This window comes from Arthrobacter sp. Y3223065, from assembly GCF_059090885.1.
Map to the genome: position 1 here is coordinate 171897 of NZ_JBNHGC010000001.1, position 230686 is coordinate 402582.

Genomic DNA, 230686 nt, shown 5'->3' on the forward strand with positions numbered 1-230686 from the left:
CTGTCCTTCTGCCAGCGGCCCGCCCATGTGGCTGCAGACGCTGTCCAGCGCGCGGACGGTGCCGTCGCTGCGATACAGGACCAGCGACACGTCTCCCGCGTGCGCCAGCTGCGGCCGGCCCTCGGCCAGCTCGTTCTCCGCCAGGACAGGGGTCCACTCGACGGGACCTTTTCGCCACGCGGTGTGATTGACATTGACGCCGCGCGCGTAGCTCAGGTGACCGCCCAGGTAGCCGCCGGACATGACCAGCCCGAAGCCGCCCAGGGCGAGCACTTTGGCGAACCCCCGGCTGCCGCTGCGGCGGGCCAGGAAGGAAGCGGCGAAGCAAGCCAGCGCCGCCGAGTTGGAAGCGGCGTGCGCGATGCCGAGCCGGCGGTCCTCCCCCTGGGTATACGACCAGTCATTGAGCCCCGCCCATGCCGTGGGTGCGGCCGTGAGGATTCCGGCAGCGACCAGGAGGTCGGCCGCGGGCTCGGCACGGCGGCCGCCGACCGTGTCGAGCAGCGTGGACATGGTCCAGGCGCCGATGGGAAAGTCGGTCATGAGCGGATGCAGCGGATGGCCCACGAAGCTGCCGCTGAGAATGTTCCTGATCGGCCGGGGGCTGACCATTTTGCCCACCAGTCCGGCCACCGGCTCGGCAACCTTGTCCAGAGCCTCGGTTCGTTCAATCCGTGCAACGACGGTGCGCAGGATATTCACGCCGTTCCCCCCATCCCCTAGAACGGTCGGCAACCGGGGCGCGCCCGTCGGCCGAGCACCGGCACCGCATCTAGCTGCCAGTGTGGCATCCCGCGGCGGGGCGGGCAAGGCTACAGACGCCGCTGGGCGGCTTCCCTGCGGAAGCCGCCCAGCGGCGTCGTCATGTGGTCGAAGACCGGGACTAGACCTGGTTGCCGATCTTAAAGCCCTTCGACGCCTGGCCACGGAAGGTGCCGTCCTCGTCGTCTTCCCGGGTGAAGGAGAACCCGTCGGCGCCGATGGTCACCTCCATCTCGGAGTTGTCGGTGCGCTCGATGACTTCCTGCGGGTTGCCGTCGAGGTCCAGCACCAGGGACGCCTCGGTGTACCAGGACGGGACCACGGGGTTGCCCCACCAGTCGCGGCGCTGGTTGTCGTGGACGTCCCAGGTGATAACCGGGTTGTCCGGGTCGCCGGTGTAGTAGTCCTGGGTGTAGATCTCCACGCGGTGTCCGTCCGGATCCAGGATGTACAGGTAGAACGCGTTGGACACGCCGTGGCGGCCGGGGCCGCGTTCGATCCGGTCGGACATGCGCAGGGCGCCCATCTTGTCGCAGATCTGGATGATGTTGTGCTTCTCGTGAGTGGAGAAGGCCACGTGGTGCATGCGCGGGCCGTTGCCGCCGGTCAGGGCGGTGTCGTGCACGGTGCCCTTGCGGTGCATCCAGGCCGCGTAGGTCACGCCGTCGGAGTCCTTGATGTCCTCGGTGACGCGGAAGCCCAGGTCTTCCAGGTACTTGCGGCCGCGCGGCACGTCCGGGGTGACCTGGTTGAAGTGGTCCAGGCGCACCAGCTCGCCGGCCGAGTAGAGGTCGTAGCGCATGTGCAGGCGCTCCACGTGGTCCACCTCGTGGAAGAACTCGTACGGGAAGCCCAGCGGGTCCTCCACGCGGACCGAGTCGCCGATGCCCTTGACGAAGCCTTCCTTGCGGCGCTCGGTACGGCAGCCCAGCTCCTGGTAGTAGGCCTCGGCACGGTCCACGTCCTCCGGGGACCGCACGCGGTAGGCGAAAGCCGCCACCGCGGCGATCGGGCCCTTGCGCAGTACCAGGTTGTGGTGGATGAACTCTTCGAACGACCGCAGGTAGATCGCCTCGTCGTCTTCGTAGCTCACGTGCAGGCCCAGCAGGTCGACGTAGAAGGCGCGCGACTTGGCCAGGTCGGTGACTACGATCTCCATGTAGGCGCAGCGGAGGATGTCCGGGGCCGGAACCGAGGGCTTGGGGATTTCGTTGCTCATAATTCTCTCCTTCGAGCGGTAGGGGTAAGTGTCAGGCGTCCGGGATGGCGGCGGCGTCCTCGGCCTTGCCGAAGACCGGGTTGTGCACCTCGCCGAGGTTGATGTGCACGGCCTGCTGGTCGGTGTAGAAGTCGATGGAGCGGTAGCCGCCCTCGTGGCCCAGGCCGGACGCCTTCACGCCGCCGAACGGGGTGCGCAGGTCGCGGACATTGTTGGAGTTCAGCCACACCATCCCGGCCTCGACGTTCTGGGCGAAGTTGTGGGACCGCTTCAGGTCGTTCGTCCAGATGTAGGCGGCCAGTCCGTACTTGGTGTTGTTGGCCAGTTCAAGGGCCTCCTCGTCCGTGTCGAACGGGGTGATGGCCACCACCGGCCCGAAGATCTCCTCCTGGAAAATCCGGGCGTCCGGGGCCACATCGGCGAAGACGGTCGGCTGGATGAAGTTGCCCTCCGGGAACTCCTCCGGGCGGCCGCCGCCTGCCGTCAGGCGGGCCTCCTGCTTGCCGATCTCCACATAGGACATGACCTTGTCGAAGTGCTCCGGGTGGACCAGGGCACCGACCTCTGTTGTTTCCTCGTGGGGGAGGCCGACCTTGACCCGCTTTGCCTGGGCGGAGTAGCGCTCGACGAATTCGTCGTAGATGCTCCGCTGGACCAAAATGCGTGAGCCCGCGGTGCAGCGTTCGCCGTTGAGGGAGAAGACGCCGAAGATCGTCGCGTCGATGGCTGCCTCCAGATCGGCATCCTCGAAGACGACGGCGGGGGACTTGCCGCCCAGCTCCATGGACAGGCCCTTCAGGTAAGGAGCCGCGTTCGCGAAGATGATCTGGCCCGTGCGGGACTCGCCCGTGAAGGAGATCAGCGGGACGTCCGGGTGCTTGACCAGGGAGTCCCCGGCGAAGCCTTCCTCGCCGTAGCCGTGGACGATGTTGAAGACGCCCTCGGGCAGGCCGGCTTCTTCGAAGATTCCCGGCCACAGGGAGGCGGAGAGCGGGGTGAACTCGGCCGGCTTCAGGACCACGGTGTTGCCGGTCGCCAGCGCCGGACCCAGCTTCCAGGACTCCAGCATGAACGGGGTGTTCCACGGCGTGATCAGGCCGGCAACGCCGATCGGCTTGCGGTTGACGTAGTTGGCCTGGCGGCCGGGAACCTTGAAGGCGTCGTCGTGCTGGGCGACGATGAGGTCGGCGAAGAAGCGGAAGTTCTCCGCCGCGCGCTGGGCCTGCCCCAGGGCCTGCTTGATGGGCAGCCCGGTGTCGAAGCACTCCATCTCGGCCAGTTCCTGGCCGCGGGACTCGACGATGTCCGCGACCTTGTGCAGCACGCGGGAGCGCTGGCGCGGAAGCATCGTGGGCCAGGGACCGTTCTGGAAGGCGTCCTTGGCGGCGGCAACGGCCGCGGCGACGTCGGCGACCTTGCCGGAGGCAGCCTTGAGGTACGGCTTGTTGGTGACCGGGTCCAGCACGTCGAAGGTGTCGCCGTCGATGGAGTCGACAAGCTTGCCGCCGATGTAGTGCTGCAGGTGGGTGGGCAGGTTGTCCGGGACAAAGTGCTCGGCCATGATGGTCCTTTCCATTGGGGTTGAATGGTCGGTAGTCGGTGAGGTCTGGGCTGTATAGGGTGCTTGACCGCTGACGACGGCGGGATGCCGCTTCCGCAGCGGGCGCGGCCTACAGGGGCGAGGGCGGCAAGCCGTCCGCGGCCAGGTAGGCGTTGAGCGTGTTGGTCCGGTGTGCCCGGGCCGCCTTCTCCACCTCGCCGGTGCTGGCACCGGCGTCGATCAAATCCAGCAGTTGCTCGTGTTCCTCGACCGAGGAGCGGGCACGGCCGGGGATGTGGCTGAAGCTGGAGGCCCGCATCGCGTTGAGCCGGTTCCAGCCCCGGTGTACCAGGTCCAGGATGTGCGGGTTCGGGCAGCGTTCGTACAACCCGGCGTGGAACCGGTCGTTGAGCTGGGTGAAGCGGCGCGGATCGAAGTCCTCCAGGCACCGGCGCAGCTCGGCGTTGACCGCGCGCGCCTCGGCCAGGTCCACGGCGGAGAGCAGCGGCGCGGCCAAGGCCGTTGCCGCGCCCTCGATCACGGCCAGCGTCTGCATGGTGTGCAGGTACAACTCGGCGTCGACGGCTGCCACCGTCGCGCCGATATTGCGCTCGAACGTCACCAGGCCCTCGGCCTCCAGCCGGCGGATCGCCTCGCGCACCGGGACGGTACTGCAGCCAAGCTCCGCGGCGATGGTCCCGAGGACCAGCCGGTAGCCGGGCACCAGCTCGCCCTTGGCGATCCGCTCGTGCAGCAGCTCGTAGGCCTGTTCCGACTTGCTGGGGGCCAGGGTGGTCACTTCGGTTGCTCCGCGACCCAAGCCTCGTAGCGTGCGCGCCATTCGGCGTTCATCGGGAACAGGCCCTCGATCTTGTGGCCTTCCTTGACCATCTCGAAGACGAAGCTGTCCTGGCGTTCCTGTTCGACGACCTCGTCCGCGATCTCGGCGGCCAGGGCCGGCGGTATCACCAGGATGCCGTTGTCGTCGGCGACGATGATGTCCCCGGGCTGGATGGTGGTGCCGCCGCAGGCTACCGTCACGTCGGTGTCCCAGGGCACGTGCTTGCGTCCCAGCACCGCCGGGTGGGCGCCGTTGTAGAACGTCGGGATGTCCAGCGCCGCCACCTCGGAAAGGTCGCGGACACCGCCGTCGGTAATGATGGCTTCCGCACCGCGCACCTGGGAGCGCAGGGCGAGGATGTCCCCGAGGGTGCCGGAGCCCTTCTCGCCGCGGGCCTCCATGACCAGGATCTCGCCGGGGCCGAGCGCGTCGATGATGCGCTTCTGCGCGTTGTAGCCGCCGCCGTGGGACTTGAACAGGTCCTCGCGGTTGGGCACATACCGCAGCGTGCGGGCGGTGCCGATGACCTTCTGGCCGGGCTTGGTGGCCAGCAGGCCGTCAACGCTGACGTTGTTCAGCCCCCGCTTCCGCAACGCGCCGGAGATGGTGGCCGTTGCGACCGACAGCAGCTTGGCCTTGACGTCCTCGGTCAGCGCGGACTTGCCGGTAATTGCCGGGGCCAGGCCAGCCGCTTCCTCGCTGCCGAAGGCATCGATCCGGTCGGCGTCGGTGATCTTGGGAGTGTTGCCGAAGGACGCGAATTCCGCCTCGCCCTGGGTGACCGTGGTCGACAGGCGGCCGGTGCTCAGCCCGGCGGCTTCGTCGGAAACCTCGACCTCGACGACGTCGCCCGGCACGATCACGGAGGAGCCGGCCGGGGTTCCGGTGAGGATAATGTCTCCCGGGTGCAGTGTCATCAGCTGCGACAGGTCGGCGACAATGCGGGCGAAGGAGAAGATCAGGCCGGCGGTCGTGTCGTCCTGGACGACCTCGCCGTTGACCCAGGTGCGGATCCGGAGGGCGTCCGGGTTGACCGACGCGGCGGGCAGCAGGGCCGGGCCGATCGGCGTAAAGCCGTCGCCGGACTTGGAGCGGACGTTGGAGCCCTTGTCCGCGTACTTGATGTCGTAGACGCCCAGGTCGTTGCTGGCGGTCACATGGCCAACATGGTCCCAGGCCTCCTCTACGGTGACGCGGCGGGCAGGCTTGCCGATGATGAGGGCGATTTCGCCCTCGAAGGCCAGCAGCTCGGTGCCCGCGGGGCGCTCCACGGTGCCGCCCGAGAGGGCCAGCGAGGAGGAAGCCTTCATGAAGTAGGAGGGGTTCGCAGGAACGCGTCCACGCTGTGCCGCCCGGGAGTTGTAGGACAGATGTACGGCCAGCACCTTGCCGGCGTCCTCCAGGATCTGGGAATCAACCGCCTGCAGCGTGCCCGCGGACTGGGTGACGTTGGCTTCGGACAAAGCATCCTCCTGTGAAGTACGAAATCGTATATGATCCATCATGGCCTGTGGCGGGGGCCACGTCAAGGCGGCTGAGAGGTTTTTCGACCGACTGGTGGGATGGTGGGGGCTACGGTCGGCCCGATTGGTCGGCTACCGCGGGCCTTGGGACCCGCCGAAAGTGGCTATTGCGCAGGAAAGCGGCCGGACCCTTGGGCGATACAGCGTCGAAACCAGTCACCAGAACCGGCCGACCGGACAAGCGGAATCCGCATGGCAAGGTACGCCGATTACGCGACGGCCGCTCGAGCGTATTTCAAGGGGTCATCCACTACTCCTACACAATTACCCGTTCCGATGGCTATCGAATGTGTGTACGAATAAAATTGTGGTATGGCTCTTGCACCGTTGGACCGCACCGGGGAGATGGGAACATCCCTGGCCCAGGCGTGTGTCCTGCTGCAGGATGTCGCTGACCGCTTTCCCGCCGACTCGGCGTCCCTGTCCATCCGGGATCTGGTTAGTACCGTAGCGGCGGTCGAGGACGTTTCGAAGCTCGTGGAGTTCCTGCAGGCCGTCGGCGCCCAGGCCGTGGAACGGGCGGACATCGCCGCCAACGGGGAACACCCGGCGGCGCCCGGACCCGGACCCGGAGCCGAGGCCGGAGCCTGTGCCGGTGCGGGGGAGTCTGTTCCCGCCGGAGCTGCGGGGGCAGGGGCTGGGGCCGGTGCCGTCGCGTCCAGCCCGGCGGGTGCGGGGGAGTGGGCGGATCCGGCGGCGGCGATCAGCACAGGCGGCGTGGAGGCCGCGGACCCGGACCTGTCCGGGTCCAAGCAGGCGCAGCGCCGCCGCAAGACAGAGTTTGCCAACAACGCCGAGTATCTGCGCTCAAGGCTGGGGATCGGTATTGTCGAGGCGCGGCGCAGGCTGCGGGTCGGCAAGGCGATCACCGCGCCGGTGCGGTTTGACGGGGAACCCGGTGTCCCGGCGCTGCCGGTGTTGGCGGAGGCCATGGCCGGCGGTGAGGTCAGCGGCCAGGCCGCGGCCCTGGTCGTGGATTCCCTGGACCGGGCCCGGCACGCCGGCACGCCGGAGGCGTTGCAGGCGATGGAAGCGTCGCTGGTCCGGCAGGCCGTAGAGGCCGATGCCGACACCCTGGTGATGGTCGCCAGGACGTGGGAAACCGCGGTCGACCAAGACGGTGCCGAGCCGACCGAGGAGGAACTGCGGGCCCGGCAGGGCATGTTCTACCGGGGCCGGCGGCGGGGGCTGCACCAGTTCGTCATGAACACCACCGACGCCCAGTACGAAGCCCTCGCCACCGTGATGAACAGCGCCGCGAACCCGCGGATCCGCCCCGACGCCATCGAAACCGCCGCCAACAACCGAAGTGAAGGTGACACGGCAGGACCCGCCGGCCCCGACACTGGCAGCGCGGGAAACACCGACGCAGGCACTGACGCTGCCGGCCCGGAAATGGCCGCGGCTGAAGATGCTGGGTCTGCAGGCGCTGATGGCCGCGGGGCGGTGGATCCGGCCGTGGTGGAGGCGATGGACGATGCCACCCGGGCGCAGAAGCTGCTGGCCGGGCTGGTCGGGGCCTGCCGGATCGCGTTGAATACCGGCAGGCTTCCGGACTCGGGCGGGCACCGGACACAGGTGATCGTTACCACCGGGTATGACCAGCTGGCCGGGCTGCTCTCCGGCGGCGGCAGCGCGGTCTTCAACGGACCTGTCTCGGCCACCACGGTCCGCCGGATGGCGTGCGACGCCGAGATCATCCCGGCGGTCCTCGGCTCCGAGGGCGAAATCCTGGACCTGGGCAGGTCGCAACGGTTCTTCAACCGCGCCATCCGCCGGGCACTGGTCGCCCGGGACAAGGGCTGTGCCTTCCCGGGGTGCAGCATGCCCGCGTTCTGGACCGAAGCACACCACATCATCCCGTGGTGGGCCGGCGGCCGCACCACCGTCGACAACGGGGTCTGCCTCTGCCTGCTCCACCACGACCTGATCGAGCAAGGCAACTGGAAGATCAACGTCCTCGACGGCATCCCCTGGTTCACCCCGCCGGACTACATCGACCCCCGCCGCAAACCGCTGCGCAACTCCTACTGGCAAACCCACGTCCCACCCAAACCACTCCACGCCTCACCATCACTGGCTTGGCCCTTTTGAGGGCACCAACCATCAACCGGCGCAGATCAGGCGCCACCAGGGGCTGCTGGCTCGGCGAATTTCGCCGCGAAAATCGCCGGAGCAATCGCCAGGCGTGCGAGCAGCCGCACTCCTAGGCGTGCGAGCGGTCCCCGCACCCAGGCGGGGATGAAACAAGCGCGTGGCGGGCAGAGTTTGCAGAACGTCGGTTCAGCCCACGCTGGGAGCGCGGTTTGGCGGCGCGGGAATGGCCACGTTTCCGGTGATGTGCCCGCCGGTACGCTCTTCGATCGCCCCGGCCGTGTCCGATCCGGTCGTACCGTTCAACAGCGCAGGGGATGACAGCACGGGGGCCGTCGCTACGATCTGCTCGGGGAGCGGCGCTTCTGCCAGGTTCCGCAAACTCAAGGCGACTTCGTGGGCGGTCGGACGAGTCTGCGGGTCGCGGCGGGTCATCCGGGTCAGCAGGTCTGCCCATTCGGGATCCAGCGAATCGGGAAACTCCGGGTCCCGCAGCAGGCGTGCGACCGCTGCCTCCATAGGCGTACCCGGGAAGGCCTTGCGCTGGGTGAGGCACTCGAAGAGTACCAGGGCCAAGGAGTAAACATCGCTGGCACCGGTAACTTTCTCGCCGACGGCCTGTTCCGGGCTGAGGTAGTTCGCCGTTCCGATGGTCGCGCCCTGGGCCGTGGCCATGCTGGATTCGACCATCCGGGCGATGCCGAAGTCGGACAATTTGGGGTGGTGCCGGGTGTCGTTCGGGCTGCCGTTGGCCAGCAGGATGTTGGCCGGCTTAACGTCGCGGTGAATCACACCCTGATCGTGGATGTAGTTGAGCGCATCGGCGAGGTCGGCCCCGATTTGGGCTGTGTCCACGGACGTGAGCGGGCCGCTCCGCAATCTGCGCCGGAGGTCGGCTCCTTCGATCAGTTCCATCACCAGGTAACTGGTGGTGGCGCCGTCGGCCGCCGTGTGCAGGCCGGCATCCAGTAAGGTCACCAAACCGGGGTGGTTCAGCGTGGCCAGCAGCAGGGTTTCGGTGTGTTGCCGCCGGTACTCGTCATCGTCCGGCGTCGTCGGTGCGAACATCTTGACCGCCACCTCGCGGCCCAAAGATTCGTCCACGGCCCGGTACACGGACGCTGCCCCGCCGGTGCCTATGAGCTCCCGTGTCCTGTAGCGCCCGCCCAGGAATACCTCCATCAAGCCTCCACGCCCCAGGATTTTAGTCTCATCGGTAATTGTACCGACCAAAAGCGCCCTACACGGCACCGAAAAAATGCGCGAACGGTCAATCAGCGAGGAATTCGATGGCCGCGGTCTTGAACGCCCGGGAGGTCACCGCATTGGCGTGCGTGCGCGCGGGCAGCCACATCAGCTCCGCCGAGTCGGAGAGCGCAGCCAGCTCCGGTGCGGTGACAGCCAGGTCGTCCTTGTCGCCGGCCACCAGGAGTACCGGCATCCTCGGCACGGCCTCGGTCGGGACGAACGGTTCGGTTTTGATCGCCTCGATCATGGTCATCAGCGCGAAGATGTCGTTCGACGGCACCAGCTTGGCCATCCGCAGGAGCTCGGCGGTGTTGACGTCCTCGATGGGCGTCCCGTCCGCCAGGAAGCGCTGGGCAGCGCGCAGGTCGAAGTCCGCCAAGGGGTCACTGCTGCCGGGCCCGCCGAGCACCATCCGCCGGACCAGTTCGGGCTGGGTGGCCCCGAACTCCCACGCCAGCCTCGCTCCCAGGGAGTAGCCGATCAGGTCAACCCCGGTGTCGGGGTCGTTCTCTTTCAGCGGACGGACCTTCGCGTCCTGAACCAGCTGCAGCAGGTCGGCGCGGATCCGGCTGGGCGCATAGGCATCCATCTCTTCCGGAGCGGCGCTTTCGCCGTGGCCGGGAAGGTCCACCGTGACCACGCGCCGGCCGGCCTGGGTCAGCGCGGTGATCCAACCGGCGTCCTCCCAGTTGAGCTTGCTGGAGGAGGCGAAACCGTGCAGCAGGATCACCGGACGGCGGGGGCCTTCGGTCCCTTCAGCGGCCTCGTGCACCTGAACGTGAAGGCGCGGGTCCAGGCCTTCAACGGTGTGCTGCGGGTTGTTTCCCATGCTCAGTCCTCGTCGTCGAGCGCCGCGGTCAGGCGGACGCGGCGCTTAGGCGCTTCTTCCTTCGGTACGGTGCCCACAATACCGGCGGTGTCGTCGGGAACCTCGAAGACGATCAGCGGTTCGCCCACCTTGATGGTGTCGCCGGGTTCACCGTGGATTTTCACCACTTTGCCCGCCTGCGGGGAGGGGAGCTCGACGGCGGACTTGGTAGTCTCCACCTCGACCAGCGGATGGTTGCGCTCGATCTGCTCGCCCTCGGCGACCAGCCATTCCAGCACGGTTGCCTCGATCAGGCCCTCACCAAGATCCGGCAGGGGGAACGTAATTTCAGCCACGGCGATACTCCAATACTCGCTGGATCCCGAACAGGATGCGGTCAATGTTGGGTACGTACTCGTCTTCCAGGTCTCCCGAAGGGTACGGTACGTCGAATCCGGTCACCCGCTCAACAGGTGCCCGCAGGGTGTTGAAGCAGCGCTCGGTAATCAATGCGGCCACTTCCGCACCGAGACCGGAGGTCAGCGGTGCTTCGTGCACGACGACGGCGCGGCGCGTCTTGGCCACGGATGCGGCCAGGCTTTCGGCGTCGATGGGCTTGAGCCAGCGCAGGTCCAGCACCTCGATCTCGATGCCGTCTTCGGCGGCGAGCTCGGCGACCTGCAGGCAGCGGGCCACCATGGCGCCCCAGGCCACCAGGGTCAGGTGCTTGCCTTCACGGACGATGCGCGAGCCTTCGGGGGAGTAGCCAGCCGGTTCGGCGCCGGTGTTCACCGGGCCCTTCTGCCAGTAGCGGGACTTCGGCTCCATGAAGATCACCGGGTCCGGCCGCGTGGCCGCGTGCTTGAGCAGGTGATAGGCCTCGTTTGGGCTGGACGGCGAAACCACCTTCAGGCCGGGCACGTGGGCGAACAGCGATTCCAGCGACTCGCCGTGGTGTTCGGGAGCGCGGATGCCGCCGAAGCTGGGCACGCGCAGGGTGATCGGCATCGGCATGGTGCCGCGGCTGCGGTAGTTCATCCGGCCCACCTGGCACACAATCTGGTTGATCGCCGGGTACGCGAACCCGTCGAACTGCACCTCGGGGATCGGGTGGTATCCCGCCATGGCCAGGCCCACGGACATGCCCAGGATGCCGGATTCGGCCAGCGGGGTGTCGAAAACCCGTGCCTCGCCGAACTGCTTCTGCAGGCCGTCGGTGATGCGGAAGACGCCGCCGAGCTGTCCGACGTCCTCGCCCAGGACCAAGGCCTTGGGGTTGTCCTGAAGCACCTCTGCCAGCGCGCGGTTCAGCGCCTGCTGCATGGAGAGGTTTTCGACGGCGGTGACGTGGCCCGGTTCCACCACGTCCACGGATTCCTGCTGGGCGCTGGTTTCTGTGGTGTTGTCGATGGCGGCTTCAAGGTCGCTCAGGGTCTTGTGCTCAGGCATGCTCGGACTCCTCCCGCCAGGCGCGTGCCTGGGCCTTCAACGCGTGTGTGGGTTCCTGGTAGACAAAATCGAACATCTCCGTGCCGGGACGGGAGCCCAATGCCGCCACTCCCTCCCGGATCTGTTCCTCTTCCGCCTTGGCGGCCTCGAGCACCTCGGCGAAGAAGTCCTCGCCGGCGACGCCGTCGGCTTCCAACCGGGTGCGCATGCGCAGCAGCGGATCCTCGCCGCCGTCGGCGCGTTCCTCGGCCAGGGTGCGGTAGCGGCCGGGGTCGTCGCTGGTGGAGTGCGGGCCCCGCCGGTACGTCATGGCTTCCACGACGGCCGGCCCATGGCCCGCGCGTGCATGGGCGAGGGCTGCGGCCGTCGCCTGGTGGACCGCCACGACGTCGTTGCCATCCACCTGGAGGGACGGCATGGCGTAGCCGGCGGCACGGGCGGCAACGGAACCCCCGGCCACCTGGCGCTCGGTCGGCACCGAGATGGCGAAGCCGTTGTTCTGGATGAAGAAGACCACCGGAGCCTTCATGACTGCGGCGAAGTTCATGGCTTCGTGGACGTCGCCCTGCGAGCTTGCGCCGTCGCCGAAGTAGGTGATGGCGACGCCGAGTTCTCCAGCCGGGGTGCCGGAAAGCGTCTGGCCGTGCGCCCAGCCGACGGCGTGCAGCACTGAGCCCGCCACCACGGCTTGGATCGGGGCAAAGCGGGTGGCCTGGGGATCGTAGAGGCCACCGTGCCAGCTGGCCTTGTGGGTGGACATGTACTCGACCATGTCCACTCCCACCGTCCGGGCCACGCCCATTTCGCGGTAGGTCGGGAAGACGAAGTCGCGGGACATGTCCAGCGCGTACCCGCTGCCTACCTGTGCGGCTTCCTGTCCGAGTTCCGGTGCGTAGCCGGGAATCAGGCCCTGGCGCTGCCAACGGATGGCGGATTCGTCCAGGTGGCGCACCGACACCATCAGCCGGTAGAGCTCCTTGAGCTCCTCGGCGGACAGGTCGGGCTGGGCGGACGGGTCCAGGGAAAGAACGCTGCTCATGCCTGCTCCTCCACGTAGTTTTGGGGCCGCCGCGGTCCCCGCGGGGGAGGAGTACGACGGCGTCAGTTGCTTATGGTGACACTAGTCACCCTACGTGGAGTGTGCAATCTGTCATGAAAACACCGAACAGTGTGCACAGTTAGCCGGACGTATCGGCGATAACTGTAGGCAAACTGCTTACTGCTACCGGCGGGGTAAACTTCCGGCAGGTGTTCGGCGTGCGGCGAGTTTTGCCGCCGCGGCTATCGCGGCGATCAGCGCCAGGGTCGAGAGCAGCTGGATACCCGTTACCGGGGAGAAGAAGCCGAGCACCAGGATTGCGGCCAGCAAGGCAAGGCCCGCATACGTCATCGCCGGGAAGCCGCGCATCCGGAACGGCAGTTCGGTGCCGTCGCGGTCGGCCCGGCGGCGCAGCACCAGCTGGGACAGCAGGACCATCCCCCAGACCACCAGGCAGGTGGACCCAACGAAGTTCAGCAACACGGGCAGGACGCGCTCAGGGAACAACAGTTCAAGTACGGCCGCCACAAAACCAAACGCCACGGAGGCCAGCACGGCCCTGACCGGAACCCGGCGGGGGCTGAGCCTCCTGAGGGAAGCGGGGGCCTCGTTGCGTTCCGAGAGGGAAAAAATCATCCTGGATGCGCCGTACAGGTTGGCGTTGAGCGCCGAGAGCAGCGCAACGGCGGCGACCAGGGTGATGGCCACATCCGCGCCGGGGATCTGGGCGATCGAGAGTACCGCGGCAAAGGGTGATGCCAGTGCCTCCGAATCCCAGGGCACCGTCAGCGCGATCACGAGCACCGAGCCGAAGTAGAACACCAGGATGCGCCAGACAACGGTCCGGATGGCCTTCGCCACGCTGGCTCCCGGGTTTTCCGTTTCCGCGGCGGCAACGGCCACGATCTCGGTCCCGCCGAAGGCGAAGATCACCACCAGCAGCCCGGCGCCGATGCCGGCGATGCCGTTGGGGGCGAAGCCGTCGTCGCCGAAGATTACGCCCAACCCGGGCGACGGGACGTTGGGCAGCCAGCCGAAGAGCAAGGCGGCGCCGATGGCGAGGAAGGCCAGGATGGCGATGACCTTGAAGATGGCGAACCAGAACTCGAATTCACCGTAGTTGCGTACCCCGAACAGATTGACCACGGTGAAGACCACCATGAACACGAGCGCGAGCAGCCAGACAGGCAGCGCCGGCCACACCGTGGCCAGCAAGCCCGCGGCGCCCACTGCCTCGGCCGCTATCACCACTACCAACTGCAGCCACCAGAGCCAGCCGATGGTGGCGCCGGCGGTGCGGCCCAGCGCCTTCTCGGCGTATGTCGAGAAGGCACCGCTGCTGGGGTTGGCGGCGGCCATTTCACCCAGCGCCCACATCACGATGATCACCAACGTGCCCGCGAGCAAGTACGAAATCAACACCGCCGGGCCGGCGGCCTGGATGCCCGCTCCGGAGCCGAGGAAGAGCCCGGCGCCGATGGCGCTGCCGAGTCCCATCATGATCAGCTGGCGCTGCTTCATCCCGTGGCCCAGTCCGGCGGGCGGTGGGGCGCTCGGGTCGCGGTGGTGGGTGGCGGTAAAACGCGGCATCGACTGTCCTGTTGTTTGGCGAAACCAGCCCGTAAGCTGACAATTTGTCTAGCAGTGTCCCACAACTGGCGGCACCGAACCCGAAAGGACGCAGAGCGTCATGCAGATCGACTCTCTCGATGCCGACATCGTCACGCTATTCACGGAGGACCCGCGGATGTCCGTTTTGGAAGCCTCGCGGGTGCTGAAAGTAGCGCGTGCCACAGTACAGGCCCGGCTGGACAAGATGCAACGCGCCGGCGTGACGGTGGGCTGGGGGCCGCGGCTTTCGCCCGAGGCGCTGGGGTACGTGGTGCGTGCCTATTGTTCGTTCGTGATCCGGCAGGAGTCCGGGCACGACGCCGTGGCTGCCGCGCTCGCCGACATTCCCGAGGTGTTGGAACTGCACACCGTCTCCGGTGAAAGCGACCTGCTGGCTTGTGTCGTCGCCCGGTCGAACGCGGATCTGCAGCGCGTGCTCGATCAGGTCATGGCGACCAATACGGTGCTGCGTTCGTCGTCCGTGATTGTGCTCAACAGCCACTTCCGGGAGCGGGCCCTTCCGTTGGTCCAGGCTGCCGCCAATCCTCGCTGATCCCGGCGGGATGGTTCGTGCCGTCGTCGTAGACGTCGACGTCGGGGATCACCGCCGCGCGGCCGAGCCCGGCAGAGGTTCCGGCGATCACCGCGAAAGCGGCCGGCAGCGCACCCGTGCCCGGAGCCAGCAGGGCGACGGTTCCCCACGTCAGTGCAGCCAGCCCTGCGGCAAATGCCAGCACGTGGACCCACTGCCGGCGAACCGGGCGCAGCGGCGTGCCCAGCAGGAGCGCGAACGGTGCGGCCAGTACGGCGGCGAAGAACAAGCCGAGCGTCAGCACCAGACCCCAGAAGCTCAGGGCGGAGGAGTGCGGCGACGCCAGCTGGTCGATGATGCTCAGGACCAGCGAGATAAAGAACCACGCGGCGACCGCGACCCGCCAGCCCTTGATGAAGGCGTGGCGGCCCAACACGACCCGGTGGTGCGCCGGCCGGGGCTTCGTGCCGTACCTGCGGCTCAGGATTTCGTTGTTGTCCGGCGGTGCGAGTCGCCGCCGCTGTCCCCGTGGGTGCATGGCTGAAGCCTAACCTGGGGGGACCGGCGCCTTGCGGAGACGTAGAAATGGCCGCTGTGCATCCGTCCGTCGTGTCAGTCGGAGGTTGTCGGCTCCGGCTTTTCCAATCCGGCGAACGGCGCAAGGTCCCGCCGGAAGTTCTCGATGTCCCTTTCCGACAGTGCGGTGGCGCCGTAACCCAGCGTGATCGATCGAGCTGCCCACCCGTGCTCCGCGGCTTCTGCGGCTGCCTTGCCGGACGGGTCGCGGGACACATCCAGCAGAGTGATCGACAGCCACTGGGAATCCGCTTGTGCCGCTCCGCTCCACACCCAGTATCCGTCCGGATCATCGGTTCCGAAGCGCTCCCGCTGTTCCCGCTGCCAGGTTTCATCGTCGCCGTGCGGTGACTAGTGATCGAGAACCAGCGCGTCGAAAGCATGGTCTGCGAGTCTCCCGTTCACCATGTCAACGATGCGCTGCCAGTCTCGAGGCGCCGGGGGAGCAGGGACGCCGATGCGGTTGGCGGAGTTGTAGGTGGAATACGCGGACTCGCCGCCGTACCCGTTTACTTCCTGCGGATACCAGCCCGCTTCCCCGTCGCCCTGCCAGCGCAGCCCGTACTCTCTGCTGAGCGCGGACTCCACGTCGGACAAAAGGCCACGGTAGCGGGGGAAATGGCAGTTGCGGGACGAACACGCGGGTCATCCGGAGGGACAAGGGTGGGAGGCCTGTCCGGTGCCGCCATGATCTCGGTGCCGTCACAATCCGGCGACATCGGGGCGTGATTGGGTCAACATGACCATAACCCGCTAGAATGAGTTCTAGTCAAAGTGACTTTTACTAATCTCCAGGGAGGAGGGAGCCATGCCGATCCAGGCGGCCAACGTGTCGGAGCGTGCCCAGCACCCCCCTGAACTGGCCATCTCCACCGTCATCTTCGCCCTCCGCCCGGACCCGGAGACGGGTTCTCCCACCTTGTGGCTGCCGCTGGTCCGCCGTACCCGCCAGCCGTTCCGGGACCTGTGGGCCCTGCCCGGAGGTCCGTTAAGCCCCGCCGAATCCCTCCAGGACGCCGCGGCACGGAACCTGGAGGAGACTACCGGGCTGCAGCCGAGCTACCTGGAGCAGCTGTACGCTTTTGGCGGCCTGGACCGGTCACCCGCGCAGCGGGTGGTCTCCATCGTCTACTGGGCGCTGGTGAAGCCGGACGAGGCAGCGCTGGCCCGCGAAACCGAGAACGTCCGCTGGGTGCGCGCCAATGAACTGGGCCAGCTGGCCTTCGACCACAACCAGATCGTGGACTACGCGCTGTGGCGGCTGCGCAACAAGGTGGAATACAGCTCCATCGCGTATGCCTTCCTGGGATCCACCTTCACGCTGGCCCAGGTCCGCGAAGTGTACGAGGCCGTGTTGGGCAAGCAGTTGGATCCCGCCAACTTCCGCCGCCAGCTGCGGGCGACGCCGGACATCGAACCGACCGACGAGTACCTGCAGGGCGGCCGGCACCGGCCGCCCCGGCTCTACCGCTACACCGGCAGCGCCGCGCAGCTCAGGGGCAGCCCGCCCGCCTAGCCGACTCCACGGCCGAACGCGCGGCAACCGCTCCCGCGGCACCGCCGCCGCACGCACCGTCCCAAGGCCCCGCCACCCGCCACGGATTTTTCCGACCTGACCCCCTGCCCAACAACGGAGAACACCATGTCATCGGTCAACAGCACCATCCAGCTGATCACCCGCGAGGAAGCCCTTGCCGGCTCCCGCGCGCCTGCCGCCTCCACCTGCACACCCGATTTGGCGCAGGGGCCGTGGGCCTTCGACACCGCCTCGGCGAGCGGGGCCTGGGCGCCCTCCTACGGGCCCGGCGCGTCGATGGCCGATCCGGCGCCGGCCGCGACCCCGCGGCAGGGCGAAATCCCGGCAGAATACCGGCTGGCCGGCGACGAGGAGCTCGAGGAGCGGATCCTGGCCGCCAAGGCAAAGCTGGGCGACAAGCTGGTCATCCTCGGCCACTTCTACCAGCGCGACGAAGTGGTCAAGTACGCCGATTTCGTGGGCGATTCGTTCCAGCTGGCTCGGGCCGCCAAGGAAAAGCCGGAGGCGGAAGTCATCGTTTTCTGCGGCGTGCACTTCATGGCGGAAACCGCCGACATGCTCTCCGGAGAAGACCAGGCCGTGATCCTGCCGAACCTGGCCGCGGGCTGCTCCATGGCGGACATGGCGGACATCGACTCGGTGCAAGCCTGCTGGGACCAGCTGGCCGGCGTGCTCGGCACCGGTCCGGACGCGGACGGCAAGGTCCCGGTCATCCCGGTCACGTACATGAACTCGTCGGCCGCGCTCAAGGGGTTCTGCGGAGAGAACGGCGGGATCGTCTGCACGTCGTCGAACGCCGAAACCGTGCTGGAGTGGGCCTTCGAGCGCGCCCACCGGGTGCTCTTCTTCCCCGACCAGCATCTGGGCCGCAACACCGCCAAGGCCATGGGCGTGCCGCTGGAGCAGATGCCCATGTGGAATCCGCGCCAGCCACTGGGCGGCAACGACGAGGCGGCGCTGCAGGAATCGCGCGTGATCCTCTGGCACGGCTTCTGCTCCGTGCACAAGCGCTTCACCGTGGACCAGATTGAGAAGGCACGCGCCGACTACCCGGGCGTCCGGGTGATCGTGCACCCCGAATGCCCCATGCCGGTGGTGGACGCCGCGGATGAGTCCGGTTCCACCGACTACATCCGCAAGGCCGTGGCCGCCGCCACCGAGCCGACGGTCTTCGCGATCGGCACCGAGATCAACATGGTCAACCGGCTGGCCGCTGAGTACCCGCAGCACACCATCTTCTGCCTCGACCCGGTGATCTGCCCGTGCTCGACGATGTACCGGATCCACCCGGGTTATCTGGCCTGGGTGCTGGAAGCCTACGCCGGCACCGGCCAACTGCCCGGCGGTGAAGTCCTCAACCGGATCACCGTGCCCGATTCGGTGGCCGTCCCCGCCCGCGTGGCGCTGGAACGGATGCTGGCAGCCAAGCCGTGAACCGCGAACCGGCCCGGCGCGTGGCGGTGGTGGGGTCCGGCATCGCCGGGCTCTACGCCGCCGCGCTCGCCGCGGAACGTCCGGACACGGCCGTCACCCTGATCACCAAGGGCAGGCTGGCCGAGTCCAACACCTGGCACGCCCAGGGCGGGATCACCGCGGTCACCGCGCAGGGCGTCGCGGCCGGGGATTCGGTGGCGGCCCACATCGCCGACACCCTCACCGCCGGTGCCTTCATGAACGACGACGGCGCCGTCCGCCTGCTGTGCTCAGGCGCCGCGGCGGACATCGCCACCCTGGAAGAGTGGGGCGTGGCCTTCGACCGGCACGGCGGTGAATTGTCGCTCGGGCTGGAAGGGGCCCACTCGGCGCCGCGGATCCTGCATGCCGGTGGGGACCGCACCGGGGCCGGCATCGCCGAAGTCCTGATCCGGGTGGTCCGCGGCATGGCGGAGGCGGGCCGGCTGGAGATCCTCGAGCACACGATGGTGCGGCGGCTGCTCACGGCCGGCGCGCGCGTGGCGGGCGTGGAGTTGCTGCACGTGGAATCAGGTGCGGTGCCCGACCACCTGGACACCGACGTCGTTATCCTCGCGACCGGCGGTGCCGGGCAGCTGTACCCGGCCACCACCAACGCCGCCGCTGCCACCGGCGACGGTGCGGCGCTGGCCTGGGAAGCCGGCGCGGTCCTGGCCGACCTGGAGTTCATCCAGTTCCACCCCACCCTGCTGGACCCGGCGGCGACGGGAGGCAGGGCCTTCATGATCTCCGAGGCGGTGCGCGGCGAAGGCGCCGTGCTGGTGGACGCGGCGGGGGAGCGGTTCATGCCGGCGCTGCATCCGGACGCCGAGCTGGCACCCCGTGACGTGGTCGCGCGCTGCATCCACAACCAGCTCCGGTTGCAGGAGGGAAACGGACTCATGCCGCAGGTCTTCCTGGACGCCACCGGGATAGAGCGGGAAAAGGGCGCCGGTTTCCTGGCCGCGAGGTTCCCGATGATCGACGCCACGGTCCGGTCGCTGGGCTTCGCCTGGACGCGGGAACCGCTGCCGGTGCGGCCGGCCTCGCACTACTGGATGGGGGGCGTGCGGACCGACCACGACGGCAGGACCTCGGTGCCCGGGCTGCTGGCTGTGGGCGAGGTCGCCTGCACCGGAGTGCACGGAGCCAACCGGCTGGCCTCGAACTCGCTGCTGGAGGGCCTGGTTTTCGCCCGCCGCGCCGTGCGGGGGCTGGACGGACCGGAGCGCTTGCCGGTGTTCGGTGCGGTCCCGCTGGATGTCGGTGCCCCGCCGGACGTCGATGACCCGCCGGGCCGTTGGCTGCCTGCCGAGGCCCGCGCCGGCCAGCCAGACGCGCCGGCCGGAACCACCGCATGCACCCGGCAACAGATCCAGGCGGTGATGGCGGCCGCCGCCGGCGTGGTCCGCGACGGCCCAACGCTGCGGGAGGCCGCCCGGCAGCTGGCGCGGTGGCACGTGCCGGTCACCGACGCCGCCTCGGCGGAGGATGCCGCACTGCTGACCGTGGCACGGCTGGTGGTGGCCGCCGCCGCGGCGCGGCGGGACAGCATCGGCGGCCACTACCGCAGCGACTACCCCCAGGCCCCGGCGCACCGCCGGCACCTGGGCTTCGTGAACGCTGCCGCGGCCGCCGCCGCCAACTTCTTCCCAACGTCCCAGCGAGTCCTGCAGGAGCAGCCATGAACCATATCCAGCCGATCGACCGGACAGCCATGGAGCGGATCGTCGCCGGGGCGCTCGCCGAGGACGCGCCGTGGGGCGACGTCACGTCCAGTGCGTTGATTCCGGCCGACGCCACGGCCACGGCGGAGCTGGCCGCCCGCGAGCCCGGCGTGCTCTCCGGCGGTCCGGTGCTGGCCGAGGTCTTCCGGCAGGTGGATCCGGGCGTGCGGGTGGAGCTGAAGACCGACGACGGCGCCGCCTTCGAGGCCGGGGAGGTGCTGGCCGTCCTGACCGGGAACGCCCGCTCCATCCTGCTGGGCGAACGGGTGGCCCTGAACCTGTTGCAGCGGCTGAGCGGCATCGCCACCCAGACCGCCGCCTTCGTCCGGGAAGTTGCCGGTACGGCGGCCCGGGTGGTGGATACCCGCAAGACCACGCCCGGCCTGCGGGCGCTGGAGCGCTATGCAGTGCGCTGCGGCGGCGGGCACAACCACCGCTATTCGCTCTCCGACGCCGTGATGGCCAAGGACAACCACCTGGCCGTGCTCACCGCCGACGGCAGCCGGGACCTGACCGAGGCGCTGCTGGAGGCGAAGGCCAGACTCCCGCACACCGTCCACTTCGAGGTGGAGGTGGACAGGGCCGAGCAGATCGAGCCGGTCCTGGCCGCCGGCGTGGACACCATCATGCTGGATAACTTCAGCGTGGACGAACTCAGCGCCGGCGTTGCCCAGGTGGCCGGCCGCGCCATCGTCGAGGCCAGCGGCAACGTGCGGTTGGACACCGTCGGCCGGATTGCCCGGACCGGGGTGGACGTCATCTCGTCCGGCGCGCTCACCCACAGTGTGCGGTCGCTGGACCTGGGCCTGGACATCCGCATCGCCGCGGGGCCGGCGGCCGAGGGGGCAGCGTCGTCGTGATCTATCTGGACGCTGCGGCGACCGCCCCGGTGCGCCGCGAGGTGCTGGAGGCCATGTGGCCGGCGCTGACGCAGGACTTCGGCAACCCGTCGAGCCACCACACCGTCGGCGAGGCGGCGCTGCGGGCACTCGATTATGCCCGGGGGAAGGCCGCCGAGGTGCTGGGCTGCCGCCCGGGCGAGATCATCTTCACGTCCGGCGGGACCGAGTCCAACAACCTGGCGATCAAGGGCATTGCGCTCGCCTCCCCGCGGGGCAGGCATGTGGTCACCAGCGCCGTGGAACACCCCTCGGTGCTGGAGGCCGTCGACTATCTGGCCCGGTTCCATGGCTTCGAGGTCACCCGGGTGCCGGTGGACTCCGCGGGCATGGTCCGCGTGGACGAGGTGGAAGCGGCGCTGCGCGAGGACACCACGCTGTGCACGGTGATGTATGCGAACAACGAGGTGGGCACCATCCAGCCGGTCGGCCGCATCGGCAGGCTCTGCCGGGCGGCCGGGGTCCCGTTCCATACCGATGCCGTGCAGGCGGCCGGCTGGCTGGACCTGGACGTCGCGGCGCTCGGGGCGGAGGCACTCAGCGTGTCCGGCCACAAGCTGGGCGCGCCCAAGGGCTGCGGGCTGCTGTATGTGTCCGGCCGGGTTCCGCTGGAGCCGGTGCTGCACGGCGGCGGGCAGGAGCGCGGCAGGCGGTCCGGCACGGAGAACGTTGCCGGCGCGGTCGCCGTCGCCACCGCGTTGTCGCTGGCCGACGGCGACCGGGCGGCCGACGCCGAACGGCTCACGGGCTACCGCGACTACCTGATCGACACCGTCCTGCGGGAACTGCCCGGCACCGTGCTGACCGGTCACCGCACCGAACGGCTGCCCGCCAGCGCTTCCTTCTGCTTCCCGGGAACGTCCGGCGAGGCGGTGCTGTTGGAACTCGAACGCCGCGGGGTGGTCTGCTCCAGCGGGTCGGCCTGCGCCGCCGGCTCGGACGAGCCGTCGGCGGTGCTGCTGGCCATGGGGCTCGACCCGGCCGTGGCGCAGACCGCGGTGCGGCTGACCTTCACGGCCGGCGTGAAGGAAGCCGAGATCGCCCTGGCGGCCCGCTCCGTCGTCGCCGCCGTCAAAGAGGTCCGGGTGCTGCGGCGCTGAGCCGGAGCGCCGCCCGGCGCTCCGGGACACGAGGCGTGGTCCTATACCGGACCGATCCGCCCGCTGGGTACGGTGGAGTCCTCACGGACCTGAGGGGAGTGCAGCATGAGCACGCGAACGATGCCGGGCCGGGGTGCCGCCGCGGCACTGTGCCTGGTGCTTGTTTCCGGCTGCGGCCTGCTGCCCGTCGGCGACGACGGCGCGCCGGCCGGCGCGAGTGCGTCGCCGTCGGGGGCGGCCGGCGGGGGTGCCGCCGGACAACCCGCGCCGCCGCTCGGCAAAGACCCCGTGCGGGAAGCCACCATCGACGGCTGGAAGGTCTACACCGATCCGGACCGGGTGCTCAGCTTCGAAGTTCCCGGCGATTGGGTGGTGCAGCGGCAGGTCAAGCCCGGCCAGCCCTCGGATGGCGGGCTGCATCTGGACATCCGGGATTCTTCGGGCAAGGTGGCCGCCGAACTGCATACCCGGCTCAGGCTGCCAAAGGCCAGCTGCGACGGCGGCGTCACCGAACTGCGGGTGCTGGTCAGCGAGCCGGCGAAGGTGCCTGCCGTGGCGTCCGACGACACGGTCGACCCGCTGTTCGTCTACCGGACGCTGCTGGGCTACCAGTACTTCGGGTCGATGGGGCTGACCGACAAGACGGCCGGCGACGGCTTCCAGGCCTGCATGGTGGAAAACACCGTCAACGGTCCGGAACCGGTAGGCACCTACTCCTTCGGCACCGCCGTCCGCCACGGCACCCCGGCGCCCGGCGAGGACACCGGCCTGCTCGATGCCTACGGCCTCATCGCGGAGGCGGAGAGCTATGTCTCCACCAAGCACTTCAAGACGGTGCAGCAGGTCATCATGACCCTGCAGATCGCCGAAGGTCCGCCGGCCTGAGTTCGCCCGGACCCGTCCGGACCCGGGAGGGGCGGCTTCCGGCCCGGGGCGCAGACGGGCAACAAAAAGCCCGGAGGCCGGCGCAGATGCGGCGGCCTCCGGGCGTTTCAGCCGTTACTTCAGGCCGGCCCGCAGTTTGTCGGTCAGCTCCTGGAGTTGTCCGAATTCCTCCTCGGACAGCAGCGGGGCGAGCATGGAATGCAGGTGCTTCACGTGCTGCCGGCCGATCTCCTTCTGCAACGCGCGGCCTTCGTCGGTCAGCGAGATCTCGATGCCCCGCTGGTCGTTGCGGGCCGTGCGCCGGAGGACCAGGCCTTTCTTCTCCAAGCGGTCAACCATCCGGCTGAGGCTCGGCTGGCTGATCAACAGCGCCTCGTTCAGCTCGTTCAGCCGGCTCCAGCCGCCCGGGCACCGGCTCAGGTTGAACAGGACGTCGTACTCGCGCATCGCGAGCTTCTTGAACTCGGGCAGCTGCTGCAGCCGGCGCATCACCGCCACCTGGGTGCGGAACAGCGATTCCCAGGCCGCCGCCGTCGTCCTGATCTCAGAACCGCCTGAATCAGCCATGGGACACCGCCTCCCCGGCAGCTTCCTTGGCGTCGCGCGCGGCCTTGCGGCTGGCGTGGGTCGGGGCGTCCGGAACATGCGCCGGCTTGCGGGCGGCGAACTCCTTCTTCAGCACTGGCAGCACTTCTTCGCCGAACAGGTCCAGCTGCTCCAATACGGTCTTCAGCGGCAGGCCGGCGTGGTCGATCAGGAACAGCTGGCGCTGGTAGTCGCCGAAGTAATCCGCGAAGGCCAGGGTCTTCTCGATGACCTGCTCCGGGCTGCCGACGGTCAGCGGGGTCTGCGCGGTGAAGTCCTCCAGGGACGGTCCGTGGCCGTAGACGGGGGCGTTGTCGAAGTAGGGGCGGAATTCGTTGACAGCGTCCTGGGAGTTCTTGCGCATGAAGAACTGCCCGCCCAGGCCCACGATTGCCTGGTCGGCGGTGCCGTGGCCGTAGTGCTCGTAGCGCTCGCGGTACAGGCCGATGAGCTGCATGTAGTGCTCCTTCGGCCAGAAGATGTTGTTGGCAAAGAAGCCGTCGCCGTAATAGGCCGCCAGTTCCGCGATCTGCGGCGTGCGGATCGAGCCGTGCCAGACGAAGGGCGCGACGCCGTCCAGGGGCTGGGGCGTGGAGGTGTAGTTGTGCAGCGGGGTGCGGTGCTTGCCCTGCCAGTTCACGACTTCTTCGTCCCAGAGCTTGCGCAGCAGGGCGTAGTTCTCCACCGTCAGCTCCAGCGAGTCCTGGATGTTCTTGCCGAACCAGGGGTAGACCGGGGCGGTGTTGCCGCGGCCCAGCACCAGGTCCACGCGGCCGTCGGCCAGCTGCTGGAGCATGGCGAAGTCCTCGGCGATCTTCACGGGATCGTTGGTGGTGATCAGCGTCGTGGCGGTGGAAAGTGTGATCCGCTCGGTCTGCGCGGCGATGTAGGCCAGCAGCGTGGTGGGGGAGCTGGAGAAGAACGGCGGGTTGTGGTGCTCGCCGATGGCGTAGACATCCATGCCGATGTCTTCGACCTTCTTGGCAATGGCGACCGACGCCTTGATCCGCTCGCGCTCCGTGGGCATGCGGTTGGTGGTCGGGTCCAGGGTGACGTCGCTGACGCTGAATACGCCGAGTTCCATAATGTGCCTTTCGTGGTGCTTTCAGGAATCAGTTTACATGCATATGCATTCACTGTTCCAACGACGCACCGGTCCGATTGATTCCCCGCCACCTGCAAGCCCATCACCGCCGCGCGTCCGCCGCCCTGCCGCCAGGCGCTTCCGGGGCGGATTCGCTGGTACAGGCCTTTCGCAACGCCGCGGAGGTTGCCCCGCCCGGCTAACGGGCCTGGCCGCCCGAGGGATCCTTCACATGCCGGCCAAGCGCGGCCAGTATGCGTTCCAGGCTGACCGCCACGGATCCTGCCGCCGCCGCGGGGGACTCTGAGGACACCGTGCCCGCGACGATTCCGGTGAGGCGGTGCTGTGCATCGCGCGCGGCCTCCAACTTCTCCGGCAGGTCCTCGGCGGTCATGCTTCTGATTGCCTCGGCCGTGGCTTCCAGGGCGTTGGCCATCGGGGCCAGCACGGGGTCGGGGAGATGCAGGGTCTCGTCCCAGATCACGGCGCTGAGCACCTCGGTCATGTCCTGGGTATGGAAGGCGGCGCGCTCCAGCGTGCGCAAATTCCGCCAATCGGTCTCCAGGTCCCGGTCGTGGAACCTGCGCCGCGGATTGGCCTTGCGGCTGCGGTCGGCGGTCTGGACGGCCTGCCGCACCTGGTTGCCCAGCCGCGTGATGCTCTCGCCGTTCGACGCCCAATCCTTGCGTTCCGGCGGCCAGTTCTCCCGGAGCGCCTCGGCCATGTCCTCCAGCTGCCGGGCAAGGTCGGATTGCAGCTGCTGCAGGCTGCGTCCCACCACGTTGAAGTTCAACGGCGGGAACAGCAGGAAGTTCACGGTGATGCCGACGAGCACTCCCACCGCCATCTGCACGGCATAGCCGAGCGAGTAGTCGCCGGCATTGGAACCGCCCACCAGCAGGACGAACAGCGCGGCCATGGGAACCCACTCCCGGCCGGCCCCGAGCCGCGGCAGCCCCGCGACCAGGACACCGAGGAATACCAGCAGCCCCACCGTCACGACGTGCGGGCCGACCGTCAGCAGCAGGAGCATGGCCAGGCCGATGCCCAGCATCAGCCCGGCCAGTGTCTCCACGGAGGTCTTGACGGAGTCGGCGACGGTGGAATACATGCTGATCAGCGCGCCCAGCGGGGCGTAATAGGGGTATTGGTCCACTTCGCCGGGCAGCCGCAGGGCGATGAACCACGCGATGGCGCACGCCAACGCGGTCTTGAACGCCAGCTGGACCCGGCGCCACCCGCCCATCTGCTGGCCATATTTGCGCAGCGGGGCAGGGAGCCGGTCCGTGAGCCGGTCCAGGCGGCCCGGCCCGGCAGGCATGGTTTCCGGTTCTGGCATGTTCAGTACCTCCAGGGTTCCGGGTACGCCGGTCAGCGTCCGGCCGGAACCAGTTCTGCCTCGAGTGTATGCCGCTCGTTCGCCCGGCGCTCGCGCCGGCCTTCGACCAGCCGGTACAGCACCGGCACCAGCACCAGCGTCAGCGCGGTGGAGGACACCAGGCCGCCGATCACCACCACGGCCAGCGGCTGCGAGATGAAACCGCCCTCGCCGGTCAGCCCCAGTGCCATCGGCGTGAGCGCAAAGACCGTGGCGAGCGCCGTCATCAGGATGGGCCGCAGCCGGCGCCGCGCGCCGTGGGTGATCGCGTCCGCCACGGTCATGCCGGGCCGGCCGTCGTGCGGGCGCCGGTACTGGTTGATCAGGTCGATCAGCACGATCGCGTTCGTCACCACGATGCCCACCAGCATCAGCATGCCGATCAGCGACGGCAGCCCCAGCGGGATCCGCGTGACGACCAGCAGCCCGATGGCCCCCGTGGCGGCGAACGGAATGGAGACCAGCAGGATCAGCGGCTGCACCAGGGACTTGAACGTGGCCACCATGATCACGTAGACAATGGCGACGGCGGCCAGCAGCGCCCAGCCCAGCTGTTCAAAGGACTCGGCCTGCTGCGTGGCCGCGCCGCCCAAATCCGCCGTGACCCCGGCCGGCAGGTCGGTGCTGTCCAGGGCAGCCGCCACCTCGCCGCTGAGGGCGCCCAGGTTCTCTCCCGCCGGGGTCACGGAGACCACGGCGGTGCGTTCGCCGCCGCTGGCGCTGATCGACGTCGGCACGTCGGTTTCCTCCACGGTGGCCAGGTCGGCCAGCGGCACCGGCCCGGCCGCTGTGGGCACCTCGACGCCGCGCAGTTCCTCGACGCTGGAGAAATCGCCGCCTTCCCCGATCAGCACCGGGAAGTCGGTGGTGCCGATCCGCACGGTGCCGCCGGGCAGCGGGCTGATCGTGGACGCCAGCAGGCCCGCGACCTGCTCCTCGTCCAGCCCCGCAGCCACGGCCTTGGCCCGGTCCACGGACACCTGGACCACGGGCTCGGCCGCCGAGAGGTTGCTAGACACCTCCGCGGCCCCCGGCACCTGCCGCAGCAGCTCCACCAGCCGGTCGGAGGCGTCCCGCAGCTCCTCCGGCCCGCTCGCGGAGATTTCCACGTCCACGGTGCTGGACGTGCCGAAGCCGCCGCCCTGGGTGCCCAGCGTGAACGTTGCCTCGCCGGGCAGCCTTTCGACGGCGGAGCGCACCCGGTCGCGCAGCGCGGCCTGGTCGATGCCTTCCTCGGTGATGACGGTGTACTGGGCCACCGAAGCCCCCGCGGAGAGGAACGACCCCAGGCTGCCTCCGGCGTTGCCCATGGTGACCTGGACCGCCTCGATCCCTTCCATCCCGGCCAGCAGCTCCTCGACCGGGGCCGCCGCCTCGTCGGTGGTCGCCAGGCTGGTCCCGGCCGGCATCTCCTGGCGCAGGTTGAAGCTGTTCTGTCCGCTGTCGCCCAGCAGGTTGGTCTGCATCAGCGGCACCATGGCGCCGGTGCCGGCCAGCACCAGCAGGGCCGCCACGGTGGTGATCACCGGGTGCCGCTGCGTGCCGGCGAGCACCGGCAGGTAGCCGCGCTGCAGCAGCGAGCGGCGTTCCTTCTCGGAGGCCGCCGCACGCACCGCGGAGGCGTCGGAGTGTTGCTGTGTCGCGGGGGATTTCACGAACCAGTAGGCCAGCACCGGCACGATGGTCAGCGACACCGCCAGCGACGCGAGCAGAGCCAGCGCGGTGGTGATGGCGAACGGCCGGAACAGCTCGCCGGCCAAATCGCCCACGAACGCGATCGGCAGGAACACCGCAACGGTCGTCAGGGTGGAAGCGGTGATGGCCCCGGCGACCTCGCGGACCGCCGCCAGGATGGCGTCGCGCTTGGGTTCGCCATAGTTCAGGTGCCGTTTGATGTTCTCGACGACCACGATCGAGTCATCCACGACGCGCCCGATGGCGATCGTGAGCGCGCCGAGGGTGAGGATGTTCAGCGAGTAGCCGAGCGCATTCAGGCCGATGAACGTGGCCAGCAGCGACAGCGGGATGGAAATCGCCGTGATCAGCGTGGAGCGCACGGAGAGCAGGAACACCAGGATGATCAGCACCGCGAAGCCCAGTCCCAGCAGGCCCTCGGTGGTCAGGTCCTTGATGGACGTCTCGATAAACGGGGCCTGGTCAAACACCGTGGTGATCTGCGCGCGGTCGCCCAGTTCGGCCTCCAGCTCGGGCAGCATCTCCCCGATGGCGTGCGAGATGGCCACCGTATCGCCCTCCGGCGTTTTGGTGACGGCCAGGGCCAGCGTCAGCTCGCCGTTGGTCCGGGTGATCGAGGTCTGCTCGTCGTCGGCAATGCCGACGTCGGCCACCTCGCCGATGGTGGCCGGGTCGGCCGGCGCCGGGTCCGGCTGCTGGGCGGGCCGGTCCGGGGCGGGCACGGTGTCCGGCACGGGCACCAGGCCCTGGTCTGTGCCGCTGCCCGGCGGGGCCGGCTGGCCCTCGCCCGGGAACTGCCCGGGTGCCCGCCCCGCCTCCGGTGCGGAAGGCACGGAAGGCTGCTCCGCCGTCGTTGTTTCAGCGGGGGAGAGCGGCAGGTTTTCGATGGCCTCCAGGCTGTCCAGCGGGCTGCCGATCTGCACGGAGAGGCTCTGGCCGTCCTGCTGCACCGCGCCGGCGGGGACCAGGCCGCCGCTGTTCGCCAGGCTGTCCACGATGGCGGAAACGCCGACGCCGGCCTCCGCCATGGCGTCGTCGTCCGGCACGATGGCGATGTGCCGGCCGGGGCCGCCGGAGACTTCGGCCCCGCGCACGCCGGGGATGTTCTGCAGCCGGGGCACCGTCAGCCGGTTCAGCTCGGTGCTCAGCTCGCTCAGCGTCAGGTCGGAGGAGACCGCCATGAAGACGATGGGGAAGTCATCGATGCTGCCGGCCAGCGACAGCGGCGAGACGTCCTCGGGCAGCTGCTGGCGGACGTTGGAGATGGCGCGGTCCACCTGGCTGCGCGCCCGGTCCAGGTTGGTGCCGTAAACGAACGTGAGGTTGACGGTGGAGAACCCGGTACGCGAAACCGCCGAGGAGGACTCGAGGCCCTCGACGGCGGTGAGCGCACGTTCCAGCGGTTCGCTGACCTGCTTGTCCACGACTTCCGGCGACGCGCCGGGCATGGAACTGACGACGGTGATCCGCGGGAACTCGAGCGAGGGAATGAGTTCCTGCTTCAGGGAACCCATCGTGATCACGCCGAAGACGGCCACAAAGACCGTAATCAGCGCGATCAACGCACGATTCGCCAGGGACAGCGTTGCCAGCTTGTGCATGGCTTGAAGCTTAGTTCAGCGGCTTGCGGGATCGAACCGGGGTCAGGCCAGTTCGAGCACCCGGTCGGTGTCGGCGGTGATGTCGGCCAACAGCGAGGGGTTCTCGTTCAGGTTCACACCGTAGCCGGGGATCATGTCCTTCAGCTTGGGTTCCCAGCCCTTGAACTCCAGCGGGAAGCAGCGTTCCAGCAGGCTGATCATGATCGGCGCGGCGGTGGAAGCGCCGGGGGAGGCGCCGAGCAGGGCCGAGATGCTGCCGTCGGCCGAAGCGATGACCTCGGTGCCGAACTGCAGGGCGCCGCCCTTCTTCGGGTCCTTCTTGATCACCTGGACACGCTGGCCGGCGGTGATCAGCTCCCACTGGTCGCCGGCAACCTCCGGATGGAAGGCCTGCAGGGCCTCGTTCTTGCCTTCGCGGGTCTTGAGCACCTCGGTGACCAGGTACTTCACCAGGCCGAAGTTGTCCTTGGCCACGGCCAGCATGGGGATCAGGTTGGTCGGTCGAACGGACAGCGGCAGGTCCAGCAGCGAGCCGGTCTTGAGGAACTTCGGCGAGAAGCCGCCGTACGGGCCGAAGAGCAGGGAGCGCTTGCCGTTGACGAAGCGGGTGTCCAGGTGGGGCACCGACATGGGCGGGGCGCCCACGGAGGCCTGGCCGTAGACCTTGGCGTTGTGGGCGGCGATGACGGTTTCGTCCGTGCAGCGCAGGAACTGTCCGGACACCGGGAACCCGCCGTAGCCCTTGGACTCGGGGATGCCCGAGCGCTGCAGCAGGTGCAGGGCGCCGCCGCCGGCGCCGATGAACACGAAGCGGGCATTGACCTTGGTTTTCTCGCCGGTGGCGTTGTTCCTGATCTCCAGGGTCCAGCGGCCGTCGGTGTTGCGGGAGACGTCCAGCACGCGGTGGCCGTAGTTCAGCTCGACGCCGTTGGCGGTCAGGTAGCCGGCCAGCTTGCGGGTCAGGGAACCGAAGTCCACGTCGGTGCCGCCGGCGACGCGGGATGCGGCCACGCGCTGCTGCGGATCGCGGCCGCCCATGATCAGCGGCGCCCACTCGTTGATGGCGGCGTGGTCCTCGGAGAACTCGATCCGCTCGAACAGCGGTTCTTGCTTCAGCGCTTCATGCCGGCGCTTGAGGTAGTCCGCGTGGTCATCGCCCCAGACAAAGCTCATGTGCGGCAGCGGGTTGACGAATTCCCTGGGCGAGGAGATGTGGCCCTCGCGGATCATGTGCGACCAGAACTGGCGCGAGACGTGGAACTTCTCGTTGATGCCCACGGCCTTGGCGGTGGGAACGGACCCGTCCGCCGAGGCGGGGGTGTAGTTCAGCTCGCAGAGCGCGGCGTGTCCGGTGCCCGCGTTGTTCCACGGGTCCGAGGCTTCCAGGCCGACCTCGTCGAGGTTCTCGAACAGGCTGATGCTCCAGTCCGGCTGCAGCTGCTTGATGAAGGAGCCGAGGGTGGTGCTCATGATGCCGCCGCCAATCAGCGCGACGTCGACGTTCTTGGATGATCCCGAGGGAATGTTTGCAGTCAACTCAATCTCCAATAGCAGCTGTGCCAGCAGTTGAAAGCCTAGCGCGCTGCGCCAGCGAGACTAAAATCTGCCGTCTTCGATGTGACCCAATAGACAGACGCGGCGGCAGCGGCAGCGTAAAATTGCGCACGGCCGCGGCCCGTCACCCAGGCGGCGGCCTCATCGGCCTTGCCGGCACAACGAAGCGTGCCGGCACCCCACACGGCGCGGTTCGTTGTTGTCGCCTGCCATGTCAGCCCCGACCCAGCTCGATCATGTTGTAGACCTCGTCGAGCATCGGGCTGGCCGGGTAGCTCGCCACCCGAGGCCCCATGGCCAGTGCGGAGATGGGGAACGCCAGCGGCACCGCGGGGACCGCGCGTGCCAGCTGCTCGTTGATGCTGTGGTAGGCCTGCACGCGGTCTTCGCCCTCGGGCAGGGTCTTGGCGCGGGCTATCTTGCTGCGGATCTGCGCGCTGTCGTAGCCGAACTCCATCGATTTGCTGCCGAAGAGCGGGCCCACGAAGTTGTCCGGATCGCGGTAGCTGCCGCTCATGCCGGCCAGGTGCAGGGCGTGGCCGGTGGAACCTTGGATCGTGGCCAGGTAGCCCTCGTCCCACGGGATTGGCACGGGCTTGATATTGATTCCGACGGCGGTGAGCTGGCGGCTCAGCTCCGCGTACACCTTTTCGGGGGTGGGCAGGTAGGCGCGCGTGACGCCCAGCGGATAGTAGAACGTCAGTTCCGCGCCGTCGTACCGGGCGTCGGCCAACAGTTCGCGCGAGCGCTCCGGGTTGTACGCGTAGTAGGGGATGGTCTCATTGGTCACGCCCAGGCTGCGCGGGATGAACTGCATGGCCTCCTTGGTGCCCTGCAGGAAGAAGCTGTCGATCAGCGCCTGCCGGTCGATCGCATGGGCGATGGCCTGGCGCATGGTGATGTCGTCCAGCCCGTCGGCCGCCTGGTTCATGCCGAGGTAGACCACGGAGAAAGGGTCGCGCTGCAAGACCTGCATGCCGGCGCGGACCAGGTCCGCGTACGTGGCCGGGGTGACCAGGTCGTAGCCGTCGATGTCCCCGGCTGCCAGGGCGCGCAGCCGTGTCGTCGGATGCGGGAGCGCCTTGAACACCACCGTGCGCACATCGCCGGCCGCACCCCAGTATCCCTGGTAGGCGGAGAGCACCACGCGGTCCTGCTCCCAGTTGGCGAAGGTGAACGGCCCGGTCCCCACCGGGGCCAGGGCGTAGCGGGATACCTTGTTGCCGCCGCGTTCCTCCGTCAGCCGGTCCGCCGCCCCCGCCTTCAGCGCCGCCGGCGAGGAGATGGCAAAGGCCGGCATGGCCAGCGACGCGACCAGGCCGGTGAACCGGCGCGTCAGGTTCAGCTGGACCTCCAGCGGGCCCAGCACCTCGCAGCTGTCGTAGAGCGATTCGTCCTCGTCCTCGGCGAACGCGCCGAAGACCGACCTGAACGCCAGCCCGCCTTCCACCGGCCGGGCGTCCCGGGGGAGCCGGTACCAGCGTTCAAAATTGGCGCGGACCGCTTCGGCATCGAACGCCGTGCCGTCATGGAAAGTGACACCCGGGCGCAGCCGGAAGCGGTAGGAGCGGCCCTCGTCCAATTCGGTCCATTCGGTTGCCAGCCGCGGCGCGGGGACACCGGTCGCCGCGTCCACCCCGATCAGGGTTTCCAGCACCTGCCGGGTCACCCGGTAGGACTCGGTATCCAGTGCCAGCGCCGGGTCGAGGGTCACCGGGGTGGCGGCAATGCCCATGGTGAAGGTGGTGTCCGCGGGCGAGGCGGTCGGCTGCTCGCTGGGCGAGACGGTGGACGGGACGGGCCTGCCCGGCTCCGAGGTGCAGCCGGTGAGCAACACAGCCGCTGCCGCTGCGCCTGCCTTCAACACGGTGCGGCGCGCGGGGGGCGGTGTCACGCTTCAGGCTCCTCGGGGCAGGCGGGATGATCCTCAAGTCTAATCGACTCCTGTGCCGGAGCCCGCGCGGCGAATTCCCGATGAGAGATAGGCCACATCTGCACTTGTTTGGGGCAGGATGGAACCATGACCGAACATGCCGACGACGCCGCCCTGCTCGAGGTCCGGGACCTGGCCGTTGCCTTCCGCACCACCTACGGGCAGGTTTCAGCGGTGGAGGGCGCCTCGCTGCGCTTGGAACAGGGCAAGACGCTGGCGATTGTGGGCGAATCCGGTTCCGGGAAGTCCACCACGGCGATGGCCGTGATTGGACTGCTGCCGGGTAACGGCCGGGTGACCGCCGGGAGCATCCGCTTCGACGGCCAGGAGCTCGTGGGGCTGTCGGAGCATCGGATGCGGACCATCCGGGGCCGCCAGATCGGTCTGGTCCCGCAGGATCCGATGTCCAACCTGAACCCGGTCACCAGGATCGGCTCGCAGGTGGCGGAGACCCTCCTGGTGCACGGCATGGCGACCAGGCGGGACGTGGACCGGAAGGTCGTGGAGGTCCTGGAGGCCGCCGGACTGCCCAACGCCAAAGAACGCGCCAGGCAGTATCCCCATGAGTTCTCCGGCGGGATGCGCCAGCGCGCCCTGATAGCCATCGGCTTGGCCTGCCAGCCGCGGCTGCTGATCGCCGACGAGCCGACGTCGGCACTGGATGTGACAGTCCAGCGCACCATCCTGGACCAGATCGAGTCGATGACCCAGGAACTGGGGACGGCCGTGCTGCTCATTACCCACGACCTGGGCCTGGCCGCCGAGCGGGCGTCGGAACTGGTGGTGATGCACCGCGGCAAGGTGGTGGAGACCGGGCCGGCACGGCAGTTGCTGGCGGACCCGCAGCACCCCTACACCCGGGCGCTGGTGAAGGCAGCGCCCAGCGTCGCGGCCGTGCGCCTGATGCCGGGGGCGTTCACCGGCAACGCGGCTGTCCGCGCCGAACGGGCGGAGAAGGTCTTCCAGGAACACGCGGCCGAAGCTCCCGCGGCCGCCGAGGCGGGTGTAGCCGCCGAGCCGCAGAAGACGGACAACATCGTGGAACTGCGCGACCTGACCAAGGTGTACAAGATCCGCGGCCGGGCCGAGGACTTTTACGCGGCGAAGAACGTGACGCTCGATATCCCGCGCGGCCAGACGGTCGCCATCGTCGGCGAATCGGGCTCCGGGAAGACCACCACCGCCCGCATGCTGCTGAAGCTGATCGAACCGACCAGCGGCACCATGACCTTCGACGGGATGGATGTGGCCAATCTGACCAAGGCGCAGCTGCGGGACTTCCGCCAGCGGGTGCAGCCGGTGTTCCAGGATCCGTATTCGTCCCTGAACCCGATGTTCACCATCGAGCGGATTGTCGAAGAGCCGCTGTCCACCTACAAGCGCGGCAGCGCGAGGGAGCGCTCGGTCCGCGTGCGGGAGCTGATGGACGAAGTGGCGCTGCCGCAGGACATGCTGCGGCGCTACCCGTCCGAACTCTCCGGCGGCCAACGCCAGCGCGTGGCGATTGCCCGTGCCTTGGCCCTGAAGCCGGAACTGATCATCTGCGACGAGCCGGTCTCAGCGCTGGATGTGCTGGTGCAGGCGCAGATCCTGAAGCTGCTGGGGGACCTGCAGGCGGAGCTGGGCCTGAGCTACCTCTTCATTTCCCATGACCTGGCCGTGGTGCGGCTGATTTCCGACTATGTCTGCGTCATGAAGGACGGCGAACTGGTGGAGGCAGCCAGCTCGGAGGAAGTGTTCACGAACCCGCGGCACCCTTACACCCGGCGCCTGCTTGGTTCCATCCCGGGCAACGAGCTGGAGATTCAGGCGGAGGATCCCGAGATTGCGTCCTGAGGGTGCCGGGCACGGGTCCGTCCCGGAGCCTGATGATCACCGGCCGGAAGGCTTCGGCTTCCGGACCGGTGTGCGCAGCGCCGCGGTAGCCATCGGCTTCGCCGTCTTCGTGCTGGTGATCGGCACCGTGATGCTGGCGGTCGGGGCCGTCATCTTTATCGGTGAGGGCAGGTGGGGCGCCCTCTGGTGGCTGGCGGCGCTGGAGGTGCTGTTCATTGCCGGCTTTGCCGCCATGATGCACATGGCGCGCCAGCGACGGCGGTACGACGGCGGGGGACCGCCGGCCACCCCGGCCGGCTGAAAGCGCTTCCTGCTACTTGGCCCGGGTCTTCGGATCCAGTGCTTCCCGCAGGGATTCTCCCAGCAGCGTGAAGCCCAACGCGGTCACGGCGATGCACAGGCCGGGCAGGAAGGCCAGCTGCGGCGCGATCCCCAGTTCGGCCTGCGCATAGGTGAGCATGCGGCCCCACTCGGCGGTCTGCGGGCGTCCGCCGCCCAGGCCCAGGAAGGAGAGCGCCGCGGCGTCGATGACCGCGGTGGCCAGCGTCAGGGTGGCCTGGACGATGACCGGGCCCACGCTGTTGGGCAGCTGGTGGTTCATGATGATGGTGCCCCGGCTCAGGCCCAGCGTCTGCGCCGCCAGCATGTAGTCCGCGCTGCGTTGCGAAATCATCGACGACCGCAGCAGCCGCGCGAAGATCGGCAGCTGGGCCACGCCGATGGCGATCATCACCGCGTACGCTCCCTGCCCCAGGATGGCCGCGATGGACACCGCCAGCAGCAGGTTCGGCACGGAGAGCAGGATGTCGACCGCGCGCATGATCACGCTGTCGATCCAGCCGCCGAAGCCGCCGGCGAGGATGCCCAGCAACATGCCCCCGGCCAGTCCCATGGCGGTGGAAACGACGCCGATGAGCAGCGAGGCCTGCGCACCCCAGATGAGTTTGCTGAGCAGGTCCCCGCCGAACCGGTCGAGCCCGAGGGGGAAGCCTTCCACCTCGCCGAAGCCGGGAATGTGGGTGGGTGTGATGTAGGTGCGGCCGGGCAAATCCTGGCCGCCGTAGGGCGCAAGCACCGGCGCCAGGACGGCCGTCAGCACGAACAGGCCCACGATGGCGGCGCCGGAAATGGCCTGCGGATTCCTGCGCAGCCTGCGGAAGGCGTCTTTCCAGAGGCTGGTGCCCCCGGGGCCGCTGCTGGCGGGAGCGCCCGGTGCGCCGGGCGGCTCGGGGGTGGTCCGGATGTCGCCGCCGGACTGCGGCGGAAGTGTTGTGCTCATTTTTAGACACGCACCCTCGGGTCGATGATGCTGTAGGAGATGTCCACGACCAGGTTGATCAGCGAATACAGCACGGCGATGAAGATGATGAAGCCCTGCAGGACGGGGTAGTCCAGATTGAAAATCGCGTCCCGCAGGAACCGTCCGATGCCGTTGAACGCGAACACGGTCTCGGTCAGCACGGCCCCGGAAATCAACAGCCCCAGCTGCAGGCCGATGGTGGTGGTGACCGGCAGCATCGCGTTGCGCAGGATGAACCGGTTGCGGATGGTTTTCTGCATCAGCCCCTTGGCACGCGCGGTGCGCACATAGTCCGCGTTCTGGACCTCCAAGACGGAGGCCCGGGTGATGCGCACGATGATGGCCAACGGAATGGTGCCCAGCGCGATCCCGGGCAGCGCCAGGTGCAGCAGCGCATCCCAGGCGGCATCCCATTCGCGGGTGAGCAGGCCGTCGAGCACATAGAAGTCGGTGACGTGCGTGGCGTTGATCCTCGGATTTTGCCGGCCGTCGGTAGGGAACCAGGGCAGCTGGATGGCGAACAGCCACTTCAGGATGAAGGCCAGGAAGAAGACCGGGACGGTGATCCCCACCAGCGACAGCACGACGGAGGAGTGGTCGGGCCACTTGCCGTTGTACCTGGCGGCTTGGTAGCCCAGCGGGATGCCTATTCCGACGGCGATGATCAGGGCAACGATCGTCAGCTCCACCGTCGCCGGGAAGCGGGTCGCGAACTCGGTCAGCACGGGCCGGCCGGTGAGGATCGAGGTGCCGAAGTCACCCTGCAGCAGCTTGCCCATGTAGACGAAGTACTGCTCGATCAACGGCCGGTCGAAGCCGTAGAGCTCGTTGACCCGCGCCACGGCCTCTGGCGTGGCACGGTCGCCAAGCAACGCCGTGGCGGGTCCGCCGGGCAGGCTCCGAACCCACAGGAACAGCAGCAGGGAAAGCCCGAAGAGCGTCGGGATGAGCAGCGCGATGCGCTTGACGATGACTCTGAGCACAGCGTCCTTCCGGATCCCGGTCCCGGCGTTGCGCCGGATGCGGTGGAAATTGCCTATTCGGCAGCAGGCCGGGCGCGGCCCGCTGGTTGATCGGGCCGCGCCTGCCTGCCGGGGTCCGCCGTGTGCGGACCCCGGCAGGACGGGCTACTCGCTGAGCTCGATGGCGTTGAACACCTCGTCGTTCACCGGGCTGGCCGGATAGGAGGTCACCCGGGGTGCGAAGGCGAGCGACGGCGCCGGGTGCGCCAGCGGGATCGCCGGGAGGTACTGCGCGATGTCCTCGTTGATCTCCTCGTACAGCGGCGTCGCCTCCTCGATGCTGCTGGTCTCGCGGGCCTTGGACAGCTTGTCGAACAACTCCTTGTTATTGAAGCCGAACTCCGGCTTCTCCTGGCCGAAGAAAACCCCGACGAAGTTGTCTGTGTCGTTGTAGTCGCCGGTCCAGCCGAGCAGGTGGATGTCGTGGTCCGCGCTGGCCTGGATGCGGTCCAAATAGTCCGGGGACCACTTGTCCGGCTGTGCCTCAATGGTGATGCCGACCTCTTCGAGCTGGGCGCTCAGGTTGGTGAACACCTGTTCCGGCGTCGGCATGTACGGCCGGGAGACCCCCGTGGGGTAGTTGAACATCAGCTCAAGGCCGTCGCCGTAGCCGGCCTCTTCGAGCAGCGCCCGCGCCTTCTCCGGGTCGTACTCGTAGGTGGTGACGTCGTCCTTGTAGCCGTTGACGGTGTCCGGGACGAACTGCGTGGCGACTTTGGTGCCCTCGGGCAGGGTCTGGCGGACCAGCGCTTCCTTGTCGATCGCGTGGGCGATCGCCTGGCGGACCTTGATGTCCTTCAGCGCCTCCTCCTCCTGGTTCATGCCCAGGTACAGGATGGTGAACGGATCGCGCGCAATGACGTTGAAGCCGGCGTCGGCCAGTGACTGCGTATCGGCCGGCGCCACCAGGTCGTAGCCGTCGATGTCCCCGGCCTCCAGCGCCTGCCGGCGGGCATTGGGGTCCTCGATGATCCGGAAGATGATCTGCTGGACCTGGCCCTGTTCGCCCCAGTACCCGTCGAAGGCGGAAAGCTGCAGCGACTCGCCGACGGACCAGCTGTCGAACTTGAACGGGCCGGTGCCGACCGGGTGGCCCATGGCATATTCGCTCAGCTCCGGAGCCTCTTCCGAGCCGCCGACCTCCTCCGCGTTGAACTCCTGAAGGGCGGTGGGGCTCTGCATCGCGAACGCCGGCAGGGACAGCGCCGGGATGAAACCGGCGAACGGCTGGGCGAGGTTCACCGTCACCTCGGTGTCGCTGGCCGCCTCGCAGGAGTCGTAGACGGCCGTCTCGGGAGAGTCCGAGTAGCCGCGGAACAGCGAACCGTAGTAGTAACTCATCGCCTGGGACTGCTGGATCCCCTCGAAGTTGTACCAGCGGTCAAAGTTGAAGCAGACGGCCTCGGCGTTGAAATCGGTGTCGTCGTGGAACTTCACGCCTTCCTTGAGCTGGAACGTGTAGGAGAGACCGTCGTCGGACATCTCCCACGATTCAGCCAGCAGCGGTTCAGCGTCGGGGGTCCCTTCCTTGACGCCCACGAGGCCCTCGAAGATCTGGCGGCTGACGCGGAAGGACTCGCCGTCGCTGGCGAAGGCCGGGTCCAGCGACTTGGGATCCGACGACGCGGCGAAAACGAACGTCGAATTAACCGCCTCCTCCGTCTCGCCTTGCGCTCCGCCGCCGCGCTCGCTCTCGGCACAGCCGGACAGGACGAGTGCGCCGGCGGCCAGGCCGGCAATGACGGCTCCGGTGTGCCGGCCGCGGCGCCGGCCTCCGGAAAAGATGTCAGCAAATGACATGGACTGCTCCTCGGGGACGTGAGGTGTGACGCCGACTTTGTGTACGGCATCCGGCAGAGGCGCGGTGACGCGTCCGCTTGATGAGAGCTTAGTCACATGTCCGATCGAAAGCATCGGTTTCAGGTTCGGTGGTTTGCCAAATCCATCACAATTTGGTGACAGCTGCCGAGCGGAATCGAGCGACGGCGGCGGCGGACGTGCCGTACGCCCGGCCGGAAACGGGGCGGTGAAGCGCCAAGAGCCCCGCAACGTGACGCTGCGGGGCTCTTGTTGATGGTGCGCAAGGCGGGACTTGAACCCGCACGTCCGAAGACACTGGAACCTAAATCCAGCGCGTCTACCAATTCCGCCACTCGCGCATTCGTTCCGGCACTTCGGAACAGCTATCAGTCTACCGGCATGGCGGCAGTCGTTTTGCGGGGGACTTATGCCTTGTGCGGCCGCCTAGTTGTCCAGGCCGAGGTCGCGGCGCAGCTTGGCCACGTGGCCGGTGGCCCGGACGTTGTACTGGGCCAGCGCCACCTTGCCCTCGGGATCCACCACGATCGTGGAACGGACCAGGCCCTCGTAGATCTTGCCGTAGTTCTTCTTTTCGCCCCAGGCCGCATACGCCTCGGCTACGGCGTGGTCTTCGTCGGAGAGCAGCGGGAAGTTCAGCTCTTCCTTATCCGCGAACTTCACCAGCTTCGGCAGCGGATCGGGGGAGACCCCCAGCACCGCGTATCCGGCGCCCTTCAGCGAGTCGAGACTGTCGCGGAAGTCGCAGGCCTGCTTCGTGCAGCCCGGTGTCGAAGCGGCAGGATAGAAGTAGACCACAACGTTTTGGCCACGATAATCGGCCAGGGAGACGGTGTTGCCCGCCGAGTCCTGCAGCGTGAATTCCGGCGCGATGTCGCCGGTGGACAGTCGTTCGGCCATGGGGCAGCTCCTTAGCGATCTGGGATTCCAGCACCAGCATAGCCAAGACGGCCCTCGGGCCGCCCGGACTACGTACGTATACTTGATTGCATGCCGGATTTGAAGAATTGGCCGATGCCACGGTTGCTCTCCACCGCCGCCCGGCTCGTCGAGCACGAATGGAACGACAAGCTGGCCGGCCTGGGCCTGACCCACGCGGGCGTCATTGCCCTCGAGGTGCTCGCCGCCGAGGGGGAAATGACGCAGGCGCAGCTGGCGACCCGTGTGCGCGTGCAGGCGCAGACCATGGGCAAGACCCTGGGCAGGCTGGAAGTCCATGGTCACATCATCCGTGCCCGCAGCGATGTGGACCGCCGGCGGCAAATCGTGCAGATCACCGACGAGGGCAAGCGGGCACTCAAGCATGCCGCCGAGCTGGAGCGGCTGCTCAGCAGCGGCAGCGGCGACCAGATGGATGAGCTCAAGGAACGGCTGACGGTCATCATCCGCAGGCTGGGCAACAGCCGCTTCGGCATCGGCTCGATCGAAACCATCGACGTCGCCGAGATCGACGGCTACGAAGACGGCGACTGACCCGCTGGCTTCCCGGCCGCCGGAGTTTGTCATCCGGAACCCGCGCGCTTCCATGTCACCGTGATCGGCGATGAGCTACTACAGAGCCGGCGATTTCGTCCTCGAGAGCGAGACGTCCCGAGCGATCTAAGCTCCCAACCCACAACGACGTCGATGCCCACTTTCCGGTGCACGCCGGGGAAGGAGGCGGGTCCGGCACCCCGTGCCTACCCAGGTTTCCGGCCGGTGGATGTACTGGCCACCGGTCCCGCCCCCCTGTAAAACCACCGGGGTTCGGTTCTAACCGCCGGCAGTTGCCTCTGCGGTTACCGAGCTCTCCCGCGCCGTCCGCGATGAGCGTTCGACGAGGGCGGCGAACTCATCGCTGGACATCACGTCCGCGTACTGGACCTGGATGTTGCGCAGGGATTCCCAGTACTGCCCGTAGCCCTCAGGGGTTTCCTGGTCGAACTCGGGGTTGCGGCCGTGGGTATTGAGGGGAATGGCCGTGCCGGAATCGGCCACGACGATCACTTTGTATCCCCGGTCGAAACCGTCGCGTGCCGTGGTCGGTACGCAGTTGGCGGTCGAGGAGCCGACGATCACGAGGTACTCGGCGCCGTCCTGCTGGAGGTACTCGTTGAAGGCTGTCCCGTAGAAGCTGCTGTTGCGGTGCTTTTGGAAGACGGGTTCCCCCTTTTGCGGTTCGAATCCTTCGCAGAGGGCGCCGTTCCACGTCCCGTGGTTGAACGGCGAATCGGGCTCTGTCCACGACGGATACTTCAGCCCCCAGATGCCGATGTCATAACCTTCGGGGTGCATGCCCCACATGGACCAGATGACCTTAATTCCCTTTGCGCGGGCGAGTTCGATCATTCTCTTGGCCGGCCCGAGGGATTCCTGCCCGGAGGGAGCCCCGCCGACACTCTGAATGTAGTCCGCCCCGTCCGGGTCAAGGCAGAGATTCTGGATGTCGAGCGCGTGGACCACGGTCTTGCTCAGATCAATGGTCTCGGGGATGAAGCTGTTGGAACGGTCGACGTACTTGTTGAGCTTGTCTTCGTAGGCGGTCATTGTCTTTCCCTTTACTTGCTGGATTCCTCTGTACGGTCCGATGCCGAAGCCGTATCGCCTGCTGCGCTACGGGCGGGCTCTTCGGGGCCTTCTGTCACGTTGTCCTGGCCGTGTTTGAAGCCGGGGATCAGTTCCTCCCAGTCGTATTCCTGGATGAAGTACTTGGCCGTGCTGTAGGTGCCGTCCATGGTGTCGCGCAGGTTCTTTGGCCCGTCGAAGCCAAGCATCTTCCAGCCCATCTGGTCTTTGTTTCCGCCGTACACCGGGTCGGCGTAGAAACCTTGGCGGACGTGCAGACACAGGGTGTCGAAGAAACTTTTGTCTTCATCGGTGTTTCCCTGAAGCCGCGAGTAGTACACCTCCATGGAGGTCAGCGAGACCGGCACCGGTTTGGGAGCGCCGCTGACCTGCTCTAGCACCTGGTCCTGGACTTCTTCGGTCGCGGCCTTGAAGGACTCTGCCCGCAACTCGCGCGACCGGCGGTCGAGCTCACGGACCCCTTCGCGGTAGAGCCGCTGCAGGTCGGTGATGCGTGCCCGGGCAGACCGTGCTTCTTGGCCGGCCAGGGCCAGGAAGCCGGAGCCGTCGGCTGCCGCGTAAAGGTAGTCGATGCCTGAGAGGTAACGGTCGATGAAGACGATGACCCTCGCCTCGCGTGCCCCGGGATCCTGGTCGGTGGGCATGACGCGCGCGGCGGCGGCTTCGATGGTTTCCCACTCGTGGTCGGTGAAGAACAGTTTTTCATCCGAGTCGGGGTCGATGTGGATCGGGACGATTTCCCAGTCGGCTTTCGAAACCATCTTGTCTTCCTTTCTACGATTTCCTGCCGGCCGACTATTAGCCGCCGGCAGGTTCAGCCGCTAGCTGCGGCCCTTGAGATAGGTGCCGGCGATGTAGTCTGCGCAGCGCCAGGAGTGGGCCATGATCGTGAGTGTGGGGTTCACGCCCATGGCGGTGGGGAAGGCTGCGCCGTCAAGCACGAAGACGTTGTCCACCGAGTGGGCCTGGCCCCATTCGTTCAGCACCGACTTGCCTGGGTCGGTTCCCATCCGGACAGTGCCCTGCTGGTGGCAGGCGTTGCCGGTGAATTCATCACCCAGGTAGACGGGGGTGGTTTTCGTTGCCCCGGCCGCCTGGAGGATTTCCACGTTTTTGTCGATCTGCCATTTGCTCATGGCGATGTCGTTGGCATGGGGCTTGTTCGTGATCCGCGCTACCGGCAGCCCCCAGGCATCTTTGACGTTGGGGTCAAGGTCGACCCGGTTCGTCTCCTGGGGCATGTCCTGGAGGATGAATCCGACCTTCATCGAGTAGTCGAAGTAATTTCGGTCGGCGTCCTTCATGGCCTGGCCCCAGGTCGGCCGGCCGGGCATGATCGCGTTGATGGCCTGTCCGATCTGGGTGGTGGCGATGATGCCGCCGCCGATGTGGCCCCTGCTTTCGTCGGTCTCGTAGAAGTGCGTGGAACCGCCGCTTTGGTAGTTCCCCGTCCAGCCGCGCAGCGGCTCCTCGATGTCCTTGTCGAACAGTCCGACCGCGAAGATGTATTCGTGGAAGGTGGCGTTCTTGCCGACAAGGCCGGAATCGTTCGCGAGACCTTCGGGGAACCGGTTCGATTTGGACAGCAGCATGAGCCGCGCCGACTCGATCGCGCCAAGTGCAAGGACGACCACGGCTGCGTCCTGCTCGACCTCATGGCCTTCGGGGTCGATGTAGATGACGCCGGTGGCCCGGCCGTCCTTGCCCAGTTTGACTTCCCTGACGTAGCTGTCGGCCCTTACCTCCAGGTTGCCGGTGGCGAGGGCTTCGGGGATGTACGTCGTCGCCACGCTGGACCGGGTTTGGGTGGGGTCGCCGTACTGATTCCAAAAACTGGTCCGGTTCACCGCCGCCCTGCCCAGTGCGTTGCCTTCGGTCAGATGCGACATGGGCAGTGGGAAGGAATTGATGCCCAGCTTGTTGGAGCCTTCATAGAATTTCTTGCCGAACCTGGTCGGAGGCAACGGCCCGCTGGGGTACGGCTTGCTGCGGAAGCCTTCCCCCCGGTCGGCGCCGGTCAGGCCCGAGATGCCGTAGCTCCATTCAACCTTGGTCAGGTACGGTTCCAGGTCCTCGTAGCGGTACGGCCAGTCGGCCAGGCTTGCGCCTTCCAGATCCCCGTGGAGGGAGTGGAAGATGAAGTCCGACTCCCTCGGCCTGGGCATCCAGCCGGCCATGTGGCTCGTTCCGCCGCCGACGTTCGAGGGCACGGGGGAGAAATTGAAGATCCGCGCTTCGGAGTTTTCGTCCCTGCGCACCGTCCTGGGCATCAGCTTCACGTCCGGCCACAGGTAGCTGCGGTTCTGGAACTTCAACTCGTCGCCGGAGTAGTGTTCCTCCGGGCGAAGCCACGGGCCCTTGTCGAATCCGACAACTTTGTAGCCGGCTTCGCTGAGGACCTTGACGGCGGGTCCACCGCCCGCCCCGAGTCCGACGACGACGACGTCCACCGGGTCCATTTTTCGATTGCTGCTCACAGTAGAACCTCTCAGTTCGGTGGTGGTTGTGGGAAAGGTTTAGTAGCTTCCCTGGCCCTCCTGGCTTTCCTGCAGGACGGCCTGGTGCCACTCGACGTTCGACTTGTCGACGACATCGGTCGGGATGCGGACGAACTGGTTGACTTCCATGCCCAGGACTTCATGCGCGAAAAGGGTTTCGATCATGTTGTGCCCCATCTCGACGCTGTTCACGTCAACGGTTGCGGTGAGTTTGCCGGCCTTAATGGAGTCCATGCCCGAAATCAGGCCGTCGGCACCGATGGTGATGATGCCGTCCTGCCCGTCCCAATGCTTGAGGCCGCGTGCGTCGATGGCCTGGGAAGCGCCGAGCGCCATGTCTTCGTTTTCGCCGTAGATCGCGTTGACATCGGGGTTTTTGGTCAGCAGGTCCTGCGCTGCCCTAAGACCTTTGTCCCGGACGTAGCCGCCGTCGGCCTGTCCGACGATTTCGATGCCGGGGTACTCCGAGATGGCTTTCTTGAAGCCCTGCTGGCGCAGCTTGGTCCAGTCCGATCCGGAGGGCCCCATGATCTGGATGACCTTGCCTTCGCCCTTGAGCTGATCGCCGATGTATTTTCCGGCGATGTAGCCGGACTGCCAGCGGTCGTCATAGCCGATGTTCGAGACGGTATTGAGGCCACCGGTGGGGTCCTCGGCCTGGGAAGGATTGGCCAGCTCTTCAGTGGAGTTGAACTGGTAGAAGTCGACGCCTTCTTCCTGTCCGCGGCCGTACAGTTCCTGCATCGTGGCGGCGTTGGCGGCGGAACAGACGAAGACCGCGTCGAAGTCGCGGGCGATATACCCCTGGACGATGCCAAGGGTTTCAGTGCCTGAATGGGCGTCGTTGAGGGCGCCCTGCCGCTCCCAGGTCCAGTTCACACCGAACCGGTCCTCGTATTCCTTCATCTTGTTGAAGGCCGCTTTTTCGACCTGGGTATAGAACTCGGAGAGGATCGGGGGGGCAAAGCCGACTTTGATTTCACGGCCGTCCACCAATTCGCGGATGGCGGCATCGGCGGCCGAGTCCGGGTTGACTGCGGCACCGGCGCCTCCGCCCCCGCCTCCCCCCGTGCCGGTCGGCGTCTCGACCGTGGTGCAGCCGGTGAGGATGAGGGCTGCCGTGACTGCTCCGGAAGCGAGGGCGCTGCGGGTCCGGGCGTACCGACGGCGGCCTGCGGGCCGGGTGGTGTCAGTTGTGGACATTGTCTTGCCTTTCATTTTTTGGTGGTCCCCGCAGCAACGGGGAGATCGGGGAAGCTGGTTACGATTACACGGGGGCGACGTCGAGTACGACGGCCCGCCGTTGCCGGACTCGGGCGTTGATGATGGCGCTGATCCGGTTGGCCAGGACAGCGATGATCAGAATCGAGCCGATGACGATTTTCTGGTAGCTGGACGGAACGCCGGCGAGGTTGATGATGTTGATGGTCGCGGCCAGAGTGATGGCGCCGAGCACGGCTCCCAGGATGCGGCCCCTGCCGCCACTGAGTGCCGCACCGCCGATGACGGCGGCGGCGATGGCCTGGATCTCGTAACCGACACCGAGGTCGGCCGGGACGTTGGTATTTCGACCGGCGAGGATGACGCCGGCGATCGCGGCGCACAGCCCGCTGATGACGTAGGCGATGATCCGGACCCGGTCCACCCGCACGCCGGACTGTATGGCGCCGGTCCGGCTGCTGCCGACAGAGAAAAGGTGTGTCCCAAGGCGGGACGATCCCAAAATCCCGCCAAGGAGCAGCGCCACGATGAGGGATATGACCATGGGCAGGGTGAGGGCTCCGGCCAGCGGACTCAGGCCGCCGATAACATAGAACTCGGGGACCATGTAGCCGATGATGGGCACGCCCTGTGTCCAGATGTAGAGGATGCCGCCGGCGAATCCGAGCATTGCGAGCGTGGCAATGAAGTCGGGCAGCCCGACCCGGGTGACGAGCAGGCCGTTGCCGATCCCGATCAAGGCGCCGGCAAACAGCGCAGCGAGGATCGCGACGAACAGCGGCATTCCCGATTTCATCGTCTGGGCCGCTACCCCCGCGCAGAGTGCCATGGCGGCGCCGATCGAGAGGTCGATGCCTCCCGCGATCAAGACGACGGTCATGCCCATGGCCAGGATCATGACCGTGATGCTGCTGTTAAGGATGTTGAACAGGTTTGACGGAGCCAGGAACACCGGCAACGTGAACGCCGCGATCAAACAGGCCAGTACGAGCATGGCCAGCACGCCGAGGGTGGGGTCCAGCAGGATCCGGTCGACGATGCGGCCGACCAGGCCGGTGTTGCGTCTGGGTGTTGAAGTGCTCATGGTCAGTCCTGCTGTTCGGTCACGAACGGACGGGGGCGGGCGGCGGGCTTCTGCGCCTGCTGCTGGGCCGAGGCCGGGAGGGTGCCCTGGGGAGTGTCGTGCCTGGGGGGCGTGTCGCGCCTGGAGCGTTTGCCCATATTGAGCGCGTATTGCTGGACGCGGCGGTCGAAGACCACCCCGGCGACGATGCAAAGGCCGGTGACGATGCTGAAGTAGACGGGGTCGACGCCGTTGAGGCGCAGGCCCTGCTGCAGGGTTGCCAGCAAAAGGCCGCCGACGACGGCGGCCCAGACGGAACCGCGGCCGCCGGCAAGGCTAACGCCTCCCAAAACGGCGCCGGCGATGGCAATGAATTCGTAGCCGCCGCCCAGGAAAGCCTGTACGGCGCCGAGGCGGGAGGCAATGAGGACGCCGGCGGCTCCTGCGAGCATGCCGGAGACGACGAAGGTGCCCATCCTGACGCGGAGGACGTTGACGCCGGCGACGTTCGCCGCGTCGGCGCCGATGCCGATGGCGTATATGCGCCGGCCGAACACCGTCTTGGCCAGGAAGAGCTGCATGATGACCAGGAGGATTGCGGCGATCCAGAAGGCGCTCGGAATGCCCAGGAAACGGCCGTAGACGATGTCCGAAAAGCCTGGCGTCGTCACGCCCTGGAGAGGTACCTGTTCTGTCAGGACGATGAGCAGCCCGCTGGCGATGTTCAGCGTGGCCAGCGTGACGATGAAGTCGTTGATGCCGAACTTCGTGATGAGCCATCCGTTGAACAGGCCGAATGCCGTGCCGGTGGCGACACCCACGAGGACGCCCACCAGGGTCGGCGCACCGCTGAGCAAAGCCCACATGGTCGTTCCGGCGCTCAGCCCGGCGACCGTGCCGACGGACAGGTCGATGCCGCCGGCCACGATGACGATTGCCACCCCGACGGTAATCAGCAGGACGGGTATGGCGTTGTTGATGTAATCGGTGAGGCTCTCCGGTTGCAGGAAGACAGGCGACATCAGCTGGAACACGATGACCAGGACGATCAGGGCGACCGCGATCGGCACGCCGCTGGTCGAAAGCGTGCGGGATACGGCCCGTTGGAGATTCATCATTCGCTCCTGCCGGCGGATAGGGCCAGGATTCTGTTCTTCACGCCCTCGAAGTTTCCGGCGGCCAGTTCCTGCTGCAGCGCGGTCACCGAACCCACCAGCCGGCCTTTTTTCATGACCAGCACACGGTGGCTGAGTTCCAGCAGCTCGGCGATTTCCGAGGCGATGACGATGGCGGCCCCGCCCGCGGCGACGAAATCACGGATGAGGTTGTGAACCTCCACCTTGGCCGAGACGTCGATACCCTGGGTCGGTTCGTCGAAGATCAGCAGCGAGGGCTTGGTGTTCAGGCAGCGGGCCACAATGGCCTTCTGCTGATTTCCGCCGCTCAGGTTTCGGATCTTTTCCCTGACGCTTGGGGCACGGATCGCCAAGCGCTGCCGGTAGCTTTCGGCCTGGTCCATCTCATCGCGGCTTTTGATCAGGAAACCCAGCTGCGTGACGCCGCCCAGGCTGGAGATGGAGATGTTTTCGGCAACCGAAAATTCCGGCAGAATGCCCAGCTGCTTGCGGTCTTCCGGGAGCATGGCCAGCCCGTGGCGGTATGCCGAGCTGGAATCGCGGATGCGGAGGGGTTGCCCGTTGAGGTGCATTGTTCCGCTGCTCATCTTGTCCAAGCCCATGATGAGCCTGGCCAACTCGGTCCGCCCGGCACCGGCGAGTCCCGCTATGCCCAGGATCTCGCCCTTGCGGACCGACAGCGAAATGTCCTTCAGGACGTGGCTGCGGTGCACATTCTCCAGCCGCAGCACTTCCTCCTCGCCGGCGTCGGGCGCCGTGTGCGGCGGCGTTCCGCTGGCCGCTCCGAATTCGCCGGCCGCGATTCCAAACATCATGCCAAGCAGCTCATCGACGTTCGTTTCGGCGATGGCGGCAGTGCCGGCGTTGGCCCCGTCGCGGAAGACGGTGGCGGTGTCCGCCAGACCGAACAGTTCCTCGAGATGGTGGGTTACCCACAGCAGTGGTACGCCCCGCCCCCTGAGCTTGCGCATGTGTTCGAACAGGTGCCGCTTTTCTTCTTCCTCAAGCCCTGAGGTCGGCTCGTCCAGGATCAGCACGCGGGGGTCGAAGGCCAGTGCTTTGACGATTTCCACCACGCGCTTTTTCAACGCACCGAACTCCCCGACGGGAAGCTTCAAGTCCTCCCGGGTCAGCCCGAAGTCGGCGGCCAACTGCTGTACCCGCTCCTCCATGCCCTTGCGGTCAAGCCTGACCTTCAGGCCGAGAAAACGGGCATTCACCTCGCGGCCGAGGAAGATGTTGTCCAGTGCCGTGAGCGCCGGAACGAGCGAAAGCTCCTGATGGATGGTCGTGATGCCCGCATTGAGCGCATCACTGGGATGGCGGAAACGTACTTCTTCCCCGGCCAGGGTAACCGTGCCCGCATCCGGGGAGACCACGCCCGAGAGCACATTGATCAGCGTGGATTTGCCGGCGCCGTTGCCCCCCAGCAGGGCATGGATCTCGTCGGGGCGGATGTCCAGGCTCACCCCGCGCAGGGCGGTTACGCCTTGGTACTGCTTCACCACGCCTTCTACTTTCAGCAGCGGCGAATGATCGACCGGTTCGGTGGAATGCCGCATGGGATCGCTCCTGTTCTCCGCTGGAGGTTGAGGCGAGGGGTGAAGCTCCGTCTGTGAGCAACATCATGTGAAAACTCAATATAGTAAGCAGTCCCAACAAATGCAACACTTTCTTTTGCTGCAGTGGGGAAACCTCGGTACAGGCGGGTTGTCAGCACGGTTGTCTAGGGTGCCTTCGATCCTAGGCTCCGATGTCTCGGCAGGAATAATAGCGGCCCAGACCGCCGGAAACCGTTGACTTCGGGCTGTGATGGCGAATAAGTTGTTGCTCACTACTATTGAATGATGATCGGAGACGGTAATGAGGCAGCCTAGCCGCGAAGACAAGTTCTCCTTCGGCTTGTGGACGGTGGGATACGCGGGAGTCGATCCCTTCGGCGGCCCTACCCGGTCGCACGTGGATGTCGTTGAGGTGGTCGAACGGCTTGCCGGTCTCGGTGCCTATGGATTGACGTTCCACGATGATGACCTCTTCGCCTTCGGCAGCAGCGAGGGGGAGCGGCAGAAGCAGATTGACCGCCTGAGAGGTGCACTCGAGGACACGGGCCTTGAGGTTCCGATGGTCACGACGAACCTCTTCAGCCCCCCGGTTTTCAAGGACGGCGGGTTCACCTCCAATGACAGGGCCGTCCGGCGGTTCGCGCTTCGGAAGGTCCTGCGGAACATTGAGCTGGCCGCAGAACTCGGCGCCAGGACTTTCGTCATGTGGGGAGGTCGCGAAGGCGCAGAGTACGACGCTGCCAAGGACGTCCGGGCAGCCCTTGAGCGGTACCGCGAGGCGCTCGACGTTTTGGGGGGCTTCGTGACCGATCGAGGGTACGACCTGCATTTCGCGATTGAACCCAAGCCCAACGAGCCCCGCGGCGACATTCTGCTGCCGACGGTCGGCCATGCGCTGGCTTTCATCGAAACCTTGGAACGGTCGGAACTCTTCGGCGTCAACCCTGAGGTCGGACATGAACAAATGGCGGGCCTGAATTTCACCGCCGGCGTTGCCCAGGCGCTGTACCACGGCAAGCTGTTCCATATTGATCTCAACGGCCAGCGGGGGGTCAAGTACGACCAGGATCTGGTCTTTGGCCATGGCGACCTGCAAAACGCCTTTTCCCTGGTGGACCTGTTGGAAAACGGCGGCCCGAACGGGGGCCCGGCTTACGACGGTCCGCGCCACTTCGACTACAAGCCGTCGCGAACCGAGGATGCCGGGGGAGTGTGGGATTCGGCTGCGGCGAACATGCGGATGTACCTGTTGCTGAAAGAACGGGCCGCCGCCTTCCGCTCGGACCCTGAGGTGCAGGAAGCGATGCGGGCTTCCCGCGTCACCGAACTGGCGCAACCGACCCTTGGCGAAGGAGAGTCCTACGCCGAGCTGCTTCAGGACCGTTCCTCATACGAGGAGTTTGCCCCGGAGGGGTACTTTGACGGCTCCGGGTTCGGGTTCGTCCGGCTGCAGCAGTTGGCCATGGAACACCTGCTTGGCGCGCGCTGATCCGCAGGAACCGTTGAGGTTTTGGACCCGGCCGACGTAACGGGAGGCATCATGACGCTTGTTGCGGGTGTCGATTCTTCGACACAGAGCTGCAAAACGGTGTTCCGGGATGCCCGCTCGGGCCGGGTCGTTTCTGCGGGACGGGCAGCTCACCCGGCCGGCACCGAAGTTGACCCGGAGGCCTGGTGGAGCGCACTGCAGGCAGCGCTCGCCCAGGCGGGAGGTCTCGGCTCAGTCAGCTGCCTTTCCATAGCAGCACAGCAGCACGGGATGGTGGCCCTCGATAAGGAGGGCCGGGTGATCCGGCCGGCTTTGCTCTGGAACGACACTCGTAGCGCGGGCGCTGCCGCTGCCCTTGTGAGCGAAGTGGGCGCCGATGAATACGTGCAAAGGACGGGATTGCTTCCGGTAGCGTCGTTCACCGCGAGCAAACTGCGGTGGTTGCGTGACGCAGAACCCGGCAATGCCGCAAAGGTCGCCGCGGTCGCACTTCCCCATGACTGGCTCACCTGGCGGCTGCGAGGGTACGGGCCAGCTGCTTCAAGCCCGCTTGGGCCGGTCCTTGAAGAACTCACGACGGACCGGTCGGATGCCAGTGGCACCGGCTATTGGGATCCGGAGGCGAACCGGTACGACCTGGATCTGTTCACTTTGGCCCTCGGACATGCTGCCGTTCTTCCCGGGGTCCTTCGCCCCCATGAGCGGGCGGGGAAGACGCCCGAGGGAATCATTTTGGGCGCGGGAGCCGGAGATAATGCCGCCGCGGCGCTGGGCCTCAACGCTTCCCGCCAGGAAGCCATGGTTTCGATCGGCACCAGCGGAACGGTATTCGCCTCATCCGCCGAACTGCACCGGGACAGTACGGGATCCGTCGCAGGCTTTGCAGACGCTGCGGGCGCTTTCCTCCCGATTGCGACCACGCTCAATGCAGCACGCATCCTGACGTCCGTCGCCGAGGTGCTGGGCGTTGACAACGACGGGCTCTCGCGTCTCGCCCTGGAGGCTCCCCCTGGCGCCAGGGGAGCAGTCCTGATCCCCTGGTTCGAAGGGGAACGCACCCCAAACCTGCCCCATGCGACGGGCAGTCTTCACGGCCTGTCGCTGACCTCGATGACAAGGCCCAATCTTGCGCGCGCTGCGGTTGAGGGGATGCTGTGCAGTCTCGCCCGAGGGCTTGATGCTCTGCGTCGGGCCGGCGCACGTCCCGAACGGGTCCTCTTGATCGGCGGGGGCGCGCAGAACCGGGCGGTCCGGTCGGTTGCCGCGCAGGTCTTCGATATGCCGGTCTCGGTTCCGGCACCCGGCGAGTACGTGGCCGAAGGAGCCGCGGTGCAGGCCGCATGGGTCCTCAATGGAGCACGCCCTGACTGGCCGCCGCACTTCGACGCGGAACTGCGACCCGATCCGCGGCCTCTTATCCGGGATCAGTACGACAGCCATGCCGAACAGCAGGAGACGTGGTTCCGCGGTCACAGCGAAGGCTCGGCGTGAAGAAGCAGGCAGGCGCCAGCAGACCGGGCACGGGACTGGTCCTGGCCAATGCCCGCAGCACCCGCCTGACGCTCGACCCCTTCGGAGCCAGGATCGTCGAACTGCTCCTGCCGGACAGGGGCGGCAAGCACGAAAACGTGGTGCTTGGGTTCGACGCTGTTGACGACTATCGCCGCCACGCGAACTGCTACATCGGCGCAACGATCGGTCGGACAGCGGGCCGCATCCCGGGCGGCCGGTTCTCCTCAGCTGGGGTGACCTTTCCCGTTACCGCGAACGAGGGGCGGAACCATCTTCATGGAGGACCAAGGCGAAGTTTTGACCGCGTCCTGTGGTCCAGATCGGACGCGTCCCCGGAACCGGCGCAGGACGACTTCGTCAGTTTTGAATACCGCAGCCCCGAAGGCGAAGAAGGCTATCCGGGAAACCTCTCGGCGCGGGTCCGGTACTCGCTGTCTGACGCCAATGAGCTATCGATTCTCTTCACGGCCAAGGCCGACGCGGACACCCCGGTCAATATGACCAATCACGCTTACTGGAATATGGACGGGGCCGGGGCGAGGCCCGTCATCGATCAGCAGCTAATGGTTGACGCGGATTACATCCTGGCCACGGATTGGGAACTCATTCCGACGGGCAGCCACCTGCCTGTCGCCGGGTCGGCTTTCGACTTCCGCAAGCTGAGGCGGATCGGAGCCTTCCTGCCCGAATCGGGCACCGAGCCATGGCCGGGCATCGATAATACGTTCCTGTTCAATCCCGACAAGGACAAGGACAAGGACAAGGACAAGCCGGCGGCGGTACTTTACTCTCCCCGGACCGGACGCATGATGGAGCTGTTTACCACCGAGTTCTGTCTTCAGGTTTATACAGCGAACCGGCTGCCTCCGCTGGCGGGCCGAGGGGGTGCCGTGTACGGGCCCGGCAGCGGCATATGCCTTGAACCCCAGAAGGTTACCGATTCCAGCCGTTTCCCCGACTTTCCTTCCGTCGTCCTTCCGGCCGGAACGGAGTACCGGCACCTCAGCCGTTACCGGTTCTCGACGACGTGAAACTGATCAACCAGGCTTTAGGCGACGAACGCGTAGGCTGCGGGGTCGGCCAGAAGGTCGGCGAAAACCAGTTCAGCCGCGCCGACCATGAGAAGATCCGCGCCCAGCTGCGGCCGGGAAATGTGAACGCTCTGGCGCGAAACCGGCAGTGATTCGCGGGAAACGAGCCGCTCCAGCCGCTCCGGATCAGCGGCATGCAAGGAGCCCAAAAAGCCGCCCAAGATGATCAACTCCGGATTCAGTATGTTGATTGCATTGCCGAGGGCAATGGCGAGGTACTCCTGCTGCCGGTCCACGACCGCCCGAACTTCGGCAGAGGTGGACGAAAGCAGCGCCTCCTCCAGCTCGTCCACATCAGCGGATGCCAATCCCAGGGCGGCAAGCAGAGCGTCACGGGTCACTTCGGATTCCAGGGTGCCTCGGGCATGGGCAGTGTCAAGCCCGCCGCCGCTTCTGATCCGGGTGTGGCCCAGCTCCCCGGCATGGCCGGCGACGCCGGTCAGGGCTTGGCCTCCGCTGATGATCCCGCCGCCAATGCCGCTCGCTCCGCCGTTGAGGTAGATCATGTCGCTGACCCGTCGGGCGGACCCAAAGGTCCTTTCGGCAAGGGCACCAAGGCTCGCATCGTTGGCGGCTTTCACGGGATACCCCGTGGCAGTGGCCAGCATTTCGGCAATCGGTTCATCCGTCCACTCCAGATGCGGAGCCAACCGCACGAGCCCGTCCTGTGTCCGCACCAAGCCAGGTACCGCGACGCCGACACCTGCGATTCGGTTCCCGTTGGTCTTCATGCCTTCAATGATCGCCGCACTGATGTTGACTGCTTCGCGGACGCTGGGAGCCTTATCCGTCTCGTACCGGATCCGTTTCTGCACAACCCCGCCCAGGCTGACGGCACCGACGGTGACCGCGTCGATCTCCGGATTGACCGCGATTGCCACGGTCGCCGGGTTTGGGCGTACGACCGCACTCGGTCGCCCGACACCGTTGCTTGAGTCCGGGCTGGTTTCCAGGACCAGGCCGAGCTCGATCAGCTCGCCGACCAGGGCGCCGATTGTTGACCTGTTCAGCCCTGTTTTCCGCGTCAGCTCGGAGCGGGGGACGGGTCCTGCATGATGCACGAACTGAAGAATGGTGGAGAGGTTATGTCGGCGAATGCTGTCAAGGTTGTTCCCCGCCCGCTGGGCCGGCGGCAGCCGCCCGTGGCCGGTGCGCAGCGGCGCGTTTGATGTACTCAACCAAACCTCCCTGGATGGTGGACAAGGGAACGACTGCCTAACTAATCGTTCAACCGCAGGCTACTCCATCCCCGCGACCATCAAATGTTTATTCCTTGAACAAATTATGGCACAAGAGTAATCTTCCGGTATGTCGAACGCCGATGGTCCTCCGCGCCCTGTCCGCACCGGCTTGGTGGGCTATGGCCTGGCCGGCAAAGTCTTTCACGGTCCCTTCCTCCGTGCCCTTCAGGAGTTCTCCTTGGACGCCATCGCGACGTCCCACCCGGAACGCAAGCTGCAGGCCGCCAAGGATCATCCCGAAGCGAAAATTGTTGCAGACGCCAACGAATTGCTGGAGGCAGGCCTGAATCTGGAGTTGGTGGTGCTTGCGGGGCCTCCCCATACCCATGTGGAGCAAGCACTGGCAGCGCTGGACGCAGGCTTGGCCGTGATCGTGGACAAGCCCTTTGTGCCAACGGTCGCCGACGGCGAACAACTGATCGAACGGGCGGAACGTGTCGGGAAGCCCCTGATTGTTTTCCAGAACCGGCGGTGGGACGGGGACTTCCGAACCGTGAGGAAGGTACTGGCCGACGGGCAGCTGGGCCGGGTCTATCAGTTTGAATCGAGCTTCGAGCACTGGGCGCCCAAAATCGTTGACCGCTGGCAGGATGCAACGCCTCCGCGGCTGGCCGGCGGGATTACTTTTGATCTGGGAAGCCACCTCATAGACCAGGCCCTGGTACTGTTCGGGCCGGTTGACGAGATCCGCGCCGACGTGCGCACTGTCCGTGAAGGGGGCGGCAACGACGACGTCAGTCTCGTTGAGCTCTTCCACTCGAACGGCGTGCATTCGCGGCTCTGGATGAGCCGGGTGGCGGCGCAAGCCGGACCCCGCTTCCGCGTTTTGGGGACTGAAAGCGCTTTTGTCAGCTACGGCCTGGACGGACAGGAGCCGGCCTTGGCAGCCGGTGCAGTCCCAACTGATCCAGGGTTCGGTGCCGAGCCCGAAAGCACATGGGGCACCATCGGCATCCAAGGGCCAGGCCATCCCGCACCCATTGCAGTGCCGACCGAAAGAGGCGACTACCTTGGGTTTTACAGGGCTGCGGCCCAGGCGATTCGGGGAAGCGGGCCTATCCCCGTCGATCCCAGGGATGCTTTGGAGGTCGTCCGCGTGATTGAACGAATTCATCAGCTCGGGAAGCCTGGCTAGGGGAGGCTTCGGGCGTCAGTTCTTCTCCAGGCCCGGCCCTGCTCCGTCCGAAGAACAAAAAACCCCGTCTGTCCAGGCTTGCGCACTGGCCAGACGGGGTTTCGCTTGTGCACCCCCCGGGACTCGAACCCGGAACCCATTGATTAAGAGTCAATTGCTCTGCCAGTTGAGCTAGAGGTGCAGCTGTCGGTGAGAGTCCCAGCGGCGGTTTCCCGGGCGCTTCTTCCCTCGCGACGACATGTAACTCTAGCAGGACCTTTCCACGAAAGTGAAATTGAAGCGGCGTTTGTCGCCTACTTCACAGAAACGGCCAGCATTCGGTCCTCGTCGGTACCGTTGGTGAGGACCCAGAGCCGGCCGTCCGGGGCCGCGGCCACGTCACGCAGCCGGCCGTATTCTCCTTCGTAGAAGGCCTCGGGCTCTCCGGCCTCCGTGCCGTCAAGCTCTACCCGCCACAGCCGCTGGCCCCGCAGTGCAGCGATCCACGCAGTGCCGTCCACCAAGGCCATGCCGCTGGGGGAGGCCTCGGCCGTGGACGGCCAGACCACCTTGGCGTCGATGAACCGCTCGTCGCCGGGGGCTCCCGTAACGTCCGGCCAGCCGTAGTTGCCGCCGGGTTCGATCAGGTTCAGCTCGTCGTCCCGGTCAGGGCCGAACTCGGTAATCCAGAGCCTGCCGTCGGCGTCCCACGCCAGCCCCTGCACATTGCGGTGGCCGAAGCTGTAGACCGGGCTGTCGCCGAAGGGGTTGCCGGGGGCCGGGTCGCCGTCGGGCGTGACCCGCAGAATCTTGCCGCCCAGCGAGGACAAATCCTGGGAGCGGGAGGAATCGGAGGCGTCGCCGGTGGCGATGTACAGGTAGCCGTCCGGGCCGAACTTGAGCCGTCCGCCGTTGTGGATCCCGGCTTTGGGGATGCCGGTGACGATTTCCTGCGCGTCGCTGAGCCGGCCGTTGTCCCAGCGGTAGCTGAGAACCCTGTTGTCCTCCGGCGAGGTGAGGTAGACGTAGAGCCGGGCATCGGCGTCGAAATCCGGGCTGGGCTCCAGCCCCAGCAGGCCGGCCTCACCGGTGGTTTCCAGCGCAGATTCGACGGGCACGGCGGCGACCGTTTCGCCGTCGACCACGTGTTTGATGAGGCCGGTGTCGTTTTCCGAGATGAGTGCGCTGCCGTTGGGCAGGACCGCTATGGACCACGGTTCGGCCAGGCCGGAGGCTGCGGTGTCCACGTTTGGGCTGGTTCCGGCGCCGCCGCCACCGTCCGGCCGGGCATTGCCGCCGCCGCTGCAGCCGGCCAGGACGGTGGACAGCACCACGGCCAGGGCCAAGGGAGCAAACCGAAGCGGCAGGACGCGCCGATCCGCCTCGTCGTCCATCCGTCAGCCTCGTTTCCGGTTCGCTCCGTCTCCGTCCTCGGCCTGGACGGACGGTTCGATGACCGCCTCGCCCGTGTAACCGAGCCATTCGGTCTCATCGTAGAGCGGTTTATCCGTGACGGCCGCCTGCTCCGCTGCCGCGTCCTCGACATCGGCAGGCACCGGCTCCCCGGCGCCGGCACCTCCGGCGGTTGCCGTGCCGGTGGCGCCAGGGAACTCCGGCATTGTCTCCTCGACCACCAGGTCCTCGTCGACGGCCGGAACCAGGCGGTCGGTCGTCTGGTTCCGGCCGACGGTGTCGGAGGGCGCGTGCGTCAGGTTTTGGCCGGCGGTGTCGGAGGGCGCGTCCGTCAGGTTCGTCGGCGTGGAGGCCGGGGAGCTGGCCTCCGTGGAACGGGGCTTGCGGCTGAACAGCCGGCACAGCAGGGCGGTCACGATGGTGGCTGCGACGGCGATCCTGATTCCCCATCTCCGGTCCATGGCCTTCACCTTCGGTTGATGGTTGTGGTGCATCCGGTCCCGACGTTACGTGCGGGGCCGGGCAGTGTCCATAGGCCCCGGTGCCCGATCGGGGAGGCGGAGCCGGCAGGTTTGGGGAGATGCCCGCCGGGCCCGAGGCAGGCGGACCGCGGGCCGGAAGATCGGCCCGACACGGGGCTAGGCCCGGAAGATCAGCTCCGCCATGAAGCTGTGGAAGTCGGGCTGGTCTTCGGACTGGTCGATCGTGTGGCCCTCGGTCGGCAGCTTGCCTTCGGCCTGGACTCCGAACCGGAACGTCCTGCCGGTGCTGGTGCCCACTTCGTATTCCCCGCCGCCCAGCTGGACCGCATGGGACATGTTGGTCATGTTGATCGCGACGGGGGTGCCGCCGGGCGTCAGCGCGGAGCCGTCGAACGGTGCGATGACCAGCTCCTGCGGCCGCCAGCGGTAACCGATCACGTAAAAGTCTCCGGTCCCGCCCTGCGATGCGTGCGCATTGTCCTGGCGGCTGCTGGCGAAGACGAGGTTGTAGTCCCCGTAGTTGGGAATCTGGGAGTCAAAGATGGCGCTGAGCGCGTCCTTGAGTTCGTCGCTGGTGGACATGTCGCTGCTGGGCATGGTGGCTTTCGGATGTGATTGGGCTGTGGGGGAGCTGTCGCCTGCGGCGGCGGAAGCGGGGATCGCTGCCGGCCAGTTTAGTGAGCCGGACCCACAAAAAAGCGCCTGGCCCATGTGGTGCCCGGCGCTTGATTGAGGGGGGAGGATGTCAGACGGCGTCGACGGCTTTCACCGGCATGGCCGCATGGTCGGTCTCCCACGTGTGGCTGCGCGGCACCGGGCCGTGGTCGCGGCGGACAACGACGGCGAGGCGCGCCAGGACGGCGGCCATCCCCACTACGGTCAAGGCAACTGAGACTGTCATTCCACCATTGTCAACCGGGGCAACCGTCAAGTTCAAGCTAACGTTACTTACCTCACTATGTAGTATCGCTTTATGGACATGAGGCGCCTCCAAATACTGCGGGAACTGGGCGACCGCGGGTCCGTCGTCGCTACCGCCGCTGCGATGAAGATCACAGCCTCGGCCGTGTCGCAGCAGCTGAAGGCGCTGCAGCGGGAAGTGGGCGTCACGCTGGTGGAGAAAGCCGGCAGGGGAGTGCGCCTGACCGAGGCCGGGCTGGCCATGGCCGCGGCTGCCGCGGACGTCTCCGCGGCGATGGAGAGGGCGCAGGCCACCGTGGACGGCTACCGCAGCGGCTGGCAAAACCAAATCCGCGCGGCGTTCTTTCCCAGCGCCGCGGAAATGTTCCTGCCGGGCCTGATGTACCGGCTGCAGGACATCGAGGGGCTGCACTTCGACCCCTGCCTGGAAGATCCGTCCGCCGAGGGGTTCTTGCCGCTGGCGGCCGACTACGACCTGGTGCTGGCACACAGCCAGCAGGGCGTCGAGGCGTTCGCCCGCAGCGGCATCACCGTGCTGCCGTTGCTGGACGAGCCGCTGGATGTGGCCATGCCCGCCGGCCATCCGCTGGCAGAACTCGACGTCCTCAGGCCGGAGGATGTGGTGGACCACCCGTGGATCGGCGTCCCGCAGGGCTTTCCGTTCGAACAGGTGCTGCGCCAGATCGAAGCACGCACCGGCAGGCTGGCCAAGCGGACCACCCGCTACGCCGACCTCCGCGTGATGGAGGCCATGGTGGCCGCCGGGCACGGGCTCGCCGTGGTGCCGCGGTTTACCTCGCGGAAGGCGCAGTCCACCCGCGGCTTCGTGATGCGCCCGCTGGAGGGGATCCGTGCCAGCCGGACCATCGTGGTGCTGGCGCGCAGTGATGTGGCCGAACGCAGCAGCGTGCACCGGGTGATCGGGATGCTGCAGCAGGAAGCCGCGGCGATCGCCAGCCAGCAGGGCTGACGGCGGCCGCCCCAGGCGGCCCGGGTGGACGCGGTTGCCGACCCGGGTGGGCGCCAGGGCGGCCGCCCCGGCCAGCCCGGGCGTGCCGCGGTTGCCGGCCCACGTGGGCGCCGCCGTCGTAATATGGCCCTGCCATGGCCGCGCGGGTCATAGAATCGATGCCATGAGTGCGGACGCAACCCCAGACATCAAGCCCCGTAGCCGGGTAGTAACCGATGGCATCCACGCCGCTCCGGCGCGCGGCATGCTCCGAGCCGTAGGGATGGGCGACGAGGACTTCGCCAAGCCGCAGATCGGCATCGCGAGCTCCTGGAACGAAATCACCCCCTGCAACCTGTCGCTGAACCGGCTGGCCCAGGGCGCCAAGGAAGGTGTCCACGCCGGCGGCGGTTTCCCGATGCAGTTCGGCACCATCTCCGTCTCCGACGGCATTTCCATGGGGCACGAGGGCATGCACTTCTCGCTGGTCTCCCGCGAGGTCATCGCGGATTCGGTGGAAACGGTCATGATGGCCGAGCGCCTGGACGGTTCCGTGCTGCTGGCCGGCTGCGACAAGTCGTTGCCGGGCATGCTGATGGCCGCCGCCCGCCTGAACCTCTCCTCGGTGTTCCTCTACGCCGGCACGATCATGCCCGGCTTCGCGAAGATGGAGGACGGCTCGGAGAAGGAAGTCACCCTGATCGACGCCTTCGAGGCCGTGGGTGCCTGCGCCGCCGGCAAGATGAGCCGCAAGGACCTGGACTCGATCGAGCGCGCCATCTGCCCGGGCGAAGGCGCCTGCGGCGGCATGTATACGGCCAACACGATGGCCTCCATCGGCGAGGCCATGGGCATGTCCCTGCCGGGCTCCGCCGCGCCGCCTTCGGCGGACCGCCGGCGCGACAACTTCGCGCACAAGTCCGGCGAGGCCGTGGTGAACCTGCTGCGCAAGGGCATCCGCGCCCGCGACATCATGACCAAGAAGGCCTTCGAGAACGCCATCGCCGTGACCATGGCGTTCGGCGGCTCCACCAATGCCGTGCTGCACCTGCTGGCGATCGCCCGCGAGGCGGAGGTGGACCTGACGCTGGACGACTTCAACCGGATCGGCGACAAGGTTCCGCACCTGGCCGACATGAAGCCCTTCGGCCGCCACGTGATGTTCGACCTGGACAAGATCGGCGGCGTCCCGGTGGTCATGAAGGCGCTGCTGGATGCGGGCCTGCTGCACGGCGACTGCCTGACCGTGACTGGCAAGACCGTGGCCGAGAACCTGGCGGCCATCAACCCGCCGGACCCGGACGGCAAGATCCTGCGCGCCCTGGACAATCCGATCCACAAGACCGGCGGCGTGACCATCCTGCACGGTTCGCTGGCCCCCGAAGGTGCCGTGGTCAAGTCCGCGGGCTTCGATGCCGACGTCTTCGAGGGCACCGCCCGCGTGTTCGAACGCGAGCAGGGCGCCCTGGATGCGCTGGACAACGGGCAGATCAAGGCCGGCGACGTGGTGGTGATCCGCTACGAGGGCCCCAAGGGCGGCCCGGGCATGCGCGAGATGCTGGCCATCACGGGCGCCATCAAGGGCGCCGGGCTCGGCAAGGACGTGCTGCTGCTCACCGACGGCCGGTTCTCCGGCGGCACCACCGGCCTGTGCATCGGGCACGTGGCGCCGGAAGCGGTCGACGGCGGCCCGATCGCCTTCGTGCACGACGGCGACCTGATCCGCGTGGACATCGCGGCCCGCAGCTTCGACCTGCTGGTCGACGAGGCCGAGCTGGAAGCCCGCAGGGTGGGCTGGGAGCCGCTGGCGCCGAAGTTCACCACCGGCGTGCTGGCCAAGTACGTCAAGCTGGTGAACTCCGCGTCCACCGGCGCATACTGCAGCTGAACCACGACGGCGGGCGCCGCCCCTCCACGAGGCAAGCGCCCGCCGTCGTGCCCGCCACGGGCATCCGGGGAGTCCACGTTTTGGACTCAGATGCCCAAATAGTGAGACAGCGATGTCTCAGGTTGACACTGATATCTGCGTGGCACGAGACTGAAGCCATGCAAAGCGTATCCGTGGTCGTCCTTACCAAGCGCGTGGCGTAACCGCCCGTCTGGCACGACCACGTCACGCGCGAAACCCCATCGGAGCCAACCGGCTCGACGGGGTTTTTTTATTTGCAGAAGAGAACAGGGCCGTCCTCCTCGCGGAGGACGGCAAGCACATCAGAGAACGTAAAGATCCGCAAAGGAAATCCGATGACTAAGGGATCGCCAATCAGCCCCTCGCTGATGGCCAACAAGGCGCCGGCCTCGCCCGACGCTTTCAAAACCAAAGATGTAGCTGCCTCTGTCTCTTCCGTCGTGGACGGCCTCAGCCCGGTAGTCGGGCCGAACAACATCGTGCCGCCCACGGAAATGACCGGCTCACAAGCCGTTGTCCGTTCGCTGGAAGAACTGGGCGTCGATGACGTCTTCGGGTTGCCGGGCGGGGCCATCCTCCCCACCTACGACCCGCTCATGGATTCGGCCAAGATCAACCACGTCTTGGTCCGTCATGAACAGGGTGCAGGCCACGCCGCACAGGGTTATGCCATGGTCACCGGCCGCGCCGGTGTCTGCATTGTCACCTCCGGCCCGGGTGCCACCAACCTGGTCACCGCCATTGCCGACGCGCACATGGACTCGGTGCCGATGGTGGCGATCACCGGGCAGGTCTCCTCGGCCGTGATCGGCTCGGACGCGTTCCAGGAAGCGGACATCGTCGGCATCACCATGCCGGTCACCAAGCACTCCTACCTGGTCACCAAGGCGCAGGAGATTCCCCGCGTGCTGGCCGAGGCGTTCCACATCGCCACCACGGGCCGCCCCGGCCCGGTGCTGGTGGACATCACCAAGGACGCCCAGCAGTCCATGATGAGCTTCTCCTGGCCGCCGAAGATCGACATTCCCGGCTACCGCACGGTGGTGCGCGGGCACTCCAAGCAGGTCCGCGAGGCCGCCAAGCTGATCGCCGCGGCAGAGCGCCCGGCGTTCTACGTGGGCGGCGGCGTGATCAAGGCCCACGCGTCGCAGGAGCTGCGCGAGCTGGCCGAACTGGTGGGCGCCCCGGTGGCCACCACGCTGATGGCCCGCGGCGTGTTTCCGGATTCGCACCCGCAGCACGTGGGGATGCCGGGCATGCACGGCTCCGTCTCCGCGGTGACCGCGCTGCAGCAGGCCGACCTGCTGATCACGCTCGGCGCCCGCTTCGACGACCGCGTCACCGGCGTGCTGAGCACCTTCGCCCCGGGCGCCAAGGTGATCCACGCGGACATCGACCCCGCGGAGATCTCCAAGAACCGCACGGCCGACGTGCCGATCGTGGGTTCGGTCAAGGAGATCATTCCGGAACTGGCCGACGCCTGCCGCGAGCGGTTCGCCGCCGAAGGCACCCCGGACCTCTCCGCCTGGTGGGCCATGCTGAACCGGCTGCGCGAGACCTACCCGCTGGGCTTCGCCGAGCCCGACGACGGCCTGATGGCCCCGCAGCAGGTGATCCAGCGGATCGGCGAGCTGACCGGGCCGGAAGGCGTCTACGTTGCCGGCGTGGGCCAGCACCAAATGTGGAGCGCGCAGTTCATCAAGTACGAGCGCCCGCACGCCTGGCTGAACTCCGGCGGCCTGGGCACCATGGGCTACTCGGTGCCGGCCGCCATGGGCGCCAAGGTGGGCAACCCGGACCGCGTGGTCTGGGCCATCGACGGCGACGGCTGCTTCCAGATGACCAACCAGGAACTGGCCACCTGCCGGCTGAACAACATCCCCATCAAGGTCGCGGTGATCAACAACTCCTCGCTGGGCATGGTCCGCCAGTGGCAGACCCTGTTCTACGACGGCCGGTACTCCAACACCGACCTGAACACCGGCCACGACACCGTGCGCGTACCGGACTTCGTGAAGATGGCCGACGCCTACGACTGCGTGGGCCTGCGCTGCGAACGTCCGGAGGACATCGACGCCACGATCCAGCAGGCGCTGGCGATCAACGACCGCCCCGTGGTGATCGACTTCGTGGTCAGCCCCAACGCGATGGTGTGGCCGATGGTCCCCGCCGGCGTGAGCAACGACCTGATCCAGATTGCCCGCGACATGACCCCCGAGTGGGAAGAGGAGGACTAGGAATGTCCCGCCATACCCTTTCAGTGCTGGTGGAGGACGTTCCCGGCGTGCTGACCCGCGTCGCCAGCCTCTTCGCCCGCCGGGCGTTCAACATCCATTCTCTGGCCGTCGGCCCCACGGAAGCAGACGGGTTCTCCCGCATTACCGTGGTGGTCGAAGCCGAGGGTGACCTGCTGGAGCAGGTCACCAAACAACTGAACAAGCTCATCAACGTCATCAAGATTGTCGAGCTGGTTCCCGAAACTTCCGTGCAACGCGACCACATCCTGGTCAAGGTCCGCGCGGATGCCGCAACACGGCTGCAGGTAACCCAGGCAGCAGACTTGTTCCGCGCCTCCGTGGTCGACGTGTCCACCGACTCGTTGGTCCTGGAGGCCACCGGCACCGCCGATAAGCTCGAGGCCCTGCTTGCAGTGCTGGAGCCGTTTGGCATCCGCGAAATAGTCCAATCCGGAACGCTGGCCATTGGCCGCGGCTCCCGCTCCATGAGCGACCGCGCGCTGCGTTCCGCCTGATTCCATTCCACGCAATCCCAACAGGAGAAACCTAAGTGACTGAGCTGTATTACGACGACGACGCCGACCTTTCGATCATCCAGGGCCGCAAGGTCGCTGTCATCGGCTACGGCAGCCAGGGCCATGCCCATGCCCTGAGCCTGCGCGATTCCGGCGTCGACGTCCGCGTCGGCCTGGCCGAGGGCTCCAAGTCCCGCGCCAAGGCCGAGGCCGAGGGCCTGAAGGTCCTCTCCGTCGCCGACGCCGCCGCCGAGGCCGACGTCATCATGATCCTCACCCCGGACCAGGTCCAGGCCAAGGTTTACGCCGAGTCCATCGCCGACAAGCTCGAAGAGGGCAACGCCCTGTTCTTCGGCCACGGCTTCAACATCCGCTACGGCTTCATCCAGCCGCCGGCCAACGTCGACGTCGCCCTGGTCGCCCCGAAGGGCCCGGGCCACATTGTGCGCCGCGAGTTCGAAGCCGGCCGCGGTGTCCCGGACCTGATCGCCATCGAGCAGGACTACACCGGCAACGCCAAGGCGCTGGCGCTCTCCTACGCCAAGGGCATCGGCGGCACCCGCGCCGGCGTCATCGAGACCACCTTCACCGAAGAGACCGAGACCGACCTGTTCGGCGAGCAGGCCGTGCTTTGCGGCGGCGCCTCGCAGCTTGTGCAGTACGGTTTCGAGACCCTGACCGAGGCCGGCTACAAGCCGGAGATCGCCTACTTCGAGGTGCTGCACGAGCTCAAGCTGATCGTCGACCTGATGGTCGAAGGCGGCATCGCCAAGCAGCGCTGGTCGGTCTCCGACACCGCCGAGTTCGGCGACTACGTCTCCGGCCCGCGCGTGATCACCCCGGAGGTGAAGGAGAACATGAAGGCCGTCCTGGCGGACATCCAGAACGGTTCCTTCGCCAAGCGCTTCATGGACGACCAGGCCAACGGCGCCAAGGAGTTCCTGGAGCTGCGCCAGAAGGGCGAGGACCACCCGATCGAGGCCACCGGCCGGGAACTGCGCAAGCTGTTCTCCTGGATCAAGTCCGACGACGACTACACCGAGGGCGTAGCAGCCCGCTAGATCAGTCCAACGGCCGGCGCCCCTCGCGGGCGCCGGCCGTCACGTTTCCCCGAGGCACCGTCGTCGTCGTCACGTTTCCGAGGCGCCGTCGTCGTCACGTTCCCTTGACCAGCCGTTTCACCGGGCGAAGCCGGCCTGCCGGCACCGGTAACAACTGGGGGACAGGCCGCAGCCGTTCTAGACTGGACCTACCCCCATCTATATGCACGGCCATCACCATGCTTGCAGCGAAGGAACAACCCCTGTGGAAAAACCAGTAGTTCTCCTTGCGGAGGAACTCTCCCCAGCGACCATCGAAGCCCTCGGGCCCGACTTCGAAATCCGCCAGACCGATGGATCCGACAGGTCCCAGCTGCTGACCTCGATTGCCGACGTCGACGCCATCCTGGTCCGCTCCGCCACCAAGGTGGACGCCGAAGCCATTGCCGCAGCCAAGAACCTGAAGGTTATCGCGCGCGCCGGCGTGGGCCTGGACAACGTGGACATCAAGGCCGCCACGCAGGCCGGTGTCATGGTCGTGAACGCCCCGACCTCCAACATCGTCTCCGCCGCTGAACTGACCGTCGGCCACATCCTGGCGCTGGCCCGCCACATCCCCGCCGCCAACGCCTCGCTCAAGGGCGGCGAGTGGAAGCGCTCCAAGTACACCGGCACCGAGATCTACGAGAAGAAGATCGGCATCATCGGCCTCGGCCGCATCGGCGCCCTCATCGCCGCGCGCATGCAGGCGTTCGAGACCCAGATCCTCGCCTACGACCCGTACGTGACCAGCGCCCGCGCCGCGCAGCTGGGCGTGCAGCTGGTCAGCCTGGACGAGCTGCTGGAGCAGTCGGACTTCATCACCATCCACATGCCGAAGACCCCGGAGACCGTGGGCATGATCGGTGCCGCCGCCTTCGAAAAGATGAAGCCCTCCGCCTGCGTGGTCAACGTGGCCCGCGGCGGCCTGATCGACGAAGCCGCGCTCTACGACGCGCTGAAGGAAGGCAAGATCGCCGGCGCCGCCATCGACGTCTTCGTCACCGAGCCGAGCACCGACCTGCCGTTCTTCGAACTGGAGAACGTGGTGGTCACCCCGCACCTCGGCGCTTCCACCGAGGAAGCCCAGGAGAAGGCCGGCATCTCGGTGGCCAGGTCCGTGCGCCTGGCGCTGGCCGGCGAGCTCGTGCCCGACGCCGTGAACGTGGCCGGCGGCGTGATCGCCCCGGAGGTCCGCCCCGGGATCCCGCTGATCGAAAAGCTTGGCCGGATCTTCACCGCGCTGACCCACGATTCGGTGACCCAGATCGACGTCGAGGTGGCCGGCGAAATCGCCGAGCTGGACGTCAAGGCGCTGGAACTGGCCGCACTCAAGGGCGTGTTCAGGGACGTCGTCTCCGAGCAGGTCTCCTACGTCAACGCCCCGGTGCTGGCCGAGCAGCGCGGCATCAACACCCGCCTGATCACCACCACGGAGTCCGAAGAGTACCGCAACGTGCTCACCATCCGCGGCGCCCTGTCGGACGGTTCTCAGATATCCGTGGCCGGCACGCTGACCGGCCCGAAGCAGATCCAGAAGATCGTGGCCATCAACGGCTACGAGGTGGAAATGCCGATCAGCGAACACGTGATCGTGTTCCTCTACGAGGACCGTCCCGGCGTGATCGGCACCCTGGGCCGGCTGCTGGGCGAGCAGGACATCAACATCGCCGGCATGCAGGTGGCCCGCAACGACGCCAGCAAGCAGGCGCTGGCCGTGCTGACCGTGGACAGCGCCCTGCCGCAGGACCTGCTGGACCGGCTCAGTGCGGAGATCGGCGCCGTCGTGGCCCGCGAAGTCGACCTGCAGGACTGACTGGCGCTGCGCAGTAGAGCCCGCCCCGTCCTTGCTCCGTACCCGGGGCAGGGCGGGCTTTACGCATACACGCCGGTCGATTCCTCGACTGCGCGCACCTCGTGAGAACCTTAATGCCGGGTCAATTCGACCTCTGGCCTTTTTGCTGCCGTATGGAGTGATTCTGTGGAAATCCGGTTCAACGCTGCGTCACGCTTCATGCGCAGCCGCTCGCTCGTGGTGACGGTCGCCGTCCTCATCGCGGCAATGGTCCTTTCCATTTTCGTCCAGGGCCGCGCGCAGGCATCGCTGACCCGGATAGTCGACGACAACACCCGCGGCGTGTACGACATCCTGGTCCTGCCCGACGGCACCGCGGGCGACGAACTGCGCCAGCCGGATTTCCTCACCGGCAACGGCGGTATTGCCTCCTCGGATCTCGAGCAGGTCCGGGGGATCGACGGCGTCTCCGTCGCCGCCCCGATTTCGCTCGTGTCCAAGGTGGTCCAGGACATCGAGTTCCCGCAGCTGAAGGCCACCGACTACGTCGGCTACAACCCGAACATTGAGCAGTACCTCAAGGCCCAGGGCATCAAGGACGCCGTGCCGAAGGCCGAGTGGCCGGCGCCGGATTCCGTGTTCAACGAAGAACCGACCAACTACCGGATCACCGCCAAGGCCGTCAGCTCCGACGGACTGACCGACACCGTCCTCTTTGAAACAGCCGCCGAAGGTTCCCTGGGCCAGGCGAAGCTGGAGGAGCTGGACGTTCCCGGCGGCACCAGCCTGCGCACCGTGGCCCCCAAGGGCGAAACCGGCATCAAGTTCCCGGATCCGGCCGGTGGCAGCATGCACGGCGATTTCGACACCACCATCGCGCTGCCCATGCTGCCGCAGATCACCGAGACAGTGGTTGCCGTGGACCCGGCGGCCGAATCCGCGCTGCTCGGGGAAGCCGGCGACTTCCTGGCCCCGCTCAAGCAGGCACCGGAACCCACCGACCGCAACGCCCAGGAACTGGGCCAGCACTTCTCCTCGCAGTTCGGTATGGGCATGTTCTCCGAGGGCGGTGAAGGCGCCGCCATCGACGGGCACCCGTTTGAGTTCTGGAGCCCGTTCTTCGTCCAGTACCAGAACGCGGTGGAAGCCGGCACGCTGGACGAGGAATCCCAGGTCATCCCCATGGTGGTCCGTTCCGGCACCGACCTGGACCTGACCTACTCGGTCAAAATCGAACAACTGGACGACGCCGGCAACACCGTCTCGGAGGTCGGCACCGTCAGCAAGGAGCTGGGGGAGGGCTACCTGCCCTTCGCGTCCAGCAAGCCCTTCCAGCTGCGCTGGCCCGGCGGCGAGGACTACAACTACCTGCTCGGCTCCGGCGGCGTCCAGATGGTCGCCGGCCTGCACCAGCCGCCGGTGTGGACCACCGACTTCATGTCCAACCCGGAGTTCACCGCCGGGGACGCCGCCAGCGACGGCAGCGCGGAGCAGACCGCCATCCCGCAGGGCTGGATCCAGGTTAACAAGTTGCCGGAGAAGACCCTCCAGTGGCAGCTGGAACCGGACCAGAGCCAGCGGGAACCGGTGGAGGAGCAGTCCTACCGCAGCACCGTGGACTCCGGCGGCGAATCCGCTACTCCGCTGCCGTTCGTCTACGGCACCTTCGATGCTTCCGCCGTGCGCGAGGCCGCCGGCGACGTGAACTACCTGCCGTTGGGTGGGTATGACCCGACGCCGGTGACCATCACCGAGGACGCCGAGGGCAACAACGTCGACGACACCGTGATGAAGCCGGGCCTCAGCGGCGCCGGCCTGTCCGTGCAGTCCGCCGGTGCCATCACCGACTTCGCCGGACTGGCCGCCGTCCGCGGCACCGGCGCCGAGGAGCCGGTCATTGACGCCGTCCGCGTCCGCGTCGACGCCGCCGGTTCATGGGCCGACGCCGAAGACCAGATCAACGCCGTTGCCGCCGCGATCGAGGAGCTCGGCCTGCAGACCCAGGTCGTGGCCGGCTCAGCCCGCGAAGACGTGTCCATCTACGTGCCGGACTACTACAAGGACGCCTCCGGCACGGTCAGCGACCTCGGCACCGTGCAGCAGTCCTGGGTCCGCCAGGGCGCCGCCGGCGAGGTCCAGGGCGCCCTGAGCGCCTCCAGCGCTGCGCTGCTGGCCCTGACCGTGGGCGGCGCGGCGCTGCTGACGGCCGCCAGCGCCGTCGCCTTCACCCGCTCCCGCCGGACCGAAGCCGTGACGCTGCGGGCCATGGGCTGGAACCGGCGGCGCATCCGCTCCTGGTTCCTGAACGAACTGCTGGTCGGCGGCGCGGCCGTGCTGGTGGTGGCCATCGTTGCCAGTGCCATCAGCCGCAGCGCCGTGACCCTGTGGGTGTCGCTGATCGCGCTGGTGGTTTACGGTGCCGCGGCCTTCATCTCCGCCGCCATGCTCAAGCCGCACCCGGCGAAGGACACCGAACCGTCCGGGGCGGCCGGCGTGCCGTCGGTGAAGACCCCGCTGCAGTTCGCCGCCCGGCAGCTGAGCACCAACCGGTTCAACACCGTGGCCATAGCGCTGGGCGTCGCGGTGCTCGGTGCCGCGGCCGGAGCCCTGGTGGCGGTGCTGGTGGACATCCCGCGGGCAGCCGGCAGCACGGCGCTCGGTTCGCTGGCCGCCACTCAGCTGAGCGGCCTGAACATCGCGCTGGCGCTGCTCGGCGTGGTCACGGCGCTGCTGCTGGCGCTGATGACCACCCGGTTCGAAGCGCGCCGCAAGCGCGAACAGTTCGCCATCCTCGGCGCCATGGGCTGGACGCCCACGCTGCTGCTGCAGGCCCGCCGCGGCGAGGCCGGCATCACCGCCGCCGTCGCCCTGCCGCTGGCGGTGATCGGCGCCGTCGTGACCGCCCTGTTTATTGCACCGCATACCGCGGTGTGGGCCGCTGCCGCTGGCATCGCGGCCGTGCTCCTCTGGTTTGTTTTGATGACAAGGACCCGGAAATGATTGAAGAACCCCTGACCCGCGCAGCCACCAAGGAGCGCACCGCCGACCATGCCATGCCGGTGGAGCTGCGGGGCATCACCATCCGGTACGACGGCGGTGCCGAGCCGCTCGTGATTGCCGAGGACTTCGACCTCGGCCTGGAAGCCGGCACCATGCACTGCCTGGCCGGCCGCAGCGGCTCCGGCAAGACCAGCATCCTCACCGTCGCCGCCGGGCTGCAGCAGCCCACCGCCGGCGAAGTGCTCTGGCAGGGCGATGCCCTCAGCGCCATGGACGACGACGAGATCTCCGACCGGCGCCGGGCACTGATCGGCTACGTGGACCAGGGCGGCGCCCTGATCGACGGCATGAGCGCACTGGAGAACGTCCTGCTGCCGGCCGTGCCCGACGGCAAGGTCGAAGAGCGCACCGAGATGGCCAAGGACCTGCTGGACCTGGTCGGGCTTGGCCGTCGCATGCGCCACCGCCCCGGCCAGCTCTCCGGCGGCGAACGCCAGCGCGTGGCCATCGCCCGCGCGCTGATCCTGGGCACCAAGGTGCTGGTGGTGGACGAGCCCACCGCCAACCTGGACCGCGAACAGGCCAACAAGATCATCCACATCCTGAAGGACACCACCAAGGACGGCATTGCCGTGCTCGTGGCATCCCACGACCAGGAACTCATCAAGGCGGCGGACAGCAGCACCCGGATGAACTAGGCGTCGCGCAACATCCTGGCGGGCCCGGCGTCCCGCAGGCAGCACGCTGGCGGGCTCGGCTTTCGGCCGGCAGTAAGCTGACGGTCACGGATGAGGGCAGCGGTGGCGTCCAACCTTTGCCCGCGTCTCCGTACCTGGCGCCAGGTCAGGGTATGGCGTCGAGATCACCGCTCAGGGCCCCTGACCTCGCCACGAAGTCAGGGGTCAGCGTCCAGGTCACCGGTTATGGCCCCTGACCTGGCAGCTAAAGGGGGATCTGGTGGATGGCTGTCGCGAACAGGTGGCGGTAGCACCCTTGAGTTCGCCGCCGAGCAAACGATTCCACCAAGCACACCGCACGCTTCCTCCGCACCTGAGCCAGCCAGACATCAAGCAGGAAGCGTCATGCGGGCGGGCGGGGCGCCGCCTTCAATACGCGACCAAGCATCAGGCACCATGCAGGAAGCGCCACGCTCTAGGCCACGCCGTCAATACCGGCACCGCGTCGACTCACGCCGCGCGGCCGGAGGCGTTGTGAAACGCCTCGTTGTATTTCCGGACCAAACGCCGCTTGAGCGCGTCGTCGTCGTCGAGGTGACCCCACCGGACCCGGACGATCGTCCAGCCTTCTTCCATCAAACGTGTCTCCCGCTTCCGCTCGTCCAGAATCACCTGGTCCGTTGGGTGATAATCGCGGTACTTGCCGTCGCCGTCGAACTCGAAGATGAGCTTCAGTCCCGGCCAGGCGAAGTCAGCGCGATAAGTACCCTCGGCCGTCCTGATCTCGTGCTGGAGTACCGGCGGCGGGAAATTCCAACTGCGCAGTTTCAGCCGCAATCTTGTCTCACCAGCTGATTCGGATCGCCCGTCAACTGCGTCGAGCACTTGCCGGACGCGTGTCACGAAGCGTGACCTGGGAACGGCGGCCGCCAGTTCGTGCACCTTCTGCAAGCTCGCTCCTTGCTGGAGGGCCGAATCGGCGATGACCACGGCGGGTTCGAACGGCAGCACCCGCGCGCAGTCCAGTACCGTCCGCTCGCGGGATGTTACGCGTATGCCCCGGTCCAGGATCTTCACGTCCTGATCCGGGACCCGATGGGTGTGCCGCACCACCCCGGTGCCAGCCGACCTCTCGCCACGGCGGCCGGGCTGGATCACGTGGATCTCATCCGGCGCGTTCCAGACGTGCAGGCCCCATAGTCGTGCGGCGGACGTGTGGCTGTAGACAAGGTTGCCGTCGGAAGCGGCATGGTGGGCCTTGATCAGCAGTAAGTGCTGGTCCCACGGTTTCTGCGCCCGCCAGTATTCCTCCGAGATGTAGATGCCGCGCCTCAGGCGTCGCAGGATCTTCCCGCGCACAGCGGCAGTGATCTGGCGTTCCTCGAGCCCGTGCTCCCGCAGTTGCCGGTAGCTGACGATCCGGTCCATGCGGCTCTGTCCGAGGATGCCGAGGAGTTCGTCCATGGCACCAACGTGCCGCACCGCCCGCCTGGCGTCGATCCCGACGGTCCAGCTGTGGATAAAGCACGACGGCGGCGCACCCTCGACTAGCGCTGCCGCCGGTGCCAGACGACGGCGCCGTACCGCGCCTAGCGGTGCCGCCGGTGCCAGACGACGGCGCCGTACCGCGCCTAGCGGTGCTGCCGGTGCCAGCACGACGGCCGCGCTCCTCGCCGGGCGCGGCACTGCCCGTGGCAGGCCATAGACCGCGCTGCTTGCCTGCTTACGGCATCGCTCCAGTCCAATGCCGGCGGCGCTCGTCGCCCGATGCGGTGCTCCCTGCCTGCCGGCCGCGCCCCGCGCCCCACCCAGGGCTACCGGCCCCCACGCATCAACCGTGCGTGTGCAGCATTTCGACACCGCCGAACGCAGAGGGTAATTTCATAGGGTGACCGCATCCGAGCCCAAGCCCCCGTTCTACATCACCACGGCCATCACGTACCCCAACGGCGTGCCGCATATCGGCCATGCCTACGAGTACATTGCGACCGACGCGATGGCCCGTTTCAAGCGTTTGGACGGCTACGACGTGATGTTCCTGACGGGCACGGACGAGCACGGCATGAAGATTGCCCAGACCGCCGCCAAGGAGGGCATCACCCCCAAGGAATTGGTGGACCGGAACACGGCGGCCTACAAGTCGGCCCACCAGGTTCTGGAGATTTCCTACGACCGGTTCATCCGCACCACCGATGCCGACCACTACGCCGCTTCGCAGGCCATCTGGAAGAAGATGGAAGAGGCCGGGGACATCTACCTGGGCAAGTACGAGGGCTGGTACTCGGTTCGCGACGAGGCCTACTACGCCGAGGACGAGACCGAGCTCCGCGAAGACGGCAAGCGCTACTCCGTCCAGACCGACACCGAACTGACCTGGACCGAGGAGGAGAGCTACTTCTTCCGGCTCTCCAACTACCAGGACAAACTGCTCAAGCTCTACGAAGACCACCCCGATTTCGGTGCCCCGCGCAGCCGCTTCAACGAAGTCATCAGCTTCGTCAAGGGCGGCCTGGAGGATTTGTCGATCTCCCGGACCACCTTCGACTGGGGCGTCCCGGTCCCGGGCAACGACAAGCACGTCATGTACGTCTGGGTGGACGCGCTGACCAACTACCTCACCGGCGTCGGCTACCCGGACACGGAGTCGGAGTCGTTCCAGAAGTTCTGGCCGGCCGATGTCCACGTGATCGGCAAGGACATCTCCCGCTTCCACGCCGTCTACTGGCCCGCCTTCCTGATGTCGGCCGGGCTGGAACTGCCCAAGCGCGTCATGATCCACGGCTTCCTGAACAACAACGGCGTGAAGATGTCCAAGTCGCTGGGCAACGTGGTGGCTCCCGCCGAATGGGTGGCCCAGTACGGCCTGGACCAGGTGCGCTTCTTCCTGCTGCGCGAGGTCCCCTTCGGCGCCGACGGCTCGTACAACCATGACGCCGTGGTCGGCCGGATGAACGCGGATTTGGCCAACAACCTGGGCAACCTCGCCCAGCGGTCGCTGTCCATGGTGGCCAAGAACTGCGAGGGCAAGGTCCCGCAGCCCGCGACGCTCGCCCCCGAGGACCACGAACTGCTGGCCCGCACCGAGCGCCTCCTCGAGAAGTCCCGGGCGGCCTACGAGGTCCAGGACTTCCACGGGTCGCTCGAGGCCATCTGGACCGTGCTCGGCGACACCAACGCGTACTTCGCGGAGCAGGCTCCCTGGGTGCTGCGCAAGACCGACGTGGAGCGGATGAACACCGTGCTCTACGTGACGCTGGAGGTGCTGCGCATCGTCTCCATCCTGGTCCAGCCGGTCATGCCTACCGCGGCGGGCAAACTGCTGGACGTGCTGGGACAGGACGACGACGGCGCCCGCGACTTCGCTGCCATCGGCACGGCTTTGGTGCCGGGCACCCCGCTGCCGGCACCCACACCGATCTTCCCGAAGTACGAAGAACCGGCCGCGTAACGCCTACCCGCCCGGCAGGAAGCGCCGTGCCGCGTAACTACCCGCCCGGCAGGAAGCGCCGGGCCGCAGTCGCGGCCATGATGCGCTCCACCCGCTTCTGCTGGTCCGCCGCCTTGGCTTCGAGTTCTTGGAAGCGGGTGGCGTCCAGCCGGTGGTCCCTGGGCGCCAGGACGGTCAGTACCTGCCACATGCACTGCTTGCCGCGCAGGGCGGACAGCAGCGACTCCAGCTCCAGCTGGGCGCCCACCCCGCCCGAAGCGCGCGTGGGGTTGAGCGGATTCACCTTGCTGGCGATGGCGCCGGCCATCGAGCCGAGCTGCTTGAGCTTGTTGCGCCGGTAACCGAGGCTGCGGTGCAGGGCCTTCAGTTCCTTGCGCTCTGCGGACACCTCGTCGCGCAGCTTCCGGAACTCGGCCTCCTCCGGTGTTCCCGCCCACGACTGGCGGACGGCGTCGAACAGCTGGACGCCGGCAGCCGAACCCACCAGGTGGTAGTCCAGATAGGCGGCGAGGTTCTTCTGGTCCAGTGTCCCTGTCCGGTGTTTTTTAGCGGCCATGGCCTTCCTTCCTGCTGGCTCTCATCACATCCGGGGCCGTTCTCATCGGGCCGCCGGCGTCGTCATCACGCGGACGGCCTCCGCCGTCGTTGTTTCACTGTCCTTACCCAGCCATGCCCCGGATCAATCGCCTGGGCGCCGTCAAATCGGCCGCTTCCGTCAAACGCTGGTGCAGCCCGGTTCCGTCAACCGCCCAGTTCCTCCGGGCTGCGGAACCTCGTCTTCCTGCCGTATGCGCCGCGGTTCCAGAGCCACGTGAGCAGCCACAGCAACAGGCCGAGGCCGATCAGCAGGCCGGCAATCTGGTATTCGACGGGATCCTGCGCCCACGGGCCCACCAGGAAGAGACAGGTGGCCATGCCGAAGTAGGGCAGCACGGTGGGGGTCCGGAAGTGTTTGCGGTCGACCGGTTTCCGGCGCAGGACCAGCACCGCCAGGTTCACGATCGTGAAGACACCCAGCAACAGCAGGGCGGTGGTGCCGCCCAGCGCGGCGACGGTGTCGGTGCCCATGAAGTTGGTGACCACGAAGATCAGGACGAACGCAATGAGCGTGGTGAAGATGATCGAGGCCCAGGGCGAGCGGCGGTTCGGGTGGACCTTGCCCAGGAACCGCGGCAGCACGTCCTGGCGCGCCATGCCGTAGAGCAGGCGGCTGGCCATCAGCATGTTGATCAGCGCCGTATTGGCCACGGCGAACATGGACAGGAACGGGTAGATCACGTCCACCGGGAAGCCCGGCGCACCGACCGACACGACTTCGAGCAGCGGCGTCGGGCTTTCCGACAGCTGCCCGATCGGCACTATGGCCACCGCGGTGATGGACACCAGCACGTACACGACCACGGTGATGCCCAGGCCGGTCAGCATGACCTTGGGGAAGGTCGTGACGGGATCCTTGGTCTCTTCGGCCATGTTCACCGAATCCTCGAAGCCCACGAAGGAGAAGAACGCCAGCGAGGTGGCGGCGGTGATGGCCAGGAAAACGCCCTTGTCCTCCGAGGTCTCGAACACCATCACCCGGCTGAAGTCGACGTTGCCCTGGCTCATGGCCCAGAAGCCGATGAAGATCACGATCAGCAGGCCGGTGAACTCCACCACCGTCAGCACCACGTTGAACTTCACCGACTCGCTGACGCCGCGGAAGTTGATCCCCGCCAGGACGGCCATGAAGATGATCGCCACCCAGGTCACGCCGGTCTGGTTCCAGTCCAGATTGAACCCGGCAATGAAGTTCTCGCCCAGGAACTTGGCGGCGGTGGAGGCGGAGGTGATGCCGGAACTGAGCACGGCGAACGTCACCAAAAAGGTGAGGAAATGGACGCCGAAGGCCTTGTGCGTGTACAGCGCGGCCCCGGCGGCCTGCGGGTACTTGGTGACCAGCTCCAGGTAGGAGAAGGCGGTGATGGTGGCCACCACGAACGCGAGCAGCAGCGGAGCCCAGGCCGCGCCGCCCACCTCGCCGGCCACCTGTCCGGTCAGCGCGTAGACACCCGTGCCCAGGATGTCACCCACAATGAACAGCAGCAGGAGTTTGGGTCCTATCGCCCGTTTCAGCTCCGGCTGCTTTTCGGTTGCGGTGGAACCGCTCATGACGACCTCCGTCCACGCGGCGCTCTGCGCTGGCCTGTCCGGCCAACGTAGCACCAGGCCCCGCCGATGTCTCCGCCGCGGTGTCCGGCGGGGGAGCGGGCCGCCGATTTGCTCTTCCCTAGGCCTGCAGGCATGCGGTCGGTAGAGTGTCCGCTACCCGCCGACCGGAAGGCCGCTCCGATGACCTACAAGGCCCTGTCCCTTGCCAGCCTGCGTCCCGCCTCGGGAGCCGCCGTCTTCCATGACAGCGCATACGGCGCCCACGCGTCCTTCTTCGTGAACTCGCGCGGTGCTGAACGCCACCGCCATCCCTACGAGGAGATCTTCGTACTGCTCGACGGCGAGATCGACTTCACGATCGACGGCCAGTCAGGCCAGGCGGGCGCGGAAACTGTGATCGTCATCCCGGCGTACGCCTGGCACGAGTTCACGGCCACCACCGCGGACGGCGTGAAGATGGTGAACATTCATCCCGTCGCCCAGATGCAGACCGAATGGGCCAGGTAGGCGGCGGCCGGCGCATGCCGGAGGAACGCGGCCGAATAGCAGTCAGCAGGTGCCCTTCCGCGGTGCTGCACCGCGGAAGGGCACCCGCTGACTCCCCGACGAGGGTACGACGGCGGCGTCCCGGTCAGACGGTCGCCTGACCTTCCACAGGGGGAGACGCGCCGTCCCGGCTAGACCGTCGCCAGGCCTTCCACGGGGGAGAGGCGGGCAGCCCGGCGGGCCGGCATCAAGGAGGCGAGCAGCCCGGCCACCACGGCCACGGCCAGCACGCCGAGCAGCTGCAGCCACGGGACGTCCGGCACCACGGTGGCGAACGCCCCGAGCGCCGACTGCGCCCCCAGCCAGCCGTAGACCGCGCCGAGCGCCGATCCGATCAGCGCGGCGACGCCGGCGATCAGCACGGCCTCGAGCGCCAGCATCCCGCGCAACTGCGATTTGGTCAGCCCGAGCGCGCGCAGCAGCGAGGACTCCTGCGTGCGCTCCAGCACGGAGAGCGAGAGCGTGTTGGCCACACCCACCAGCGCGATCAGCACCGCCACCGCCAACAGCCCGGTGACCACCAGCAGCAGCACGTCGATCACCTGGTTGAACGCGGCACGCTCCACGGCGGCACCGGAAACCTGATACTCGTCCACGTCGAGCCCGGCGGCCAGCTCGGTCCGCAGTTCCAGGAGCGCCCCGGCGTCCAGGTCCCGGTCCACGGACACCCACAGCTGCGGCAGCGCGGAGTAGTAGTCCGGGGAGTCGGCGGCGGGCGGCTCCGGCACGCCGATCTCGGCGGCCACGGCGGCGGAGATCAGCGGCGGCAGCGTGCGGCTGTCGGCCTCCACCACGGTCAGTTCCTTCGACCCGCGGCTGCCGGTCACGGTCAGCGTCTCCAGGCCCGAGCCCTGCGGCATCAATACGGTGTTCCCGTCCAGCTCCAGCGAGCCGTCCTGCAGCAGGCCCATGTGCTCCGGCGCCAGCTGGTACACGCCCGTCCGCTGGCCGTGCACGTCGGCAAAGCCGCCGTTCGTGACCAGGCCGGCGGCAGCAACGCCGTCGTAGGCGGCCGCGGTGGCCGCGGCGGAGGCGTCCAGCGGTTCCCCTCCGAGCGTGAGGTTTCCGACCGCCAGATCCACCGGATATTCCGCGCCCAGCTGGGTGTCGAACGCGGTCCGGGCGGTCTGCGCCCCGGTCATCATCATCGCCACCAGCGTGACGCCGATCAGCAGCGCGGTGGCCGTGGCGGAGGTCCGCCCCGGGTTGCGCACCGCGTTCACCGCGGCCAGCTTGCCCGGCACTCCCGCGGGCCTCGCCAGCGCGCCGACGGCGGTGACCAGCGGCGGCACGAACAGGGTGGCGCACAGCAGCAGCCCGATGAAGGAGAGCATGCCGCCGGGCAGGGCGATCCGCAGGTTCGCGGTCATCGCTCCGAGGGCCAGCAGGGCGGCGCCGCCCACCGTGAGGGCGGCGCCGATCGCGAGCCGGACCTTGCCCTTGCGGTTGCCGGCGCGGGCCTCGTCGGCCGGACGCAGGGCGGCCAGCGGTGCCACCCGGGTGGCGGCACGGGCCGGAGCGAGGGCGGCCAGCACGGTCATGAAGATGCCCACCGCGAGGCCGACGGCGATGGCCGACGGCGGCACGGCCAGCGCGGCGAACTCGGTGTCAGGTTGCCCCTGCAGCACGGCGATGACGCCGGCCATCAGGGCCACCGCACCCAGCACGCCCAGCAGGGAGGCTCCGACGCCGACCAGCAGCGCCTCCGCCAGCACCGAGTTCCGGATCTGCCCACGGTCGGCACCGATGCAGCGCAGCAGCGCCAGCTCGCGGGTCCGCTGGGCGATGAGGACCGAGAAGGTGTTGGTTACCACCAGCGCCGAAACCAGCAGGGCCACCAGCGCGAACGCCAACAGCACGATGGTCAGCTGGTCGCTGCCGCCGGTCAGGCCGGCCACCACGGCCTTGGTCTGCTCCGCGGCCGTGTTCACGGTGGCGTCGCCGAAGCCGGCCTCCGCGAGTGCCGCGGCGACGGAGTCCTGCACCGCGTCCGCCTCGGCGCCCGGGGCCAGATCCAGCTGGATGTTGTGCAGCTGCGGTCCGGCCTCGCCGGCCAGCTGCCGCACCAGGGGGCCACCGGCGAAGAACTGCGGCTGGCCCATCATGAACGGGTCCTTGGACGGCTTGACGATTCCCGAAACAATCAGCCCGGTGCCCGCAGCGGCGATGTCCTCGGCGGCGACCATCCCGGCGGCAGGCGCCAGCTCCAGGGTGTCGCCGAGCGCCAGACCCTGCTTCTCGGCAGTCCCGGCGTCCACCGCGACCTCGCCGCCCGCCGGCAGGGCGCCTTCGAGCAGTTCCAGGTTGTCCAGTCCGTCGGGGGCAGTGTTCTGCACCACCCCGTAGTCGGCGTCGGCCGGGGATCCGAACGCGACCGGCGCCATCCCCTGCGCGTACACCTCGCCGATGCCCTCGGTGGCGGCGACGGCCTCAACGGCTGCCGCATCCAGCGGCCGGTCCGGCGGGCCGGAGACCACCAGGTCGGCGTTCCGGAAACCGGCGCCGATGCTGTTGCCCAGCGAGGCTTCGGTGGACGCGTTGACCATCAGCGTGGCGGTCAGGAACCCCACCGCCATCACCACGGCCAGCCCGACGGCGATGAACCGCCGCGCGTGCTGCCGCACCTGTGCAAGCGCTACCTGCAGCATGTTCAGGCCCCCAGCTTGGCCAGGGCGGCCAGGATCGCGTCGGTGTCGGGCCGGTCGAGTTCGCCAACCAGCGCGCCGTCGTTCATCAGCACCACCCGGTCCGCGTAGGAGGCGGCCACCGGGTCGTGCGTGACCATGATGATGGACTGGCCCATCTCCTGGCAGGACCTGCGCAGCAGCGAGAGCACCTCCGCGCCCACCTTCGAGTCCAGGTTGCCGGTGGGCTCGTCGCCGAACACGACGTCGGGGCGCGTCAGGAGCGCCCGCGCCACGGCGACCCGCTGCTGCTGACCGCCGGAGAGCTCGTGCGGGCGATGGGCCAGCCGGTCCGTCAACCCGAGCGTTGAGGTGACATAGCCGAACCACTCCCGGTCCACCGAGCCGTTGGCCAGGGAGATCGGCAGCGTAATGTTTTGCTCCGCGGTCAGGGTGGGCACCAGGTTGAAGGCCTGGAACACAAAGCCCACGCGCTCGCGGCGCAGCTTGGTCAACTGGGAGTCGTTCAGGGAGGTTACCTCGGTCCCGCCGATCCAGATGTTGCCGGAATCGGCGGTGTCCAGCCCGGCCAGGCAGTGCATCAGCGTGGACTTGCCCGAGCCCGACGGGCCCATGATCGCGGTGAACTTGCCGGCCTCGAAGCTGGCGTCCACGTCCTTGAGCGCGTGCACGCGGGTATCCCCGGTGCCGTAGGTCTTGTTCAGGCCACGGGTCGCGGCGGCTGAGGTGGCGCCGCCCGGGGCGGCGCCGGCGGGTGATTGCTCAATACTGGTAGTCATACCCTTACGCTATGGAGCCCGCGCCTTCCGCGGATCGGCCGCAGGTCTGGTCTCCGCCGACCGCCGCTCATACCCTGGGTGGAGAGCGGCCCGACGGGAAGGGCTGCCTTGGCCCGGACACGGCCGTCATCCGGTGAAACCTTTGCGCATCAGCCGCGTAAGCGGGAACATAAAGCCATGAAACTCGCCCGCCTCGCCGCGCTCCCGCTCGTATCCCTGCTCATCCTGACGGGCTGCGCGCAGAAGGGCGAGGTGGCCCGCCCGCTGCATTCGGCAACTCCCAGCCCCAGCATGGTGGAGACGGGCAACATGCCCGAAGCCCTGGCCAAACTGGCGACCGCCATCTACGAGGGCGGAGACGTCGCAGCCAACAAGATGACTGCCGGTGCGCTCGCCGACCGGGCCCCGGTCGAAGCCAAAACCACAGTCAAGGCCGCGACCGGCAAATGGAACGGACAGGACATGGCCGTCCTGACCTCCGGCGACGACGTCACCCTCGCCGTCGACAACGACGGAACATGGACGGCGGTGGGTGGCTGGTGGCCGTCGCTCGACGTCGACAAAACCGTTTTGGGCGGCAAGCGCCACGTCCTGATCATCGGCTCCGACGCCCAGAAGAGCAAGGGCGAGAAGGTCCGGGAAGCGCGGGCCGATGCCCTTCAGGTGATCGGCGTGGACGGCAAGGGCGGAGGAGGCATCCTGGGCATTCCGCGTGACCTCTGGGTGGACATGCCGGGCGGCGGGCAGGCAAAGATCAACGCGGCCATGATGCGGGGCGGACCCAAGGCGCAGCAGAAGGTGGTGTCGGATGTGACCGGCCTGAAGCTGGAGGGCTACATCCTCACCGGTTTCAAGGGCTTCGAGGGTTTGGTCGATGACATAGGCGGCGTCACCGTCAACGCCCCTATCCCGGTGCTTGACGTCAAGGCGGGGAAGAGCAAGCTCGACGGCGAGACCGCGCTGGACTATGCCCGGGAGCGGAAAACCCTGAAAAACGGCGACTTCGGCCGCTCCGCGCACCAGGGTGTGCTGCTGCTGGGATTCGCAGCCTTGGCCAAAATGAACGGCCCGGCCGGGCTGGTCGACCTGCTCTCCGCGGCGAATCCGCTGGTCGAGACCAACCTGAGCGCGGAGCAGGCGCTGACGCTGGGCGCCTGGGTCTACAAGACCGATCCGGCCAAGGTCGGGCGCGAAGTGCCCGAGCCCGGATTCGGCTACAGCGCCGACGGCCAGTACATGCTGCCCATGGATGCCAAGACCCGCAAGATCTTCGGTTCCTTCGCCGACGGCAATTTGTAAGCTCGCCGTCGGACTGGCAAGCACGCCGTCGAACAAACTTTGCCTCGGACGGTAACAGCTGCCCAGCTATCTCCCGGTCGGACAGTCCTGAGGCGGACGCGAACACTCACGCTCGCCGGGGACTCTGGCAGGGGCCAAGGCACGGGCTCGCCGCCGGCAGGCTCGGCCCGGGCGAGCGAAAGGCCGGGGCGGGAGTGCTCCCTGCCCCGGCCTTTTTCGTCGGTTAGCCCTGGGCTAGCGACGACGGGTGTCGTTGTCGGTGCCGTCGGTCTCGATGTTTTCCTTACGGACCTCTTCGTCGACCCTGACCTCGTCGGTGACGGTGTCCTTCTCGAGCCGGACCCGTTCCACCGGGACGGTCTCCTTCTCGACAACCGGCCGTTCCTCGTGGAGCGTGACCTCGTGTTCCTCATCGCTCAGATCGGGGCCGGCCATGGCATCACCGCGGTTGGCGTCGGTGATCGGTTCGCGTTCGATGCGCACTTCCTCGCGCTGGACCGGAACGGTCGTGGTGACATTTTCGGTGGTGACGTACTTGCGCAGCCTGGCCCGGCCGGTTGCCTGCCGCTCGGTGCCGACATGCAGGCGCTCCTCGGAGCGGGTCATGGCGTCATCGGTAGTGGGCCCGGAGGTGTCCCGGCCGACCGTGCCTGGTGCGTCCTCGGTGTACGTGCCGCGAGCATCGTCGGTGCCGTATTGTCCGGTGGTGCCGGTAGTGGTGCCGGTGCCGGTAGTGGTGTAGTCCGTGTCCCGGCCGGTCGTGGCGTCGGTGTAAGTCCGGCCGCCGCCCAGCTGGTAGTGCTCGTAGAGCCGGTCCTCCTCGGCGGGCTCAAGGTAGCCGTCCACGTCAACCCGCGGGGCGTCCTTAATTTGGTCCTTGGTGTAGGGGACCACGATGTCGTCACCTTCGATGCGGGCGGCTTCGAGCGGGACGAATGATTCCGAGGAGCCGAACAGGCCGGTCTTGGCCGTGACCCATGTGGGCCGGCCGCTGTCGTCATCGGCATAGATCTGCCCGATGGAGCCTATTTTGTCCCCGTCGTTCGTGACGACGTTTCCGCCGCGGTTGAGCAGGCCATCGATTTGTTCTTGGGCGAGCATGGTGTCTCCTTAGGATTCTTCCGATGTCTCTGGAGGGTCCGGGTCTTAGGCGGGTCCGGGTCTTTGGAGGGTCCGGCGCCCGTGTCGGGCACGATCCCCGCAGCCCTTAACGATTTAACCTAAGCATGCTTATTAATCCTTGGCAAGGCCCCTGGAAGCGCAGGCGCACTAGGGGCAGATGCTTTTCGGTGCCGGCTTCTGCAATGGGCCGCAGCCGGTCCCGCCGCACGGCCGGATGGGTCTGTGCGTCCGCCCGGCGGTCCTGTTCTTTCGCTTCGGGAGCTATTGTTCGCCGGTTTGTGCCGCCCCAACCCGCAGCTTCGGCCAAGACTGCCGCTCCAGCCCACCGCTCATCGTCTCAGGCCACCGGCCGGGGGAGGGAAAACGCCAAAGCGGGAGGGACGCCGGCGCGGAGCCCGCTGAGGGTTGGCCACTCCGGTTTCGTGGGCAATCAGCACGGCCTGCACCTGGTCTCGGGCGTTCAGCTTAGCCAGATCACCCAAGCCTGTTACCTCATCGGGGTTGCTGATCTGTTCATCGGGACAATTGGGGCCACATCAGCGAGCAACGCGGCGCTGGCGAAGGAAACAACGACCGTCAAAGTCAGAAAGAACATCAGCGCGACCTCCGTACTGGACCTCCGTACTGTGTGTGCGGTCTGGATGCACTAAGGTTGCGCTGTGACTTATCTCAGCCTGATGCGCCAGCGTTTCAATCAAAAAAACTCTGCTGACATCGATCCCGTTCCATGGGAGTTGGATGACAAGCACACCGCATATGAATATGTGAAATCGCTGGGCTATAAAGTGCCAAGGTATGCCCGGTCGAAAAGCGCCTCCGAGGCAATTGCTGCGGGCGAATCATTTGGAGAGCGCTTTGTGGTGAAAGTGCCTAATCGCCACTCCAGCAAGGGCGTTTATGTCCTGCAGAAACTAGGTGACGGCCGCTATCTTGAATTACTAAGCTTGCGTGAACTCACATCCGAGGACATTAAGCCCGAGGGGCCGGAGCCGGATTACTGGCTGACGGAAGAGTGTGTTCCTTCTCTGGTCGCGGGGAGGCCGCTGCCTTTCGACTACAAGATTTATGCCTTCCGAGGACAGGTCAGTCACATCACGCAGATTGACCGAAACGTTTCTCCTCCGCGGGTTGCCGTTTTTGACGGCAGCTTCATCCCACTGGAGCTTGACAATCACTACACGATTGACAGGGGCAGATGGCTGCCGGAGCACCACGTCATTCCAAAGTACGCCGGGGCACTCTTGGAGATGGCATCCACGCTCTCAAAGAGTTTGGATACCCGTTTCGTGAAAGTGGACTGCTACGACGGACCGGATGGCCCCGTGTTTGGCGAGTTCACTTTTGCTTCTGGCGGAGACGATATTGGCATGATCCGATACAGCGGCTCTACCTTGGCAGCACTAGACCGGGCAATGGAGGGTGAGGAGGTCCCTGCCCTGTCCGGTTTCGATATTGACATGGGAAAGTTCCGCGCCTCCCTCTCCAAGGAGCCCACCATCTTGGCGAAAGATGAAATTCTGTCTCTGCTGTCTGGCGGGGCGGTTCAAGGCGACAAGCGATACGCGCCGGCTGTTACCGGTTACTTTGCCTCTGGCGTTTCGAAGCCGGTATTCACTCTGGCTGCGAACCTAATTGGCGTCATGTCCGGTGACGGCAGTCGGAACTTTGCTATTCAAGCAGCACTGCGCGCGGGCACTGAGTGCATTGTTGGCCGCTCGCGGTTGACTGAGTTTGAATCGGCTGCGTTGGCTTTCCACGATGCCCGTACCAAGGGGAATCCTTGGCATGCATCCCGCGCCGCTGAAATACGGGTGGCAGCGGGCAGTAAGGTGCATCTCGCAGTTCTGCGCGAACTGGCGGCGGACGGTTATGAGCACGCCCGCCGTGTAGTCGCAAGGTATGACGTGGCTCGCTGAGGTTCACCCTCATTATTGGTTTCTGTGGCTGCTCGCCGTATCGCCGTCGCCGGGACTCGGCAGCTAAGGCGCCCATTTGCACGGTATGGCGACGCGGCACGGCATGCACCTGGTCTCGGACGTTCTTGGCGAGGATACGCCTCACGTGGGTCTTCACCGTGGCCTCCGACAGGAAGCAGGGCGGCCATCAGCGGGTTGGACAGCGCCCGGCGACCAGCGTGAACACCTCGCGTTCCCGGGAGGTGAGTGACTCGACGGCCGGGCGGTTGCGGCTGAAGGACGGACCGCTGGTCTCCATGCCCGGCATCTGCACGTCCATGAGCACGACGTCGGCGCGCTCCTTCGCAAGCGTGCTCACCGCTTCGCGCCTATCGCCTGCCTCGGCCACCGCTTTATGGTCGAGCTGGGAGTTGATCAGCATCTCAAAGCCACCCCTGACGAGGTGCTGGTCGTCCATCAGGGCAAAGGATAGGGGAGTCGACCCTCGGGATACCTGCCCGCTATCCGTGCGAAGGCTACGCCGCAGCCGGAAGCTTCGGTGCGAGCTTGAGCGTTGCCTCGTTAAAAGCGGTACGTCGATTGCGCTGTTCCTGGGGAAGCCTCATGAACTTCGCATAGAGGTTGCGTGAGTCATAGCCAACCATGGAGGCATTGGCGAGATCAGCCTCCGCCATCGATATGGCACCCCAGGTTCCCATCCGGTGTTCCCAGTAGAAGATGTCGTTCGGATCGTAGGCAGTTACTGCAGGAGAATCCATGCCTGTAACGTCGATCATTTCTGCGAAGCACGAACGAGTCACCGTCGATCCAGCATTAACATCGAACGCGTCGGAGAGTTGGTAAGGATTGACCTTGCTGATGCGATTCCTAGTGTTCTGATAGAAGCCGCGCATTATTTCGCCGCCGAAACCGCGGATGAATACAGACTCTCCGTAGTCAAACTCCATGCCGAGCAGGAGCCTGAGCCACGCGGACCCTACGCCCCGGTAGTACGCGGTCGAACGCCGAAAGGCATACGAAAATGCGTCAGCCGCTGCATTTAGCCCCAGCCTATTGGGGATGGGCCAAACGGCGGCGTCCAGTCCGTATGCATCTGCTATCGCTCGGGCGCCACGGACATCATCTGAGTTAGAGGCTGTGCCATCGGCGCTGCGCACGAAGGTGAAGAGAAATGGATCGGCATCATGGGTCGCTGCAAATACCCCGCGGCTGTCCGTCCCAGCGGTCAATCCGACGACTGGTCTGCGTCCGGACTTCACTACATATGCGTTCAAACCCTGGAGGTGCTGGACTAAGGCTGCGACGGCCTCGTCGTGGGTTGTTACGCCTTCGGGTTCAGCGATCGGCCAGTAGCGCTTGACCTCTCCGGTTTGCATCCGCAGCCGGGTGTTCGGCGAGAGGTGGCGGACATGCTCATAAGGCGTAGCCAACCCCGGGAGATACTTGACATCGCGCACCATGTAATTTCGCGAGGTGATGAAGGGAATGAAAAAGTCAGCAATGCCGGACCCAGCGTACTCAGCGACTATTTCCGCGTGCGATGCCACTACAGTCGCCCCACGCGTGGAGTAGAAGACGGAGCGGGCCCCCATCGCGTCGTGGTAGATATCGGTATTGGTTCCATCGGATAGTGCGACTACGAAGCGACCCGCCAAACGGTTCAAGACCGCGCCGAAGGCTTCGTCCCTGCCGTATGTATCCAAGAGGGATTTGAGTACCTGGTCTTCTTCGTAGACTTCTTCTTCTGGGTCGAAAGCCAGACCGATGAGCAGGCCCGTAATGCCGCCGGACACTTGCTTTGTGTATGCGGCGTCCGGATGGAGCCGAACCCTGTAACTGCCAAGCGTCTCGGCCGCCCACATCCGAAATTCGTGAGAGTCAGAGTCAGCGGACGAGATCACGAATCCGTTGCGATATAGCAGCGCCGACGCTCCGGCGGGTACGTCTGAGGACGAAACGAACATTGAAATGAGTGCCCTTCGAGTCTGGGGAATGACAATAACTTTTGGGATAACCGTACGTGCAAAAAGCCTAGGGCCTGCGCCGGAAAACGGCAGAGAGCCGGTGACCAGTCAGACGGTTAAGGACACGCGCGACCCGACTTGCACTCCTGTGCCAAGCCCTGCCAGTTTGCAGCAGCAATTCTCTGCCCTGGGATTCCTCCACAAGCTTTGAAACGGGTGTGGCGTCCGCTGCTGGACCGCGAACAGCCGGCGGCTTGGTAGACGGGGGCCCAGCCTGTGAGGGCACCGGGGCCGCAGGCTCGATCCCGAGGGTCGCTCCAAAGTACCGCTCGTGGGCGTTGACGATTTCTTCCTTGAACCGCTTTCGGGACGGCGGATGATGACCCGGTTGCAGCACTCTCAAGGCAAAGTACACATTGCCGTCGGCGTTCGGTCCCCCTACTGCTGAATCAACGCCCAATGCTTCTGCGAACGGTTTGTAGTGATTCGTTACATGTGATTCGTCGCGGCAGTTCTGAACGTAGTAGACATAGTTGGTTGTGCCGGACCGGTAGGCAGAGATTTGGCTGACGCGGCGTGGATATTTCCACTCGACAGCTTCCATGTTTTCGTAACCCGGGAAAGCTGCACGGCGGAAGCGCTGCTGGTGTGCCACCCCATACTTTCGGATTCTGGTCTGCGGGGAGAACGGAACCGCAAGCGAGCCCGGAATCAGTCGCGAGATAGCCAATGACGCGTAGCCGCCTCCACTGGCGCCGGCAACGAGGATATGCTCGTAGCCGCCAGAGGCCGCAACTGACTGTACTACTTGCGCGATGTCTCTATGCAGGTCGTGGGTCTCTGTCCCTACGTACCAGCCAAGCTCCATCTCGCCGTTCAACATGAGAGTGGTATCGGTGAAGAACAAAAGTCCCGCTTGGAATCCGCTCATGGTGCTGCGCCACTCGTATCTCGGGAGCTTGTACTTATAGCGGAGAAGTGCGCCGTGCAGCACCACGATCAAGGTCTTGTGAGGTCTGGCCTCGTACAATCCGCGAATCGGCAACTTGTCGGCGCCCTGGTCAATAGTGAATTCAAAAGGCTCCGGCAATTGCTCAACACCGTCCAAGTCGAAGTAGAGGCGCTCTATGGACGTTGGCAGCACACCACTGCCTGAGTTTGGTAGATCACTCTGCAATGGAATGCACCTCAAGACTGTCTTCAGCGCGACGGGCAAAGGCTTCGACAAGCGTGGTGCTGAACGGGGCGCCTTGTTCCGAAAGGTCGACGGTAGCTATGTCGCCCGGGGGCAGGTTCCGTGAAATCTGGTTTCGGACTTGACTGCTGCCCGGAATCCATATGGGCCGTACTCCAAACATGTCGTTTAGGCGTTCGGACACCGTAGCGACCTCGTACTTGTACTCGCCAAGCTCCGCGTCGATCGGTGCCGTGCGTGCAAACACGAACATATTCTCTGTGCGAAGGCCGGAGGGGAGTGCTGACGTGTACTGGAAGGCTGTCGGATCGTAAACGAAGACTGACTTTGCGGTAACTGCATCTGTAATCTCCAATCGGAGAAGCCGCCCCTGTTCGATGTCATCCAGCCAGCTTTCCTCGTAAGAGGTGCCCGGCCCCTGTGCGCTGAACAAATTCGGCATGTGTATCACACCAATGCGGTAATCGTCGGAGAGTGCTTGCACATGTTGCCGAAGGTCGATCTGTGTAGCCCCGGGAGCCGCGAAATCGGCGATCAGGACAACATCTACATCGATGGAGCCACTCCGAGCAGGAAGGAGGCCGGCTGGCGCCGGGAACAAACGCGATTTCTGCGGGAAAGGCATATAGGGCGTTGCATCGCCAGCCTGAATTTTGTCGTGCCAGTGCTCATAGGCCTGCCTGTAGCTCACGCGGTTGGGTGCCCGATACCCCAGCCTGAAGTCTTCGATAGAGAGGTTATTGGCGTTGACGAGCGAGAGCGTCAGCGGGGCGTCACTAGCTATCAGTTCCTCTGCGTCTGAGACAAACTTTTTGTAGCGAAGCAGGAATTCCGTGTCTGCAGCCTTTCGGACAGAGTCCCAGTAGCCCAGTTTTTGCTTGATCGTTTCAACTGGGAAGAGCGCGGAAACATGGGCAGGCGTGATGTAAGCGCCGTGCCAACCACGGTATTGGAACACAAGGTCCTCATTTACCCGGGCCCACAGGGCAGTAACTAAGGCCTGGCCATCTGATTCCTCTGCCGTTTCAACAAGGCGTTCAATTTTCTGCGGATGCTGCCAGTCATCCCCGTCAAACACCGTGAGGTACTTACCGCTGCTGGCGTCGTAGCCGATGTTTCTTGACGTGTACGCTCCGGAGTTCACTGGATTGCAAATCACCTTGATGCGAGGATCGAGGCTTTCCCACGTCTTCAGCCTTGGGTGGAACTCTTCACCGGATCCGTCATCAACGATGATGATTTCGATGGTCTTATAAGACTGGGCCACGGCAGAAGCGATAGCGGTATCGGTGGCTTCATCCGGGCGGAAGACGGGCATAACAATTGACACCAAGGGGCCTTGCTCTACCGGTGGTATGGCTGAAGTTGCCAGTCGCAGGAAAGCTGGCTCATCTCCGGGACGCAAATGTATCTCTGCGAGCCCCTCGCTGCGGAACACATCGTTAATCCGCTCCAGCCAAACATCCTCGGGGGATCCGTTCGCTGGGTGGTCCAGATTGGCGCGGAACAGGTGGGTATCGTTCTTCTGCTTCAAACCTGGCTCCGCCAGGTAAAGCGCCCGTCGCGCTTTGTCCCGTTGGCCCGTAGCCGTGAGGGCATCAACGAAGAACTCTGCCCGCTTCTTTCCGATGAACGCGCCTGCACCGGATTTGGTCAAGACGAACTCATAAAGAGTAGCGGCGTCGAGGAGGTCCAGCGGACGGAGATTCTGTCGGTAGCATACGTCGGCGAGTTGAGCCAGACGAGTCGGATCGGATTCCATGAAATGAGAGGAGATAGCATGTGCCGGGCGCCCACCATAGCGGAAGCTCTCAAGCCCCCTTTCCACATCGGACCAGGTCCAACGCCCGTGGGTTGCCATGCGGGCGAGAATATCCCGGCCATCGAGGGAGCGCATCTTGACCAGCCGGGCGGCCAAGTTCTGAGAATTTAGCGGACCGCTTGCGGCCCACCATTCCGTTGCGCCGAGGTGCAGTTGGCCAGAGGTGAGAATTGGTTTGCGTATTTGCTCCACGCCAGAAACGATTTTCGATACGTCCCGCTCCAGTCGCTGTGTGGCCAGGCGGGTCTGGCGGACGGTTCGAATCAAGCGCCGGTAGGCCATTGCTCCACCTACGGCGCCGATGAACGCGGTAAGGGCAGCTGACACAATGATTAGCGGGAGCCACGTATTGAGGAACCCTACGGCGAGTCCAGCAACTGACAGGACACCGACCAAGGCTGCACTGCAAACGAGTAGCGTTTGTCTTCTTACTGTGGCCACGTATTCCCCAATAGCGCTCATTGATTGGCTGAGACGGACGGGCCTGCTTATCCGTGCACTATGAGACCGCGTCCGCAGGTGGAACGATATCATCGTCTCCCGCCGGGTCCATTAAAACGTTTAGATGAAAGCACCCTCAGTGGCCCAGCCCGGGCCTGACTGGATTATGGCGCCACTACCCCGGTTTCGTAGGCGATCAGCACGGCCTGCACCCTGTCGCGGGCGTTCAGCTTGGCGAGGATGTGCCCCACGTGGGTCTTCACCGTGGCCTCCGATAGGAACAGTCCGGCGGCGATCTCCGGGTTGGACAGCCCCCGGGCGATCAGCGTGAACACCTCGCGTTCCCGGGCGGTGAGTGACTCGACGGCCTGGTGGTTGCGGCTGAGGGACGGACCGGGAGTGCGCAGCAGCGGTGCCACGTGGTCCAACAGCCGCCGCGTGGTCGACGGGGCTATGACGGCGTCCCCCCGGTAGACGGTGCGGATGGCTTCCAGCAGCTCCTCCGGCGGCGCGTCCTTGAGCAAAAATCCACTGGCCCCGGCCTGGATGGCGGCCAACGCGTATTCGTCCAGGTCGAACGTGGTCAGCACCACCACCTTCAGCTCCGCCCGGTCCGAACCGTTCGGCTGCGCTGCGGCGGTCTCGAGCAGCCTGGTGGTCGCCTCAATCCCGTCCATGCCCGGCATCCGTACATCCATGAGTACGACGTCGGCGTGCACCTTCGCGAGCGCGCTCACCGCCTCGCGCCCATCGCCTGCCTCGGCCACCACGTCGAGGTCCGGTTGGGAGTTGATCAGCATTTTGAAGCCGCCGCGGACCAGCTTCTGGTCGTCCACCAGGGCAACGCGGATAGGGGAGTCGGTCATCGGGGTCTTTCTGGGTCGGCGGCCCGGCGGCCCGGCAAGCCGGCCTAAGACGGTTTCTGCGGGAGCGCGGTCGCTCGGCGGGCGTGCGAGGGCTCAGGTTTCGGTGTAGGGGATGAAGGCGCGGACGCGGAATCCGCCGCCGGTGCGCGGGCCGGCCTCCACGGTTCCATCGTAGAGCGCCAGCCGTTCGGCCATTCCCGTCAGGCCCTGCCGGCTGCAGGCGGTGGCAGGATCGGCGGCGGTTCCCCGTCCGTCGTCGTCAATTTGCAGCCTGAGCCCGCGGGCGGTCCAGTGCAGACGGACCTGTGCGGAGGCCTCCGGGCCGGCATGCTTGAGGACGTTGGTCAGGCCTTCCTGCACCACCCGGTAGGCGGTCAGCTCGGCGCCGGCCGGCATCGGGCGCCGCGGCCCGCCGGCCTGTTCCAGTTGCACGGTGAGCCCGGAGCGCCGGACGGTTTCCACGAGGGTCTCCACATCGGCCAACGTCGGCAGCGGCCGGGTCGACGCGACCTCATCCCCGCGCAGCACCCCCAGCAGCCGGCGCATGTCCCCCAGCGAGGTCCGGCCGGTGTCCGCAATGGTCGCCAGGGTTTCCGTGGCCACCGCCGGGTTCTGCGCGCTGGCGTACCGGGCGCCGTCGGCCTGCGTGATGATCACCGAGAGCGAGTGCGCCACAATATCGTGCATTTCGCGGGCAATGTGGCTCCGCTCGTCGGCGGCGGCCAGGTCCCGTTCCTGCTGCCGCTCCACCTCCAGCCGGCGGGCCCGGTCCTCGAGTGCCTGCACCGTGAGCCGGCGGTTCCGCACCAGGTCGCCGAAGGTCCAGCAGACCAGCACCACGGCATCGATCGCCACGAGCGCGAGCAGGTAGAACGGGGCGGTGCCTGCGGTGAGCGGAGAGGTGATCATGTACCGCACCACATACAGGGCACCGCCGAGCAGCGCCAGCACCAGTCCGCCCAGGCTCGCCCACCGCGGTCCGTAGGCTGCCAGCGAGTACACCGTCACCAGGACAAAAATATGGGCCGGAACAGGCTCGGCCAGGAACGCGACGTTGAGCAGCGCGGCAACGGCCATGGCCACGCCCGATTGCCACGGACGGGTCCGCCGCCAGGCGAGGGGGATGATCAGGAGGGCGGAGAGGATGAACGGCGCCATGCTGCCCATGGCCACGTAGGACAGCGGCAGGACGGCGAACGCCGCCAGCATCAGGATCAGGTCGACCTTGCCGGTGTTGGCTTGGAGCCAGCGGTAGACGGTGTGGTGCATGCCCATGACGGAAAACTCTATGCTGCGGGCGAGGCGGCCCGCGTCATGCCCAGGTCTGAGGTTCCCGCGCGCTGTGTTCACATTTTGGGACGGTTTGCCCAGAATGTGGAACGGTTTCCTAAACTTGAAGCCATGAGCGCAGCAGCGAAGGCATTTTCCCTGGCAGTCATTCCCGGCGACGGCATCGGGCCGGAAGTCGTGGCGGAGGCGGTGAAGGTCCTCAAGGCGGCCACTGCCGACGGCGGGACCACCTTCGACCTGACCGAGTACCCGCTGGGCGCCGAGCACTGGCTGGCCACCGGCGAGACCCTGCCCGAGGAAACACTGCAGCGGCTCCGCAAGCATGACGCGATCCTGTTCGGCGCCGTCGGCGCTGCCCCCGGCGACACCCGGATCCCGTCCGGCGTCATCGAGCGGGAGATGCTGCTCAAGCTGCGCTTCTCCCTCGACCACTACGTGAACCTGCGCCCGGCCAAGCTGCTGCCCGGCGTCCCCAGCCCGCTGGCGAACCCGGGCGAGGTGGACTTCGTCGTCGTCCGCGAAGGAACCGAAGGGCCCTACGTGGGCAACGGCGGCGCCCTGCGCGTGGGCACACCGCACGAAATCGCCACCGAGGTCTCGGTCAACACCGCCCACGGCGTGGAGCGCGTGGTCCGGGACGCCTTCCGCCGCGCGTCGGCACGCCGCAAGAAACTCACCCTGGTACACAAGCACAACGTGCTGGTCCATGCCGGGCACCTGTGGCGGCGCACCGTGGAGGCGGTCGGCGCCGAGTTCCCGGACGTCGCCGTCGACTACCTGCACATCGACGCGGCCACCATCTTCATGGTCACGGACCCGGCCCGCTTCGACGTGATCGTCACCGACAACCTGTTCGGCGACATCATCACCGACCTGGCCGCCGCGATCACCGGCGGCATCGGCCTGGCGGCGTCGGGCAATATCAACATGGACCGCACCGCCCCGTCCATGTTCGAGCCGGTCCACGGCTCGGCCCCGGACATAGCCGGCCAGCAGAAGGCCGACCCCACGGCGGCCATCCTGTCCGTGGCCCTGCTGCTGGAGCACCTGGGCCTGGCGGTCGCGGCGGCCCGCGTGCAACAGGCGGTGGAGCGCGACGTCGCTGCCCGGGGGAGTGCCCCCCGCACCACTGCCCAAATCGGCGATGCCATCACCGCCGCTTTGGCAGTAGGGTAGTTAACGGTTACTAACCAAAATCATTATTTGACGCACAAGGGCGTGCCCTCACCGCGGAGGAACCATGACTGAAACCCTCGAATTCACCCAGCAGCTCTCGGACCGTCCGAAGAGTGCCGAGGAGCGCGCCGCCATCTTGGCGAACCCGGGCTTCGGCAAGCACTTCACGGACCACACGGCCGTCGTCGACTACAAGGTCGGCGCCGACGGCAAGGGCAGCTGGTCGAATGCGCGGATTGAGCCGTACGGGCCCATCATGATGGATCCGGCCGCCGCGGTGCTGCACTACGGCCAGGAGATTTTCGAGGGCCTGAAGGCCTACAAGCACGAGGACGGATCCGTCTGGACCTTCCGGGCCGAGGCCAACGCCGCCCGCTTGAACACGTCGGCGCGCCGGCTGGCCCTTCCGGAGCTGCCGGAGGAAACCTTCATCGAGTCCCTGCGCCAGCTGGTCACCACCGACAAGGCGTGGGTTCCCTCCGGCGACGGCGAAGCACTGTACCTGCGCCCGTTCATGATCGCCACCGAGGCGTTTCTGGGCGTGCGCCCCGCCCACGAGGTCTCCTACCGCGTGATCGCCTCGCCGGCCGGCAACTACTTCGGCGGCGAGCTCAAGCCGGTGTCCATCTGGCTCTCCGACCGCTACTCCCGCGCCGGCGAAGGCGGTACCGGCGAGGCCAAGTGCGGCGGCAACTACGCCGCGTCCCTGGCCGCGCAGCTGGAAGCCGAAGCCAACGGCTGCCAGCAGGTGCTGTTCCTGGACAAGTTCAACGACAACGCCATCGAAGAGCTCGGCGGGATGAACGTGTTCTTCGTCTTCAAGGACGGCAGCCTGGTCACTCCGGAACTGAACGGCCACATCCTGCACGGCGTCACCCGTTCCTCGGTGATCGAGCTGGCCAAGGACCGCGGCCTGGACGTGCAGGAACGCAAGATCACCATCGATGAATGGCGCGACGGCGTGGCGGCGGGGGACATCACCGAGGCCTTCGCCTGCGGCACGGCAGCCGTGATCACCCCGATCGGCGAGCTGAAGGCCGACGGCTGGAGCATCGCCTCCCCGAGCGCCGGGTCCGGCGACGTGTCCATGTCCATCCGCCAGGAGCTGCTCGGCATCCAGACCGGCGCCGTGGAGGACTCGCGGGGCTGGCTCACCCGCCTGGCCTGACCACTTACCCGCCCCGGGTCTCCGCGCCCCGCCTGTGGCAGAGTGCGCTGGCCCAGTCGGTCCTGCCGCTGGTGGTCCTGCTCCTGTTGTTCCTTTGACGCAGGATGACGACGGCGGGCCCGCCTTTCCGGGGCCGCCCCGCCGCCGCTACCGCTTCCGGGCCGCTGCCTTGCGCTCGGCAGCCTTCCGGGCCTTCTTGGAGACCGGCTTCAGCGCCTTGCGCTCGGCCTCTTCGGCGGCAATCCGGTTCTTCCGGGCATCCACCAGATCGTTCCACAGAGCGGTGGCGAAGCTGCCGCCGTCGCGCGCGTAGACCTCGTAGGGGAAGGAAGCGAAGATCGCGGACGGCGACGCCGGCCCCGGGAGGCCCTTCCCGCCCTTCAGCGCGTACGCGTCGCCGAGCGCCCAGGTCTCCGACAGGAAGCGGGCCAGGTTCTCGCGAATGAACACGTTGGCGTCCGGGGCGTCCGCCGCCTGTTCCAGCAGGGTCTGCAGCCGCGAGGACGCCAGCGCCGATGCTGCGGCGGCATCTGCACCGCCCTCGGCGGCAGCCTCAAACTCCGCGGTGAACTCCTGGACGGCGGTTTCCCAGTCGGTGGTCTCGCGGTTTTTCTGCCAGGTGGGGAACCACACGATGTCCCCGTTGGCGTGGTTGTGGATGTGCTGCATCCCGCTGTTGCGCTCGGCCACCGCATGGTCGTGCTCGGCCACGTCGTATTCGGCCAGCAAGTCGGCCAGGGACGTGGTGTTCTTGGTATCCGCCATGGAGTTTTTCCTTTTCGTGCAGCTGCAATGGTTCCACCAAGGGCAACCCCACGACCGCTCGGACTTATTCCATCTGCACGGTGGCAGTGCGTCCGGCATGCGCCGCCAGCCACGCCCGCGCCTCAGCCTCGTCGTCGAAATAGCGGGCCGGGAAATCATCGTTGGCGAAGATGCGCACAAAGAAGCTGGCAAGCACCCGGTCCACCGCCCCGTTGCCGAGCACTGCCAAGGCGACGGCCGGCGTAAAGGTATCGGCGATCATTCGCGCCTCCGGGGTCACCCAGCGCACGCCGGCCATTTTTAACAGCACCGCCACTTCCCGGTCTCCGGCCACGTCGAAGAGGTGGTCGACAATGTGCTGCGCGAGCTCTGCACCGACGCTGAGGCCGCGTCGGATAGTCAGCACCAGGAGGCCATCCCCGCCCAGCTGCACGTCGTATGTCGAATCAACTTTTTCCAGCACCGATCCCCCCATCCGGCTGGAAGATGTGTGCATCGCCCAACCCTTGTCCGGCCGCCGTTGGCCGGACTGCAGGTGCCTAGCCTAGCGAACAACGTCAGACCACCGGTACGCGCGGGCAAATGTGAACGGATGCCTTCCTGCGTGGCGAAAAGGTCGGCGGCGGTGCCTGCCGCCCGGCGCTGCCAACCTGCGGCGCGGGGCGGGGAGTGCGAGGATGAATCCTGTGACCGCTGAACAGAATCCCTCCCTTGTCCGCAGCAGTGAACTGACTTGGTACCGGCTGGCCCCCAACCCGGGGCCGATGAGTTTGGACGGCACCCAGTCCTACATGATCGCCGCCCCGGGGAACAGGGGAGCGGTCGTTGTCGATCCCGGGCCGCTGGACGAGGAACATTTGGCCGAGCTGGCGGCGGCGGGAGAGGTGGAACTGGTCCTGATCACCCACCACCACATCGACCACACCGAAGCGAGCGAACGCTTCCATGAACTGACCGGCGCCCCGGTGCGTGCCCTGGACGAAGCACTTTGTCATGGCGGCGAACCGCTGCGGGACGGCGAGGTGATTCGGGCGGGCGGCGTCGAGATCCGTGTGCTGGCCACTCCGGGCCACACGGCGGATTCGGTGAGCTTCCATCTTCCCGACGACGGACCACACGGCTCGGTGCTCACCGGCGACACCATCCTGGGCCGCGGCACCACCATCATCGCCTACCCGGACGGCAGGCTCGGCCCGTACCTGGATTCGCTGGCCCGACTGGAACTCCTCGGTCCGACGAAGGTATTGCCGGCGCACGGCGGCACGCTCCCGGACCTGGCTGCCATCTGCCGCGAGTACGCCAGCCACCGCCACCTGCGCCTGGACCAGATCCGCGCCGCCCTGGAGCACCTCGGCGCCGACGCGTCCATCGATGCTGTCACCGACCATGTCTACGCCGACATCGACCCCGCCGTCCGCCTCGCCGCCGAATCCTCCGTCGCCGCCCAGCTCGACTACCTGCGCGGCTGAGCGGTGCAGGCGTGGACTTGTCCCGTTTGAAATCCACGGGCCGGAAACCAGTAGGCTAAACCCATGCGCATAGCCCGTTTTGTCCTTGAATCCGACCCCCAGTACGGCATCGTCGAAGGCGAGGAGGGGAGCGAGCAGGTCACCGTCATCGCCGGCGACCCGTTCTTCAACGGCATCCAGCCCACCGGTGCCCAACACAAGCTCGAGGACGTGCGGCTGCTCGCCCCGATCATTCCGCGCAGCAAGGTGATCGGCATCGGCCGGAACTATGCAGACCACATCCAGGAAATGGGCAACGAGACGCCGGCCGCCCCGCTGATGTTCCTCAAGCCCAACACCTCGGTCATCGGTCCCAACGAACCGCTCGTCCTGCCCGAATTCTCCGACGAAGTCTCCTACGAGGCCGAGCTCTGCGTGATCATCGGCCGGATCTGCAAGGACGTCCCGGTAGAGCGCGTGGACGAGGTCATCTTCGGCTACACCTGCGGCAACGACCTGACCGCCCGCGACGCGCAGCGCACCGACAACCAATGGGCACGCGCCAAGGGCTTCGACGGTTCCGCCCCGCTCGGCCCGTGGATCGAGACCGAACTGGACACCGAAAACCTGGCCATCCGCGGCCGGCTCGACGGTGAGCTGAAGCAGGACGGGAACACGTCGCAGATGATCTGGGGTGTCAAGGAACTGGTGTCGTACGCCTCCCAGGCGTTCACCCTGCTGCCGGGCGACGTCATCATGACCGGCACCCCCGCCGGCGTCGGCACCATCGAATCCGGCCAGCGCTTCGAGGTCGAGATCGAGGGCATCGGCACCCTCTCCAACACCGCCCGCCGGTGAAAATCGTGTTGACTTCCCATCGGCAGGCAGAGTACGACGGCGGGCAACTGGCCTGAGGGGACAACATGCAGTCGGACGCGCGATTGGCGAAGCGATGAGAACTGCTGCCCGAAGAGGTAGCGGCAGATCTCATCGTCGTTCCTTCCTTGCCTTTGCACTCGGCTCCATTGCCACGTTCTCAGTGGCGGCACGGGTGACCCACCATTTGGGCGGTCCGCTGTGGCTGGCCGGCACGTTCCTAGCGATCGGGATCGTGCTGGCGCTTTATTACCTGTACCGTCACGCCAACCGATGGCGACGGGAAAAGGACCGTTCCTAGTACGACGAAAGCGGGGTCCGAAGCGCTGGCTCGGACCCCGCTCGACTACGCAGGTTACGGACGGCCGATGCCGCGGTAAGTCCAGCCTGCGGCGCGCCAGGCAACAGGATCGAGGACGTTGCGTCCGTCGAGGATGTTCTGCTCGTCCACCAAGCTGCCGGCTTCCACCGGATCCAGGTCCTGGTACTGCTCCCACTCGGTTAGCAGTACCAGCGCATGGGCATTGAAGACGGCCTTCTTCAGGTCAGGCTCGTAGCTCAGTTCCGGGAAGCGGTGCTTGGCGTTGTCCAGCGCTTCAGGGTCAGTGACGGTGACCGTGGCGCCCTGAAGCTGCAATTGGGCAGCGACGGAGAGGGCGGGGGAGTCGCGTACATCGTCGGAGTTCGGCTTGAAGGCCGCGCCAAGGACGGTGATGCGTTTGCCGATAAGTGACCCTCCGATGAGGTCCCGGGTCAGCTCCACCACGCGCGAGCGCCGACGCATATTGATGTCATCGACTTCACGTAGGAAGGTCAGTGCCTGGTCTGCGCCGAGTTCGCCGGCACGTGCCATGAACGCGCGGATGTCCTTGGGGAGGCAGCCGCCCCCGAAACCGACACCGGCGTTGAGGAATTTGCGGCCGATGCGGTCGTCCATGCCGATGGCGTCGGCGAGGGCCGTGACGTCGGCGCCCGTCGCCGCACAGATTTCCGCCATCGCGTTGATGAAGGAAATCTTCGTGGCGAGGAACGAGTTTGCAGCCGTCTTCACAAGCTCCGCCGTTGCATAGTCGACGACCAGCCGGGGCGTGTTGTCGGCCAGCGGAGTGGCATACACCTCGTCAAGGGCTGAGGTCGCGGCCTCGCCGGCGGCGCCCTCGGGGACGCCGTACACAAAACGGTCGGGAGTCAGCGTGTCCTTGACTGCGTGGCCCTCGCGTAGGAACTCAGGGTTCCATGCCAGGACGGCACCGGGGGCGCCGGCAGCAACGGTTTCAGCCAGCCGCGCTGCAGTTCCGACGGGGACGGTCGACTTGCCGACCGCGACGTCCCCATTACGCAAATAAGGGATGAGTTCGGTAAAGGCCGCGTCAACATAGGTGAGGTCTGCGGCATATTCGCCCTTGCGTTGGGGAGTGCCGACGCAGACAAAATGCACCTGCGCACCTTCGGCCGCGGCCATGTCGGTGCTGAAGGTCAAGCGGCCTGTCGCCTGAACTTCAGCAAGGAGTTCAGGCAGGCCCGGCTCGAAGAAGGGAGCCCTGCCGGCCTGCAGGTCAGCAACCTTCCGCTCATCGACGTCTATGCCAACAACATCGTGGCCCAACTTGGCCATGGAAGCTGCGTGCACGGCACCGAGATAACCGCAGCCGATGACAGAAATACGCATGGAAATCCTTTGAGATGGAAAATGCAAAGAGTAAAAGCTGTTGACAGTATCCCGGGTTCATTCTCGCGATGCCAAAACGTATAAACAACGGTGCAGCGCGCAGCAGACTAAACTGGAGCACATCATGACTACTGCAGCTGCCATCCCCTCTGTCGACGACGAAACTCCTGTCCGTGTGCGCTTCTGCCCGTCTCCCACGGGCACGCCGCACGTAGGACTGATCCGGACTGCCCTGTTCAACTGGGCCTACGCCCGGCACACCGGCGGCACCATGGTGTTCCGGATCGAGGACACGGATGCCGCCCGCGACAGCGAGGAAAGCTACCAGCAGCTGTTGGAAGCGCTGAAGTGGCTGGGCATTACCTGGGACGAGGGCGTGGAGGTCGGCGGACCGCATGAACCGTACCGCCAGTCCCAGCGCGGCGATATCTATCAGGACGTCATCGCGAAGCTGAAGGAAGCCGGCCACCTCTACGAGTCCTATTCCACCCCGGAAGAAGTCGAGGCCCGGCACAAGGCCGCCGGCCGCGACGTCAAGCTGGGCTACGACAACTTTGACCGGGAGCTGACGCGGGACCAGATCGCCGCGTTCAAGGCCGAAGGACGCGAACCTGTGCTGCGGGTCCGGATGCCGGACGAGGACATCACCTTCACCGACCTCGTGCGCGGGGAGATCACCTTCAAGGCCGGCAGCGTGCCGGACTTCGCCGTCGTCCGCGCCAATGGCAAGCCGCTCTATACGCTGGTCAACCCGGTGGACGACGCGCTGATGGGCATCACCCACGTTCTCCGCGGCGAGGACCTGCTGTCCTCGACTCCCCGCCAGATCGCGCTCTACCGGGCTCTGGTGGACATCGGGGTGGCGCGCTACATGCCGCTGTTCGGCCATCTCCCGTACGTGATGGGCCAGGGAAACAAGAAGCTTTCGAAGCGCGACCCCGAGTCCAACCTGTTCCTGCACCGGGAACGCGGTTTCATCCGCGAGGGCCTGCTCAACTATCTCTCCCTGCTGGGCTGGTCGCTGTCCGCCGACGAGGACATCTTCACCATCGACCAGATGGTGGAAGCCTTCGACATCCACGACGTCCTGGCCAACCCAGCGCGCTTCGACCTGAAGAAGGCCGAGGCCATCAACGGGACCCATGTGCGCCTGCTTGAACCCGGCGACTTCAAGCTTCGGCTGGTCCCCTACCTGCAGCACGCCGGCCTGGTCGGGGAGTCGTTGACGGAACGCGAGCAGATGATCCTCGCCGACGCCGCACCGCTGATCCAAGAGCGCATCACCTTGCTGGGCGAGGCGCCCGAGATGATGGCGTTCCTCTTCAAGAACGACAACGAGATCGAGATCGCAGACGATGCGCGCAAGGGCCTGCCCGAGAACCTGACGGAAGCCCTGGACGCCGCCCTGGCCGCGCTCGAACCCCTCGAGGAGTGGACGGCAGAGAACATTCAGGCAGCCTTGCGGGCGGCCTTGGTCGAGGGCCTGGGGCTTAAGCCGCGGCTGGCCTTCGGGCCGGTGCGCACCGCCGTCTCCGGCCGTCGGATTTCGCCGCCGCTTTTCGAATCCATGGTGATCCTGGGCAAGGACTCCTCCCTGGCGCGTATCAAGGCCTTCCGCGGCTGAGCGCGGCCCGAGCCACGCACGGTCTGGCCGCCGCGCGTCGCTCGTTTTGCACTTTCGAGCAGGCATCCGGTAAAGTAATTACTCGTGCTGAGGCGCTAGGGAAAGGGTGAGAGCCCGTTTCCAACGGCTCCGAAAGCGCCATTGGGATATGGTGTAATTGGCAACACAACGGTTTCTGGTACCGTCATTCTAGGTTCGAGTCCTGGTATCCCAGCGCTACAGTCTCCGCTCCGGCGGAGACTGGATTGTGTGGAGCGAAAACTCCACACAAACCTACGGCCCCATCGTATAGCGGCCTAGTACGCCGCCCTCTCACGGCGGTAACGCGGGTTCGAATCCCGCTGGGGTCACGGTCCGACAAGGACAAGGCAGTGCAGGCCTCCAACTGTGCAAGCTATGCGGCCCCATCGTATAGCGGCCTAGTACGCCGCCCTCTCACGGCGGTAACGCGGGTTCGAATCCCGCTGGGGTCACCAACAGCCGGTCCAGGACATCCCGTCCTGGACCGGCTTTTTGTATGCCCCGAAGAAACAGGCCTACGGCCCGCCGTGGCATGCTTGGCGGCTCCTGCTGGCATGATAGGAAACGTGACGAGCAGGTTGCCCGAGGGCCAAGACAGGGGAGCGGCGGACGCCGTCGTGCTGTTGGAACAAAGCCGCGGCTCGCTTGAAGCGATGGAGTTGCCGCTGGACGTTCCAGGTGCCGCTGCAGCCCGCGGCTCAATCGCGGCCGCCATTGCCCAATTGAACGACTACATCCTGCCCCGCTACCGCACGCTGGAAGCACCGCTGCTGGCAGTGGTGGGGGGATCCACCGGCGCCGGGAAATCAACGCTCGTGAACGCGGTGGCGGGCTTTCCGGCCACCCGTGCCGGGGCGACTCGGCCCACCACGCGCCAACCCGTCCTGCTGCACCATCCGAGCGACGGGGCATGGTTCACGGAACGTCGGATCCTGCCCGGCCTCAGCAGAATCACCGGAACACTGGCGACGGACGCTGCCGACAGGCAAGCCGACAATCCGGAACCCGCGGGCAAGCCGGCGGGAACCTCGCTGGTCTTGCTCGCCGACGGCAGCATCCCTGCGGGCATAGCGTTGCTCGATGCACCGGATATCGATTCGATCGCCGATGAGAACCGGCGACTGGCCGGACAACTGCTGGCCGCCGCGGACTTGTGGATTTTCGTCACCACCGCCAACCGGTACGCCGACGCCGTGCCGTGGGCGCTGCTCCTGGACGCCGCACAGCGGGACATCGAAGTGGCGGTCGTCCTGGACCGGGTGCCGGAAGAAGTTGAGCGTGAAGTCCGCGCCGACCTGGCCGGTCTGCTGCAGCGGCAGGGTCTTGCAGCGGCCCGGCTGTTTGTCATCCTCGAGTCCAGGCTGGATGAACAGGGCATGCTGCCGGCCGGTGCCGTCGATCCCATCCGGGCTTGGCTCCAGGAACTCGCCGCTGACGCCTCCGGCCGCGCAGACATCGCCCGCCGTACCCTCGGCGGGGCAGTGCGCTCACTGGCCGCAACGGTCGGGGCGGTCGCCGATGCCGCGGATGACCAGCATGCCGCCGGCCAGCGACTGCGCAAGGTTGTGGAAGACGCCTACGAGGCCGCGACCACGCGGGCTCTCGCGGCTACTGAGGACGGAACGCTCCTCAGGGGCGAGGTGTTGGCGCGGTGGCAGGACTTTGTCGGCACCGGAGAATTTTTCCGGGGTATCGAGAGCGGCATAGGCCTGCTGCGGGACCGGATCGGCGCGTTCTTTTCCGGCAAACCCGCTCCCTCCGTCGAAGTCGAGGAAGCCATCGAGTCCGGGCTGCAGGCCGTCGTCGTCGAGGCAGCCGCGGCCGGCGCGGAGGAGGCCGACACGCGCTGGCGGACGGACCCGGCCGGGCAGGGCCTGCTCGGCCGCGAAGATTTGTCGACGCCCAGCGCGGGCTTTGCGGATGAGGTAGCGCGTGAAATCCGGGCGTGGCAGGCAGACCTGCTGGACTTGATCCGCAGCGAGGGCGAAAGCAAGCGCTTCACCGCACGCATGCTCTCCTTCGGAGTAAACGGCCTCGGCGTAGCGCTGATGGTGGTGATTTTCGCGGCCACCGGAGGCCTGACCGGTTTGGAAATCGGCGTGGCGGGCGGAACGGCCGTGGTGGGCCAGAAGCTGCTGGAAGCGGTCTTCGGCGAGGACGCCGTGCGCAGGCTGGCGCGCAAGGCCCGTGCCGAGCTGCAGGAGCGCACGCGCAGGCTCATGCGCGCCGAAGCGGAGCGATTCCTGTCCCGGATCCCGGATGTGCCGCAGGCAGGGACCATGCGGGCACTTGCGGAGCGACTGCAGGCCTTGGGAGCAAAGACGGACACGGGAGCGTCGGATTGAGCCGCCACCGGGGACAGCCCGAAACGTCCCTGTTGCAGGCACGGCTGGATGCCTTGAACACTGCCGCCGGGCTCGCCGCGGGCGTGCTGCCGGAAGCGGAACTCGCACCCATCAACGAAGTCCTGGAACGGGCCAGCACCCGCCGTTCCTTGTCTGCCGAGCACACCGTGGTTGGGTTATTTGGTGCGACGGGCAGCGGGAAGTCCTCGCTCTTCAACGCCGTATCCGGGACGCATTACGCCACTGTGGCGGCACGTCGTCCCACCACGTCGGAAGCTTTGGCGGGAATTTGGGGAACCGCCGGCAGCGAACCGCTGCTGGACTGGCTGCAGGTGGCCAACCGGCACGTTTTGGACGACGGGTCGTTCGGCGGGCACGGCGGCCTGATCCTGCTGGACCTGCCGGACTTTGATTCCACCGCCGTCGAGCATCGCGCCATTGTGCAACGGTTCGTCGGCCAGGTCGACGTGCTGGTCTGGGTGCTGGACCCGCAGAAGTACGCCGATGCAGCCGTGCACCATGGGTTCCTGCGGCCGCTGTCCTCCCACGATGCGGTGACGTTGGTGGTGCTGAACCAGGTGGACCGGCTGGCCGAGGGACAGCTGCAGCCGGTCTTGGGTTCGCTGAGGGAGATTCTGCTGCGAGACGGGCTCGGCCGGGTGGAGGTCTATCCGGTCTCCGCCACGACCGGGACCGGCCTTGAGGAGCTGACGGCAGCAATCACGGGCTTCGCCGACAAGCGGCAGGCCGCAGCGGAGCGGCTGCTCGCCGACGTCAGAAAGGCAGCCCAGGCGCTGGCCGTCGAACCGGAGGCGGAGCCGGCCGGCGTCAGCAAGGCAGCCAGGAGCATCTTGGCCGAGCAGTTGGCCCAGGCGGCAGGAGTGGATGCGATCAGCGACGCCGTGGGGGCCTCGTACCGGCGGCGGGCCCACGCCCGGACCGGATGGCCGGTGGTCCGCTGGCTCGGGAAGCTGCGCCGCGATCCGCTCAAGCGGCTCAACCTGGACCGCAAGGACGTCAATCCGCTGCTTAACCGCTCGTCGATGCCGGCGCCGGGCCCCGCCCAACGGGCGCAGGCCGACAAGGCCATCCGGCAGTTCGCCGACCGCGCCGGTGAAGGCGCCGGCGCCCCTTGGCGCGCGGCCATCCGGCGGGCAGCACGGTCCGCGGAGGAGACACTTCCGGACGACTTGGACCAGGCCCTGGTGGGCACGGACCTGCGCTCAGACCGCGCGTCGTGGTGGTGGCCGGTCTTCGGGCTGCTCCAGTGGCTCGCCCTCGCAGCCGCCTTGGCCGGAGCGCTCTGGCTCCTGGGCATCGCGGCCCTGGGGTACCTCCAGTTCGTGGTGCCTGAGACACCAACGGTCGAAGGCTTCCCGGTGCCGACCTTGTTGCTCACCGCCGGGATTCTCGCCGGGGTGGTGCTGGCGCTGGCATCCGGCCTGATCTCACGTTTCGTTGCCCGCGCCCGCGCCTCAAAGGCACGACGGCGGCTCCGGGACGCTGTTGCGCGGGTGGCGGAAGAGCGGGTGGTACGGCCTGTCGAAGAGGCGGTGGCCCGGCACCGGGAATTCAGGCAGGCAGTGCTGAAGGCGTCGGGAGAATGACATCCGCGGGGAAGCCGCGGGGCCATGGAGCCGGCAACAGACGAGATACAAGGGAGAACGCAAAGATTGGCCGCTGACCTGACTGTCAACGATCTGGACGAAGGGTCGCTTCTGGACAGGATTTTCCCCCGCCTCGGCCCCGCCAACGTCCCGGTCGGCCCAGGCGATGACGCTGCCGTTATCGACGCACCCGATGCCCGGACCGTCATCTCGATCGACACGTTGGTCCAGGATCAGGACTTCCGGCTTGAGTGGCCCTCCGGGTACCGGACGACGGGCTACGACGTCGGGTGGAAATCCGTGGCGCAGAACCTCTCGGACATCAATGCCATGGGGGCCGTGCCAACGTCCCTGGTCATCAGCCTGACCCTGCCCGGTGAGACGCCGGTGGCGTGGGTCGAGAGCCTGGCCGACGGCGTGGCGGATGCCATGCGCAAACTGGGTGCGGACCGGTGCTTTGTCGTCGGCGGTGATCTTGGCCGCGGCGAGGCGCTCGTGGTCACGGCTGCCGTCACCGGGGACCTCGAAGGGCGCCGCCCCGTACTGCGCGGCGGTGCGCGTCCCGGCGATGTCGTCGCCGTGGCGGGGACGCTCGGGCGGGCGGCGGCTGGATTACGTCTGCTCGAAAGCACACATTTCAGCGAAAAGGCCCCGGCTTCCCTGCAGGCGCTGGCTGCGACCCAGTCCCGGCCCGTGCCTCCGCTGAGCGCCGGCCCGGCCGCGGCAGAATCCGGCGCCACCGCCATGATGGACATTTCCGATGGCCTGCTCCGCGATGCCTCCCGGTTGGCACGCGCCAGCCGTGTCGCGGTGGACCTGACGTCGGCACAGTTGCAGCACTTTTCCGCACCGCTGGACGAGGCGGCCGCTCTGTTGGGCGCGGACCCCATGGACTGGGTCCTCGGCGGCGGCGAAGACCATGGCCTGCTCTGTACCTTCCCCGCCGCACGAGCCCTGCCGGGGGGATTCGCCGCCATCGGCGTGGTCCGCGGCAGCGGATCGGCTCCGGTGACCCTCGACGGCATCCCCGCCCAGGTCCGGGGATGGGACCACTTCCGGGGCTGAAGCCTGCTAGTCGTTGGTCTTCTTCAAGGCTTCGGTCAGTTGGGCGGCCGCGTTGCAGACCACCTCGGCATGCAGCCGGCCGGGTTGCCGCGTGAGCCGCTCGATCGGCCCGGAGATGGAAACTGCGGCAATGACACGCCCGGACGGACCGCGGACCGGGGCCGAAACAGACGCCACGCCTGGTTCGCGTTCGCCGAGGCTCTGGCCCCAGCCGCGGCGGCGCACGCCGGCGAGGACCGTCGGGGTGAAACGCGCCCCATGAAGTCCTTCGAGCAGCCTTTCGTGGTCTTCCCACGCCAGCAGCACCTGGGCGGCGGAGCCGGCCTTCATCGAAAGCTGCGTCCCAACGGGAATGGTGTCCCGCAATCCGATCGGCCGCTCGGCCGAGGCGACGCATACCCGCGAATCGCCCTGCCGGCGGAAGACCTGGGCGCTTTCACCCGTGGCATCGCGGAGGTTCATGAGCACCGGGCCGGCAGCTGCTATGAGCCGGTCTTCGCCCGCGGCCGCGGCCAACTCGACCAGCCTGCTGCCCAGGACGAACCTGCCTTGCATGTCCCGGCTGACCAGCCGGTGGTGGACCAGCGCCAGGGCGAGCCGGTGGACGGTGGGCCGGGCCAGCCCGGTGGCGGCAACCAATTGCGCGAGGGAAGTGGGCCCGGCCTCCAGGGTGTCCAGCACCATGGCCGCCTTGTCGATGACGCCGACACCGCTTGGATTGTCCATAAGCTGATACTCCCATCTCAATATGTGAGATGCAAGTCCATTGACTGGCGGGAGAGCAGCCGCACTGGAAGAGTTAAAGCACACACTTAGTGCGGGCCTCCCGGCGGGAGGATAACCCTGCGTTGGTATTGATGGAGGAGATCTGGCCATGGCCGGTAACACTGCGGGCAAGACGCTCGCCGAAAAAGTCTGGGATGCACACGTCGTGCGCCGCGGCGAAGGTGAAGGCGCGGCGCGCCAGCCCGACCTCCTCTTCATCGACCTTCACCTGGTGCATGAGGTCACGTCGCCGCAGGCTTTCGAGGGGCTGCGCCTGGCGGGGCGCAAGCTGCGCCGGCCGGACCTGACCATCGCGACCGAGGACCACAACACCCCCACGCTGGATATCGACAAGCCCATCGCCGATCCCACCAGCCGCACCCAGATTGAAACGCTTCGCACCAACTGCCGGGAATTCGGGGTCCGCCTGCACTCGCTCGGGGACGCCGAGCAGGGAATCGTGCACGTGGTGGGGCCCCAGCTGGGACTCACCCAGCCGGGCATGACCGTGGTGTGCGGCGACTCGCATACCTCCACCCACGGCGCGTTCGGTGCGCTGGCTTTCGGCATCGGGACCTCCGAAGTAGAGCACGTCATGGCGACGCAGACGCTGTCGCTGAAGCCGTTCAAGACGATGGCCATCAATGTTGAGGGCGCACTGCGCCCCGGCGTCACCGCCAAGGACATCATCCTGGCGGTCATCGCCAAGATCGGCACCGGCGGGGGTCAGGGGTATGTGCTGGAGTACCGTGGCTCCGCCATCCGGGCACTGAGCATGGAAGCCCGGATGACCATCTGCAACATGTCCATCGAGGCGGGTGCCCGCGCCGGCATGGTTGCGCCGGACCAGATCACCTTCGACTACCTGAAGGGCCGTCCCCACGCCCCGGAGGGAGCCGACTGGGACGCCGCCGTCGAAAACTGGCAGACGCTGCGTACCGACGACGACGCCCCGTTCGACGCCGAGGTCTTCCTGGACGCCGACACGCTGGAGCCGTTCGTCACGTGGGGGACCAACCCTGGACAGGGCGTTTCCCTGTCGGAAGCCGTGCCGTCGCCCGACGACTTCGCCGACGAAAACGCCAAAGCCGCGGCGGAACGTGCTTTGGCCTACATGGGTCTCGAAGCCGGCACCCGCATGAAGGACATCCCGGTCGACACCGTTTTCCTGGGCTCCTGCACCAACAGCCGGATCGAGGACCTGCGCATCGCGGCAGACATCATCCGCGGCCGGGCCAAGGCGCCGAACGTGCGCATGATGGTGGTCCCCGGCTCCGCCCGCGTCCGCCTGGAAGCAGAGGCCGAAGGCCTGGACAAGGTGTTCAAGGAGTTCGGTGCCGAGTGGCGGTTCGCCGGCTGCTCCATGTGCCTGGGCATGAACCCGGACCAGTTGGCACCGGGGGAGCGCTGCGCGTCCACGTCCAACCGAAACTTTGAAGGCCGGCAGGGCAAGGGCGGACGGACGCACCTGGTATCGCCGGTAGTGGCGGCGGCCACTGCAGTCCGGGGCACGCTGAGTTCCCCCTCGGACCTGGGCCCGGTCAACAACGACGCCGTATCGCGGCCTGCTGCTTAAGGAGCCTGAACAATCATGGAGAAGTTCACCACTCATACCGGCATCGGCGTCCCGCTGCGGCAGTCCAACGTGGATACCGACCAGATCATCCCGGCGGTGTACCTCAAACGGATCACCCGGACAGGCTTCGAAGATGCCCTCTTCGCGGCCTGGCGCAAGCACGAGGACTTCATTCTCAACCAGGAGCCGTTCAACCGCGGGTCCGTCCTCGTGGCCGGCCCGGATTTCGGTACCGGTTCCTCGCGCGAACACGCTGTCTGGGCGCTGAAGGACTACGGGTTCCGTGTTGTGCTCTCCTCCCGGTTCGCCGACATCTTCCGGGGAAACTCCGGCAAGCAGGGCCTGCTCGCTGCCGAGGTCGCCCAGGATGACATCGAGCTGATCTGGAAGGAACTGGAGAACCACCCGGGCACCGAAATCACGGTGGACCTGGAGTCGAAGACCGCCATCTGCGGAACCATCACCGCCCCGTTCGAGATCGACGACTACACCCGCTGGCGACTGCTCGAAGGTCTGGACGATATCGGGTTGACCCTGAAGCATGAGGCGGAAATCACCACCTACGAAGCGACCCGGCCATCCTGGAAGCCGAAGACCCTCCCGGCCAAAGTCTGAGGACACGCGCCCTGCCCCGAATCGGCGCCGTCGAGGGAACCGTTCCGGCTCCGTCGGCGGCGCTGATTTGCACCTGAGACTGCATCATGCAAGGCACCGGCCGGCCGCAGGGAAAGCGCCGGGCTCGTACCCCGTTTATTTCAGAGTGGTCACGGATTGCCAATATGCTTAGCTGAGGCCTTGGCGCAGTTCGGCGCTAAACTAGCTTGAGGAAACAGGTATTCATGGCAAGTGTTTTGACCATTCGTGGTGGCGTTCCGTTGGCGGGGAAGGTGTCCGTCCGCGGTGCCAAGAACCTGGTTCCCAAAGCGATGGTCGCGTCCTTGCTCGGCGGAGACGCGTCGGTCCTGCGGAATGTGCCCGAAATCAGGGACGTGGAAATCGTCACCAGCCTGCTCCGGCTGCACGGCGTCGAGGTGTCCAAGGACGCGGTGACCGGTGACCTCACGCTTGACCCCACCAACGTCAAGACAGCCCACATGAAGGACATCGACGCCCACGCCGGTGATTCCCGTATTCCGATCCTCTTCTGCGGGCCCCTGATCCACGCGATCGGCGAAGCCTTCATCCCCGACCTGGGCGGCTGCCGAATCGGCGACCGGCCCATCGACTACCATCTCGACGTGCTGCGGCAGTTCGGCGCGATCGTGGACAAGCGGCCCGGTGGCATTGCCATCTCCGCACCCAGGGGATTGAAGGGCGCGAAGCTCACGCTGCCGTATCCCAGCGTGGGCGCCACCGAACAGGTTCTCCTGACCGCAACCCGCGCCGAAGGCATCACGGAACTGAGCGGCGCCGCCATCGAGCCGGAGATCATGGACCTGATCGCCGTGCTGCAGAAAATGGGCGCCATCATTTCGGTCCAGACCGACCGCGTCATCCGTATCGAGGGCGTCACCGAACTGGCCGGGTTCAACCATCGCGCGTTGCCCGATCGCAACGAGGCAGCGTCCTGGGCTTCCGCCGCCCTGGTGACGCAGGGAGACATTTACGTCGAGGGGGCCCATCAGGGCGATCTCACCGCCTTCCTGAATACCTACCGCAAGATCGGCGGGGCGTTCGACATCGACGACGACGGCATCCGCTTCTACCACCCGGGCGGGAGCTTGTCTCCGCTGGTGCTCGAGACCGACGTCCACCCCGGCTTCATGACGGACTGGCAGCAGCCCCTGGTCGTTGCCCTGACGCAAGCCGAAGGCGTCTCGATCGTGCACGAGACCGTCTACGAGAACCGGTTTGGATTTACCGAAGCCTTGATTCGAATGGGCGCGAACATCCAGGTGCACCGCGAATGCCTCGGCAGCATTCCGTGCCGCTTCGGGCAGCGGAATTTCCTCCATTCTGCCGTCATCTCTGGACCCACCCAGCTTTCCGGCGCAGAAATTGACATCCCCGACCTCCGCGGAGGATTCAGCCACCTGATCGCCGCCTTGGCGGCGGCAGGAACCTCCCGCGTCACCGGCATCGAACTCATCAACCGTGGATACGAACGCTTCCAGTCAAAGCTGGAGGGCCTCGGCGCGGATTTCGACGTCGAGTAGGCGGCCATGGGAGCAGACTCCAAAGAGCGGGTGGTCATCGGCGTCCTCGCCGGCGCAGTCCGGCCGTTCCTGAACCTGGCACTCCGGCGCAACTGGACGGGGACAGAGAATTTCCCCAAGGACCGGGGATTCATCGTCTGTCCGAACCACAACACGGAGATCGATCCACTGGTGGTCGGCCATTACGTCTACAACCAGGGCGCCCTTCCGCATTTCCTGGCGAAGGCCTCGCTGTTCAAGATTCCCGTGGTCGGGCAACTGTTGACGGCGGCCCGGCAGATACCGGTGGAGCGAAGCAGCTCGGGCGCAAACCGTTCCCTGGACGCCTCGCGCGAGGTGCTCGATGAAGGCGGTGCCGTGATCATCTACCCCGAGGGGACGCTGACCCGGGATCCGGATCTGTGGCCGATGCGCGGGCGCACCGGGGCGGCAAGGCTCGCCCTGCAGACCGGCGCACCCGTCATTCCGGTTGCGCACTGGGGTGCCAACGAACTGTTGCCCCGCTATGCGAAGAAGCCGAGCCTTTTTCCGCGCAAAACGGCACACGTCACGGCCGGACCTCCGGTGGACCTGAGCGAATTCAGCGGCTTGCCGATCACCAGGACCGTTCTCGAGGCTGCAACGAATAGGATTATGGACAGCATCACGGCGCTGCTGGCCGAAGTACGCGGCGAGGAAGCGCCTGCCGTCCGCTGGGATCCTTCTGCTCACGGTCAAAGCGCCATTGGCAGGGACTTTGGTTCCGGCGAGCCGGTGCATACAGAAGAGCTACCGCCCGAGGAGAAGTTGTGACCGCACGCCCCGACCTGCCTGCCAACATCGCAGTTCTCGGAGCAGGAAGCTGGGGCACCACCTTTGCCAAGGTAGTCGCGGACGCCCATCCCGAGGTCGAGGTCAGGCTTTGGGCCCGGCGTGCGGAAGTGGCTGCGGAAATCAATTCCACGCACCGGAATGCGAAGTACCTGCAGGACATCGTGCTGCCGGAGAACATCGTCGCTTCGGAGGACGTCGCCAAAGTCCTCCATGGTGCGCCGCTGGTGGTACTGGCGGTTCCCGCCCAGACTCTTCGGCCGCAGCTGGCTTCCTGGAAGCCGCTGCTCGAACCGGAGGCAGTGGTCGTCTCGCTCATGAAGGGACTGGAGCGCGGTACCGATGCCCGCATGAGCGAAGTCATCAAGGAGGAGCTCGGCCTGTCCGACGACCACGTAGCCGTCATTTCCGGCCCCAACCTGGCGCTTGAGATTGCGCGCAAGGAGCCGACCGCGTCCGTGGTGGCCTGCACGGACGACGACACCGCGCAGTGGATTGCGCGGCTGTGCACGGCCAGCTATTTCCGTCCCTACACGAACCCGGACGTGACGGGGGTGGAGATCGGCGGCATCGTCAAGAACATCATTGCCCTCTGCGTGGGAATTTGTGACGGCAAGGGCATGGGTGACAACACCAAGGCGACGGTCATCACCCGCGGACTGGCCGAGACCACCAGGCTCACCCTTGCCCTCGGGGGCGAGGTCCAGACGATGGCCGGGCTGGCGGGGCTCGGCGACCTGGTCGCCACCTGCGCGTCGCCGCTGTCGCGCAACCATACGGCCGGACGGCTCTTGGGCGAAGGCCTGACCCTCGACCAAGTAACGGAACGAATGACCCAAACAGCCGAAGGCATCAAGTCCGGCCGGGCCGTACTGGATCTGGCCACCAAGGTGGGCGTGGACATGCCGATCACCGAGGCAGTGGTTGCCGTCCTGGAGGGGCAGGTTTCCGTTGAGGCGCTGGCGCCACGCTTGCTGACCCGTGAACTCAAATCCGAAGGTGAACTCCAGTGAACGACGAAAGCGTGCCCACCGCGAACGCTCCGGCTCCGCGCCGCAAACCCCGCGTTGCCGTCCTTTTCGGCGGGCGGTCCAGCGAACATTCCGTGAGCTGCGTCACCGCGGCCGGGGTTCTCGGGGCCATCGACAAGGACAAGTACGACGTCGTTCCCATCGGCATTGCGCGCAACGGCCAGTGGGTCCAGGTCGCCGATGATCCGGCCCAGTGGTCGCTCGCCTCGGGAAAAATGCCGGAGATCAGTACGTCCGCCGAACCTGTCATGCTGGCCAGCCGGCGGGACACGCCGGAACTCATGGTTGCGCCGGCCGCGCAGGTACCGCAGAGCCTGGGGAACGTGGACGTGGTGCTGCCGCTCCTGCACGGGCCGTTTGGCGAGGACGGAACGCTTCAGGGGTTGCTGGAAATGGCCGATGTCCGATACGTCGGCGCCGGCGTGCTGGCCTCTGCCGTCGGCATGGACAAGCACTATATGAAAGTGGTCTTCGAATCGGCCGGCCTCCACGTCGGCCCCTATCAAGTCATCACGGACCGTCAGTGGCAGCAGGACCCGGAAGCGGCGCTCGAACGTCTGGGCACGCTTCAGTTCCCGGTCTTCGTCAAGCCGGCCCGGGCAGGTTCTTCCATGGGCATCACCAGGGTCGCCGAGCCGGGCGGCCTCCGCGCCGCCGTGGAAGCTGCCCGGGAACACGATCCCAAGGTTGTTGTCGAAGCCGGCATCATCGGCCGCGAAATTGAGGTAGCGGTGCTGCAGGGCCGGGGAGTGGAACCCACCCGCACCAGCCTGCCCGGGGAAATCGCCGTCCAGCCCGGCGGGCATCAGTTTTACGATTTCGAGGCGAAATACCTGGACGGTACGGCGGCTGCGCTCAGCTGCCCGGCGGATCTGCCCGCTGACGCCACGGAGAGGGTACGCGAGCTCGCCGCGCAGGCGTTCGACGCGCTCGGGGGAGAGGGGCTCTCCCGGGTTGACTTCTTCTACACGCCGGACGGCGAGCTCATTATCAACGAGATCAACACCATGCCCGGGTTTACGCCCATCAGCATGTATCCGCAGATGTGGGCGAAATCCGGGCTGCCTTATACCGAGTTGATCGACGAGCTGCTGTACCTGGCGCTCAACCGCAAGACCGGTCTCCGTTAGGCAGGCTGGCTACCGGACGTCGGAAATGCTCAGGCACTCCCGTTCCTGGGGGATTTCAGCCGCAGCCGCCGAGAGGTCCATCAACACGCTGCTCTCGGCTACGTCGTCGGGCCTGAAAATCAGTTCCGTGGCAGGGGTGCGCCCGTAGGTTGTGGCCGTCCAGTAGCCGTTCTCACCTTCGCGCAGCACCCAGTCGACGTCGTCGACCGAGACGCATTGGTCCGTCGTAGGGCCCGGAACCTGCACCCCGCACCGCAGGATTACCTGGGAAGGGTCCCCCCAGGCGGCCGTAGCCTGGCTGCTCGTCTCCCGGCGTGGGAAATCGGCGACGTACTGCGGGAGGATGACCATCATCGGTGCGCATCCGGGGTTTGCCGCGTCCGGAGCCGCGTCGACATTAACAACCGGCGAGCAAGCAGACGTAAGGGCAACGGTTGCCGCTCCCAGCAATAATCCGAGGGAGAAGCGGCGTGGCGAAATCATGCGCGGCATAGGTCCAGTTTACGGTTGTCGTAGGCAATGAGGCTAAAATGAACAGGTTGCCTAAGTTGGGAAGGTCGATCCGTTGACTGAAGAATCGCATTATCCGGACTATGATTCCGGGCGCCGCCTGCGTCAGGGGCGGAAAAAGAATCGTCCTGTCTTGATTACCATGGTGACCCTGTTGGGTCTCGTTTTGGTGGCAGCGATCGTAGCCGGTGGCTACCTCTTCAACTTGGCGAACACTTTTAATCAAGAGACCCAAACCATCGATAGCGCCTTTCCAGAAGACGGGAACCGCCCGGAGAAGAACGATGACGGGTCGATGAACATCCTGTTGATGGGTTCCGACAGCCGCAACGCCCACGACGGGGAGAACCTGTCTGGAATTTCGGATGGCGGTCGCTCGGACACCATGATGCTCATGCACATCCCTGGCAACAAAGAGGCCGTCTACGTCATGTCCGTCATGCGGGACACCTGGACGGAGATCCCCGGTTACGGCGAGCATAAGATTAACGCCGCTGCAGCCTTCGGAGGAGTGCCGCTCACAGTTGAAACGTTTGAGGGACTTCTCGACACCCGCATCGACCATGTAGCCATCATCGACTTTGCCGGTTTCCAGGCTTTGACGGACGCCTTGGGCGGAGTCCAAATTAACAATCCCATGGCGTTCCAATCCAGCGGTTCAATGGGAGAGTTTTTTCCCCAAGGGGCACAAACCCTGGATGGTGAGTCGGCCCTGAAGTTCGTCCGGGAACGTAAGGCCTTCAGCGACGGCGATTATCAGCGTGTTAAAAACCAGCAGCTTTTCGTCAAAGCCATCATGTCGCGCTTCCTGACAGCGGATACCCTGACTAATCCCGGCCGAATTGCTGACGTAGTCTCCGACTTCTCGCCGTACATCAGCGTCGATTCAGGGTTCGACGCGGTTACCGCCGGTTCCCTGGGCTTCGGCCTCAGGAATATCCGCACGTCGGACGTCCACATGTTCACGTTGCCGACCCTGGGTACCGGAACGTCGGCGGATGGGCAATCAATCGTGGTCAAGGATGAAGTAGCAATCGCGGAGGTCACTAAAGCGTTGAAATCTGGCTCGATGGACGATTACTGGGCGACCTCCGAAGCCGCTGGATAGGATCCGATGTGAAACTCGCGAGGACATCGGCGACAGTATCGCTTGTCGCCGTCTTGCTGACCGGGGGAGCCGCATCGGCGGCCGTTGCATCGGAGTTCACCGTGAGGCCGCCCGTCGTCCTCATCCAACCGGAAACAAATGAGTCCGTCGTGCCCGAACCGGCAGCGCCTGGGATTCAAAATCCTGCAGCGCCGCCGAGTCCGGCGCCCGCACAGCCGGAGCCGGAACCGGCACCGGAACCGGGCAATCAAGAACAGGATCCAGTTGAACCTTCGCCGGCCGAACAAGGCGCCGATGCCGAACAGGAGTTAGATCCCGGGACCGGGCCCGCGGTCGATCCCGTTACGGGCTACTACTTGGATCCGGTGTACGGCCTGCCTATCCACCCCTCCACTGGATATTTGATGCACCCGGCCACCGGGCTGTTGTTCGTGCCCAACACGGATTACCTGATGGACCCCGTAACGGGGGATTACTTTGACCGGTACACCCTTCTCCCAGTGGAAGGTACAAAGACCGCCGAACCCAACCCTGAGAAATCTGAGCAGCGCAAAAAAGACAAGGAGTCTGAGTCAGCTGCCAGCCCTGCGCCGACGTCGGAGCCAAGTCCGTCTTCCACGGCAGAAGCAGCGGCTTCCGGGGACGGACCGCCCTTGGCCGGACCGGAGGAAAGGGCCTCTAGCGTAGGTTCATCCCCCTTGCTGCGCGCGAGCGTGGCGGCGGGCCTGATCGCCATCGGCATTCTCTACTACCTGCGGTTGCGTGGCGGCCGCAAACCAACTCTGCAACACGGCGTCCATCCGGGCGCCTAGTCCCGCCACTGCGCACCAGTCTCAAGTTTTAGGGGGAGCTCTACGTGCGGATCATGCTCTTGACCCATTCATACACACCGGAAGTGAGCCCGCCGCAACGTCGTTGGTCCCAATTCATCACACATTTCCGTCAGCGCGGCTGGGAGGTGGAGGTCGTGGCTCCCATCGCCCACCTTCCCGAAGGCCGCCGCACTCTTCCCAAGGACCAGGCAGGCCGGGCCTTCCGCCGGCATGCCGGTACCCACGGTGAACGAATCCGTAGAGTGCCCTACCTGCCGCATCGGACAACCCGTCTGGGCAGGCTTGCCAATCACGCGTTTTCGGCAGCGTGCACTATTCCTGCTGCCATGATGGGGCGTCGACCTGATGTGCTCATCGTGACCGTGCCGAGCTTGCCAATTCTCGGGGCGGGGTTCGTCGTCGCCAAATTACTCAAGGTCCCGCTGGTCGTGGATATGCGCGACGCCTGGCCGGACATCGCCCACGATGCCCGGCTGGTCCAGGGCGGGGCAAAGAGCTTGGCCGAGAAGGCGATCATTGCCATTCAAGACCGTGCGGATCTTGTCGTCACTGTTACTTATGGCTTCGCGGACACGTTGCGTGAACGCGGACTGAAGAACGTGGCCACGGTCACCAACGGTGTGGACCTGGACTTCATCGAGGAGCTGCCCCCGCGGCCTACCGACCCGTCCCGGCTGGAAGTGGTTTATCTTGGCAACCACGGGGAGAGCCAGATGCTGGAAGTCGTGGTCAAAGCGGCGGCTTTGGTGGGGGACAAGGTTCAACTCACCATGGTGGGCCACGGCGTCGAGCGCAACCACTTGATTAATCTAGCCACCGAGCTGGATGCCCCGGTGGAGTTCCATCCGCCAGCCAACCGGACTGCGGTGATGGAGTACTACCGCCGCGCGGACACTTGCGTAGTGTCTCTCCGCGATGACTGGAAGTCTTTTGAAACCACCATCCCCTCCAAGACCTTTGAAGTGTTGGCTCTCGGCCGCCACGTTACTGGTATCGTCCTCGGCGAGGCCAAGAAGATCCTTGAGGACTCCGGCACTGGCGACGTCGTTCCTGCGCAGCCGGAGGCCGTGGCGCAACTGTGGCGGGACCTGATCGACGACCGCTCCCGTTTGGCTACTGGTGGTTCTGGCCGGGAATGGTTGAGGAACAACGCCAATGTTCCGACGCTTGCCGCCTCCTACATGGAACTGCTCGAGAGCGTAGCCGCGCCAGCCGTGGGTACAACGACCACCACAGTGGCCGCCCAATGAGCTTTTGGCAGTTGCCGGGCAATGCCCGGTTGGCTGCGGCCACCCTCCGCCAGCATGTGGGTGACGACCCGATGGTCCTCGCACTTCAGGTTTCGCGGCGGCTGCCGGCCCGGCTGGTGCAGCCGCTGGCCCGACTGGCCGCCCGTACACGTGGCAGGGGCGTGCTTCAGCCACTGGGCGCCTATATCGCTGGTGACCTTGACCTTGCCCGCGAACTGCTCGAGTCGGCTGCCCAAGCCGGGGCGTCCGGCGGTCTGGCACGGCGGCTGGCGGACGTAGCCGTCGCGGCCGCCATGCCGGAGGTAGCGGACAAGCTCCTGCAGAATGTGGCTTCCGGTACAGCCGGTCGCCGCGGTACCGTGGCCAGGCGCCGCTGGTACGACGGCGATATGGCCGGGGCGGTAGCCGTGCTGGGCGCCGGCACGCGCCGGGAGCGACGCCAGCGGCACCAGTTGGCCGGTGAGCTGAAGGTCTTCACCGGGTGGACACCCCGGTTGCCATCGGTGGATGGCTACGTACCAGAATCCCAGACGGTGCTGCATCTGCTGACCAATTCCCTGCCGCATACGGGAAGCGGTTATGCACAGCGTTCGCATTCTCTGCTTAAAGCCCAGCGCGAGCTCGGGTGGAGGGTCCATGCCGTTACGCGAACGGGCTATCCAGTGCAGGTGGGGCGCCTTTTCGCGCAGGAACAGGACGTGCTCGACGGCGTGGTCTACCACCGGGACTTGCCCGCCAATTTGGCGCGTGGTTTCGACGAGCGCCTCCAGCAGCAGGCGGAGCGCCTGCTGGCGCTCGCGTTGGAGATCCGGCCCGCCGTTCTTCACACGACCACCCACTTCGTCAACGGTTTGGTGGCAGCGGCAGTGGCGGGTGCGCTCGGAATCCCCTGGATTTACGAGGTCCGTGGACAATTGGCGGATACTTGGGCCTCCACCCGGGGGCCAGACGCCCGGAGCAGTCAGCGGTACAAACTGTTCCGTGAGCGCGAAACTGCTGTCATGCACCGGGCAAACGCAGTGGCCACCCTCGGGGTGACGATGAAAGGGGATATCCTAAGCGAAGGATTAAGCCCGGAAAAGGTGCTGCTTCTGCCCAACGCGGTCGGAGACGGCTTCCTCACCGAGCCTTACACGCCACGCGAAGCCAGGCGTCGACTGGGTCTACCCCAGGACGGGACGTTCATCGGGACAGTCAGCAGCCTCGTTGATTACGAAGGCCTGGATGATCTGCTCAGGGCCTTCGCCCTGCTGGCCGGTGAGCATCCAGATCTCAAGTGCCTGATTGTCGGGGATGGTGTCGCTGCGCCCAGGCTCAAGAACCTGGCCGCGGAGCTCGGCGTTTCGCCGCGGGTCCTGTTCCCCGGGCGGGTGCCCAGGAACGAAGCGCATGTGTACCACCAAGCATTGGATGTTTTTGTTGTGCCACGAAAGGATCTCAAGGTGACTCGTAGCGTCACTCCGCTCAAGCCGGTGGAGGCGATGGCCTCTGCCCGGCCGGTCGCTGCCAGCGATCTGCCGGCCCTGCGCGAGATCGTCCTGGAAGGCAGAACCGGACTACTGTTCAAGGCGGGCGACCCCGCGGACCAGGCTGGAGCGGTCGGGAAACTTGTGGCAGATGCGGAACTGCGCATGGAGCTGGGGAAGATGGGACGGACATCCGCTTTGGCAGAACGGACTTGGGCGGCGAATGCAGCGGCGCTGGCCCGGCTGTATACCGACCTTGAAGGTGATCGCTGACCGTGACTGAAACCCGGCCACAGGCAGCGAATCCCGCTCCGGTTCAGCAGACGGTGACGGTCCCGGTCAGCCTGAAAAAACTGCACAGGATCGGTGCACGCCCGGACTTTACGGATTATCTGGTCCAGCTCTGGGACCGGCGGCAGTTCATCATCTTCGATGCCCAAGCCCGCGTGCAGTCCGCTAATGACAAGGACAAGCTGGGCAGCCTGTGGCTGATCCTCACCCCGCTGTTCAACGGCCTGACGTACTACTTTATCTTCGGCATGCTGCTGGGGACGGGCCGGGGCATCGATAATTTCGTGGGGTATCTTGTGATCGGTATTTTCACCTTCCAGGTCTCCGCCGGTGCTCTGTTACAGGGCGCCCGCAGCCTGGTGGCCAATGAATCCGTCATCAAGGCGTTCACATTTCCCCGTGCTGCTTTGCCGATCGCGGTGAACCTGCGCGAGTTGCTCTCCTCGATTCCGTCCACCATCGTTATGCTGCTGATCGTTCTCATAGCTGCGCCAATTGAGGAGATAACCTGGCGCTGGCTGCTGATCATCCCGGCCATTCTCCTCCAGCACCTTTTCAACCTCGGCATCGGCATGCTGCTGGCCCCGTTCCTGTACAAAGTCCACGACATTGGAAACCTACTGTCCTTCCTGACTCGTTTGTGGATGTACAGTTCAGCCGTCTTCTACAGTCTGGACCGCTTTAAGGACTACCCAACTTTGGTTAAGGTTCTTGAGGCGAACCCCTTGTATATAGTCATCGACATCATCCGGGACTCCGTCCTTTATGCCACCACGCCGAGCTGGCAGAGCTGGGCGGCCTTGACTGCGTGGGCCTTGGGGCTGTTGGCCGTCGGCTTCTTCGTTTTCTGGCGTCAGGAGGAATCTTATGGCCGTGTCAGCTAGCGGGGTCCGGTGGGACGTCGAGCCGTCGGTCGTTGTCGACCAAGTGGATGTTCACTACCGCACTAAACAGGATGCCTCGCCGGACGGCGGCTCGGCCACGGGACTTTCAGGTGTCATCCGACGTCGGATCAACCCTTCGGGCAAAGCTGTCAAGCGCGCGTTGCACCAGGTCAGTTTCGTGGGGTACAAAGGCGATTCCATCGGAATCATCGGCCGCAACGGCTCCGGTAAGAGTACCTTGATGCGAGTCTTGGCCGGCTTGACGTTACCCACGGGTGGCGCCGTATATGCCCAAAGCCAGCCCGTCCTCTTGGGCGTGAACGCAGCGCTGATCTCCTCCCTCTCCGGTGCCCAGAACATCCGTCTCGGATGCTTGGCAATGGGCATGACTGACGATGAAGTGGACAGCAAGTTTGCGAGCATCGTCGAGATGTCGGGGCTCGAGGACGAGATCAATCATCCGATGAACACCTATTCCTCGGGCATGGGCGCTCGGCTCCGCTTTGCCATCGCCTGTGCAGTGGATCCGGAAATTCTGCTAATCGACGAAGCCCTGAATACCGGTGACGCCCAATTCAGGCAGCGGTCCAAGCAACGCATGGATATCATCCGCGATCAGGCGGGCACTGTATTCCTGGTCAGCCACAGCGCAGGCACGATCAAGGAGAACTGCAACCGCTGCATCTGGCTCGACAAAGGTGACTTCATCATGGATGGGACCCCGGACGAAGTCACTAAGCAATATCGAGACTTTGTCTGGCGCATGACTGAGGGCAACAAGGACCACGGTATGCGAATTCGCAATGAAATCATGTCCAGCCGTCCTCATCTGCAGGTCGAACTGCTCGAGAGCGGCTGGCGGAGCGCCAAGGCCGGCAGAAAATGACAGCTTTATTGGACGCCGCATCCTTTAGGCGCGCGCTATGGCATGTGCGCCACGGCGGAATGGCGGCTTTACGGGAGCATCTGCTGCGCCAAGACCCCGCGGGGGCCGGTCCTCGGCTTCTGCCCGTCTTCTCAAAGATCGCGCTTAGCCCGAAGCACCGGAATCGTCCCCGGATTGAACCCACGGAGCCCACGGCGGCCGTTCCAGCGAATGCCCGAGTGCACGCCGGTGTCATCTTGGACGAATTTTCGCTGGCGGGATTCGAGTGGGAATGGCGCTGCACGCCTTTGCGTCCCGGACTGAGCCAGGCCGAAGTAGCTGAACTTGGACTGGACCTGGTGCTGATCGAGTCGGCCTGGGCGGGAAACGACGGTGCGTGGCGCTACAAGCTGTTGGGTAGCACAGGACCGTCCCCGCAGATTCGGGAGCTGATTGCCCATGCAAAGGCTTTGCATCTCCCGGTCGTGCTCTGGAACAAGGAAGACCCACCGCATTACGAGGACTTCTTGCCGCTGGCCAAGCTCTGCGATTACGTTTTCACTACCGACGAGAACATGTTGGCGCTATACCGCAAGGATCTGGGGCACGCCAACGTGGCCTGTTTGCCGTTCGCCGCTCAGCCGAAGATCCACAACCCGGTGCGGCCGAAGCGCGGTTGGCAAGACAGGGACGTGGCCTTCGCCGGCATGTACTTTGCGCATAAGTACCCCGAACGGCGCAAGCAGATGGACATCATCCTCCCCGGTGCAGCCGAAGCCTGCAGCGGACGGGAATTTAAGTTCGAGATCTTCTCCCGCCAGCTTGGCAAGAAGTCCGAGTACCAGTTCCCGGAGCCGTTGGACAAGTTCGTCGTTGGATCCCTTTCCTACCGGCAGATGCTCACCGCCTACAAGGCGTACAAGATCTTCCTCAACGTGAATTCTGTGGTTGATTCAGCCACAATGTGCTCGCGGCGGATCTTCGAGATGACGGCCGCAGGCTCGACGGTAGTGACTACGCCAAGTCCGGCCGTGGACTACTTCTTTCCTGAGGGAGAGCTGCCTGTAGTCCAAAACCGTGTGGAGGCAGCCCACACCATTCGAGCGCTGCTAAAAAATCGGGAGTATGCAGAACGCCTGGTCCACCGAGCGCAGCGACGCATCTGGTCCGGACACACCTACCGCAACCGTGCGGAGCAGATTCTCCAAGCAGTTCGCCCGGAATTGGCGGCTGGTACGGATAAACCTGTAGTTTCCATCCTGGCTTCGAGCATTCGACCGGGGCAACTGGACCATGTGATTGACGGTGTCGCCAGCCAGCGCGGTGTCACCGTTCAATTGCTCTATGGTGCCCACGGCTTTCGTCTGGACAAGGATGAGTTCAAGCGGAAATGCCTTGCGGCGGGGATCACAGATGCCCTCGCGCTGGAATTTCCGGCAGAGGTGACGTTGGGGGAGTGTTTGAACGCTCTCGTCGAGCAGGCATCCGGGGAGTTCGCGGCCAAGTGGGATGATGATGATCTCTACGGCCCCTGGTACTTGTTCGACCAAGTGCAGGCGCTTGCCTACGCAAGTGCCGCTGTCGTCGGAAAACGGGCCCACTACATGCACCTACAGGGACCGGACGTCACAGTGTTACGAAATTCCCAATTCGAACACCGATACTCCCACTTCGTCGCCGGGCCGACGCTTTTCGGGCGGCTTGCGATATTCCGTGAGAACCCTTTTCCTGCCGTCAGTAGGGGCGAGGACACTTCGTTCCTGAGAAGTGTTCTAGAATCGGGTGGGAAGATTTACGCCTCAGACCGTTTCAATTATTGCCAAGTGCGCGGCGCAGACCACACACAGCACACTTGGCAAGCAACGGCCCACGAGTTGCTTGCTACGTCTGCCATAAAGTTTTTCGGAAATCCCGTGGAACAGATCTTTATATAGGGAGTCGATTATGGAGAAGGTCAGGTATGACCTCGCCGTTATCGGTTTGGGCTACATCGGACTGCCCACGGCGGCGACTTTCGCCAGCCAGGGAAAGCACGTGGCCGGTGTCGATGTGAACCATGCCACTGTTGATGCCGTAAACCGGGGGGAGGTTCCGTTCGTTGAACCGGACCTGGGTGTGGTGGTATCCGGCGCGGTGAGCCTCGGCAACCTTAAAGCATTCACCGAAGTGCCTCCGGCTGACGCTTTCATCGTCTGTGTTCCTACGCCGGTACGGGTCGACAAAGATGTGGACCTCTCATACTTGCGCAGCGCAGCGGAAAAGCTCGCGCCGGTGTTACGTGGAGGAGAACTGGTCATTCTGGAGTCCACCTCGCCGCCCGGTACCACCGAGCGCATTGGTGAGTTTCTGGTCAGCGCCCGGCCGGACCTGAGTCTCGCTCCGGAGCCCGGCAAACGGCAGATCCACTTGGCACACTCACCCGAACGTGTGCTGCCCGGCCGCATCATGGTCGAAATTGTGACCAATGATCGCGTAGTCGGCGGCCTGACACCGGAGGCATCCTCCATGGCAAGGGAGCTGTACAGCGTGATTTGCCAGGGCGAAATCCACCTCACCGATGCCAAGACGGCCGAGATGACTAAGCTCGCGGAGAACTCGTTCCGCGATTTGAATATAGCCTTCGCCAACGAACTGGCCTTGATGTGCGGCAGCATGGGCGTGGACGTCTGGCGCTTGATAGAACTGGCCAATCGTCATCCCCGCGTCGATATCCTGAATCCGGGTCCCGGAGTCGGGGGCCATTGCATTGCTGTTGATCCGTGGTTCCTCGTCGGTGCTTTCCCGGAGCACTCGGGCCTGACGCGTGCGGCGCGCGACCTGAACGATTCCATGCCCCGCCATGTGGCGGAAAAGGCACTGGCAGCTGTCGCAGAGTTGGAGGAGCCAACGATCGTTGTCCTGGGCCTTGCCTTCAAGGCCAACGTCGACGACACTCGGGAATCTCCGGCCGTGGACGTAGCGCGCCTGCTTTCCGCGGCAGCTCCTGCCGCCGATTTGATCGCTGTGGATCCGCATGTAACGACACTTCCCCACAGTCTCGCCGGCCTGGGCAACCTTCGCTTGGAGGAGCTTGACGTAGCGCTGAATGCGGCCGACCTAGTGGTCCTGCTGGTTGATCATGATGAATTCAAGTACCTGGATCAGGAGCTGTTGATTGGTAAGCGTGTCATTGACACCCGCGGTGCCTGGCGGCAGCCCGATGCTTTGGAGGCAGAACTGGCCACCATGTCCGCGGCTGCCTTCGCCAAGTAGGACCTGTCGATGACACGCACCGGCATAGGCTCCAGCATCCACGAGCAGGTCTTGCAATGGCAGGCCGAGGCTGACGTGCCAACCGCAGGCGTCCAGCAGCCCCGCCAAACCCAAATTGGTACTTTGACCATCATGGTGGACGCCCGAGCCGCGGATGCACGCACTGCAGCGTTGACCATCTCTTCTATCTTCTCGGGCAGCGTGCAGCGCTCCTTCCTCCAGGTGCTGATGCCGGAATCTGCGGACTCGGCAAACCTGGAGCGGTGGTTGGCATCAGAAGTCGGCGTCCAATTCATCCGCAGTGTGGAAGACGCAGTCGCGGGGGAGCAGTATTTGCTGGTTTGCCCAGCGGGCGTAATGCTCGGCACATATTCCATTGAGGCCGCCATTGAAGCGGCAGCGGAAACGGGCGCCGACCTGCTGCGGGTACTCGTAGACGGCGCCCCAGGCACAATGGAACTTTGGAAGACTGACAGGTTAGGCTCTCCCGCTGCAATGAACGGCGCAGAGCAAGCCATCCGGAATCAGGGCAGCGAGAGGTGGGTATCGGGGGCCAGTCTCGGCGCCCACGCTCTTGGCCGCCCCGCGCCCAAGCAATTCCTCCGCAAAGGCAGGGCCGGTAAGTTTGATCTGCACGTCGTTGTCAAGGACCTCAAGGATCCTGCGACGAGGCGGGATTATGAGCACCAAGTGCGCCGGCTCGAATTGGAACTGGCCCGCGCCAAGCGCCATCAGTGGCAGGACGCCGTGAGCAAAGCCTCTCCTCCCACGGCCTTACTGCCCTTCGGCGCCGCCCTTCGGAGGGGTCCGCGGTACATCGCTTCTCGAGCCGCTGCCCGCTTACGACGCCGCAACGCGGGGTTGAAATAGCGGTGGTCCTTGCCAATACCTTGGCCGGCAGTAGCAACATTTCGCTTCTGCGGTTGGCCAATGCACTCAATTTCGGACCGAAGGCCTTCGAATGGACGTTTGAGGATCTGAACGAGCCTCAAAGCATCGCGTCTGCCTCCAAAGCGCAGCAACGGTGGCATGACAACTTTGTGCTTGCCGTCCGGTCGGTGGCACAGGCACGGCAGTGGCTGCCCCTGCTGACGCTGTCCGGCAAGGCACACCGGGTCCACTTGGTGCTGCAGAACGACGGCGAAAAGCACCCGCCGCCGGCACGGCCCACGGTCGCGCAGATGCGCGCAGGGCTGATGATCTCGGCGTCGGCAGCGCCGGAAGGATATGCAGCCGTCACCGTTGCGGCGGGCAAGTGGGTAGATGTCCACCGCGCGATCGCCGCGGGGCTGATGCATCTGGAAACCGGCCGGCCCGGATCGGTGCTTGGTGGTTTGCGGGTGGGGATCACGGATCCCGCTCACGCGGCCTGGGCCGCAGGCGATCCATTGGCCCGGTCGCTTTGCCCGGCCCTGCTAGAACCGGCCGACGAGGATATCTTCCCGGTGGACTTGGTAGTGGCGGACACCGAACCCGAAATCGCCTCGGTCCGGAGGCCTGCCGGTTTTGTCCGGCCCACTGATGGGCTGGCGGATAACAGCGGCTGGTCAATGGCCCTGCCGCCCGTGGATGTGCGCTGTGTGTCGCCGCGCGGCTTCAACCCCTACCCGGACCACGGCACCGTCCGCGCCAACTTCGCCCCCGGGGGCGGCCTGGTCTTCAGGGATGCCGAAGCTGCGGATGCCGACCAGCCGGTTGCTTCGCTGGCTCCAGGGGAGCCGCTCGGCGAGTACTGCATTGCCGCGCTGCGCTCCCGCAGTTATGTGGACGTTTCCACGTTGGTTGGCGCAGCCGACCACCGTGCCACCGCCGTTGTGCTTTCCGGCCTGGCTACGGCCGGCGTCCCGCTCTTGAGAGCGGGCGACACGGCTGCTGTGCGCATGCTCGGACCGGACCTTGCTGCCGCCATTTCGGCCTTCGACGCACAGGACACGGCGTTGCTGCGCGAATCCAAGTCCATTGACATGCGCCGGCTGGCCCTGGGTCTCTTCGAACCGGCCGCCCGCTGGAACCACTGGGCAGCCGGCGCCGGAATGACGCCCCTGGAACCGGAGGCGGTCAGCGTGGTGCTGGCCACCCGCCGTGCCGACAGGATCCGGGAAGCCGTCCGGCAAATCGAGCGGCAGGACTGGCCGGCCGTGGAAATCGTGCTGGTGCTGCACGGCATCGAAGTGCCCGATGCCGAGCTGGAGCAGCTGCGTAAAGATTGCTCGCGTGACCTGGTGGTTCGAAAAGCCGGACCTGAGAAGGTCCTGGGAGAGGTGTTGAACCTCGGCGTTCGAGCCGCCGGAGGCGGGCTCATTGCCAAGATGGACGACGACGACTGGTATGGGCGGCATCATCTGCGCGACTTGATCTACGCCCGCCGCTACTCCGGCGCGATGCTCACCGGAAGCCAGGTCGAGTTCGTTTACCTCGAGGATCTTGACATCCTGACCAGGCGCCCCTCCGAGGGAGAGCGCTACTCGGACCATGTGGCTGGCGGCACCATGCTGATTTCTAAGTCGGACCTGGCGGACGTCGGCGGCTGGCGGCCGGTGCACCGCGCCGTGGACCGCTGCCTGTTGCAGGCAGTGGAGGCCGCGGGCGGCAGTATTTACCGCAGCCACGGCCAGAACTACGTGATGCATCGGTACAGTGACGCCCCGGGGCACGGTGGGCACACCTGGGCGCCGGAGACGGAGACCTTCCTGCAGAATTCCCGAGAGCAGTGGGACGGGTTCGTCCTGCCGCCGCAGATCGACGCCGAGGATATCCGCTACTATCCGCCCGGTCGCCACGCCAGCCTGTCCAGCATTTTCAGTAGGCTTGCGTCAGGCCCGCAGACCGCCACTTCGGCAAGGGGAGAGCAGGAATGACCCGGCAACCAGTCATTTGGGTCTGTGGACAATGAAGCCCTCTTCAGTCGGCAGTAGCGGGGACGCCCAACCAAAGAGGTCTAAAACCTTTCGCCCAGTAACCACCGGTGAACTCGGGGTGCGTATACCTCCCGAAACCTGTCCCCAGCCGGTTAATTCTTTGAGGTGATGGTCGCCTCCGAGCTTGATCGTGAACCTGGGTATCAGGGAGTCGGGAACGGGCCGCAACCACGCCTAACTCCATCCAGGTGTCCTCACGCTGTCCGCTGGACTCTCGTCTGGTGAAACCTTTATAATATAGTAGCCACACGGATTATTTATCGTGAGCCCTGATATTAGGAAACAAACTAACATGCCCTTTTGGTTTTCAGCTCATCAGATGTCACATACAGTGCGATTATAACGGTTGTGCCAGATAATGACGGTAGGCATGCGGCTCCGTGAATAGGTGTGAGTGCGATTCTCAGCTACGGTACGGTGCTGGAAGATCAGTCCATGAACCGGAGAAAAGAATGAAACTAGTCGTAATAGGACAGGGGTACGTTGGCCTCCCCTTGGCTCAGGGAGCCTCGGCATCGGGTGTCAAGGTAACCGGACTCGATCTGAACGAAGTTACCGTGCGCAATCTAAACGCCGGACGGTCGCACATAGACGATTTAAGCGACCAAGATGTCATGAAGATGATCGAGGAAGGATATGAAGCAACTACGGACGCCGCCGTGATCGCGGATGCCGACGTCGTAGTCGTTTGTGTCCCCACACCATTGGGGGAAGGAGGCAGCCCTGATCTTCGCGCCGTGGAAGGCGCAATGCGTTCGGTGTCGTCGCACATACGCGAGGGCACCCTCGTTATATTGGAATCAACAACATATCCAGGTACAACGAACGATCTTGTCCTGCCGATCCTTGAGAAGAGCGGCCTCATCCTCGATGAAGATTTTTTTCTTGCCTTCTCACCCGAACGAATTGATCCGGGGAACCCTATCTGGGGCTTGACAAATACACCGAAGGTAGTCGGGGGCGTCAGTCCCCGTTCAACTGAACGCGCCCAATCGTTTTATGAACGGTTTATCGACGTCGTGGTGCCCGTGAAAGGTGCGAAAGAGGCGGAAACCGCCAAACTTCTCGAGAACACTTATCGACATATCAACATTGCGTTGGTCAACGAAATGGCCAAATTCTGCCATGAGTTAGACATCGATCTATGGGATGTCATCGACGCCGCGAAGACTAAACCATTCGGCTATGAGGCGTTCTATCCGGGACCTGGTGTTGGAGGACATTGCATTCCCATCGATCCCAATTATCTTAGCTTCCAGGTTCAACGTTCACTGGGATATCCCTTCCGCTTTGTTGAACTCGCGGAAGAGATCAATAATTCCATGCCCCGATACATTGTAGATCGTGTGCAGGACATGCTGAACCAAATTGGCAAGGCACTGAACGGGGCAAAAGTCCTGCTGCTTGGCGTGACTTATAAGGCAAATATTGCGGACCAGCGCGAATCTCCGGCCCTCCCGATAGCAGAGATATTGCTGGCTAAGGGCGCAGAGATTTCGTATCATGATCCGAGCGTCCCGGAATGGTACGTCAATGGCTTAGAGATTCCTTTTGCCATCGAACTGGACGACGCGATTTCCGATGCGGACATCGTGCTTTTACTCCAGAATCACTCTGCTTATGACCCGGACGCGATGAGTAAAAACTCACGCATCTTCTTCGATACTAGAGGAGCGACTACCACTTCATCGGCGAACCGTCTGTAACAGTAGCAAATCTAAGTTCAAGAGAGAGTAATTTCCCGATGCCTCCCCGCAGAATGGCCATAATCCTCGCGACTGCGGCGGCTGCTGCATGTACCGTCATTGCCGTATATGGAAACGCTGTCTTTGCAAGTGTGTCTATGGTTGGGATTATGGCGGCGACCGCCGCTTGGTTCGTTGCAGATATCAGAACAAAAGTTATCCAAACTCGAAAAGCATCCGTCAAGCTGGCTGCAGATGTTGCACGCTTGGAAATCGAGATCCGGCAGACGCATGCCCATCAGTCGGAATTGTTGCGGATGATGAAAGAGGATCAGCAACAAATTGTTATCCTCAAAGGAAAGATTGACCGCGGACGCGATAAGACGATCGATCACATCAAAGCTCTCCGCGGCGAAGTCGTCAAGCTACTAGCGGACCAGGCGCATTTGATCGAAGCTGTGGAGACTATCCGTGGCGATTCCACCGAAGCTTTCAATCTGAGCAAGATAGGTCGCGTTGAAACGCGCATTTACTTGGAGGACTTGAAATCAGAACTTCTTGCAAAAGTGGAATCGGCACTGCACCCACGTGCGCACGTATCGGGGTCCGCCACCAACTGCGAGACTCCCGCATCCGACTTGCGAGAATCTTACATTTCGGAGACTGGTAGTGCCCATGACTAAGTTTGACTGTGTGGGTAAGTCCAGCCGTGAATGCCAAGTTTATTACTCGCGTCAAGTCAGCGCATATGAAAGAGAAAACGTTCTCCACGCCGCCCTACGGATTCGATCTTCTGCTGCGCGAAACGTTTTGGCTCGCCTAGCATCGAATGAGCGTTTCGACTTTAACGAGATCCGGTCGTGGTTTATGTCAGCCGCCTCAACGGACATAACTATGTTTGATAGAGACTGGCTGTTGGGTTTGGCTGAATTCCTCATGCTTCAGAATGAGCGGATCGATACTCAGTTGGGAAGCCTCATCGTTGACACAGTTTTGGCTGAGGGCGGCGGGGCATCGTTCTCGCCGGCCTTAAGGAAGATTTCCGTCGATACGGCGCTTCGAGACAGGGACCTTGGCCGTGCATCCCGGTTGATACAGTGCTTTGACTGGCACCCAAGGAGGCGGGCATCGCTGTCTTTGAACATGTCAAATCCTTTCGTGTCCGCTGCGGAATCTGACAGTGAAGAACGATGGATCGAGTCGCTCAATGCCATGGTGGCGGCCCCTGGGCTCAGACGAGTTGCACTTCGAGATCAGGATGGAGGAATGCCGTTTGACCGCCTGACCACGGTGCCAACGGTCACCGAGACATCCTTAAAGCCCTCTGAAGAACCACTGGTCACAGCGGTTGTTACTACCTACAAACCCGACTTGGGTCTCCTGACGGCGGTACGTTCGCTTGTCGCACAAACCTGGCAAAATCTCGAGATTCTTGTCGTTGATGATGCGTCTGGTGCAGAATATGACGGTATCTTAGAGCAAGCCCTTCAACTCGATCCTCGCGTACGGCTAATCCGTCAAATACGTAACGGAGGCACCTATATAGCCCGCACGAAGGCAATGGTTCTTGCGCAGGGCGAATTCGTTACTTTTCAGGACTCTGACGACTGGTCGCGACCAGAGCGCATCACGACCCAGATGCAGCCCCTCTTGCAAGATGATCGCATCATGGCTAGTCATAGTCGCTGTATTCGTTTGGACGAGCAGTTGGTTTTCGATGATCCCGGGTATCAGAATCCTCTCAGATTGAATAGCTCATCGTTACTTTTTAGGCTATGGCCAGTAATGAGAAGAATAGGATACTTCGATACCGTCAGAAAAGGCGGCGACAGCGAATTCCAGGAGCGCATAGAGATAGCATTCAGACAACGCATTCCTGTTGTTGGGAACTTCCCCCTTGCGTTCGTACGTCTTAGTAAAGGATCGTTGTCAAGAGCAGAGTTCCAACCACGTTGGAGACATCAGGCGCGTGTTTATTATCCATCGCTCTATAAAGCGTGGCACGAGAAGGCTGTCAGGGAAAACCGGAGCCTCTTTGTCGATCACGTGATCTCGGAGCGGAAATTTTCTGCCCCCAATCGTTTTTTGCAGTCAAAAGACAAGGAGACAGAATATGATGTGCTTATCTGCGCAGATTTGCGCTATTCCGAGACGGTTGGCGCACGCCTAATCAAAGTTACAGAGGCCCTCTCCTCCTGCAAATTGCGGGTTGGATTAATTGACATGCAACCTTTCCTTAGCATCGCTAGGTCGATTTCTAACACTAAGATACAGAATCGATTAGTGCGCAAAGATATATCGAATCTTGTTAACTCGGGAAAGGCGTCGCTCGTGGCGACGGACGACAATGCCACTGCGCGTCTCATTGTGGTGGATGATCCAATATTATTGCAATTCGTGGGAGATGAACCGTGGGCTGTCCAGGGCGCGAAGGGTTTGCTACTTGTCAATGAACCACCTTTGGATTCAGAGAGTAGACTACTAAAGTACAGCGTAGAAGATTGCATTGAAAACTCCCGGAATGTCCTTGGCCAAGACCTTGTGTGGGTGCCGTCGAGAAATGACGTTGCCGAAGAATTAGCTTCTGGAGTGCCGGCGGAGCTTTTGGCCAAACCTGTGCATCGGGACTTTTGGCAAGAACCACATGCATTAGCTGCTTGGATCAATGAGCAACTGAAACCGTCCTTCTGACCGCCGAACTATGTTATTTCGCCTTAACGTAAAAGATCGCTATATGTCCGTACTGCGAGTTGTTGTCGCAGGGAGCGCGGCTGCGCGGCTTCCGTAATTCGGCCACTCAAATGTGCTTCGAGAGTGGAATGGTTAAGGGAGCTGGACTTGGCGTGTTGCTTTGCATGCTATGCCAGTCCGCATCCGGTAGCGGGTGGATAATAGGTTTGAGTCTTTACTCGCTGTAGGAAAGGTACAAGAATGAAGTGGTCTCTTGACGGGCCTAAGTTGGTATTCCATCACCAGGGCGGTGATATCTTCTGGGATATGCCTCACGGTTACGGTATGCCAAGTCGCGAGTTGTTGTCACTGGTCGAATACGTAATGCTCACGCCGCACGGTGAGAAAGTTGATGTGATTCCAAGAGACGTGGGGTTCGGCAATGCTCGGCACGGGCGCACTGCCGTTGCCTTTTCGGGCGGGGTGGATTCAGCAGCTGCACTCAGGTTAATTGAAAACCCAATACCGATATATACGCGCGTGGCGGTGCCAAGCAAATTGCACAAGCTGGAGAATGCGCTCTTAGCAGTCAAAGAAGTAGGTGGTATCTCCATAACCACAAACCAGGATTATCTAGCCAAAGCCTATGGCAAACCGCGTGGCTTCTACGGCGCGGCGGGATGGACAGTTACCAGCCTGTTGCTTGCAGAACATTTGAATATCACAACTTTTGCCGACGGTAACATAATCGAGTTTATTTACCTCCGGTCTCAGCATGGACATGGGACGAAATATGTTGAACCTCGGATCAGTGACTTGGAAACCGCATTCACAAAGCTGGGCTTCTACTACTTTTGTCCATGTGCTGGTCTGACAGAGGTGAGTACAACCAAGATCGCTAGAGGGTTCCAATACGCCATGGGATGCATGAGAGGTTCTAATGGGAGGCCGTGTCTGAACTGCATGAAGTGCTACCGAAAGTGTGCACTCATCGGCAACCCAATACCGTCGAATCCAGAGGTTGAAAAGGTACTAGCAAGAGCATGGGTGCCAGTACTAGGAACACTGCTCTGGGCAAGGGATATTTATGGACTCCGTCATGAAAGGATAAACGATCTCACTCGCGACATTTCATGGGTAGACGCTTGGTATGGTGAGTCGATTCGTCATGTTCCCGTGCATCTAAGAGAATACTTCTTGGAGCAATTGGAGGCTTATGGAATCCGAGCTTTGAGCGACGATTCCAGCCTGAAGAGTTGGTCTTCGTACGTCGGCTAGCCAATTGCTGAGGATTTTTTGACCCACTTCAGGCTGGAGCGCATCATCATCAACACAGCGCGTGCGGCATGGTCCAGGCGGCGTCAGCCGCAAGAAACTGCTGGATAAGGCCCGCCCGAGGATGAGACGCAACTGCGTTTCATCGCAGGCCTCACAGTAGGGCACAGCACACCGAGGCCTAAGGGCCAGCAACCCAGATTCATGCTTATTCAGGACACTCCAAGTAAGTAGCGCATGCGGCATCTCATCCGATGGCAATAACAGCAGGTGCTTCGCCGGGACGAATTCCATCGGTCAACCGCGCCTACCCCTGGTCTCCTTAATCATTTGGTGGCGGATCAGCGTCCGTATGCTGGTCGCCATTTCCACTCATGGGAGTGGTACAACGCTGATAGCAGCTCGGGCGACCATACCCGCAGTACGTTCCTAATGGCGCCTAACGCCGCTGAGGGATTGCCTCCGCCATTTTCTACCCGAGAGAGGGCCGCCAGCGGCGGGCTGGGCATCGCCACCAGCGAGGGGGTCAGAGTGCAAGGGCGCGCCGCAAGTGGCACGTGAAGTAACCCCTAACGGGAGAACCCGGGATCACGACTACCGGTGGGGCGGCATTGGCGCGGCTGAGGCCATGGGAAACCTGCATGTGTTCTTCCTGGCGGAGGGCCAGTAGTCCCTACCCGGTGCGGTTCCTCGGCACTGGAGGACACGAATAATAGTTCGCGTACATTTCAGTACGGGCACGGGCGCCGATTGGGAGCGGGTGACCCTGCTCCTGGACATTCACGGGAGACATCATCCCGGCTCTGCCACCTACCACATTGCTTCGATGGCCGGCCTGCAGAGACGATGGCCCGAACCTGCAACAGCGTCCGGTCAGCGTTTGGTCACGGCGTTCAATTGCGGTTCGAAAACATCTGCCCGCGGAGTAATGTGACCATTACCAAGGTCGATTGGGACGATCTCAATTGTTCCGTCCTCACTCACTCCACCGCTCGTCGACAAGCCGAACAACTCAGCGAAAGCGGCGCAATGAACCCGCACATGGTGGTCGTCGCCCTGGTTCATCACATAGCGCACCTTGTTTTGCCGCGCCATGTTGGCGTAAGTGTGTACAGCCGAGAGTCGCTCGATGTACTTTTCGTGCGCCTCCTTGCCGCTCAGCCCTGGGAAGGCATGCTCCACGAGCCGGTTGTAGTGACCCGAATAGTATTTCGACACGTCAGTTTGCGGAGCGAAGACAATCGCAGTCGAGCCAGGCCACCGGATGGAGTGCTGAAGGGCAGCGAAACCGCCTGCCGATGATCCAGTGAACTGGACATCGTTTGACCCGCAGACGTCCGCAACCTTCCTAACTATTGCCAAGAACATATCTGTAGGATCGTCGTCGGCGGCACCGACGAACCAGCCGATCTTCATTTCTTCCGACAGTAGTAACGTCGGATCAGCGAACAAGATAAATGATTCCGGACTCCGCATCCGAGAGGTTAGACGCTCAAACAGCGGTAACCGCTGCTTGTCCACAGCTCCATGGTAACCAACGGTTAGGACCGGGTGGCTGCGGATCGCGGCAACGCATTCGATAACACCGCCTTCCCACTTAATGCGGTGGGTAGCTACTTCCTCCGTCGGAGTGAACTTTTCCACGCTGTCATGTTCGTAGATAGGGATTTTATAATATTCGTCCTGCACAAGAGTCAACTGTACTGGCCCGCTGCGTGATTTTACGAATTACTCAGCTGATCAGGCGTAGATGCAAACCTCTAGCCTCGCACCGTTGCTGCGGTCGGCACCAAGGGCATACCCAAGAAACTCGAGTGGAAGAACCCGGCTCACCTCACTGAGCCACCATCTGCACGCTCGTGGGCCACTGAACCGGCGAACCCTCGTGGGCCCGAACGGATTCGGTCGCGAAGATGTAGGGGTCCACTGCTGGCTGCTTCTCATCAGTAACTGTCATGCTGACCAACGTTTCCAGCGTCAGGTAGACGTAACGCCCGCGGACGACAATCAGATCTATTCTGCCAGGTCGGGGGAAGCAGTTGAGACCTTATAGGTTGAGAAATATTTGGAAAAAGACTTCCCGTTGAACAAATCAATTAGCAGTCTTGCTTCTGCTTCCAGGAAAAGATGCCCGAACTCCTTATCGATATTATCGTATAGGCGGCCAGCATAAATTCCGCCCGGATGTGGAGTTATCTCTCCGAGGTAGCATTCCTTCGCCCCGCGAAGAAAATCGATTCTCAAAAAGGGAACAGGCGAAGCGAGAGATATACGTTTTGCGCGCTCAAGCAACCCGCTGGGGATCCCAGATCCCTCAAAACTCGATATATTTTTCAAAAACTTAAAAGACTCACCGTTGGGTCGATAAGAGCAGTATAAATTCTGTCCATCTTCTCCACGGCCACGGGCAATTTCGAGTACGGCGCCAATGTGGCCATAGAATGAATAAAACTTCAGGTCGCTCGCCAATTCCCCTGCGGTATTGAGAACAGCTTCTTCGATAATCCAAGCATCCATAGAGACGCGAGATTCGTGCCCTCGGAGTTCAAGCAGGGCGCTGGGGAAGTCCTCGTATACCTTCTGTGTTCGAAGTGACTGTAAATGCAGATTTTGGTCGACAAAGAATACTCCTCGTGAAGAGTCTCCCCAAGTAGGCTTGATGACAGTAAGCGGACGCAGTTGTAGGGTGTCGAGTGACGCGTTTCTCGCGTATATATTTGGGATAGGCACGCCGAGAGTTTTTGCAAACTCTTGGTCAGCCTCTTTAGAGTTCAGACTGGGTGCAAGGGGGCATCCCATTTGCGCAAGTTTGGACTTGAATCGCATCATATTGGTAACGCATGAACGAAAGGATACGCCGATTCCATAAATGTCGCCATCGGTGACAAAGCTTTGCTTCATATCTTTCGTGCTCAATGGCGAATACAGTGCTGTCAGAAGCCTCTCACGGTCAGCCTGCGGCATGTCCTGCTGTCCTCGTACTCGGTTTATGGTTCTCCAAAGCTGCTGCAGCCCGTTTGCGTATTCATCAATGGCTCGAGTAACTTCCGCATCGTAGGTGCCCATTATAGCCTTTCGTAAAGTTGGAGAGATGACTTCAAGCGTTCATTTAAGTCGCCAGGTAGAATCCATCGATCCATTTCAGGGATTAACTACTTTTAGTGGTAATTCGTGCTGGTCTGTATTTATTGCTGGCCCCTTGCACCGAGCGCGAGGAGTAATTGCCCTGATTGCTGGGCAGCTTGCGATGACGTAGGTTAAGGATCCATATACGCACTTGGGCCGCACGGTGAAGGTTGGGCGATGTGCAGCATAAATCGCTGTCTGTTGGGTGCTTCGACGCGCTTGAAAGCTGGGCGGCACATTGGGTAATTCCGTGATTTGATGTGCTGGCTGAGTTGAAAGGCGGTTACCGTTGGTGCGTCCATGTCCATCTGTCTGGCCTTCACTTGGAGGCCCCATAACGAGTTGGGGGCCAGACAAGGAGGTCTCGTTGGCGGCGCACGTTACCTTGTCCTGGGGGATGCAGTAGGTTTCATCGAGCTCATAATGGAATAGGTTGGAACCCATGAATCGCGCGTCGCCGGCCGCAAGTAATTTGCGAAGTGACAATTATTGACTCCCGGCCTCGGTCCGTCAAAGATTTCAGTGGGAAGCACGGTTTAGCCCGCGAAGTCCGGCAGCCGCTCGCCTAGGCCAAGCAGGGCACGGACAGCAGCGACGGTCCGGGCGGCGGCTCTGCCGTCGCCATAAGGGTTCACCGCTGCTGCCATGGCGTCATAGTGGTCCCTGTCATCGAGCAATTTGGTGACCTCCGCTACTATCCTGTCTTCATCGGTGCCGATCAGCATGACCGTGCCCGCGTCAACGGCCTCGGGCCGTTCGGTGTTTTCCCGCATGACCAACACTGGTTTCCCCAAGCTAGGGGCTTCCTCCTGAACACCGCCGGAGTCGGTTAGCACAATGTGGGCAAGCGACAGCAGGCGAGTGAATTCCGGGTAGTCCAAAGGTTCGGTGACCACGATGTTTGCAGCCCCATCTAGTGCGGGCAGCACTGCTTTGCGCACTACCGGGTTCTTATGGATGGGGAGGACAATTACAATGTCGGGATGCCTGGACGCAATGCGGGACAGGGCACGCCCTACCCCTCGCATTGCCTCTCCCTGGTTCTCCCGCCGATGGGTGGTCACCAACAGGACCCTTCGGTCTTCGGCGGTTAGTTGCTCCAGTCGCGGATCCGTGAAGGGCGTTTCGGTAGCGACAGCCCTCAATAGGGCGTCGATCACGGTGTTTCCGGTGACAACGATGTCGCGGTCAGTCACATTTTCAGCTATCAAGTTGGCTTTGCTGGCGACAGTTGGGGCCAAGTGAAGGCTGGCAATTTGGGAGGTGATCTTGCGGTTCGCTTCCTCTGGAAACGGAGAGAACACGTTGCCGCTGCGCAATCCGGCTTCGACGTGGATCACAGCAATGCCTCGGTTGAAGGCGGCTATAGCCGCGGCGGTCGACGTCGTAGTGTCGCCTTGGACTAGGACGGCCGCAGGCGTGACATTGGTAAACAGCGTGTCCAAACCTGAAACGGTACGCGTGAGGATTCCGTTTAGTGACTGGCCCGGCTGGATGATGTCCAGATCGTGGTCGGGGGTGATGCCAAAAAAGGTATTGACCTGATCCAACATTTCGCGGTGCTGCCCAGTGACTGTGACCACGCACTGGAAGCGGGGGTCAGCCTCCAGCGCCTTAATGATTGGCGCCATCTTGATCGCCTCGGGGCGGGTGCCGTATATAGGCATGACGGTGTGCAAGGATCCCCCAGTGGTAGCGGTGATGCAGCCCTGAAACATGGGCAGAACTGGTTGTCAGGCTTCCCGCTCCCGTTACAGGAAACGTTGGGCCTCTTAGAGCATAATGAGTGCCGCGATCAAAAGAGGAATAGTGACTATGACAGCCACAGCCAGCAGCGCGGCAATCCGTCGTTTTCTACGATATGCGCGTTCTGAATTACGGGGGATAACGTTATTCTTGGCACGTGCATCCCCTGAACGCATGGTGTTGGAGCTCGCAGGGCTGCTCATATGACGGGCTGCCGGCAGCTCCGCAGGTGAGTAAGTCATGGAAGGGCCTCCGCGCGTATTAGTAAATCTTCCCTAACACTATAGATGGCCAGAATTCGTCCAAGCCTTGGCACGCCCGACCGGCAGTCCTAGCGGACCCTGAGTTCAGCGCAGTCTTGATCGTCCCGCCTTTGCGGAACTGCCACGCCCGGAGGGACAACTGCGGTAGGCTCGATTAACGCCGGAGAACTAAGGACGATCGTTGGCGGGCATCGCCGGCGCATGCAGATGGGAACAGTTTGCAGACGAAGATTGCTGCCAATGCCGAAGCGCTGCGCCGCTGGCTGTCCAAGGCCGAAGTCGTCCTCGGCAACCACAGCGACCGTCTGAATGCGATCAATATCTTCCCGGTCGCCGACGGAGACACGGGGACCAACCTTTATCTGACTATCCGGGCGGCGGCGAAGTCGGCCGCTGAATACCGGACGGCGGACATCGGCGAACTCCTGGCCGGAGCCGGCCAGGCCGCGATGGAAGAAGCGCGCGGCAACTCGGGCACCTTGTTGTCCGTTTTCCTGGCGGCCCTGGCCGAACCTTTGCGGGGCACGACCCGGTTGACCGGGCCGCTGCTGGCCGCGGCCCTCCAGCGTGCCGAAATCCGGTGCTGGTCAGCGTTGAGCGAGCCCGTTGAGGGAACCATGCTCTCCGTCATCGCCGCAGTCTCGCGGGCGGCGTCGGCGGTACATGCGGCGAAGAACGGCGACGACAGCAACCACGGGCTTGCGGCAACGTTGGAATCGGTCGTGGAGGAGGCCGTCGTCGCGGTCGTCAGGACCGAGACGCAGCTCGGCGCACTGGAGTCGGCGCACATCGTCGACGCGGGCGCCGTCGGGTTCCTGCTGATCATGGACACCTTGCGTGCCAGCGCCCTGGGCGTGGAACTGCAGCCGGAACTGCTGGACGGCCTGCACGGATACAACGTGCAGGATCCCCACCTGCATCTGGACCACGTGGATGAAGGCGTCGAAGTGATGTGCACCGTCAACCTCAGCCCCCTGGACGCCGCAACGCTGCGCTTGAAGCTGGACGAGTTGGGCGACTCGGTCATCATGAGCGCGGTGACCGAAATTGAGGGCGGGTACCGTTGGCGCGTCCACGCCCACGTGCCGGACGGCGAAGCGGCCCTGGACGTCATCCGTGAGCTGGGTGAACCGATGAACGTCAGCATGACGGAGCTGGCCGGCCCGCCGGAGCAGTCCCATGGCGGCTGACCTGCCCGATGAGCTGAGCGTCCCGCTGGAGCGGCGGCTCGGCAAGCGCTCGGCCTCGGCACTCGAAAAACACCTGGGCATGACGGTGACCGGGGAACTGCTCAATTACTTCCCGCGGCGATACATGAAGCGCGGGGAGCTGACCATGATCGCCGAGCTGCCGATCGACCAGGACGCAACCTTGGTGGCCCGGGTGCTCGGCACCAGTTCCCGCAAGATGCGGGCCCGCCGCGGTTCGCTGACCGAGGTTGTCGTGACCGACAATTCCTCGGACATCAGCCTCACCTTCTTCAACGGTTATCAGGCCGAACGGGAGCTGCGGCCGGGAACCATCGCCATGTTTTCGGGCAAGGTGACCTCCTACCGCGGAAACCTGACCTTGACCAACCCCGACTACCAGTTGCTCGAAGACGCCTTCGAATTCGACGCAGAGGAGGCTCTGCGCCCGGTGCCCATGTATTCGGCAACGGCAAAGCTGGGCAGCTGGCGGATCAAGGCAGCCGTAGACCTATTGCTCGACGCCGTGGACTTCAGCCGCCTGGGCGACCCCATCCCGACCGACATCGCAGTCCGGGACGGGATGCTCTCGCTGGCCGAAGCCTACGAACAGATCCACCGGCCCCCAACGATGGAGGCCGCCAACGCGGCCCGGGACCGCTTCCGGTATCAGGAAGCGCTGGTCTTGCAGGCGGCCCTCGGGCGGAAGCGGGCCATCGCCGCGGCGGAACAGGCGACTGCGCGCCCAGGACGGAAGGGCGGTATTGCCGACAAGTTTGACGCCCGCCTGCCGTTCGACCTGACCTCAGGGCAGCGAGAGGTCGGCACAACCATCGCGGCCGAGCTGTCCGGCGATTCACCCATGAACCGGTTGCTGCAGGGCGAGGTCGGTTCGGGGAAGACCCTGGTTGCCCTTCGGGCCATGCTGCAGGTGGTCGACTCGGGCGGGCAGGCCGTCCTGCTCGCGCCGACCGAGGTCCTGGCGGGCCAGCATTTCGCCTCGATCACCCGGACGCTTGGACCCCTGGCGCAGGGCGGCATGCTGGGCGGCGACCCCGACGGCACCAAGGTTGTGCTGTTGACCGGGTCGATGACCGGAACGGCCAAGCGCAGGGCCTTGCTCGATGTGGCGACCGGAGAGGCGGGCATCGTCGTCGGCACCCATGCCCTGCTGTCCGACACGGTTCAGTTCCTGGACCTTGGCCTCGTGGTGGTGGACGAACAGCACCGGTTCGGCGTGGAGCAGCGCGACCGCCTCCGGAGCCGTTCGGCCACGCCTCCGCACCTGCTGGTCATGACCGCCACTCCCATCCCCCGGACGGTGGCGATGACCGTCTTCGGTGACCTGGAAACGTCCCTGCTGACCGAGCTGCCCGCGGGCCGCGCGCCGATCACCACCCACATGGTGACTTTGCAGGAACACCCCGCCTGGGAGGGCCGGATCTGGGAACGCGCCCGCGAGGAGGTCGCCGCCGGCCGGCAGGTCTACGTTGTGTGTCCCAAGATCGGCGATGACGAGCTCGAAGAAGCCGATCCGCCGGACGAGCTGTCCGAGCAGCAGGAGCAGCAGCGGCCCATGGCGTCGGTGGCCGCCCTCGTCGAACACCTGGGCGGGCTGCCGGTCCTGGACGGAGTCCGGATCGGCATGCTGCACGGCCGGATGGACCCGGAGCAGAAGGCTGCTGCCATGGCGGCGTTCAACGACGCCACGCTGGACATCCTGGTATCCACCACGGTCATCGAGGTTGGCGTCGACGTGCACAACGCCACCATGATGGTGATCCTGGACGCCGACCGCTTCGGCATTTCGCAGCTCCACCAGCTCCGCGGACGGGTGGGCCGGGGCGGTCACCCGGGTACCTGCCTGTTGGTCACACAGCTGGAGCCGGGGCACCCCAGCCGGGAGCGGCTGCAGGCGGTCGCCGCGACCACCGACGGGTTTGAACTCTCCCAGGCAGACCTCCAGCTGCGTCGCGAAGGTGACATCCTCGGGGCGTCCCAATCCGGCGGCAAATCGACCCTGAGGCTGCTGCGCGTGATCAAGGACGAGGCGGTTATCGCCCAAGCCCGGGAAGACGCGACGGCGATCCTGCAGCGTGACTCCACCCTCGCCCAGTATCCGGAGCTGGCGGACGCCATCGAGTTGTACCTGAATCCCGAGCGGGAGGCCTTCCTTGAGCGCGGGTAGCCGTTGAGTCGCATCGTCGCCGGCGTGGCCGGGGGCCTGACCCTGGCGAGCGTGCCGGGGGAGAACACGAGGCCCACGACGGACCGGGTCAAGGAAGCGCTGTTCTCCCGGCTGGAATCCTATGAGGTGGTGGCCGGCGCGCGGGTGCTCGACCTTTTCGCCGGCTCCGGGGCACTGGGAGTCGAGACCGCCAGCCGCGGTGCCGCAACAGTGGACCTGGTCGAAGCGGCCGACAAAGCCGCGGGGGTCTGCCGCCGCAATGCCGAACTGGTCAACGACAAGCTGGGCCGGAGGACGGTCAAGGTACACCGCATGAAGGCGGAACGGTTCCTTGAGGACCAGCCGGCGGGACACCACTGGGACCTGGTGCTGATGGACCCGCCGTACCCGCTGGGCGAGGACGCGCTGGGCGGCATCCTCAGATCCCTGTCCGGATACCTCGCCGACGGTTCCGTCGTCGTTGTTGAACGCTCTTCGCGGTCTCCCGAACCCGGATGGCCTGAAGGCCTCGAGCGGTTCGCCGTCCGGAAGTACGGCGAGACCCAGCTCTGGTTCGCCGAACCTGCCAAGGATCCGTCAGCCGCCGGCGAATGAATCGAGCTCGGGGCCGGTGAGGACGGCCGCCGGGTGCGGGCCCGCCGCCAGCAGGGCGGCCGACCATTCCGCCGGCCAGGAGCCATCGCGGGCGGCGAGGACAATGTTTCCGGCCCTTCGACCGCCGAACATGCTGGCCTCGCCCAGTGCCGCCACTGAACCGGCGACCGACGCCAACTCTGTGATCTGCCGCTTGGCGAACGCCAGCGGCGGATCGTCTCCCACATTGACCAGCACCACGCCGTCCGGTTCCAGTACCTCCAGCAACTCCTCGTAAAAGTCCGCCGTGGTCAGGTGTTCCGGGGCATCGTCGCCGGCGAAGACATCCAGCACAATCACATCGAAGGTTCCCTCGATGTCCCCGAAGGCCAGTTCATGCCGCGCATCGCCGAAGTGGACCGCGAGGTCGGTTCCGTCCGGCATGGGAAGGTGCTCGAGTACGAAGTCCAACAGCTCCCGCTCCAGCTCGACGGCGACCTGCCGGGAACCGGGCCGGGTGGCCTGCACATACCGGGCCAACGTCAGCGCCCCCGCGCCCAGATGGAGGCAACGCAGCGGGACCCCTGGCGGGCCCGCCAAATCGACAACGTTGGCGATCCTGCGCAGGTATTCGTAGAAGACGTCGTCGGGATGCCTCAGATTGACGTGTGATTGCTCGGCGCCGCCAATGCCCAGGACGAAGGATCCCGGCACACGGTGGTCCCTGTCGATGGTGGCATGGAGGCCGCTGCCTCGAAGGTAACGTTCGGCCACTGCTCAGACCCTGTTCGGCAGCGAGGCGAGACGGTGTGCGGCTTCCTGCAGAACCTCGGTCTTCTTGCAGAATGCGAAGCGCAGCAACGAACGGGTACGCTCGGCGCCGTCGGGGTGGCAGAAGACCGGCACCGGGATGGCGGCGACACCAATCTGCTCGGGCATCCGGCGGGCGAGTTCCAGCGAGTCGGTAAAGCCCAGCGGCGCCGTGTCCACGTTAACGAAGTACGTGCCCTGCGGCGTGAAGACATCGAAGCCTGCCTGCCGCAAGCCTGCGCTGAGCAGGTCGCGCTTGGCCTTTAACCCGGCGGCAATTTCGCTGTAGAACGGGTCCGGCAGTTCCAGTCCCACCGCCACCGCGTCTTGGAACGGTGCGCCTGAGCTGTACGTGAGGAATTGCTTGACGGTTCGCACCGCTGCAACGAGGTCCGCCGGCCCGGAGAGCCAGCCGACCTTCCAACCGGTGAACGAAAACGTCTTGCCTGCCGACGAGATGGTGAGTGTCCGCTCGGCGGCTCCCGGCAGGGTGGCGATGGGGATGTGCGGTACATCGAACGTCAGGTGCTCGTAGACCTCGTCGGTGACGATCAGCGCGTCGTAGCGCTCGGCCAGCTCGACGATGCGCGCCAACGCCTCGCGGGAAAAAACGCTGCCCATCGGATTGTGCGGGTTGTTCACCAGGACCATGCGGGTGCGCTCCGAGAAGGCCGCTTCGAGTGCGTCGAGGTCCGGCTGGAAATCTGGGGCGAGGAGGGCAGCCGTGGTGTGCCGGGCCCCGGTCAGCCCGATGAGCGCACCGTACGCGTCATAGAATGGCTCGAACGTCAGGACTTCGTCGCCCGGTCCGGTCAGCGCCAGCAGCGTCGCGGCCAGCGCCTCGGTGGCTCCGGTCGTGACGATGATTTCGGTTTCCGGGTCCGGCGACAGGCCGTAGAACCGCTGTTGGTGGGCGGCAATAGCGCCCCGCAGGGTGGGTGATCCCTTGCCCGGAGCATATTGGTTTTTTCCGCCCCGTATGGCGTCGATGGCGGCGGCAGCGATCTCCGCCGGACCATCCTCGTCGGGAAACCCCTGCCCCAGATTAATGGCGCCGGTCCGCGCGGCGAGGGTCGTCATTTCCTCGAAGATGGTGACGCCGAGGCCGCCGTCGTCGGCGAGGAGGTTCGATCCGGCCGCGGTCCGCTGCCACGGTGCCGGAACATCGGCCCGCCTTCCGTGGACGAGTTGCCTCATTGCTGTGCTCATGACTCCCAGTATTACCACCGAAGCGTGGTGCACCGTCCGCCGGATCGACTAGATTCGACTCTATGCGCCGTGCCGTTTGCCCAGGATCCTATGACCCGCTCCACAAAGGCCACGTGGAAATCATTGCCCGTGCCGCCAGCATGTACGACGAGGTCATCGTCGCCGTCTCGACCAACTACGCCAAGAAGTACCGCTTTAGTCTCGACGAGCGGCTCACCATGGCCCGCGAGACGCTGTCCTACCTCCGCGGCGTGAGCGTTGAAGCCATGGGCGAAGGCCTGCTGGCCGAATACTGCCGCAGCCATGGTGCCGGCGTCATCGTCAAGGGCCTGCGCTCGTCGCAGGACTACCACTACGAGCTGCCCATGGCGCACATGAACCGGCACCTGGCCGGCATCGAGACGGTTTTCCTCGCCGCGGAGAGCAGCTACACGCACCTGTCGTCCACCTTGATCAAGGAGATTGCCTCGCTGGGCGGGGATATTTCGGAGTTCGTGCCGAAGGCCGTGCTCGCCCGTTTCCGCGCGGGGGAGCAGGTCCGCTAGCCCTGCCGGGACTGGGTAGGCGATTACGGCGGAGCCGTTGCTTCAGCTAACGTTTGACGCATGCCTCAAGCTCAATCAGTACGAAAAGCCGTTCTGCCTGCCGCCGGGTTGGGGACCAGGTTCCTGCCGGCCACGAAGGCCATGCCGAAGGAAATGTTGCCTGTCGTCGACAAGCCGGCCATCCAGTATGTCGTCGAAGAAGCGACACGCGCCGGCCTGGACGACGTCCTGATGATCACCGGGCGCAACAAGCGTTCCCTGGAGGACCACTTCGACCGCGTCCCGTTTATCGAGCAAACTCTGGAGGACAAGGGCGACGACGCCAAACTGGCCGCGGTCCGGGAATCTTCCCAGCTGGCCGACATTCACTACCTGCGTCAAGGAGACCCCAAGGGTCTCGGCCACGCGGTTCTCTGCGCCAGGCAGCATGTGGGCAACGAGCCCTTCGCCGTCTTGCTGGGCGATGACCTGATTGATGAGCGCGACGAACTGCTCACGGAGATGATCGCGGTCCAGCAGGCGACCGGCGGTTCCGTCATCGCCCTGATGGAAGTCGATCCGGAAGCGATCAGCGCCTACGGTTGCGCCGACATCAGCCGCATCGACGGCGCGACGCACGTGAAGGTGAACGGCTTGGTGGAGAAGCCCGCCGCCGCCGAGGCGCCGTCGAACCTCGCCGTGATCGGCCGCTACGTCTTGCATCCGGCCGTGTTCGACGTGCTGGAGCAGACCCCGCCCGGCCGCGGCGGAGAAATACAGCTGACGGACGCGCTGCAGGCGCTGGCCGGGTCCGAGGAGGACGGCGGCGGGGTTTATGCAGTGGTCTTCAAGGGTCGCCGGTACGACACCGGCGACAAGCTCAGCTACCTCAAGGCGGTGGTCTCGCTGGCGACGGAACGCGAAGACCTGGGACCCGAGTTGAGCTCCTGGATTGTCGATCTGGCATCGCAAATCCAGGCGCGGGATCACGTCCCTGTAACCGCCGACGCCTAGATCTGGCTGGCACAGACCGGCCGGATCCAGGCGGAAGCCAGTGCGACGGATTCTTCGGTGAACCGTCGCAGCCATTCGGCCGGTCCGGCGTCCGGGGATGAGGCCGCCACCATGATGTGCTCGTCTGAACATTGCCGAATGTAAGTCGACGCCCGGGCGACGTGATAGCGGGAAGTCACTACTACCACGTTGTCCCAGCCATTGGTTTGGGCCAAACGGGCGATGCTGCGCGCTTCACCACGCGTGGTACCAACCTCTGGGGTGAAGCAGATCAACTCATACGGGATAAGCGACGGATCCTGGCAGGCCCGGTCAGCATGGATGTTGCCGGGAGTGTCCGTGGATGAGAGCACCAACACGGGAGCAGTTCCCTGCTCCATGATTTCAAGCCCCAAGGGCAGCCTTTCGCCGCTGGCCCCTGCGAGGACCACGACAGCATCGGCCTCGCGTAGAGGTTGGGCCTGCGGGTTGTAGAACAGTGCATAGCACGCTGTGAGCCATACCGTCCCCAGGGTCACGGCCGGTGCAAGCAGCGCGAGCATAGTCATCATGAGATGACGGGTCTTCCACGAAGGACGAGTGCCTGCCACATCTTCACGCTATCTTTGCTCATGGCAATCGCCTTCGACGACCCGGCTTCCGCCGTCGTGATTCCCAACACCGCCCCTTGGTTTGGGCAGGCGGGAGATCCGGGCTAAGATGATACGTCGGTCGTATGTTCCTTAGGAGTTCTCAGTACTGTGGTCTTGAACCATGATCAAAGTTCGGCCTTGACCCTTGCGGTCAAGGACCTCGGGCGCAGCCCGGGCACCATGCGGACTCTTGAAGAACGTATCGCTGCGCCGAAGGATTTCGGGGCAGCACTCATTGGCGTTCAGGAAGGCTCCGACATGGAGTTGGACCTGAAGCTTGAGGCCGTGCACGAGGGAATCCTGGTTTCCGGCACCGTTTCCGTGGCTGTCACGGGCGAGTGCGGGCGCTGCCTGGATCCCATCGCGTACGACCTCGACGTCAATGTGCAGGAACTCTTCTACTACGAGGAAGCTGAACTCCTCGAGGAAGAAGAACAGGACGAACAGCGGCGGGTTGAGCGCGATCTGATCGATCTCGAGCCGGCGCTGCGGGACGCAGTGGTGACCGCCCTGCCGTTCCAGCCGGTGTGCCGGGAAGACTGCCAAGGCTTGTGCCCGGAATGCGGGATGCGCCTTGAAGAGGATCCGGGTCACCACCATGAGGTCGTGGATCCTCGCTGGGCAGCCCTTGCCGGGCTGGCCGGTACGGCCGCCGACGAGGCGCCCAAAAGTAAAGAGTCAGACGAGAGAGAAGAGAGTTAGCCGTGGCTGTTCCCAAGCGGAAGATGTCCCGCTCGAATACGCGCGCACGCCGGTCCCAGTGGAAGGCCACTGCGCCCAACCTGGTCAAGACCGTTGAGAACGGCCGTGTCACCTACAGCCTGCCGCACCAGGCCAAGGTTGTCACCGACTCGGCAGGCACCGCGCTGTTCCTTGAGTACAAGGGCCGCAAGGTAGCCGACGCGTAACAACGTACGGCATGCCTTCAACTGAAGAGCTTTTGGAGCGTCTCGGCGTTGATATCGACGCCGAGACGCTCCGTCTTGCTTTAACCCACCGTTCCTACGCCTACGAGCATGGCGGACTGCCGACCAACGAGCGCCTGGAATTCCTCGGCGACTCGATCCTGGGCTTTTCCGTGACCGACGCGCTGTACCGGGACAACCCGGACCTGCCCGAGGGCGAACTGGCCAAGCGGCGTTCCGCCGTCGTCTCCACCCGCGCGCTGGCCGGCATCGCGCGCAGCCTGGAGGTCGGCCAGCATGTGCTGCTCGGCCAGGGCGAAAAGCTCACCAACGGGGCCGACAAGTCGTCCATCCTGGCCGACACGATGGAGGCCCTCTTCGGCGCCGCCTACCTGTGCCAGGGCATCGAAGCGGCACGTCAGCTGGTGATGCGCCTCGTCGGGCCGCTCCTCGCGGACGCCGACGCCCTGGGCGCGGGCACGGACTGGAAGACCAGCATCCAGGAGCTGGCCGCCGCCCGGAAGATGGGCAACGTGACCTACCAGGTGGAGGGATCGGGCCCGGACCACGCCCGGACCTTCGTGGCCACGCTGCTGATCGGCACCACCGAATACGGCCGCGGCACCGGACACTCCAAGAAGGAAGCCGAGCAGGAAGCTGCGGCCACCACATGGCGGGCGCTGCGTGCCTCGCTGCCTGTGTCGGTGACGGAGACCGCCGACTCCGATGCCTGAACTGCCTGAGGTGGAGGTTGTCCGCCGCGGGCTCGCCCAGTGGGTCCGCGGACGGACCATCACCGGAGTAGACGTCCTCGACGAGCGATCCATCCGGCGCCACGCCCTCGGAGTCGACGACCTGCGCGGCAACCTGATTGGCGCCCACGTGGCCGACGTCGCCCGGCGGGGAAAATTCCTCTGGATGCCGCTGCTGGAGACCACGCCGGACACTTCGCCGCCCCCGGCCGCCGGAGATGCCGTGCCGGGCGAGCCCAAACTCGCCTTGATGGCACACCTCGGCATGAGCGGGCAACTGTTGGTCGAAGACAGCGCGCAGCCAGACGAGAAGCACCTGAAGGTCCGGTTGACGCTCAGTCCGGCAGAAGGGACCGATGGCCCGCCGATGCCGGCCGAGCTGCGGTTCGTGGACCAGCGGATTTTCGGCGGCATGTTCCTGGCGGACCTGATGCCCACTCCTGACGGCCACGCTGGCGGCATGTCCGAGACCGGCCTGCCGCTGATCCCGGTCGAGGCCTCGCACATCGCCCGCGACCCCCTCGACCCGGCGTTCTCCTTCGAGGCGTTCTACCAGCGCCTGCGTGCCCGCAGGACCGGCATCAAGCGCGCCATCCTGGACCAGGCCCTGGTCTCCGGCATCGGCAACATCTACGCCGATGAAGCGCTGTGGGCCGCCAAGCTGCACTACGCCCGCCCGACCGACACCTTGCGCCGCAAGGAAGCCGAGCGGCTGCTGAACGCTTGCAGGGACGTCATGACCAGGGCGCTCGACGCCGGCGGCACCAGCTTCGATTCCCTCTACGTGAACGTCAATGGCGCATCCGGGTACTTCGAACGGTCGCTGAACTCCTACGGGCGGGAGGGCGAGCCCTGCCACCGCTGCAGCGAACTGGGGCTGTCCACGAGGATCCGCCGGGACACCTTCATGAACCGGTCCTCCTACACCTGCCCGGCCTGCCAGCCCAGGCCCCGGAACGGCCGCTGGTAAGTACCCTGGGCCGGCGCCCGCCGCTCCCTGGATGGGAAGTCCAGGCATGGCCCTTAGCCTGATCTGAGCAGGCAGACACCATGTTGCCCGCGATTTCCCCGGCGGAATGTGCCGTGAAGTGCGTGAAAACGATGACGGGCCCTCGCCATTGCCCCGCATCGGAAATATTCTGTTGTTCCAGTTAACCCTTTTACCGATTGAGGAGAGGAAATCGTGGACCGTCGAAAGTTTCTGACCGTGCCGTTGGCGGCTATGGCGGCGCCGGGAGCTGTCCTCGCTTCTACTGCCGCTCCCGGACAAGCCGCAACCAGGGCGCTTAAAGGCATAGCTCATGGCGGTAAGGACGCACTCGCGCTGAAGCAGATCCAGAGTCTAAAGGTTGATTGGTACTACACTTGGGGGTCGACTTACACCGTCACCACTAATCCGCGGTTTGTGCCGATGGTCAAGGACGCTAGACGGCTCTTGGAGCAAAATGCCATCGGAAATGTGATGAAACAATTGCCGGTGACGAAAGCCAAGCACCTCTTGGGCTTCAACGAACCAGACCACCGGGCCCAGGCTAACATGTCCGTCGATGAGGCCATTCGGCTATGGCCAAGACTCCAGAAGACAGGTCTGAGACTGGGATCTCCAGCGACGGTCAATCCAACGAGTCCCTGGCTCTCCGAATTCATGTCCAAGGCGAAGAAGGCCGGGCTGCGCGTGGACTTTATGACCATGCACTGCTATGCGTGGCCTAACGCCGATAGTTTCTTGGGCAAGGTTAAGGCGCTGTATGAGAAATACGGGAAGCCCGTCTGGGTGACTGAATACGCCGTAGCGGACTGGTCGGCTACGAAATCAAATCCGAGCCGCTACAGCAGGGCCGAGACCAACGATTTCATGAGAGCCACGGTAGCCGGAATGCGTGCCATGCCTTTCGTTGAGCGTTTCTCCTGGAAAACGCGGGCTGCCTTTGACCCGATTATGGGCTCCTCGGCGCTTTATCACACAAATGGTTCGCTGACCTCGACTGGCAGGTTGTACGCGTCGCTGTAGAAGGGGCTGCAAATAAAGGGCTGCGATGGACTAGTCCATCACAGCCCTTGAAAGTATCCGCCCTCAACGGTACCAATTCCCCATTCAGGTCACCGATCTTAGTTGTTGGATGCCGCAGGCTTTCCGGCCTGCATCAGTGAATCTTCAATGACTAGTCGAAGCTGGGGCGGTCTGGTATGGGCGGGCCTGCAGAATGGTTTATTACATGCCCGGTGCTGGATTGCGAGCTAGGAACTCCTGACCATGTCGTTCGACTAGGCTGAAACGGATATCCGCAGGGGAGCCAGGAGAGCCGCATTGTCGTCTGAGAAGCCGTTTACCGTAGGACGACGCACAGCCCTGGGCTTCGTTGCCGGCGTAGCTCTGCCGCGGGTGGTCACCTACACACCTGAGCAGCCCGCGGCGCCGAGCCTGGAAGCCGGCAAGCCGGTCGACGCGAGCATAGAGCAGGCCGCTGCCACCAGCGTCAGGCGCCCGTGGATTGGCGTTCGCGTACGCGGCGAATCCGAACAGGACTACACCGGCGCCAACTACTTCAAGCCGACGCAGGAGCTTGAGTCCGAGCTCAACGCAAGCTTCGACGTCGTGTCCTATTACCGGGCCGTCGGGGCTGACACTGCAGAGACTTACACCGCAGAGGTAGTGCCGGAACTGGCGCGCGACAGGACGCGGAAGCTCATGTACGCGCTCGAAATCTGGAAGGAGAACGACGCCTTCAGCAAGGAATTCGACGCGAAGAGCGGGATCTATCGCGATCTGGTCAGGCTGTTCCAGGCCATCATCGACGGCGGAAACATGGAGCGCGTCTACCTGGCACCCTTCCACGAGGGCAACGGAGCGGACAGCTACCCGTGGCAGATGTACCGGGACACCGACGCCAACAGTCCTGAGAAGTTCAAGCAGGCGTTCCAGCGGGTCGTGAAGTTGGCCCGCTCCATGGGCGTGGAGTGCAAATTCATCCAGTGGTATCTGACCAGCAACGGCGGTGACGGCGATTCGCAGAATCTAGCGGAAGGGTATGCCGGGGACGAATGGGTGGACCTGGTCGGGGTTTCCTATTACAACCGCTCCAACGCGAAGGGCTACAGCGAGACCTGGCTGCCCGCCGGAGCAGAGCTGCGCCGGTTCGTCGGCCGGGTCGAGGCAATGTCCGCCCGCAAGGTCTGGATCTGCGAGTCCGGCTGTGCGGCCAGCAACCAAGGAGAGGACAAGGGTCAGTGGTATGCGGATCTGATCCGTTTGGTGGCCTCCCCGGAGCTGCCGCGGATCGAGGCGGCGATCCTGTTCCTCATCGACGCGGACTCGACGGACATGCGGTTGGAAAATGCGGAGCAGAGGCGGTTGGTGGGTCAGGCAATTAACGACGCCGGCCGGGTGACCCGCTTCGGAGAGCCCTCGGATTTCAACCGTAACCTGTTGCCGCCGTCCGTTTCGGTACCCGAGTCCACAGCCACCTGGTCCCTCGCCGGGGACGGTTCCACATTCGAGATCACAACCAACGCTCCGTCCGTCATGGACCGTGGAACCACCAGCCTGCGGGTGACGAAGCCGAAGTCCAACGGTTCATCCGAGAATGACTATGCGGTCTATCGCGACGCCCGGTCCGGCGAACTTGATTTCGAGCTCGGCAAGCCGCACGTGTTCACCTTCAAGGCCCGCGCCTCCTTCGACGGCTTCCGCCTCAGCGCAGGCATGCGCCAGCCCGACGGCGATGCCCTCTTCTCCGGCGACCGTTCGCTGCTGCTCGGCACGGTTTGGCAGACTCACATCGTCCAGTTCGCCAATACTTCCGACGACCAGGGGGCGTGGCGTTTCCCCTTCTTCCGGTACGGCACCAACTCCCAAGCCGGCTGGTTCGAGATCACGGACCTGAAGATTGCCCGCGGCACCTATCCCAGCCCGAACGTCGACAAGGTGCTCCGGAAACGTGTGCGGAGTACGCCTGACGCGGGCACCATCCGATGGTCCTGTGAGCACGGGGATCTCTACCGGGTGACCCTGTCCGGTAACCGGTCACTCGCGCTGCCCTCCGGCCTGCCTTATGACGGGCAGGATCTGACGCTGCGGGTGAAGCAGGACGGTGCAGGGAAACGCCGCCTGGCGCTGGCCCCTGGATTCCGAAAGTCCTCAGTCGCTCTGACACTGGCCGAGGCACCGAACGCCACGAGCCTGCTGACCTTCCAGTACGACGCCGATGCCGGCAAATGGGGCCTGGTCAACCTCGTCCGGTGGGACTAGCCAAGCCCGCGCAACACGCCGCTGGTAACCGGGATCTACCGCCGCAGTTCCGCCAGCACCGCGTCCGTGTAGGCGGGCCACGCGTCGGCTGACCAGGACCCGAAGTCGCGGTCGGTGAGCGCGATGCAGGCGGCGCCGGCATCGGGGTCCACCCAGAGGAAGGTGCCGGACTGGCCAAAGTGGCCGAACGTCTTCGGTGAGCTCGTGCTGCCGGTCCAGTGCGGCTCCTTGTGGCCGCGGATTTCGAAGCCCAGGCCCCAGTCGTTGTTCTGCTGGCGGCCGAACCCCGGCAGCACCCCCGCCAGCCCCGGGTAGGTGACCTGCGTTGCTTCCTCCACCGTGGCGGGGGCCAGCAGCGACGGCCGCTGGAGTTCGGCGGCGAAGCGGGACAGGTCAGCGGACGTGGAGGTTGCCCCGGCTGCGGGGGAGCCGTCCAGGCTGGTGTCCTTCATGCCGAGGGGAACCAGCACGCCTTCGCGCAGGTAGTCCGCGAAGGCGATGCCCGTGGCGGCCTCGAGCGTCTCCCCGAGCACCTCGAAACCGGCGTTGGAGTAGAGCCGCCTGTCGCCGGGGGAGAACCTGACGGTGCGGTCGCCGAAGTCGTAGCCGGCGCTGTGGGCCAGCAGGTGGCGGACGGTGGCACCCTCGGGGCCCGCCGCCTGGTCCAGTTCCAGCGCGCCTTCTTCGACGGCCAGCAGCACCGCGTAGGCGCTGAGCAGCTTGGTCACCGAGGCGAGCGGGAAGCTGCGCTGCTGGTCGCCATGGGCGGCCACAACGGCGCCGTCGGCGGCAACGACGGCGGTGGCCGCGTTGTCCACCGGCCAGGATTCGATCAGCTTCACGCTTTCCATGCTTGCTCCTACCTCGTCGTTCCGCCGTAGTGGGCAGCCAACCGCCGCAGCCCTTCTTCGATGCTGACCTCGGGCACCCAGTCCAGCACCTCGTGGGTGCGGCGCTGGTCGAACCAGTGAGCCGTGGACAGCTGCTCGGCGAGGAAGCGCGTCATGGGCGGTTCGTCGTGGACCAGCCCGCGGGCTCCGGCAGCCGTCCAGGCCCGTTCGATGACCGCGCCGGCGCCGCGGGCCAGCCAGCCGGGGACCGACCATCCGGGCGCCGCCACGCCGGCGGCCGCGCAGATGCCGGCGATCAGTTCGCCGACCGGCCGGGGCTGTCCGTTGGTGACCACCAGGGCCTGCCCGTGTGCCTGGTCCATCCGTTCGAGCGCACGGACAATCGCCGCCGCGGCGTTGTCGATGTAGGTGGTGTCGATCAGGGCGGCGCCGTTGTCCAGCAGCGGCAGCCGGCCGGCCCTGGCCCGCGCAACCACACGTTCCACCAACTGGGTGTCGCCGGGCCCCCAGACAATGTGCGGGCGGACGGCGGCAACCCGGAATCCGGGGGAGTCCTGGGCCAAAGCGAGCAGTTCGGCGGCGGCCTTGGACCGGGCGTAGTTGCCGCGGGCCCGGTCCGGGTCGGCCGTCCCCGCGCCGGCGCCGGCAATCGCCTCGCCGAAATGCGCGACCGAGGGGGAGGACACAAACACCACATCGCGCACGCCGGCAGACTTCGCCGCGTCCAGCAGCGTCCGCGTGCCGTCGATGTTGGTGGCGACGAACTCGCTCCACTCGCCGGTGAAGGAAACTTTCGCCGCCAGGTGGATGACGGCGTCGGCTCCTTCGACCGCCCGGGCGACGGCGGCGGCGTCTGTCAGCGAGCCGAGGACGGTCCCGACACCGGATCCGACGCCGGCCGCGGGGCGGCGCTGGAACGTGCGGACGCCGTGGCCCTCCACCAGCAGCAGCCCGGCCACGGCTGCGCCCAGCATCCCGCTGGCGCCCGTGACGAGGACGGTCCGGGTTTCCGCGGCGCTCACGGTTTGGTGATCCGTCCGCCGGCCAGCGCCTTGCCGGCCCACGCCGCCAGCTTGGCGCGGTCGATCTTGGAGTTATGCCGGATGTCGGTGGGCAGCTCGGGCAGCATCAGGACGGCGGCCAGGTCCAAGCCCGTGGCGCGGGCGACGGCGGTGCGCACCTCTTCGGCGAGGGCGTAGGGCGCGGTGCCCGGCTTGGACGAGGGCGGCACGGTCTCCAGCACCGCGACCGGCACCTGCGCCCCCGCGGGACCGACGCCGACGACGGCGGCCAGCCGGACGCCGTCGTGCGTTTCCGCCGCCTGCTCGGCGGCCACCGGGGTGGCGACCCCGTTCGCCGTGGTCATGATGTGCGCCAGCCGGCCTTCGACCCACAGGTGGCCGTGGGCGTCGAGATGGCCCACATCGCCGGTGCGGTGCCAGCCGGGCACGGACGCGCTGTGCCGCTGCGTGATCCAGAGCCGGTCGTACCGGTCCTTGACGTGCGGGGCGCTGACGAGGATCTCCCCGGTGACGCCGGGGTCGGAAGTGGGCAGGTCCGCCACGCTGCCGTCCTGGGCCACCGCCGCGATGGCCACCGTGGCCCCCGCCACCGGGGTGCCGACGCAGACGCCGTTCCCAAAACCGGCCGCGCGGATCTCCGCCAGGCTGATGTCCGTAACCGGCAGCGCCTCGGTCATGCCGTAGGGGGTGTGCAGCCCCGCGGACGGCATCAACGACTGCACCCTTGCCAGCAAAGGTTCGGGGATCGGGGCGCCCGCCGAAAGCAGCAGCTTCACGTCGGCCAGTGCCACCCGGTGTTCGTCCGTGAGTCCGTCGGCGGTGGCGAGCACGTTGGCGAGGGCGGCCGGCGAAGCGAACACGGCGGTGGCGCTGACTGCCGCGGCAGCATCGGCCAAGGCCGCTGCGGTGAGCGTCTTGGGCGCGGTGACGTCCATGTCCGGGGTCACCGACGTGGCCCCCAGCGCCGGGCCCAGCAGGGCGAACGGCGCGAAGCCGGCCACCAGCGAGGTGCCGGCTTCCAGCCCGTAGGTGTCCTTGAGGGTGTCCCGCATGGCGGCCAGCCGGCGGTGCGTATAGACAACGCCCTTGGCCGGGCCGGTGGAGCCGGAGGTGAAGAGGATGGCGGCGTCGTCGTCGGGATCGGGGCCTGCATGCTCGGCACGGCTGCCCGCCGGGGCAGCCGCAGAGGCGGCGGATTCGAGCAGTTCGGGCACGGAGTGGGCGACCCCGTAGAGCGTGCGCTTGGCCCCGCCCATCCCGGTCACGCTGATCCGCTGTCCCGGCCAGCTGAACAGCCGGGCGGCGGCGAAGGCACGTTCGACGCCGATGATGAACCGGGGGCCGGCGCCCTTGATCGCGCGGCTCAGGCCGGCGGGCCCCAAGCCGGCGTCGGCCACCACGATGACGGCGCCGAGCTTCAGGCAGGCGTAAATCAGGCTGGTCAGTTCAATGCCGGGCGGAACCAGCAGGTTGACGCGGTCGCCTGCGCTCACGCCGATCCGGGCGAGGCCGTCGGCGAGCAGGTCCACCCGGCCGGCAAGCTCGGCCCAGGACAGCGTCCGCTTTCCTCCCGCCGCGGCGCCCAGCGGGGCCATGTCGACGACGGCGGGGGAGTTGTCGTTCTGGCGTTCGTCCAGTTCGGCGAGCATGGAGCGGAAGGGAGCCGCAGCCCGGGGCTCTTCTGCGGCCGCCGCGCGCCCGCCGCCGGCCACGGCGGCGTCGAGCCAGGTGAACACGGGGGCGGCGATGTCGCGGTCCTCGGGGAGGAGATGTCCGGCGCCCTCGAAGCGGTGCACGTCCGCCTGCGGCAGCCGGTCCATCAGGTCGCGCAGGTAGCGGTCGGAGAACACCGGGTCCTTTGGGCCCCACAGGATCAGCGCCGGAACGTCCAGGGTGCGGATGCCCTCGGCCACCCCGTTCAGCGCGTCCCAGCTGGGCGTGCCCTCGTCGGCGGGGATGTCGGCCACGAAGTTGCCCACTCCGGTGCGGCGGGCCGCGTGCCGGTACGGGGCCATGAACGCGTCCCTGACGTCCTTCGCCAACGGAGGACGCGCCAAAGCGTGCGTGACGCGCAGGAACGCGGCCGACGTCGTCGTGCCCCACTGGTGCACGGCGGGGTGCAGCGCCAGTTTCAGCGGGGCGGGCAGCCCGAAGCCGGCGGGGTGCACGGCGGTGTTGGTCAGGACGACGCCGGCGAGCTGGTCGGGGTGCCGGGTGGCCCAGCCCAGCGAGATCACGCCGCCCCAGTCGTGTCCGACGGTGACGACGGGTCCGGTGATGCCCAGTTCGGCGGTCAGGTCGCCCAGATCGGTGATCCGGTCTTCGAGCCGGCGGAAGCTGCCGGTGCGTTCGGAGAAACCCATGTCCAGTTGGTCGACGGCGACCACGCGCCACGGCGCCGCGGCGTCACCGGCGGCGGCCAGCAGGCTGCGCCACAGGTAGGACCAGGTGGGGTTGCCGTGCACGCACAGCAGGGTGCCGGCCGGCTCGATGCCGCGTTCGGCCAGTTGCGGCCCGTTGTCCAGAAGGTGCCAGGTGTGCGCGCTGCCGGCCGGGTCCACGGCGGCGGTGGAGCGGACGCGGACGCGGCGGGACCAGGCCGGGTCGACTCCGGGCCAGAGGGGGGCGTCTACCACGCAATCTCCATCATGGTGGTGTTCAGGCCGGAGCCCACGCCCATGCAGAGCACCCGGTCGCCGCTGCCCAGGGTCTGGGATTCCTGGGCCAGGGTCATCGGCAGCGAGGCCGGCCCCACGTTGCCCCACTTCGGGAAGGTGATCGGCACGCGTTCGCGGACCAGATTGACGGCCTTGATGATCGCGTTGGTATACGAGGTGGAGACCTGATGCGTGACGTACCGGTCCATGGCGGTCCAGTTCCACCCGTCGCGGTGGGCCTCGTGCCAGGCATTGACCACCAGTTCCAGCCCGTTCTCCAACAGGCCCTTGGTGTCCGTAAACATGCCCGCGGGCCCGCCGACGCACAACTTGTGGTGCTCGGTGCCGGCGCGGGAGACGCCGCCGAGGATCCGGTGCGAGCCGGGGTGGGCGTCGGCGGGGCCGATCACGGCCGCGGCGGCCCCCGACCCCAACGTCAGCGTGGCGAATTCGCGCAGGTAGTCGGCGCGGGTGGAATCCGGGTGGTTCAGCCGCTCGAAGGTGGTTTCCTGGGTCGGCTGCGCGTCCTCGCCGGCGACGATCAGCGCGTACTTGATCTGCCCGGAATCAATCATGTTGGCGGCCAGCGTGATTCCGTTGACGAAGCCCAGGCAGGCGTTCGTCAGGTCAAAGTTCATGGCCGACGACGGCAGGCCCAGCCCGTGGTGGATCTTCACCGCGACGGACGGCTCCAGGTTCTTGCGCGTGACGGAGGTGTTGATCAGCAGGCCGATCTGGCCCGGCTCCACGCCGGCTTCGGCAAGGGCCTTGGCCCCGGCTTCGATGGCGGCGTCGTCGAATGATGATCCGGGCGACCACCAGCGGCGTTCGGTCACGCCGGCAACACGTTCCAGCAGCTTCCGGGAGAGCTTCAGGCGCTTGAGGCTGGGTGCCAGCCGGTCGTCGAAGTCGGCGGAACTGACGGCTACCGGGGCCTCCACGCTCGAGACGGCCAGCAGTGCCGTGTTGTCATGTCGAAACGTCGCGTTACCGATCAATATCCAGCCTTTATTCGTCTTCCGGGACGGTCACCTGTATGCGGAGAATCCCGCATGGGTACCCGAACTCTTAACTATGCACCTCGAAGCAGCGTTCCGCACGTGCCGAGAATGGGATGGGACTGTGGTCATTGTCTCGCCCGCTGCTCCTCCGTGTGCGGCGGATAGCCCTATTGACGTTATCCGGGGACCACAAAGTGTCATCCCAGGGGCGGTCCGGATTCGGCTGGTGCGGCGGAAGCTTTGCGGAATCTGTTGTTCAAACGGCGGTCCGCCAGAAAGAGCAATCCGGCAAGTGAGCAGGCGACAGCGGGCCAATAGCTATACCGGAAATCAGAAGCCGGGACGATCGGAATGTAACCGGCAAGGTAAAGAAAAGACGACCAGCTGAGCGCCGCGATGTAGGGCCGCATATATCTTGCCTTCGGGAGTAACAAGATGATGGTCACCGCGCCAGCAAGCCAGAACCAGGCCCTGAAGAACCAAGGGAACGTTTTCGCACCCAGTTCCACTACATAATCGAACAGGATGTTGTCGGCCTTGGTGGGCTCAACGTGGTACTCGGCGGGGACTGCATAGCGGCCCGCCGTGATTCCCACGTACTCGCTCTTGCCAACAAACAGGAAGCGCGCGTAGGTCTGCGCCCGGTAGTAGGCATACCGGACAGGGTGGGTGACGACTTCGCTCAGCCAGAGGTCCCGGACCTCCGACTGATAAGCGATCGGTTCGAAGGATTTGCCGGTTGCCCCGCGGCCATAGCACTTCCAATAAGCATCCCAAATCGCGTCTTCAGCCTGACATTCTTCGCGGGCTTGCAGCAGCTTGTCTTCCAACTCCGGGGGGATATCCGCATCCCTTATCTCATCGGCAGGCACGGTGAAGATGATGTCGTCCAGGAAGACCTGGGACAGCTGGCCGGTGGCCTTGGGCTGGAATGCGGCGTTGAACGCTGCACCCGCGCCCAGCAACAACACCAGGAACGTCACGGCGGCTATCGCATATCCGCCCACAAAGTGTTTCCGGTCGGCCGTCAGCCGTCTGCGCCGCTGCGGTGACGCGTTGCGCCACGCCCGGTAGAGGAGGAAGACAAGGGGGAGGATCGCAAAGAACGCATTTTTTCGGACCATCGCTCCGTACAGCAGGAATACCAGCGACAGGGCGAGCAGCGGATATCGGAATCTTGGGAAGCGCTCGGCCAGCAGTATGAGGACGGTGCCGCTAAAGAACGCGATCATCATGAGCACGTCCTTCCACATCACACCCAGGAACGTGATGGTGAACGGCAGCAGCGGAATCGCGAGGGCGAGCGAGGACATGAGCCGGCTGCGGGTGAGGTCGTGAATGTAGATCGCCAGCAGCAGCGCGGCAACGAACGTCAAGCAGATCTGCACCAGCACCATTGAGCTGACTTCGCCGGTCAGCCTGTACAAACCTGTCCAGCTGGCCGTCATGATGGCAGGGTGCCAGTCGTCCAGCGGAATCAGGCCGAGGACCTGCTTGAGCTGATGGGCAGAATCATTCGTCATGCGTCCCGGCCGGTTCGCCACCCACAGAAAAACGGTGGCCAGAAAAGCGGCGACGCCCAAGACTGAAAGCCACCAGTAGTCAGACGCAGTCCATGCCGGCCGTACGTCGGTCGGGCCGCCGGTCTGGCTGCGGGCCGTGCGGGCGGATGAACCGCTCACGTGTTCGCCCACTCGGGACGCACCTGTGCCGCGTCCGCCGAAACCGCATGTCCATCCTGCTGCTGCTGCGGCGGCTCCAGCCGCAGGTAGGCCAAGCGGGCTGCTTCACGCCGTCCTCGCTTCAAGCCGTCGAGGATGATGCCGATGCAACCCACCAGAACCGCCAGCCCCATCAAGGCAGCAGCCAGAATCGCCGTCGGGAACCGGGGAACCAGGCCGGTTTCGAAGAACTCGATGACCACGGGCACCCCCAACCCAAGGGAAGCCAGCGCCAGCGCTGCGGCGATGGTGCCGTGGAAGAGCGTCGGCCGTTCCTGGCGGACGAGCTGAAAGATGAGGGACAGGATTTTGAAGCCATCCGTGTAGGTTTTGAGCTTGCTTTCGCTTCCCTCGGGCCGTTCGCGGAATCCGACCTCGACCTCGGTCTGCGGCAGGCGCAGGGACGTCAGGTGCACCGTGAATTCGGTCTCGATTTCGAATTCCTTGGACACGGCGGGGAATGACTTGGCGAAGCGGCGGGAAAACACGCGATACCCCGACAACATGTCCGAAACCTGGGATCGGAAGAGAAGGCTGACAACCCGGTTAAACATCCGGTTGCCCATCTCATGCCCCGGGCGGTACGATCCGGTTTCTGCCGTATCGGCACGAACACCGAGCACCTGATCGTACGGGCCGTCCAACAGGGCTTCGATCATGCGGGGCAAGTCCGCCGCCTCGTACGTGTCGTCGCCGTCGATCGTGACATAGATATCGGCGTCGATATCGGCAAACGCCCGCCGGATAACGTTGCCCTTGCCCTTGCGCGTCTCGTACCGGACGACGGCGCCGGCTGCGCGCGCCAGCTCGGCGGTGCGGTCGGAACTGCTGTTGTCATAGACGTAGACCGTTATCCCCGGGACTGCGAGTCTCAGGTCCCGGACCACGGTGGCAACTGTCTGTTCTTCGTTGTGACACGGGACAATGGCGGCAATACGCTGTCCCGGAAAACCAGCTGGATCTGACACGGGCAAAAGTACTCCTAACCGGAGGTGGACTGGCCTTCAGGGTAGTTCGCCGTGGCCAATACACAAGGTTGCCACCCCCACCGTCCGGGGTCATTGATTTCGAGGTTGGGTAGCAAAACATCGCGAACGCCTCGTCCGCGCGTCGGCAATGTACGTCCTGGACAGGATGACCGGGCCTCCACAGGCTGGCCTCTACACGGGCTTGCCCACCAAGACAAGCCCGTCCTGCCCGGGAATTCGCGGAGGGCACGGTAGATTGATGCAAGGAAAACGTCCGCCGCGGGAGACACAACGTGCATCTTAAATCTCTGACTGTGCGGGGCTTTAAGTCTTTTGCGTCGGCGACGACCTTCGACTTCGAGCCCGGCGTCACCGCCGTGGTCGGTCCCAACGGGTCGGGCAAGTCCAACGTGGTGGACGCCCTCGCCTGGGTGATGGGGGAGCAGGGCGCCAAAACGCTGCGCGGCGGCAAGATGGAGGACGTCATCTTTGCCGGGACGGCGGGCCGCCCGCCGCTGGGCCGCGCGCACGTGTCGCTGACCATCGACAATTCCGACGGCGCCCTGCCGATCGAATACTCCGAGGTCACCATTTCCCGCACCCTGTTCCGCACGGGCGGGTCCGAATACGCCATCAACGGCAGCAGCTGCCGGCTGCTGGACATCCAGGAACTGCTCTCCGACTCCGGGCTGGGCCGGGAGATGCACGTGATCGTCGGCCAGGGCCAGCTGGACAAGGTCCTGCACGCGACGCCTGAGGACCGCCGGGGGTTCGTGGAGGAAGCAGCCGGCATCCTCAAGCACCGCCGCCGCAAGGAAAAAACGGTGCGGAAGCTGGAGTCCATGCAGGCCAACCTGCAGCGGCTGACCGACCTCACCGGCGAGATCCGCCGCCAGTTGACGCCGCTGGGAAAGCAGGCAGAGGTGGCCCGCCGGGCCCAGCAGGTCCAGTTCGAGGTCCGCGATGCCCGTGCCCGGCTGCTCGCCGACGAGCTGGTGGAGCTGAGCACCTCCCTGGCGCAGGAAGTGGCGGACGAGGCGGCGCTGAAGACCCGGCAGGCCGAGGTGGAGAAGACCCTGGAATCCGGGCGCCGGCGCCTGGCCGAGCTGGAGCGGCTGGCGGCCGAAGCCACGCCGAAGCTGAACGCGGCGCGCGACAGTTGGTACCGGCTCTCGTCCACCCGCGAACGTTTCCGTGCCCTCGCCAGCGTGGCCAATGAACGACGCCGGCTGCTCGGCTCGGCGGAGCATGAACCGGAGGGCGGGCGGGACCCGGAGATTCTGGAACAGCAGGCAGCCGAGGTCCGCGAGGAGCAGGCCGAGCTGGAGTTCGAGCTGGAGGACCGCCGGGCCGCACTTGACGACGCGATCGAAGAGCGTGCCGCCGCCGAGCGGGCTGCCGAGGACGAAGAGAAGCGGCTGACCGGGATCCTGCGTGCCGCCGCCGACCGGCGCGAAGGACTGGCCAGGCTGGCCGGCCAGGTGGGCGCAGCCAGGTCCCGGGTGGAGTCCGCCGAGGCCGAGCTGGGCCGGCTCCGGGCGTCGATCGGCGAGGGAGAAGAACGCCGACGCCAGGCGCAGGCCGAATTCACCGCGCTGGAGTCCCAGGTGGCCGGGGTGGAACAGGGCGAAGAGGGTCTGGACGCCGCGTACGAGGACGCCAGCGACGAACTCGCCGCCATTGAGGCGGAGCTGGAGCAGTTGCGGGCCGACGAACGCGAGGCCGAACGCGAACGCGACGCCCTCGCCGCGCGCAAGGAGGCACTGGAAGTCGGGCTGAACCGGCGGGACGGCAGCGAGACGCTGCTGGCCTCGGGCACCGAGGGCGTGCTGGCCCCGCTGGCGGACCTGATCACCGTGGAACCCGGTTACGAAGCGGCGATTGCGGCAGCCTTGGGGCCGCTGGCCGAGGCCGTCGCCGTCGCCGACCGCGACGCCGCCGTCCGGGCGCTGGAACTGATGAAGGCCGACGACGCCGGCCAGGTGGACCTCCTCATCGCCGGCGCGCCGGGGGCGGAGGGCGGAAGCGCCGGCGATCACACGGGGCTCCCGGAAGGGGCCGTCCCCGCGGCCGGCCTGGTCCAGGCCAAGCGGGGCGTCGAAGGAACGGTACGCACACTGCTGGGCTCCGTCGTCGTCGTGGCAGACCTCCGGATGGCTGCAGGGGTTATCGCGATCGACGCGGCGCTGTCCGCCGTCACCCGGGAGGGGGACATTTTCACCGCTTGCGCGGCGCGCGGCGGATCCGCCGGCGGTCCCAGCCTGTTGGAGGTCCAGGCGGCCGTGGACGAAACCATGCACCGGCTCGAAGCCGCCACGGCCCGGGCCGAACGGGCCAAGTTCGCGATCGCCGGCGCAACCTCGCGCCGCGACGAGGCCAAGCTGCGGGCGGACGCCGCCCTCGAGCAGCTGCACGAATCCGACGCCCGGCTGGCCGCCGTCGCCGAACGCCTGGGGCAGCTGGGCTCGGCGCTGCGCTCGGCCACGGGGGAGAGCGAACGGCTGGCCAAGCTGGTGGAGGCCGCCGAGGCGAACATCGTCACCGAACAGCAGAAGCTGGCCGACATCACCGGGCGGCTGGCCGCGGCACAGGCCGCCGAGGATGCTCCGGCCGACGCCGAACCGTCCACCGAACAGCGGGACGCGCTCGCCGCGGCGGCCGCCCGGGCACGCCAGGTGGAAATGGAGGCCCGGCTGGCGCTGCGATCGGGCGAGGAACAGCTGACGGCCATCGGCAACCGGGCGGCCTCGCTGGAACGGGCCGCCGCCACGGAACGGCACGCCCGGGCGCAGGCCGCCGAGCGGGCCCGCAAGCGGCGGCTCCAGGCCGCCAAGGCCGCAGCCGTCGCGCAGGGTGCCCAGCAGGCGTTGGCCTGGCTGGACGTCTCGGTGGACCTCGCCGAACGGGAACGGGACGAGGCCGAAGAGGTGCGTGCGGCGTGGGAGGCGGAGCTGTCCACGGTGCGCTCGTCGACCGACGCGCTCGCCGCCGAACTGCGCGAGCTGACGGATACGGTCCACCGCGACGAGCTGGCACGGGCCCAGCAGCAGTTGAAGATCGAGGCCCTGCAGACCCGCTCCATCGAAGAGCTGGGCCTGACCCCCGACCATCTGATTGCCGGGTACGGGCCGGACCAGCCGGTGCCGGTGGCCACCGCGGCGTCGAACGACAAGTGGGCCGCACTGCGGGCCCCGGTGGACGAGGAAGGCAACGCCGTCGTCGAGGGTGTTCCGTTCGTGCGGGAGGAGCAGCAGAAGCGGCTCAAAAAGGCCGAACGCGACCTGGCCGCGCTGGGCAAGGTCAACCCGCTGGCGCTGGAGGAGTTCGCCGCGCTGGAGGAACGCCACCAGTTCCTGAGCACCCAGCTGGAAGACCTCAAGGCCACCCGCAAGGACTTGCTGGAGATCATCAAGGAAGTCGACGAGCGGGTGGAACAGGTCTTCACGGAGGCCTACCGGGACACGGCCGTGCAGTTCGAGCGGGTGTTCGGCCGGCTCTTCCCGGGCGGCGAGGGCCGGCTGGTGCTCACCGACCCGGAGGACATGCTCACCACGGGCATCGACGTGGAAGCCAGGCCGGCCGGCAAGAAGATCAAGCGCCTGTCCCTGCTCTCCGGCGGCGAGCGCTCGCTGACCGCGGTGGCCCTGCTGGTGGCGATCTTCAAGGCCCGGCCGTCCCCGTTCTACGTGATGGACGAGGTGGAAGCTGCGCTGGACGACACCAACCTGGGCCGGCTGATCACCATTTTCGAGGAGCTGCGCGAATCCAGCCAGCTGATCGTCATCACCCACCAGAAGCGCACCATGGAAGTGGCCGACGCGCTGTACGGTGTAACGATGCGCGGCGACGGCGTAACCACCGTCATCTCGCAGCGGCTGGAACATGCAAAGGCACTGGTCGACTGAGGCAGGAAGGCAGGCGAATTGGCGGGAATACCGGGCGAGACAGCCCAGATGCTGACCATCGACGGATGCGAGGTCCGCATCCGGACCGTCGGCTCGGGGCCCACGGACTTCGTGCTGGTACACGGCATCGGCGTCTCCGGACGCTACTTTGAACCGCTCGCGGCCGAACTGGCCCGGCACGGCACGGTACACCTGGTCGATCTGCCGGGCCACGGCGGAACCGCCAAACCGGAACGCGCACTCGGGCTGGTGGACTTCGCCGGGCTGGTCGACGGGGCCATGGGCCGGCTGGGCATCGGCCCCGCGGTGCTGGTGGGCCACTCCATGGGCTGCCAGGTCGTCGTGGAAATGGCGCTGCATCACCCGGATACCGCCACCGCACTGGTGCTGCTGGCGCCCACGGCGAACCGCCGCGAGCGCACGGCCTGGCAACACGGCCTCCGGCTGTTCCAGGACGGGTTCCGGGAACCGCTGACCGTGGACATGATCGAGGTCACCGACTATGTGCGCTGTGGGCTGCGCTGGTACCTGAAGACACTGCCGGCCATGCTCGACCAAAAGCTGGAGCACCGGATCGCCGGCGTGCAGGTGCCGGTGCGCATCGTCCGCGGCGACCGGGACCCGATCGTGCCGCTGTACTGGTGCCGCGAACTGGCCGATGCCTGCCCGGACGCGACGGTGGACAGCATCCCGGGCGAGGCACACGTGATGATGTTCCGTTCACCCGGCCCGGTGGCCCGGCTGTGCCTGGCCACGGCCGGATTCGACGATGCTGCCCTCGTAGACCGGTCGTGAACCACCTGCCCCCGGGACTGCGGCTGGGCCGGGCCTGGCTGCTGGACTACGCCTACATCGGCTACCAGCAGGTCCGCGGTCTCTTCGACCGGACCGGCCCGGCCCGGTATCGGGAGGCCGGAACCCGCCGGGCGGACCCCGTCGTCGTGCTTCCGGGTATCTACGAGTCCTGGAAGTTCATGCGCCCGCTGATCGAGCACGTCCACGGCCGCGGGCATCCGGTGCACGTGATCGAACCGCTGGGCTACAACGTGGGCAGCGTCGAGCGGATGGCCGGGCTTGTGGCCGACTACCTGCGCGGGCAGGACCTGGACAACGTGACCATCATCGCGCACAGCAAGGGCGGGCTGATCGGCAAATACGTGATGACGGGTGCGGAGTCCGGGGCGCGGGTGAAGCGCATGGTGGCGATCGGAACGCCTTTTTCCGGTTCCCGCTACGCGTCCTTCGCGGTGACGCCGATGGTCCGGGCGTTTGCGCCGAACAACCGCGTCCTGCGCCGGCTGCTGGCCAACCTGGAGGTCAACCACCGGATCGTGTCCGTCTACAGCGCGTTCGACCCGCACATTCCCGGCGGCTGCCGGCTCGACGGCGCCATCAACATCCGGCTCGAGACCAGCGGGCACTTCAAGATCATCGCCGAGGACCGCGTCCGGGAAATCATCGACCGGGTGCTGGACGGCGCGACGCCGGAATGACCGGCCCGGTCCCCGTTTCCCACCGGGCGGTGAGCACTTGCGCGCCGGAGGGGGCCATTGTCCGGCCAGCAACGGGGCGTTAGTGTCGAAACCGAGGACCACTTCAGAGGAAACCGGGCAGCCGCGCAGCCGTGACGGCGGCCCGGGGCAACACAAGGAGGCAGGCATGGCCGGACACCGGTCCGATGGAGGTTCGCGATGGGCTCCGTAGTAATTTTTGCTCCCTCGCCCGTTCTCACGGTGACCGTGGAGGACGTCGAGGGCACCGCCGATATCCACCTGCACGCCGGCGGCCAAGGCGTCTGGCAGGCGCGGATGCTGACCGCCCTCGGCGCATCCGTCACGATGTGCGCCGCGTTCTCGGGCGAAGCCGGCGGCGTGATCCGGCATCTGATCGCCGACGAGGGCGTCAAGGTCCTCCCGGTAAAGGGCGAGGGCAGCAGCGCGGCGTACGTCCATGACCGGCGGGGCGGCGACCGGGAGGTCATCGCCGAGAGCCCCGGGGAAAAACTGACCCGCCATGAGCTCGACGAACTCTACGGCCTGACCCTGCAGGCCGGGATCGAGGCGGGCACGGCGATCCTCAGCGGCGCGGTCCGCGAAGACGCCGTGCCGCACGACGTCTACCGCCGGCTTGCCGCCGACCTGCGCACCGCCGGCTGCCGGGTGATCACCGACCTCACCGGCGACCGGCTCACCGCCGCGCTCGCCGGCGGCGTAACCGTGGCCAAGATCGCCGACGACGAACTGACCGAGAGCGGGCGGGCCGCCTCGGACGAACCCGAGGCGATCATCGAGGCAATGCGCGGCCTGCACGCTGAAGGGGCCGGCACGGTGATTGTCACCCGCGCGCACCTGCCGTCCCTGATGCTGCATGAAGGCGCCCTCAGCGAGATCCGGGTCCCCGAGATGCAGAGCGTGGACACCCACGGGGCGGGGGATTCGCTGACCGCCGGGGTGGCGGCGACCCTGGCCGACGGCGGCACCATCCACGAGGCGGTGGTGCTGGGCACGGCTGCCGGCGCGCTGAACGTGACCCGCCACGGCCTGGGCACCGGGGAAGCGGGCGCCATCCGGAACCTGACCAAGCTGGTGACGGTCTCGCCCTACGACGGCGGCGGGAAGGCAACAGGCCGGAAAATCAGCCCGGACGAGCTGGCGCGGAAGGTTCAAGAACAATGAGCAAGCCGAAGATGGTCCTGATCACCAACGACGACGGCATCGACTCCCCGGGCCTGCACGCCCTGGCTGCGGGGGTCCTGGAGGCCGGGCTGAACGTGACGATCGCGGCCCCGGTTGCCGAGGCAAGCGGCAGCAGCGCGTCCATCACGGCCCGGGAGGACGATGGCCGCATCCGGATCGAGCGGCGCACGCTGGCGGGCCTCGAGTCCGTGCCGGCGTTTGCCGTGCACGGCACCCCGGGTTTCATTGCCATGATTGCGCCGCACGGTGCCTTCGGGGATGCCCCGGACCTGGTGCTCTCCGGCGTGAACCGCGGCGCGAATGTGGGCCGGGTGATCCTGCACTCCGGCACGGTCGGCGCGGCGCTGACCGCCGGCGTGAACGGCGGACGCGGGATGGCGGTGTCCCTGGACACCGGGCTGGAGCCGGCGCAGCTGAACTGGGACACCGCGGCCCGGCTGGCCACCGGGCTGTTGCCGTACCTGATGGACCAGCAGGCCGGCACCGTGCTGAACCTCAATGTGCCCAATGTGGACGGCGCCCGGCTGCCCGAATACCGGTCCGCGACACTGGCGGAATTCGGCATCGTGCAGACCACGTTGGCCGAGCGCGGAGACGAGGACCTGCGGCTGGCGATCGCGGACAGCCAGGAGGAAGCCCCGCCGGAGAGCGACTTCGCGCTGCTGGCCGCCGGTTTCGCCACGGTCACCGGAATCCAGCCGGTCACCGAGAGCGAGCTGCCGGAGCTTTCGGCCACCATGGCCAGGTTGCAGTGGTAATCGGGAAAGCCCCTTGAAGGGAGGCCAGGGTCCCGCGGACCCTGGCCTCCCCTTTTGATGCGGCGCCGGCCCTCCGAGCGCCGACCGCGGCCTAAGGGGTTCCCGGGACCTTCGCCGTCGCCGGGGCGGCCGGCGCAGCATCGGCGTGAAGTACGGCATGATGTGGGAATGGCGCAGAAACAGGCAACGTCCGAGGAGCTCATGAGCGGCTTCGTGCATGGCTTCGACTATCCGATGTACATCGTCACGGCCGCCGGGGCCGGGGGCGAGCGGTCCGGCTGCCTGATCGGCTTCGCCACGCAATGCAGCCTGAAGCCCGCCCTGTTCCTGGTGTGCATCTCGCAGCAGAACCGCACCCATCCCGTGGCGTTGGGGGCCGGCGTCCTGGCGGTCCACGTGCTGGAGCGCGGCCAGCGGGCGCTCGCGGAACTGTTCGGCAGCACGACCGGCGACGACGTGGACAAGTTCTCGCACTGCGACTGGGTGCCCGGGCCGGGGGATGTTCCGCTGCTGGCGGACGCCGCGCGCGTGCTGGTCGGACGCGTCGTGAAAAAGGTCGATCTCGGCGATCACACCGGGTTCCTGCTGTCCCCGCTCGAGACCTACGGGGAGGATGCCGCCGAACTCCTGGCCTTCAGCGACGTCCAGGACCTCGACGCCGGCCATCCGGCCTAGATTCCGTCGGTGACCTCCTCGGTTACTGCCGGGCCAGGCGCCCGCGGACCATCTCGCTGACGGCCTTGCCGTCGAAGCGGCCGGCGACCTTCTCGGTGACCGGCTTCATCACCGCTCCCATCTGCCGCATGGACAGCTCCACGCCTTCGGCTTTGAGCCCGGCGATGGTTTCATCGACGATCTCCGCCACCTCGGCCTCGGTGAGCGGTTTGGGCAGGTACGCCTCGATGACCTCGGCTTCCGCGGTTTCCGCGGCGGCCCGCTCCGGCTCCCCGGCTTCCGTGTAGATGCGCGCAGTGTCGCGGCGCTTGGCCGCTTCCTTCTGCAGCAGCGCGGTGGTCTGGGCGTCGTCCAGCTCCACCGGCGTCTTGCCGGACTTTTCCTTGGTCGCGATTTCGCCCAGTACGTTGCGGACGGTGGTCAGGGCCGTCTTGTTGCCCGCCTTCATGTGGGCGACGACGTCGGCCTGCAGCTGCTCTTTCAAACTCATGCGGGTTCCTCGTTTCGGTGGTGTGCTGTGTCAGTCGGTGGCGTAGCGGGTGACGAAGTTGCGGAGTATCCGCTGCGGGATCGTCACCGTGCGCCCGCGCACCCGTTCCATGACGGCATCGGCCTGGTCCGGCGGGAAATAGCCGGCATCGCGGTAGATCCAGATCCGGGTCAGCAGGCCGTCAACATCCAGTTCGGCATGGAACTGCGTGGCGTAGAGGTTCTCCCGCAGCCGGAACATCTGGTTGGGGCAGTGCGCGGACCCGGCCAGGCGGACCGCGCCCGCGGGCAGCACCGAGCAGGCCTCCTTGTGCCCGACGAAGGCACCGAACTCCCGGGGCAGGCCGGCGAGCAGGGGATCGGCGCCGCCGGCGTCGGTCAGCACGATCTGCGCTTCACCGATCGGCTCGCCGTATTGCCGGTCCACCACGCCGCCGCCGTACCGGCCCAGCGTGCCGACGCCGTAGCAGGCGCCCAGGAACGGGAAATCGTGTGCGATGACGGTGTCCAGCAGCTGCTCCAACTCGGCTTCGACGCGCAGCTGGGCGGCGGACTTGAACGCGTCGTCGTCGCTGGAGGTGTACGGGCTGCCGCCGAGGATGATCCCGCTGTAATCGTCCAGATCGATGGCCGGCATCGGGCCGGCCTCCAGCCGCACGCGCTGCAACTGGCCCGGTTCCAGGCCGCCGAAACGGGCGAAGGCCGCATACTCTTCATCGGCTGCGGTGTCTTCGGCGCGTGTGGCCAGCAGCAGGAACGGCTTCATGCGTCGATCGTACAGTCGCTGCGGCAGGCCGTGGAACGTGCGCTGGCCGCCGTCGCCCGGCTCGGCCGCCGCTGTTGCCGTTGCTGCGCCCGCAGTCGCCGTTCCCGTCCGCCTCGGCCACCGCGTTCCAGCTAACGTCGCCGCCGTCGCCGTCCGACCCGTGACGCGGGACGCCCAGCAGCTAGGCTAGGAACCGTGGACGCAACCATGATCATCATTTACGTAGTCATCGCCATTGCCGTCATCGGATTGGTGGCAACGCTGCTGCTGCGGGGACGCAGGACCCCGCCCGGCACGTACACCACCACCCGGGACGCCAATGACCCGGCCATGCCGCCTACCGGTGGCGGGACCGGCACCCTGGAAGCGCCCCGCGGACCGACGGCCCCGGCGCCGCCCCTCGGCGCACCGACCGAGGAGGAACTGCCGCCGGCCGACGTCGAAATCCCGGAGGACGCCGCCGCGCTGGAGACCATCCCGGTCGAGACGCCGGCACCGGTACAGGGCCGGCTGTCCCGGCTGCGCGCCCGGCTGGTCAAGTCCAACAACGCGCTGGGCAAGGGGCTCCTGGCGCTGCTCGCCAGCGACAAGATCGACGACGACGTCTGGGACGAAATCGAAGAGACCCTCCTGCTGGCCGACCTGGGCACCGAGCCCACGATGGAACTCGTGGACGCGCTCAAGGACCGGGTGAAGGTGGAGGGCAGCCGCAGCCCCGAGCAGGTCAAGGCCATGTTGCGCGAGGAACTGATCAAGCTGGTGGACCCGTCCATGGACCGCTCGCTGGCCGTGATGCGCCATGCCGACCGCCCCGCGGTGATGATGGTGGTAGGCGTCAACGGCGTGGGCAAGACCACCACGGTGGGCAAGCTGGCCCGCGTGCTGGTGGCCGAGGACAAGGACGTGATCCTCGGCGCCGCGGATACGTTCCGTGCGGCCGCGGCCGAGCAGCTGGCCACCTGGGGGTCGCGTGTGGGCGTGCCCACCGTGAAGTCCGACGTCGATGGCGCGGACCCTGCGTCCGTCGCCTTCGAGGCGGTGAAGGCCGGCATCGAGCAGGAAGTCGATGTGGTCATGGTCGATACCGCCGGGCGCCTGCAGAACAAGGTGGGCCTGATGGACGAACTCGGCAAGGTCAAGCGAGTGATCGAGAAGCAGGCCACCGTGGACGAGGTGCTGCTGGTGCTCGACGCGACCACCGGCCAGAACGGCCTGAACCAGGCCAAGGTGTTCGCCGACGTCGTCAACATCACCGGCATCGTGCTGACCAAGCTGGACGGCACCGCCAAGGGCGGCATCGTCGTCGCCATCCAGCGCAGCCTCGGCGTACCGGTGAAACTGGTGGGCCTGGGCGAAGGCGCCGACGACCTGGCGCCGTTCGAGACCGAGGACTTCGTGGACGCGCTGCTGAACTAGCGTCAGCCGGGCCAATCCGCTTGGCGGTTCCCGCGGCAGCCGCGGGAACTGCCGGGAACGCATCACCCGCTGTCCGAAGTCAGCCCCTGGCCGGCTCCTCGAGGGGCTTCACCAGCGTCTCGCGGCCGAAGAGCAGCCAGAGGAGGGCGGCGCCCAGCATGATCGCGCCGGTGGCACCGAAGGCCCACGCATAATTGAGCCGGTCGGCCAGCGCTCCGGCCAGGACCGGGCCGATGATCGCACCGGCGTCGGTGCCCATCTGGAAGACGGCCAGCACCTTCCCGCCGCTGCGGTCGTTGCCGATGATGTCAGCAATGGCAGCCTGCTGCGCCGGCCCGAGCAGCCCGGATCCGAAACCCGCGATGACCGAGGCTGCCACGAACACCGGGACGGACTCGGTGAACCCGATGGCTGCGATCGCCAGCCCGGCAATGGTCAGCCCGGCAATCACCAGGGGACGGCGGCCGGCGGTGTCCGAGAGACGGCCGGAGAAGGTCAGCGCCAGCGCGTTGCCGACGGCGAAGACGGCCAAGGCCAGCCCGGCAGTCTCCGGGCCCGCACCCAGCACGGCCGCGGCAAAGAGCGGAATCAGCGCCATCCGGACCCCGAACGTGGCCCAGCCATTGGCGAAAGCGGACACGACGGCGGCGCGGTACCCCGGGTCCGAGAGCGCCTCGCGCAGATCCATCGTTTCGGGAGCCGGGGCGTCGTTGCCGGTCCGGGCAGCGGGTTTCTTGAGCATGACGGCGACGACGGCTGCCGCCACGAGCAGGGCGATGGCATAGACCACGAACGGCATGCGCAGGCCGAACCCGGCCAGCAGGCCGCCGGCCACCGGGCCGAGGATGCCGCCCATCAGGAACGTGCCGGCGTAGAGGCTGGAAACCCGGCCGCGGCCGTCCGGCGGGGCCAGCCGCAGGATCAGCGCCATGGCCGAGACCGTAAACATGGTGGAGCCGAGGCCGCCCAAGCCGCGGAAAATCAGCAACTGCCAGTAGTCCTGTGCCAGCGCGCAGGCGCCGGTCGAAGCCGCGACGATCAGCAGGCCGGTCAGGTACACCCTCCGTTCACCCCAGCGGCCCACCAGGGCGCCGCCCGCGGGCGCGAAGACCAGCCGGGCGAGGGCAAACACGCTGACGATGATGCTGGCAGCCGCGACGCCGACGTCGAAACTTGCGGCAAACTGCGGCAGGACCGGAGCCACCAGTCCGTAGCCCAGGGCGATGACGAAGGCGGCGGCAACCAGCACCTTGATGTCGCGAGGAATCGGAGTAGGCGCCGGCTTGCCCGGACGCTGGTGGCCGGACAGGCTGAACTGACGCGCCGTGCGGCGGAAAACTGGCATGTCAACCAGCGTAGCCCGACCCGCGCGCCGGCTCGGTGCCGGCCCCGGGCCGCGCGCCGTCGTCGTCCTCTGTGCCGGGCTCGGTGACGCGCTCTGTGCCGCCGTCGTCCTCTGCCGGACTCGGTGCCGGCCCCGGGCCGCGCGCCGCCGTCGTCCTCTGTGCCGGACTCGGTGCGGGACTCTGCCGCCGCCGTCGTCCTCTGTGCCGGACTCGGGCCGCCGACGTCGTCCTCTGTGCCGCCCGAAACAATGCCGAAACACGTCGGTTGCACGGGTTTTACTTGCGCGGGTTTCTTGTAACGCGGCCGCAATGAAGCATCCGGTTGGCCGAAACACGCCGTCGACAGTCTTGGTTCATCGGCGGGAAGTTGCCCGCCAACGAACGAGGGGACGTGAAAATGGATCTGTCAGCGGGCCACGTCTGGGTGATGATTTCGGCGGCCATGGTGCTGCTCATGACGCCGGGACTGGCATTTTTCTACGGCGGAATGACGCGGGCCAAATCGGCCCTGAACATGATGATGATGAGCTTTTCCGCCGTCGCGCTGGTGGCGGTGGTCTGGGTGCTGTGGGGTTACTCGATGAGCGGCGGCGAGGGTGTGGCGCAACTCTTCGGCAATCCGTTCGCCGCGTTCGGCTTGGAGGGGTTGCTCAACACCGGGGACCTGATCAGTGCCGGCTATGGTGCCACGTTCGCCATCATCACGGTGGCGCTGATCTCCGGTGCCATCGCCGATCGCGCCAAGTTCAGTGCCTGGGCGGTCTTCGTACCGGTCTGGGTCACTTTGGTTTACTGCCCGCTGGCCTTCATGGTCTGGGGCGGCGGATTGCTTGGCGCCGAGGGGGTCATCGGTGCCTGGGCGGGCGAGGCGATCGATTTCGCCGGCGGCACGGTGGTGCATATCAACGCCGGTGTCGCCGGCCTGGTCCTGGCCCTGATCCTGGGCAAGCGCAAGGGCTTCGGCAAGGACCCGGCACAGCGCCCGCACAACATTCCGCTGGTGATGATCGGTGCCGCCCTGCTGTGGTTCGGCTGGTTCGGGTTCAACGGGGGAGCGGCGGGCACGGCGGAGGAAGCCGGCCTGATCTGGGTCAACACCATGGTCGCCCCGGCGGCGGCCATCGCGGGCTGGCTGGTGACCGAGCGCCTCCGCGACGGCCGTCCCACCTCCCTCGGGGCGGCTTCGGGCGTTGTCGCGGGGCTGGTGGCGATCACGCCGGCCTGCGCCAATGTTTCCCCCGTGGGGGCGGTGGGCCTGGGCCTGGTGGCCGGAGTGCTGGCCGCGCTGGCGGTCGGGCTGAAGTACAGGCTGGGCTACGACGACTCGCTGGATGTGGTGGGCGTCCACCTGGTCGCCGGGCTGGTCGGAACGCTGGCCCTGGGCTTCATCGCCCTGCCGGTCGAGGGTGCAGGCGGCGGCCTCTTCTACGGCGGCGGTGCCGCCCAACTGGGGGCGCAGTCCGTGGCGGCGGCGGTCTCCATGCTGTTCTGTGGCGTGATGACAGTGATCATCGGCTTGGCGATCCACAAAACCCTTGGCTTCCGGGTGACCGAAGAGGATGAGGTCGCCGGCGTGGACCTCGCCCAGCACGCCGAATCCGCCTACGAATTTGGCGGCCTGGGCACCGGCGGAACCTTCATCCCGCACCCGGCAACCGACCCCAGCGCCCGCAGCACGATCAAGGAAGAGGTCAGCGCATGAAACTCGTCACCGCCATCATCCGGCCGGAAAAGCTGGACGCAGTCCGCAACAGCTTGGAAAGCTACGGAGTCCAAGGGCTGACCGTCAGCCAGGCCAGCGGGTACGGGCGCCAACGCGGTCACACCGAGGTCTACCGCGGCGCCGAATACACCGTGGACCTGCTGCCCAAGGTCCGCGTCGAGGTCCTCGTGGCGGACGACCTGGCCGAAGACATCGTCGACGTCCTCGTGGCCACGGCCAACACCGGCCGCGCGGGCGACGGCAAGGTCTGGCTGGTGGATGTGCAGGAAGCGGTCCGCGTCCGCACCGGCGAACGCGGCGAGGCAGCCATCTGAGACTTCGAACCCACCATGATGAACCCTTCCGGCACCGTCATCTCCTGGCGGTGCCGTAAGGGTTCCGTTGTCCTGCTGATAACGACGGCGGCGCTCGGTTCTGTCCTCCGCTCGCCTCCGTCCTCAGCGGCGCCCCTCGGCACCGGGGGAACGGCGTCGGGACTGCACAGGGCGGCACCGGGGCGGCAGGGGCGGCCTAGTCGGAGTTCGGCTGCGCCACTAGGATGGCGCCACGGCAGGCACCATGTGGGAGGGAACCTATGCAGTCCACACCAGTCCAGAAAGCCGCACGGATCTCAGCCATCGTTCTAGCCGTCCTGGCAGTCCTTGGCTTCATCCCCGGCATAACAGCTGACTATGACCAGCTCGGTATCACAGGAAACGGGCCGGACGCCCAGCTCTTCGGGCTGTTGGCCATCTCGGTTTTACACAACGTGTTGCTGCTGCTTTTCGCGGCCTTGCTCCTGGTCGCGGCAAAGCGGGCCGGTGCTGCCAAAGTCACCTTCATGGCACTGGGGCTGTTTAACCTGTTGGCCGCCCTGTACGGCCTGATCAACGCCCGCTACGAATCGGAGACGTGGGTTCCGGCGGGGGCTAGTGACAACTGGTTCCATTTAGTGCTCGGCGCAGTGCTGTTCTTCCTCGGTCTGCTCAGAGGCCCGGTGGTGATTGGAAGGCCGAGGTCCGGGTAGGAAGCCCGCCAATGTCATGGCGAGGTTCCTAACGGCCCGGCTGGTACAGCCTGCCCTACGACTCGTCCTCCACAAGCCCACGACGGCCGGCGGTCATCCCCATACATCGAACTTTCGTTCTAGTCGAGGCTCGTGCTGCGTAGCGTTGAAGTATGGCAGCCGAACCGTTGGACGAGGCACAGGATCCGGAGGAATTCTCCGGCACCCCTGCCGTGCCCGACGACGGTGCCGCTGCGGTTTCGGTACCGGACCGGCAGGTTTGGGCGGAGGATTGGCAGGAACTGGGGCCGGCGGAACTGGCCGGCCTGCTCGCGGGCACCGACCCGGCTACCTTGGACGACTGGTCGACCCTCGACTACCTCCAGGCGGTGCGCAAACACGAGGCCTGGACCCAGTCCCGCCGGCTGCGGGCCGTGCACCGTATGGCGGTGCTCCGCCCGGCCACCGGCGCCGACGCCGGGGCACCGGACGGGATCTGCCGGCACGCCGCCCACGAGCTCGCGCCCATCCTGGCCGTGCCCCGCCAGCGCGCGGCAGCGGAACTGGCCGACGCCCACCAGATCGCCACCTGCCTGCCCGCCACCCTCGCCGCCCTCGACCACGGCGACCTCGACCTGGACCGCGCCACCGCCATCGCCCGCAAAGGCGCCGGCCTGCCGTCCGAGGTCTTGGCAGGGTACGAAGCCAAGGTTGTTCCCGGCGCCGGGACCATCACCCTGGAATCCGTCCAGGCCCGGGCCCGCACCGCCCGCGACCGGCTGCACCCCGAACCCCTCGAAACCCGGCACAAAGCAGCGATGGAACGCCGCACAGTCCAGTACCAGCCCCAGGACGACGGGATGGCCGAGCTCTACATCCGCACCAGCGCGGACAAAGCCCTGCTCGCCTACAACCTGATACAGGCCTACGCCCGCAAACTGCAGACCGCCGACGAAACCCGCACCCTGGGCCAACTCCGCGCCGATGTGTTCACCGACATGCTTCTCCGCTACCCCGACCGCGCCTACCAACCCGCCACAACCACCGGAACTGCCGCCCGCGAAACGGCCACCAACCAGGCGGCAACCGGCCCGGGATTGGCGACCGACTCCGGAACGGCGGCCGGGTCCGGGACGGGAGCCGCAGCAGCAGCCACCGGAACGGCAAAACAGGGACCCTGCACCTGCGGGGGCGGGAACGTGACCGCGTCTGTCGCCGTGACTGCGCCCCTTGCCACCTTGCTGCGGCTTACCGAAGAACCTGGCGACCTCACCGGCTACGGGCCCGTCCCGCCGGGTATGACCCGCGATCTCGCAGCCCTGGCCAAATCCTGGCTGCCCGTGCTCACCGACGACCACGGCCAAGCCATCGCCGCCGCCAAAGACCTGCGCCACCCGCCCGAATGGCTCAAACGCCTCGTCCGGCTGCGCGACCGCCACTGCCGCGACTACGGCTGCACCGTCCCCGCCGACCACTGCGACATCGACCACACGATCGCCTGGGAAGACGGCGGCAAAACCGTCCTCGAAAACCTCAGCGCCAGATGCAAACCCGACCACAAAACCAAACACCATGCCGGCACCACCGTCACCCAGGACCCCGACGGCGCCCTCCACTTCACCACCCGCTCCGGCCACACCCACACCACCACCCCCGACGACGGCTGGACACTCACGCTCCCCTCGACCCCCAGCAAAGGAAATGCCACGGAAAGCCCGGACGACGGAGCCAACAGTTCCCATAGCGACACCGGCGGCGAGGGAGATGCCACTGGAAGCCCGGACGACCGGGCAAACAGTCCCCGAGACGAGACTGGTGGCCACGGAGCCGCGGACGCGGACGGCCCACGGGACGGTACCCCGCCACCGTTCTAGATATTCACCGTTCTAGATCTCCGTCAGGGGAGCGGCCTGTCGCTCCGGGAAGTTTCCCAGCCGGCGGGCCCGTTGCTGCCCGCTTCGTATTCTTCCAGCGGAACTTCGTCCTTCTCCCAGGCCTTCAGCACGGGCTCGACTATCCGCCAGCAGTCCTCAGCGATATCTCCGCGGACGGACAGGAGCGGGTCGCCGCGCAGCACGCCTTCCAACACTTCGCCGTAGGGCAGCAGGTCGGCCGAGTGCAGGTCGGCGCTCATGACCGCCCGGTCCAGCGTGAAGATGTCGCCGGGGCCGTTCACGTCGATCTCCAGTTGAAGGGTTTCCGGTCCGAGGCCAATCCGCAGCCGCGTCGGGGCGTCGATGCCCTTGAAGCCCGTTGGCAGGTGGTTGACCGGCTTGAAGGTGATGATCACTTCCTTCTGCGGTTTGCCCAAAGCCTTTCCCGAGCGCAGGATGAACGGCACGCCGGACCACCGGGAGTTGTTGATCGAAACTTCAACCTCGGCCAGGGTCTCCGTCTTCTTGGCCGGGTCCACGCCCTGTTCGGCGGCGTAGTCCGGAATGTCGCGGTCGCCGATCCGCCCGGCCGTGTAGCGGGCACGCCGCGTGCTCCTGGCGAAATCCGGGTTGACGCTACTGGCACGGAGGACGCTGCCGATATGGTCGCGCAGGTCCCGTTCCTTGATGGTGGCCGGGGCGTTCAGGGCGGTCAGCGCCATCACCTGCAGCAGGTGGCTCTGGATCATGTCACGCAGCGCGCCGGCGCCGTCGTAGTAGCGTGCGCGGCCCTCCAAAGCCAGCGACTCATCGTAAAAGATTTCGACTTTGGCCACATGTTCATTGCTGAGCAGCGGCTCCAGCAGGCGGTTGGCAAAGCGCAGGCCGAGGATGTTGAAGACCGTCGCCTTGCCCAGGAAGTGGTCCACCCGGTGGATATGGTCCTCCGGCACCAGCTTCAACAGCGTCTTGTTCAGCGATGCGGCCGATCCACGGCTGGAGCCGAACGGCTTTTCCAACACCAACCGGGTTCCCTCCGGCACGTCCTCGGGCCGGAGTATCTCGCAGGCTTTCTGGCTGACCGCGGGCGGCAGGGCAAAGAACACGGCAACCGGACCATCCAGTGCGGCCAGCAATTCCGCCAGTGCGCCTTCCGCCGTCACGTCCACCGAGTGGTACCGGGTGTTCTCCTGGACGTCGATCAGTTGCCGCCGTCCGTCGTCGTTCGCGGCACCTGCGCAGGCTTCGAAGGCGCCTCGGACGCGTTCCTGCCACCTGCCCTCGTCCCAGTCGTCCGAGCCAGCGCCCACCACTTTCAGTCCGCTGGTCCTGCCTTGCGCGATCAATTTGCCCAGCCCGGGCAGCAGCAGCCGGCCGGTCAGGTCGCCGGAAGCTCCCAGAATCAGCAACGTGCGGATCTGCAGCGGTCCGTCGGCAGCGGGGGAGGACACGGCCTCGGTTTGGGTCTGTTCCTGTGTCTGGGTCTGTTCAACGCTCACGTTTCCCACCTTGCCACGGCACTACAGTTAGGGGGAACGGTCCGTCGGCAGCATGAGCGCCCGGCCGCCCTGCGTACTCCTTACCCCGGCCGCCCAAGGGCACTCGGTCCGCACGGGAGTCAACCGGGGTGGCCGGCGCGACTGCTGCCACCGCCAGTTGATACCCTTAAGTGCTGAACTCCGGCGCGGCCCGGGGACTGTGAACCAGATCGACGAAAGTAGACACGGCGCGTGTTCAATTCACTCTCTGACCGGTTGGCCTCAACCTTCAAGAATCTGCGCGGCAAGGGACGGCTGTCCGAGGCCGACGTCGACGCCACCGTACGCGAAATCCGGCGTGCCCTGCTCGACGCCGACGTCGCCGTGCCCGTGGTGCGCGAGTTCACGGCCCACGTGAAGGAACGCGCGCTCAGCGAAGAAGTCGCCGCGGCGCTGAACCCCGCCCAGCAGGTCGTCAAGATCGTCAACGACGAGCTGGTCAACATCCTCGGCGGCGAGACCCGGCGCATCAAACTGGCCAAGACCCCGCCGACGGTGATCATGCTCGCCGGCCTGCAGGGCGCCGGCAAGACCACCTTGGCGGGCAAGCTGTCCAAGTGGCTCAAGGGCCAGGGCCACAGCCCGCTGCTGGTGGCCGCCGACCTGCAGCGCCCCAATGCCGTGACCCAGCTCCAGGTCAACGGCCAGCGCGCCGGCGTGCCGGTCTACGCCCCGCACCCGGGCGTGCAGTCCGAGTTCGACGCCGTCACCGGCGATCCGGTGGCCGTGGCACGCGACGGCGTGGCCGAGGCGCGGCAAAAGCTCTACGACGTCGTCATCGTGGACACCGCCGGCCGGTTGGGCGTCGACGCCGAGATGATGCAGCAGGCGGCTGACATCCGCGCCGCCGTCAACCCGGACGAAGTGCTCTTCGTGATTGACGCGATGATCGGCCAGGACGCAGTCAACACCGCGCAGGCCTTCAACGAAGGCGTCAACTTCACCGGCGTGGTCCTCTCCAAGCTCGACGGCGATGCCCGCGGCGGCGCGGCGCTCTCCGTTGCGTCGGTCACCGGCAAGCCGGTGATGTTCGCTTCCACCGGTGAAAACCTGGACGACTTCGAGATCTTCCACCCGGACCGGATGGCCAACCGCATCCTGGACATGGGCGACATGCTCACCCTGATCGAGCAGGCGGAGAAGTCCTGGGACAAGGGCGAAGCCGAACGGATGGCGCAGAAGTTCGCCGACCAGGAAGACTTCACCCTCGACGACTTCCTCGCCCAGATGCAGCAGATCCGCAAAATGGGCTCGATGAAGAAGATGCTCATGATGATGCCGGGTGCCGCCAACATGCGCCAGCAGCTGGAGAACTTCGATGAACGCGAAATCGACCGCGTGGAGGCGATCGTCCGGTCGATGACCCCGCACGAGCGCGTTGCCCCGAAGATCATCAACGGCTCCCGCCGCGCCCGCATCGCTAAGGGCTCCGGCGTGCACGTCTCCGAGGTCAACGGCCTGCTGGAGCGCTTCGGCCAGGCGCAGAAGATGATGAAGAAGATGGCCCAGGGCGGCGGCATCCCGGGCATGCCCGGCGTGGCCGGGCCGGGCGGCTTCGGCGGCGCACGGAAGAAGCAGCAAACCGCCAAGGGCAAGAAGAAGGCCCGCTCCGGCAACCCGGCCAAGGCGGCACAGGAGCTGCGCGAGGCCGAGGAACGCCGCAAGAACAAGGCATCCGTTCCCGCGGGAAGTGCCTTCGGCGCCCCGCAGGACGGGCAGGACTTCGACCCGTCGGCGCTGAACCTTCCCAAGGGCTTCGAGAAGTTCCTCGGCAAGTAGCCGCGAAGACTGTACCGTTGCACGTAAGTGCCCCGTCGTTTATCCGGCGGGGCACTTTCCATGCGCCGGAAGGTAAGCTGGGTGTCGAATCGTTTCAACGCGGACACGTACCGGCATCACGCGGATCGTTGGCCGGGCGGCTTTCTTCGCCCCGGCGAAAGCGGTCCCACCCGCGGCAGCGCAGCGAAGGAGTTTTGTGGCAGAGCAGGCACGCGGCGCCGACGGCGGCCGGCCCGGAACGCGGCGGGACACCGTCGCTGTGATCGTCCGCAGTGTCGGCGGTTCCGTGGTGCTGGTGGACAATCCCGGCGGCCCCAGGCTGCCGGCTGCGCCGGTCCTGCCCGGCGAGGACCCGCGGGCGGCAGCCGCCCGGGTGCTCGCCGAGTCCTTACTGCTCGTACCACCCGGACGCATCCTCGCGCTGGATTACCAGCCGATGGACGGCGAGGCCGCGGAAGCCATCACCTTTGTGTACGACGGCGGAACGTACGACGGCGGTGAACTCGCCGCCGGTGCCGGGGGACAGGCGGTCTTCCTGCCGGTCGAGCAGGCCGAAGCCGTCCTGGACCCGGCGCAATCCGCCCAGCTGGCCGCGGGGCTCCGGGCCCACGAACTGCTCACCGTGGTTGAACTGCGCCACGGGCAGGTGCTGCGGACCGGGCAGCGGCGCGTCCCGGAACGCGAATTGGTGCCCCACGTCTGGGCGCTGGAGGCCGCGGGCGACTCGAAGGGAACCGTGGGTTCCGGCGTCTAGTATTTCTCCCATGGCAGTCAGAGGCAGCGGAGAGCGGGTGGTCTTTGTCCACGGCACCGACAGCTTCGGAGCCGCGGCCTGGCCGCACCAGCACCGTCTGGCCGGACGCTACGACTGCCTGTTCCTGCGCCGCCACGGGTTTGACCCCCAAACAGAACCCCGCCCGACGGACTTCGACGAGGACGCCCGGATCGTCGGCCGACATCTGGGCCCGGGGGCCCACGTCGTAGCCCACGCGCAGGGCGCCGTCGCGGCGATGATGGCCGCGGTCGAGCACCCAACCAGGGTGCACTCGCTCACGCTGTTCGAACCCGCTTGCCTGTCCCTGACCGCGGACTTGCCGGCCACCCGTGCCTACCGCGAACGGCTGGAGCCGTTGTTCGACGCGCGGCGGGAGCTGACCGACGAGGAATACCAGCGCGCCTTCGTCCGGCTGGTGGTCGGCGCCGAGGCGCTGCCGCTGGCCACCGCGGCCGACCGGGCACAGGCGATGCGGGTCCGCCTGCAGTCTCCGCCCTGGCAGGCGCCGCTGCACATCGTCCCCGGCTTGCCCACCCTGGTGGTCACCGGCGGCTGGGAACCGCTGTACGAGGAAGTGGCCGAATACCTGGCCGGGACAGGCGCCGTCCACCGCCACGCCGGCGGACACCACCGCCCGCAGGACACGGACCGGGGCCATGCCCTGCTGACGGCCTTCCTGGCCGGGGCAGCACTGCCGGACTGATCATTGGTTGCTAGCGTTGAGCTATGAATGAATCAGGCTGGGAACCAGCGTCAGGACAGCTGTGGTGGCCGTGGCCGCTGGACGAGGCCGGCGTCGCGGCCCTGCAGCAGCAACTCACCGACCGCTCGCTGCTCGGCGCCTTTGCCGGCGGCGCCCCGCAGGCAGGCGACAGCGTGGTCTCTGTGCTGCTGGCCGTGAACGGGGAGCAACGCGCCGCCGTCCTGGATCCGGCCGGCCAGGCAGTGCCGGGGCCCGACGTCGCGGCCTTGGTCCGCGGGCTCTCCGCCGACCTGGGGGCGGCCGTGGAGATTGACGGCGTCGAATACGAGGCACCCGCACCCGATGCTGCGCTGGAAGTGGATGCCGTGCCGGAACCGGACGAGGCCGAGGAGCCCGCAGTGCCGGACGCGGCCGAGCTGCGCACCGTGCTGGTGGGCAAGTTCCGGCGCGAGGACCTGATGATGTTCGGCGCCCTCAACGGTGTAGAACTCCATGTCCTGGAGCCCGACGCGGGCAGGCCGGACGGGGCCGCGCCCGGCCAGCGGATCGTGCTGGTCTACGGGGAGGCGGCACCCGGGCTCTACAACTGGCCGGCCTCGGCCAAACCGATTGTGGCGCTGATGGATCTGGACGGCTTCCGCGCGGTCGAGGCATGGCTGCCCGGCACGCGGAGCGACCCGGACACCAGCTTCTGGCATGCCTGGGAGGCACCGGCCAAGCCGTTCCCTTCGGCGTCCCGGGCCGACGCCGAGGCGCTGCGGCTGCTCGGCCGGATTGTGCATCCGGAAGGACCCGACACGCAGCGGCTCAGCGATGTGCTCGGCCTGGCACCGGGCGCCGTTGAGGGGCTGCAGGAGCTGATGGCCTCCCCGGACGAGCCCGGGATCCTGGCCCGCGCGGGCCAACTGCTGCAACTGCCCCCGGTCGCCGCCCGGCTCGCCGAAGGGTCGCTGCAGCCCGACCGGGTGCCCGGGATGGAATCGATCCCGGTCCAGTCGATCGGCAGGGCACTGCTGGAACTGGCCAGCACCCCGGCGGAAGGCAGGGGACCGTTGGCGGCGTGGCAGCGCGCCGTCGTCGCGCGCCCCGGCCTGCTGGCCGGCAGCGCCGCCGCGGCTGCCACCGGCGCCGCCCTGCTGTTCCGCGCCGCCGGACGCCGGCCCGCCGGCTCCCGGTTCTTGCGCGCCGGCGCCCTGGGGCTGGTGCTGCAGGCGGCCGGAGACGTGGCGCTGGGCAGCTACCTGGCGTACCGGCGCCGCCGCTGAACCACGGATACGCCCGCGGGAGCCCCGGACTGGAATAAACGTGAAGCTTCAAGTATTGTTAATTGCATGAACATTCAAGTAAATCCCCAGGACCTGCTCTCCGGCGACCTCAGCATGGGCACCGTGATGCTCAAGGTCGGCGACATGAAGAACATGACCAACTACTACCAGCAGGCGCTGGGGCTGGATCCTGTCTCGGAGGGACTGGGCGGGGTTTTCCTGGGCCGCGGCACCACGCCGCTGCTCCACCTGGCTCCGGCCAACGGGCTGCAGCTGCCGTCCCGTGGCGAGGCCGGGCTGTTCCACACCGCCTTCCTGTTCGAGAACCAGTCGGACCTGGCCGCCACCGTGGCCACCGCGGCGCAGACCGATCCCTCCCGGTTCGCCGGCAGCGCCGACCACCTGGTCAGCGAGGCGTTCTACTTCACCGACCCGGAGGGCAACGGCATCGAGCTCTACTGGGACCGCCCGCGCGACCAGTGGTCCTGGAATGAGACCGCCGACGGCAAGGAGGTCCACATGGACAGCCTGGCCCTCAACCCCCAGACCTACCTGCAGAGCCACCTCACCGAGGAGTCCCTCGCCAGCCAGCGCGGGGCCGGCGCCGGAATCGGCCACGTGCACCTGCAGGTCGGCGACACAAACGTCGCCGAGGAGTTCTACGTGAAGACCCTCGGTTTCGAACGCACCGCCGGCTGGCATGGCCAGGCACTGTTCGTCGCCGCCGGCGGCTACCACCACCACATGGCCATGAACGTCTGGAACAGCCGCGGCGCCGGGCCGCGCAAGGACACCCTGGGCCTGGGCGAGGTGCTGATCCACGTGCCGACTGAGGACGAGGTCGGCGCCCTGACCGAACGCCTCACCAGCGCCGGCATCGCCAACCACCACACCGGGGCCGAGCTGCGCTTCGAGGATCCGTGGCGCAACCAGTTGCGCGTCGCCGTCGGCTGAGGCGGAATCCCGCCCGGTGCGGCTAGGCTGAAGAGGAACCACTCGGTCTAGCCGCGGAAGGACCTGCAGATGTCCGGAACCACCGAAATCTTCGTCGCCACCCACGATGTCGCCGTCCGGCGCGCCGCCGAGCTCGAGGCCAGCGTCGACTCCCGTGGGGAAACCGACGGGCCAATGGCCCAGGTCGAGGATGCGCCCAGCCTTCGCCTCAATGGGGTCACCGACCTGGAGGTCGAAATCCTCGGCGGCCTGGCTGCCAAGGCCGTCGGCGCCGCCGGCGGCGAGGCCCTGGACATGGCCGACGTCTCCAGCGACTACCTGATGGTCGCCCCGGATGCCATGGTCCAGTCGCTGGCGGAACTGCTGACCTACACCGACGACGACGGTGCCTCCTTGATCCCGGAGGTCGCCTCGCGGTGGGCCGCCGAAGAGGACATGCCGTTCAGCGGCGCCATCGCCGAAGACAACGTGCGCCGGATTGCGCAGCTGGCGTCGCAGGCGGAGCAGGCCGAACGCCAGCAGCTCTACGTCTGGTCCACGACCGCCGAAGCCTGACGTTCCCGGGCCCAACGGCCTCGGGTGCCCGCCGCCGAACCGGCGGCAACGCGCCGCCGTCGCCAAGTCGCGCGGATTGGTTCCTATCTGGCACAATAGACAGGTACTCGATCTGCGCGGCCCCTCTCTCCGCGTGTGTATCTTGTCCTTTGAACCCCAACCATGGCCCGCCCCACGGGAGCAGACATACGGGTTCGCCCATTTTCAGAACCAGGAGTGACCACAACAGTGGCCGTAAAGATTCGCCTTAAGCGCTTCGGTAAGAAGTTCTCTGCCCACTACCGCGTCGTTGTCATGGATGCCCGCGCCAAGCGCGACGGCCGTGCCATCGAAGAGATCGGGCAGTACCACCCGACCGAAGAGCCCTCGTTCATCGAGATCAACTCCGAGCGTGCCCAGTACTGGCTCGGCGTCGGCGCCCAGCCGACCGAGCAGGCCGAAGTTCTGCTCAAGATCACGGGCGACTGGCAGAAGTTCAAGGGCATTGAGGGCCAGGAAGGCACCCTCAAGACCAAGGCTGCCAAGGAAGCCTTCGTGGCTCCCGAAAAGGATTCCGTGATCGTCCCCGAGGCCATCACCCCGAAGGCCAAGAAGGAAGAAGCTGCCGAGGCTCCGGCCGAGGAAGCAGCCGCAGACGAAGCCGAAAAGGCTGAGTAATGCTGGCCGAAGCGCTCGATCATCTGGTCCGCGGGATCGTTGACAGTCCTGACGACGTCAAAGTAACGCAGAAGAGCAACCGCCGCGGTGACATCATCGAGGTGCGTGTTCATCCGGAGGATCTGGGCCGCGTCATCGGCCGCCAGGGCCGCACCGCCCGCGCACTGCGCACGGTAGTGAACGCCTTGGCCGATGACCAGGTCCGCGTGGATGTGGTCGACACCGACCGCCGCCGCTGATCCGGATCGGCGCCTGCCCGGCACCGAGCCGGGCACCCATTCCATAACCTCCGGCCCCTGTACCAGATAATGGTCCAGGGGCCGGACGTTTTTCTTCCAAAGGAGTCTGCATGCAGGTACAAGTTGCCCGGATCGGCAAGCCGCACGGCATTCGGGGCGAGGTTACGGTCCAGGTGCTGACCGACGCTCCGGCCGATCGCTTCGTTCCCGACGTCGAGCTGACCGTGGAGCCGGCCGGCCTGGGGCCGCTGACGGTGCGCAGTGCCCGCTGGAACAAAGACATCCTGCTGCTGGGTTTCCATGAAGTCGCCGACCGCAACGGCGCCGAAGAACTCCGTGGCGCCAGGCTCTTCGTGGACACCGAGGACGTCGAGGACGACGACGACGCCTGGTACGAACACGAGCTCGTCGGCCTCGACGTGCGCGTCGGGGAAGACGTGGTCGGCAAGGTCTCCGGCCTGAACACCATGCCCGCCCAGGACCTGCTGATCGTGGAGGACCTGAACGGCGGGGAAGTCCTGGTGCCGTTCGTCGAGGAGATCGTGCCGGAGGTGGACGTGGAAGCGGGCTTCGTCCGGCTCACCCCGCCGGCCGGGCTGTTCGAGCTGAACTCACCTGACGCGCAGGAGACCCCCGACGACGGCGAGGGGGAGCGCTAGGTGCGCATCGACGTCGTCAGCATCTTTCCGGAGTACCTGGCCGCGCTCGATCTGTCGCTGATCGGAAAGGCGCGCCAGGACGGGCTGCTGCAGCTGCAGGTCCACGACCTGCGCGACTTCACCACCGACCGCCACCGCACCGTCGATGACACCCCGTACGGCGGCGGCGCCGGCATGGTCATGAAGCCCGAACCCTGGGCGCAGGCGCTCGAGTCGGTGGTCATTGCCGCGGGCTCCGGCCCAGACCTGCCGACCCGCCCGGATCCCGCCGCGGACAGGGTCCCCGAACCGGCCGCCGCGCGACCCGTCCTGATCGTCCCGTCCCCGGCCGGCGAGGTCTTCAACCAGGCCCTCGCCTACGAGCTCGCCGCGGAGGACCACCTGGTCTTCGCCTGCGGCCGCTACGAAGGCATCGACGAGCGCGTCCTCGACTGGGCGGACGGGCATTTCCGGGTCCGCCCGGTCAGCCTCGGCGATTACGTGCTCAACGGGGGAGAGGTCGCCGTGCTGGCGATGGTCGAGGCCGTGGGCCGGCTCATTCCCGGCGTCGTCGGAAACCCCGACTCGCTGGTGGAGGAGTCCCATTCCGACGGGCTGCTGGAGTATCCGGTCTACACCAAACCCTCCGAGTGGCGCGGCCGCGGCATCCCGGACGTGCTGCTCAGCGGCAACCACGCCAAGATCGCCCGGCACCGCCGCGACGAACAGCTGCGCCGCACCGCCGAGCGCCGCCCGGACCTGATCCTGGCACTGGATCCGGAGACCCTGGACAAGCAGGACCGCGCCACCCTGGCAGAACTCGGCTACACCGTCACGCCCGATCAGGTCGTTCCGGTTCCGGCGCACCCGGAGCTTCAGCCGCGCCGGAATTAGAGCTTGGGCCGTGCCGTGTGGCAAAATAAAGGATTGTGTCCGCTGGGCACGTTCCTGCCACAGGGGGAGCGTTGCCAACAGCCGGACTCTCCGGCCGCCGATTCCCGGATGGCCGGTTCTTGAATTTCGGCAGCGACTGTTGCAGGCATCTGCCTGACCGTCGCGCCGTGACCAAAGTGAATGACCTGTGGCGTTCACCAGGAGTGAGCAATGCATATCCTCGACTCTGTTGACGCAGCATCCCTGCGCAGCGACGTTCCCGAGTTCCGCGCCGGCGACACCGTCAAGGTGCACGTGAACATCATCGAAGGCAAGACCGCCCGTATCCAGGTTTTCCAGGGTTTCGTCATGGGCCGCCAGGGCCATGGTGTCCGTGAGACCTTCACGGTCCGTAAGGTTTCCTTCGGCGTGGGCGTGGAGCGTACCTTCCCGGTACACTCCCCGATCATCGACCACATCGAGGTCGTGACCAAGGGCGACGTGCGCCGCGCCAAGCTGTACTACATGCGCAAGCGCCACGGCAAGGCAGCCCGCATCAAGGAGAAGCGCGACTTCGGCACCGCCAAGTAAAGTTGCCCACCGGCAACTTCTTGACCTAGGCAGTGCAGCACCTCTCTGGTTCCCCCGAAGCTTCGGGGGAACAACCAAGACGCCGGCCCGGACTTCCGGGCTGGCGTTTTGTGTTGGCCGTCGTGGCCTGCGCCGTGGTGCTCAGCGCCGTCGTGCGCGCCACGCTGCTGGACGTGTACTACATCCCCTCCGGGTCGATGGAGCCGCTGCTGGAGACCGGCGACCGTGTGCTGGTTTCCCGCACCGACTACCACTTCGGCGCGATCCGGCGGGGTGACCTGGTGGTCTTCGACGGGCGGGGCTCGTTCGCGCCCTTCAACAGCGGCAATTCCCCGTTCGTGGATGCCCTCCAGCAGGCCGGCCAGTGGCTCGGAATTGCCGGCAGCGACACCATCTACGTGAAACGCGTGATCGGCCTGCCGGGCGACTCCGTCGAATGCTGCGGCCCGGACGGGCGCCTGCTGGTCAACGGCGAACCGGTCCAGGAGGATTACCTCTTTCCCGGCGACGCGCCCAGCGAGATGGAGTTCTCCGTCCAGGTGCCCAAGGATAGATTGTGGTTAATGGGGGACCACCGGTCGGCCTCGGCCGATTCGCGGGCCCTCCTCGGCGCGCCCGGCGGCGGCATGGTCCCTGTGGAGCGCGTCATTGGCCGCCCGCTGAGCATCATCTGGCCGCTCGACCGGATGGCCGGGCTGGACCGGATACAGTTGGATGCCCAGCCAGCGGAGAATCGAGGATAGTGAGTATGGACCAGGACCCGAAGGACACTGGCGGGTACCAGCCGGATGCCTCCGGGCCGCGGAAGCGCGAACGCAAAAGCGAACGCAAGAGCGCCGGGCGGAACTCCCTGGTGTCGTGGCTCAAGGAGATCGCCACGATCGTCGCGGTCGCCGTCGTCCTCTCTTTCCTGATCAAGACGTTCCTCTTCCGCGCCTTCTTCATTCCGTCGACCTCCATGGAGGAAACGCTGGAGGTGGACGACCGGATCTTCGTGAACCTGCTGGTCCCGCAGCCGTTCGAGCTCAGCCGCGGCGACGTGGTGGTTTTCCAGGACAAGCTCAGTTGGCTGCCTCCGAACGGCATGGACGACGCCGGCAACTGGTTTCAGCAGATCCTCACCTTCGTCGGGCTGATGCCTGATGCATCCCAGCAGCACCTGGTGAAGCGCGTCATTGGCCTCGGCGGCGACCAGGTGGTCTGTTGCGACGCCGATGGCCGCATCTCGGTCAACGGGGAGCCGCTGGACGAGGATCCCTACCTCGCGCCGGGCTCGGACAACACCCGGATTCCCTTCGATGTGACTGTGCCCGAGGGTAAAATCTGGGTCATGGGCGATAACCGGAACCATTCCGCGGACTCGCGCGAGCATCAGGACGAGGCGTCGCAGGGCTTCGTGGACCTCGAGTCCGTCGAAGGCAAGGCCAGCGTCATCGCCTGGCCGTTGGACCGGCTGGGCTTCCTGGGCAATTATCCGGAAGTGTTCGACGGCGTCCCGGAACCGTCCGAGGCTTCCGGCACGGGGCAGCCGGCCTTGGCCCGGCAGGACGAGTCACAGTGACCGGCAGGGCCCCCACGCTGCGCTTTGAGCGTTCCTTCGTCGAGGCCGGGCATCGGCTGGTCGCAGGTGCGGACGAAGTGGGCCGCGGAGCCCTGGCCGGACCGGTCAGCGTAGGGATGGTGGCCATCGACGCGACCTCGGCCAAACAGATCCGCGGCGTCCGCGACAGCAAACTGCTCAGCCCGGCGGACCGGGTGGCCCTGGTGCCCAAGATCCACAAGTGGGCGACAGCCTACGGGGTGGGACACGCCAGCGCGGCGGAAATCGATGCGCTGGGCCTGATGGCGGCCCTGCGGCTGGCCGGTGCGCGCGCCTGGGGCCAGGTGCTGGCCACCGCGCGCCCGGACATCGTGATCCTGGACGGCAACCACGACTGGCTGTCGGCCGGGGAACCGTCGCTCTTCGACGACGTCGCGCAGCCCGGCTGCGACGCGCCGGTCCGGACCAGGATCAAGGCGGACCTGCAGTGCCTCAGCGTGGCGGCCGCCAGCGTGCTGGCCAAGGTGGAGCGCGACGCCATGATGACCGGCTACGCCTCCGACTACCCGGACTACGCCTGGGACATCAACAAGGGCTACGCCACTCCCGCGCACCGAGCCGCCCTGCAGGGCATCGGCCCCTCGGAGCTGCACCGCAGAAGCTGGCGGCTCACCCCCGAGCAACCGCTGATGCCCGCCGTCGAACTTGCGGAGTAAACGCCGCCGCGCAATCTGGGGCAGGATGGATACATGAGCGCCGAAGACCTTGAGAACTACGAGACCGACATGGAGCTGCAGCTCTACCGGGAGTACCGCGATGTCGCCGGCCTGTTCAGCTACGTCGTGGAAACCGAGCGCCGCTTCTACCTGGCCAACCACGTGGACCTGCAGGCGCGCTCTGCCGACGGCGAGATCTACTTCGACCTGACCCTGCAGGACGCGTGGGTCTGGGACGTCTACCGTTCCGCCCGGTTCGTAAAATCCGTCCGCGTGATCACGTTCAAGGACGTCAACGTCGAGGAACTTGCCAAGAACGACGACCTCACCCTGCCCAAGGACGGGCTCGGCAGCTGACCGGCTACCGGCCGCCGACCGGCTACGGCAGCTGACCGGCTACTGGCCGCCGACCCCGTCCAGGGTGATGTAGGTTTTCCGGACGGTGTCGTGGACCTCCCACGTGCCCTTCCAACCGGCGGGCATGACAACGGTGTCGCCGGCGCCCACTTCCACCGGTTTCTGCCCCTCGGCGGTGATCGTTACCCGCCCGGCCAGGATCTGGCAGACCTCGTGGTAGCCGTCCCGCACCGCGGTGAACAAACCGGGGGAGCACTCCCAGATGCCCACGTTCAGGCTGTCCGCGCTCCAGACCTCCAGGGATGCCTCGTGCTGGTCTTCGGTGACCGCCGTGGGCTTGGGCGCGGGCGCTCCGAGCACGGCGTGGGGTGCCGAGGGGAGGTGGATGGTGTCAATGGACATGGTTGATCCTTTCTCAGGGGTGATCCGCGCTGGTCGAGCAGGGCCGTGCTTGCGCTGCTCGACCAGCGCGAAGTACTTCAGGCGCGGCCGGAGATAAGGTCTGCGGCCTTGGCGATGGGGGATGTGGACGTGCGGCCGGAGTTTTCCGACTTGTCTGCGGCGTAGTACGCCGCGTACAGGGCTTGGACGGCAATCCAGCGCAGCGGTTCCACTTCCCATTTGCGCACCCGGCGGTTCACCCACGGCATGGTGGTCAGTTCGCTCTCCGAGCCCAGGACCAGGTCCCGCAGCGTCCGGCCGGCCAGGTTCGTCGCGGTCACGCCGGTGCCGACGTACCCGCCGGCCCAGCCGATGCCGGTTTCCCGTTCCAGTCCGACGGTGGCCTTCCAGTCGCGCGGGACGCCCAGCACGCCGGCCCAGGCATGGTCGATGCGTGCACCGCGGGCCGCCGGGAACATGTCATGCAGGATCGCGGTCAGGTTCTGGATGGTTTCGGGCTGGGTGGCCCCGTCCGTGTCGGTCTTGGAGCCAAACCGGTAGGGGACACCGCGTCCGCCGAGCGCAATCCTGTTATCGGCCGTGCGCTGGGCGTACATGTAGGCATGCGCCATGTCGCCCACGGTGTCGAAGTCATTCCACCCGATCGCCGCCCAGACGTCGTCGCCCAGGGGTTCGGTGGCGATCATCGACGAATTCATCGGCAGCCATTCGCGGTGCGACCCCTTCAGGTTCGCGGTGAAGCCCTCCGTCGCCCGCAGGACGTACTCGGCCTGGACGTCACCGTTTTCCGTCCGCGCCAGACGGGGGCTGATCTCGGTGACGGTGGTGTCCTCGTAGATCCGCACCCCGAGTGCTTCCACCCTCTCCGCCAGGCCGCGTACCAGCTTGGACGGATGGATCCGGGCGCAGTGCGGCTGGTGGATGGCGCCGAGCGTGCCGGCGATCCGGACCCGCTCGTTGCTTTCCGCCGCGCTCAGCCGGCGGACTCCGGACTCGGGCCACTCGGCTTCGGCTGCGGCCAGAGCCTTGAGCCGTGCCAATTGGGCCGGGTTGCGGGCCACATTCAACTCCCCACCCTTGCGGACACCGGCGTCGATGCCCTCCGCGCCGGCGACGGCGATGACCTCATCCACGGTCTCGTTCAGCAGCGTCTGGAACCGGCCCACCAGCGCACGGCCGTGCGCCTTGACGTACTGGCCGCGGCCGCCGGTGATGCTGTTGGTTAACCAGCCGCCGTTGCGGCCCGAGGCACCGAAGCCGGCGAAGCGGCTCTCGAGCACGACGACGTCGAGTTCCGGCCGGGCCTTCTTGAGGTAGTACGCCGTCCACAGCCCGGTGTAGCCGGCGCCGACGATGGCGACATCCGCCGTCGTGTCCCGGGCCAAGGCCGGCCGGGGTGCGGGCAGCCCGCCCTCGGCGAACCAGAAGGAGACGTTGCCGTTGACCGTCGAGGCCGTCTCGTTGATCAGTTTTTTGCTCATGGTGTGGTTCCTAGGTCGTGGAGACGAGATCGGAGTCTTCGAGCAGCACGCCGTCGTGGGCGGACCAGTAGACGAAGGCATCGTCTCCGGGCTTCAGGCCGTTGCTTTCGGACAGCGGGGTGCGGACGATGCCGGTGGAACCGTCGGCCAGCTGGAGCTCGTATTTGTGGCCGGAGCCCAGGTAGATGTTCTGGACCACCTTGACCGGGACGGTGACGGCCCCGCCGGGAGCTTCCTCCGCCTTCGGGGCGACGCGCAGCTGTTCGGGCCGCAGGACCAGGGCGCCCTTGCCGGAGACGCTCCGGCCGGCGGGGCCGCGGAGCCTGGCCCCGTGGAAGTCCATGGACCACTCCCGGCCGGACGTATCGACATCGGCACGGAAAATGGTGGACTCGCCCATGAACTGGGCCACGAACAGGCTGACGGGGCGCTCGTAGAGCTCCGCGCTGGTACCGACCTGCTCGATCCTGCCGTTGTTAAAGATGGCGATGCGGTCGCTGAGGATCAGGGCTTCTTCCTGGTCATGGGTGACGAAGACGAAGGTGCGGCCGACTTCCTGGTGGATCCGCTTGATCTCCAGCTGCAGCTTCTCGCGCAGGTTCTTGTCCAGGGCGCCCAGCGGCTCATCCATGAGCAGCGCCCGGGGATCGAAGACCATGGCGCGGGCGAAGGCGACGCGCTGCTGTTGGCCGCCGGAGAGTTCGCGCGGGTAGCGGTCCTCATAGCCGGACAGGCCGACGGTCTTCAACGCCTCGGCAATCAGCGTTTTCTGCTTTGACTTGGGAGTCTTGCGCTGCTGCAGCGGAAACGCGATGTTCTCGGCGACGCTCATGTGCGGGAACAGTGCGTAGTGCTGGAAAACGACGCCGAGCCCGCGCTTGTGCGCCGGCACGTTGTCCACGCGCTGGCCGTCGATTTCGATCGAGCCGCTGGTCAGGTCGGTGAAGCCGGCCACGAGATTCAGCGTGGTCGTCTTGCCGCTGCCGGACGGGCCCAGCAGCGTGATGAATTCACCCGGCTCGATGGTCAGCGACACGTCGTCCACGGCGGTGGATTTGGCATAGCGCTTGGTGACATTCTGGATCTCGATCCGGGTGCCGGCCCCGGTGAGCTTACTGGACACGTTTCCTCCTACGCATACTGAGCAGCCCGACGGCAATGATGATTGTCGTCAAGAGCATGATCATGGTTGCCGCGGCCGCGATGGTCGGGTCCGTGTCCCTGGTGACGGACGAATACATCTTGACGGGCAGCGTTTCCAAGTACGGACTTTTAATGAAGATGGACAACACGACCTCGTCGAACGAGGTCACGAAGGCGAAGAGTGCCCCCGAAACGACTCCGGGCAGAATGGCCGGCAAAATGACCCTCAGGAAGGTGGCCCACCGGTTCGCGCCCAGGCTTGCGGCCGCCGTCGCCAGCCGCTGATCGAAACCGCTGAGGGCCGCCGTAACGGAGACGACCACGAACGGCACGGCCAGGACCGTATGGGCCAGCACGAAACCGCTCAAGGTGCCCAGCATCTGCAGCCGCAGGAAGATCGCGTAGATGCCAATGGCGAGGATGATCGCCGGCACCACGATCGGGGCCAGCAGCAGCGCCTGCAGCGTCTTGGCAGTCCGGCGGCGCACAAACTTCTGCAGGCCCATCGACGCCGCGGTGCCGATGACCGTCGCCACGACGGCAACGATGACGCCGATCAAGATCGAATTGCCGAGGGCCGACATCCACGCCCGGTCGCTGAAGAAATTCTCATACCAGCGCAGTGACCAGCCCGACGGCGGGAAAGTCAGCGAGGCCTTGTCCGTAAAGCTCAGCGGAATGACGATCGCGGTCGGCGCGATCAATATGACGGCCACCAGTCCCGCATAGACCATCAGCAGGGACCGGGTCAGCACGGAATGTTTCACAGCAGGCCTCCTTCGTCGCCGGCGGCACGTTTGCTCTTGCGCAGCAGCAGCGCCAGCAGGCCCAGCAGCAGCAGGGTGGCAACAAGCAGGATGACGCCCAGTACGCTGCCGCGCCCCCACTGGAGCTGGCCATTGACCTGCACGTAGATGTATTGCGAGATCAGCATCTCGGACGGCGAGCCGAGCAGCGCCGGCGTGATGTAGAAGCCGAGCGCCTGGATGAAGACCAGCAAGGAGCCGGACACCACGCCGGGCATGGCCAGCGGCATGAAGATGCGGGTGAAGGAGACGAAGGGAACGGCGCCCAGGCTGCTGGAGGCCTGCAGCAGCCGCAGGTCCACGTTCCGCATCGACGCGTACAGCGGCAGCACCATGAAAGGCAGCAGCACCTGGACCATGCCGATCAGGACGCCGGTGGTGTTGCGGATCATTTCGAATGGCCCCAGCCCCAGGAACCCGAGCATGCCGTTGATCAGGCCGTTGTCCTGCAGCAGGATGATCCACGCGAAGCTGCGGATCATCAGCGACGTCCAGAACGGTATGAGGACGATGACGACCAGTGCGGCGCGCACCTTCGGGCCGGAAATCACCATGAAGTACGCATACGGGTAGGCCAGCACCAGGCAGATGGCTGCGGACAGCAGCGCCACCCACAGCGTGCGGCCGAGGACGGCCCAGTTCCCGGCGTTGGAGGCAAACCACTCGTAGTTCTGCGGGCCGGGAACGGGATCCGCCACGCTGCGCCACATTGCCTCTGCCAGCGGATAGGCGAACACGCCGACCATCAGCGCCAGCGCCGGCAGCAACAACAACAACGGACTCAGCCGTGTGCGCCTGCCGGCCACCGGCGCCGCACCCTCGCCATTCCCCGTCCGGCCAGCCGAGGCTGCCGGCCGGACGGGGTCTTTGACTGCATTGCTCATTAGGAGACCCAGGCCGTCCAGCGTTCCAGGGTCGAGGCGTAGTTCTCGCCCCACCAGGCGAAGTCAGAGACCAGGACCTTGTCGGCGATCTCCGGCTCGGTGATGAGGAACTTCTTGCCGTTCTCATTCACCGCCGGCTTGGCGTCCACGTGGACCGGGGAATACGACGTTTCCTCCGTGAGCTTTTCCTGCTGTTCCCTGCCCAGCGCGTAGTTGATCAGGGCCATCGAAGCCTTCGGGTTCTTGGCGTTCGTGGGAACGGCCAGGACATCCATGACCACGACGCCGGTCTCCCAGACCGGCTCGAACGGGGCACCGTTTTCCACGGCTCCAAAGGCGCGGCCGGACCAGATCAGGGCCATGTCCACTTCCTCGGCCTCCAGCATCTGCTGCGACTGGGCGCCCGTGGTCCAATACACGAGGCTGTCCTTGATCGTGTCCACTTTTTTCAGCGCCCGCTCGACGTCGAGCGGGTACAGGTCCTCCTCGGCCACCCCATCGGCGATCAGGGCGCCCTCCAGGAGGCCGCCTCCGACGTCGGCGCCCTGGACGGCCCGCTTGCCAGGAAACTTCTCGGTATCGAAGAAATCAGCCCAGCTCTGAGGCGCGTCGCTGAACTTCTCGGTGTTGTACACCATCACCGTGGCGTACTGCATGGCCGGAACGTAGCAGTCGCTCGCCAATCCCTCCGGAATATTGGACTTATCGATGATCGAGTAGTCCAGCTTCTGCAGGAGCTTCCCGCATTGCCCGGCCGCCCAGTTCGAATCGGTGTCAACGACGTCCCACGTGACGTTGTTCGACTCCACCTGTGCCTGGATTTTTGCGTACTCCATCGGCCCATCGGACAGGATGTTCGCCCCGGACTCCTCGGCGAACGGCGTCACTGCCGCCGCCATCTGTCCGTCCTGGTACAGCCCGCCGTACGAGGCAAAGGTCATGTTTAGGCCGTCCAAGGCGCCGGGTTTGACCGTGCCGGCCTCCGCAGGGCCGGTGCCCAGGTCGATCTCGGCGGAGGCGGCACTGCCCCCGCCGCCGCAGGCCGACAGGAGCAGGGCAACCGCTGCCGCCATGCCGACCGGCAAGGCCCGCTTGCGGCGGGGTGTGGTAACTGCTGACATTGTTTCTCCTCTTTCGTGTGAAACGCTGACTGTCGAAGTGTGCTGACTGGAAGGTTTTAGGTAGTTGGCGGGCTGATGATCCACATGACTTCGGATTCGCCGTGGGCCAGGTTCCGAAGACCGTGCGGCGTGGAGGAGAGGTATTCGACGCTGTCCCCGCCTTCCAGGACATGGGACTCGCCGGCGAGGCGAACCTCCACCCGCCCCTTCAAGCAAACGAGGACCTCCTGCGCATTGCCGTGCGCGTACAGCTCCTCGCCGGTCCCGCCGTGAATCTCGAGCTCGCCGACGTAGACCTCCAGATTCCGCTGCGGCGAGCCGGTGAGCAGGTATTTGTTGAGGCCGTCGCCGGAGTGGAAAACGGGCCGGTTGGCCTTGCGCAGTACCCGGCCCTCGGGCCTGGTGCCGTCGATCAGTTCCGCCGTCGTTGTTCCGAGGGCTTCCGCGATTTTTTTGAGCGTGGCGACGCTGGCGTTCGAGTGCGCGTTTTCCAACTGGCTCAGGAAACCCGAGCTGACGCCAGTCAGTTGAGCCAGGCTGCGCAGCGAGATACCCCGCAGTTCCCGGGCGGCGCGAATGCGATGGCCGATGGACTGCTCGTTGTCGGCTGCATCGTTCACCAAACACCTCCCTAAGTCATACTGAACGGCGTGATTTGTATCACTAATCGCTTTGTTTAGTCAGACCCTAGCCCGGGAACCGGCTGGAGACAAGGGGTTTGCCGGTTTTTCGTGATCGGGATATTTGGCCCGTTTCGAACAACCGCCGATGTCGCCCCTCCGGTCATCCGTCCAGGTCGGCTCCAAGCAGTAGGTGTGCCGCCGAGAGCAGCAGCGAGTTGGTGTAGTCCGGCGTGATCTTGGGGTCCTTCGTGGCCACGGCCATGATCAGGCCGTCGATGAGCGCGACCAGGATGTCCACGATCTGATCCACGGGGGCGGCGGGGGTGAAGCGGCCGGCGTCCGTGCCTTCGGCAATGGCTTCGGCCAGCGCCTGCCGCCAGATGTTGTTGGTGTGCAGCACCACGGGCTGCACCTCCCGGTGCCGGCTGGCGGCCGCGCAGGATTCCAGCCAGACGGTGCAGTGCTCCGGATCCGTGACCGCACCGGCGAGGAGCGCCCGGACCTTCGCGACGGGGTCCTCCTGCCGCCGCGCGGGCAGCTGCCATTCCGTCGCCCTGCGCTCACACGCGGCCACCAGCATTTCGCGGACCACGGCGTCCCGGCTGGGGAAGTAGTGCTGGATCATTCCGATGGAGATCCCGGCTTCCGTGGAGATGTCCCGCAGGCGGATCCCGTCGAATCCGCGGGCCGCCAGCAGGCGTTCCGCCGCTTCGAGGATGAGCTGGCGCCGCGGCTGATCCTCGGTGGACGGGGCAGCGTCGGGGCCGGCAAGGGGGGCCATGGTTTACCTTCCAAGTGCTGTGATACGGTTCACAATAATTCATTATTAACGTATAGGACAGCGGGGCGCGCGCCCAAATGACCTGCGACGAACAGAAGCGAGGAAATCCATGGACCGGCTCGTAGACCGCACCATCAGCGCGTCCGCTTTCACCGAAGAAGCCCGCCAGCCGCTGCCCGCCCGGGCGCGCACCGTCGTCGTCGGCGGGGGAATCGTAGGGGCAAGCATCGCCTATCACCTGGCGGCGGCGGGGGAGACGGACGTCATCTTGCTGGAAGGCAACGTCCTGGGCAGCGGCACCACCTGGCACGCGGCGGGCCTGGTAACCGGCGGGAGGACCACGACGGCGATGACCAAGCTGGCCAAGTACGGCCTCGAAACCTACGGCACGCTCGAACAACGCTCCGGGCTCGACGTCTCGTTCCAGCAATCCGGCTCGGTGATGGTGGCGCGGACACCCGGCCGGGTGGATGAAATGCACTACGCCTGCGACGTGGCCCGGCAGAACGGCACCGAGGCGGAGATCCTGGACGCCGCCGGCCTGGGCATGCTGTGGCCGCTGGCTCGGACCGACGGCGTGCTCGGCGCGCTCTACCTGCCGGGCGACGGGCACATCAACCCCGGCTACGCGGCGCTGTCCTTCGCCAAACTCGCCCACGAGCTCGGCGCCGACCTCCGCGAAAACGTGTCCGTCACCGGCATTCGTCAAGTTCAGGGCCGGGTGACGGGGGTTGTCACGGATCAGGGGACCATAGAGAGCGAACAGGTGATCCTCGCCTGCGGGCTGTGGACGCGCGACCTGGCCGCGACGGCCGGAGGCCATGTGCCGCTCTACGCCGCCGAGCACGTGCACGTGAGGACCGAGGAGATCGACGGAGCCGTGCCCGAGCTGCCTGTCTTCCGGGACCTGGACAACAGCTACTACATCCGGCATGAGTTGGGGCGGCTGCTGGTCGGCGCGTTCGAGCCGGACGGGTTGCCGCGGCCGGTGAGCGAGATCGGCAGGGGCGGTTTCGCGGAGTTCGAGGCCGACTGGGAGCATTTCGCGGCGATCCGCAGCAAGGCCGAGGCGGCGGTGCCGGTACTGGCGCAGAGCCGTTACGACCGCTTCCTCAACGCCCCGGAAAGCTTCACTCCGGATTCCAACTTTGTCCTAGGGGAGACGTCCGAGGTGCGCAACCTCTTTGTTGCGGCCGGCTTCAACTCCCAGGGCATCATTTTCGCCCCCGGCGCCGGCCGGGAACTGGCCGAGTGGGTGATCTCCGGATCGCCCGGCTTCGACGCAGCCGCGGTGGACGTCCGGCGGTTCTCGCGGCACCAGAGCAACCGGCGCTACCTCCATGCACGGACCCGGGAGGGGTTGGGACGCCTCTACGCCATGCACTGGCCGCAGCTGCAGCCGGCCACCGCCCGCAACGTCCGGCGCTCGCCGCTGCACTCCCGGCTCGCCGGGCTCGGCGCCTGCTTCGGGGAACTCAACGGCTGGGAGCGGGCCAACTGGTATGGCGACCCCGGGACCGCGCCGGGCTATGACTACAGCTACGGCCGGCAGAACTGGTTCGACCGCGTCGGCGACGAGCACCGTGGCGCACGGGAAGGGGTGGTGCTGTTCGACCTGAGCTCCTTCGCGAAGATCGAGGTGGCAGGTCCGGAGGCGCTGGAAGTCTGCCAGCGGGCCTGTACCGCGGACGTCGACGTCCGCGTCGACAAGGCCGTCTACACCCTGATGCTCAACGAGGCCGGGGGGATCGAACTGGACGGCACCGTGACCAGGCTCGGGGAAGACCGGTTCCTCGTGGTGACGCCCGCCTTCAGCCAGGACAAGACCCTGGGGTACCTGCGGCGGCTGGCGCAAGGCAAGGCGGCCGCGGTCTTCGATGCGACGGCCGGCCTGGCGACGATCGGGGTCATGGGGCCCAAGAGCCGGGAACTGCTCGGCCGCGTCTCGCCCGAGGACTGGTCGGACGCCGCCCAGTCCTACACCGAAGGACGGACGGTGGAGGTTGCAGACGGTTTCGCCTACGCCCTGCGGGTGAGCTTTGTCGGCGAACTCGGCTACGAGCTGTACCCGGGCGCGGACACGGCCGTCAATGTGTTCGACGCGTTGTGGGAGGCCGGTCAAGACCTCGGCGTGCGGCTGGCCGGCTACCACGCCCTCGACTCGTTGCGCAGCGAGAAGGGTTTCTGCCACCTGGGGCACGACATCGGCCCCGCCGACGACCCGTACTCCGCCGGACTCGGCTTCACCGTGGCGCTGGCCAAGCCGGGCGGCTTCGTAGGCCGGGACGCGGTGGCGAAGCTGGATCGGGCGGCGCCCCCGTACCGGACCGTGTACGTGGCGCTGGACGACCCGGAGCCACTGTTCGTGCACGACGAGACCGTTTTCTGCGACGGCGTGCCGGTGGGTCGCATGACCAGCGGCAGCTACGGCTACACGCTGGGACGCGCTGTTGGGCTTGCCTCGGTCGCCGGGGATGCGGACCTCTCCGGAAGATTCACGGTCGAATGCAAGGGCAAGCTCGTCGCGGCCACGGTCTCCCGACGCCCGTTCTACGATCCGAAAGGTGAGCGGCTGCGCGGTTAGCTGCCGGGGTCTCCGCCGCTTAGTCAGCGGCCCAGCGCGGTCGGAACACCCCAGTCGGCGCTTTCCGCGACCTCGAAGCGACCCAGCCGGTAGGGGCTGATGTCAGCCTCGGGCTGCTTGTCCTCGGCCAGGTCGGCGACAATGATGCCCATCAGCGCCGAGTACTTGAAGCCCTCGCCGGCATCCCCGCAGGCAACAACGACGCCGGGGACCGGCGAATCGATGACGAACCTGCCGTCGGGGGTATCGGTCCACACGCAGACCTGTGCGTCGAGCACATCAGGCTGCAGCGACAACAAATTGCGGCGCACCCGTTCCCGGATGATGCCGGTGCGCACCTCATCCGGGGACCTGTCGGCATCTCCCTCGGCGTAGTGTCGCAGCGGACTGTCCAGGCCGACCTTGTAGCCTACGCCGGGGCTGCTCATCGCGTAGATGCCCGGAGCTTCGTCCGTGGGGCCGTCAAAGAAGCAGGGATAGTCGTCGGCGGCGCCCCGGCGACGAGCATCACCGAAGTGGACCACCTGCTCCAGGTACGGCCGAAGCGGCGCGGGCAAACCAAGCTGTGAGAGCAAGGCGCCGCTCCCCGGACCGGCCGCAATCACCAACACGTCCGCATCGACGCGCCTGCTATCGGAGAGGGAAGCCCTGACAGTCCCTGTAGTTGCCGAAACCTCGGCCACCGTGGCTCCTTGCAGAAACGTGCCGCCCGCCGCGGAAAACAGCCGAAACTGGGCCTGCAGGCTCACATCGGCCAGGACGACGCCGGCGTCCCGCTGCCAGATGGCATCCCGGCCATCCGGCCTCAAGCCGGGCAGAAACTGTGCAACTTCACTCGAGTCGACCTCCTCGAAGGGCACGTCTTCGGCGAGAAGGGTTGACCGCAGGCGCGGCAGCGACATCGTGTCTCGCCACAGCAGGCCCTTTTGGAGGTAGACCGGCGTCCCGGCCCTGCTCGATAGCCGCTTCATGGCTTCCAGCCCCAGCCTGGACAGCCGAACCCGACCGGGGTCCGGGTCGGCAATGCGCCACATGCGGGTCGGTCCATAAGAGGACGACAGCGGGTTCGATACGCCGAAGCGCTCAATCAGGGTGACGTGATGACCGCGACCCGCCAACTCGGCCGCTGCCGGCAATCCCCACGCACCGGCTCCGACGACAGTTATCCGCACTACGAGTCCTTCCTGTTCCCTGAACCGTTGCTGTCAGTACCTCCAAGCATGTCGGCGGACCGCGTCCGGACGACGCGCATGCCGGCGCCCCGAGGCCGAGATAGAGCGCAGGCCAGGGTGTGCTGCGCGTCACTTCTTCAGCGTAACGGAGGCTGCCGCCCTGCCTGTGCATGCCGCAGACGATGCGCGCCCCCACCGATGCTCGCGCGAACCCCGGCGGGCGCCCTTGACCGCGTGTCCAAGGCGGACCTGGCCGGAGGCCATGGCCTCGATGCCGCCGTGTCCTGCACAGGCTGCCGTCCGGGGCGGGCAAACCGGGGGTGGTCTAGCTGGCTGGATCTGCTAGGTCGATTCGGCGATGCAGTTTCTGGATCCAAAGTCAATAAGCTTGACCTATTGAGCCAGATAACGCCGGTGCCGCCACTGGGATCAGGGATCTCCACAAGGAAGCCATCATGAATCGGTGTGCTGACTTCAAAGAAACCAAACTCGCTTTGGAGCATGGCCTTTACCTACGCGCGCTCTTCATCTGCCGTTCCCGGGTTGCGAAACATTACGACCTTTTTGATGCCACAACGACGGCCCATTGTTCCTAAGTAGCTCACGTCGATCCTTTCGTTAGATGCGGATCGGTGCTTATAGGTAAACAAAATGGAAGGGCACTGCTAAAGTGCGCCTATGACCTACGCCCTCAGCGCTGAAGCTGACATTCTGGCCGAAAAGTGCCGCGAGCTTTTCGACGATCAGGCCCGCTGGATCACTGCCGACGGCTACTCGAATAGCCTGGCTCTCGCCATCATCGATTCGATCTACTCAACAGGTTCGCATTACCAGAGCGTCATAAACGTGGTGAACAAGTACAGGGCCTATCGGGAAGCTCAGGGAGCCAACGCTTATCATGACGGCGTCCATGAGCTACTGCAGACCTTCGAGGAACTTGGCGGCAGCAGTGGCTGGGCGGCTATGGTGGGCAACAACAAGCCGGCGCATACGAAGGAAAACGCGCTCCTGAAGGCGGAGGTCATTCGCCGAGCAGCCGAGATGATGAAGTCCCTTGGCATCACAACTAGAGCGACGCTTCACCAAGAGGCAGCTAAGAACGACTCTCTTGAACGTGTAAAGAAGGCCTGGCTAAGGCTTCCGAGCCAGTCGTCCGGTATCACGTTTAACTACTTACTCATCCTCTCAGGATTCCAGTCCGTCAAACCTGACCGGATGATCATCCGCTTCGTAGAGGAACATGCAGGACTGGCTGAGAAGAGCCTTGCGCCTATGCAAGCGGCAGAGCTGATTAAAGAAGCAGCGCTCCGGTATCCCACCGAACCTCGGCGACTAGACCACGTCATTTGGCGCTATGAGTCCGGGCGACAAGTGTTTCTTTCCGACGAAGTTGCCTCGTCAATCGGTACTCTTGCCTGAATATTCATAGTTAGCTACGGGAGTGCCTTGAAATGCTCTATTAGTTGGTCTCGGGACGGCAAGAAAGGTCCAAGACGAAGCGGGATGTCCAGGCGTCCGCGTTGCACAACGGGTAAGCGAGCAAGGAGCAGTTAACCAGCTCAGGCAGCATGCCCAGACATGCTAGTCAGTCGTCCAGGGTCCCTTCAACTGCTTGTGCATTCTCCGGGCTCCATTCAATAAAGCCTGACTTCTCACTTCTCCTACACGAGTTAGTTTTCCTGCAGCTGTCCACAGCCAACATTTCACCCCGCTTTCATGCACCGGTTCTCCATCAGGCTGGAGGGCATGAGAGCGAAAGACGAACTGGGCCGACGCGGCGAGGAAATGGCCGCGGCCTATCTTTCCGGCGCCGGCCACCGTGTCATCGACCGAAACTGGCGCAGCCCCGACGGCGAACTGGACATCGTAGCGGTGGACGGGGCGACCATCGTGGTCTCCGAGGTCAAGACCCGGCGCAGCACCGACTACGGCCACCCCTTCGAAGCCATCACCGACGCCAAGGTCCGCCGTCTCCACTTCCTGGGGCACCAGTGGCTGCGCGACCACGGCATGACCGGTACGGCGATGAGGGTGGACGCCGTCGCGGTGCTCTACGGACAGGGGCGGTGGCCCGTGATCGAGTACATGAAGGACGTCGGCTAATGGGGCTCGGACGGACGTTCTCGGTAGCGCTGGTGGGCCTCAACGGACACATCGTGGAAGTCGAAGCGGACATCGGCCAAACTCTCCCGGCCTTCATTCTTCTGGGACTGCCGGACGCTGCCCTGACCGAGGCCAAGGAACGGATCAAGGCCGCGGCGAAGAACGCGGGGGTTCCGCTTAGCAGGCGGAAGATTACAGTTAACCTTGTCCCGGCTTCGCTGCCGAAGAAGGGCTCCGGCTTCGACCTGGCCATCCTGATGGCCTCGCTCCAGGCGGCGGGAGACGTCCGGCCCAGCGGTCGTACCGTCTTCCTGGCCGAAATGGGACTCGATGGGAGGCTCCGGCCGGTCAGGGGTGTACTGCCGGCGGTTATTGCGGCAGTCGAGGCCGGATATCCGCATGTTGTCGTAGCCAAAGCCAACGCCGCCGAGGCCGCGTTGGTGCCCGGCGCCCAGGTGCGCAGCTTCAGCAACCTCGTTGAGGTGTTGATGGCCTTCGGTGCCGACGCGGACCGGCTCAATATCGGCCCGCCGGAGAAGCCTGCCCCGTCCGTCCCGGCCACGGCTCCTCCGGCGCCCGCCCCCGACCTGGCGGACGTGGCCGGGCAACATGAAGCCCGGACCGCGCTGGAAGTCGCAGCCGCGGGCGGCCATCATTTGCTGCTCGTCGGTCCGCCCGGTGCAGGCAAGACGATGCTCGCCGAACGGCTGCCGGGCATCCTGCCCGATCTTCCCGACCACCATGCCATGGAGGTCACCGCCATCCACTCCCTGAGCGCCACGGCGGCCCCGCTGACCGAGCTGGTTCGTCGGCCACCCTACGAGAGCCCGCACCACACGGCAACGGCCGTCTCCATCATCGGGGGCGGCTCAGGCATGCCGCGCCCTGGAGCGGCCTCGCGGGCACACCGTGGAGTGCTCTTCATGGACGAGGCGCCCGAATATGACCGGCAGGTTCTCGATGCGTTGCGCCAGCCGCTGGAGAGCGGACGGCTGGTGGTGCACCGGGCGGCGGGCAGCGCGGCCTACCCGGCACGCTTCCAGCTCGTCATGGCAGCGAACCCCTGCCCGTGCGGGCTCTCCGGTGGCAAAGGTTTGGAATGCACCTGCACGCCCGACCAAAGGCGCCGCTACTTTGGCAAGCTCTCCAACCCGTTGACCGACCGCATCGATCTCCAGTTGACTCTGCCACGGCTGACGGTGGGGATGATGGCCACGGGCGCGCGGCGGGAGGACAGCGCGGCTGTCGCCGCCCGGGTGGCGGTGGCTCGGGCGGCACAGCGTGCGCGGCTGAAGCCCTGGGGCATCGGGTTGAACTCGGAGGTCAGCGGCGAATTGTTGAACGGGAAGCTGCGGCTTCCGGCCACTATCACCAGGGATTTGGACCGGGCCATGGAGAGCGGAGCGCTGACCGGCCGCGGCTACTCGCGTGTCCTGCGCGTGGCGTGGACGCTCTCCGACCTGTACGGCCTGGACCGACCGGACCGGGACTGCGTCAGCACAGCCCTGGCCTTCCGCCAACAGGTCAAGGCGGCGTGACCATGCCTTCCCCATCTGCGGCCGCCGGCCAGGAGGAGATGACCAGGATGACGCACCTGCCGTCCACCAATGAACGCCTTGCGAGGGCGGCGTTGTCCCGGCTGATGGAACCATCTGACTGGATCGGCCAGGCACTGGTCGCTACGGCCGGCGCGCACGACGCCCTGAGAATCGCCACCGGCCAGATAAACGCCGGGCATGGTTTACAGGCCGAATTGCTGCGCGCCCTTGACCGCGAGCCCTCTGCCGGCAACCCCCAGCCGCTAAACGACGCCCTCGACCGATGGGCGCCGCGGATAAAGGACCTTGCGCCGGAACGCGACCTTGCCGTCATAGGCAGGCTCGGCGGCACCGTGCTCATTCCGGGAGACGCTGTGTGGCCGGCGGCGTTGGCGGATCTGGGACTGGGCGAACCCATCTGCCTCTGGGCGCGGGGAAGGTTTACGGACGGCATACCGGAGCTACGGTCGACCGTGGCCGTAGTCGGCTCCCGCGACAGCACGAACTACGGCAACCAGGTGACCGGCGACATCAGCAGCGGGCTTGCCCAGCGCGGCTATTGCGTGATTTCCGGCGGGGCCTACGGGATCGACGCGCAGGCGCATCGGTCGGCCCTGGCGGCGGAAACGGAACATGTCGCCACCATGGCGGTCATGGCCGGCGGCTTGGACCGGTACTACCCGGCCGGAAATGAAGAACTGCTCCGCGCCATCGCCAGCCGGGGGATCCTGCTGGCGGAAGTGCCGCCCGGCGCAGCACCAACCCGATGGCGATTCCTGCAAAGAAACAGGCTCATCGCGGCCTTGGCCGCCGCGACCATCGTCGTGGAAGCCCGCTGGCGCTCCGGGGCACTGAACACCGCCCATCACGCCGCGGGTCTTGGCCGCAGCGTGGGCGCAGTACCCGGATCCGTCTACAGCGCGAACTCCGCCGGCACCCACCGGCTGCTGCGCGACGGGAGCGCAACGGCCGTCACGGACGCCGCAGAAGCGGCCGAACTCGCGGGCCCGCTGGGAATAGTGGAGCCCGGGGCCCAAGAGGTGCTCGCGGACCACGACGGACTTGGCGTGGACGACCTGTTGCTGCTCGACGCCCTGCCGGTTCGCCGGGGAAGCACCGTAGACAAGCTCGCCACCGTCGCGGGGATCCCGGTCGGCACCGTCCTCGCGGGGCTCGGACGTCTGGAGGCGGCGGGATTGGCCGTCCAAGATGGCTCCGGCTGGCGCCGGCGGCGCAAGGACTGAGGCGGACAAGGGAAAGGAGGCCACGGCAATTCAGCCCCGCTCCCGTGCGCCTCCTTGAGTTCGGTGGGCCGGGCCAGCAAAGTGAGGGGATGAGCTCTGCAGACCAACCCGAACCGCAGGGCACCGAGTCGCTCCCGCGGGCGTTCGACGTGGCCCTGGATGGCTTCGCCCGCTATCTGAAGGCGGAGCGCGCGCGCTCGGAACACACCATCCGCGCCTACGTGACCGACGTCCGGCACCTGCTCGGATACGCAGCGGAAACCGGCGCCAGGGAGCTGCCCGAGATCACCCTCGGGACCCTGCGGTCCTGGCTGGGCGCGATGAACGGAGCCGGCATGGCCAGATCCACGCTGGCGCGGCGCACGGCCACCGCCCGCACCTTCATGGGCTGGGCGCTGCGGGAGGAGCTCGTCCGCACCGACCCGTCGCTCAGACTGAGGGCGCCCAAACGCAACAGCTCGCTGCCCACCGTGCTGCGCCCGGCCCAGGTCGACGAGCTGTTCCGGACGCTCGCCGAGGAAGCGGCGGAGGGGGCGCCGATGCCGCTGCGGGACCGGGCGATGATCGAGCTCCTCTATGCCACTGGCGTCCGCGTCAGCGAGCTCGCTGGCCTGGACATCGACGAAGTGGACAACGAACGCCGGACCATCCGCGTGCTCGGCAAGGGCAACAAGGAGCGCACCGTCCCGTTCGGCCTGCCGGCCGCCGTCGCCATGGACGACTGGCTGCGCCGCGGCCGCCCCAAGCTCGCCATCGCGGAAAGCGGTCCGGCCTTGTTCCTGGGCCAACGCGGCAGGCGGGTGGACCCGCGCCAGGTGCGTTCGGTCGCCGCGAGGCTCTTCGGCCTGCTGGGCGACACCTCGGCCACCGGGCCGCACGCCCTCCGGCACAGCGCCGCCACCCACCTGTTGGATGGGGGAGCGGACCTGCGGGCCGTCCAGGAGATCCTGGGCCACAGCACTTTGGCGACCACCCAGCTCTACACCCACGTCTCCGTGGACCGGCTGCGCCGCAGCTACCAGCAGGCGCACCCGCGGGCCTGATCGCGAAAACGGCAGCGGCGGGCCGGACCAGCCATCCACCCGGAACGCGGCATGCGAGGGCCCCGAAGCGCCCTGTACTGGCGCAATCGGCGACACGCCATAACACATTGGTAGTTACACTGGCGCAATTCCTTGCCGTACGGCACAATGAGGAACGAAGCGTCGGAAACAGCAGTACTGACAAGTTCCATCCGTTGACAGGCTGAAGGTCGTTGGGGAAGACGTACCTACAGCAAATGGAGGATGGGATGTCTGTTGTGATGACGCGTGGAGTGCTGTTTGTGCATTCAGCACCTTCGGCGCTGTGCCCTCATATCGAGTGGGCCGTCGGATCCGTCGTGGACAAGCGAACGGATCTTGAGTGGACCCCTCAGCCGGCCGCGCCCGGAATGTACCGGGCTGAGCTGTCGTGGGTCGGGGCCCAGGGGACCGGCGCCATGCTGGCTTCCGCCCTGCGCGGCTGGGCCCACCTGCGCTATGAAGTCGCCGAAGAGCCGAGCGCCGGTGTGGACGGCGGCCGCTGGTCGCACACGCCCGAACTCGGTATTTTCCACGCGATGACCGACGTCCACGGAAATATCATGGTGAGCGAGGACCGCATCCGCTACGCCTACGAAGCCGGGGCCGGCGATCCAGCAGCGGTCTATCACGAACTGTCCCTCGCCCTGGGCGAGGCCTGGGACGAAGAGCTCGAGCCCTTCCGCCACGCCGCCGAAGGCGCACCGGTGCGCTGGCTGCACCAGGTCGGCTAAAGCCCCGCAACGTCCCCGCAACACCGCATCCTCCATCACGCAAGAAGGGAGGGCGACAGGAATAAAACCGGCCGCCCTCCCTTTCGTGCTGCCCGGAGGCAAGCACATGGTGAACGGTGAACTGCTAGACGTTGCGGAACACGACGACCGCGTTGTGGCCGCCGAACCCGAAGGAGTTGTTCAATGCGACGATGTCGCCCTGCGGCAGGTCGCGGGCGGAGGTGACCACGTCCAGCGGGATCTCCGGATCCTGGTTTTCCAGGTTGATCGTGGCCGGAGCGCGGCGTTCGTAGACAGCCATCACCGTCATGACGGATTCGACGGCGCCGGATGCACCGAGCAGGTGTCCGGTCTGCGACTTCGTCGCGGAGACGGCCACGTTGTCCACGTGGTCTCCGAGCGCCGCCTTCAACGCGGTGTATTCCGGCTTGTCGCCCACCGGGGTGGAGGTCGCGTGGGCGTTCACGTGCACCACGTCCGTCGCCTGTGCCCGGGCATCGAACAGCGCGGCCTTCAGCGCACGGGTGGCGCCAAGGCCTTCGGGATCCGGGGCGGTGATGTGGTACGCATCGGCGGTGACGCCGGAGCCGGCAAGTTCGGCATAGATGCGGGCACCGCGGGCCAGGGCGTGTTCCTCGGCCTCGAGCACCAGCGCACCGGCGCCTTCCCCCATCACGAAGCCGTCCCGGTCCAGGTCGTACGGACGCGAGGCACGCTCGGGGTCGTCGTTGCGCCTGGACAGGGCCTGCATCGCGCTGAACGCCGCGATGGGCATGGGGTGGATCGCGGCCTCGGCGCCGCCGGTCATGACCACGTCGGCCTTGCCGGCGCGGATCAGGTCGATGCCCAAGGCCATGGCTTCGGTGCCGGAAGCGCAGGCGGAGACCGGGGTGTGGGCGCCGGCGCGGGCACCCAGGTCCATGCTCACGGCCGCGGCTGGGCCGTTCGGCATCAGCATCGGTACGGTCATCGGCAGCACTCGCCGCGGCCCGCGGTCGCGCAGGGTGTCCCACGCGTCCAGCAGCGTCCACACGCCGCCGATACCGGTGGCGAAAGCTACGGCCAGGCGGTCGTGGTCCACCTCTTCGATGCCGGAGTCTTTCCAGGCCTCACGGGCCGCCACCACCGCGAACTGGGTGGAGGGGTCCATCCGCTTGGCCTCGACCCGGGTCAGTACTTCGTCCGGCCGGTTGCTGGCCTGGGCGGCGAACGTCACCGGCAGCTCGTACTGGGCCACCCAATCATCTTCGAGGGTACGGGCCCCGGAAACGCCCTTGAGGGCATTCCGCCACATCGTGGGGACGTCGCCGCCGATCGGGGTGGTGGCGCCGAGGCCGGTGATGACTACTTTGCGTGCCATTGATTCATTCTCTCAATAGTGATTGGGCAATAAATCCAGTGCGGCGGCCGGACCGGGGGTCACCCGCCGGCCGCCGATCCCGGGAGGCCCGGGCGACGCGGAACTAAGCCTGGGCGTTGACGATGAAGTTGACGGCGTCACCGACGGTCTTGAGGTTCTTGACCTCTTCGTCCGGGATGCGCACGCCGAACTTCTCCTCGGCGTTGACCACGATGGTCATCATCGAGATGGAATCAATGTCCAGGTCATCGGTGAAGGACTTGTCCAGCTCGACAGCCTCCGGGGCCAGACCGGTCTCTTCGTTGACGATCTCGGCCAGACCGGCCAGGATTTCTTCGTTGCTAGCCATGGTGGCTCCTTTTCTTGTGCTGCCGGACGGTGTCCGGACGGGGTGTCAAACCGCGGTCTGCGGCCTGGTTCTGGTTGGAATGTGGGGGAGGCCCGACTACCGCAAGGCAGTCTACGGCAGGACGATGACCTGCGCGCCGAACACCAGTCCGGCGCCGAAGCCGATCTGCAGGGCGAATCCGCCGGAGAGCGCGGGGTTCTCCTGCAGCAGCCGGTGCGTGGCCAGGGGGATGGACGCCGCCGAGGTGTTGCCGGCTTCGGCGATGTCCCGGGCCACGACCACGCTCTCGGGCAGCTTCAGCTGCTTGACCATCTCGTCGATGATGCGCATGTTCGCCTGGTGCGGCACGAACGCGGCGAGGTCTTCCGGCTGCAGCCCGGCCGCCTCCAGCGCCTGCTTGGCTACCTTGGCCATCTCCCAAACCGCCCAGCGGAATACGGACGGACCGTCCTGGCGCAGCGTCGGCCAGAGCTTGCTGTCTTTCTCGTCGAACGTGTCCGAGACGGCCGACAGCGAGCCGGCGGCCTCCGCGGCCAGCGAGAGCTCGCGGACGTCGTTGAGGGAGTGGGTCATGCTGATGGTGTCCCACTTGCTGCCGTCGGAGCCCCAGACCGGCTTGCTGATGCCCGGCGTATCGGACGGGCCCACGATGACCGCGCCGGCGCCGTCGCCCAGCAGGAAGGACATGGTCCGCTCGGTGTTGTCGATGACGTCGGAGAGCTTTTCCGCCCCGACCACCAGTACGTAGTCGGCGGTGCCCGAGCGCACCAGGGCGTCGGCCTGGGCGATGCCGTAGCAGTAGCCGGCACAGGCAGCGGAAATGTCGAAGGCGGGAGCCGGGGTGGCGCCTATCCGATCGGCCAGGGCGGCGGCGGCCGACGGCGTGGCGTAGGGGTGGGAGACGGTGGAGACGAGGACGGCTCCGAGCTGGTCGCCGGTGATGCCTGCCTGTGCCATCGCTTCCTTGGCGGCGCCTTCGGCCATGTCCAGCACGGACGTCTTGGCGTCCGCCCGGTGGCGGGTGATGATCCCGGTCCGCTGGCGGATCCATTCGTCGGAGGAATCGATCCACTGGCAGACGTCGTCGTTGGTGACGATGACGTCGGGACGGTACGCTCCGATTCCGAGGATGCGTGTGAAGTCGCGTAGCGGGGTCTGCTGGATGACGGGTGTGCTCACTGCTCGGATTCTCCAGACGTGCTGTTCATGACGGGGGTCTGTTCGGTGTGCTCGGCGATGAAGGCCCGGGCTGCTTCCAGGTATTCCGGCGACTTCAGGGCCATGGTCGCCACGCCCTTCATGCCGCGTTTGGCCAGCCCGGCCAGGGTGCCGGCCGGAGGCAGTTCCAGCAGCCCGGTGACACCGACGGACACCAGCTTCTCCATGCACTTGTCCCAGCGCACCGGACGCGACACCTGGGCGATCAGGCTGTCCAGGTTCTCATCGCCGCCGAAGACAGGTTCGCCGTCGTAGTTGGAGAGCAGGGTCAGCGCCGGCAGGGCCGGCTTCAACTGGGGACGCAGGGTCTCCAGGGCGCTGACCGCGGGAGCCATGTGTTCGGTGTGGAAGGCTCCGGCGACCTTCAGCGGGATCACCCGTGCCTTGGCCGGCGGATTCGCGGCGAACGCCTGCAGCTGCTCGAGCGTGCCGGCGGCCACCGTCTGGCCGCCGCCGTTGGCGTTGGCCGGGGTGAGTCCGGCCGCTTCGATCGCGGCGAGCACTTCGTCCGGGTCGCCGCCGAGCACGGCACTCATGCCGGTCGGGGTCTGCGCGGCGGCGCGCGCCATGGCGTTGGCCCGCTCGCGCACGAAGTTCATCGCATCGTTCTCGGTCAGCGCGCCGGCAATGGCGGACGCGGTAATCTCACCCACCGAGTGGCCGGCGACGACGGTGGACAGGTCGAGGGGCTCATCGGCGGTCAGGGCGCGGGCGGCCAGCAGGCCCGCGGCCACGATCAGCGGCTGGGCGACCGCGGTGTCCTTGATGGTCTCTTCATCCGACACGGTGCCGTGCGTGAGAAGGTCCAGCTGGGCGATGTCGCTGAGCAGTCCGAGGTGTTCGGGCACACCGGGGACCTCGAGCCAGGGATTGAGGAATCCGGGCGTTTGGGAACCCTGGCCCGGGCAGACGATTGCAAGCACGTATTCAAGCTTTCCAAAGAGGAGTCGGTTTCCACGGTGTTTCGGCACACGAAGCTCGCCGAACCGCTTTGTAGGAAGTCTACAAGGTGGCGCAACTACTGCCGAGCCGGCGCGCGGTCCTTCGGGTTCCGGGCGGGAGCCACCAGGCGGCCGACGCCGAGGGCGGTCTGGAGCACGAAGGCCTCCCGCGGCAGCAGCGGATCCCAGCCGGTCACGTCGCACACCCGGCGCAGCCGGTAGCGCACCGTGTTGGCGTGGACGAACAGTTCCCGTGCCGTGGCTTCCAGCGAATGACCCAGGGACAGGTAGCTGGAAAGCGTTTCGACCAGCCCGTTGCCGGCATTGAGCAGCGGCACATAGATGTACTTGTAGAGGTCGCGGCGCGCGGCGTCGTCGCCGGACATCACCCGTTCGGGCCACAGGTCGTTGGCGGCCACGGGCCGCGGCGCGGCCGGCCAGGCCCTGGCCGCGTTGAGCCCGGCGAAGGCGGCCTGGGCCGAGGTGCTGGCATCCACCAGCGAGCGGGCTTCGGGGCCGTAGACCACCGGCCCGGGCCCGAAGAGCTCGGCCAGCCGCACGAAGGCGGTGTCCTGGTCCGACAGGCCGCCCAGCACCAGGATCAGCCGCTCGCCCTGGATGCCCACCAGCGTGTCCGCGGCGTAGCGGGAACTGGCGCGGCGCAGCTCGGTCACGAAGCTGGGGCCCGGTTCACCGGGGGAGCCGCCCACCATCACCGTGATTGGGCCGGTGGTCTTCCAGCCGACCGCGGCGATCCGGGAGCGCAGCGCGTCGGAGCTTTCGCCGCGCAGGATCGCGTCGACGACGAGCGCCTCGAGCCGGGTGTCCCACGAGCCACGGGTCTCGGCGGCGCGGGCGTACACGTCCGCGGCAGCGAAGGCGACCTCGCGCGAATAGCGCAGCACCGCTTCGCGCAGCTGGGCCTCGTCGCCTTCGCCGGCAAGGTCCGGTACTTCGTCTTCCACGGCTTCGACCACCACGCGGATCAGCTGTAGTGCGCGTTGCAGGCTGATGGAACGGGTCAACTCGGTGGGGGCGGTGCCGAAGACGTCGTTCATCACCCAGGCCGGGGACGTGGGGCGTTCGTACCACGTCACGAAGGACGCGATGCCTTTCTGCGCCACCAGGCCAAGCGCGGAGCGTTCGTCCGGCCGCAAGCCGCGGTACCAGGGCAGGTCGGAATCCAGCCGCTTCAGGGTCACTGTCGCCAGCGCGCCGATCTTGGTCCGCAGCCGTTCCAACGTTGCCGGGTTGCCGGTGGCCGCCCGGTCGCCCTTCCGCCCGGCGCCGGAGCGGCCCCCGCCGGCGGCTGATGTCGACGACGGCGCCTGCCGTGCCGTGGTTTTCTTGGCGGCCGTCGTGCCCGGTGGGGCAGCCGTCTTGGCGGGTTCGGTCCGGGCGTGGGGCATGCAACGAGCATACGCACTTGCCCGGGCAAGCTCCATTCCGTCTTTTGTGTGGTTCCTACTAAAACAGGCGGCGGACCCGGCCGGAAAAGGCCAGGTCCGCCGCCTGTCTGGTGGCGCGGTTGCCGCGGTTAGGAGTCGCCGCCGGCGTTGCCCGAGGTGCCCGCGTTGACGTCCATCAGGCGGTACTTCTCGAACGCATCCCGGGGCACATTCTGGTCGATCTCGCCGCGGCGGGCCAGCATCTGCAGGGCCCGGACCACGATTGAGTGAGAGTCGATCTTGAAGAAGCGCCGGGCCGCGGCCCGGGTGTCGGAGAACCCGAAGCCGTCGGCGCCCAGGGTCGCGAACTCGTTGGGCAGGTACTGCCGGATCTGGTCCGGCACGGCGGCCATGTAGTCGCTGACCGCCACGATCGGGCCGGTCGCGCCTTCGAGCTGCTGGGCCACAAAGGGCTTGCGCGGCTCGGAGCCGGGGTTCAGGAACGCCTCCTCCTCGGCGGCCAGGCCGTCGCGGCGCAGCTCGTTCCAGCTGGTCACCGACCAGACATCGGCGGAGACGCCCCAGTCATCGGCCAGCAGCTGCTGGGCTTCCAGCGCCCAGGGCACGGCCACGCCGGAGGCCAGCAGCTGGGTGCGCGGCCCGTCGACCTTGGCCGGAGCCAGCAGGTAGATGCCCTTCACCAGGCCCTCGACGTCCAGTTCCTCCGGTTCGGCGGGCTGGAGGATCGGCTCGTTGTACACGGTCAGGTAGTACATCACGTTGGGATCCGGATGGTTCCCGCCGTACATGCGGTCCAGGCCGGCGCGGATGATGTGCCCGATCTCGTACCCGTAGGCCGGATCGTAGGTGACGACTGCCGGGTTGGTGGAAGCCAGGATCGGGGAGTGTCCGTCCGCGTGCTGCAGGCCCTCGCCGGTCAGGGTGGTCCGTCCCGCGGTCGCGCCGATCACGAAGCCGCGGGCCATCTGGTCGGCGGCGGCCCAGAAGAAGTCGCCGGTGCGCTGGAAGCCGAACATCGAGTAGAAGATGTAGATCGGCACCAACGGCTCGCCATGGGTGGCGTAGGAGGTGCCGACGGCGGTGAAGGCGGCGGTGGAGCCGGACTCGTTGATGCCAGTGTGCAGGATCTGCCCCTGCGGGGACTCCTTGTACGCCAGGACCAGGTCGCGGTCCACGGAGAGGTAGTTCTGGCCCTTGGGGTTGTAGATCTTCGCCGTCGGGAAGAACGAGTCCATGCCGAAGGTCCGCGCCTCGTCCGGAATGATCGGGACCACGCGGGCGCCGAATTCCTTGTCCCGCATCAGGTCCTTCAGCAGGCGCACGAACGCCATGGTGGTGGCCGCCTGCTGTTTCCCGGAGCCGCGCTTGGCGACCTCGTAGGCCTTGTCCTCGGGCAGGTGGAGCTGCTGGTGCCCGGTCCGGCGTTCAGGCACGGCGCCGCCGAGCGCTGCCCGGCGCTCCATCATGTACTTGATTTCCGGAGTGTCCGGTCCCGGCCTGTAGTACGGCGGCCGGTACGGATCGGCTTCGAGCTGCTCGTCCGAGATCGGGATGCGCAGGTGGTCGCGGAAGTCCTTCAGGTCCTGCAGGGTCAGCTTCTTCATCTGGTGGGTCGCGTTGCGGCCCTCGAAGTGCGTGCCCAGACCGTAGCCCTTGACCGTCTGGGCGAGGACCACCGTGGGCTTGCCCTTGAATTCGGTCGCGGCGCGGTAGGCGGCGTAGACCTTGTGGTAGTCGTGGCCGCCGCGCTTGAGGTTCCAGATCTGCTCGTCGGTCATGTCCGCGACCATTTCCTTGGTCTGCGGGGTCTTGCCGAAGAAGTGCTCGCGGACGAACCCGCCGGATTCGGCCTTGTAGGTCTGGTAGTCGCCGTCGAGGGTGGAGTTCATGATGTCCACCAGCGCGCCGTCCTGGTCCTTGGCGAGCAGTTCGTCCCACTCACGGCCCCAGGTCACCTTGATGACATGCCAGCCGGCGCCGCGGAAGAAGGCCTCGAGCTCCTGCATGATCTTGCCGTTGCCGCGCACTGGGCCGTCGAGTCGCTGCAGGTTGCAGTTGATCACGAAGGTGAGGTTGTCCAGCTTCTCGTTGGCTGCCAACTGCAGGAAGCCGCGCGACTCCGGTTCGTCCATCTCGCCGTCGCCCAGGAACGCCCAGACATGCTGGTCGGAGGTGTCCTTGATCCCGCGGTTCTGCAGGTAGCGGTTCAGCTGCGCCTGGTAGATGGCGTTGGCCGGGCCGATGCCCATGGAAACGGTCGGGAATTCCCAGAACTCGGGCATGGAGCGCGGGTGCGGGTAGGAGGGCAGGGCGTGGCCTTCGCGGGACTTCTCCTGCCGGAAACCGTCCAGGTCCTCCTCGGTCAGCCGGCCTTCGAGGAAGGCGCGCGCATACATGCCGGGGGAGGCGTGGCCCTGGAAGAAGACCTGGTCGCCGCCGCCGGGGTGGTCCTTGCCGCGGAAGAAATGGTTGAAGCCCACTTCATAGAGGGTTGCTGCGCCGGCGTACGTGGAGATGTGTCCGCCCACGCCGATGTCCGGGCGCTGTGCCCGGTGCACCAACATGGCGGCGTTCCAGCGCATCCATGCGCGGTAGCGGCGCTCGATCTCCTCGTCGCCCGGGAACTCCGGCTCCTGGTCGACCGGAATGGTGTTCACGTAGTCCGTGGTGGTCACCATCGGCACGCCGACGCTCTGCGCACCCGCACGCTGCAGGATGGAGCGGACAATAAACTGGGCCCGTTCGGTGCCCTGGCTCTCCACCAGACCGTCGAAGGACTCAATCCATTCGGCGGTTTCTTCGGGATCGCGATCCGACAGCTGGCTTGTCAGCCCGCTCAGGATGTGCGAGGTATCTTCTCCTGCGCTCACGTCCAACCTCTCATACGTGCAGATTGTGTCTGCGCCTTACGTGGCATAGCGACCCGGCGCATGGTCCGGCCGGGAGATATTCTTCAGTGCCACTCTAACTGTTCAGGGCATTACAACGCAGCCGGAGCCGCCCGTGCCAGTTGTTACGACGACGGCGGAGGCCGCGCCGCCGTCACCCCGGAAAGCCCCACCGCCGTCGTTCCCGGCAGGCGCACGCCGTCGTCCCTTAAGAAGAGGCGCAAGAGGCGGCGCGGCGCGGCAAAAAACCGCAGCGTCTTGCGGGTGGCTTGAAGCGACGGCGATTAGGGTGTTGGCTTGTAACTAGCAACACGCCCATCCTCATCGGTGGGGCGAATCAAATACGTTCCATACAGGAGGAGCACAGTGGGCGAGGCCGAAGCCGCCGCGGTAGAGAATGTGGCAGGCAATTTGGGTTTCAAAGACGGGGACCTGATCCAGGAATTCGGCTATGACGAGGACGTGGACTTCGATCTGCGTGACGACATCGAGGACCTCACCGGCTCCGAACTGCTCACCGAGGACGACCACGACGTGGTTGACGCGGTGATCCTGTGGTGGCGCGACGGCGACGGCGATCTGGTAGACGCGCTGGTCGACACGCAGACAACCCTCGGGCCGGGCGGAGTGGTCTGGGTGCTGACGCCGAAGTCAGGCCGGGATGGCTACGTGCCGCCGGCCGACGTCCAGGAAGCGGCGCCGACTGCCGGCCTGCATGTGACCACTTCCGCCGGCGTATCCGGCGATTGGGCTGCTACCCGGCTGGTCAGCAAGCGGACCAACAAGTGACCGCGGACGCACCCCGGACAGGGCTGCCCGCACCCGATTTCGAGCTGGCCAACCAGTTCGGCGAACCCATCCGGCTCTCCGCCCTGCGCGGTGAGAACGTCGTGCTGGTATTCTACCCGTTCGCGTTCTCCGGCATCTGCACCGGCGAGCTGTGCGAGCTGCGCGACGACCTGGGCCTTTTCCGCAGCGAGAACGCCCGCGTCCTGGCCGTCTCGGTTGACCATAAGTTCGCCCTGCGGGCGTTCGCGGAGCAGGAGGGCTACGAGTTCGACCTGCTGGCCGACTTCTGGCCGCACGGCGACGTCGCCAAGGCCTACGGCGTGTTCGACGACGACTCCGGCATGGCACTGCGCGGCACCTTCATCATCGACGCCGAAGGCATCCTGCGGCACGTGATCCGCAATCCGCGCAGCCAGGCACGCGACATCCAGGAATACCACCGCGTGCTGAAAGAGCTCTAACCTGCCATGGAGTTGCTGCGGCCGGCGCTCGAGATCCTGGCTGGACGCCGTCTGGCCGTGTTGACCGGCGCGGGACTCAGCACCGATTCCGGCATCCCGGACTACCGTGGCCCCACATCCGTTCCGCGCACTCCGATGACGTACCAGCAGTTCGTGGGCGACGAGGACCTGCGCCGCCGCTACTGGGCGCGCAACCACATCGGCTGGCGGCACATGCACCATGCCGCGCCCAATCCCGGCCACTACGCGCTGGCAGCGATGGAGGAGAACGGCCTGCTCAGCGGCCTGATCACGCAAAACGTGGACAGGCTGCATGAGGACGCCGGCAGCGTGAACGTCATCGACCTGCATGGGCGTTTCGACCGGGTGATTTGCCTGAACTGCGGGGACGTGACCAGCCGCTCCTTGCTGGCGGTGCGGCTCGAGGAACTCAACCCCGCCTACGCCGCCACCGGAGATGCCGGCGACGTCGCTCCCGACGCCGACGCCGAGGTCGCCGACACCACCCGCTTCGTCGTGGCCGACTGCCTGGTATGCGGCGGCATGCTCAAGCCGGACTTCGTCTACTTCGGCGAGAATGTCCCCAAGGACCGGGTGGCGGCGGCCTACGCCATGGTGGACGACGGCGAGGCGCTGCTGGTCGCCGGGTCCTCGTTGAGCGTGATGAGCGGCCTGCGGTTCGTCCGGCACGCCTCCAGACAGGGCAAACCCGTGGTGATCATCAACCGCGGCGCCACCCGCGGCGACGCATTGGCCGACCTGAAGCTGGAAACGGGCGTCTCCGAAGCTCTCGGCCACCTGGCGGCGGAGTTGCCGGGCCGCCTCCCTAAGCCGGCCTGAGACGCGGCCAAAGGGACTGCAGTGTGCCCTTCCCGGCGCCGACCGTTCCGCCTGAGGGGAGTCCCAGGTTACAGGTTGCATCGTGTTTATCCGCACGCCAATTTGGTTGGCGTTCACGCCGGGTTATCCGGTAGAGTAAATCCTCGTGATGTTGCGGCGGATAACGCTCCGCGGTCCCGCTTTCGACATTACAACGGGTCTTTAGCTCAGCTGGTAGAGCGCCACGTTTACACCGTGGATGTCATCGGTTCGATCCCGGTAGGACCCACGGGCCAACCCCGCACTGTCAGGCAATTCGTCTGAAAGCGCGGGGTTTTTCGTTCCCAGGCCACCCCGGATGCGCCGACCCGCAGCCTCCGATTCCTGAGCGAATCTTGGGGTTTAGCAGGGGACTGCCGGTGTAACGTGGGGCTCCCGGTGACCGCTGCATGGGGGCAGGCAGAGCCGGATGGATGAGGTAAACGGCCCCGCCCGCTGTTGGGGGATGGGCGGGGCTGTTCCTCAGAACCATGGGATGCCCGATGAAGTATCCGTCCGCGTGCAGCACCCGCCGGCGTCGGACCCCGTTCCCGCGACTCCAGGCGAGACCAAATAGGCGTGTTTTCCACGCGCGCCCCGCATTAGGCAGGTTGTCCTGTCCCGCTTCCATGAGGTCTCCCCGGCATAGCGGGAAAGAACCGCCAGCCAGCGGTCGGTCGCGCAGATCCTCGTACCCGGAGTTGCTGTTGCAGGCGGTTCACAGCTCCAAAAGGGAAAGGCACTGTCCCGTGAGGGACAGTGCCTTTCGGGGCAGCCGTTAGATGGGGGATCAACGGAACTGCCAGGGGATAAGCGGTGCAGCAACCAGGAGATGGGGGCTCCCGGGCGTTCAATGCCACCGCCAAGCCACAGTCTGCCATGACCCGTGGGCATTTCTCAACCACCATGATTGATCTGTTAAACGTGTCTCTCATTATCAGCTAATCCGGACCAAAATGCGGCGCACAGCCCTACCATCCACGCCCCTTCGAACGGTGCTGTCGGGCCCCAATTGCGCCGATCTTATGCCAAGACAAAGCAGCCGCTGCGTCATGCAATAACGGTTAAGCAACTGCGCTTGCATACCCTCCACAACCGGCCTCCGGTCTGCAACGCTGTACCGATCATGCTGGTTTGCGTTAGGGGCAACAATGGAGAAGTTCTGCCGGAGTGCAGGCCGCAGTTTCATCCCTGTGCGCACCGTCTCGGCGCAGCGTTGTGCCTGCTGCGGCACGCACCGCCGGCCGTGGTCGGCACAGGACGCTGGCTGGATGCCCCGGCGGGACCTGGATGAAATCGACCTGATCGCGGCAACGCCTCGTGTCTTGACTCCCCGCCCGGATCCCGGCGGGGACGCCACCCCCGGCGTGGGTTTTCCCGGCGAGGACGACGCGGACGATGCCGCAATCGACGCCTGGCTGCGCTTCCGCCCCTCGGCTGCCACCGGTGAATGAGTCATAGCTAACGTCCGCGCGCTTAGCCGGTGCCGCCGGTCGGGATTAGGCTTGATGAGGAACCTCGGCCCTCGGGCTGTACGCTGACGTCCCTGACCGCGGGGACCGCACACATGGAGACTCAATGAGCGCACACATCGGTGTGACAGGTCTGGCCGTCATGGGCGCCAACCTGGCACGGAACTTCGCCCGCAACGGCTACACGGTCGCCCTGCACAACCGCTCGGTGGAAAAGACGGACGCACTGCTGTCCGCCCACGGCGACGAGGGGGATTTCATCCGCACCGAGTCGCTGCAGGAGTTGGTGGACAACCTGCAGAAGCCCCGCCGCGTGCTCATCATGGTCAAGGCCGGCAAGCCGGTCGACTCGGTCATCGAGCAGTTGGTGCCGTTGCTGGAAGAGGGCGACATCGTGATCGACGCCGGCAACTCGCACTACGAGGACACCCGGCGCCGCGAGGCCGCCCTGGCGGAGAAGGGACTGCACTTCGTGGGCATCGGCGTCTCCGGCGGCGAGGAAGGCGCACTCCTGGGCCCGTCCATCATGCCCGGCGGTTCCCGGCAGTCCTACGATTCACTCGGCCCGATGCTGGAAAAGATCTCCGCCAAGTACGACGGCGAACCCTGCTGCAGCTGGGTGGGCACCGATGGCGCGGGCCACTTCGTAAAGATGGTGCACAACGGCATCGAATACGCGGACATGCAGGTAATCGGCGAGGCCTACGACCTGCTGCGCACCGGTGCCGGCCTGGAACCGCAGCAACAGGCCGAGATCTTCACCGCGTGGAACAAGACCGAACTGTCGTCCTTCCTCATCGAGATCACCGCCGAGGTGCTCGCCCACACCGACGCCAAGACCGGCAAGCCGTTCGTCGACGTCGTGGTGGACTCGGCCGGACAGAAGGGCACCGGCCGCTGGACCGTTGTCTCCGCGCTGGAACTGGGATCGCCGGTCTCCGGCATCGCCGAGTCCGTCTTCGCGCGCGGTCTTTCCTCGCAGCGCGGCCAGCGGGCGATCGCCCAGGACGTGCTGTCAGGGCACGAAGAGGACGTCAAGGTCCCGCAGAGCTTCGTCGAGGACGTCCGCCAGGCGCTCTTCGCCTCCAAGCTGGTCAGCTACGCGCAGGGCATCGACATGCTCGGTTCCGCAGCGGGCGAGTACGGCTGGGACCTGAAGCTGGACGAGATCGCCTCGCTATGGCGCGCCGGCTGCATCATCCGCGCAGAACTGCTGGACGACATCATGAAGGCCTACGCCGGCGACTCAAAGCCGGAAAACCTGCTCTTCGCCCCGGCCTTCGCCGAAGCGATCGGCGCGGCAGTCCCCGCCTGGCGCCGCGTGGTGGCCACCGCCGTCCAACTGGGCATTCCGGTACCGGTGTTCGCATCCTCGCTGGCCTACTACGACGGGCTGCGCCGCAAGCGCCTGCCCGCCGCCCTGACCCAGGGCCTGCGCGACCTCTTCGGCGCCCACACCTACGGCCGGACGGACGCCGAAGGCACCTTCCACACCCTGTGGAGCGGAGACAAGTCCGAGGTCTCCGCCGTCGACACGCACTGATCCGGACGGCGGACAGCCGCTTGAGGAATTCCCGGAGCCCCCAACCGATTTTTGAGGTTGGGGGCTCCTGCGGCTTATCCCGCTTTCGTTCGGGACTCAGGAGGCCGGGAGCGATTCGTCGGAGATCATGCCGCCGACTTCTGCACCTTCGAGTAGAAGAACTGGAGGAGGTCGGCCCCGAATTCGGCGCTGAACAGGGCGGCGGTCCAGCGGGTTGGTTTCGGAGCCAGTAGCAGGCCGAAGATGAAGCCGCTGGCCACCCATTGGCCCAGGCAGAACGGGCACGTGAGTAGTTCGCCGATGGCTTTCCGTGGCCCGGTGCCGCGTACGTCTTCGGCCAGTTCGGCTGCTCCGCTTTGCCCTTCGAAGGTAGTGAAGGGGGCCCGCAGCGGGCTGGTGACCGGGGCCTTGGTCAGCAGCCGGGAGAGCTTGTGCGTGGCAATGGCGATCAGCGCCAGGTCGCTCCACCGGGGTGCGTCCGGCAGGGTACGGCGGGAGCGGCGAACGGCGGCTGTCCCCAAGGCCAGTCCTGCGCCGTGGACGCCCATCAGCAACAGGAATGAGCCCAGCGGCCGGTGCTCTCCGTGGGTGTATTCATCCTTCTCGCGCCGCAGCAGGGCCCGTAATCTCTGAGCGTTTTCCTGATACATGTGTTGCTTGCCTTCCCGGTCTGGTGCCTGGGGCGAGTTTATCGATGCCCCGGGCCTCGCAACAGGGCGGGACGCTCGTGGAACCGCATAATCGACGGGCGAAATCCGCGTGGTTAAGCGGAAATCGGCCCCTCCTCGGATACTTGAGGAGGGGCCGATTTTTCAGGTTTCCGTCCTGCTATCGCTTTGAAGCGCGGTAGCCGGCAGCCCGAGCTGCACCCTCGGTGGCGAAGCACTCTTCGGGGCTAGTGCGCGAGTAGTAGCCACCGCCCGGTACATGGTAGATCCATTCCCCGGAAGAACTATGGTTGCCCTTGATCGGGTAGCCAGCGGGGCAGTTCTGTCCGGAGGCGGCAACACTGCTGGGCTTCGTGCCGGCCTTGATCGTCAGCCACTGGCCCTTCGTCGCAGTGCGCGTGTAGGTCGACGACGGCAACCGGTACTTCACCGTCGTGGTGACTTTATACTTGCCGGCCCGCAAGGATACCGACTTCTTGTTCTTGGCTACGGTCTTACTGCCGGCTTTCACCGTCAGCGTCTTGGACACGACTTTCACGCCCTTGGCAGACGAAACATTCGGCTTGATGGTCGCCGTGCCGTTATAAGGAGCCTTCTTGCCCGCAATGGTCTTCAGCGCCACTGCAGTGCGGACCACGAGCTTTTGTGTCTTCGACGTCGTCTTGAGCTTCGAGTAGACGCGCTGGCCGTCCACTTCTGTGTACGTCTTGTACTTCACGGTTGTGGCCACCGAGTAGGTTCCGGCCTTGAGCTTCGCGCTCTTCTTGTTCTTGAGCACAGTCTTGTTGCTTTGCTTGACCGTGATGGTCTTGGCTGTAACGGCGACCCAGCCGGTGGCAGCAACTGTGGGCTTCACCGTGGCAGTGCCGTTGACCGGGGCAACCGGGCTGCCGATATTTTTGATCGCCACGCTCGTCTCGGGCGCAGGCGTCGAGACCGTCGCCTGAACGGCGGTACCAGTCACCGCTGTAACGGCCTGGACCGGAGCCGCGGTTGCGGCAGTGACGGAGCTTAGAAGGAGCGAGGCAGCGGCTGCGAACACAGCGGCGCCACGCACATAAGGTGCGAGTTTCAATTTCCCCAACTTTCCCGGACGGAGCCGGAACCAAAATGATTACAGGTTAATCGTACGAGCAAAATGCTCAGGCATCGGCCAATATTGCCCAGCGTCGTCGCCCACCAGACGCTGTCCTGCAGCCGATTGCATGGGATCTGGACGCTCTGCGGCGGGGAGAAGGAGAGATGGGTTGTTGCAGAATCGCAACAACCCATCTCGAATGAGCCGTGTTTGAGGAATACCGTTCCTGAAGGGTTCTGGTTATGGATTCTTCATCACGGGGATAGTGATTGATATTTCTCTAGAATCCCTTGACGTACTCAACGGACCCGTCGTACGAATCCGTGATGCGCCAGACTCCGCCCTTGACTGCAGCGGCCGGGACATCGGCAAACACGACTCCGTAACCGATGGAGGATTCAACGTCTACTTCCGCGGGAAGCAGTGGCCCCATATCGAGGTAGGAATCTTCTACCGTGTACCCGGAGTCGTTGTAGATGTTCCCGTCGCCCCCGATGTATTCCACGACGATCCAGTCGGCGGGGTCCAAGATGGAATCGCTGCTGTTACCCAGGAGCAGTTCTACATAGAGGTCCACTTTTCCAGACTCTGTGTTGCTCGGGTATTGACGTGGTTCGAAGAACAGCACCGTCCAGTCAGGCAAGGTGAATATCTTGTCGATAGCGAAGGGGTCTTGCCTCGTTGATCGCACAAACAGCACCGTTTCAGCTGACGTGGCTTTCCCGGCTTTGTTCGTGACTACGACTCGGTAGGTATCCAGTTCGTTCTTCGACCGTGCGGTAAATGTGTAGTTCGCGCTTGTTGCTCCCAAAATCCTCTTCCAAGAGACCCTGCCGTCGGTTCCTTCGACCTCACGTTCCCATGCGTAGGACAGGGACCCACCCGTGGCTTGGCTCTTGATAGTGACGGATTTCCCCGTGGTGGTCTGAATTGAACGCGGGATCTTCACCGTCGGTTTGACGACGGTCGTGACCTTCACGCTGTTGGAAGTCGCTTTTCCGGCCTTGTTGCCCGCTATGGCCCGGTACTCATTTACTGACTGCCCGGAGGGAGCTGTGAAGGAGTGGGTTGACTTGGTGCCCGTGGAAATGTTCGCCCATTTAGATCCTGCCTTACGCTGCCACTGGTATGACATGGCTCCGCCGCTCGCTATGACCGAAAGGGTTACCTTCGATTGGGCAGGAGTGGTCACATTCTTGGGCTGAGTCGTGATCCTAGGTGAGGTGACAACGGTGAGCGTGGCGCTCCTCGAAGTGATTGTCGAGCGAGAGTTGGAGACGAGGACGCGGTACTGTGCGCCATTAAGGCTAGTCGTGGCCTTGACCTTGAGAGTGTGGGTTTTTGCAGAAGAGCCGGTGGCTTTGACCCAGTTATTGGACTTAGGTTTCTTGACCTGCCATTGATACCTGAGTTTGCTGCCGACGGCCTTGACTTTGAAGCTATGGGTTTTGCCGCTGGCCACGGTTGAGGACTTTGGAGAACCCGTGATCGTTGCCTTCGCGACTGCCGTGGAGACCGCTGTCGTTGAAGTGACGGTAACGGTGACTGGGTTCGCCTGAGCTGGAGCGAGTGCTATCGGTGCAGTGAATAAAAGAGCGGCCATTGAAACTGTAACGGCGCGCTGAAGTAGCCTTTTCAAGAATTTCCCCCAACAGGAATGAAAACAGAGCAGACGGAAGAGAAAGCTCCTCGTCAAGTTGAGGAGTTATCCGAATAATACCTAATCATTAGGCATAAGCAGTCAACGGCGTCATCGGGGCGCGAGAAACCCAGACAGATGGCGAGAGGCCCCTCTGCGCCATGCAGAGAGGCCTCTTAGGGGTGGTCGAGCAAACCGGCCGACCGCGACGAGTTCTACAGCAGTTCGGCTCGCAGTTCGGCCGCCGATTTGGGCGAGAGCAGTCCGGGTGGAACGTCGAAGACGGTCACGGCGCCGAACCGGCCCTGCTGGTGCAGGCGGTGCACGGCCCGGGCGTAGGCCACCAGGACGCTGGCCGTGAACTCCGGGTTGCTCTCCAGCGTGAGTCCGTATTCGATGACCTGAGCGTGTTCGGCGCTGGTGTTGCCGCTGCGGATGGTCATCCCGCCGTGCGGCATGGCGCTGTGGTCGCGGGCCAGTTCTTCGGCCGAGATGAAATGGACCTCGGTATCGTACTGGTCAAAGTAGTGCGGCATGGTCACGATGGCCTCGCGGACTGCGTCGGCGTCGGCGCCGTCGGCAAGCACGACGAAGCATTCACGGGTGTGCTTCTGCCGCGTCTCCAGTTGCGGACGGCTGCCGTCGCGCACCTGCTCGATGGCGGCTTCCGATGGGGAGGTGTACTGCACGCCGGCTGCGACACCGGGTACCCGGCGGACGGCGTCGGAGTGCCCCTGGCTCAGTCCGCGGCCCCAGAAGGTGTAGGTGTCGCCGTCGGGCAGGAGGGCTTCGCCATAAACCCGGTTGATGGAAAACATGCCGGGGTCCCACCCGGCGGATATCAGCGCCGTCTTGCTGGAGGCACGCGCCGGCGCGTCAACGGCGTCGAAGTATTCCGGGATGCGGGCGTGCGTGTCGAAACTGTCCACCGTGTTGAAGCGGGCCGCCATGACCGGTCCCTGCTGCGGGAGGTCCTCCTTGGAACCGCCGCACAGGATCAGCACGTCGATGCTGTCTTCGTGGGCGGGGAGCTCGTCCATGGCAAACACGGCAGTCTCCTTGCGCAGGGTGGCAAGGTCTGCGGGGGACCGGCGGGTGAAGACCCCGGCCAGTTCCATGTCGGGGTTTTTGGCCACCGCGGCCTCCACGCCGCGGCCCAGGTTTCCGTAGCCGGCTATGCCGATGCGGATCGATTCGCCCACGGCTTGTCCTCTCGTCAGGTTCAACGTTTATCAGGCAGCAGTGGACGTTAGATCCACATCGCCGGGTCGATGTATTCGGCCGGGTCTACGGCGGGTTTGGTTTCGCGCTGTGGATCGCGGTGCCGGAAGGTGGCAGGGATGCCCGTGATGATCGATTCTGGCGGAGCGTCCTTGACCACAACGGCGTTGGCGCCCACGGCGCTGTCAGCACCGATGACCACGGGACCGAGCACTTTGGCGCCGGCACCGATGACCACCCGATCGCCGATGGTGGGGTGGCGCTTGACCTTGTCCAGCGAGCGGCCGCCGAGCGTGACGCCGTGGTAGAGCATCACGTCTTCGCCGATTTCGGCGGTCTCGCCGATCACCACGCCCATGCCGTGGTCAATGAAGAACCGGCGGCCGATGGTCGCGCCGGGATGGATCTCGATGCCGGTCAGGAAGCGTCCCGCCTGCGAGATCAGCCGGGCCGGCAGCCGCAGCGACGGGTTGGCCCACATCCTGTGTGTCAGCCGGTGGATCCAGATGGCGTGCAGCCCGGAGTAGGCCAGGAAATTCTCCACGCGGCCCCGGGCCGCCGGGTCGTGCGACCGGGCGGCCTCGAGGTCTTCACGCAGTCGCGCTAGGAAACCCATGTGCTCTTTCTGATCGGACATCGCCGCTCGGCGGCAAGGAAGCTGGTTAGCCGCGGATGTCGTCGTACAGGATCGTGGAAATGTAGCGCTCACCGAAGTCGGGCACCACGGCCACGATCAGCTTACCGGCGTTCTCCGGACGCTTCGCCACTTCCAGCGCCGCCCACACGGCCGCGCCCGAGGAGATGCCGCCGAGGATGCCTTCCTTGATGCCCAGATCGCGGGCAACGGCGACGGACGCCGACGTCGGCGCGTCCAGCACCTCGTCGTAAACGCTGGTGTTCAGTACCTCCGGCACGAAGTTGGCGCCCAGGCCCTGGATCTTGTGTGGGCCAGGATTGCCGCCGGTGAGGATGGGGGAGTCTTCCGGCTCGACGGCGATGATCTGGACGCCGGGCTTGCGCTCCTTCAGCAGGCCGCCGGCGCCGGTGATGGTGCCGCCGGTGCCGATGCCGGCCACCAGGATGTCGACCTGGCCATCGGTGTCGGCCCAGATTTCCTCGCCGGTGGTGGTGCGGTGGATCAGCGGGTTGGCCTCATTGGCGAACTGCTGGGCCCAGATGGAGTTCTCGGTGTTGGCCACGATCTCCTTGGCCTTTTCGACCGCGCCGCGCATGCCCTCGGAACCGGGGGTCAGCACGATTTCGGCACCGAAGGCGCGCAGCATGACGCGCCGCTCGGTGGACATGGTCTCCGGCATGGTCAGGATCACCTTGTAGCCGCGGGCCGCACCGACCATGGCCAGCGCGATGCCGGTGTTGCCGGAGGTGCCCTCCACGATGGTCCCGCCCGGCTTCAGCGCACCGGCCTTTTCGGCGGCGTCGACGATGGCCACGCCAATCCTGTCCTTGACCGAGTTGGCCGGGTTGTAGAACTCCAGCTTCACGGCGATTTGGGCCTCCAGGCCCTCGGTGAGCCGGTTCAGGCGCACCAGCGGGGTGCGCCCCACAACCTGGGTAACGTCGTCGTAAATCGGGGCCATGTTTTCCTGCCTTCTGGCCGTCGGGCCGTTACAGATGGGAGTAACAAAACTTCTTCCACACTAGTCAGCGCGGCGAGCCGTGAGCTAAGCGGAGAGCCATTCGGCGTAATATTTTCGGGCCTTGGCCAGCTTGGGATTGATGATCACCTGGCAGTAGCCGGCGTCGGGATGCTTGGCGTAGAAGTTCTGGTGATAGTCCTCCGCCGGGTAGAACTCGGGCAGCCGCACAACCTCGGTCACGATGGGGTCCTCCCAGTCCGCCTGCGCGCGCTCGATGGCGGCTTCGAAAGTCTGCTTCTGTTCGTCGTCGACGTAGAACATCGACGAGCGGTACTGCGTCCCGACGTCGTAGCCCTGGCGGTTCAGGGTGGTGGGGTTGTGTGAGGCGAAGAACATTCCCAGGATGACGTCTTCGGGCACCACCGTTTCGTCGAACGTCACGGCGACCACCTCTGCGTGCCCGGTCGTTCCGGAACAGACCGCCTCGTAGGAGGGATTCTTCAGGTGGCCGCCGGTGTAGCCGGAAACCACCTCCGTGACACCGCGCGTCCTGTTGTAGACCGCGTCCAGGCACCAAAAGCACCCACCGCCAAGCACAAAAGTCTTCATGGCTTAACAATGTCACGGACCCCTCGAATGTTCCCGGGCGGCGAACGTGGGCGGTGGCTGGTGGGCGGACCACCGCGGATGGGGTAGAAAAGGATTCATGGTCGACGACGAACAGCTCCGCACCGGGGATGCCGAAGCCCCCGAAGGCACCAAAGCCCCCGCGGGAACCGAAGGCGAAAAAACCCAAGTCCCCGCAGGAACCGAAGCCTCCGAGGGAACCGAAACCTCCGTGCAGGACGAAGCGCGGCCGAAGACGCCGGTCCTGGGCGATGTGCTGCTGGCCATCGAGGAGCTCTGGCCCGAATCGCTGGCCGAGCCATGGGACGCTGTGGGCCCCGTCGTCGGCAGGCCCTCGGCCGAAGTGCAGAAGATCATGTTCGCCGTGGACCCGACAACCGACGTGATCGCCGAGGCCATCGAGTGGGGTGCCGACCTGCTGCTCACGCACCACCCGCTGCTGCTGAAGCCGGTCAATTCGGTCGCAACCACCAGCTTCAAGGGAGACGCCGTGCACCGGCTGATCGAAAGCGGCTGCGCCTTGGTCACGGTTCACACCAACGCGGACAGCGCCGTCGGCGGCGTCTCGGACGTGCTGGCCGATGCGCTCGGGCTGCAGGACGTGCGGCCGCTGTCACCCGCGGACAACGGTTTGCCGGAAGAAGGCATCGGACGGGTGGGGGAGCTGGCCGAAGCCAAAACACTGGGCGAGTTCGCCGAACAGGTGTTCAGCATCCTGCCCGCCGTCGCCGGGGGAGTGAAGGTGGCCGGCGACCGCAACGGGATCATCCGCAGCGTGGCCGTGTGCGGCGGTGCAGGGGACTCGCTGTTCGACCAGGTCCGGGCCTCGCGGGCGGACGTTTATGTCACGGCCGACCTGCGCCACCACCCGGCGTCCGAAGCACGCGAAGGAGCCGTGGACGGCCGGCCATACCTCATCGACGTCTCGCATTTCGGCAGCGAATGGCTGTGGCTGACGCCCGCATCCGTGGCGCTGGACAATGTCCTGGCGGACCAGGGCTACACGGTGGAGGTCAAGGTCAGCGTCACCAACACCGATCCCTGGGATTTCGTCCTGACGCCGGGGTAGCAGCCCTCCGTCCGGACTGTAGGCTAGGACGAGGCTGAACCGCAGCGGTTCCGCAGCGTTTTGAAAGGACGTACATGGCGAAGGCACCGGCTTCCGAGCAACTGAGGCTGCTCGACCTGCAGGCACTGGACGGCAAGCTCACGCAACTGAGCCGCCGCGCTGCAGCCACCGCCAAGAACGCCGACATCGACGCGCTGGTGGAGAAGCTGGCCGCCGCCGACTCGTCGCTAGTCGCCCTCAACACGGAGATAGCGGACACCGAACGCGAACTGAAGCGCGCCGAAGGCGACGTCGAAACCGTCCAGTCGCGGATCGAACGCGACCAGAAACGCCTGGACAGCGGAGCGGGTTCGCCCAAGGACCTGACCGCGCTGCAGCACGAACTGGTGTCGCTGAATAAGCGCCGCAGCGATCTGGAAGACGTGGAGCTGGAAGTGATGGAGCGACTCGAGGGGCTCCGCACCCGGCAGGCCGAACACCAGCAGGCCAACGACCAGCTGCGCGAAGAGCTGTCCGGCCTGGAGCGTGCCCGCGACGAAGAGCTCGCCGGCATCGAAAGCGACCGTGCCGCTGCCGCCGCGGAACGCCAGGAGGTGGCGGGCAGCTTCGAGGCGTCCCTGCTGGCCGTCTACGAAAAGACCCTTGCGCATCGGGGCATCGGCGCCGCCCGGCTGTTCCACGGCAAGTCGGAGGGCTCCGGCATGCAGCTCAGCCCCGGCGACCTGGCCGACATCCGCAAGGCCGCACCGGACGACATCGTCTTCTGCCCCGACTCCGGCTGCATCCTGATCCGCTCGGAGGAGTGGGGCAGCTAGCCACTGGCAACGCTCCACTCGTTCCAGAGGCCAGCTCCCACAGCACAGAGCGGTTCCGGCGGGGAAATCCTGAGGGTAAACGATGCGCAGGCCGGGACGTCCTTCGCAAGAAAGCTGACGGCGGTCCCGCACGACTCAGGGACGGTCGGGCACTTTTTGTTTAGGGTTGCATCACCCTATTGCAGGGCGCCGGATGGGGTGCTGAAGCGAGGACACGGTGCCTCCAGTACTGTCGCCAGCAGTGCCTTTGCCCCATGTCACCGATGGATCGCACGCGTTCGAGCAAACGCCCAATGTAGCGATCAAGGCGCTGCGGGTAAAGGCGTGGGACGGGCTAGTCAGCGCACGATCAGGCGGGACAGCCTCCGCTTGATCTTCCGCCTGAGCGCCGGCGGCGCGAGGCGGACAATCCCGCTCCGGAACGACGCCGGTCCGGGTACGGTGTCGTGCATCGTGGCGGTGGTGCCGGCGGCGTCGGCGGCCCGGATCTGTACGGTTTTGCCGGCCGGGAGGGTGTAAAGCCCGCCGGCGCTGCTGAGGCTGACGGCGACTTCGTACGTTCCCGGCAGCAGCGCCGAGATGTCGACGCCGGTGCCCTTGGGGGTGCCGAAGTGGGCCCCGGAGTAATCGCTGAGCGCGTCGCCGAAGACGTCCGCGTTCCCGCGGAAGCCCCCGGCGGCCAGGGGGAAGGCGTGGGTGCCGGCGGGCCCGTGCAGCACCAGGTAGTAGCGGGCGGTTTCACTGTGGGGGATTTCCACACCGCGCACGGCGTAGTCCCCGTCCAGATGCACCCTAGGCCCGCGCGCCCAGCTGGTGCGCAGCCGGAAGTACGCCTGTGCCGGGGCGGTACCGAGCACGGGCCGTACATCCAGCACGGCGCCGCCGGGCCGCGTCCGGAAGCGGTACAGCCGCCCGTCCAGTTGCGATTCGGCCGCCAGCGGTGTGCCCGAGGCCAGCGGCAGCTCCGCCTCACGGCCAGGGACCGCCAGCCGCAGCCACACCTCGTACGTCCCCGACGGCAGCCCACCCAGATCAATGCCCCGGTGCTTGCGCGAGGAAAACCTAGCCAGTCGGTAATCGCAATAGGCCCGTTGGAAGTAGCTGAAGGAGATGCCCGCATCCTCGTTCCCACCCAGGGCGAACTCGTGTCGGGAGTCTTCCCCCGCGAGCACCAGCGTGCTGGCCAGATCCGTCCACTGACCGGTGGCATGCCCGCGCAGGAACCCCACCCCCTCCGGAAAGAACACCGATCCGGCCAGCCGCGCGCCGCTGAAGTTGGCGACGACGTCGCCCGCCTCCCGCTGCCGCAACAGCAGGTCCGCACGCAGCTGCGGTTCCAGCCGGTTCCCGTTGCGCACCGTGCCGTAGCGCGGCGGCGCGTTTTCTGCGAGTGCATAGAGCGTGGCCAGGATCAGCGGTACGTTATAGCGCGTCACATCCGTGTGCTCGTTCACCAGATCCGAATCTGTCTCGATGAAGTTGAAGTTCGCGTACTTGGCGAACAGCGGCAGCGCGGGCACAATCTGCGCCAGGTGGAACTGGTCCTGCGGGGAGCTGAGCACATAGATGTTCCTCTCCGTCTGTACATCGGCAGCCACCGCGTCGGGCAGCAGCCGGTCCAGCTTCTGCATCTCGGCCTGCCCGCCGCCCCCGGTCAGGTGCGCGAAGATCTTTGGCCGGTTGGCGCGCGTATGGGTGCCGACGTACATCTGGGGCGCGCTCGCGAGGATATTGCCGAAGTCGTATTTGATTCCCAGATACAGCGCAGCGAACCCGCCCTTGGAAAAACCCGCCAGCGTGCATTCATTCCGGCTCAGCCCCAGCCGCTCCAGCTCTGCATCGATCAACGCGACCACTGCCTGCTCAATGGAAAAGTCCATATTCCGGCACAGGTAGTATGCGTGCTGCCCATCGAACTTGTCCTTGATCCACAGCCAGTGTGCCTGACTGTCCTGTGA

The 230686-nt window shown here is 65.8% G+C and carries 200 protein-coding genes, 6 tRNA genes and 2 pseudogenes (2 of these 208 only partly in view); 112 read left to right on the plus strand and 96 right to left on the minus strand.

Features of this window, described 5'->3' with window-relative positions:
- The 5 genes from AC5RUK_RS00800 to AC5RUK_RS00820 all read right to left on the minus strand — a co-directional run.
- Positions 1–702, minus strand: partial view of a Rieske (2Fe-2S) protein gene (locus tag AC5RUK_RS00800; protein WP_494151111.1) — the 5' portion only. It extends 147 nt beyond the left edge of the window; 702 of the gene's 849 nt are visible here — the first part of the coding sequence; the start codon lies at positions 700–702; the stop codon falls past the left edge of the window.
- A 181-nt stretch (positions 703–883) separates the two neighbouring features.
- Entirely contained in the window at positions 884–1981 is a 1098-nt protein-coding gene (gene hpaD, locus AC5RUK_RS00805; RefSeq protein WP_493989287.1) for a 3,4-dihydroxyphenylacetate 2,3-dioxygenase, read from the minus strand.
- Between the two features lie 31 nt (positions 1982–2012).
- Complete coding sequence (hpaE, locus tag AC5RUK_RS00810) at positions 2013–3542, minus strand: 5-carboxymethyl-2-hydroxymuconate semialdehyde dehydrogenase (protein WP_494151112.1); 1530 nt, start codon at positions 3540–3542, stop codon at positions 2013–2015.
- A 109-nt stretch (positions 3543–3651) separates the two neighbouring features.
- Positions 3652–4362 (minus strand): GntR family transcriptional regulator, encoded by a 711-nt coding sequence (locus AC5RUK_RS00815; protein WP_494108596.1) that lies wholly within the window; start codon positions 4360–4362, stop codon positions 3652–3654.
- Complete coding sequence (locus AC5RUK_RS00820; RefSeq protein WP_494151521.1) at positions 4317–5789, minus strand: fumarylacetoacetate hydrolase family protein; 1473 nt, start codon at positions 5787–5789, stop codon at positions 4317–4319. Before AC5RUK_RS00820 ends, AC5RUK_RS00815 begins: the two co-directional genes overlap by 46 nt.
- A 408-nt stretch (positions 5790–6197) precedes the next feature.
- Between AC5RUK_RS00820 and AC5RUK_RS00825 the strand changes: the two genes are divergently transcribed.
- The gene (locus tag AC5RUK_RS00825) at positions 6198–7979 is read left to right on the plus strand and encodes an HNH endonuclease signature motif containing protein (RefSeq protein ID WP_494151113.1); all 1782 of its coding nucleotides are present in this window, start codon (positions 6198–6200) and stop codon (positions 7977–7979) included.
- A 189-nt stretch (positions 7980–8168) separates the two neighbouring features.
- Here AC5RUK_RS00825 and AC5RUK_RS00830 read toward each other — a convergent pair whose 3' ends face one another.
- From AC5RUK_RS00830 to AC5RUK_RS00855, 6 genes are all read right to left on the minus strand, one after another.
- Positions 8169–9161, minus strand: a complete 993-nt coding sequence (locus AC5RUK_RS00830; protein ID WP_493986826.1) for a serine/threonine-protein kinase — start codon at positions 9159–9161, stop codon at positions 8169–8171.
- A gap of 88 nt (positions 9162–9249) precedes the next feature.
- The gene (locus AC5RUK_RS00835) at positions 9250–10056 is read right to left on the minus strand and encodes an alpha/beta fold hydrolase (protein ID WP_493986827.1); all 807 of its coding nucleotides are present in this window, start codon (positions 10054–10056) and stop codon (positions 9250–9252) included.
- Between the two features lie 2 nt (positions 10057–10058).
- Positions 10059–10391 (minus strand): biotin/lipoyl-containing protein, encoded by a 333-nt coding sequence (locus AC5RUK_RS00840; protein ID WP_493986828.1) that lies wholly within the window; start codon positions 10389–10391, stop codon positions 10059–10061.
- Positions 10384–11358, minus strand: a complete 975-nt coding sequence (locus tag AC5RUK_RS00845) for an alpha-ketoacid dehydrogenase subunit beta (protein WP_494151522.1) — start codon at positions 11356–11358, stop codon at positions 10384–10386. Before AC5RUK_RS00845 ends, AC5RUK_RS00840 begins: the two co-directional genes overlap by 8 nt.
- 118 nt (positions 11359–11476) lie before the next feature.
- Complete coding sequence (locus AC5RUK_RS00850; protein ID WP_493986829.1) at positions 11477–12523, minus strand: thiamine pyrophosphate-dependent enzyme; 1047 nt, start codon at positions 12521–12523, stop codon at positions 11477–11479.
- Positions 12524–12706: 183 nt separating this feature from the next.
- Complete coding sequence (locus AC5RUK_RS00855) at positions 12707–14113, minus strand: amino acid permease (protein ID WP_493986830.1); 1407 nt, start codon at positions 14111–14113, stop codon at positions 12707–12709.
- A gap of 100 nt (positions 14114–14213) precedes the next feature.
- On the opposite strand from AC5RUK_RS00855, the gene AC5RUK_RS00860 reads away from it, so the two are divergent.
- Positions 14214–14687, plus strand: coding sequence for an Lrp/AsnC family transcriptional regulator (locus AC5RUK_RS00860; protein ID WP_493967957.1), 474 nt, complete (start codon positions 14214–14216; stop codon positions 14685–14687).
- Here AC5RUK_RS00860 and AC5RUK_RS00865 read toward each other — a convergent pair.
- The 3 genes from AC5RUK_RS00865 to AC5RUK_RS00875 all read right to left on the minus strand — a co-directional run bounded on the left by AC5RUK_RS00865 (position 14626) and on the right by AC5RUK_RS00875 (position 15839).
- A complete protein-coding gene (locus AC5RUK_RS00865; RefSeq protein ID WP_494151114.1) occupies positions 14626–15204 on the minus strand; it encodes a hypothetical protein in 579 nt (192 codons plus the stop codon). The genes AC5RUK_RS00860 and AC5RUK_RS00865 overlap by 62 nt on opposite strands.
- Positions 15205–15278: 74 nt before the next feature.
- Positions 15279–15515, minus strand: coding sequence for a hypothetical protein (locus tag AC5RUK_RS00870; protein ID WP_494151115.1), 237 nt, complete (start codon positions 15513–15515; stop codon positions 15279–15281).
- 78 nt (positions 15516–15593) lie between these two features.
- On the minus strand, positions 15594–15839 hold the full coding sequence (locus tag AC5RUK_RS00875) for a hypothetical protein (protein ID WP_494151116.1): 246 nt from the start codon (positions 15837–15839) through the stop codon (positions 15594–15596).
- Between the two features lie 211 nt (positions 15840–16050).
- On the opposite strand from AC5RUK_RS00875, the gene AC5RUK_RS00880 reads away from it, so the two are divergent.
- From AC5RUK_RS00880 to AC5RUK_RS00905, 6 genes are all read left to right on the plus strand, one after another.
- Positions 16051–16758 carry an NUDIX hydrolase gene (locus AC5RUK_RS00880; protein WP_494151117.1) on the plus strand — a complete coding sequence of 236 codons (708 nt, stop codon included), beginning with the start codon at positions 16051–16053 and terminating at the stop codon, positions 16756–16758.
- 126 nt (positions 16759–16884) lie between these two features.
- Positions 16885–18213, plus strand: coding sequence for a quinolinate synthase NadA (gene nadA, locus AC5RUK_RS00885; RefSeq protein ID WP_494151118.1), 1329 nt, complete (start codon positions 16885–16887; stop codon positions 18211–18213).
- Positions 18210–19919, plus strand: a complete 1710-nt coding sequence (locus AC5RUK_RS00890; RefSeq protein ID WP_494151119.1) for an L-aspartate oxidase — start codon at positions 18210–18212, stop codon at positions 19917–19919. Before nadA ends, AC5RUK_RS00890 begins: the two co-directional genes overlap by 4 nt.
- Positions 19916–20818, plus strand: a complete 903-nt coding sequence (nadC, locus tag AC5RUK_RS00895) for a carboxylating nicotinate-nucleotide diphosphorylase (protein ID WP_494151120.1) — start codon at positions 19916–19918, stop codon at positions 20816–20818. Before AC5RUK_RS00890 ends, nadC begins: the two co-directional genes overlap by 4 nt.
- Complete coding sequence (locus AC5RUK_RS00900) at positions 20815–21957, plus strand: cysteine desulfurase family protein (protein WP_494151121.1); 1143 nt, start codon at positions 20815–20817, stop codon at positions 21955–21957. The genes nadC and AC5RUK_RS00900 overlap by 4 nt, the downstream gene beginning before the upstream one ends.
- Positions 21958–22062: 105 nt before the next feature.
- Positions 22063–22842 (plus strand): hypothetical protein, encoded by a 780-nt coding sequence (locus AC5RUK_RS00905; RefSeq protein ID WP_494151122.1) that lies wholly within the window; start codon positions 22063–22065, stop codon positions 22840–22842.
- A gap of 114 nt (positions 22843–22956) precedes the next feature.
- Here AC5RUK_RS00905 and AC5RUK_RS00910 read toward each other — a convergent pair whose 3' ends face one another.
- The 6 genes from AC5RUK_RS00910 to AC5RUK_RS00935 form a co-directional block, all read right to left on the minus strand.
- Positions 22957–23409 (minus strand): MarR family winged helix-turn-helix transcriptional regulator, encoded by a 453-nt coding sequence (locus AC5RUK_RS00910; protein WP_493986839.1) that lies wholly within the window; start codon positions 23407–23409, stop codon positions 22957–22959.
- Complete coding sequence (locus AC5RUK_RS00915; protein ID WP_494108583.1) at positions 23402–24511, minus strand: LLM class flavin-dependent oxidoreductase; 1110 nt, start codon at positions 24509–24511, stop codon at positions 23402–23404. The genes AC5RUK_RS00910 and AC5RUK_RS00915 overlap by 8 nt, the downstream gene beginning before the upstream one ends.
- Before the next feature lie 199 nt (positions 24512–24710).
- Complete coding sequence (locus tag AC5RUK_RS00920; protein WP_493986841.1) at positions 24711–25850, minus strand: FUSC family protein; 1140 nt, start codon at positions 25848–25850, stop codon at positions 24711–24713.
- Positions 25851–25882: 32 nt separating this feature from the next.
- A complete protein-coding gene (locus tag AC5RUK_RS00925) occupies positions 25883–29185 on the minus strand; it encodes an efflux RND transporter permease subunit (RefSeq protein WP_494151123.1) in 3303 nt (1100 codons plus the stop codon).
- Positions 29186–29227: 42 nt separating this feature from the next.
- On the minus strand, positions 29228–30721 hold the full coding sequence (locus tag AC5RUK_RS00930; RefSeq protein ID WP_493986843.1) for a malate:quinone oxidoreductase: 1494 nt from the start codon (positions 30719–30721) through the stop codon (positions 29228–29230).
- A gap of 232 nt (positions 30722–30953) precedes the next feature.
- Complete coding sequence (locus tag AC5RUK_RS00935; protein WP_494151124.1) at positions 30954–32633, minus strand: ABC transporter substrate-binding protein; 1680 nt, start codon at positions 32631–32633, stop codon at positions 30954–30956.
- 126 nt (positions 32634–32759) lie between these two features.
- Here AC5RUK_RS00935 and AC5RUK_RS00940 point away from each other — a divergent pair, with 126 nt between their 5' ends.
- Both AC5RUK_RS00940 and AC5RUK_RS00945 read left to right on the plus strand, forming a co-directional pair.
- Complete coding sequence (locus AC5RUK_RS00940) at positions 32760–34508, plus strand: ABC transporter ATP-binding protein (RefSeq protein WP_494151125.1); 1749 nt, start codon at positions 32760–32762, stop codon at positions 34506–34508.
- Positions 34498–34809: a hypothetical protein gene (locus tag AC5RUK_RS00945; protein ID WP_494151126.1), complete on the plus strand. Its 312-nt coding sequence runs from the start codon at positions 34498–34500 to the stop codon at positions 34807–34809. Before AC5RUK_RS00940 ends, AC5RUK_RS00945 begins: the two co-directional genes overlap by 11 nt.
- A gap of 12 nt (positions 34810–34821) precedes the next feature.
- Here the strand turns inward: AC5RUK_RS00945 and AC5RUK_RS00950 are convergent, their stop codons facing one another.
- The 5 genes from AC5RUK_RS00950 to bcp all read right to left on the minus strand — a co-directional run bounded on the left by AC5RUK_RS00950 (position 34822) and on the right by bcp (position 39548).
- Positions 34822–35787, minus strand: coding sequence for an ABC transporter permease (locus AC5RUK_RS00950; RefSeq protein WP_493986847.1), 966 nt, complete (start codon positions 35785–35787; stop codon positions 34822–34824).
- A gap of 2 nt (positions 35788–35789) precedes the next feature.
- Complete coding sequence (locus tag AC5RUK_RS00955; protein ID WP_493986848.1) at positions 35790–36791, minus strand: ABC transporter permease; 1002 nt, start codon at positions 36789–36791, stop codon at positions 35790–35792.
- 144 nt (positions 36792–36935) lie between these two features.
- On the minus strand, positions 36936–38630 hold the full coding sequence (locus AC5RUK_RS00960) for an ABC transporter substrate-binding protein (RefSeq protein ID WP_494151127.1): 1695 nt from the start codon (positions 38628–38630) through the stop codon (positions 36936–36938).
- A 274-nt stretch (positions 38631–38904) separates the two neighbouring features.
- Positions 38905–38989: transfer RNA gene (locus tag AC5RUK_RS00965), tRNA-Leu, on the minus strand.
- A gap of 85 nt (positions 38990–39074) precedes the next feature.
- The gene (gene bcp, locus AC5RUK_RS00970) at positions 39075–39548 is read right to left on the minus strand and encodes a thioredoxin-dependent thiol peroxidase (protein WP_493986850.1); all 474 of its coding nucleotides are present in this window, start codon (positions 39546–39548) and stop codon (positions 39075–39077) included.
- A 114-nt stretch (positions 39549–39662) separates the two neighbouring features.
- On the opposite strand from bcp, the gene AC5RUK_RS00975 reads away from it, so the two are divergent.
- Complete coding sequence (locus AC5RUK_RS00975; protein WP_494151128.1) at positions 39663–40121, plus strand: MarR family winged helix-turn-helix transcriptional regulator; 459 nt, start codon at positions 39663–39665, stop codon at positions 40119–40121.
- A gap of 279 nt (positions 40122–40400) precedes the next feature.
- Here the strand turns inward: AC5RUK_RS00975 and AC5RUK_RS00980 are convergent, their stop codons facing one another.
- The 7 genes from AC5RUK_RS00980 to AC5RUK_RS01010 all read right to left on the minus strand — a co-directional run bounded on the left by AC5RUK_RS00980 (position 40401) and on the right by AC5RUK_RS01010 (position 48693).
- Entirely contained in the window at positions 40401–41174 is a 774-nt protein-coding gene (locus AC5RUK_RS00980; RefSeq protein ID WP_494151129.1) for a cysteine hydrolase family protein, read from the minus strand.
- An 11-nt stretch (positions 41175–41185) separates the two neighbouring features.
- A complete protein-coding gene (locus tag AC5RUK_RS00985) occupies positions 41186–41974 on the minus strand; it encodes a gluconate 2-dehydrogenase subunit 3 family protein (RefSeq protein WP_494151130.1) in 789 nt (262 codons plus the stop codon).
- 60 nt (positions 41975–42034) lie between these two features.
- Positions 42035–43690, minus strand: a complete 1656-nt coding sequence (locus AC5RUK_RS00990; RefSeq protein ID WP_494151131.1) for a GMC family oxidoreductase — start codon at positions 43688–43690, stop codon at positions 42035–42037.
- Between the two features lie 39 nt (positions 43691–43729).
- Positions 43730–44914, minus strand: a complete 1185-nt coding sequence (locus AC5RUK_RS00995) for a sugar ABC transporter substrate-binding protein (RefSeq protein WP_493986855.1) — start codon at positions 44912–44914, stop codon at positions 43730–43732.
- Between the two features lie 64 nt (positions 44915–44978).
- Positions 44979–46016: an ABC transporter permease gene (locus AC5RUK_RS01000; protein ID WP_493986856.1), complete on the minus strand. Its 1038-nt coding sequence runs from the start codon at positions 46014–46016 to the stop codon at positions 44979–44981.
- Between the two features lie 2 nt (positions 46017–46018).
- Positions 46019–47110: an ABC transporter permease gene (locus AC5RUK_RS01005; protein ID WP_494151132.1), complete on the minus strand. Its 1092-nt coding sequence runs from the start codon at positions 47108–47110 to the stop codon at positions 46019–46021.
- Entirely contained in the window at positions 47110–48693 is a 1584-nt protein-coding gene (locus tag AC5RUK_RS01010; protein ID WP_494151133.1) for a sugar ABC transporter ATP-binding protein, read from the minus strand. Before AC5RUK_RS01010 ends, AC5RUK_RS01005 begins: the two co-directional genes overlap by 1 nt.
- A gap of 301 nt (positions 48694–48994) precedes the next feature.
- Here AC5RUK_RS01010 and xylA point away from each other — a divergent pair, with 301 nt between their 5' ends.
- From xylA to AC5RUK_RS01025, 3 genes are read left to right on the plus strand one after another with little or no spacing between them, the layout of a single operon-like run.
- Entirely contained in the window at positions 48995–50182 is a 1188-nt protein-coding gene (gene xylA / locus AC5RUK_RS01015) for a xylose isomerase (RefSeq protein ID WP_494151134.1), read from the plus strand.
- Positions 50183–50233: 51 nt separating this feature from the next.
- Positions 50234–51673: an FGGY family carbohydrate kinase gene (locus AC5RUK_RS01020; RefSeq protein ID WP_494151135.1), complete on the plus strand. Its 1440-nt coding sequence runs from the start codon at positions 50234–50236 to the stop codon at positions 51671–51673.
- The gene (locus AC5RUK_RS01025) at positions 51670–52725 is read left to right on the plus strand and encodes an aldose epimerase family protein (RefSeq protein ID WP_494151136.1); all 1056 of its coding nucleotides are present in this window, start codon (positions 51670–51672) and stop codon (positions 52723–52725) included. Before AC5RUK_RS01020 ends, AC5RUK_RS01025 begins: the two co-directional genes overlap by 4 nt.
- A 17-nt stretch (positions 52726–52742) precedes the next feature.
- On the opposite strand, the gene AC5RUK_RS01030 is transcribed toward AC5RUK_RS01025, so the two are convergent.
- Positions 52743–53963, minus strand: coding sequence for an ROK family protein (locus tag AC5RUK_RS01030; RefSeq protein ID WP_493986862.1), 1221 nt, complete (start codon positions 53961–53963; stop codon positions 52743–52745).
- A 130-nt stretch (positions 53964–54093) separates the two neighbouring features.
- Between AC5RUK_RS01030 and AC5RUK_RS01035 the strand changes: the two genes are divergently transcribed.
- Positions 54094–55161: a Gfo/Idh/MocA family protein gene (locus AC5RUK_RS01035; RefSeq protein ID WP_494151137.1), complete on the plus strand. Its 1068-nt coding sequence runs from the start codon at positions 54094–54096 to the stop codon at positions 55159–55161.
- Positions 55162–55269: 108 nt separating this feature from the next.
- Here the strand turns inward: AC5RUK_RS01035 and AC5RUK_RS01040 are convergent.
- From AC5RUK_RS01040 to AC5RUK_RS01060, 5 genes are all read right to left on the minus strand, one after another.
- Positions 55270–55342: transfer RNA gene (locus tag AC5RUK_RS01040), tRNA-Lys, on the minus strand.
- Positions 55343–55454: 112 nt separating this feature from the next.
- Positions 55455–56534: a PQQ-dependent sugar dehydrogenase gene (locus AC5RUK_RS01045; protein WP_494151138.1), complete on the minus strand. Its 1080-nt coding sequence runs from the start codon at positions 56532–56534 to the stop codon at positions 55455–55457.
- A gap of 3 nt (positions 56535–56537) precedes the next feature.
- On the minus strand, positions 56538–57014 hold the full coding sequence (locus AC5RUK_RS01050; protein ID WP_494151139.1) for a hypothetical protein: 477 nt from the start codon (positions 57012–57014) through the stop codon (positions 56538–56540).
- 177 nt (positions 57015–57191) lie between these two features.
- The gene (locus AC5RUK_RS01055; RefSeq protein ID WP_494151140.1) at positions 57192–57632 is read right to left on the minus strand and encodes a hypothetical protein; all 441 of its coding nucleotides are present in this window, start codon (positions 57630–57632) and stop codon (positions 57192–57194) included.
- A 148-nt stretch (positions 57633–57780) separates the two neighbouring features.
- Positions 57781–57936 carry a hypothetical protein gene (locus AC5RUK_RS01060; RefSeq protein WP_493986867.1) on the minus strand — a complete coding sequence of 52 codons (156 nt, stop codon included), beginning with the start codon at positions 57934–57936 and terminating at the stop codon, positions 57781–57783.
- A gap of 72 nt (positions 57937–58008) precedes the next feature.
- Between AC5RUK_RS01060 and AC5RUK_RS01065 the strand changes: the two genes are divergently transcribed.
- The 8 genes from AC5RUK_RS01065 (at position 58009) to AC5RUK_RS01100 (ending at position 70138) form a co-directional block, all read left to right on the plus strand.
- Positions 58009–58926, plus strand: a complete 918-nt coding sequence (locus tag AC5RUK_RS01065) for a LysR family transcriptional regulator (RefSeq protein ID WP_494151141.1) — start codon at positions 58009–58011, stop codon at positions 58924–58926.
- A gap of 163 nt (positions 58927–59089) precedes the next feature.
- A complete protein-coding gene (gene ilvD, locus AC5RUK_RS01070) occupies positions 59090–60793 on the plus strand; it encodes a dihydroxy-acid dehydratase (protein WP_494151142.1) in 1704 nt (567 codons plus the stop codon).
- Between the two features lie 356 nt (positions 60794–61149).
- Complete coding sequence (locus tag AC5RUK_RS01075) at positions 61150–63051, plus strand: acetolactate synthase large subunit (protein WP_493986870.1); 1902 nt, start codon at positions 61150–61152, stop codon at positions 63049–63051.
- A 2-nt stretch (positions 63052–63053) separates the two neighbouring features.
- Positions 63054–63566 (plus strand): acetolactate synthase small subunit, encoded by a 513-nt coding sequence (ilvN, locus tag AC5RUK_RS01080; protein WP_493979937.1) that lies wholly within the window; start codon positions 63054–63056, stop codon positions 63564–63566.
- Between the two features lie 35 nt (positions 63567–63601).
- Entirely contained in the window at positions 63602–64627 is a 1026-nt protein-coding gene (gene ilvC, locus AC5RUK_RS01085; protein ID WP_493979938.1) for a ketol-acid reductoisomerase, read from the plus strand.
- Between the two features lie 244 nt (positions 64628–64871).
- The gene (serA, locus tag AC5RUK_RS01090; RefSeq protein WP_494151143.1) at positions 64872–66461 is read left to right on the plus strand and encodes a phosphoglycerate dehydrogenase; all 1590 of its coding nucleotides are present in this window, start codon (positions 64872–64874) and stop codon (positions 66459–66461) included.
- A 165-nt stretch (positions 66462–66626) separates the two neighbouring features.
- A complete protein-coding gene (locus AC5RUK_RS01095) occupies positions 66627–69440 on the plus strand; it encodes an ABC transporter permease (protein ID WP_494151144.1) in 2814 nt (937 codons plus the stop codon).
- Entirely contained in the window at positions 69437–70138 is a 702-nt protein-coding gene (locus AC5RUK_RS01100; protein WP_493986873.1) for an ABC transporter ATP-binding protein, read from the plus strand. Before AC5RUK_RS01095 ends, AC5RUK_RS01100 begins: the two co-directional genes overlap by 4 nt.
- 489 nt (positions 70139–70627) lie before the next feature.
- On the opposite strand, the gene AC5RUK_RS01105 is transcribed toward AC5RUK_RS01100, so the two are convergent.
- Positions 70628–71581, minus strand: a complete 954-nt coding sequence (locus AC5RUK_RS01105; RefSeq protein WP_494108563.1) for a type IV toxin-antitoxin system AbiEi family antitoxin domain-containing protein — start codon at positions 71579–71581, stop codon at positions 70628–70630.
- A gap of 424 nt (positions 71582–72005) precedes the next feature.
- Between AC5RUK_RS01105 and metG the strand changes: the two genes are divergently transcribed.
- Positions 72006–73565 (plus strand): methionine--tRNA ligase, encoded by a 1560-nt coding sequence (metG, locus tag AC5RUK_RS01110; RefSeq protein ID WP_493986875.1) that lies wholly within the window; start codon positions 72006–72008, stop codon positions 73563–73565.
- 37 nt (positions 73566–73602) lie between these two features.
- Here the strand turns inward: metG and AC5RUK_RS01115 are convergent, their stop codons facing one another.
- Positions 73603–74121, minus strand: a complete 519-nt coding sequence (locus AC5RUK_RS01115; RefSeq protein WP_494151145.1) for a hypothetical protein — start codon at positions 74119–74121, stop codon at positions 73603–73605.
- Positions 74122–74306: 185 nt separating this feature from the next.
- Positions 74307–75713: an APC family permease gene (locus AC5RUK_RS01120; RefSeq protein ID WP_493986877.1), complete on the minus strand. Its 1407-nt coding sequence runs from the start codon at positions 75711–75713 to the stop codon at positions 74307–74309.
- Between the two features lie 180 nt (positions 75714–75893).
- Between AC5RUK_RS01120 and AC5RUK_RS01125 the strand changes: the two genes are divergently transcribed.
- Positions 75894–76220: a cupin domain-containing protein gene (locus tag AC5RUK_RS01125; protein WP_494151146.1), complete on the plus strand. Its 327-nt coding sequence runs from the start codon at positions 75894–75896 to the stop codon at positions 76218–76220.
- A 170-nt stretch (positions 76221–76390) separates the two neighbouring features.
- Here the strand turns inward: AC5RUK_RS01125 and AC5RUK_RS01130 are convergent, their stop codons facing one another.
- Positions 76391–78907, minus strand: coding sequence for an ABC transporter permease (locus AC5RUK_RS01130; RefSeq protein WP_494151147.1), 2517 nt, complete (start codon positions 78905–78907; stop codon positions 76391–76393).
- Between the two features lie 2 nt (positions 78908–78909).
- Positions 78910–79683 carry an ABC transporter ATP-binding protein gene (locus tag AC5RUK_RS01135; RefSeq protein WP_494151148.1) on the minus strand — a complete coding sequence of 258 codons (774 nt, stop codon included), beginning with the start codon at positions 79681–79683 and terminating at the stop codon, positions 78910–78912.
- A gap of 177 nt (positions 79684–79860) precedes the next feature.
- Between AC5RUK_RS01135 and AC5RUK_RS01140 the strand changes: the two genes are divergently transcribed.
- Positions 79861–80982, plus strand: coding sequence for an LCP family protein (locus AC5RUK_RS01140; protein WP_494151149.1), 1122 nt, complete (start codon positions 79861–79863; stop codon positions 80980–80982).
- A gap of 234 nt (positions 80983–81216) precedes the next feature.
- Here the strand turns inward: AC5RUK_RS01140 and AC5RUK_RS01145 are convergent, their stop codons facing one another.
- On the minus strand, positions 81217–82083 hold the full coding sequence (locus tag AC5RUK_RS01145) for a DUF2382 domain-containing protein (RefSeq protein ID WP_494151150.1): 867 nt from the start codon (positions 82081–82083) through the stop codon (positions 81217–81219).
- Positions 82084–82526: 443 nt separating this feature from the next.
- On the opposite strand from AC5RUK_RS01145, the gene AC5RUK_RS01150 reads away from it, so the two are divergent.
- Together AC5RUK_RS01150 and AC5RUK_RS01155 are read left to right on the plus strand one after the other, a co-directional pair.
- Positions 82527–82754 (plus strand): hypothetical protein, encoded by a 228-nt coding sequence (locus tag AC5RUK_RS01150; protein ID WP_494151151.1) that lies wholly within the window; start codon positions 82527–82529, stop codon positions 82752–82754.
- 9 nt (positions 82755–82763) lie between these two features.
- Entirely contained in the window at positions 82764–84020 is a 1257-nt protein-coding gene (locus AC5RUK_RS01155; RefSeq protein WP_494151152.1) for an ATP-grasp fold amidoligase family protein, read from the plus strand.
- A gap of 97 nt (positions 84021–84117) precedes the next feature.
- Here the strand turns inward: AC5RUK_RS01155 and AC5RUK_RS01160 are convergent.
- The 7 genes and pseudogenes from AC5RUK_RS01160 to AC5RUK_RS01190 form a co-directional block, all read right to left on the minus strand.
- A pseudogene (locus tag AC5RUK_RS01160) lies at positions 84118–84279 on the minus strand (response regulator transcription factor); the annotation flags it as partial.
- A gap of 45 nt (positions 84280–84324) precedes the next feature.
- Positions 84325–84477, minus strand: a pseudogene (locus tag AC5RUK_RS01165) (response regulator); the annotation flags it as partial.
- A gap of 58 nt (positions 84478–84535) precedes the next feature.
- On the minus strand, positions 84536–85813 hold the full coding sequence (locus tag AC5RUK_RS01170; protein WP_494151153.1) for a hypothetical protein: 1278 nt from the start codon (positions 85811–85813) through the stop codon (positions 84536–84538).
- Positions 85814–86051: 238 nt separating this feature from the next.
- Positions 86052–87161 (minus strand): hypothetical protein, encoded by a 1110-nt coding sequence (locus tag AC5RUK_RS01175; protein WP_494151154.1) that lies wholly within the window; start codon positions 87159–87161, stop codon positions 86052–86054.
- Positions 87151–89283 (minus strand): glycosyltransferase family 2 protein, encoded by a 2133-nt coding sequence (locus tag AC5RUK_RS01180; protein ID WP_494151155.1) that lies wholly within the window; start codon positions 89281–89283, stop codon positions 87151–87153. Before AC5RUK_RS01180 ends, AC5RUK_RS01175 begins: the two co-directional genes overlap by 11 nt.
- 323 nt (positions 89284–89606) lie before the next feature.
- Complete coding sequence (locus AC5RUK_RS01185) at positions 89607–90308, minus strand: response regulator (RefSeq protein ID WP_494151156.1); 702 nt, start codon at positions 90306–90308, stop codon at positions 89607–89609.
- Between the two features lie 93 nt (positions 90309–90401).
- Positions 90402–91583 carry a sensor histidine kinase gene (locus AC5RUK_RS01190; RefSeq protein ID WP_494151157.1) on the minus strand — a complete coding sequence of 394 codons (1182 nt, stop codon included), beginning with the start codon at positions 91581–91583 and terminating at the stop codon, positions 90402–90404.
- Between the two features lie 126 nt (positions 91584–91709).
- Between AC5RUK_RS01190 and AC5RUK_RS01195 the strand changes: the two genes are divergently transcribed.
- Both AC5RUK_RS01195 and AC5RUK_RS01200 read left to right on the plus strand, forming a co-directional pair.
- Positions 91710–92774: a 3-isopropylmalate dehydrogenase gene (locus tag AC5RUK_RS01195; protein WP_494151158.1), complete on the plus strand. Its 1065-nt coding sequence runs from the start codon at positions 91710–91712 to the stop codon at positions 92772–92774.
- A 64-nt stretch (positions 92775–92838) separates the two neighbouring features.
- Complete coding sequence (locus tag AC5RUK_RS01200) at positions 92839–93942, plus strand: branched-chain amino acid aminotransferase (RefSeq protein ID WP_494108549.1); 1104 nt, start codon at positions 92839–92841, stop codon at positions 93940–93942.
- Positions 93943–94089: 147 nt separating this feature from the next.
- On the opposite strand, the gene AC5RUK_RS01205 is transcribed toward AC5RUK_RS01200, so the two are convergent.
- Positions 94090–94707: a hypothetical protein gene (locus tag AC5RUK_RS01205; RefSeq protein WP_494151159.1), complete on the minus strand. Its 618-nt coding sequence runs from the start codon at positions 94705–94707 to the stop codon at positions 94090–94092.
- A 64-nt stretch (positions 94708–94771) separates the two neighbouring features.
- Complete coding sequence (locus AC5RUK_RS01210; protein WP_494108547.1) at positions 94772–95203, minus strand: DUF7793 family protein; 432 nt, start codon at positions 95201–95203, stop codon at positions 94772–94774.
- A 181-nt stretch (positions 95204–95384) separates the two neighbouring features.
- Here AC5RUK_RS01210 and AC5RUK_RS01215 point away from each other — a divergent pair, with 181 nt between their 5' ends.
- The 3 genes from AC5RUK_RS01215 (at position 95385) to AC5RUK_RS01225 (ending at position 97332) form a co-directional block, all read left to right on the plus strand.
- Complete coding sequence (locus AC5RUK_RS01215; protein ID WP_494151160.1) at positions 95385–96176, plus strand: MBL fold metallo-hydrolase; 792 nt, start codon at positions 95385–95387, stop codon at positions 96174–96176.
- 63 nt (positions 96177–96239) lie between these two features.
- A complete protein-coding gene (locus AC5RUK_RS01220) occupies positions 96240–97013 on the plus strand; it encodes a fumarylacetoacetate hydrolase family protein (protein ID WP_494151161.1) in 774 nt (257 codons plus the stop codon).
- Positions 97014–97206: 193 nt separating this feature from the next.
- Positions 97207–97332, plus strand: coding sequence for a hypothetical protein (locus tag AC5RUK_RS01225; RefSeq protein WP_494108544.1), 126 nt, complete (start codon positions 97207–97209; stop codon positions 97330–97332).
- 54 nt (positions 97333–97386) lie between these two features.
- Here the strand turns inward: AC5RUK_RS01225 and AC5RUK_RS01230 are convergent, their stop codons facing one another.
- Positions 97387–98700: a UDP-glucose dehydrogenase family protein gene (locus tag AC5RUK_RS01230; RefSeq protein WP_494151162.1), complete on the minus strand. Its 1314-nt coding sequence runs from the start codon at positions 98698–98700 to the stop codon at positions 97387–97389.
- Positions 98701–98824: 124 nt separating this feature from the next.
- Between AC5RUK_RS01230 and gltX the strand changes: the two genes are divergently transcribed.
- The 7 genes from gltX to AC5RUK_RS01265 all read left to right on the plus strand — a co-directional run bounded on the left by gltX (position 98825) and on the right by AC5RUK_RS01265 (position 105362).
- Positions 98825–100324 carry a glutamate--tRNA ligase gene (gene gltX / locus AC5RUK_RS01235; RefSeq protein WP_494151163.1) on the plus strand — a complete coding sequence of 500 codons (1500 nt, stop codon included), beginning with the start codon at positions 98825–98827 and terminating at the stop codon, positions 100322–100324.
- Between the two features lie 142 nt (positions 100325–100466).
- A tRNA-Gln gene (locus AC5RUK_RS01240) sits at positions 100467–100538 on the plus strand.
- 63 nt (positions 100539–100601) lie between these two features.
- Positions 100602–100674, plus strand: a tRNA-Glu gene (locus AC5RUK_RS01245).
- A gap of 50 nt (positions 100675–100724) precedes the next feature.
- Positions 100725–100800: transfer RNA gene (locus tag AC5RUK_RS01250), tRNA-Glu, on the plus strand.
- 99 nt (positions 100801–100899) lie between these two features.
- Positions 100900–102690, plus strand: coding sequence for a dynamin family protein (locus tag AC5RUK_RS01255; protein WP_494151164.1), 1791 nt, complete (start codon positions 100900–100902; stop codon positions 102688–102690).
- The gene (locus AC5RUK_RS01260; RefSeq protein WP_494151165.1) at positions 102687–104297 is read left to right on the plus strand and encodes a GTPase; all 1611 of its coding nucleotides are present in this window, start codon (positions 102687–102689) and stop codon (positions 104295–104297) included. Before AC5RUK_RS01255 ends, AC5RUK_RS01260 begins: the two co-directional genes overlap by 4 nt.
- Before the next feature lie 24 nt (positions 104298–104321).
- Positions 104322–105362, plus strand: a complete 1041-nt coding sequence (locus AC5RUK_RS01265; RefSeq protein ID WP_494151166.1) for a thiamine-phosphate kinase — start codon at positions 104322–104324, stop codon at positions 105360–105362.
- A 6-nt stretch (positions 105363–105368) separates the two neighbouring features.
- Here the strand turns inward: AC5RUK_RS01265 and AC5RUK_RS01270 are convergent, their stop codons facing one another.
- Positions 105369–106088: an IclR family transcriptional regulator gene (locus AC5RUK_RS01270; RefSeq protein WP_494108538.1), complete on the minus strand. Its 720-nt coding sequence runs from the start codon at positions 106086–106088 to the stop codon at positions 105369–105371.
- 148 nt (positions 106089–106236) lie between these two features.
- Here AC5RUK_RS01270 and leuC point away from each other — a divergent pair, with 148 nt between their 5' ends.
- From leuC to AC5RUK_RS01300, 6 genes are all read left to right on the plus strand, one after another.
- Positions 106237–107703, plus strand: a complete 1467-nt coding sequence (gene leuC / locus AC5RUK_RS01275; RefSeq protein WP_494151167.1) for a 3-isopropylmalate dehydratase large subunit — start codon at positions 106237–106239, stop codon at positions 107701–107703.
- A 15-nt stretch (positions 107704–107718) separates the two neighbouring features.
- The gene (gene leuD / locus AC5RUK_RS01280) at positions 107719–108318 is read left to right on the plus strand and encodes a 3-isopropylmalate dehydratase small subunit (protein ID WP_494108536.1); all 600 of its coding nucleotides are present in this window, start codon (positions 107719–107721) and stop codon (positions 108316–108318) included.
- Positions 108319–108542: 224 nt separating this feature from the next.
- Entirely contained in the window at positions 108543–109859 is a 1317-nt protein-coding gene (gene murA, locus AC5RUK_RS01285) for a UDP-N-acetylglucosamine 1-carboxyvinyltransferase (protein WP_494108535.1), read from the plus strand.
- 6 nt (positions 109860–109865) lie between these two features.
- Complete coding sequence (locus tag AC5RUK_RS01290) at positions 109866–110651, plus strand: lysophospholipid acyltransferase family protein (RefSeq protein WP_494108534.1); 786 nt, start codon at positions 109866–109868, stop codon at positions 110649–110651.
- On the plus strand, positions 110648–111682 hold the full coding sequence (locus AC5RUK_RS01295) for an NAD(P)H-dependent glycerol-3-phosphate dehydrogenase (protein ID WP_494151168.1): 1035 nt from the start codon (positions 110648–110650) through the stop codon (positions 111680–111682). The genes AC5RUK_RS01290 and AC5RUK_RS01295 overlap by 4 nt, the downstream gene beginning before the upstream one ends.
- An 11-nt stretch (positions 111683–111693) precedes the next feature.
- Complete coding sequence (locus AC5RUK_RS01300) at positions 111694–112830, plus strand: D-alanine--D-alanine ligase family protein (RefSeq protein ID WP_494151523.1); 1137 nt, start codon at positions 111694–111696, stop codon at positions 112828–112830.
- 9 nt (positions 112831–112839) lie between these two features.
- Here AC5RUK_RS01300 and AC5RUK_RS01305 read toward each other — a convergent pair whose 3' ends face one another.
- Positions 112840–113322 carry a DUF3515 domain-containing protein gene (locus AC5RUK_RS01305; protein ID WP_494151169.1) on the minus strand — a complete coding sequence of 161 codons (483 nt, stop codon included), beginning with the start codon at positions 113320–113322 and terminating at the stop codon, positions 112840–112842.
- Positions 113323–113395: 73 nt separating this feature from the next.
- Between AC5RUK_RS01305 and AC5RUK_RS01310 the strand changes: the two genes are divergently transcribed.
- The 14 genes from AC5RUK_RS01310 (at position 113396) to AC5RUK_RS01375 (ending at position 131840) form a co-directional block, all read left to right on the plus strand.
- Entirely contained in the window at positions 113396–114448 is a 1053-nt protein-coding gene (locus AC5RUK_RS01310; RefSeq protein WP_494151170.1) for an LCP family protein, read from the plus strand.
- Positions 114449–114456: 8 nt separating this feature from the next.
- The gene (locus AC5RUK_RS01315) at positions 114457–115260 is read left to right on the plus strand and encodes a hypothetical protein (RefSeq protein WP_494151171.1); all 804 of its coding nucleotides are present in this window, start codon (positions 114457–114459) and stop codon (positions 115258–115260) included.
- 53 nt (positions 115261–115313) lie between these two features.
- Positions 115314–116531 (plus strand): glycosyltransferase family 4 protein, encoded by a 1218-nt coding sequence (locus AC5RUK_RS01320; RefSeq protein WP_494108688.1) that lies wholly within the window; start codon positions 115314–115316, stop codon positions 116529–116531.
- The gene (locus AC5RUK_RS01325) at positions 116528–118270 is read left to right on the plus strand and encodes a glycosyltransferase family 4 protein (protein WP_494151172.1); all 1743 of its coding nucleotides are present in this window, start codon (positions 116528–116530) and stop codon (positions 118268–118270) included. Before AC5RUK_RS01320 ends, AC5RUK_RS01325 begins: the two co-directional genes overlap by 4 nt.
- A 2-nt stretch (positions 118271–118272) precedes the next feature.
- The gene (locus AC5RUK_RS01330; protein WP_494108527.1) at positions 118273–119172 is read left to right on the plus strand and encodes an ABC transporter permease; all 900 of its coding nucleotides are present in this window, start codon (positions 118273–118275) and stop codon (positions 119170–119172) included.
- Positions 119156–120058, plus strand: coding sequence for an ABC transporter ATP-binding protein (locus AC5RUK_RS01335; RefSeq protein ID WP_494151173.1), 903 nt, complete (start codon positions 119156–119158; stop codon positions 120056–120058). Before AC5RUK_RS01330 ends, AC5RUK_RS01335 begins: the two co-directional genes overlap by 17 nt.
- A 236-nt stretch (positions 120059–120294) precedes the next feature.
- Positions 120295–121971, plus strand: a complete 1677-nt coding sequence (locus AC5RUK_RS01340) for a glycosyltransferase family protein (RefSeq protein WP_494151174.1) — start codon at positions 120295–120297, stop codon at positions 121969–121971.
- 10 nt (positions 121972–121981) lie between these two features.
- Entirely contained in the window at positions 121982–123289 is a 1308-nt protein-coding gene (gene wecC / locus AC5RUK_RS01345; RefSeq protein ID WP_494151175.1) for a UDP-N-acetyl-D-mannosamine dehydrogenase, read from the plus strand.
- Positions 123290–123298: 9 nt separating this feature from the next.
- Positions 123299–124159, plus strand: a complete 861-nt coding sequence (locus AC5RUK_RS01350) for a hypothetical protein (RefSeq protein ID WP_494151176.1) — start codon at positions 123299–123301, stop codon at positions 124157–124159.
- A 53-nt stretch (positions 124160–124212) separates the two neighbouring features.
- On the plus strand, positions 124213–126147 hold the full coding sequence (locus AC5RUK_RS01355) for a glycosyltransferase family 2 protein (protein WP_494151177.1): 1935 nt from the start codon (positions 124213–124215) through the stop codon (positions 126145–126147).
- A 512-nt stretch (positions 126148–126659) separates the two neighbouring features.
- Positions 126660–127913, plus strand: coding sequence for a nucleotide sugar dehydrogenase (locus AC5RUK_RS01360; RefSeq protein ID WP_494108687.1), 1254 nt, complete (start codon positions 126660–126662; stop codon positions 127911–127913).
- Positions 127914–128062: 149 nt separating this feature from the next.
- Entirely contained in the window at positions 128063–128575 is a 513-nt protein-coding gene (locus AC5RUK_RS01365; RefSeq protein WP_494151178.1) for a hypothetical protein, read from the plus strand.
- A complete protein-coding gene (locus tag AC5RUK_RS01370; RefSeq protein WP_494151179.1) occupies positions 128568–130583 on the plus strand; it encodes a glycosyltransferase family 2 protein in 2016 nt (671 codons plus the stop codon). The genes AC5RUK_RS01365 and AC5RUK_RS01370 overlap by 8 nt, the downstream gene beginning before the upstream one ends.
- 240 nt (positions 130584–130823) lie before the next feature.
- Positions 130824–131840 (plus strand): DUF6395 domain-containing protein, encoded by a 1017-nt coding sequence (locus AC5RUK_RS01375; protein WP_494108519.1) that lies wholly within the window; start codon positions 130824–130826, stop codon positions 131838–131840.
- Between the two features lie 870 nt (positions 131841–132710).
- Here the strand turns inward: AC5RUK_RS01375 and AC5RUK_RS01380 are convergent.
- The 4 genes from AC5RUK_RS01380 to wecB form a co-directional block, all read right to left on the minus strand.
- A complete protein-coding gene (locus AC5RUK_RS01380; protein WP_494108518.1) occupies positions 132711–133526 on the minus strand; it encodes a hypothetical protein in 816 nt (271 codons plus the stop codon).
- 145 nt (positions 133527–133671) lie between these two features.
- On the minus strand, positions 133672–133794 hold the full coding sequence (locus tag AC5RUK_RS01385) for a hypothetical protein (RefSeq protein ID WP_494151180.1): 123 nt from the start codon (positions 133792–133794) through the stop codon (positions 133672–133674).
- Between the two features lie 56 nt (positions 133795–133850).
- A complete protein-coding gene (locus AC5RUK_RS01390) occupies positions 133851–134903 on the minus strand; it encodes an ATP-grasp fold amidoligase family protein (RefSeq protein ID WP_494151181.1) in 1053 nt (350 codons plus the stop codon).
- Between the two features lie 596 nt (positions 134904–135499).
- The gene (wecB, locus tag AC5RUK_RS01395) at positions 135500–136642 is read right to left on the minus strand and encodes a non-hydrolyzing UDP-N-acetylglucosamine 2-epimerase (RefSeq protein ID WP_494151182.1); all 1143 of its coding nucleotides are present in this window, start codon (positions 136640–136642) and stop codon (positions 135500–135502) included.
- Positions 136643–137223: 581 nt separating this feature from the next.
- Here wecB and AC5RUK_RS01400 point away from each other — a divergent pair.
- The 3 genes from AC5RUK_RS01400 to rsmD are packed head-to-tail and all read left to right on the plus strand — an operon-like array spanning position 137224 to position 140941.
- Entirely contained in the window at positions 137224–138162 is a 939-nt protein-coding gene (locus tag AC5RUK_RS01400) for a DAK2 domain-containing protein (RefSeq protein ID WP_494151524.1), read from the plus strand.
- A complete protein-coding gene (locus tag AC5RUK_RS01405) occupies positions 138152–140347 on the plus strand; it encodes an ATP-dependent DNA helicase RecG (protein WP_494151183.1) in 2196 nt (731 codons plus the stop codon). Before AC5RUK_RS01400 ends, AC5RUK_RS01405 begins: the two co-directional genes overlap by 11 nt.
- Positions 140348–140350: 3 nt before the next feature.
- Positions 140351–140941, plus strand: a complete 591-nt coding sequence (gene rsmD, locus AC5RUK_RS01410; RefSeq protein WP_494151184.1) for a 16S rRNA (guanine(966)-N(2))-methyltransferase RsmD — start codon at positions 140351–140353, stop codon at positions 140939–140941.
- Here the strand turns inward: rsmD and AC5RUK_RS01415 are convergent.
- Complete coding sequence (locus AC5RUK_RS01415) at positions 140924–141694, minus strand: spermidine synthase (RefSeq protein ID WP_494151185.1); 771 nt, start codon at positions 141692–141694, stop codon at positions 140924–140926. The genes rsmD and AC5RUK_RS01415 overlap by 18 nt on opposite strands.
- Positions 141695–141697: 3 nt before the next feature.
- A complete protein-coding gene (locus tag AC5RUK_RS01420; RefSeq protein ID WP_494151186.1) occupies positions 141698–142939 on the minus strand; it encodes an aminotransferase class I/II-fold pyridoxal phosphate-dependent enzyme in 1242 nt (413 codons plus the stop codon).
- Positions 142940–143001: 62 nt separating this feature from the next.
- Between AC5RUK_RS01420 and coaD the strand changes: the two genes are divergently transcribed.
- Complete coding sequence (coaD, locus tag AC5RUK_RS01425) at positions 143002–143484, plus strand: pantetheine-phosphate adenylyltransferase (protein WP_494108511.1); 483 nt, start codon at positions 143002–143004, stop codon at positions 143482–143484.
- A gap of 60 nt (positions 143485–143544) precedes the next feature.
- Positions 143545–144477: a UTP--glucose-1-phosphate uridylyltransferase GalU gene (galU, locus tag AC5RUK_RS01430; protein ID WP_494108510.1), complete on the plus strand. Its 933-nt coding sequence runs from the start codon at positions 143545–143547 to the stop codon at positions 144475–144477.
- Here the strand turns inward: galU and AC5RUK_RS01435 are convergent.
- The gene (locus tag AC5RUK_RS01435) at positions 144474–145019 is read right to left on the minus strand and encodes a YdcF family protein (RefSeq protein WP_494151187.1); all 546 of its coding nucleotides are present in this window, start codon (positions 145017–145019) and stop codon (positions 144474–144476) included. The genes galU and AC5RUK_RS01435 overlap by 4 nt on opposite strands.
- Before the next feature lie 228 nt (positions 145020–145247).
- On the opposite strand from AC5RUK_RS01435, the gene AC5RUK_RS01440 reads away from it, so the two are divergent.
- The 6 genes from AC5RUK_RS01440 to AC5RUK_RS01465 all read left to right on the plus strand — a co-directional run bounded on the left by AC5RUK_RS01440 (position 145248) and on the right by AC5RUK_RS01465 (position 151015).
- Positions 145248–145811, plus strand: coding sequence for a YceD family protein (locus AC5RUK_RS01440; RefSeq protein ID WP_494108508.1), 564 nt, complete (start codon positions 145248–145250; stop codon positions 145809–145811).
- A 2-nt stretch (positions 145812–145813) separates the two neighbouring features.
- Positions 145814–146017 carry a 50S ribosomal protein L32 gene (rpmF, locus tag AC5RUK_RS01445; protein WP_127511582.1) on the plus strand — a complete coding sequence of 68 codons (204 nt, stop codon included), beginning with the start codon at positions 145814–145816 and terminating at the stop codon, positions 146015–146017.
- Positions 146018–146028: 11 nt separating this feature from the next.
- Entirely contained in the window at positions 146029–146748 is a 720-nt protein-coding gene (gene rnc, locus AC5RUK_RS01450) for a ribonuclease III (RefSeq protein WP_494108507.1), read from the plus strand.
- Positions 146741–147736, plus strand: a complete 996-nt coding sequence (mutM, locus tag AC5RUK_RS01455; protein WP_494151188.1) for a bifunctional DNA-formamidopyrimidine glycosylase/DNA-(apurinic or apyrimidinic site) lyase — start codon at positions 146741–146743, stop codon at positions 147734–147736. The genes rnc and mutM overlap by 8 nt, the downstream gene beginning before the upstream one ends.
- A 213-nt stretch (positions 147737–147949) precedes the next feature.
- A complete protein-coding gene (locus tag AC5RUK_RS01460; RefSeq protein ID WP_494151189.1) occupies positions 147950–148777 on the plus strand; it encodes a glycosyl hydrolase in 828 nt (275 codons plus the stop codon).
- A 297-nt stretch (positions 148778–149074) separates the two neighbouring features.
- Positions 149075–151015, plus strand: a complete 1941-nt coding sequence (locus tag AC5RUK_RS01465; protein ID WP_494151190.1) for a glycosyl hydrolase — start codon at positions 149075–149077, stop codon at positions 151013–151015.
- A 35-nt stretch (positions 151016–151050) separates the two neighbouring features.
- Here AC5RUK_RS01465 and AC5RUK_RS01470 read toward each other — a convergent pair whose 3' ends face one another.
- From AC5RUK_RS01470 to AC5RUK_RS01495, 6 genes are all read right to left on the minus strand, one after another.
- The gene (locus AC5RUK_RS01470; protein ID WP_494151191.1) at positions 151051–151866 is read right to left on the minus strand and encodes a serine hydrolase domain-containing protein; all 816 of its coding nucleotides are present in this window, start codon (positions 151864–151866) and stop codon (positions 151051–151053) included.
- A gap of 8 nt (positions 151867–151874) precedes the next feature.
- On the minus strand, positions 151875–152888 hold the full coding sequence (locus tag AC5RUK_RS01475) for an NAD-dependent epimerase/dehydratase family protein (protein WP_494151192.1): 1014 nt from the start codon (positions 152886–152888) through the stop codon (positions 151875–151877).
- The gene (locus AC5RUK_RS01480) at positions 152885–155524 is read right to left on the minus strand and encodes an alpha/beta fold hydrolase (RefSeq protein ID WP_494151193.1); all 2640 of its coding nucleotides are present in this window, start codon (positions 155522–155524) and stop codon (positions 152885–152887) included. Before AC5RUK_RS01480 ends, AC5RUK_RS01475 begins: the two co-directional genes overlap by 4 nt.
- A complete protein-coding gene (locus AC5RUK_RS01485) occupies positions 155518–156543 on the minus strand; it encodes a 3-oxoacyl-ACP synthase III (RefSeq protein WP_493986929.1) in 1026 nt (341 codons plus the stop codon). The genes AC5RUK_RS01480 and AC5RUK_RS01485 overlap by 7 nt, the downstream gene beginning before the upstream one ends.
- Positions 156544–156743: 200 nt before the next feature.
- The gene (locus AC5RUK_RS01490; RefSeq protein ID WP_494151194.1) at positions 156744–158240 is read right to left on the minus strand and encodes a hypothetical protein; all 1497 of its coding nucleotides are present in this window, start codon (positions 158238–158240) and stop codon (positions 156744–156746) included.
- Positions 158225–159235 carry a glycosyltransferase family 2 protein gene (locus AC5RUK_RS01495; protein WP_494151195.1) on the minus strand — a complete coding sequence of 337 codons (1011 nt, stop codon included), beginning with the start codon at positions 159233–159235 and terminating at the stop codon, positions 158225–158227. Before AC5RUK_RS01495 ends, AC5RUK_RS01490 begins: the two co-directional genes overlap by 16 nt.
- A gap of 293 nt (positions 159236–159528) precedes the next feature.
- Between AC5RUK_RS01495 and smc the strand changes: the two genes are divergently transcribed.
- The 6 genes from smc (at position 159529) to AC5RUK_RS01525 (ending at position 167269) form a co-directional block, all read left to right on the plus strand.
- Entirely contained in the window at positions 159529–163140 is a 3612-nt protein-coding gene (smc, locus tag AC5RUK_RS01500; protein ID WP_494151196.1) for a chromosome segregation protein SMC, read from the plus strand.
- An 18-nt stretch (positions 163141–163158) separates the two neighbouring features.
- Positions 163159–163935: an alpha/beta fold hydrolase gene (locus tag AC5RUK_RS01505; RefSeq protein ID WP_494108497.1), complete on the plus strand. Its 777-nt coding sequence runs from the start codon at positions 163159–163161 to the stop codon at positions 163933–163935.
- Positions 163932–164633, plus strand: a complete 702-nt coding sequence (locus AC5RUK_RS01510; protein ID WP_494108496.1) for an esterase/lipase family protein — start codon at positions 163932–163934, stop codon at positions 164631–164633. Before AC5RUK_RS01505 ends, AC5RUK_RS01510 begins: the two co-directional genes overlap by 4 nt.
- A gap of 198 nt (positions 164634–164831) precedes the next feature.
- Positions 164832–165815 carry a 1-phosphofructokinase family hexose kinase gene (locus AC5RUK_RS01515; protein WP_494151197.1) on the plus strand — a complete coding sequence of 328 codons (984 nt, stop codon included), beginning with the start codon at positions 164832–164834 and terminating at the stop codon, positions 165813–165815.
- A complete protein-coding gene (gene surE, locus AC5RUK_RS01520; RefSeq protein WP_494151198.1) occupies positions 165812–166594 on the plus strand; it encodes a 5'/3'-nucleotidase SurE in 783 nt (260 codons plus the stop codon). Before AC5RUK_RS01515 ends, surE begins: the two co-directional genes overlap by 4 nt.
- Before the next feature lie 168 nt (positions 166595–166762).
- Complete coding sequence (locus AC5RUK_RS01525) at positions 166763–167269, plus strand: flavin reductase family protein (protein WP_494151199.1); 507 nt, start codon at positions 166763–166765, stop codon at positions 167267–167269.
- Positions 167270–167291: 22 nt separating this feature from the next.
- Here the strand turns inward: AC5RUK_RS01525 and AC5RUK_RS01530 are convergent, their stop codons facing one another.
- Both AC5RUK_RS01530 and AC5RUK_RS01535 read right to left on the minus strand, forming a co-directional pair.
- Positions 167292–167759 (minus strand): GatB/YqeY domain-containing protein, encoded by a 468-nt coding sequence (locus AC5RUK_RS01530; RefSeq protein ID WP_493986939.1) that lies wholly within the window; start codon positions 167757–167759, stop codon positions 167292–167294.
- A gap of 30 nt (positions 167760–167789) precedes the next feature.
- Positions 167790–168524 (minus strand): glutamine amidotransferase, encoded by a 735-nt coding sequence (locus AC5RUK_RS01535; RefSeq protein ID WP_494108491.1) that lies wholly within the window; start codon positions 168522–168524, stop codon positions 167790–167792.
- A gap of 330 nt (positions 168525–168854) precedes the next feature.
- Here AC5RUK_RS01535 and ftsY point away from each other — a divergent pair, with 330 nt between their 5' ends.
- On the plus strand, positions 168855–169940 hold the full coding sequence (gene ftsY, locus AC5RUK_RS01540; protein ID WP_494151525.1) for a signal recognition particle-docking protein FtsY: 1086 nt from the start codon (positions 168855–168857) through the stop codon (positions 169938–169940).
- 79 nt (positions 169941–170019) lie between these two features.
- On the opposite strand, the gene AC5RUK_RS01545 is transcribed toward ftsY, so the two are convergent.
- Positions 170020–171285 (minus strand): MFS transporter, encoded by a 1266-nt coding sequence (locus tag AC5RUK_RS01545; RefSeq protein ID WP_493986942.1) that lies wholly within the window; start codon positions 171283–171285, stop codon positions 170020–170022.
- A gap of 398 nt (positions 171286–171683) precedes the next feature.
- Here AC5RUK_RS01545 and AC5RUK_RS01550 point away from each other — a divergent pair, with 398 nt between their 5' ends.
- The 4 genes from AC5RUK_RS01550 (at position 171684) to AC5RUK_RS01565 (ending at position 175868) form a co-directional block, all read left to right on the plus strand.
- Positions 171684–172988: an ammonium transporter gene (locus AC5RUK_RS01550; protein WP_494151200.1), complete on the plus strand. Its 1305-nt coding sequence runs from the start codon at positions 171684–171686 to the stop codon at positions 172986–172988.
- Complete coding sequence (locus AC5RUK_RS01555; protein WP_493986944.1) at positions 172985–173323, plus strand: P-II family nitrogen regulator; 339 nt, start codon at positions 172985–172987, stop codon at positions 173321–173323. Before AC5RUK_RS01550 ends, AC5RUK_RS01555 begins: the two co-directional genes overlap by 4 nt.
- Positions 173324–173583: 260 nt before the next feature.
- The gene (locus AC5RUK_RS01560) at positions 173584–174015 is read left to right on the plus strand and encodes a DUF4383 domain-containing protein (protein ID WP_494151201.1); all 432 of its coding nucleotides are present in this window, start codon (positions 173584–173586) and stop codon (positions 174013–174015) included.
- Between the two features lie 152 nt (positions 174016–174167).
- A complete protein-coding gene (locus tag AC5RUK_RS01565; protein ID WP_494151202.1) occupies positions 174168–175868 on the plus strand; it encodes an HNH endonuclease signature motif containing protein in 1701 nt (566 codons plus the stop codon).
- A 23-nt stretch (positions 175869–175891) separates the two neighbouring features.
- Here AC5RUK_RS01565 and AC5RUK_RS01570 read toward each other — a convergent pair whose 3' ends face one another.
- The gene (locus tag AC5RUK_RS01570) at positions 175892–177286 is read right to left on the minus strand and encodes a glucose-6-phosphate dehydrogenase (protein ID WP_494151526.1); all 1395 of its coding nucleotides are present in this window, start codon (positions 177284–177286) and stop codon (positions 175892–175894) included.
- A gap of 312 nt (positions 177287–177598) precedes the next feature.
- Between AC5RUK_RS01570 and ffh the strand changes: the two genes are divergently transcribed.
- From ffh to AC5RUK_RS01645, 15 genes are all read left to right on the plus strand, one after another.
- Complete coding sequence (gene ffh / locus AC5RUK_RS01575; protein WP_494108486.1) at positions 177599–179185, plus strand: signal recognition particle protein; 1587 nt, start codon at positions 177599–177601, stop codon at positions 179183–179185.
- A 196-nt stretch (positions 179186–179381) separates the two neighbouring features.
- Entirely contained in the window at positions 179382–179939 is a 558-nt protein-coding gene (locus AC5RUK_RS01580) for an NUDIX hydrolase (RefSeq protein WP_494151203.1), read from the plus strand.
- 10 nt (positions 179940–179949) lie between these two features.
- Entirely contained in the window at positions 179950–180663 is a 714-nt protein-coding gene (locus tag AC5RUK_RS01585; protein ID WP_493986949.1) for an alpha/beta fold hydrolase, read from the plus strand.
- A gap of 23 nt (positions 180664–180686) precedes the next feature.
- Positions 180687–181928 carry a hypothetical protein gene (locus tag AC5RUK_RS01590; protein WP_494151204.1) on the plus strand — a complete coding sequence of 414 codons (1242 nt, stop codon included), beginning with the start codon at positions 180687–180689 and terminating at the stop codon, positions 181926–181928.
- Positions 181929–181994: 66 nt separating this feature from the next.
- Complete coding sequence (locus AC5RUK_RS01595; RefSeq protein WP_493986951.1) at positions 181995–182882, plus strand: VOC family protein; 888 nt, start codon at positions 181995–181997, stop codon at positions 182880–182882.
- A gap of 69 nt (positions 182883–182951) precedes the next feature.
- On the plus strand, positions 182952–183437 hold the full coding sequence (locus tag AC5RUK_RS01600; protein ID WP_494108482.1) for a hypothetical protein: 486 nt from the start codon (positions 182952–182954) through the stop codon (positions 183435–183437).
- A gap of 228 nt (positions 183438–183665) precedes the next feature.
- A complete protein-coding gene (gene rpsP, locus AC5RUK_RS01605) occupies positions 183666–184094 on the plus strand; it encodes a 30S ribosomal protein S16 (protein WP_493977360.1) in 429 nt (142 codons plus the stop codon).
- Positions 184094–184333, plus strand: coding sequence for an RNA-binding protein (locus AC5RUK_RS01610; protein ID WP_493977361.1), 240 nt, complete (start codon positions 184094–184096; stop codon positions 184331–184333). The genes rpsP and AC5RUK_RS01610 overlap by 1 nt, the downstream gene beginning before the upstream one ends.
- 110 nt (positions 184334–184443) lie before the next feature.
- Positions 184444–184992, plus strand: coding sequence for a ribosome maturation factor RimM (gene rimM / locus AC5RUK_RS01615; RefSeq protein WP_494108481.1), 549 nt, complete (start codon positions 184444–184446; stop codon positions 184990–184992).
- Positions 184993–185865 (plus strand): tRNA (guanosine(37)-N1)-methyltransferase TrmD, encoded by an 873-nt coding sequence (gene trmD, locus AC5RUK_RS01620; protein WP_493986954.1) that lies wholly within the window; start codon positions 184993–184995, stop codon positions 185863–185865. It begins immediately after the preceding gene.
- A gap of 210 nt (positions 185866–186075) precedes the next feature.
- Positions 186076–186435, plus strand: coding sequence for a 50S ribosomal protein L19 (gene rplS / locus AC5RUK_RS01625; protein ID WP_493941266.1), 360 nt, complete (start codon positions 186076–186078; stop codon positions 186433–186435).
- Between the two features lie 32 nt (positions 186436–186467).
- Positions 186468–187178, plus strand: coding sequence for a signal peptidase I (lepB, locus tag AC5RUK_RS01630; RefSeq protein ID WP_494151205.1), 711 nt, complete (start codon positions 186468–186470; stop codon positions 187176–187178).
- Positions 187179–187183: 5 nt separating this feature from the next.
- A complete protein-coding gene (gene lepB / locus AC5RUK_RS01635) occupies positions 187184–187996 on the plus strand; it encodes a signal peptidase I (protein ID WP_494151206.1) in 813 nt (270 codons plus the stop codon).
- The gene (gene rnhB, locus AC5RUK_RS01640; RefSeq protein ID WP_494151207.1) at positions 187993–188691 is read left to right on the plus strand and encodes a ribonuclease HII; all 699 of its coding nucleotides are present in this window, start codon (positions 187993–187995) and stop codon (positions 188689–188691) included. The genes lepB (AC5RUK_RS01635) and rnhB overlap by 4 nt, the downstream gene beginning before the upstream one ends.
- 33 nt (positions 188692–188724) lie before the next feature.
- Complete coding sequence (locus AC5RUK_RS01645) at positions 188725–189048, plus strand: DUF2469 domain-containing protein (RefSeq protein ID WP_494108476.1); 324 nt, start codon at positions 188725–188727, stop codon at positions 189046–189048.
- A 39-nt stretch (positions 189049–189087) separates the two neighbouring features.
- Here AC5RUK_RS01645 and AC5RUK_RS01650 read toward each other — a convergent pair whose 3' ends face one another.
- The 8 genes from AC5RUK_RS01650 to AC5RUK_RS01685 form a co-directional block, all read right to left on the minus strand.
- The gene (locus AC5RUK_RS01650) at positions 189088–189450 is read right to left on the minus strand and encodes a cupin domain-containing protein (RefSeq protein ID WP_494151208.1); all 363 of its coding nucleotides are present in this window, start codon (positions 189448–189450) and stop codon (positions 189088–189090) included.
- A gap of 77 nt (positions 189451–189527) precedes the next feature.
- Positions 189528–190931 (minus strand): NAD(P)/FAD-dependent oxidoreductase, encoded by a 1404-nt coding sequence (locus AC5RUK_RS01655; RefSeq protein ID WP_494151209.1) that lies wholly within the window; start codon positions 190929–190931, stop codon positions 189528–189530.
- Positions 190932–190941: 10 nt separating this feature from the next.
- Complete coding sequence (locus AC5RUK_RS01660) at positions 190942–192054, minus strand: ABC transporter ATP-binding protein (RefSeq protein ID WP_494151210.1); 1113 nt, start codon at positions 192052–192054, stop codon at positions 190942–190944.
- On the minus strand, positions 192044–192841 hold the full coding sequence (locus AC5RUK_RS01665) for an ABC transporter permease (RefSeq protein WP_494151211.1): 798 nt from the start codon (positions 192839–192841) through the stop codon (positions 192044–192046). Before AC5RUK_RS01665 ends, AC5RUK_RS01660 begins: the two co-directional genes overlap by 11 nt.
- Positions 192838–193764, minus strand: coding sequence for an ABC transporter permease (locus AC5RUK_RS01670; RefSeq protein WP_494151212.1), 927 nt, complete (start codon positions 193762–193764; stop codon positions 192838–192840). Before AC5RUK_RS01670 ends, AC5RUK_RS01665 begins: the two co-directional genes overlap by 4 nt.
- A complete protein-coding gene (locus AC5RUK_RS01675) occupies positions 193764–194885 on the minus strand; it encodes an ABC transporter substrate-binding protein (RefSeq protein WP_494151213.1) in 1122 nt (373 codons plus the stop codon). Before AC5RUK_RS01675 ends, AC5RUK_RS01670 begins: the two co-directional genes overlap by 1 nt.
- A 56-nt stretch (positions 194886–194941) precedes the next feature.
- The gene (locus AC5RUK_RS01680) at positions 194942–195505 is read right to left on the minus strand and encodes a helix-turn-helix domain-containing protein (protein ID WP_494151214.1); all 564 of its coding nucleotides are present in this window, start codon (positions 195503–195505) and stop codon (positions 194942–194944) included.
- Positions 195506–195668: 163 nt separating this feature from the next.
- On the minus strand, positions 195669–196289 hold the full coding sequence (locus AC5RUK_RS01685) for a TetR/AcrR family transcriptional regulator (protein WP_494151215.1): 621 nt from the start codon (positions 196287–196289) through the stop codon (positions 195669–195671).
- A 109-nt stretch (positions 196290–196398) separates the two neighbouring features.
- Here AC5RUK_RS01685 and AC5RUK_RS01690 point away from each other — a divergent pair, with 109 nt between their 5' ends.
- Positions 196399–198873, plus strand: a complete 2475-nt coding sequence (locus AC5RUK_RS01690) for a GcvT family protein (protein WP_494151216.1) — start codon at positions 196399–196401, stop codon at positions 198871–198873.
- Positions 198874–198896: 23 nt separating this feature from the next.
- On the opposite strand, the gene AC5RUK_RS01695 is transcribed toward AC5RUK_RS01690, so the two are convergent.
- On the minus strand, positions 198897–200045 hold the full coding sequence (locus AC5RUK_RS01695; RefSeq protein WP_494151217.1) for an NAD(P)/FAD-dependent oxidoreductase: 1149 nt from the start codon (positions 200043–200045) through the stop codon (positions 198897–198899).
- Between the two features lie 678 nt (positions 200046–200723).
- Here AC5RUK_RS01695 and AC5RUK_RS01700 point away from each other — a divergent pair.
- From AC5RUK_RS01700 to AC5RUK_RS01725, 6 genes are all read left to right on the plus strand, one after another.
- Entirely contained in the window at positions 200724–201464 is a 741-nt protein-coding gene (locus tag AC5RUK_RS01700) for a DUF8548 family protein (protein WP_494151218.1), read from the plus strand.
- A gap of 327 nt (positions 201465–201791) precedes the next feature.
- On the plus strand, positions 201792–202148 hold the full coding sequence (locus AC5RUK_RS01705) for a YraN family protein (protein ID WP_494108463.1): 357 nt from the start codon (positions 201792–201794) through the stop codon (positions 202146–202148).
- Positions 202148–203686: a YifB family Mg chelatase-like AAA ATPase gene (locus AC5RUK_RS01710; RefSeq protein ID WP_494151219.1), complete on the plus strand. Its 1539-nt coding sequence runs from the start codon at positions 202148–202150 to the stop codon at positions 203684–203686. Before AC5RUK_RS01705 ends, AC5RUK_RS01710 begins: the two co-directional genes overlap by 1 nt.
- A gap of 38 nt (positions 203687–203724) precedes the next feature.
- Positions 203725–204930 carry a DNA-processing protein DprA gene (gene dprA / locus AC5RUK_RS01715; RefSeq protein WP_494151527.1) on the plus strand — a complete coding sequence of 402 codons (1206 nt, stop codon included), beginning with the start codon at positions 203725–203727 and terminating at the stop codon, positions 204928–204930.
- Positions 204931–205019: 89 nt separating this feature from the next.
- On the plus strand, positions 205020–205973 hold the full coding sequence (locus AC5RUK_RS01720; RefSeq protein WP_494108461.1) for a tyrosine recombinase XerC: 954 nt from the start codon (positions 205020–205022) through the stop codon (positions 205971–205973).
- 248 nt (positions 205974–206221) lie between these two features.
- Positions 206222–206725 carry a DUF3145 domain-containing protein gene (locus AC5RUK_RS01725; RefSeq protein ID WP_493977382.1) on the plus strand — a complete coding sequence of 168 codons (504 nt, stop codon included), beginning with the start codon at positions 206222–206224 and terminating at the stop codon, positions 206723–206725.
- Positions 206726–206849: 124 nt separating this feature from the next.
- Here AC5RUK_RS01725 and fabF read toward each other — a convergent pair whose 3' ends face one another.
- From fabF to aceE, 6 genes are all read right to left on the minus strand, one after another.
- Positions 206850–208085, minus strand: coding sequence for a beta-ketoacyl-ACP synthase II (fabF, locus tag AC5RUK_RS01730; protein WP_493986972.1), 1236 nt, complete (start codon positions 208083–208085; stop codon positions 206850–206852).
- Positions 208086–208188: 103 nt separating this feature from the next.
- Positions 208189–208434, minus strand: coding sequence for an acyl carrier protein (locus AC5RUK_RS01735; RefSeq protein WP_136786952.1), 246 nt, complete (start codon positions 208432–208434; stop codon positions 208189–208191).
- Between the two features lie 111 nt (positions 208435–208545).
- Entirely contained in the window at positions 208546–209613 is a 1068-nt protein-coding gene (locus tag AC5RUK_RS01740) for a beta-ketoacyl-ACP synthase III (RefSeq protein WP_493986973.1), read from the minus strand.
- The gene (locus AC5RUK_RS01745; protein ID WP_494151220.1) at positions 209610–210575 is read right to left on the minus strand and encodes an ACP S-malonyltransferase; all 966 of its coding nucleotides are present in this window, start codon (positions 210573–210575) and stop codon (positions 209610–209612) included. The genes AC5RUK_RS01740 and AC5RUK_RS01745 overlap by 4 nt, the downstream gene beginning before the upstream one ends.
- A gap of 95 nt (positions 210576–210670) precedes the next feature.
- Entirely contained in the window at positions 210671–212002 is a 1332-nt protein-coding gene (locus AC5RUK_RS01750; RefSeq protein ID WP_494151221.1) for a PucR family transcriptional regulator, read from the minus strand.
- A 128-nt stretch (positions 212003–212130) separates the two neighbouring features.
- The gene (gene aceE / locus AC5RUK_RS01755; RefSeq protein WP_494151222.1) at positions 212131–214872 is read right to left on the minus strand and encodes a pyruvate dehydrogenase (acetyl-transferring), homodimeric type; all 2742 of its coding nucleotides are present in this window, start codon (positions 214870–214872) and stop codon (positions 212131–212133) included.
- Positions 214873–215256: 384 nt separating this feature from the next.
- Between aceE and AC5RUK_RS01760 the strand changes: the two genes are divergently transcribed.
- The 6 genes from AC5RUK_RS01760 (at position 215257) to gnd (ending at position 220013) form a co-directional block, all read left to right on the plus strand.
- Complete coding sequence (locus AC5RUK_RS01760; protein WP_493986977.1) at positions 215257–215679, plus strand: DUF3052 domain-containing protein; 423 nt, start codon at positions 215257–215259, stop codon at positions 215677–215679.
- Positions 215676–216140 carry a peroxiredoxin gene (locus tag AC5RUK_RS01765; protein WP_494151223.1) on the plus strand — a complete coding sequence of 155 codons (465 nt, stop codon included), beginning with the start codon at positions 215676–215678 and terminating at the stop codon, positions 216138–216140. The genes AC5RUK_RS01760 and AC5RUK_RS01765 overlap by 4 nt, the downstream gene beginning before the upstream one ends.
- Before the next feature lie 6 nt (positions 216141–216146).
- The gene (locus AC5RUK_RS01770; RefSeq protein ID WP_494151224.1) at positions 216147–216980 is read left to right on the plus strand and encodes an NAD-dependent protein deacetylase; all 834 of its coding nucleotides are present in this window, start codon (positions 216147–216149) and stop codon (positions 216978–216980) included.
- A 195-nt stretch (positions 216981–217175) separates the two neighbouring features.
- Positions 217176–217248: transfer RNA gene (locus tag AC5RUK_RS01775), tRNA-Val, on the plus strand.
- A 1021-nt stretch (positions 217249–218269) separates the two neighbouring features.
- Positions 218270–218452: a hypothetical protein gene (locus AC5RUK_RS01780; RefSeq protein WP_494151225.1), complete on the plus strand. Its 183-nt coding sequence runs from the start codon at positions 218270–218272 to the stop codon at positions 218450–218452.
- A 124-nt stretch (positions 218453–218576) separates the two neighbouring features.
- The gene (gnd, locus tag AC5RUK_RS01785) at positions 218577–220013 is read left to right on the plus strand and encodes an NADP-dependent phosphogluconate dehydrogenase (protein WP_494151226.1); all 1437 of its coding nucleotides are present in this window, start codon (positions 218577–218579) and stop codon (positions 220011–220013) included.
- A gap of 125 nt (positions 220014–220138) precedes the next feature.
- On the opposite strand, the gene AC5RUK_RS01790 is transcribed toward gnd, so the two are convergent.
- The 7 genes from AC5RUK_RS01790 to msrA all read right to left on the minus strand — a co-directional run bounded on the left by AC5RUK_RS01790 (position 220139) and on the right by msrA (position 226826).
- On the minus strand, positions 220139–220663 hold the full coding sequence (locus AC5RUK_RS01790) for a DUF1360 domain-containing protein (protein ID WP_494151227.1): 525 nt from the start codon (positions 220661–220663) through the stop codon (positions 220139–220141).
- 178 nt (positions 220664–220841) lie between these two features.
- The gene (locus AC5RUK_RS01795; protein ID WP_494151228.1) at positions 220842–221645 is read right to left on the minus strand and encodes a sunset domain-containing protein; all 804 of its coding nucleotides are present in this window, start codon (positions 221643–221645) and stop codon (positions 220842–220844) included.
- Positions 221646–222039: 394 nt separating this feature from the next.
- A complete protein-coding gene (locus tag AC5RUK_RS01800) occupies positions 222040–223362 on the minus strand; it encodes a hypothetical protein (RefSeq protein ID WP_494151229.1) in 1323 nt (440 codons plus the stop codon).
- Between the two features lie 251 nt (positions 223363–223613).
- Entirely contained in the window at positions 223614–224600 is a 987-nt protein-coding gene (locus AC5RUK_RS01805) for a diaminopimelate dehydrogenase (protein WP_493986989.1), read from the minus strand.
- Positions 224601–224647: 47 nt separating this feature from the next.
- Complete coding sequence (gene epsC / locus AC5RUK_RS01810; RefSeq protein WP_493986990.1) at positions 224648–225235, minus strand: serine O-acetyltransferase EpsC; 588 nt, start codon at positions 225233–225235, stop codon at positions 224648–224650.
- 46 nt (positions 225236–225281) lie between these two features.
- Positions 225282–226217, minus strand: a complete 936-nt coding sequence (gene cysK, locus AC5RUK_RS01815) for a cysteine synthase A (protein WP_493986991.1) — start codon at positions 226215–226217, stop codon at positions 225282–225284.
- An 84-nt stretch (positions 226218–226301) separates the two neighbouring features.
- Entirely contained in the window at positions 226302–226826 is a 525-nt protein-coding gene (msrA, locus tag AC5RUK_RS01820; protein ID WP_494151230.1) for a peptide-methionine (S)-S-oxide reductase MsrA, read from the minus strand.
- A 97-nt stretch (positions 226827–226923) separates the two neighbouring features.
- On the opposite strand from msrA, the gene AC5RUK_RS01825 reads away from it, so the two are divergent.
- The gene (locus tag AC5RUK_RS01825; protein ID WP_493986993.1) at positions 226924–227913 is read left to right on the plus strand and encodes a Nif3-like dinuclear metal center hexameric protein; all 990 of its coding nucleotides are present in this window, start codon (positions 226924–226926) and stop codon (positions 227911–227913) included.
- Positions 227914–227987: 74 nt separating this feature from the next.
- On the plus strand, positions 227988–228728 hold the full coding sequence (locus AC5RUK_RS01830) for a zinc ribbon domain-containing protein (protein WP_493986994.1): 741 nt from the start codon (positions 227988–227990) through the stop codon (positions 228726–228728).
- 338 nt (positions 228729–229066) lie between these two features.
- Here the strand turns inward: AC5RUK_RS01830 and AC5RUK_RS01835 are convergent, their stop codons facing one another.
- On the minus strand, positions 229067–230686 hold the 3' portion of the coding sequence (locus tag AC5RUK_RS01835; protein ID WP_494151231.1) for a hypothetical protein. 144 nt of this gene lie beyond the right edge of the window; 1620 of the gene's 1764 nt are visible here — the last part of the coding sequence; its start codon lies off the right edge, out of view; its stop codon occupies positions 229067–229069.

Excerpts from the sequence above, each read along its gene's own strand:
- coaD (WP_494108511.1), top strand. The coding sequence starts at position 143,002 with ATGCGCCGTGCCGTTTGCCCAGGATCCTATGACCCGCTCCACAAAGGC.
- AC5RUK_RS00980 (WP_494151129.1), bottom strand. The coding sequence starts at position 41,174 with ATGACCGCCTACGAAGACAAGCTCAACAAGTACGTCGACCGTTCCAAC.
- AC5RUK_RS01655 (WP_494151209.1), bottom strand. The coding sequence starts at position 190,931 with ATGAGCAAAAAACTGATCAACGAGACGGCCTCGACGGTCAACGGCAAC.
- AC5RUK_RS01055 (WP_494151140.1), bottom strand. The coding sequence starts at position 57,632 with ATGCCCAGCAGCGACATGTCCACCAGCGACGAACTCAAGGACGCGCTC.
- AC5RUK_RS01420 (WP_494151186.1), bottom strand. The coding sequence starts at position 142,939 with ATGAGCACAGCAATGAGGCAACTCGTCCACGGAAGGCGGGCCGATGTT.
- AC5RUK_RS00905 (WP_494151122.1), top strand. The coding sequence starts at position 22,063 with ATGAGCACGCGAACGATGCCGGGCCGGGGTGCCGCCGCGGCACTGTGC.
- fabF (WP_493986972.1), bottom strand. The coding sequence starts at position 208,085 with ATGGCACGCAAAGTAGTCATCACCGGCCTCGGCGCCACCACCCCGATC.
- AC5RUK_RS01515 (WP_494151197.1), top strand. The coding sequence starts at position 164,832 with ATGGGCTCCGTAGTAATTTTTGCTCCCTCGCCCGTTCTCACGGTGACC.
- AC5RUK_RS01220 (WP_494151161.1), top strand. The coding sequence starts at position 96,240 with ATGCGCATAGCCCGTTTTGTCCTTGAATCCGACCCCCAGTACGGCATC.
- ftsY (WP_494151525.1), top strand. The coding sequence starts at position 168,855 with ATGCCGCCTACCGGTGGCGGGACCGGCACCCTGGAAGCGCCCCGCGGA.
- ilvD (WP_494151142.1), top strand. The coding sequence starts at position 59,090 with ATGAGTGCGGACGCAACCCCAGACATCAAGCCCCGTAGCCGGGTAGTA.
- AC5RUK_RS01045 (WP_494151138.1), bottom strand. The coding sequence starts at position 56,534 with ATGGACGACGAGGCGGATCGGCGCGTCCTGCCGCTTCGGTTTGCTCCC.
- AC5RUK_RS01565 (WP_494151202.1), top strand. The coding sequence starts at position 174,168 with ATGGCAGCCGAACCGTTGGACGAGGCACAGGATCCGGAGGAATTCTCC.
- AC5RUK_RS01830 (WP_493986994.1), top strand. The coding sequence starts at position 227,988 with ATGGCGAAGGCACCGGCTTCCGAGCAACTGAGGCTGCTCGACCTGCAG.
- galU (WP_494108510.1), top strand. The coding sequence starts at position 143,545 with ATGCCTCAAGCTCAATCAGTACGAAAAGCCGTTCTGCCTGCCGCCGGG.
- AC5RUK_RS01720 (WP_494108461.1), top strand. The coding sequence starts at position 205,020 with ATGAGCTCTGCAGACCAACCCGAACCGCAGGGCACCGAGTCGCTCCCG.
- nadA (WP_494151118.1), top strand. The coding sequence starts at position 16,885 with ATGTCATCGGTCAACAGCACCATCCAGCTGATCACCCGCGAGGAAGCC.
- AC5RUK_RS01210 (WP_494108547.1), bottom strand. The coding sequence starts at position 95,203 with ATGCACACATCTTCCAGCCGGATGGGGGGATCGGTGCTGGAAAAAGTT.
- xylA (WP_494151134.1), top strand. The coding sequence starts at position 48,995 with ATGAGGCAGCCTAGCCGCGAAGACAAGTTCTCCTTCGGCTTGTGGACG.
- AC5RUK_RS01770 (WP_494151224.1), top strand. The coding sequence starts at position 216,147 with ATGGAGTTGCTGCGGCCGGCGCTCGAGATCCTGGCTGGACGCCGTCTG.
- AC5RUK_RS01230 (WP_494151162.1), bottom strand. The coding sequence starts at position 98,700 with ATGCGTATTTCTGTCATCGGCTGCGGTTATCTCGGTGCCGTGCACGCA.
- AC5RUK_RS00830 (WP_493986826.1), bottom strand. The coding sequence starts at position 9,161 with ATGGAGGTATTCCTGGGCGGGCGCTACAGGACACGGGAGCTCATAGGC.
- AC5RUK_RS01000 (WP_493986856.1), bottom strand. The coding sequence starts at position 46,016 with ATGAGCACTTCAACACCCAGACGCAACACCGGCCTGGTCGGCCGCATC.
- AC5RUK_RS01325 (WP_494151172.1), top strand. The coding sequence starts at position 116,528 with ATGAGCTTTTGGCAGTTGCCGGGCAATGCCCGGTTGGCTGCGGCCACC.
- cysK (WP_493986991.1), bottom strand. The coding sequence starts at position 226,217 with ATGGCCCCGATTTACGACGACGTTACCCAGGTTGTGGGGCGCACCCCG.
- AC5RUK_RS01405 (WP_494151183.1), top strand. The coding sequence starts at position 138,152 with ATGGCGGCTGACCTGCCCGATGAGCTGAGCGTCCCGCTGGAGCGGCGG.
- AC5RUK_RS01560 (WP_494151201.1), top strand. The coding sequence starts at position 173,584 with ATGCAGTCCACACCAGTCCAGAAAGCCGCACGGATCTCAGCCATCGTT.
- AC5RUK_RS00835 (WP_493986827.1), bottom strand. The coding sequence starts at position 10,056 with ATGGGAAACAACCCGCAGCACACCGTTGAAGGCCTGGACCCGCGCCTT.
- AC5RUK_RS01800 (WP_494151229.1), bottom strand. The coding sequence starts at position 223,362 with ATGGCCGCTCTTTTATTCACTGCACCGATAGCACTCGCTCCAGCTCAG.
- AC5RUK_RS01060 (WP_493986867.1), bottom strand. The coding sequence starts at position 57,936 with ATGACAGTCTCAGTTGCCTTGACCGTAGTGGGGATGGCCGCCGTCCTG.
- dprA (WP_494151527.1), top strand. The coding sequence starts at position 203,725 with ATGACCAGGATGACGCACCTGCCGTCCACCAATGAACGCCTTGCGAGG.
- AC5RUK_RS01360 (WP_494108687.1), top strand. The coding sequence starts at position 126,660 with ATGAAACTAGTCGTAATAGGACAGGGGTACGTTGGCCTCCCCTTGGCT.
- AC5RUK_RS01535 (WP_494108491.1), bottom strand. The coding sequence starts at position 168,524 with ATGAAGCCGTTCCTGCTGCTGGCCACACGCGCCGAAGACACCGCAGCC.
- AC5RUK_RS01115 (WP_494151145.1), bottom strand. The coding sequence starts at position 74,121 with ATGGCCGCTAAAAAACACCGGACAGGGACACTGGACCAGAAGAACCTC.
- AC5RUK_RS00975 (WP_494151128.1), top strand. The coding sequence starts at position 39,663 with ATGCCACGGTTGCTCTCCACCGCCGCCCGGCTCGTCGAGCACGAATGG.
- AC5RUK_RS01555 (WP_493986944.1), top strand. The coding sequence starts at position 172,985 with ATGAAACTCGTCACCGCCATCATCCGGCCGGAAAAGCTGGACGCAGTC.
- AC5RUK_RS01005 (WP_494151132.1), bottom strand. The coding sequence starts at position 47,110 with ATGAATCTCCAACGGGCCGTATCCCGCACGCTTTCGACCAGCGGCGTG.
- AC5RUK_RS00845 (WP_494151522.1), bottom strand. The coding sequence starts at position 11,358 with ATGCAGCAGGCGCTGAACCGCGCGCTGGCAGAGGTGCTTCAGGACAAC.
- AC5RUK_RS01725 (WP_493977382.1), top strand. The coding sequence starts at position 206,222 with ATGTCTGTTGTGATGACGCGTGGAGTGCTGTTTGTGCATTCAGCACCT.
- AC5RUK_RS01550 (WP_494151200.1), top strand. The coding sequence starts at position 171,684 with ATGGATCTGTCAGCGGGCCACGTCTGGGTGATGATTTCGGCGGCCATG.
- AC5RUK_RS01020 (WP_494151135.1), top strand. The coding sequence starts at position 50,234 with ATGACGCTTGTTGCGGGTGTCGATTCTTCGACACAGAGCTGCAAAACG.
- murA (WP_494108535.1), top strand. The coding sequence starts at position 108,543 with ATGGCAAGTGTTTTGACCATTCGTGGTGGCGTTCCGTTGGCGGGGAAG.
- AC5RUK_RS00855 (WP_493986830.1), bottom strand. The coding sequence starts at position 14,113 with ATGCCGCGTTTTACCGCCACCCACCACCGCGACCCGAGCGCCCCACCG.
- AC5RUK_RS01790 (WP_494151227.1), bottom strand. The coding sequence starts at position 220,663 with ATGTATCAGGAAAACGCTCAGAGATTACGGGCCCTGCTGCGGCGCGAG.
- AC5RUK_RS00940 (WP_494151125.1), top strand. The coding sequence starts at position 32,760 with ATGACCGAACATGCCGACGACGCCGCCCTGCTCGAGGTCCGGGACCTG.
- AC5RUK_RS01370 (WP_494151179.1), top strand. The coding sequence starts at position 128,568 with ATGACTAAGTTTGACTGTGTGGGTAAGTCCAGCCGTGAATGCCAAGTT.
- AC5RUK_RS01710 (WP_494151219.1), top strand. The coding sequence starts at position 202,148 with ATGGGGCTCGGACGGACGTTCTCGGTAGCGCTGGTGGGCCTCAACGGA.
- AC5RUK_RS01700 (WP_494151218.1), top strand. The coding sequence starts at position 200,724 with ATGACCTACGCCCTCAGCGCTGAAGCTGACATTCTGGCCGAAAAGTGC.
- AC5RUK_RS01215 (WP_494151160.1), top strand. The coding sequence starts at position 95,385 with ATGAATCCTGTGACCGCTGAACAGAATCCCTCCCTTGTCCGCAGCAGT.
- mutM (WP_494151188.1), top strand. The coding sequence starts at position 146,741 with ATGCCTGAACTGCCTGAGGTGGAGGTTGTCCGCCGCGGGCTCGCCCAG.
- rimM (WP_494108481.1), top strand. The coding sequence starts at position 184,444 with ATGCAGGTACAAGTTGCCCGGATCGGCAAGCCGCACGGCATTCGGGGC.
- AC5RUK_RS00860 (WP_493967957.1), top strand. The coding sequence starts at position 14,214 with ATGCAGATCGACTCTCTCGATGCCGACATCGTCACGCTATTCACGGAG.
- AC5RUK_RS01435 (WP_494151187.1), bottom strand. The coding sequence starts at position 145,019 with ATGCTCGCGCTGCTTGCACCGGCCGTGACCCTGGGGACGGTATGGCTC.
- AC5RUK_RS00920 (WP_493986841.1), bottom strand. The coding sequence starts at position 25,850 with ATGCCAGAACCGGAAACCATGCCTGCCGGGCCGGGCCGCCTGGACCGG.
- AC5RUK_RS01065 (WP_494151141.1), top strand. The coding sequence starts at position 58,009 with ATGGACATGAGGCGCCTCCAAATACTGCGGGAACTGGGCGACCGCGGG.
- AC5RUK_RS01270 (WP_494108538.1), bottom strand. The coding sequence starts at position 106,088 with ATGGACAATCCAAGCGGTGTCGGCGTCATCGACAAGGCGGCCATGGTG.
- nadC (WP_494151120.1), top strand. The coding sequence starts at position 19,916 with ATGAACCATATCCAGCCGATCGACCGGACAGCCATGGAGCGGATCGTC.
- AC5RUK_RS00910 (WP_493986839.1), bottom strand. The coding sequence starts at position 23,409 with ATGGCTGATTCAGGCGGTTCTGAGATCAGGACGACGGCGGCGGCCTGG.
- AC5RUK_RS01825 (WP_493986993.1), top strand. The coding sequence starts at position 226,924 with ATGGTCGACGACGAACAGCTCCGCACCGGGGATGCCGAAGCCCCCGAA.
- AC5RUK_RS00995 (WP_493986855.1), bottom strand. The coding sequence starts at position 44,914 with ATGTCCACAACTGACACCACCCGGCCCGCAGGCCGCCGTCGGTACGCC.
- AC5RUK_RS01590 (WP_494151204.1), top strand. The coding sequence starts at position 180,687 with ATGAATGAATCAGGCTGGGAACCAGCGTCAGGACAGCTGTGGTGGCCG.
- AC5RUK_RS01690 (WP_494151216.1), top strand. The coding sequence starts at position 196,399 with ATGGACCGGCTCGTAGACCGCACCATCAGCGCGTCCGCTTTCACCGAA.
- AC5RUK_RS01750 (WP_494151221.1), bottom strand. The coding sequence starts at position 212,002 with ATGCCCCACGCCCGGACCGAACCCGCCAAGACGGCTGCCCCACCGGGC.
- AC5RUK_RS01290 (WP_494108534.1), top strand. The coding sequence starts at position 109,866 with ATGGGAGCAGACTCCAAAGAGCGGGTGGTCATCGGCGTCCTCGCCGGC.
- rnc (WP_494108507.1), top strand. The coding sequence starts at position 146,029 with ATGCCTTCAACTGAAGAGCTTTTGGAGCGTCTCGGCGTTGATATCGAC.
- AC5RUK_RS01035 (WP_494151137.1), top strand. The coding sequence starts at position 54,094 with ATGTCGAACGCCGATGGTCCTCCGCGCCCTGTCCGCACCGGCTTGGTG.
- AC5RUK_RS01120 (WP_493986877.1), bottom strand. The coding sequence starts at position 75,713 with ATGAGCGGTTCCACCGCAACCGAAAAGCAGCCGGAGCTGAAACGGGCG.
- AC5RUK_RS01670 (WP_494151212.1), bottom strand. The coding sequence starts at position 193,764 with ATGAGCAATGCAGTCAAAGACCCCGTCCGGCCGGCAGCCTCGGCTGGC.
- AC5RUK_RS01145 (WP_494151150.1), bottom strand. The coding sequence starts at position 82,083 with ATGCTCGCCCAAGAACAAATCGATGGCCTGCTCAACCGCGGCGGAAAC.
- AC5RUK_RS01545 (WP_493986942.1), bottom strand. The coding sequence starts at position 171,285 with ATGCCAGTTTTCCGCCGCACGGCGCGTCAGTTCAGCCTGTCCGGCCAC.
- AC5RUK_RS01205 (WP_494151159.1), bottom strand. The coding sequence starts at position 94,707 with ATGGCGGATACCAAGAACACCACGTCCCTGGCCGACTTGCTGGCCGAA.
- bcp (WP_493986850.1), bottom strand. The coding sequence starts at position 39,548 with ATGGCCGAACGACTGTCCACCGGCGACATCGCGCCGGAATTCACGCTG.
- wecC (WP_494151175.1), top strand. The coding sequence starts at position 121,982 with ATGGAGAAGGTCAGGTATGACCTCGCCGTTATCGGTTTGGGCTACATC.
- AC5RUK_RS00825 (WP_494151113.1), top strand. The coding sequence starts at position 6,198 with ATGGCTCTTGCACCGTTGGACCGCACCGGGGAGATGGGAACATCCCTG.
- leuD (WP_494108536.1), top strand. The coding sequence starts at position 107,719 with ATGGAGAAGTTCACCACTCATACCGGCATCGGCGTCCCGCTGCGGCAG.
- epsC (WP_493986990.1), bottom strand. The coding sequence starts at position 225,235 with ATGGGTTTCCTAGCGCGACTGCGTGAAGACCTCGAGGCCGCCCGGTCG.
- AC5RUK_RS01600 (WP_494108482.1), top strand. The coding sequence starts at position 182,952 with ATGTCCGGAACCACCGAAATCTTCGTCGCCACCCACGATGTCGCCGTC.
- AC5RUK_RS01265 (WP_494151166.1), top strand. The coding sequence starts at position 104,322 with ATGGAGCCGGCAACAGACGAGATACAAGGGAGAACGCAAAGATTGGCC.
- AC5RUK_RS01705 (WP_494108463.1), top strand. The coding sequence starts at position 201,792 with ATGAGAGCGAAAGACGAACTGGGCCGACGCGGCGAGGAAATGGCCGCG.
- AC5RUK_RS00950 (WP_493986847.1), bottom strand. The coding sequence starts at position 35,787 with ATGAGCACAACACTTCCGCCGCAGTCCGGCGGCGACATCCGGACCACC.
- AC5RUK_RS01050 (WP_494151139.1), bottom strand. The coding sequence starts at position 57,014 with ATGGACCGGAGATGGGGAATCAGGATCGCCGTCGCAGCCACCATCGTG.
- leuC (WP_494151167.1), top strand. The coding sequence starts at position 106,237 with ATGGCCGGTAACACTGCGGGCAAGACGCTCGCCGAAAAAGTCTGGGAT.
- AC5RUK_RS01390 (WP_494151181.1), bottom strand. The coding sequence starts at position 134,903 with ATGGGCACCTACGATGCGGAAGTTACTCGAGCCATTGATGAATACGCA.
- AC5RUK_RS00925 (WP_494151123.1), bottom strand. The coding sequence starts at position 29,185 with ATGCACAAGCTGGCAACGCTGTCCCTGGCGAATCGTGCGTTGATCGCG.
- AC5RUK_RS01320 (WP_494108688.1), top strand. The coding sequence starts at position 115,314 with ATGCTCTTGACCCATTCATACACACCGGAAGTGAGCCCGCCGCAACGT.
- lepB (WP_494151206.1), top strand. The coding sequence starts at position 187,184 with ATGGACCAGGACCCGAAGGACACTGGCGGGTACCAGCCGGATGCCTCC.
- AC5RUK_RS01305 (WP_494151169.1), bottom strand. The coding sequence starts at position 113,322 with ATGCCGCGCATGATTTCGCCACGCCGCTTCTCCCTCGGATTATTGCTG.
- hpaE (WP_494151112.1), bottom strand. The coding sequence starts at position 3,542 with ATGGCCGAGCACTTTGTCCCGGACAACCTGCCCACCCACCTGCAGCAC.
- AC5RUK_RS01135 (WP_494151148.1), bottom strand. The coding sequence starts at position 79,683 with ATGACTACCAGTATTGAGCAATCACCCGCCGGCGCCGCCCCGGGCGGC.
- AC5RUK_RS01385 (WP_494151180.1), bottom strand. The coding sequence starts at position 133,794 with ATGACAGTTACTGATGAGAAGCAGCCAGCAGTGGACCCCTACATCTTC.
- AC5RUK_RS01180 (WP_494151155.1), bottom strand. The coding sequence starts at position 89,283 with ATGGCCTACCGGCGCTTGATTCGAACCGTCCGCCAGACCCGCCTGGCC.
- AC5RUK_RS01140 (WP_494151149.1), top strand. The coding sequence starts at position 79,861 with ATGAAACTCGCCCGCCTCGCCGCGCTCCCGCTCGTATCCCTGCTCATC.
- AC5RUK_RS01650 (WP_494151208.1), bottom strand. The coding sequence starts at position 189,450 with ATGTCCATTGACACCATCCACCTCCCCTCGGCACCCCACGCCGTGCTC.
- AC5RUK_RS01105 (WP_494108563.1), bottom strand. The coding sequence starts at position 71,581 with ATGGACGAACTCCTCGGCATCCTCGGACAGAGCCGCATGGACCGGATC.
- AC5RUK_RS01010 (WP_494151133.1), bottom strand. The coding sequence starts at position 48,693 with ATGCGGCATTCCACCGAACCGGTCGATCATTCGCCGCTGCTGAAAGTA.
- AC5RUK_RS00960 (WP_494151127.1), bottom strand. The coding sequence starts at position 38,630 with ATGTCATTTGCTGACATCTTTTCCGGAGGCCGGCGCCGCGGCCGGCAC.
- AC5RUK_RS01735 (WP_136786952.1), bottom strand. The coding sequence starts at position 208,434 with ATGGCTAGCAACGAAGAAATCCTGGCCGGTCTGGCCGAGATCGTCAAC.
- AC5RUK_RS01335 (WP_494151173.1), top strand. The coding sequence starts at position 119,156 with ATGGCCGTGTCAGCTAGCGGGGTCCGGTGGGACGTCGAGCCGTCGGTC.
- AC5RUK_RS01350 (WP_494151176.1), top strand. The coding sequence starts at position 123,299 with ATGACACGCACCGGCATAGGCTCCAGCATCCACGAGCAGGTCTTGCAA.
- AC5RUK_RS01780 (WP_494151225.1), top strand. The coding sequence starts at position 218,270 with ATGCCCCGGCGGGACCTGGATGAAATCGACCTGATCGCGGCAACGCCT.
- rplS (WP_493941266.1), top strand. The coding sequence starts at position 186,076 with ATGCATATCCTCGACTCTGTTGACGCAGCATCCCTGCGCAGCGACGTT.
- AC5RUK_RS01610 (WP_493977361.1), top strand. The coding sequence starts at position 184,094 with ATGCTGGCCGAAGCGCTCGATCATCTGGTCCGCGGGATCGTTGACAGT.
- AC5RUK_RS00985 (WP_494151130.1), bottom strand. The coding sequence starts at position 41,974 with ATGGTTTCGAAAGCCGACTGGGAAATCGTCCCGATCCACATCGACCCC.
- AC5RUK_RS01595 (WP_493986951.1), top strand. The coding sequence starts at position 181,995 with ATGAACATTCAAGTAAATCCCCAGGACCTGCTCTCCGGCGACCTCAGC.
- AC5RUK_RS01130 (WP_494151147.1), bottom strand. The coding sequence starts at position 78,907 with ATGCTGCAGGTAGCGCTTGCACAGGTGCGGCAGCACGCGCGGCGGTTC.
- AC5RUK_RS00865 (WP_494151114.1), bottom strand. The coding sequence starts at position 15,204 with ATGCACCCACGGGGACAGCGGCGGCGACTCGCACCGCCGGACAACAAC.
- ilvN (WP_493979937.1), top strand. The coding sequence starts at position 63,054 with ATGTCCCGCCATACCCTTTCAGTGCTGGTGGAGGACGTTCCCGGCGTG.
- hpaD (WP_493989287.1), bottom strand. The coding sequence starts at position 1,981 with ATGAGCAACGAAATCCCCAAGCCCTCGGTTCCGGCCCCGGACATCCTC.
- AC5RUK_RS00915 (WP_494108583.1), bottom strand. The coding sequence starts at position 24,511 with ATGGAACTCGGCGTATTCAGCGTCAGCGACGTCACCCTGGACCCGACC.
- AC5RUK_RS01200 (WP_494108549.1), top strand. The coding sequence starts at position 92,839 with ATGACTGAAACCCTCGAATTCACCCAGCAGCTCTCGGACCGTCCGAAG.
- AC5RUK_RS00880 (WP_494151117.1), top strand. The coding sequence starts at position 16,051 with ATGCCGATCCAGGCGGCCAACGTGTCGGAGCGTGCCCAGCACCCCCCT.
- AC5RUK_RS01585 (WP_493986949.1), top strand. The coding sequence starts at position 179,950 with ATGGCAGTCAGAGGCAGCGGAGAGCGGGTGGTCTTTGTCCACGGCACC.
- AC5RUK_RS01375 (WP_494108519.1), top strand. The coding sequence starts at position 130,824 with ATGAAGTGGTCTCTTGACGGGCCTAAGTTGGTATTCCATCACCAGGGC.
- surE (WP_494151198.1), top strand. The coding sequence starts at position 165,812 with ATGAGCAAGCCGAAGATGGTCCTGATCACCAACGACGACGGCATCGAC.
- AC5RUK_RS00815 (WP_494108596.1), bottom strand. The coding sequence starts at position 4,362 with ATGGCGCGCACGCTACGAGGCTTGGGTCGCGGAGCAACCGAAGTGACC.
- AC5RUK_RS01075 (WP_493986870.1), top strand. The coding sequence starts at position 61,150 with ATGACTAAGGGATCGCCAATCAGCCCCTCGCTGATGGCCAACAAGGCG.
- AC5RUK_RS01100 (WP_493986873.1), top strand. The coding sequence starts at position 69,437 with ATGATTGAAGAACCCCTGACCCGCGCAGCCACCAAGGAGCGCACCGCC.
- AC5RUK_RS01125 (WP_494151146.1), top strand. The coding sequence starts at position 75,894 with ATGACCTACAAGGCCCTGTCCCTTGCCAGCCTGCGTCCCGCCTCGGGA.
- AC5RUK_RS01530 (WP_493986939.1), bottom strand. The coding sequence starts at position 167,759 with ATGAGTTTGAAAGAGCAGCTGCAGGCCGACGTCGTCGCCCACATGAAG.
- AC5RUK_RS01365 (WP_494151178.1), top strand. The coding sequence starts at position 128,063 with ATGGCGGCGACCGCCGCTTGGTTCGTTGCAGATATCAGAACAAAAGTT.
- AC5RUK_RS01675 (WP_494151213.1), bottom strand. The coding sequence starts at position 194,885 with ATGTCAGCAGTTACCACACCCCGCCGCAAGCGGGCCTTGCCGGTCGGC.
- AC5RUK_RS01645 (WP_494108476.1), top strand. The coding sequence starts at position 188,725 with ATGAGCGCCGAAGACCTTGAGAACTACGAGACCGACATGGAGCTGCAG.
- AC5RUK_RS01470 (WP_494151191.1), bottom strand. The coding sequence starts at position 151,866 with ATGGAAAGCGTGAAGCTGATCGAATCCTGGCCGGTGGACAACGCGGCC.
- gnd (WP_494151226.1), top strand. The coding sequence starts at position 218,577 with ATGAGCGCACACATCGGTGTGACAGGTCTGGCCGTCATGGGCGCCAAC.
- AC5RUK_RS01195 (WP_494151158.1), top strand. The coding sequence starts at position 91,710 with ATGAGCGCAGCAGCGAAGGCATTTTCCCTGGCAGTCATTCCCGGCGAC.
- AC5RUK_RS01685 (WP_494151215.1), bottom strand. The coding sequence starts at position 196,289 with ATGGCCCCCCTTGCCGGCCCCGACGCTGCCCCGTCCACCGAGGATCAG.
- msrA (WP_494151230.1), bottom strand. The coding sequence starts at position 226,826 with ATGAAGACTTTTGTGCTTGGCGGTGGGTGCTTTTGGTGCCTGGACGCG.
- AC5RUK_RS01255 (WP_494151164.1), top strand. The coding sequence starts at position 100,900 with ATGATAGGAAACGTGACGAGCAGGTTGCCCGAGGGCCAAGACAGGGGA.
- AC5RUK_RS01190 (WP_494151157.1), bottom strand. The coding sequence starts at position 91,583 with ATGGGCATGCACCACACCGTCTACCGCTGGCTCCAAGCCAACACCGGC.
- gltX (WP_494151163.1), top strand. The coding sequence starts at position 98,825 with ATGACTACTGCAGCTGCCATCCCCTCTGTCGACGACGAAACTCCTGTC.
- AC5RUK_RS00850 (WP_493986829.1), bottom strand. The coding sequence starts at position 12,523 with ATGAGCAGCGTTCTTTCCCTGGACCCGTCCGCCCAGCCCGACCTGTCC.
- AC5RUK_RS01525 (WP_494151199.1), top strand. The coding sequence starts at position 166,763 with ATGGCGCAGAAACAGGCAACGTCCGAGGAGCTCATGAGCGGCTTCGTG.
- AC5RUK_RS01185 (WP_494151156.1), bottom strand. The coding sequence starts at position 90,308 with ATGACCGACTCCCCTATCCGCGTTGCCCTGGTGGACGACCAGAAGCTG.